192 protein-coding genes and 1 other RNA gene (2 of these 193 only partly in view) are annotated in these 230686 nt (G+C 73.0%); 124 read left to right on the top strand and 69 right to left on the bottom strand.

Translation table 11 applies throughout. The features are described 5' to 3' along the window. From AGRA3207_RS15475 to AGRA3207_RS15435, 9 genes are all read left to right on the top strand, one after another. Positions 1-524: the 3' end of a M20 family metallopeptidase gene (locus AGRA3207_RS15475; protein WP_231336305.1), read on the top strand. Its footprint begins 721 nt before the window's first position; the window shows 524 of its 1245 coding nt (coding positions 722-1245); the start codon falls outside the window, past its left edge; it ends in the stop codon at positions 522-524. A gap of 268 nt (positions 525-792) precedes the next feature. Further along, positions 793-1848 (top strand): BMP family lipoprotein, encoded by a 1056-nt coding sequence (locus AGRA3207_RS15470; RefSeq protein WP_231335324.1) that lies wholly within the window; start codon positions 793-795, stop codon positions 1846-1848. A gap of 32 nt (positions 1849-1880) precedes the next feature. Then, complete coding sequence (locus AGRA3207_RS15465; RefSeq protein ID WP_231335323.1) at positions 1881-3419, top strand: ABC transporter ATP-binding protein; 1539 nt, start codon at positions 1881-1883, stop codon at positions 3417-3419. Then, the gene (locus AGRA3207_RS15460; RefSeq protein WP_231335322.1) at positions 3416-4642 is read left to right on the top strand and encodes an ABC transporter permease; all 1227 of its coding nucleotides are present in this window, start codon (positions 3416-3418) and stop codon (positions 4640-4642) included. Before AGRA3207_RS15465 ends, AGRA3207_RS15460 begins: the two co-directional genes overlap by 4 nt. Continuing rightward, positions 4639-5991 carry an ABC transporter permease gene (locus AGRA3207_RS15455; protein WP_231335321.1) on the top strand — a complete coding sequence of 451 codons (1353 nt, stop codon included), beginning with the start codon at positions 4639-4641 and terminating at the stop codon, positions 5989-5991. The genes AGRA3207_RS15460 and AGRA3207_RS15455 overlap by 4 nt, the downstream gene beginning before the upstream one ends. Before the next feature lie 11 nt (positions 5992-6002). After that, a complete protein-coding gene (locus tag AGRA3207_RS15450) occupies positions 6003-6506 on the top strand; it encodes a cytidine deaminase (protein ID WP_231335320.1) in 504 nt (167 codons plus the stop codon). A 25-nt stretch (positions 6507-6531) separates the two neighbouring features. Then, positions 6532-7806: a thymidine phosphorylase gene (locus tag AGRA3207_RS15445; protein ID WP_231335319.1), complete on the top strand. Its 1275-nt coding sequence runs from the start codon at positions 6532-6534 to the stop codon at positions 7804-7806. An 89-nt stretch (positions 7807-7895) separates the two neighbouring features. After that, positions 7896-9746 (top strand): Xaa-Pro dipeptidyl-peptidase, encoded by a 1851-nt coding sequence (locus tag AGRA3207_RS15440; protein ID WP_231335318.1) that lies wholly within the window; start codon positions 7896-7898, stop codon positions 9744-9746. A gap of 118 nt (positions 9747-9864) precedes the next feature. Then, positions 9865-10212 (top strand): VOC family protein, encoded by a 348-nt coding sequence (locus AGRA3207_RS15435; RefSeq protein WP_231335317.1) that lies wholly within the window; start codon positions 9865-9867, stop codon positions 10210-10212. 1 nt (position 10213) lies between these two features. Here AGRA3207_RS15435 and AGRA3207_RS15430 read toward each other — a convergent pair whose 3' ends face one another. Both AGRA3207_RS15430 and AGRA3207_RS15425 read right to left on the bottom strand, forming a co-directional pair. Further along, the gene (locus AGRA3207_RS15430) at positions 10214-10798 is read right to left on the bottom strand and encodes an SHOCT domain-containing protein (RefSeq protein ID WP_231335316.1); all 585 of its coding nucleotides are present in this window, start codon (positions 10796-10798) and stop codon (positions 10214-10216) included. Positions 10799-11287: 489 nt separating this feature from the next. Further along, positions 11288-11518 (bottom strand): hypothetical protein, encoded by a 231-nt coding sequence (locus AGRA3207_RS15425; protein ID WP_231335315.1) that lies wholly within the window; start codon positions 11516-11518, stop codon positions 11288-11290. Positions 11519-11648: 130 nt separating this feature from the next. Here AGRA3207_RS15425 and AGRA3207_RS15420 point away from each other — a divergent pair, with 130 nt between their 5' ends. The 4 genes from AGRA3207_RS15420 to AGRA3207_RS15405 all read left to right on the top strand — a co-directional run bounded on the left by AGRA3207_RS15420 (position 11649) and on the right by AGRA3207_RS15405 (position 12986). Beyond that, positions 11649-11990 (top strand): helix-turn-helix domain-containing protein, encoded by a 342-nt coding sequence (locus AGRA3207_RS15420; RefSeq protein WP_231335314.1) that lies wholly within the window; start codon positions 11649-11651, stop codon positions 11988-11990. After that, on the top strand, positions 11987-12475 hold the full coding sequence (locus AGRA3207_RS15415) for a DUF5753 domain-containing protein (RefSeq protein WP_231335313.1): 489 nt from the start codon (positions 11987-11989) through the stop codon (positions 12473-12475). Before AGRA3207_RS15420 ends, AGRA3207_RS15415 begins: the two co-directional genes overlap by 4 nt. Beyond that, positions 12475-12687 carry a DUF397 domain-containing protein gene (locus tag AGRA3207_RS15410; RefSeq protein WP_231335312.1) on the top strand — a complete coding sequence of 71 codons (213 nt, stop codon included), beginning with the start codon at positions 12475-12477 and terminating at the stop codon, positions 12685-12687. Before AGRA3207_RS15415 ends, AGRA3207_RS15410 begins: the two co-directional genes overlap by 1 nt. Positions 12688-12773: 86 nt before the next feature. Next, positions 12774-12986 (top strand): DUF397 domain-containing protein, encoded by a 213-nt coding sequence (locus AGRA3207_RS15405; RefSeq protein WP_231335311.1) that lies wholly within the window; start codon positions 12774-12776, stop codon positions 12984-12986. A gap of 70 nt (positions 12987-13056) precedes the next feature. Here AGRA3207_RS15405 and AGRA3207_RS15400 read toward each other — a convergent pair whose 3' ends face one another. After that, complete coding sequence (locus AGRA3207_RS15400) at positions 13057-13527, bottom strand: carboxymuconolactone decarboxylase family protein (protein WP_231335310.1); 471 nt, start codon at positions 13525-13527, stop codon at positions 13057-13059. Positions 13528-13663: 136 nt separating this feature from the next. On the opposite strand from AGRA3207_RS15400, the gene AGRA3207_RS15395 reads away from it, so the two are divergent. Continuing rightward, positions 13664-16279: a LuxR C-terminal-related transcriptional regulator gene (locus AGRA3207_RS15395; protein ID WP_231335309.1), complete on the top strand. Its 2616-nt coding sequence runs from the start codon at positions 13664-13666 to the stop codon at positions 16277-16279. Positions 16280-16302: 23 nt separating this feature from the next. Here AGRA3207_RS15395 and AGRA3207_RS15390 read toward each other — a convergent pair whose 3' ends face one another. Continuing rightward, the gene (locus AGRA3207_RS15390) at positions 16303-16821 is read right to left on the bottom strand and encodes an RICIN domain-containing protein (protein WP_338028281.1); all 519 of its coding nucleotides are present in this window, start codon (positions 16819-16821) and stop codon (positions 16303-16305) included. 437 nt (positions 16822-17258) lie between these two features. On the opposite strand from AGRA3207_RS15390, the gene AGRA3207_RS15385 reads away from it, so the two are divergent. After that, on the top strand, positions 17259-17621 hold the full coding sequence (locus AGRA3207_RS15385) for a cupin domain-containing protein (protein ID WP_231335308.1): 363 nt from the start codon (positions 17259-17261) through the stop codon (positions 17619-17621). Positions 17622-17708: 87 nt separating this feature from the next. On the opposite strand, the gene AGRA3207_RS15380 is transcribed toward AGRA3207_RS15385, so the two are convergent. After that, positions 17709-18749, bottom strand: a complete 1041-nt coding sequence (locus AGRA3207_RS15380; protein ID WP_231335307.1) for a S1 family peptidase — start codon at positions 18747-18749, stop codon at positions 17709-17711. Positions 18750-19249: 500 nt separating this feature from the next. On the opposite strand from AGRA3207_RS15380, the gene AGRA3207_RS15375 reads away from it, so the two are divergent. Both AGRA3207_RS15375 and AGRA3207_RS15370 read left to right on the top strand, forming a co-directional pair. Then, complete coding sequence (locus tag AGRA3207_RS15375) at positions 19250-20230, top strand: S1 family peptidase (RefSeq protein ID WP_231335306.1); 981 nt, start codon at positions 19250-19252, stop codon at positions 20228-20230. Between the two features lie 189 nt (positions 20231-20419). Beyond that, positions 20420-20797, top strand: coding sequence for a bleomycin resistance protein (locus AGRA3207_RS15370; RefSeq protein WP_231335305.1), 378 nt, complete (start codon positions 20420-20422; stop codon positions 20795-20797). Between the two features lie 25 nt (positions 20798-20822). Here the strand turns inward: AGRA3207_RS15370 and AGRA3207_RS15365 are convergent, their stop codons facing one another. Continuing rightward, a complete protein-coding gene (locus tag AGRA3207_RS15365; protein ID WP_231335304.1) occupies positions 20823-21599 on the bottom strand; it encodes a hypothetical protein in 777 nt (258 codons plus the stop codon). A 197-nt stretch (positions 21600-21796) separates the two neighbouring features. On the opposite strand from AGRA3207_RS15365, the gene AGRA3207_RS15360 reads away from it, so the two are divergent. Then, positions 21797-22888 (top strand): adenosine deaminase, encoded by a 1092-nt coding sequence (locus tag AGRA3207_RS15360; protein WP_231335303.1) that lies wholly within the window; start codon positions 21797-21799, stop codon positions 22886-22888. A 7-nt stretch (positions 22889-22895) separates the two neighbouring features. Next, entirely contained in the window at positions 22896-23555 is a 660-nt protein-coding gene (locus tag AGRA3207_RS15355; RefSeq protein WP_231335302.1) for a PH domain-containing protein, read from the top strand. Positions 23556-23595: 40 nt separating this feature from the next. On the opposite strand, the gene AGRA3207_RS15350 is transcribed toward AGRA3207_RS15355, so the two are convergent. Genes AGRA3207_RS15350 through AGRA3207_RS15340 form a run of 3 tightly spaced genes read right to left on the bottom strand, consistent with a single transcriptional unit; the run spans position 23596 to position 26563 of the window. Beyond that, positions 23596-25266 carry a phospho-sugar mutase gene (locus tag AGRA3207_RS15350; RefSeq protein WP_231335301.1) on the bottom strand — a complete coding sequence of 557 codons (1671 nt, stop codon included), beginning with the start codon at positions 25264-25266 and terminating at the stop codon, positions 23596-23598. Further along, positions 25263-26063 carry a purine-nucleoside phosphorylase gene (locus AGRA3207_RS15345; RefSeq protein ID WP_231335300.1) on the bottom strand — a complete coding sequence of 267 codons (801 nt, stop codon included), beginning with the start codon at positions 26061-26063 and terminating at the stop codon, positions 25263-25265. Before AGRA3207_RS15345 ends, AGRA3207_RS15350 begins: the two co-directional genes overlap by 4 nt. 47 nt (positions 26064-26110) lie before the next feature. Next, positions 26111-26563 carry a gamma-glutamylcyclotransferase family protein gene (locus AGRA3207_RS15340; protein WP_231335299.1) on the bottom strand — a complete coding sequence of 151 codons (453 nt, stop codon included), beginning with the start codon at positions 26561-26563 and terminating at the stop codon, positions 26111-26113. A gap of 70 nt (positions 26564-26633) precedes the next feature. Here AGRA3207_RS15340 and AGRA3207_RS15335 point away from each other — a divergent pair, with 70 nt between their 5' ends. After that, complete coding sequence (locus tag AGRA3207_RS15335; RefSeq protein ID WP_231335298.1) at positions 26634-28019, top strand: NAD(P)H-quinone dehydrogenase; 1386 nt, start codon at positions 26634-26636, stop codon at positions 28017-28019. Between the two features lie 41 nt (positions 28020-28060). On the opposite strand, the gene AGRA3207_RS15330 is transcribed toward AGRA3207_RS15335, so the two are convergent. Next, entirely contained in the window at positions 28061-29455 is a 1395-nt protein-coding gene (locus AGRA3207_RS15330) for a hypothetical protein (RefSeq protein ID WP_231335297.1), read from the bottom strand. A 193-nt stretch (positions 29456-29648) separates the two neighbouring features. Then, positions 29649-31418, bottom strand: coding sequence for an acetyl/propionyl/methylcrotonyl-CoA carboxylase subunit alpha (locus tag AGRA3207_RS15325; RefSeq protein WP_231335296.1), 1770 nt, complete (start codon positions 31416-31418; stop codon positions 29649-29651). A gap of 219 nt (positions 31419-31637) precedes the next feature. Here AGRA3207_RS15325 and AGRA3207_RS15320 point away from each other — a divergent pair, with 219 nt between their 5' ends. The 9 genes from AGRA3207_RS15320 to AGRA3207_RS15280 all read left to right on the top strand — a co-directional run bounded on the left by AGRA3207_RS15320 (position 31638) and on the right by AGRA3207_RS15280 (position 39345). Further along, positions 31638-32690, top strand: coding sequence for an SPFH domain-containing protein (locus AGRA3207_RS15320; RefSeq protein ID WP_231335295.1), 1053 nt, complete (start codon positions 31638-31640; stop codon positions 32688-32690). 7 nt (positions 32691-32697) lie between these two features. Then, positions 32698-33027: a hypothetical protein gene (locus AGRA3207_RS39815; RefSeq protein WP_273700046.1), complete on the top strand. Its 330-nt coding sequence runs from the start codon at positions 32698-32700 to the stop codon at positions 33025-33027. A gap of 259 nt (positions 33028-33286) precedes the next feature. Then, on the top strand, positions 33287-34393 hold the full coding sequence (locus AGRA3207_RS15310) for a GTP-binding protein (protein WP_231335294.1): 1107 nt from the start codon (positions 33287-33289) through the stop codon (positions 34391-34393). A gap of 44 nt (positions 34394-34437) precedes the next feature. After that, positions 34438-34980, top strand: coding sequence for a hypothetical protein (locus AGRA3207_RS15305; protein WP_231335293.1), 543 nt, complete (start codon positions 34438-34440; stop codon positions 34978-34980). A 293-nt stretch (positions 34981-35273) separates the two neighbouring features. Then, positions 35274-35546 carry a WXG100 family type VII secretion target gene (locus AGRA3207_RS15300; RefSeq protein ID WP_067454234.1) on the top strand — a complete coding sequence of 91 codons (273 nt, stop codon included), beginning with the start codon at positions 35274-35276 and terminating at the stop codon, positions 35544-35546. Positions 35547-35630: 84 nt separating this feature from the next. Continuing rightward, a complete protein-coding gene (locus AGRA3207_RS15295) occupies positions 35631-35864 on the top strand; it encodes a hypothetical protein (protein ID WP_231335292.1) in 234 nt (77 codons plus the stop codon). Then, complete coding sequence (locus AGRA3207_RS15290) at positions 35861-38017, top strand: hypothetical protein (RefSeq protein ID WP_231336551.1); 2157 nt, start codon at positions 35861-35863, stop codon at positions 38015-38017. The genes AGRA3207_RS15295 and AGRA3207_RS15290 overlap by 4 nt, the downstream gene beginning before the upstream one ends. Next, positions 38014-38586, top strand: a complete 573-nt coding sequence (locus AGRA3207_RS15285) for a hypothetical protein (protein WP_231335291.1) — start codon at positions 38014-38016, stop codon at positions 38584-38586. Before AGRA3207_RS15290 ends, AGRA3207_RS15285 begins: the two co-directional genes overlap by 4 nt. A 201-nt stretch (positions 38587-38787) precedes the next feature. Continuing rightward, positions 38788-39345, top strand: coding sequence for a hypothetical protein (locus AGRA3207_RS15280; RefSeq protein ID WP_231335290.1), 558 nt, complete (start codon positions 38788-38790; stop codon positions 39343-39345). A 3-nt stretch (positions 39346-39348) separates the two neighbouring features. Here the strand turns inward: AGRA3207_RS15280 and AGRA3207_RS15275 are convergent, their stop codons facing one another. Both AGRA3207_RS15275 and AGRA3207_RS15270 read right to left on the bottom strand, forming a co-directional pair. Then, complete coding sequence (locus tag AGRA3207_RS15275) at positions 39349-43845, bottom strand: FtsK/SpoIIIE domain-containing protein (RefSeq protein WP_231335289.1); 4497 nt, start codon at positions 43843-43845, stop codon at positions 39349-39351. Positions 43846-43970: 125 nt separating this feature from the next. Beyond that, a complete protein-coding gene (locus tag AGRA3207_RS15270) occupies positions 43971-44888 on the bottom strand; it encodes an NAD-dependent epimerase/dehydratase family protein (protein ID WP_231335288.1) in 918 nt (305 codons plus the stop codon). A 125-nt stretch (positions 44889-45013) separates the two neighbouring features. Here AGRA3207_RS15270 and AGRA3207_RS15265 point away from each other — a divergent pair, with 125 nt between their 5' ends. From AGRA3207_RS15265 to AGRA3207_RS15215, 11 genes are all read left to right on the top strand, one after another. Continuing rightward, positions 45014-45733: a TetR/AcrR family transcriptional regulator gene (locus AGRA3207_RS15265; protein ID WP_231335287.1), complete on the top strand. Its 720-nt coding sequence runs from the start codon at positions 45014-45016 to the stop codon at positions 45731-45733. Positions 45734-45960: 227 nt separating this feature from the next. Next, positions 45961-46812, top strand: a complete 852-nt coding sequence (locus AGRA3207_RS15260) for a CpaB family protein (RefSeq protein ID WP_231335286.1) — start codon at positions 45961-45963, stop codon at positions 46810-46812. Between the two features lie 2 nt (positions 46813-46814). Then, positions 46815-47837, top strand: a complete 1023-nt coding sequence (locus AGRA3207_RS15255; RefSeq protein WP_231335285.1) for a hypothetical protein — start codon at positions 46815-46817, stop codon at positions 47835-47837. After that, positions 47838-49136, top strand: a complete 1299-nt coding sequence (locus tag AGRA3207_RS15250; protein WP_231335284.1) for a TadA family conjugal transfer-associated ATPase — start codon at positions 47838-47840, stop codon at positions 49134-49136. Between the two features lie 40 nt (positions 49137-49176). After that, positions 49177-50097 (top strand): type II secretion system F family protein, encoded by a 921-nt coding sequence (locus tag AGRA3207_RS15245; protein ID WP_231335283.1) that lies wholly within the window; start codon positions 49177-49179, stop codon positions 50095-50097. Further along, on the top strand, positions 50094-51011 hold the full coding sequence (locus AGRA3207_RS15240) for a type II secretion system F family protein (protein ID WP_231335282.1): 918 nt from the start codon (positions 50094-50096) through the stop codon (positions 51009-51011). Before AGRA3207_RS15245 ends, AGRA3207_RS15240 begins: the two co-directional genes overlap by 4 nt. Before the next feature lie 126 nt (positions 51012-51137). Then, positions 51138-51359 (top strand): hypothetical protein, encoded by a 222-nt coding sequence (locus tag AGRA3207_RS15235; protein WP_231335281.1) that lies wholly within the window; start codon positions 51138-51140, stop codon positions 51357-51359. Between the two features lie 5 nt (positions 51360-51364). Next, positions 51365-51823, top strand: a complete 459-nt coding sequence (locus AGRA3207_RS15230) for a TadE/TadG family type IV pilus assembly protein (RefSeq protein ID WP_231335280.1) — start codon at positions 51365-51367, stop codon at positions 51821-51823. Then, positions 51820-52275 carry a TadE/TadG family type IV pilus assembly protein gene (locus AGRA3207_RS15225; RefSeq protein ID WP_231335279.1) on the top strand — a complete coding sequence of 152 codons (456 nt, stop codon included), beginning with the start codon at positions 51820-51822 and terminating at the stop codon, positions 52273-52275. Before AGRA3207_RS15230 ends, AGRA3207_RS15225 begins: the two co-directional genes overlap by 4 nt. 32 nt (positions 52276-52307) lie before the next feature. Further along, positions 52308-52793 carry a TadE/TadG family type IV pilus assembly protein gene (locus AGRA3207_RS15220; protein WP_231335278.1) on the top strand — a complete coding sequence of 162 codons (486 nt, stop codon included), beginning with the start codon at positions 52308-52310 and terminating at the stop codon, positions 52791-52793. A gap of 94 nt (positions 52794-52887) precedes the next feature. Then, complete coding sequence (locus AGRA3207_RS15215; RefSeq protein WP_231335277.1) at positions 52888-55938, top strand: bacterial transcriptional activator domain-containing protein; 3051 nt, start codon at positions 52888-52890, stop codon at positions 55936-55938. A 70-nt stretch (positions 55939-56008) separates the two neighbouring features. Here the strand turns inward: AGRA3207_RS15215 and AGRA3207_RS15210 are convergent, their stop codons facing one another. The 4 genes from AGRA3207_RS15210 to AGRA3207_RS15195 form a co-directional block, all read right to left on the bottom strand. Further along, positions 56009-57223: a YncE family protein gene (locus AGRA3207_RS15210; protein WP_231335276.1), complete on the bottom strand. Its 1215-nt coding sequence runs from the start codon at positions 57221-57223 to the stop codon at positions 56009-56011. A gap of 112 nt (positions 57224-57335) precedes the next feature. Continuing rightward, complete coding sequence (locus tag AGRA3207_RS15205) at positions 57336-58400, bottom strand: NYN domain-containing protein (RefSeq protein ID WP_231335275.1); 1065 nt, start codon at positions 58398-58400, stop codon at positions 57336-57338. A 103-nt stretch (positions 58401-58503) separates the two neighbouring features. Further along, complete coding sequence (locus AGRA3207_RS15200; RefSeq protein WP_231335274.1) at positions 58504-58770, bottom strand: acyl-CoA carboxylase epsilon subunit; 267 nt, start codon at positions 58768-58770, stop codon at positions 58504-58506. Positions 58771-58796: 26 nt separating this feature from the next. Beyond that, a complete protein-coding gene (locus AGRA3207_RS15195) occupies positions 58797-60389 on the bottom strand; it encodes an acyl-CoA carboxylase subunit beta (protein WP_231335273.1) in 1593 nt (530 codons plus the stop codon). A 123-nt stretch (positions 60390-60512) separates the two neighbouring features. Here AGRA3207_RS15195 and AGRA3207_RS15190 point away from each other — a divergent pair, with 123 nt between their 5' ends. Then, on the top strand, positions 60513-63107 hold the full coding sequence (locus AGRA3207_RS15190) for a phosphoenolpyruvate carboxylase (protein ID WP_231336303.1): 2595 nt from the start codon (positions 60513-60515) through the stop codon (positions 63105-63107). 219 nt (positions 63108-63326) lie between these two features. Here the strand turns inward: AGRA3207_RS15190 and AGRA3207_RS15185 are convergent, their stop codons facing one another. Next, a complete protein-coding gene (locus AGRA3207_RS15185; protein WP_231335272.1) occupies positions 63327-64097 on the bottom strand; it encodes an enoyl-CoA hydratase/isomerase family protein in 771 nt (256 codons plus the stop codon). 452 nt (positions 64098-64549) lie between these two features. Here AGRA3207_RS15185 and AGRA3207_RS15180 point away from each other — a divergent pair, with 452 nt between their 5' ends. Next, positions 64550-65401 (top strand): biotin--[acetyl-CoA-carboxylase] ligase, encoded by an 852-nt coding sequence (locus AGRA3207_RS15180; RefSeq protein WP_231335271.1) that lies wholly within the window; start codon positions 64550-64552, stop codon positions 65399-65401. 108 nt (positions 65402-65509) lie between these two features. After that, a complete protein-coding gene (locus AGRA3207_RS15175) occupies positions 65510-66544 on the top strand; it encodes an adenylate/guanylate cyclase domain-containing protein (protein ID WP_231335270.1) in 1035 nt (344 codons plus the stop codon). A gap of 96 nt (positions 66545-66640) precedes the next feature. On the opposite strand, the gene bfr is transcribed toward AGRA3207_RS15175, so the two are convergent. Next, a complete protein-coding gene (gene bfr, locus AGRA3207_RS15170; RefSeq protein ID WP_231335269.1) occupies positions 66641-67138 on the bottom strand; it encodes a bacterioferritin in 498 nt (165 codons plus the stop codon). Positions 67139-67244: 106 nt separating this feature from the next. Then, entirely contained in the window at positions 67245-67496 is a 252-nt protein-coding gene (locus AGRA3207_RS15165; RefSeq protein ID WP_231335268.1) for a hypothetical protein, read from the bottom strand. A gap of 245 nt (positions 67497-67741) precedes the next feature. Between AGRA3207_RS15165 and glgX the strand changes: the two genes are divergently transcribed. The 5 genes from glgX (at position 67742) to AGRA3207_RS15140 (ending at position 76316) form a co-directional block, all read left to right on the top strand. After that, the gene (gene glgX, locus AGRA3207_RS15160) at positions 67742-69928 is read left to right on the top strand and encodes a glycogen debranching protein GlgX (protein ID WP_231335267.1); all 2187 of its coding nucleotides are present in this window, start codon (positions 67742-67744) and stop codon (positions 69926-69928) included. Then, entirely contained in the window at positions 69921-72347 is a 2427-nt protein-coding gene (gene treY, locus AGRA3207_RS15155; protein WP_231335266.1) for a malto-oligosyltrehalose synthase, read from the top strand. Before glgX ends, treY begins: the two co-directional genes overlap by 8 nt. After that, complete coding sequence (gene treZ / locus AGRA3207_RS15150) at positions 72344-74122, top strand: malto-oligosyltrehalose trehalohydrolase (protein ID WP_231335265.1); 1779 nt, start codon at positions 72344-72346, stop codon at positions 74120-74122. The genes treY and treZ overlap by 4 nt, the downstream gene beginning before the upstream one ends. A 151-nt stretch (positions 74123-74273) precedes the next feature. Continuing rightward, a complete protein-coding gene (locus tag AGRA3207_RS15145; RefSeq protein ID WP_026402549.1) occupies positions 74274-74945 on the top strand; it encodes a response regulator transcription factor in 672 nt (223 codons plus the stop codon). 96 nt (positions 74946-75041) lie between these two features. Beyond that, positions 75042-76316: an ATP-binding protein gene (locus AGRA3207_RS15140; protein ID WP_231335264.1), complete on the top strand. Its 1275-nt coding sequence runs from the start codon at positions 75042-75044 to the stop codon at positions 76314-76316. A 61-nt stretch (positions 76317-76377) separates the two neighbouring features. Here AGRA3207_RS15140 and AGRA3207_RS15135 read toward each other — a convergent pair whose 3' ends face one another. Continuing rightward, on the bottom strand, positions 76378-77031 hold the full coding sequence (locus AGRA3207_RS15135) for a GtrA family protein (RefSeq protein ID WP_231335263.1): 654 nt from the start codon (positions 77029-77031) through the stop codon (positions 76378-76380). A gap of 261 nt (positions 77032-77292) precedes the next feature. Here AGRA3207_RS15135 and AGRA3207_RS15130 point away from each other — a divergent pair, with 261 nt between their 5' ends. Then, positions 77293-78432, top strand: coding sequence for a 5-(carboxyamino)imidazole ribonucleotide synthase (locus tag AGRA3207_RS15130; RefSeq protein ID WP_231336302.1), 1140 nt, complete (start codon positions 77293-77295; stop codon positions 78430-78432). Then, entirely contained in the window at positions 78429-78920 is a 492-nt protein-coding gene (gene purE / locus AGRA3207_RS15125; RefSeq protein WP_231335262.1) for a 5-(carboxyamino)imidazole ribonucleotide mutase, read from the top strand. Before AGRA3207_RS15130 ends, purE begins: the two co-directional genes overlap by 4 nt. A 70-nt stretch (positions 78921-78990) precedes the next feature. On the opposite strand, the gene AGRA3207_RS15120 is transcribed toward purE, so the two are convergent. Further along, complete coding sequence (locus tag AGRA3207_RS15120; RefSeq protein ID WP_231335261.1) at positions 78991-79407, bottom strand: CoA-binding protein; 417 nt, start codon at positions 79405-79407, stop codon at positions 78991-78993. A gap of 111 nt (positions 79408-79518) precedes the next feature. Between AGRA3207_RS15120 and AGRA3207_RS15115 the strand changes: the two genes are divergently transcribed. Next, entirely contained in the window at positions 79519-80649 is a 1131-nt protein-coding gene (locus AGRA3207_RS15115; protein ID WP_231335260.1) for a methyltransferase domain-containing protein, read from the top strand. A gap of 32 nt (positions 80650-80681) precedes the next feature. On the opposite strand, the gene AGRA3207_RS15110 is transcribed toward AGRA3207_RS15115, so the two are convergent. The 4 genes from AGRA3207_RS15110 to AGRA3207_RS15095 all read right to left on the bottom strand — a co-directional run bounded on the left by AGRA3207_RS15110 (position 80682) and on the right by AGRA3207_RS15095 (position 85425). Further along, on the bottom strand, positions 80682-81956 hold the full coding sequence (locus AGRA3207_RS15110) for a UDP-glucose dehydrogenase family protein (RefSeq protein ID WP_231336301.1): 1275 nt from the start codon (positions 81954-81956) through the stop codon (positions 80682-80684). Positions 81957-82347: 391 nt separating this feature from the next. Continuing rightward, positions 82348-82824: a hypothetical protein gene (locus AGRA3207_RS15105; RefSeq protein WP_231335259.1), complete on the bottom strand. Its 477-nt coding sequence runs from the start codon at positions 82822-82824 to the stop codon at positions 82348-82350. Between the two features lie 106 nt (positions 82825-82930). Further along, a complete protein-coding gene (locus tag AGRA3207_RS15100) occupies positions 82931-83716 on the bottom strand; it encodes a thioesterase family protein (RefSeq protein WP_231335258.1) in 786 nt (261 codons plus the stop codon). Between the two features lie 38 nt (positions 83717-83754). Then, positions 83755-85425 (bottom strand): LCP family protein, encoded by a 1671-nt coding sequence (locus tag AGRA3207_RS15095; RefSeq protein WP_231335257.1) that lies wholly within the window; start codon positions 85423-85425, stop codon positions 83755-83757. Between the two features lie 251 nt (positions 85426-85676). On the opposite strand from AGRA3207_RS15095, the gene AGRA3207_RS15090 reads away from it, so the two are divergent. Both AGRA3207_RS15090 and AGRA3207_RS15085 read left to right on the top strand, forming a co-directional pair. Beyond that, positions 85677-86747 carry a glycosyltransferase family 2 protein gene (locus AGRA3207_RS15090; RefSeq protein WP_420830888.1) on the top strand — a complete coding sequence of 357 codons (1071 nt, stop codon included), beginning with the start codon at positions 85677-85679 and terminating at the stop codon, positions 86745-86747. A 94-nt stretch (positions 86748-86841) separates the two neighbouring features. After that, entirely contained in the window at positions 86842-87699 is an 858-nt protein-coding gene (locus tag AGRA3207_RS15085) for a hypothetical protein (RefSeq protein ID WP_231336550.1), read from the top strand. Positions 87700-87759: 60 nt separating this feature from the next. On the opposite strand, the gene AGRA3207_RS15080 is transcribed toward AGRA3207_RS15085, so the two are convergent. After that, a complete protein-coding gene (locus AGRA3207_RS15080; RefSeq protein WP_231335256.1) occupies positions 87760-88512 on the bottom strand; it encodes a glycerophosphodiester phosphodiesterase in 753 nt (250 codons plus the stop codon). Next, positions 88509-89252, bottom strand: coding sequence for a 2-C-methyl-D-erythritol 4-phosphate cytidylyltransferase (gene ispD, locus AGRA3207_RS15075; RefSeq protein ID WP_231335255.1), 744 nt, complete (start codon positions 89250-89252; stop codon positions 88509-88511). The genes AGRA3207_RS15080 and ispD overlap by 4 nt, the downstream gene beginning before the upstream one ends. A gap of 86 nt (positions 89253-89338) precedes the next feature. On the opposite strand from ispD, the gene AGRA3207_RS15070 reads away from it, so the two are divergent. From AGRA3207_RS15070 to AGRA3207_RS15045, 6 genes are all read left to right on the top strand, one after another. Further along, complete coding sequence (locus AGRA3207_RS15070) at positions 89339-90805, top strand: hypothetical protein (RefSeq protein WP_231335254.1); 1467 nt, start codon at positions 89339-89341, stop codon at positions 90803-90805. Continuing rightward, a complete protein-coding gene (locus tag AGRA3207_RS15065; RefSeq protein ID WP_231335253.1) occupies positions 90802-91443 on the top strand; it encodes a DUF5941 domain-containing protein in 642 nt (213 codons plus the stop codon). Before AGRA3207_RS15070 ends, AGRA3207_RS15065 begins: the two co-directional genes overlap by 4 nt. Next, the gene (locus AGRA3207_RS15060) at positions 91440-92183 is read left to right on the top strand and encodes a phosphocholine cytidylyltransferase family protein (protein WP_231335252.1); all 744 of its coding nucleotides are present in this window, start codon (positions 91440-91442) and stop codon (positions 92181-92183) included. The genes AGRA3207_RS15065 and AGRA3207_RS15060 overlap by 4 nt, the downstream gene beginning before the upstream one ends. A 70-nt stretch (positions 92184-92253) precedes the next feature. Then, positions 92254-93327 (top strand): iron-containing alcohol dehydrogenase family protein, encoded by a 1074-nt coding sequence (locus AGRA3207_RS15055; protein WP_231335251.1) that lies wholly within the window; start codon positions 92254-92256, stop codon positions 93325-93327. Beyond that, positions 93317-94168, top strand: coding sequence for a CDP-alcohol phosphatidyltransferase family protein (locus AGRA3207_RS15050; protein ID WP_231335250.1), 852 nt, complete (start codon positions 93317-93319; stop codon positions 94166-94168). The genes AGRA3207_RS15055 and AGRA3207_RS15050 overlap by 11 nt, the downstream gene beginning before the upstream one ends. Next, on the top strand, positions 94165-95046 hold the full coding sequence (locus AGRA3207_RS15045) for a glycosyltransferase family 2 protein (RefSeq protein ID WP_420830887.1): 882 nt from the start codon (positions 94165-94167) through the stop codon (positions 95044-95046). Before AGRA3207_RS15050 ends, AGRA3207_RS15045 begins: the two co-directional genes overlap by 4 nt. Before the next feature lie 349 nt (positions 95047-95395). On the opposite strand, the gene AGRA3207_RS15040 is transcribed toward AGRA3207_RS15045, so the two are convergent. The 5 genes from AGRA3207_RS15040 to AGRA3207_RS15020 all read right to left on the bottom strand — a co-directional run bounded on the left by AGRA3207_RS15040 (position 95396) and on the right by AGRA3207_RS15020 (position 100693). Then, a complete protein-coding gene (locus AGRA3207_RS15040; RefSeq protein WP_231335249.1) occupies positions 95396-96028 on the bottom strand; it encodes a TetR/AcrR family transcriptional regulator in 633 nt (210 codons plus the stop codon). A 96-nt stretch (positions 96029-96124) separates the two neighbouring features. Next, positions 96125-96826 carry an MBL fold metallo-hydrolase gene (locus AGRA3207_RS15035; protein WP_231335248.1) on the bottom strand — a complete coding sequence of 234 codons (702 nt, stop codon included), beginning with the start codon at positions 96824-96826 and terminating at the stop codon, positions 96125-96127. Positions 96827-96900: 74 nt separating this feature from the next. Further along, a complete protein-coding gene (locus AGRA3207_RS15030; protein ID WP_231335247.1) occupies positions 96901-99345 on the bottom strand; it encodes a HelD family protein in 2445 nt (814 codons plus the stop codon). A 212-nt stretch (positions 99346-99557) separates the two neighbouring features. Then, entirely contained in the window at positions 99558-100070 is a 513-nt protein-coding gene (locus AGRA3207_RS15025; RefSeq protein WP_231335246.1) for an SRPBCC family protein, read from the bottom strand. 32 nt (positions 100071-100102) lie between these two features. Continuing rightward, positions 100103-100693 carry an HD domain-containing protein gene (locus tag AGRA3207_RS15020; RefSeq protein WP_231335245.1) on the bottom strand — a complete coding sequence of 197 codons (591 nt, stop codon included), beginning with the start codon at positions 100691-100693 and terminating at the stop codon, positions 100103-100105. Between the two features lie 104 nt (positions 100694-100797). Between AGRA3207_RS15020 and AGRA3207_RS15015 the strand changes: the two genes are divergently transcribed. Then, positions 100798-102738, top strand: a complete 1941-nt coding sequence (locus tag AGRA3207_RS15015) for an outer membrane protein assembly factor BamB family protein (RefSeq protein WP_231335244.1) — start codon at positions 100798-100800, stop codon at positions 102736-102738. 57 nt (positions 102739-102795) lie between these two features. Here the strand turns inward: AGRA3207_RS15015 and AGRA3207_RS15010 are convergent, their stop codons facing one another. The 3 genes from AGRA3207_RS15010 to AGRA3207_RS15000 form a co-directional block, all read right to left on the bottom strand. Next, a complete protein-coding gene (locus AGRA3207_RS15010) occupies positions 102796-103923 on the bottom strand; it encodes a glycosyltransferase family 4 protein (RefSeq protein ID WP_231335243.1) in 1128 nt (375 codons plus the stop codon). 136 nt (positions 103924-104059) lie between these two features. Continuing rightward, on the bottom strand, positions 104060-105322 hold the full coding sequence (locus tag AGRA3207_RS15005; RefSeq protein WP_231335242.1) for a nucleotide sugar dehydrogenase: 1263 nt from the start codon (positions 105320-105322) through the stop codon (positions 104060-104062). 21 nt (positions 105323-105343) lie between these two features. Further along, positions 105344-106810, bottom strand: a complete 1467-nt coding sequence (locus tag AGRA3207_RS15000; protein WP_231335241.1) for a glycosyltransferase family 4 protein — start codon at positions 106808-106810, stop codon at positions 105344-105346. A 24-nt stretch (positions 106811-106834) separates the two neighbouring features. Here AGRA3207_RS15000 and wecB point away from each other — a divergent pair, with 24 nt between their 5' ends. The 3 genes from wecB to AGRA3207_RS14985 are packed head-to-tail and all read left to right on the top strand — an operon-like array spanning position 106835 to position 111014. Beyond that, complete coding sequence (wecB, locus tag AGRA3207_RS14995) at positions 106835-107959, top strand: non-hydrolyzing UDP-N-acetylglucosamine 2-epimerase (RefSeq protein ID WP_420830886.1); 1125 nt, start codon at positions 106835-106837, stop codon at positions 107957-107959. Continuing rightward, on the top strand, positions 107956-108627 hold the full coding sequence (locus AGRA3207_RS14990; protein ID WP_231335240.1) for a hypothetical protein: 672 nt from the start codon (positions 107956-107958) through the stop codon (positions 108625-108627). Before wecB ends, AGRA3207_RS14990 begins: the two co-directional genes overlap by 4 nt. A gap of 11 nt (positions 108628-108638) precedes the next feature. Then, complete coding sequence (locus tag AGRA3207_RS14985) at positions 108639-111014, top strand: glycosyltransferase (protein WP_420830885.1); 2376 nt, start codon at positions 108639-108641, stop codon at positions 111012-111014. A gap of 99 nt (positions 111015-111113) precedes the next feature. Here AGRA3207_RS14985 and AGRA3207_RS14980 read toward each other — a convergent pair whose 3' ends face one another. Further along, on the bottom strand, positions 111114-112136 hold the full coding sequence (locus AGRA3207_RS14980; protein WP_231335239.1) for a CDP-alcohol phosphatidyltransferase family protein: 1023 nt from the start codon (positions 112134-112136) through the stop codon (positions 111114-111116). 200 nt (positions 112137-112336) lie between these two features. Between AGRA3207_RS14980 and AGRA3207_RS14975 the strand changes: the two genes are divergently transcribed. Continuing rightward, a complete protein-coding gene (locus AGRA3207_RS14975; protein WP_231335238.1) occupies positions 112337-113941 on the top strand; it encodes a hypothetical protein in 1605 nt (534 codons plus the stop codon). Here AGRA3207_RS14975 and AGRA3207_RS14970 read toward each other — a convergent pair. From AGRA3207_RS14970 to AGRA3207_RS14940, 7 genes are all read right to left on the bottom strand, one after another. After that, the gene (locus AGRA3207_RS14970; RefSeq protein ID WP_231335237.1) at positions 113928-115946 is read right to left on the bottom strand and encodes a glycosyltransferase family 2 protein; all 2019 of its coding nucleotides are present in this window, start codon (positions 115944-115946) and stop codon (positions 113928-113930) included. The genes AGRA3207_RS14975 and AGRA3207_RS14970 overlap by 14 nt on opposite strands. Positions 115947-115959: 13 nt before the next feature. Next, positions 115960-119370, bottom strand: a complete 3411-nt coding sequence (locus tag AGRA3207_RS14965) for a CDP-glycerol glycerophosphotransferase family protein (protein WP_231335236.1) — start codon at positions 119368-119370, stop codon at positions 115960-115962. A gap of 200 nt (positions 119371-119570) precedes the next feature. Then, positions 119571-121742: a bifunctional glycosyltransferase/CDP-glycerol:glycerophosphate glycerophosphotransferase gene (locus AGRA3207_RS14960; RefSeq protein WP_231335235.1), complete on the bottom strand. Its 2172-nt coding sequence runs from the start codon at positions 121740-121742 to the stop codon at positions 119571-119573. Between the two features lie 101 nt (positions 121743-121843). Then, positions 121844-122938 carry an acyltransferase family protein gene (locus tag AGRA3207_RS14955; RefSeq protein WP_231335234.1) on the bottom strand — a complete coding sequence of 365 codons (1095 nt, stop codon included), beginning with the start codon at positions 122936-122938 and terminating at the stop codon, positions 121844-121846. 154 nt (positions 122939-123092) lie between these two features. After that, positions 123093-124286, bottom strand: coding sequence for an acyltransferase family protein (locus tag AGRA3207_RS14950; protein WP_231335233.1), 1194 nt, complete (start codon positions 124284-124286; stop codon positions 123093-123095). A gap of 10 nt (positions 124287-124296) precedes the next feature. Further along, on the bottom strand, positions 124297-125718 hold the full coding sequence (locus AGRA3207_RS14945) for an LCP family protein (protein WP_231335232.1): 1422 nt from the start codon (positions 125716-125718) through the stop codon (positions 124297-124299). Positions 125719-125801: 83 nt separating this feature from the next. Continuing rightward, positions 125802-126686, bottom strand: coding sequence for a TIGR03089 family protein (locus AGRA3207_RS14940; protein WP_231335231.1), 885 nt, complete (start codon positions 126684-126686; stop codon positions 125802-125804). 104 nt (positions 126687-126790) lie between these two features. Between AGRA3207_RS14940 and AGRA3207_RS14935 the strand changes: the two genes are divergently transcribed. From AGRA3207_RS14935 to AGRA3207_RS14925, 3 genes are all read left to right on the top strand, one after another. After that, a complete protein-coding gene (locus AGRA3207_RS14935) occupies positions 126791-128932 on the top strand; it encodes a hypothetical protein (protein WP_231335230.1) in 2142 nt (713 codons plus the stop codon). 266 nt (positions 128933-129198) lie between these two features. Next, complete coding sequence (locus AGRA3207_RS14930) at positions 129199-130071, top strand: glycosyltransferase family 2 protein (RefSeq protein ID WP_231336296.1); 873 nt, start codon at positions 129199-129201, stop codon at positions 130069-130071. 17 nt (positions 130072-130088) lie between these two features. Next, a complete protein-coding gene (locus AGRA3207_RS14925; protein ID WP_231335229.1) occupies positions 130089-131171 on the top strand; it encodes a glycosyltransferase family 4 protein in 1083 nt (360 codons plus the stop codon). A gap of 26 nt (positions 131172-131197) precedes the next feature. On the opposite strand, the gene trxA is transcribed toward AGRA3207_RS14925, so the two are convergent. Both trxA and AGRA3207_RS14915 read right to left on the bottom strand, forming a co-directional pair. Beyond that, entirely contained in the window at positions 131198-131521 is a 324-nt protein-coding gene (trxA, locus tag AGRA3207_RS14920; protein WP_231335228.1) for a thioredoxin, read from the bottom strand. Beyond that, positions 131518-132513, bottom strand: coding sequence for a lysylphosphatidylglycerol synthase transmembrane domain-containing protein (locus AGRA3207_RS14915; RefSeq protein ID WP_231336295.1), 996 nt, complete (start codon positions 132511-132513; stop codon positions 131518-131520). The genes trxA and AGRA3207_RS14915 overlap by 4 nt, the downstream gene beginning before the upstream one ends. A 65-nt stretch (positions 132514-132578) precedes the next feature. Here AGRA3207_RS14915 and AGRA3207_RS14910 point away from each other — a divergent pair, with 65 nt between their 5' ends. From AGRA3207_RS14910 to AGRA3207_RS14890, 5 genes are all read left to right on the top strand, one after another. Beyond that, positions 132579-133292, top strand: a complete 714-nt coding sequence (locus tag AGRA3207_RS14910) for a class I SAM-dependent methyltransferase (protein ID WP_231335227.1) — start codon at positions 132579-132581, stop codon at positions 133290-133292. Positions 133293-133556: 264 nt separating this feature from the next. Then, positions 133557-134684, top strand: a complete 1128-nt coding sequence (locus tag AGRA3207_RS14905) for a glycosyltransferase family 4 protein (RefSeq protein WP_231335226.1) — start codon at positions 133557-133559, stop codon at positions 134682-134684. Positions 134685-134827: 143 nt separating this feature from the next. Continuing rightward, positions 134828-135895, top strand: a complete 1068-nt coding sequence (gene manB, locus AGRA3207_RS14900) for a mannose-1-phosphate guanylyltransferase (protein ID WP_231335225.1) — start codon at positions 134828-134830, stop codon at positions 135893-135895. Further along, a complete protein-coding gene (locus AGRA3207_RS14895; RefSeq protein ID WP_231335224.1) occupies positions 135888-136847 on the top strand; it encodes a DNA-3-methyladenine glycosylase family protein in 960 nt (319 codons plus the stop codon). Before manB ends, AGRA3207_RS14895 begins: the two co-directional genes overlap by 8 nt. 367 nt (positions 136848-137214) lie before the next feature. Further along, positions 137215-138159: a LysR family transcriptional regulator gene (locus AGRA3207_RS14890; RefSeq protein WP_231335223.1), complete on the top strand. Its 945-nt coding sequence runs from the start codon at positions 137215-137217 to the stop codon at positions 138157-138159. Here AGRA3207_RS14890 and AGRA3207_RS14885 read toward each other — a convergent pair. From AGRA3207_RS14885 to cofD, 3 genes are read right to left on the bottom strand one after another with little or no spacing between them, the layout of a single operon-like run. Continuing rightward, on the bottom strand, positions 138156-140693 hold the full coding sequence (locus AGRA3207_RS14885; RefSeq protein ID WP_420830884.1) for a bifunctional FO biosynthesis protein CofGH: 2538 nt from the start codon (positions 140691-140693) through the stop codon (positions 138156-138158). The two genes, AGRA3207_RS14890 and AGRA3207_RS14885, sit on opposite strands and share 4 nt — an antisense overlap. Before the next feature lie 46 nt (positions 140694-140739). After that, a complete protein-coding gene (locus tag AGRA3207_RS14880) occupies positions 140740-142026 on the bottom strand; it encodes a coenzyme F420-0:L-glutamate ligase (RefSeq protein WP_231335221.1) in 1287 nt (428 codons plus the stop codon). Beyond that, on the bottom strand, positions 142023-142979 hold the full coding sequence (gene cofD, locus AGRA3207_RS14875; RefSeq protein WP_231335220.1) for a 2-phospho-L-lactate transferase: 957 nt from the start codon (positions 142977-142979) through the stop codon (positions 142023-142025). Before cofD ends, AGRA3207_RS14880 begins: the two co-directional genes overlap by 4 nt. 186 nt (positions 142980-143165) lie before the next feature. Between cofD and AGRA3207_RS14870 the strand changes: the two genes are divergently transcribed. The 4 genes from AGRA3207_RS14870 to AGRA3207_RS14855 all read left to right on the top strand — a co-directional run bounded on the left by AGRA3207_RS14870 (position 143166) and on the right by AGRA3207_RS14855 (position 149584). After that, a complete protein-coding gene (locus AGRA3207_RS14870) occupies positions 143166-144092 on the top strand; it encodes a hypothetical protein (protein ID WP_231335219.1) in 927 nt (308 codons plus the stop codon). Between the two features lie 200 nt (positions 144093-144292). After that, positions 144293-144556, top strand: a complete 264-nt coding sequence (locus tag AGRA3207_RS14865) for a WhiB family transcriptional regulator (RefSeq protein ID WP_021594342.1) — start codon at positions 144293-144295, stop codon at positions 144554-144556. A gap of 205 nt (positions 144557-144761) precedes the next feature. Continuing rightward, a complete protein-coding gene (locus AGRA3207_RS14860) occupies positions 144762-148133 on the top strand; it encodes a glycosyltransferase family 2 protein (protein ID WP_231335218.1) in 3372 nt (1123 codons plus the stop codon). Then, positions 148133-149584, top strand: coding sequence for a DUF5719 family protein (locus AGRA3207_RS14855; protein WP_231335217.1), 1452 nt, complete (start codon positions 148133-148135; stop codon positions 149582-149584). Before AGRA3207_RS14860 ends, AGRA3207_RS14855 begins: the two co-directional genes overlap by 1 nt. A gap of 50 nt (positions 149585-149634) precedes the next feature. On the opposite strand, the gene AGRA3207_RS14850 is transcribed toward AGRA3207_RS14855, so the two are convergent. After that, on the bottom strand, positions 149635-150054 hold the full coding sequence (locus tag AGRA3207_RS14850) for a metallopeptidase family protein (RefSeq protein WP_231335216.1): 420 nt from the start codon (positions 150052-150054) through the stop codon (positions 149635-149637). Positions 150055-150245: 191 nt separating this feature from the next. Between AGRA3207_RS14850 and AGRA3207_RS14845 the strand changes: the two genes are divergently transcribed. The 7 genes from AGRA3207_RS14845 (at position 150246) to AGRA3207_RS14815 (ending at position 157156) form a co-directional block, all read left to right on the top strand. After that, positions 150246-150623, top strand: a complete 378-nt coding sequence (locus tag AGRA3207_RS14845; protein WP_231335215.1) for a DUF3499 domain-containing protein — start codon at positions 150246-150248, stop codon at positions 150621-150623. A gap of 181 nt (positions 150624-150804) precedes the next feature. Further along, entirely contained in the window at positions 150805-152160 is a 1356-nt protein-coding gene (locus AGRA3207_RS14840) for a phosphomannomutase/phosphoglucomutase (protein ID WP_231335214.1), read from the top strand. 7 nt (positions 152161-152167) lie between these two features. Further along, entirely contained in the window at positions 152168-152350 is a 183-nt protein-coding gene (locus AGRA3207_RS14835) for a Trm112 family protein (protein ID WP_231335213.1), read from the top strand. After that, positions 152347-153507, top strand: a complete 1161-nt coding sequence (locus AGRA3207_RS14830) for an SIS domain-containing protein (RefSeq protein ID WP_231335212.1) — start codon at positions 152347-152349, stop codon at positions 153505-153507. The genes AGRA3207_RS14835 and AGRA3207_RS14830 overlap by 4 nt, the downstream gene beginning before the upstream one ends. Then, a complete protein-coding gene (locus tag AGRA3207_RS14825) occupies positions 153508-154461 on the top strand; it encodes a cation diffusion facilitator family transporter (protein WP_231335211.1) in 954 nt (317 codons plus the stop codon). It abuts the gene before it with no gap. Between the two features lie 400 nt (positions 154462-154861). Continuing rightward, entirely contained in the window at positions 154862-156397 is a 1536-nt protein-coding gene (locus AGRA3207_RS14820; RefSeq protein ID WP_231335210.1) for a sensor histidine kinase, read from the top strand. Between the two features lie 87 nt (positions 156398-156484). Then, complete coding sequence (locus tag AGRA3207_RS14815) at positions 156485-157156, top strand: response regulator (protein ID WP_231335209.1); 672 nt, start codon at positions 156485-156487, stop codon at positions 157154-157156. Here the strand turns inward: AGRA3207_RS14815 and AGRA3207_RS14810 are convergent. Further along, positions 157153-157521: a MerR family DNA-binding transcriptional regulator gene (locus AGRA3207_RS14810; RefSeq protein ID WP_231335208.1), complete on the bottom strand. Its 369-nt coding sequence runs from the start codon at positions 157519-157521 to the stop codon at positions 157153-157155. The genes AGRA3207_RS14815 and AGRA3207_RS14810 overlap by 4 nt on opposite strands. Before the next feature lie 122 nt (positions 157522-157643). On the opposite strand from AGRA3207_RS14810, the gene ahcY (AGRA3207_RS14805) reads away from it, so the two are divergent. The 4 genes from ahcY (AGRA3207_RS14805) to AGRA3207_RS14790 all read left to right on the top strand — a co-directional run bounded on the left by ahcY (AGRA3207_RS14805) (position 157644) and on the right by AGRA3207_RS14790 (position 162714). Further along, the gene (gene ahcY / locus AGRA3207_RS14805) at positions 157644-159074 is read left to right on the top strand and encodes an adenosylhomocysteinase (RefSeq protein WP_231335207.1); all 1431 of its coding nucleotides are present in this window, start codon (positions 157644-157646) and stop codon (positions 159072-159074) included. Positions 159075-159322: 248 nt separating this feature from the next. Beyond that, positions 159323-160579, top strand: coding sequence for an adenosylhomocysteinase (gene ahcY, locus AGRA3207_RS14800; RefSeq protein WP_231335206.1), 1257 nt, complete (start codon positions 159323-159325; stop codon positions 160577-160579). Between the two features lie 25 nt (positions 160580-160604). Further along, the gene (locus AGRA3207_RS14795) at positions 160605-161204 is read left to right on the top strand and encodes a hypothetical protein (RefSeq protein ID WP_231335205.1); all 600 of its coding nucleotides are present in this window, start codon (positions 160605-160607) and stop codon (positions 161202-161204) included. Between the two features lie 271 nt (positions 161205-161475). After that, positions 161476-162714 (top strand): M14 family metallopeptidase, encoded by a 1239-nt coding sequence (locus AGRA3207_RS14790; protein WP_231335204.1) that lies wholly within the window; start codon positions 161476-161478, stop codon positions 162712-162714. A gap of 340 nt (positions 162715-163054) precedes the next feature. Here the strand turns inward: AGRA3207_RS14790 and AGRA3207_RS14785 are convergent, their stop codons facing one another. Continuing rightward, positions 163055-164335, bottom strand: coding sequence for an amidohydrolase family protein (locus AGRA3207_RS14785; protein ID WP_231335203.1), 1281 nt, complete (start codon positions 164333-164335; stop codon positions 163055-163057). Between the two features lie 115 nt (positions 164336-164450). On the opposite strand from AGRA3207_RS14785, the gene AGRA3207_RS14780 reads away from it, so the two are divergent. Continuing rightward, complete coding sequence (locus AGRA3207_RS14780; protein WP_231335202.1) at positions 164451-165068, top strand: TetR/AcrR family transcriptional regulator; 618 nt, start codon at positions 164451-164453, stop codon at positions 165066-165068. Here the strand turns inward: AGRA3207_RS14780 and AGRA3207_RS14775 are convergent. Further along, a complete protein-coding gene (locus tag AGRA3207_RS14775; protein WP_231335201.1) occupies positions 165065-166105 on the bottom strand; it encodes an RDD family protein in 1041 nt (346 codons plus the stop codon). The two genes, AGRA3207_RS14780 and AGRA3207_RS14775, sit on opposite strands and share 4 nt — an antisense overlap. Before the next feature lie 71 nt (positions 166106-166176). Between AGRA3207_RS14775 and AGRA3207_RS14770 the strand changes: the two genes are divergently transcribed. Next, entirely contained in the window at positions 166177-167172 is a 996-nt protein-coding gene (locus AGRA3207_RS14770) for a stage II sporulation protein M (protein WP_231335200.1), read from the top strand. A gap of 4 nt (positions 167173-167176) precedes the next feature. Here the strand turns inward: AGRA3207_RS14770 and AGRA3207_RS14765 are convergent, their stop codons facing one another. The 5 genes from AGRA3207_RS14765 to AGRA3207_RS14745 form a co-directional block, all read right to left on the bottom strand. Then, the gene (locus AGRA3207_RS14765) at positions 167177-168469 is read right to left on the bottom strand and encodes a DUF58 domain-containing protein (protein ID WP_231335199.1); all 1293 of its coding nucleotides are present in this window, start codon (positions 168467-168469) and stop codon (positions 167177-167179) included. Further along, the gene (locus AGRA3207_RS14760; RefSeq protein WP_231336294.1) at positions 168469-169437 is read right to left on the bottom strand and encodes an AAA family ATPase; all 969 of its coding nucleotides are present in this window, start codon (positions 169435-169437) and stop codon (positions 168469-168471) included. The genes AGRA3207_RS14765 and AGRA3207_RS14760 overlap by 1 nt, the downstream gene beginning before the upstream one ends. An 83-nt stretch (positions 169438-169520) precedes the next feature. After that, positions 169521-170744 carry a DUF4350 domain-containing protein gene (locus tag AGRA3207_RS14755; RefSeq protein ID WP_231335198.1) on the bottom strand — a complete coding sequence of 408 codons (1224 nt, stop codon included), beginning with the start codon at positions 170742-170744 and terminating at the stop codon, positions 169521-169523. Next, on the bottom strand, positions 170738-171466 hold the full coding sequence (locus tag AGRA3207_RS14750) for a DUF4129 domain-containing protein (RefSeq protein ID WP_231335197.1): 729 nt from the start codon (positions 171464-171466) through the stop codon (positions 170738-170740). The genes AGRA3207_RS14755 and AGRA3207_RS14750 overlap by 7 nt, the downstream gene beginning before the upstream one ends. Further along, entirely contained in the window at positions 171466-172503 is a 1038-nt protein-coding gene (locus AGRA3207_RS14745) for a hypothetical protein (RefSeq protein ID WP_231335196.1), read from the bottom strand. The genes AGRA3207_RS14750 and AGRA3207_RS14745 overlap by 1 nt, the downstream gene beginning before the upstream one ends. A gap of 528 nt (positions 172504-173031) precedes the next feature. Between AGRA3207_RS14745 and mtrA the strand changes: the two genes are divergently transcribed. The 11 genes from mtrA to AGRA3207_RS14690 all read left to right on the top strand — a co-directional run bounded on the left by mtrA (position 173032) and on the right by AGRA3207_RS14690 (position 186447). Then, on the top strand, positions 173032-173709 hold the full coding sequence (gene mtrA / locus AGRA3207_RS14740) for an MtrAB system response regulator MtrA (RefSeq protein ID WP_067453668.1): 678 nt from the start codon (positions 173032-173034) through the stop codon (positions 173707-173709). A 127-nt stretch (positions 173710-173836) separates the two neighbouring features. Then, entirely contained in the window at positions 173837-175471 is a 1635-nt protein-coding gene (mtrB, locus tag AGRA3207_RS14735; protein WP_231336293.1) for an MtrAB system histidine kinase MtrB, read from the top strand. Then, entirely contained in the window at positions 175468-177255 is a 1788-nt protein-coding gene (locus tag AGRA3207_RS14730; RefSeq protein WP_231335195.1) for an LpqB family beta-propeller domain-containing protein, read from the top strand. Before mtrB ends, AGRA3207_RS14730 begins: the two co-directional genes overlap by 4 nt. Positions 177256-177338: 83 nt before the next feature. Then, entirely contained in the window at positions 177339-178094 is a 756-nt protein-coding gene (locus AGRA3207_RS14725) for a ComF family protein (protein WP_231335194.1), read from the top strand. A gap of 935 nt (positions 178095-179029) precedes the next feature. Further along, positions 179030-179680: a ribosome hibernation-promoting factor, HPF/YfiA family gene (gene hpf, locus AGRA3207_RS14720; RefSeq protein WP_231335193.1), complete on the top strand. Its 651-nt coding sequence runs from the start codon at positions 179030-179032 to the stop codon at positions 179678-179680. A 653-nt stretch (positions 179681-180333) separates the two neighbouring features. Further along, the gene (locus AGRA3207_RS14715; RefSeq protein WP_273700045.1) at positions 180334-181101 is read left to right on the top strand and encodes a response regulator; all 768 of its coding nucleotides are present in this window, start codon (positions 180334-180336) and stop codon (positions 181099-181101) included. Positions 181102-181565: 464 nt separating this feature from the next. Then, positions 181566-182345, top strand: a complete 780-nt coding sequence (locus AGRA3207_RS14710) for an RNA polymerase sigma factor (protein WP_231335192.1) — start codon at positions 181566-181568, stop codon at positions 182343-182345. Then, positions 182342-183553 carry a maleylpyruvate isomerase N-terminal domain-containing protein gene (locus AGRA3207_RS14705; RefSeq protein WP_231335191.1) on the top strand — a complete coding sequence of 404 codons (1212 nt, stop codon included), beginning with the start codon at positions 182342-182344 and terminating at the stop codon, positions 183551-183553. Before AGRA3207_RS14710 ends, AGRA3207_RS14705 begins: the two co-directional genes overlap by 4 nt. A 664-nt stretch (positions 183554-184217) precedes the next feature. Next, on the top strand, positions 184218-184421 hold the full coding sequence (locus AGRA3207_RS14700; protein WP_231335190.1) for a hypothetical protein: 204 nt from the start codon (positions 184218-184220) through the stop codon (positions 184419-184421). Then, a complete protein-coding gene (locus AGRA3207_RS14695) occupies positions 184408-185019 on the top strand; it encodes an RNA polymerase sigma factor (RefSeq protein ID WP_231335189.1) in 612 nt (203 codons plus the stop codon). Before AGRA3207_RS14700 ends, AGRA3207_RS14695 begins: the two co-directional genes overlap by 14 nt. A gap of 234 nt (positions 185020-185253) precedes the next feature. Continuing rightward, the gene (locus AGRA3207_RS14690) at positions 185254-186447 is read left to right on the top strand and encodes a winged helix-turn-helix domain-containing protein (protein WP_231335188.1); all 1194 of its coding nucleotides are present in this window, start codon (positions 185254-185256) and stop codon (positions 186445-186447) included. A 42-nt stretch (positions 186448-186489) separates the two neighbouring features. Here AGRA3207_RS14690 and AGRA3207_RS14685 read toward each other — a convergent pair whose 3' ends face one another. Then, positions 186490-186828 carry an HGxxPAAW family protein gene (locus AGRA3207_RS14685; protein WP_231335187.1) on the bottom strand — a complete coding sequence of 113 codons (339 nt, stop codon included), beginning with the start codon at positions 186826-186828 and terminating at the stop codon, positions 186490-186492. Positions 186829-187011: 183 nt separating this feature from the next. On the opposite strand from AGRA3207_RS14685, the gene secA reads away from it, so the two are divergent. Beyond that, the gene (gene secA / locus AGRA3207_RS14680) at positions 187012-189873 is read left to right on the top strand and encodes a preprotein translocase subunit SecA (RefSeq protein ID WP_231335186.1); all 2862 of its coding nucleotides are present in this window, start codon (positions 187012-187014) and stop codon (positions 189871-189873) included. A 66-nt stretch (positions 189874-189939) separates the two neighbouring features. On the opposite strand, the gene AGRA3207_RS14675 is transcribed toward secA, so the two are convergent. The 4 genes from AGRA3207_RS14675 to AGRA3207_RS14660 form a co-directional block, all read right to left on the bottom strand. Then, positions 189940-190566 carry an Rv3235 family protein gene (locus tag AGRA3207_RS14675; RefSeq protein ID WP_231335185.1) on the bottom strand — a complete coding sequence of 209 codons (627 nt, stop codon included), beginning with the start codon at positions 190564-190566 and terminating at the stop codon, positions 189940-189942. Positions 190567-190805: 239 nt separating this feature from the next. Further along, the gene (locus AGRA3207_RS14670; RefSeq protein WP_231335184.1) at positions 190806-192167 is read right to left on the bottom strand and encodes a PTS transporter subunit EIIC; all 1362 of its coding nucleotides are present in this window, start codon (positions 192165-192167) and stop codon (positions 190806-190808) included. A 23-nt stretch (positions 192168-192190) separates the two neighbouring features. After that, entirely contained in the window at positions 192191-192931 is a 741-nt protein-coding gene (locus AGRA3207_RS14665) for a GntR family transcriptional regulator (protein WP_231335183.1), read from the bottom strand. Between the two features lie 154 nt (positions 192932-193085). Continuing rightward, on the bottom strand, positions 193086-194414 hold the full coding sequence (locus tag AGRA3207_RS14660) for a PTS transporter subunit EIIC (protein WP_231335182.1): 1329 nt from the start codon (positions 194412-194414) through the stop codon (positions 193086-193088). A gap of 166 nt (positions 194415-194580) precedes the next feature. On the opposite strand from AGRA3207_RS14660, the gene nagA reads away from it, so the two are divergent. The 7 genes from nagA to ptsP all read left to right on the top strand — a co-directional run bounded on the left by nagA (position 194581) and on the right by ptsP (position 200196). Next, the gene (nagA, locus tag AGRA3207_RS14655; RefSeq protein ID WP_231335181.1) at positions 194581-195741 is read left to right on the top strand and encodes an N-acetylglucosamine-6-phosphate deacetylase; all 1161 of its coding nucleotides are present in this window, start codon (positions 194581-194583) and stop codon (positions 195739-195741) included. Further along, on the top strand, positions 195738-196778 hold the full coding sequence (locus AGRA3207_RS14650) for an SIS domain-containing protein (RefSeq protein WP_231335180.1): 1041 nt from the start codon (positions 195738-195740) through the stop codon (positions 196776-196778). Before nagA ends, AGRA3207_RS14650 begins: the two co-directional genes overlap by 4 nt. Positions 196779-196803: 25 nt before the next feature. Next, positions 196804-197037, top strand: coding sequence for a PTS sugar transporter subunit IIB (locus AGRA3207_RS14645; RefSeq protein WP_231335179.1), 234 nt, complete (start codon positions 196804-196806; stop codon positions 197035-197037). Positions 197038-197054: 17 nt separating this feature from the next. Beyond that, positions 197055-197504, top strand: a complete 450-nt coding sequence (locus AGRA3207_RS14640) for a PTS sugar transporter subunit IIA (protein WP_231335178.1) — start codon at positions 197055-197057, stop codon at positions 197502-197504. Next, positions 197495-198163 carry an HAD family hydrolase gene (locus AGRA3207_RS14635; RefSeq protein WP_231335177.1) on the top strand — a complete coding sequence of 223 codons (669 nt, stop codon included), beginning with the start codon at positions 197495-197497 and terminating at the stop codon, positions 198161-198163. The genes AGRA3207_RS14640 and AGRA3207_RS14635 overlap by 10 nt, the downstream gene beginning before the upstream one ends. A gap of 85 nt (positions 198164-198248) precedes the next feature. Further along, on the top strand, positions 198249-198521 hold the full coding sequence (locus tag AGRA3207_RS14630) for an HPr family phosphocarrier protein (protein WP_231335176.1): 273 nt from the start codon (positions 198249-198251) through the stop codon (positions 198519-198521). Continuing rightward, positions 198514-200196: a phosphoenolpyruvate--protein phosphotransferase gene (gene ptsP, locus AGRA3207_RS14625; protein ID WP_231335175.1), complete on the top strand. Its 1683-nt coding sequence runs from the start codon at positions 198514-198516 to the stop codon at positions 200194-200196. The genes AGRA3207_RS14630 and ptsP overlap by 8 nt, the downstream gene beginning before the upstream one ends. Before the next feature lie 5 nt (positions 200197-200201). On the opposite strand, the gene AGRA3207_RS14620 is transcribed toward ptsP, so the two are convergent. The 4 genes from AGRA3207_RS14620 to AGRA3207_RS14605 form a co-directional block, all read right to left on the bottom strand. Next, the gene (locus AGRA3207_RS14620; protein WP_231335174.1) at positions 200202-200687 is read right to left on the bottom strand and encodes a hypothetical protein; all 486 of its coding nucleotides are present in this window, start codon (positions 200685-200687) and stop codon (positions 200202-200204) included. Positions 200688-200808: 121 nt separating this feature from the next. Next, on the bottom strand, positions 200809-202455 hold the full coding sequence (locus tag AGRA3207_RS14615; protein WP_231335173.1) for a glycoside hydrolase family 3 protein: 1647 nt from the start codon (positions 202453-202455) through the stop codon (positions 200809-200811). A gap of 167 nt (positions 202456-202622) precedes the next feature. Next, positions 202623-204872 carry a transglycosylase domain-containing protein gene (locus tag AGRA3207_RS14610; protein WP_231335172.1) on the bottom strand — a complete coding sequence of 750 codons (2250 nt, stop codon included), beginning with the start codon at positions 204870-204872 and terminating at the stop codon, positions 202623-202625. A gap of 380 nt (positions 204873-205252) precedes the next feature. Further along, positions 205253-206464: an N-acetylglucosamine kinase gene (locus AGRA3207_RS14605; RefSeq protein WP_231335171.1), complete on the bottom strand. Its 1212-nt coding sequence runs from the start codon at positions 206462-206464 to the stop codon at positions 205253-205255. A gap of 61 nt (positions 206465-206525) precedes the next feature. Between AGRA3207_RS14605 and AGRA3207_RS14600 the strand changes: the two genes are divergently transcribed. The 10 genes from AGRA3207_RS14600 (at position 206526) to AGRA3207_RS14555 (ending at position 222881) form a co-directional block, all read left to right on the top strand. Beyond that, positions 206526-207488: a MurR/RpiR family transcriptional regulator gene (locus AGRA3207_RS14600; protein WP_231335170.1), complete on the top strand. Its 963-nt coding sequence runs from the start codon at positions 206526-206528 to the stop codon at positions 207486-207488. Continuing rightward, the gene (locus AGRA3207_RS14595) at positions 207485-208381 is read left to right on the top strand and encodes an N-acetylmuramic acid 6-phosphate etherase (RefSeq protein WP_231335169.1); all 897 of its coding nucleotides are present in this window, start codon (positions 207485-207487) and stop codon (positions 208379-208381) included. Before AGRA3207_RS14600 ends, AGRA3207_RS14595 begins: the two co-directional genes overlap by 4 nt. 121 nt (positions 208382-208502) lie before the next feature. Then, positions 208503-209138 (top strand): HAD family hydrolase, encoded by a 636-nt coding sequence (locus AGRA3207_RS14590; protein WP_231335168.1) that lies wholly within the window; start codon positions 208503-208505, stop codon positions 209136-209138. 17 nt (positions 209139-209155) lie between these two features. Then, entirely contained in the window at positions 209156-209647 is a 492-nt protein-coding gene (locus AGRA3207_RS14585; protein WP_231335167.1) for a DUF6912 family protein, read from the top strand. A gap of 92 nt (positions 209648-209739) precedes the next feature. Then, positions 209740-211380, top strand: coding sequence for an L-glutamate gamma-semialdehyde dehydrogenase (gene pruA, locus AGRA3207_RS14580; RefSeq protein ID WP_231335166.1), 1641 nt, complete (start codon positions 209740-209742; stop codon positions 211378-211380). Between the two features lie 146 nt (positions 211381-211526). Further along, on the top strand, positions 211527-212237 hold the full coding sequence (locus tag AGRA3207_RS14575; RefSeq protein ID WP_231335165.1) for an HAD family hydrolase: 711 nt from the start codon (positions 211527-211529) through the stop codon (positions 212235-212237). Between the two features lie 112 nt (positions 212238-212349). Next, positions 212350-214311: an acetoacetate--CoA ligase gene (locus AGRA3207_RS14570; RefSeq protein ID WP_231335164.1), complete on the top strand. Its 1962-nt coding sequence runs from the start codon at positions 212350-212352 to the stop codon at positions 214309-214311. A gap of 274 nt (positions 214312-214585) precedes the next feature. After that, on the top strand, positions 214586-216109 hold the full coding sequence (locus AGRA3207_RS14565; protein ID WP_231335163.1) for a serine/threonine-protein kinase: 1524 nt from the start codon (positions 214586-214588) through the stop codon (positions 216107-216109). A gap of 257 nt (positions 216110-216366) precedes the next feature. Beyond that, entirely contained in the window at positions 216367-221256 is a 4890-nt protein-coding gene (locus AGRA3207_RS14560; RefSeq protein ID WP_231335162.1) for an NAD-glutamate dehydrogenase, read from the top strand. 656 nt (positions 221257-221912) lie between these two features. Next, the gene (locus AGRA3207_RS14555; protein WP_231335161.1) at positions 221913-222881 is read left to right on the top strand and encodes a DUF8094 domain-containing protein; all 969 of its coding nucleotides are present in this window, start codon (positions 221913-221915) and stop codon (positions 222879-222881) included. 160 nt (positions 222882-223041) lie between these two features. Here the strand turns inward: AGRA3207_RS14555 and prfB are convergent, their stop codons facing one another. Beyond that, complete coding sequence (gene prfB / locus AGRA3207_RS14550) at positions 223042-224151, bottom strand: peptide chain release factor 2 (protein ID WP_231335160.1); 1110 nt, start codon at positions 224149-224151, stop codon at positions 223042-223044. 130 nt (positions 224152-224281) lie between these two features. On the opposite strand from prfB, the gene AGRA3207_RS14545 reads away from it, so the two are divergent. Beyond that, positions 224282-225337 (top strand): DUF8094 domain-containing protein, encoded by a 1056-nt coding sequence (locus tag AGRA3207_RS14545; protein WP_231335159.1) that lies wholly within the window; start codon positions 224282-224284, stop codon positions 225335-225337. 33 nt (positions 225338-225370) lie between these two features. Here the strand turns inward: AGRA3207_RS14545 and AGRA3207_RS14540 are convergent, their stop codons facing one another. Beyond that, positions 225371-225553, bottom strand: a complete 183-nt coding sequence (locus AGRA3207_RS14540; RefSeq protein WP_067454033.1) for a hypothetical protein — start codon at positions 225551-225553, stop codon at positions 225371-225373. A 430-nt stretch (positions 225554-225983) separates the two neighbouring features. On the opposite strand from AGRA3207_RS14540, the gene ftsE reads away from it, so the two are divergent. The 5 genes from ftsE to ssrA all read left to right on the top strand — a co-directional run. Next, complete coding sequence (ftsE, locus tag AGRA3207_RS14535; RefSeq protein ID WP_131944148.1) at positions 225984-226673, top strand: cell division ATP-binding protein FtsE; 690 nt, start codon at positions 225984-225986, stop codon at positions 226671-226673. A gap of 160 nt (positions 226674-226833) precedes the next feature. Beyond that, the gene (gene ftsX, locus AGRA3207_RS14530; protein ID WP_231335158.1) at positions 226834-227739 is read left to right on the top strand and encodes a permease-like cell division protein FtsX; all 906 of its coding nucleotides are present in this window, start codon (positions 226834-226836) and stop codon (positions 227737-227739) included. Positions 227740-227880: 141 nt separating this feature from the next. Next, positions 227881-228354: an SsrA-binding protein SmpB gene (gene smpB / locus AGRA3207_RS14525; RefSeq protein ID WP_231335157.1), complete on the top strand. Its 474-nt coding sequence runs from the start codon at positions 227881-227883 to the stop codon at positions 228352-228354. Positions 228355-228419: 65 nt separating this feature from the next. Continuing rightward, positions 228420-230309: a penicillin-binding transpeptidase domain-containing protein gene (locus AGRA3207_RS14520; protein ID WP_231335156.1), complete on the top strand. Its 1890-nt coding sequence runs from the start codon at positions 228420-228422 to the stop codon at positions 230307-230309. Between the two features lie 307 nt (positions 230310-230616). Next, positions 230617-230686: a transfer-messenger RNA gene (ssrA, locus tag AGRA3207_RS14515) on the top strand (it continues 303 nt past the right edge of the window).

Below are 230686 nucleotides of genomic sequence, written 5' to 3'. Positions count from 1 at the left end.
CGCTGGTGTGGGGCCGGGTGTCGGCGGGGTCGGTCGCCAACGCGATCCCGGACGACGGGATCGCCGAGGGCACCGTCCGCTGCCTGGACGACGAGGCGTGGCACCGGGCGCCGGAGATGATGAAGGCGCTGCTGCAGTCGGTCGCCGCCGCCTACGACGTGGAGGCGTCGCTGGAGTACGTCCGGGGCGTCCCGCCGACCGTCAACGAGGCGGCCAGCGTGCAGATGTTCCGGGACGCCGCCGCCCAGGTCATGGACGAGGAGGGCGTCGTGCCCACCCCCCAGAGCCTCGGCGGTGAGGACTTCGGCTGGTACCTGGAGTCCATCCCCGGGGCGCTGGCGCGGCTCGGCGTCCGCACCCCCGGGTCCCCCGGCGAGTACGACCTGCACCGCGGTGACTTCGACGTCGACGAGCGGTGCATCGCCGTGGGCGTCCGGGTGCTGACCGCGACCGCGCTGACCGCGCTGTGGGAGGGCGGCCGTCCCGGCGACGCCCAGTCGATCCAGGGCGCGGCCCTGGCCTGACCCCCCGCCCCGCTCCCCGCCCCCGACCCCCGCCGACCCTCCGTCCCGCCCCCGGCTCCCCACCCGGGGGGAGGGACCTTCAGAGGGGCTCCCCGTTCTCGGAACGGTACGCCGCGCTGACCTGTGGCGTTATGCCTACGCCTTGGTAACGGACCTGTTGCGAAACAGTGCAAGCAGGGAGTTTTCCACCCCCCGCGAGGTAGCGTCCGATCGATTTCGGTGGACGGACCGGCCACCGACCGTGGGTCGGAACGGAAGGAGCGCTGCCTTGCGCCCTGGACTGAAGATTTCGCTCGTCACCGTGACCGGGGCGGCGCTGGCCCTCGGCGCCTCCGCGTGCGGTGGCAAGAAGGCGGACACCGGCAGCGGTGACGGGGACGGCAAGAAGACCCTGAAGATCGGGCTCGCCTTCGACATCGGCGGCCGCGGCGACCAGTCGTTCAACGACTCCGCCGCGGCGGGCCTCGACCGGGCCAAGAAGGACCTGAACGTCACCACGGAGGAGATCTCCGCCAAGCCGGACGAGCCGGACTCCGACAAGGAGTCGCGCCTGCGGCTGCTGGCCAACAAGGGCTACAACCCGGTCATCGGTGTCGGCTTCGCCTACACCACCTCCCTGGTCAAGGTCGCCAAGGACTTCCCGAACACCAAGTTCCTCGTCGTGGACGCCGACCAGTGCAAGGTCGACGGCGCGAACGTCAAGGGCGCCTGCTTCTCCGAGGAGCAGGGCTCCTACCTCGTCGGCGCCGCCGCCGCGCTGAAGTCCAAGTCCGGGACGATCGGGTTCATCGGCGGCGTCAACGTCCCGCTGATCAACAAGTTCGAGGCCGGGTACGCCGCGGGCGCGAAGAAGGCCAAGCCGGGCATCAAGGTGCTCCCGGCGAAGTACCTGACGCAGCCGCCGAACTTCGACGGGTTCAAGAACCCCGCGCTCGGCAACGAGGCCGCCAAGGGCCAGCTCGACGCGGGCGCCGACGTGATCTACCACGCGGCGGGCGGCGCGGGCATCGGCGTCATCAAGACCGTCGGGGCGGCCAAGAAGTGGGCCATCGGCGTCGACTCCGACCAGTACAACCTGCCGGCGGTCGCGGGCGCCAAGGAGTACATCCTCACCTCCATGATCAAGCACGTGGACCTGGCCGTGTACGACTTCGTGGAGAGCGTCGCGAAGAACACCTTCCAGCCCGGCACGAAGAAGTACGACCTGAGCAACGACGGCGTGGGCTACTCGACGTCCGGCGGCAAGGTCGACGACATCAAGGCGAAGCTGGACGCGCTGAAGGCCGACATCGTCAGCGGCAAGATCACCGTGCCGGTGAAGTAGGGCGGCGGCCGAGGCAGGAGGAGGGGGCACCCGTGCCTGAGCAGGTGCCGGCCGTCCGGCTGACATCGATCACCAAGCGGTTCCCCGGCGTCGTCGCCAACCGCGACATCGACCTCACCATCGAGCGCGGCGAGGTGCACGCGCTCTGCGGCGAGAACGGCGCCGGCAAGTCCACGCTGATGAAGATCCTCTACGGGATGCAGCGGCCCGACGAGGGCACCATCGAGATCGACGGGGAGAAGGTCGCCCTCCGCACGCCCGCGGACGCGATCGGCCGCGGCATCGGCATGGTCCACCAGCACTTCAAGCTGGCCGACAACCTGACGGTGCTGGAGAACGTGATCCTCGGCGCCGAGCCGCGCTCGGCCGGGTGGCGGCGCGGCCGGATCGACTTCGCCGCCGCCCGCGCGAGGATCCGGGAGATGTCGCGGGCGTACGGGCTGCGCGTCGAGCCGGACGTGCTGGTCGAGACGCTCGGCGTCGGCGAGCGGCAGCGCGTGGAGATCCTCAAGGTGCTCTACCGGGGCGCCCGCGTGCTGATCCTGGACGAGCCGACGGCGGTCCTCGTCCCGCAGGAGGTCGAGGAGCTGTTCGGCAACCTGCGGGACCTGCGCGCCGAGGGCCTGACCGTGCTGTTCATCTCCCACAAGCTGGACGAGGTCCTGTCGGTCGCCGACACGATCTCGGTGATCCGGCGCGGCACGACCGTCGCGACGCGGCTGGACCCGTCGGAGGTGACCTCCCGCCGGCTCGCCGAGCTGATGGTGGGATCGGAGCTGCCCACCCCGGAGCTCCGCGAGTCCACCGTCACCGAGGACGTCCAGCTCGACCTCGGCGGGCTGACGGTCCTCACCCCGGGGGGCCGACCCGTCGTGGACGGGGTGTCGCTGCGCATCCGCCGCGGCGAGATCGTCGGCCTGGCCGGGGTCGAGGGCAACGGGCAGAGCGAGCTGATCGAGGCGATCATGGGCGTCCGGCACGCGGACGCCGGGACGATCGCGTTCGGCGGCGAGGACATCACCCACTGGGCGACCCGGCGGCGCCGCGAGGCCGGGATCGCCTACATCCCCGAGGACCGGCACCGGCACGGCCTTGTCCTGGAGGGGACGCTCTGGGAGAACCGGATGCTCGGCCACCAGACGCAGCGGCCGAACGTCCGGGGCCCGTGGGTGGACCGCCGCGGCGCCCGCCGTGACACGACCCGCATCGTCCGCGAGTACGACGTGCGGACCCCGGACATCGAGGTGCCCGCCGCCGCGCTGTCGGGCGGGAACCAGCAGAAGCTCATCGTCGGGCGGGAGATGTCCGGCGACCCCCGCCTGCTCATCGCCGCGCATCCGACCCGCGGCATCGATGTCGGCGCCCAGGCCGCCATCTGGGACCACCTCCGGCAGGCCCGCGCGGACGGGCTGGCCGTGCTGCTGATCAGCGCCGATCTTGAGGAACTCATCGGAATGTCCGACACCCTGCACGTCATCCTGCGGGGGCGGCTGGTCGCGGAGGTCGATCCGCGGACGGTCACCCCGCAGGAGCTGGGCTCCGCCATGACCGGCGCGGGCGAGGCGTCATGAGCGACCCGTCCGGCCCCCCGCCGGAGAAGCGGGTTCCCGGGACGGGGCCGGTCCCCGAGAAGGTGCCGTCGTGGAAGGCGGTCCTGCGGGGGCTCGGCCCGCGCGGGCTGGGGCTGCGCATCGGCGCGCCGGTCGTGGCGCTGCTGATCTCGCTCGCCATCACGATGATCCTGCTGCGGGTCACCGGCGCCGACCCGGTCAGCTCGATCCAGAGCATGGTCGACTACGGCACCACCGAGAACTCGATCGTCGACATCGTGGACCGGGCCACCCGCTACTACCTGTCGGCCATCGCGGTGGCGATCGGGTTCCGGATGGCGCTGCTCAACATCGGCGTGGACGGCCAGTACCGGCTGGCGGCGTTCCTCGCGGCGGTGCTCGGCGGGGCGCTGACCCTGCCCGCGCCCCTCGGCCAGATGCTGGTGATCGTCGCGGCGATGGTCATCGGCGGGCTGTGGGCGGCGATCGCGGGCGTCCTGAAGGTCACCCGCGGGGTCAGCGAGGTGCTGTCCACGATCATGCTGAACGCGATCGCGACCGGCCTGATCGCCTACCTGCTGAACGACGAGCGGCTCGCCGAGGTGCGCCCCGGCAGCAACAACGTCGCGACCCCCACGATCCCGCCGGAGGGGCGGGTCGGCCCGCTGAACGGGTTCCTGTCCGCGATCGGCATCGACCTGCCCGGCCACGTGTACGGGCTGCTGCCGCTCGCGGTCGTCGTCGGGATCGTGTTCTGGGTCGTCATCAACCACACCCGGTTCGGCTTCGACCTGAAGGTGTCGGGGCTGTCGCCGTCCGCCGCGCAGGCCAGCGGGGTCAGCGCCAAGCGGATGGTCGTCGTCACGATGGTGGCGTCCGGCGCCGTCGCGGGCCTCATCGGGATGCCGGAGCTGCTCGGCGCGTCCTACGAGTACTCGCTGAACTTCCCGGCGGGGCTCGGCTTCACCGGCATCACGGTGGCGCTCCTCGGCCGCAACCATCCGGTCGGGATCGCGCTCGCCGCGCTGCTGTTCGCCTTCCTCGACCAGACCTCCGACGTGCTCCAGGAGGTCGACGTGCCCAAGGAGATCGTCGGGGTGATGCAGGGCGTGGTCGTGCTGACCGTCGTCATCGTCTACGAGCTGATGCGGCGCTGGGAGATCCGGCTCCAGCAGCGGACCGTCGCCGACGAGCTGGCCACCGGCCACGACCTGGCCCGCGAGGCCACCGGGAGGGCCTCATGACCGCGACCGGGGTCCTCGCCAGGGTGAAGGCGGCGGGCGGCGCGGGACGGCTGCGCTGGCCGCACCACCTGCTGATCGCGTCCGGGCTGCTGGTGCTGCTGTCGTTCGTCCGGGTGCTGGACGGCGCGGACGACGTCACCTCCAGCGGGACGGTCAGCGCCGCGCTCCGCCTCGCCGTGCCGATCTTCCTCGCGGGGCTCGGCGGGCTGTGGTCCGAGCGCTCCGGCGTGATCAACATCGGCCTTGAGGGCATGATGATCCTCGGGACGTGGACGGGCGCGTGGGCCGGCTACCAGTGGGGCCCGTGGGCGGGCGTCGTGTTCGGCGTCCTCGGCGGCGCGCTCGGCGGGCTGCTGCACGCGGTCGCGACCGTGACGTTCGGCGTCGACCACATCGTGTCCGGCGTCGCGATCAACATCCTCGGGCTCGGCCTCACCCAGTTCCTCGCCGGGCTGATCTTCAACACCGGCGAGGCGAAGGCGCTCGGCGGCGGGCCCCGGCAGTCCCCGCCGGTCGACCCGATCCGGACGCTGACGCTGCCGGTGCTGTCCGGCGGGGAGATCGGCGGCTGGAAGAGCCCCGACTGGCTCGGGTCGCTGGAGCGGCACCACTGGTTCCTGGTGTCGGACATCGCGGGCATCCTGCGCGGCCTGACGAGCGGCATGTCGCTGCTGACGCTGGTGGCGATCCTGCTGGTCCCGCTGAGCTTCCTCATCCTGTGGCGGACGGCGTTCGGGCTGCGGATCCGCTCGTGCGGCGAGGACCCGTACGCCGCCGAGTCGCTCGGCGTGCACGTCTACCGGATGAAGTACGCCGCGGTCATCATCTCGGGCGGCTTCTCGGGCCTCGCGGGCGCGTTCCTCGTCACGGTCGCGGCGCCGCTCTACCAGGACGGCCAGACCGGCGGGCGCGGCTACATCGGCCTCGCCGCCATGATCTTCGGGAACTGGCGTCCGGGCGGCCTGGCCGCCGGGTCGCTGCTGTTCGGCTACACCGACGCGATGAACGTGCGCGGCGGCGGCCAGTCCGTGCACGCGCTGCTGCTGTTCGTCGCCATCCTGCTGGTCGCCGTCGCGGGCTGGCAGGGCGCCCGCGCGGGCCGGTTGCGGCCACAGGTCGCGACCGACCTCGGCCGCCGCGAGGTCCGCGGCGCCTACGCCGGCGCGGTGTTGTCGCTGGTCGCGGCGGCGGGGCTGCTGGTGTGGTTCCTCGCGAGCGACAGCGTGCCCGGTGAGCTGGTGTCCTTCACCCCGCACCTGGTGACGCTGCTGGTCCTGGCGCTGGCGAGCCAGCGGCTCCGGATGCCGGCCGCGGACGGCCTGCGCTACCGCAGGGGCGAGGCGCGGTAGACGATACGGGTATGACGAACACGGGTGGAACGAACGCTGGGCCGGGGACGGGTGCAACGGCCACGGGGCCGGGGACGGGCGGCACGGCCACGGGGCGGAACGCGGGTGACGGGGCGATCGACTGGCCGGCGCTGCGCGCCGCCGCGAGCGAGGCGAAGGAGCGGGCGTACTGCCCCTACTCGAACTTCCCCGTCGGCGCCGCCGCGCTGGTGGACGACGGACGCGTGATCACCGGCTGCAACGTCGAGAACGCCTCGTACGGGCTCGGCCTGTGCGCGGAGTGCGCCGTCGTCTCGGCGCTGCACGGCCCGGGGAAGTCGAAGGAGCCGCGCCTCGTCGCGTTGTCGGTCGTCGACGGGCACGGGAACCCGCTGATGCCGTGCGGGCGGTGCCGTCAGCTCCTGTGGGAGTTCGGGGGCGCGGCGCTGCTGCTGGAGACCGTCCGGGGCATCCTGCCCATGTCGGAGGTCCTGCCGGACGCGTTCGGCCCCGACGACCTGATAGAGCGGCGCTGACGGGCCGCCCCGAGGAAGGAGCCTTTTGGACGCCATCGATGTCATCCGCGTGAAGCGGGACGGCGGGACGCTGACGCCCGGGCAGATCGACTGGGCGGTGGACGCCTACACGCGCGGTGCCATCGCCGAGGAGCAGATGGCGGCGCTGGCGATGGCGATCCTGCTGAACGGGATGACGCGTCCCGAGGTGGCGCGGTGGACGGACGCGATGATCCGGTCCGGGGAGCGGATGGACTGGTCGGCGCTGGACCGCCCGACCACCGACAAGCACTCCACCGGGGGCGTCGGCGACAAGATCACGCTGCCGCTCGCGCCGGTCGTGGCGGCCTGCGGCGCGGCCGTGCCCCAGTTGTCGGGGCGCGGCCTCGGCCACACCGGCGGCACGCTGGACAAGCTGGAGTCGATCCCGGGCTGGCGGGCGACGCTGTCCACCGAGGAGATGCTCGGGGTGCTCGCGGAGGCGGGCGCGGTGGTCTGCGCGGCGGGCGGCGGCCTCGCCCCCGCCGACCGCAAGCTCTACGCCCTGCGCGACGTCACCGGCACCGTCGAGTCGATCCCGCTGATCGCCTCGTCGATCATGTCGAAGAAGATCGCCGAGGGGACGGGCGCGCTGGTCCTGGACGTCAAGGTCGGCTCGGGCGCGTTCATGAAGACCGTCCCCGACGCCCGGGAGCTCGCCGAGACGATGGTCGCCATCGGCACGGACCACGGCGTGCGCACGGTCGCGCTCCTCACCGCGATGGACCGCCCGCTGGGCGACGCCGTCGGCAACGCGGTGGAGGTGGCCGAGTCGGTCGAGGTGCTGGCCGGGGGCGGCCCGTCCGACGTGGTGGAGCTGACGGTCACCCTCGCCCGCGAGATGCTCGCCGCCGCCGGGGTCTCCGGCAAGGACCCGGCGGACGCGCTGCGGGACGGCACCGCCATGGACGTGTGGCGCCGGATGATCTCCGCGCAGGGCGGCGACCCGTCCGCGCCGCTGCCCGCCGCCGCCGAGACCCACCAGGTGCTCGCACCGTCCTCGGGCGTCCTGACCAGGCTGGACGCCTACGGAGTCGGTGTCGCGGCCTGGCGTCTCGGCGCCGGGCGGGCCCGCAAGGAGGACCCGGTGTCGTCCGGTGCGGGCGTCGTCTGCCACGCCAAGCCCGGCGACAGGGTGACGGCCGGGCAGCCGCTCCTCACCCTCCACGCCGACGACGAGGCGCGTTTCGCGCGCGCCCTGGAGTCGCTGGACGGCGCGTTCGAGGTCTCCGAAGGGGGCACAGCGGACCGTCACCCCCTGGTCATCGAGCGGATCGCATGAACTGCCAGGTTTGTTAACTATCACCGTTGACCGGTGTTCTATCCGCTCTGGAAGCTGATCAGGTTTCGTTCAGCTTCGGAGGAGCAACGGTGCGACCCTCACTACTGTCCGTCGCGGCGTTCGCGGGCATGACCGGCCTTCTCGCCGGCGCCACGCCCGCGTTCGCCGGCGCCGGACGTCCTCACATCGTCGTCAAGGACGGCAAGACCCAGCCCGCGTTCTCCTTCCAGGACGCCGTCCGCGAGAAGGTGTTCGTCGAGACGAACGTGGACAGCGACCACGACGGCAAGCGGGACCGCGTCTCAGTCTTCATCACGCGCCCCAAGGAGACCGACGGGGGCCTCAAGGTCGCCTCCATCCTGGAGGGCAGCCCCTACTACGCCGGACTCCACGACACCCCCTACCACCCCGCGGACGTCACCGACTACCCACGCCTGGCCGCCTGGAACGTCCCCACGGCCCCGCCCGGCCCCACGAGCTACACACGCGTGTACTACGACAACTACTTCGTCTCCCGCGGCTACGCCGTCCTCGCCGCCGACACCCTCGGCACCGGCGACTCCGACGGCTGCCCCACCGCGGTCGGGCCGAACGAGACCGACGGCATGACGTCCGTCATCAAGTGGCTCACCGGGAAGGCCACCGCCTACGACGCGTCCGGGAAGAAGGTCGAAGCGGGCTGGTCGACGGGCAACGTCGCCATGGCCGGCAAGTCCTACGACGGCACCCTCCCCCTCGCGGCCGCCGCCACGGGCGTCAAGGGCCTGAAGACCGTCGTCTCCATCTCCGGCGTGTCCAGCTGGTACGACGAGTACCGCGCCAACGGCGGCGTCGTCGCCCCGGACGGCTGGGAGGGCGAGGACCTCGACCTGCACGCCAAGGTCGTCCTGTCCCGCCGGAACCCGGGGATCTGCGAGAAGGTCATCAAACGCCTCGAACCCGGCATGGACCGCGTCACCGGCGACTACAACCGCACGTGGGACGAGCGGAACTTCGCCAAACGCGCCCCCGGCTTCAAGGCCAGCGTCTTCATGACCAGCGGCCTCGCCGACTGGAACGTCAAGCCCATCCAGATGTCGCTGCTCTGGGAGGGCCTCAAGAAGGCCGACGTGAACCGCAAACTGTGGATCCACCAGGCCGCCCATGACGAGCCCTTGGACGTCCGTAAGAGCGTGTGGCTGGAGACCCTGAACCTCTGGTTCGCGCACGAGCTCTACGACGTCCGCAACGACATCATGCGCCGGCCCCGCGTCGACCTGGAACGCACACCCGGCAACTGGGAGACGCACCGCGACTGGCCGGACAAGGCGGCCCGCCCGGTGAAGCTGGGCCTGTCCACCGGCGTCCTCGGCGAACGCGGCCACGGCACCGACACCCTCGTGGACGACCCGTCCCGCACGGCCGAGAACCTCGCCGCCAACGAGGACAAGCCCGACCCCAACCGCCTGATGTACCTCACGCCCAAGCTCACGAAGGCCACCAAGCTCAGCGGGACCGCCCGCGTCAAGGTCCGCGCGTCCGTCGACGGGAGGTCCCCGTACCTGTCGGCCCTCCTGGTCGACTACGGCACCGACGAGCGCGTCTCCGGCTTCGCGCCCACCTCGGGCACCTGGTGCTACGGCGACTCCATCCCCGGCGACCAGGGCTGCCGCGCCAACCGCGGCTACTCCACCGCCGTCACCCCGTTCAAAATCGTGACACGTGGCTGGACGGACATCCGCAACCGGCACAGCGCGTCCAGGACCGAGCCCGTCGAGGCCGGTGAGGAGTACACCTTCTCCTGGCCGATGCAGCCGTACGACTACGTGTTCAAGCCCGGCCACCGCATCGGCCTGATGATCCTGGCGACCGACCACGCCTACACCCTCCGCTACCCGGCCGGCACCAAGGTCGCGGTGGACCTCGGCGGGAGCAGCCTCACCCTCCCCCTCACGAAGTGACCCCGGGGCCCCGCCGCCCGCCCGGCGGCGGGGCCTCCGCACGGCGCGTCGCGCGTGTCGCGGTACGCCGCCCTCGGGGAGAATCAGGTGTCCGCGTCCCCGCCGGCAGGAGCCGCCCATGTCCATCCGCCGCGTCATGCCCGACATCCGGTCGGACGCCATGCCGGAGAGCCGGGACTTCTACGGCCTGCTGGGATTCGAGGAGGTCATGAACCACGGCTGGGTCATGACCCTCGCGTCCCCGTCCAACCCGACGGCGCAGGTCACCTTCATGAGCCACGACATGACCGCGCCGGTCGTGCCCGACATGAGCGTCGAGGTGGACGACGTCGACGCCGCCTACGCCGCGATGCGCGAAAGCGGCGCGGAGATCGTGCACACCCTCCGGGACGAGGAGTGGGGCGTCCGCCGCTTCTTCGTCCGCGACCCCAACGGCCGCGTCGTGAACGTCCTGACCCACCGGTGACCTAGAGCCGGTCGAGCAGCTGCTTCTTCTTCGCCTCGAACTCCTCATCGCTGAGGATGCCCGCCTGCCGCAGCGCCCCGAGCTGGTTGAGCAGCTCCACCAGCTTGTCGGTGTTGTTGATCGCCGACGAGACCTTGTGCTGCGGATCCTGGGACGCCGGAGCCGGCGCCGGGGAGCGGCGCGCGGGCGAGGGGGAGCGGCGGGACGGCCCCTCGGACGCCTTCTCCTCAGGAGGCGCCGCCGCCCGGGCCCGGCGGGCCATCTCGTTGATGAGCTCCCGTACCCGTGCGGGGTCCTCGACCGTATCGAGCATGGCCATGTCCCATGCCCCGCTCGGCCTCTTGTAGTCGACCCTCACGGTTCCGGTGTTCCTGGTCCTGTCCCTTAACCCCTGGGTCACCCGGACGTCCGTGATCTCGGTCAGCAGGACCTTCTCCTGGCTGGAGACGAGTCCGCCGGTCTCGTAGTGCAGGTGACGGGTGGTCAGCCGATAGTGGCGGGTGAGGCGGCCGTTGCTGACCCTGGCGGCGATGTTGAGGGACTCGCCCTCCCAGACGGTCTGCTCCTCGCCGAGCGGTTCTGTCATGGCACCTGGCTTCGTCTCTGTGCCCGCGCGGGCGGAGTGGGCGTCGGCAGAGTTGGACGCTCCATCCGCCGATGCGGTTGCCGCACCGTCCACCTGCGGCCCCCGCCCACGCGGGGATCAGAGGCGCCCCAGCTCGCAACCAAGAGCCCCCACAGCGCCCCCGACGTCCCACACCGGCTTGATCAGCCGTCCGTCCGGCCAGGTGAACCACCACACCCCCCTCACGAAGTCACACCCCACCTCGACCGGCCGCGCCCCGCCGCGCCGGACGACGCTCAACGCCGGTGTCCCGCTGTGCTCGACCATCCCGCACGCCAACTCCGGCCGAAGCTCGACCGCCGCTTGGAGCGCGTCCAAATGGGCCGCCGCTCACCCCGTCCGGACATGATCGCGTGCCAGCTCACGCCCATGGAACATCCACCTTCCCCGGTTCGACGGCATGGTCGGCGGGCCTTGGAGGTGTCCACCGGCCGGGCCGCGTCCTGTCGGTCACCGGCACCTGACGCGCGCCTTCTCGGCCTGCTCGTGCAGCGCCTCGCGAAGCAGCGACGCCGAAGGGTGCATGACTGTCGGCTCGATGCCCGCCCGGGGGTCGTGCAGGCTGGCGACCCACTCGCCCAGCCCCCCGTCCCGCCGCACCGCCCGCCAAATCCGCCATCCGGTGAAGTCGGCCCGCAGCCGCTCCAGCTCCCGCTCCTCGCCCTGAGCACGCGTATTCATCCCGGAGACCTTCTGATCGGTTCTTTCTGTTGCCTTCTCGGGATCAGATTCGTGGATCTGGATTACTCTCAGCCACAGAGTGACTACAACAAGGCACCAACCATGATCGGTCCGAAGTGAGGGAGTTCCCATGACCGGTGAGCCGGATGCCTACACTCGCGACCCCCTCGTCCGTACCTTCGGCACCGTCCTGCGCGGCTATCGGGAGGCCGCGGGACTGTCCCGCCCGCAACTGGCCGAGGCGCTCGGTTGCACATACGCATGGATCGAGAAGATGGAGACCGGCACCAAGCCCTCCGTCGCGTCCGCGATCGACCTGGACACCTACTTTAAGATCCCCACCAGGCCGTTCCAGAAGCTGGCGGAGGAGATCGAGCAGATGGGCAGGCGCCCGGCTTCCCGCCCGGCTTCTCCGAATTCGTCGCGCAGGAAGCCAAAGCGCTGTCGATCTGCGGGTTCGAATCTCAAGTGATCACTGGGCTGCTTCAAAAAGAGGCGTACGCCCGCGCGGTCATGGATGCCGGGCAGGTCCCAGAGGAACTGGACGGGCTCGTCGCGGCGCGTCTCGACCGGCAAGCCGTGCTCGGGAGGGCGAAACCACCCCGCATGTGGTTCGTGCTGGACGAGTCGGCTCTGCGGAGGCCGGCCGGAGGCCGCCGTTCGTTCAGGGAGCAGCTGACCGACCTGGCCCACGTAATGACATATTCCCCAAATGTGCAGGTCCGAATACTTCCATTCGAGTCGATCACGTGGGCCGGTCTCGATGGCTCCTTCCAAATCCTTGAGCTCCCCGAGGGACGCAAGGTCGCCTACCTGGAAACGGCCGGATCAGGGCAGTTAATCCACGATCCGGATATAGTCGAGGCAACGTCCGTGCGTTTCCAGCTGGTCATGGGAGAGGCACTTCCGGCCGGTGCGTCTTCGAAGCTGGTCATGAGAACACTGGAGGACTGCTGATGAACACGCCAGAGCCGTCGAAGGTCCAGTGGCGCAAGAGCAGTCGTAGCGGTGGCCAGGGGGGCGCGTGCGTGGAGGTGGCATCACACTCTGCCCATGTGGCCGTTCGTGATTCCAAGGATCCGGATGGACCGAGATTGGTGTTCGGTGGTGTTGCTTGGCGGGTGTTCGCTGAGCGGGTGAAGGCGAGCGGTTTCGATCTGGAGGGGTAGCCGTCCGGTGAGGGGGACCGTCGCGGGAGCGGGAGCTCGGCCGGTGTGTCTCTAAAGTTGGTCACGGGAGTCCTGGAGGATTATCAATGACCGCCCCGAAGCCGTCGGACGTTCAGTGGCGTAGAAGCGGGCACAGTGGCGGGCAAGGAGGCAACTGTGTCGAGGTCGCGATGCTTGCCCCAGGGGTGGCCGTTCGTGATTCCAAGGATCCGGATGGACCGAGGTTGGTCTTCGGTGGTGTTGCTTGGCGGGTGTTCGCTGAGCGGGTGAAGGCGAGCGGTTTCGATCTGGAGGAGTAGCCGCCCGGTATGGGGACTGCGGCGAGGGGGAGCACCGCCTGTGGGGCGGGTGCTCCCTCGTCGCTTTCGGTCAGCCGAACTGGCCGACCTCGTAGCCGCCCGCGGGCTGCTGGGTGATGAGGTTCATGCGGTTCCAGGCGTTGATGACCGCGATGAGCGACACCAGGGCTGCGAGCTGGTCGTCGTCGTAGTGCTTCGCGGCGTTGGCCCAGACCTCGTCGGGGACGCCTCCGGCGGCGTCGGCGATGCGGGTGCCCTGCTCGGTCAGTTCGAGGGCGGCGCGCTCGGCCTCGGTGAACACCGTGGCCTCACGCCAGGCCGCGATCAGGTTGAGGCGCAGCGAGGTCTCCCCGGCGTGCGCGGCGTCCTTGGTGTGCATGTCGGTGCAGACGCCGCAGCCGTTGATCTGGCTGGCGCGGATCTCCACCAGATGCCGCGTCGCGGCCGGCAGTGCCGAGTCCACGGACCTGCCCGCCGACTGCAGGTACTTCATGAACTTGGCCCCGACGGTGGTGCCGTAGTAGTTGAAACGCGCTTCCATGGTCGTCTCCCTGCCGTTGTCGCCGTTACACCCGGATGACGAGGTGGCCCGGCGCGATGTGACGCACGGGCGGGTGTGATGTGGTTCACGCCGTCCTGACTGCGCCGGGTGGCGAACCAGGGATATGCGCGGTCTGATGTCCGGCTGGCCCTTCCTCGGACGCGACGACGAGCTCATGGCGATCGAGGCCGCGTTCGCCGACGGCGGCACCGTCGCGGCCGTCATCGGCGGGCCCGCCGGGATGGGCAAGACGCGGCTGGCCAAGCAGGCGGTGACCCGCCTGGGCGCGGCCGGATGCCGCGCGGAGTGGGTGACGGGGACGCGGTCCGCCGCGTACATCCCGTTCGGCGCGGTGGCGCATCTGCTGCCGGAGCGCCTGCCGGTGGGTGCGGATCGGCTGGGATTGCTGAAGGCCGCCGCTGAGAACGTCGCCGGGTGGTCCGGGCCGGGGCGGGCCGTGATCGGCGTGGACGACGCCCACCTGCTCGACCCCTCGTCGGCGGCGGTCATCGGCCATCTCGCGACGAGGCGGCTCGCGTTCTTCGTGGTCACCTCGCTGGACGGGACGACCCTCCCGGACGCGGTGTCCACGCTGGTGCGCGACGGCGAGGCGCTTGGTCTCCGGCTCACGGCGCTGCCGTCCACGGCGGTCGACCGGCTCGTCGGCCACAGCCTCGACGGGCCGCTGGACGGGGCGAGCCGCAAGCGGCTGCACCGGCTCGCGGACGGGAACCCGCTGGTGCTGCGCGAGGTGCTGCATGGCGGCCTCGCATGCGGCGCCCTCCGGCGGCACCACGGGGTCTGGCGGCTGGAGGGCGGCCACGGCGCCGGGGGACGGGCCGCCGAGCTGATCGCCGGCCGGCTGCGCGACGTCGACGCCGGCACCCGGACGGTCCTGGAACTCGTCGCGTGCGGTGAGCCCGTGGAGCTGGCGATGCTGGAGCGGCTGGCGGGGGAGGCGGCCCTGTCGTCCGCCGAGGAGCGCGGCCTGATCGCGGTCGAACGGGAGGGCGCGCGGATCCGGGTGCGCTTCGCCCATCCGCTGTACGGCGAGGTGGTGCGGGCCCGGCTGCCCGCCGGGCGGGCGCGGGAGCGGTGGCGGCACCTGGCGGGCGCCGCGCTCGCCGGTCCGCTCCGCCGTCGCGACGACGCGCTGCGCGCAGCGGTCTGGCAGTTGGAGGGCGGGGCGGTGACCCGGCCCGACGTGGTGGGCGCCGGGGCCCTGGAGGCGGTCGGCCGGAGCGACATCGCCCTGGCCGAGCGGCTGGCGCGGGCCGCCCGTGACGCCGCCCCGGGCGACGACGCCGACCGGCTCCTCGCCCAGATCCTCGTCTACCGGGGACGGGGCGGGGAGGCCGCGGACGTGCTGCCCACCGCGTCCGCCACCGGGCCCGCCCGGACGAGGACGGCGATCACCGAGGCCGAGACGCTGTACTGGGGGGCCGGTGACGTGCGGGCGGCGGAGCGGGCCCTCGACCGGGTCGCGGGCGAACCCGACGAGGAACTCGCCCGGGGGCTGCGCTCGTGGATCCTGCTGTTCGACCGGCGCTGCCCTGAGGCGCTGGAGGCCGCCCGGCGCGTCCTCGCCACGCCCGGCGCGGACCCGCTGGCGGTCACCTGGGCGGCCGCGGCGGGCACCACCGCCGCCGGTCTCCTCGGCAGGGGCGACGAGGCGGCGGACATCCACCGGCGGGGGCTGGCGGTCGCCCTCGCGAACCGCGCCGCGGTGCCCTGGGGCGTCGCGAACGTCGAGTACGGGCTCTGCCTGGCCCACCTGGGCGCCGGCGACCTCGGCCGGGCGCAGGCGATCGCCGACCGGGGCTACCGGGACACCGTGGACGCGGACACGCCGCTGATGGCGGCCGCGTGGGCCGGGCACCGGGGCCTGGTCGAGGTGGCGCGCGGGCGCCCGCGGGAGGCGGACGCGTCGCTGCGGGAGGCGGTGGCCGCGCTCGACGACACCGACATGTTCTGCTTCGTCCGGTGGTGCCTCGCCGGGCTGGCCGGAGCCGCCGCGCTCGCCGGTGACCCCGCCGCCGCCCGGTCCTGGCTTGGCCGGGCCGACGACCGTCCCGGTGCGGCGCCGCGGCTCTTCGACCCCTGGGCCGGCCGGTGGCGGTCCTGGACGCTCGCGGCCGAGGGCGCGACCGGCGAGGCCGTCGCCGAGGCCCGGCGGGCGGCGGCCCTGACGGACGGCGCACCGGCCGAGGAGGCCCTCGCCCGGTACGAGGTGGCGCGTCTCGGGGGCGCCGCCGACCTGGACCGGCTCGGTGAGCTCGCCGACGGCCTCGGCACCCCGTTCGCCGCCGCGCTGTCCCGGGCCGCCGCGGGACTGGCCGCCGGTGACGGCGCGGCCCTGGCCGGGGCCGCCGAGGACCTCGCGTCGCTCGGCCAGGACCTGCTCGCCGCGGAGATGGCCGCGATGGCGGGACGCGCCTACCGGCGCGGTGGCCTGCGCGCCCGCGCCGAGGTGACCACCGCCTGGGCCGCCGAACTGCGGGCCGCCTGCCCGGACGCGCACACCCCGCTCCTCGGGGACCTTCCCGTCGAACTGCTCACGCCCCGGGAGCGGGAGATCCTCCTGCTGGCCACCGGGCACAGCAGCAGGCACATCGCCGAGCGGCTCGGCCTCTCCGTCCGCACCGTGGACAACGCCCTGAACCGCGCCTACGCCAAGCTCGGCCTCGCCGGACGGGCCGAGCTGCGCGCCCTGCTCCCCGGCGTGCGGCCGTCATCGCACGGCGGGCGGTAGGCGGCCCCCGTCCTGGTGGAGTCCTACTGGGGGATGAAGCTCCAGTGCTGGGCGTTGGACGAGTCGTTCGCCGGCCAGATCCGCAGCCCGTACTGCGGTCCCGCGTCGATGGCGTACTGGGCGCCCGGGTCCTTCCTGAACGCGAGGAAGCTCGCGAACTTGGTGCTCCCGTCGGTGTTGTCGATCAGGTACCAGAGCTGGGAGTCGGCGGAGGCGTCGCAGGACCGCTCGTTGATGGTCTCGCCCGTCTCGACGTGCCGGTTCTTGATGTCGACGCACTTGTTGGGGGCGACCGCGGTGTGGACGCGGTACGTCACCCGGCACTCGGTGCCCTGGCGGCATTTCACGCCGACGGTCTCGAAATACCACCGCCGGTTCGTTCCCGGCACGCAGTCGTACTTGCCGATCGGTGTCCCGTCCGCGGTGTCGCCGTTCGCCAGGTCCATGCACTGGCCGTACTGGAGATTCTTGGACCGGAAGATCAGGTTGTCGGGCGGCCCGGCCGCGGACGCGGGGACGGCGGCGAGGGAGAGCACGGTCAATGCCGCGGCTCCCGCGATGGCCGCGCCCGCTGGTAAGGAGACCCCTTTTCCGTGATTACGCTTGTGGTGGTGGGAATCGGACCTGGGCTTTTTAAAGGTTCGTTCTTTTCGGGCTTCGCTCATGAGGGGAGCGCATCCTTTCGAGGCACCCGGATGAATCGCCGCCGAGGGGCGATCACGCCGGTCGGCGTGAATGCCATTAGGTCAGAAAGGAGCGCGGGGCGACAGAGTAGCCGCAGTACTCCAGAAGATCGTCCGCCCGGTCGTGGTGGGCGGCCGGTCGGTGCGGGTGAGTGGCGGCCGGCGGGGTGCGGACGGTGGACGGTCTTGGCGCGGCAAAGCGTCCGTCCCCCGGCGGGCAAGGTCGCCCCCCGGTGCCTTGACGCTGGTCAGGGCCGGTGCAAACGTGGGGAACGATGGTGAAAGGGGGACCCATCGTGTTGGAAATCAAGAGCATCGACAAGCCTGACGAGCGGCGGGACTTTCCCAGGGGGCACCTGGAGCTCGTCCAGATGACGGGCCTGGTCTTCGCCAGGGCGACGTTCGAGCCGGGCTGGCGCTGGACGGAGTCGCTCAGGGACATCGCGGGCACCGACCTGTGCCAGGTGCACCACAACGGCTACGTCGTCGAGGGCAGGATCCGGATCCGCATGGAGGACGGCTCCGAGCAGGAGGGCGGCCCCGGTGACGCCTTCGTGGTCACGCCCGGGCACGACGCGTGGGTCGTCGGTGACGAACCCTGCGTGGTGTTCGACTTCGCGGGCGGCATGGACGCCTACGCGAAGGCGGCCGGCTCGTAGAGGCCGGTCTTGGGGTGCCCGGAAATCCTCGGGGAGCCCGGAGAAGGGGCGTGGGGCCCCCGGTGGACCGGGAGCCCCACAGTGTGATCACTTCAGGGTCGGGGTCCCGGCCTTCTTGAGGGTCAGGCCGGCGGCCTGGAGGGCCTCGTCCAGCGGCTGGAAGTACGACTGGTAGCCGGACCGGCAGGCGCCGGTGGAGCCGCCGGAGACGATCCCGACGGCCGTGTTCCCGGCCTGGAGCGAGCCGCCGCTGTCACCCGGCTGGGTGCAGGCGGTGGTCTCGATCAGGCCCGAGACCGAGCCCTCCGAGTAGTTCACCGTGCGGTCGTAGCCGCGGATCGTCCCGGTGGTCGTGTTGGTCGTGGAGCCCTTCTTCTGGATCTGGGCTCCGACCGCCGGGCGTCCCACCTCGGTGAGCTGGGCGTTGTCGTTCTTCAACGACCCGTTGGAGACCTTGATCGTCCCGTAGTCGTTGCCGGGGAAGCTGGTGGTGTCCCGGTCGCCGATGGTCTGGTCGTCCCTGGTCGTCCAGCTGGCGTGGGCCTTGGTGCAGTGCCCGGCGGTGACGATGTAGTCCGTCCCGCCCTTGACGCCGATGGCCGACACCGAGCAGCGCGAGCCGCCCGAGATGATCGCGTCACCGGGGCCGACCTGCGGACGCGGCGCCGCCGCGACGCGCCTGATCGTGACGGTCCTGCCCAGGGACCGCGCGTGCTTCACGAACGCCCTGGTCGCGGCGTCGTCGTCGTCCTGGGGAACGCTGACGACGACCGCGTTGGAGACGACGTCGACGCCCCAGGCGAGGCCGACGGTGCCCGCGGTGCCCGCGAGCCGGTCGAGCCTGGCCTTGGAGTCGGTCAGCGGGCCGATGCCGTTGCGGACGACGCGGGCCTTGGCCCCGGCGTCCCTGACCTGCCGGGCGGCGGCCGCGGTGGTCACGTTCACGACGAGGTCCCCGGCGCCGTCGATGTAGGCGCCGGCCTGCCGGGAGCCGAGCCGGCCGGTCAGCCGGTCGGCCAGCGCGGTCTGAGCGGACTGCGCCTGCTGGACGGTTCCCGCCTGCTGCGTCTGGGCCGTTGCCGGAACGGTCCCGAATGCGGGGATCGTGATCAGCGTCGCAGCACTCAACAGTGGGATGGCCACGCGTTTGAGCTGCATTCCACGGTTCACTCTGTCCACCTTTCGCCACCGACCGCCGGTGGGCGTCGGCGGCAACCTGGGTTGCGGGGCACGCGCCTGACCGCGCGAGAACGCCGGCACGAGGCTCGGGAACAGGGCGTGTGACAGCAAGGTACTTTGGCGAGCTGTCGGTAACCAGTTTCAGCCGTAACTGAAATTTCAGAGCCTCCTGAATGCGCAGGAGCTCGGATAGCGGATGAAGAGCACCACTATCTGCTGTTTCGCTGGGCAGACGACGGCGGTTCTTCTGCCATTCCGGACACGGAATCGCCGAGTGGGTGCCACCAGGCGGCCGCCGGTACAGCCACCTCTACCGGGAATGGGCGCGCTGGCGGGATCGTCCGCCGGGTGCCCGGCCTTCTAGCGTCGAGACGCCGGTCATCGGCAGGTGACCGCGCCACCAGGGGGCCGGACGAGCGCTCCTCCGCTCCCGCATTCCAGGAGGACCCGTGATCGCACGAAAGCCCGCCACCGCGAGAGCCGCCACCGGGGGGAGAGCCGCCACCAGAGGCGCCGCCACCAGAGGCGCCGCCACCAGAGGCGCCGCCACCAGAGGTGCCGCCGCGAGAGCCGCCGCCGGGGGGAGCGCTGCCCCGCGTTCCCTCCGGCGGCCCTTCGCCGTCACGGCCGCGGTGCTGCTGGGACTCGGCCTGACGGCGACGGCCGCCCAGGCCGACCCCGGACCGGCCCGTCCCGCCGGCACTGCGTCCACGACGATCATCGGTGGTCAGGACGCGACGACGCCGTACGCGTTCATGGTGTCCGTCCAGGACCGGGCGGGGCACTTCTGCGGCGCCAGCATGATCACCGACGAGTGGGCGGTCACCGCGCGGCACTGCATCGACCCGCACGTTCCGGAGGATCTGCGGCTCCGCGTCGGCAGTCTCCGCAAGGACCAGGGCGGGGAGGCCCGCAAGGCCGCACGGCTCGTCTGGTATCCCGCGGGCGGCAACGTGAAGCACGACATCGGGTTGATCAAGCTCGACCGCCCGGTCCCCGGCGCGGCCGTCGCCCTGGACGACCGGCAGCCCGTCGGCACCCCGGTGCGGCTGCTGGGATGGGGATGCACCATCAGCGGCCAGTTCTGCGGCGACGACGGCCAGCCCGAGGTGCTCCAGCAGCTCGACTCGGCCATCCGGCGGCCCGCCCGGTGCACCGACCCCGAAACGCCCATCGACGCGGCGTCCGAGGTCTGCACCGGCAACGCCGACACCAAGTCCGGTCCCTGCTTCGGTGACTCCGGCGGGCCGCTGGTGCGCGACACCCCCGCCGGCTGGCGGCTCATCGGCGCCTTCAGCCGCGTGGAGCACGCGCCCCCGGACCCCGGGGAGCCGGACGAGGGTCCGAACTGCCGCAGCGGGGAGGGCATCTACACCGACGTCCCCGCGCATCGCGCGTGGATCGACAGTGTGATCTCTCCCGCGTCCTGAGAGGGGCCCGGCCCCGCGCCCACGCGGTGACGACCGCGCCGGCGGCGGGGCCGGGACGGGCGCGGATCCCTTCGTTTCCCTTCGTTTCCGTTGATATCCGTGGGCGTCCGTCGGTCTCCGATGGCTTCTGCCGGTGTCCGTTCGGTGGTGCTCCTGCCGAGTGTCGGAGGGCGGGGTTAGCGTGGCGGCATGGAGGAGCATGCGGTGCCGATCCTGCCCAGCCGGGATCTGGACGAGACGCTGGGGTTCTACTCGCGGCTCGGGTTCGAGGAGCGGGGTGCGTGGCAGGAGTACGGCTACCTGATCGTGGCCCGGGGGAGCGTGCAACTGCACTTCTCGCTCCAGCCCGACGTGGACCCGCTGGCCACCGCGGGCGGTTGCTACCTCTATGTGACCGATGCCGACGCCTTGCATCGCATATGGGACGAGGTGGGCGTGCCCACCGACCGTGCCACGGGCAGCCGGCTGGCGGCACCCGTGGACACGGACTGGGGGATGCGGGAGTTCACGTTGGTGGACCGCAGCGGGAACCTCCTGCGCGTCGGCAGCCCGCTCGCTCCCGCCTGAGGAGCGGCCGCTGCGGCGCGGGCCTCTAGTCGCCGTATGTGGCGATGCAGGCGCGGGCCGAGTCGGGCTTCTTGCCCTTCTCGGTGCACGTTCCGTTCAGGTCGGTCTGGGGGGAGATCTCGTAGGAGTCCGGGTCGGTCTTGATGGTGCCGTTCGGGTTCTTCGGCGTGCGCTCGGCGGTCTCCACCCACATCACCGTCGTCGATGACGACTGCGGTGACAGGGGGAACTGGCGGAGGGCGGCGGGGCTGTCGAGGTCCTGGCCCTCGTAGCAGGTGGTCGCCCGGTCCCAGGTCTGGGTCTCCTTGCCGTCGCCGAACGTCACGTTGATCGACTGGTCCGCCGGCCAGGTGAAGCCGCCGGTGGTCTGGAACTCCACGCCGATCTCCGCGGTCGCGGCGTAATACACCTTCTCCGCCGTGCCGGAGGAGCCCTGGGACGACAGGCTCGCCTCGCACCCTTCGAAGAGGGTGTCGCGGGGGACGGTCCGTCTCGCGTGCCACCGGATGGTCATGGTGGCCTTGTAACCGTCCTTGGTGGCGATGTCGAAGACCGTGGTCTTCTTGACCGGCCCGAAGGACGGTTCGAGGGTGGGGGTCTCCGAGGGTGCCGCGGGCTGTGTGGTGGGGGTGGGGGCGGCGGCCACCGGCGCTTCCGGCTTCGGGTCCGCTTCGGAGCCGCATCCGGCGAGGGCCAGGGCGGTGAGCGGCACCAGCGCCAGGGCCGCCATACGGGCGGGACGGCGTCCCGTCGCCCGCGTGCCTGCGGACTTCGCTGGACCGTTCGAAAGCGTGTCGTGCAACGTTCCCCCTTGAGGAGTTTCGGAGTTCCGTAACCCTGGCATAAGGACCCCGGACGGCCCGTGGGGAAACGCGCGGATCATCCGTCCGTTAGCGGACATGCACGACTCTGCCTGCGGGGTGGCAGAGAGCGGAGGGAACCGCACGGTGCGTCATAAAACCCCTCGTCAACGGGGGTGCGCGACGGTAGATTCTAGAGATGAGCGACAGACCCACACTCGACGACATCCGGCGCGCCCCGAAGGTGCTCCTGCACGACCACCTCGACGGCGGCGTCCGTCCGGCGACCATCATCGACCTCGCGCGCGAGGGCGGGTACGGGGATCTGCCGACCACCGACGCCGGGAACCTGAGCACGTGGTTCGAGGAGGCGTCGAACTCGGGGTCGCTGGAGCGGTACCTGGAGGGCTTCTCCCACACCGTGGGGGTGATGCAGTCCGCCGAGGCGCTCACGAGGGTGGCGTACGAGTGCGCCGAGGACCTCGCGAACGACGGGATCGTCTACGCGGAGATCCGATACGCGCCCGAGCAGCACGTCAGCGAGGGCCTGACGCTGGAGCAGGTCGTCGAGGCCGTCCTGGAGGGGTTCGCGCGGGGCCGCCGTGAGTACGGGATCCGCGTCGGGACGCTGGTCACGGCCATGCGGCACCAGGCGCGCAGCAAGGAGATCGCCGAGCTGGCCGTCCGTTACCGGGACGCCGGCGTCGTCGGGTTCGACATCGCCGGGGCCGAGGCCGGGTACCCGCCGACCCGGCACCTGGACGCGTTCGAATACCTCCAGCGGGAGAACGCGCACTTCACCATCCACGCGGGAGAGGGCTTCGGGCTGCCGTCGATCTGGCAGGCGATCCAGTGGTGCGGCGCCGACCGGCTCGGCCACGGCGTGCGGATCATCGACGACATCGAGGTGGAGGGCGGGGAGCCCCGCCTCGGGCGCCTCGCCGACTACGTCCGGGACAAGCGGATCCCGCTGGAGATGTGCCCGACGTCCAACATCCAGACCGGTGCCGCGAAGTCGATCGCCGAGCACCCGATCGGCCTGCTGCGGCGGCTCGGGTTCCGGGTCACGGTGAACACCGACAACCGGCTCATGGGCGGCACGACGCTGTCGGAGGAGTTCGCCAAGCTCGCGGACGCGTTCGGGTACGGGTGGGACGACCTCCAGTGGTTCACGGTCAACGCGATGAAGTCCGCGTTCGCGCCTTTCACCGAGCGCCTCGAACTGATCAACGGGGTGATCAAGCCCGGTTTCGCGCAGCTGAAGTGGCGCGGTGCCCGCCCGCTGGCATGATCGGTCCATGACCATTCGCTCCACCGGCGGGCGCGTCGCCGCGGTCGCCTGGTTCGCGTTCGCCGTGCTGAACCTGGCCGACCTCGCCTTCAACATCACCGGCAAGGGCGGGCCGCGCTACACGGTGACGACGGCGACGATCGCGGTCCTGCTGCTGCTCGGCTGCGGGATCGCGTACGTCGCCGGGATCCGTCCCGCGATCATCGGGGACGAGGAGGCCGTCACGATCCGCAACCCGCTGCGGGACGTGCGGGCGCCGTGGCGGTCCGTCCGGGAGATCGAGGGCACGCACGCGGTGACCGTCCGGTTCGCCGGGCCCGGCGGGACGGAGCTGAAGGCGCGGGCGTGGGTGCATCAGACGTCCCCCCGCGCGCAGGCCAAGGCGGAGGCGCGGGCCCGCAGGGACGAGCGGCACAGCAAGATCCCCGGCGCCCGGCTGAAGGGCCGGACGCCCGCCGCCTACGCCGCGCAGCGGCTCAACGAGATCCGCGACCGGAACCGCCCCCGGACGCGGTCGGGCGCGCCGGACAAGGCCGCCGCCGCCAAGGCGGCCGGGGACGCGACACCGGCGCGGGGAACGATCACGTGGTCGCTCCCCGCGCTGGCGTCGCTGGTGGTCCCCGTCGTGCTGCTGGTGGTGCTCGGCGTGGTCGCGGCCCTCAACTGAGGCCGGGGGCCGTGTACCGAGGACCGTCGGCCAGGGGCCGCTAGCCGAGGGCCAGTGCCGCGGACATGCCGTCGCGCAGGGCCTCCAGCTCGGCGGCCGCCCGCGTACGCGCCGCCTCGACGTCGCCCCCGGTGCCGCCCGCTCCGTCGCCCGCTCCGTCTCCTTCGATGGGAAGGACGACCTCCAGGTAGCACTTGAGCTTCGGCTCCGTCCCGGACGGGCGGACCACGACGCGCGCCCCGCCCGCGAGGCGGAACCGCAGGCCGTCGGTCGGCGGGAGGCCGCCGTCGCCGCGGGACAGGTCGTCGAACGACTCGACGGCGCGTCCGCCCAGCTCGGCGGGCGGGTCGGCGCGCAGCCGGGCCATCGCCCCCGCGATCAGCGACAGGTCCTCCACCCGGACCGACAGCTGCGACGTCGCGTGCAGCCCGTACCGGCGCGCCTGGTCGTCCAGGAGGTCGGGCAGCGTGCGGCCGTCCCGCTTCGCCTCGGCGGCGAGCGCGGCGACCGCGAGGGCGGCGCCGATGCCGTCCTTGTCGTTGACGAGGACGCCCCGCCCGTCGCCGACGCTGTAGCCGATGGCCTCCTCGTACCCGAACACGAGCCGGTCGCCCGGCCCCCCCGCCTTCATGATCCACTTGAAGCCGGTGAGCGACTCGGCGAACCGGACGCCGTGCGCGGCGGCGATGGCGCCGAGCAGCGACGACGACACGATCGTCGTCGCGACCAGGCGGTCGTCGCCGGAGGTGTGCCGCAGCACATGCTCGGCCAGCAGCCCGCCGATCTCGTCGCCGGTCAGGGCCCGCCAGCCCCCCGGCGCCGGGACGGCGACCGAGCAGCGGTCCGCGTCCGGATCGTTCGCGATCACCAGGTCGGCGCCGCGCTCGGCGGCCAGGGCCAGCGCGAGGTCGAGCGCGCCCGGCTCCTCCGGGTTGGGGAACGCGACGGTCGGGAAGTCGGGGTCGGGCTCGGCCTGCTCGGGGACGACCACGGGCTCGGGGAACCCGGCCCGCGCGAACGCCCGGAGCAGCACGTCCCGCCCGACGCCGTGCAGGGGCGTGTAGACGACCTGGATATCGCGGGCGTCGCCGATGTCCAGGCCGGCCACCGCGTCCAGGTAGAGGGACGCGTCGTCGTGGACGGGCCAGCCCTCGCCGAGGGGCAGCCGGTCCACGCGGCCGACGGCGTCGATCGCCGCGGAGATCTCCGCGTCCTGCGGCGGGACGATCTGCGCGCCGTCGCCCCAGTAGACCTTGTAGCCGTTGTCGCGCGGCGGGTTGTGGCTCGCGGTCACCATGACGCCCGCCACGACGTCTTCGAACGCCCGGGTGAAGTGGGCGAGGACGGGCGTCGGGACCGGCTCGGCGAACACCTCGGGCCGCAGCCCCGCCCCGGCGAGGACCGCCGCGGTGTCCTGCGCGAACCGGCGGGACCCGTGCCGGGCGTCGAACCCGACGATCACGCGTCCGCCGCGCGGCAGCCGCGCCGCGAGACCGGCGGCGGCGCGCATCACCGTCACCCGGTTCATCCGGTTCGGCCCGGCGCCCAGCTCACCGCGCAGGCCGGCCGTCCCGAACTCCAGCCGCGCGCCGAAACGGTCGGCGAGGGCGCGGTCGTCGCCCGCGTCCAGGAGAGCCTGCACCTCGGCGCGCGTCTCGGGGTCCGGGTCCTGTGCCAGCCACTCCGCGGCCTGCTCCCGAAGGTCGCTCATATCTTGGACAGGACGGTGCCGAGGAGCGCGCCCATGCGCCCGGCGGCGGCGCGTCCCGCCTCCAGGACCTCCTCGTGGTCCAGGGGCTCGTCCGACAGGCCCGCCCCGATGTTGGTGACCAGGGAGATGCCGAGGACCTCCGCGCCGCCCTGCCGCGCCGCGATCGTCTCCAGGACGGTGGACATGCCGACCATGTCGGCGCCCAGCGTCCGCAGCATCCGGACCTCGGCGGGCGTCTCGTAGGTCGGGCCGCGCAGGGCCGCGTACACGCCCTCCGACAGCGTCGGGTCGACCTCCTTGGCGAGGGCCCGCAGCCGTCCCGAGTACGCCTCGGTCAGGTCCAGGAAGGTGGTGCCGGTCAGCGGGTTCGCGCCCGACAGGTTCAGGTGGTCGGCGATCAGCACCGGGTCGCCGACGCGCTGGTGCTCGGGCCGCAGCCCGCCCGCCGCGTTCGTCAGGACCACGGTCTTGACGCCCGCCGCGACGGCGGTCCGGACGCCATGGACCACGGCGTCGACGCCGCGTCCCTCGTACAGATGGGTCCGGCCGAGGAACACCAGGGCGCGGCGGCCGCCGCACTCCACGACCCGGATCCGCCCCGCGTGGCCCTCCACGGCGGGCGGCGCGAAGCCCGGCAACTCGGTGACCGGCACCTCGGCGATGGTCTCCCCGAGCGCGTCGGCCGCGGGGACCCAGCCGGAACCCATCACGAGGGCCGCGTCGAAGGAATCGATGGACGTACGGGTGCGCAGCAGGTCAGCCGCGTCTCTCGCCAGTGCAAAGGTGTCGTTGCTCACAAAGGTGACATTACCGGTAAGACCACTCGCCTCGGACATGCGGGGTCCTATTCCCCGAGTGAGGTGCACGGCCGATTGCGCAGGTCCTTGACGTAGTCGTCGGGCGCGCCGGCCTTCTCGGCCGCGTCGGCGAGGATGCCGAGATAGCGCGCGGACGGCAGCCCGCCCTCGTAGTCGTCCAGCACGTAGAGCCAGCACAGCGCGTCCCCGTCGAGGGTCTGCACCCGCACCCTGATCTTGTGATAGACGTTCAGCGCGGCGCCCTCCCAGGCGTCCAGCTCCTTCTCGTCCCACGCGGGCACGTCGTACATCACGACGAAGACCTGCTCGGAACGGTCCTCCACCACCGTGGCGAGCGCCCCGTCCCAGCCCTTGTCCTGCCCGCCGAAGGTCAGCCGCCAGCCGGTGAGCCAGCCGGTGCCGCGCATCGGGGAATGGGGGGCCCGGAGCGCCATCTGCTCGGGGTCCATGTTGGAGGCGTACGCCGCGTACAGTGCCACGTTGGCCAAGCGTACGCCACCGATGCGGGGCCGGGACGGGTCACTGCCGTTCGTAGGAAACAATGGAAGCGTGACCCGCATCGTGATCATCGGAGGAGGGCCGGGCGGCTACGAGGCCGCTCTCGTCGCGGCGCAGCTGGGCGCCGACGTGACCGTCATCGAACGCGACGGCCCGGGCGGAGCCTGCGTGCTCACCGACTGCGTCCCCTCCAAGACCCTCATCGCCACCTCGACCCGCATGGCGGTCATGTCGGAGTCGCAGGGCCTCGGCCTGCGCTTCAGCGGCGGCCCGGACGGCATCGTCGGCGGCCTGGAGGCCGACATGGCGACCGTCAACAAGCGCGTGAAGGATCTCGCGCGGGCGCAGTCGTTCGACGTGGCAGAGCGGCTCTCCTACGAGGAGGTCAAGATCGTCCGTGGCGAGGCGCGGCTGGTCGAGCCGCACGTCGTCGCGGTCGGCGACCGGCGTGTCCCGGCCGACATCGTGCTGCTGGCGACCGGCGCGACGCCGCGGGTGCTGCCCGGCGCCGAGCCGGACGGCGAGCGCATCCTCAACTGGCGCCAGCTCTACGACCTGCCGGAACTGCCCGGGGAGCTGATCGTCGTCGGCTCCGGCGTGACCGGCGCCGAGCTGGCGGGCGCCTACCTGTCGCTCGGCTCGAAGGTCACGCTGGTCTCCTCGCGCGACCGGATCCTGCCCAGCGAGGACGCCGACGCCGCCTCGGTCCTTCAGGACGTCTTCCTGCGGCGCGGCATGAACGTCATGTCCAGGTCCCGCGCCGCGGGCGTGGAGCGCTCGGGCCACGGCGTGATCGTCACCTTGGAGGACGGGGCGAAGGTCGAGGGCACCCACTGCCTGATGACCGTGGGCATGGTCCCCAACACGCAGGGCATCGGCCTGGAGGACGTCGGCGTCCGTTGCGACTCCCGGGGCTTCGTCGAGGTCGACAAGGTCTCGCGGACGTCCGTCCCGCACATCTACGCCTCCGGCGATTGCACGGGCATCCTGATGCTGGCCTCCGTCGCGGGCATGCAGGGCCGCATCGCGATGTGGCACGCGCTCGGCGAGGCCGTCCAGCCGCTGAAGCTCGGGTGGGTCTCCTCCAACATCTTCACCGACCCGGAGGTCGCCTCCGTCGGCGTCACCCAGCAGATGGTCGACTCCGGCGACGTCAACGCCCGGACGGTCATGCTGCCCCTGTTCACCAACGCGCGCGCCAAGATGCAGGGCTTCGAGGACGGCTTCGTGAAGCTGTTCTGCCGCCCGTCCACCGGGATCGTCCTGGGCGGGGTCATCGTGGCGCCCCGCGCGAGCGAGCTGATCCTGGGCGTGTCGATCGCCGTGCAGCAGCACCTGACGGTCGACCAGGTCGCCCACACCTTCGCGGTCTACCCGTCCCTGTCGGGCAGCATTACCGAGGCATCCCGCCGCCTTATGTCGGAGCACGCGTACTAGGGCCGGCCTCAGAGCCTTAGAGCTTCAGAAGCCGGAGAGCCTCAGAAGCCTCCGAAGTCGCCGCCGCCTCCGCCGCCTCCGAAGTCGCCTCCGCCGAAGTCCCAGCCCCCGCCGATGTCGCCGTCCCCGCCGAAGCCCCCGCCGTCGCCGAAGCCGCCTCCGAAGCCGCCGCCCCACATCGAGCCGAGCATGGTGCCGATCATCATGCCGCTGAGCAGGTCGACCCCGCCGTAGCCGTAGTAGTAGCCGCCGGCGTAGGGGGCGTACGCGGGCCCGGCGTCCCAGTACGGACGGCGCCCGCCGCCGTAGGGCACCATGCGGACGTCCGGGTCGCCGCCCCGGAGGACCGCCTCGGCGTCCGCCGCACATGCGGGGACCGAACGCGCGACCCCGCCCGGCGGCGCCCAGGTGACGTCCTGGACGGACGGTCCGTGCTGCGGATTGAAGAAGCACGGGGCACGCCGCTCGGGGACGGGCTCACCGGCCAGGCGCGCGCGCGTGGCCGTCATGTAGTAGCGGCCGTCCTCCAGTGCCCTCGTGACCTCTTGCATGTCGTTGGGCGTCGTAGCGCGCTCCGTGGCCGTCTTGGCACCGTCGTAGGAGTTCATGGCGCGCTCATAGTCGGAGCGGGTATCGGCGTCGAGGTTCCGGTCCATGACGTTGAGGTCGAGGCGGGCGATGTCCTCACCGAGGAGCGTCACGTCCTCCTGGACGCCGTCCTTCAGCTCGGCCATCTGCTGCGCCTGCTGCGCGCGCCGCCGCTTGCGGACGACCAGGAACGCGCCCGCGGCCCCGGCCACCAGCAGGATCAGCACGCCGAGCGTCACGAACCCGCCGATCGTGCTCGACCGGGCCTTGTCGTCGACCTTCTTCTCGGCGAGGTCCCCGAACTGGATCAGCCGGTCCTTCAGCGGCGCCCCGTTGGTGCGCGTGACGAGCTGGTTGATCTCCTTGTTGCCGAGCTTCTTGGAGATCCCGCCCATCCGCTTGCCGTCGGCGGTGATCGCGACATAGGTCTCGCCCTTGCCGACGCGGTCGGCGACGCCCTTGAGCATCGCGCCGACCTCGGCCCGGGTGACGTCGTTCCGCACGACGACCGCGCGGACGTCGGCGTCGCCGTCGCGTCCCAGAGCGGCCTTGACCTGGTCCTGGTCGGCAGGCGTCAGCGGGTTCCCGGCGCCGCTCGTCACGTACAGCCGGGACCCCATGAGACCCTTGGCGATCTGCCCGACGTTGTCGTCCGCCCGGACGCTCGCGGCGGCCTGGGCGGCAGCGCCCTGGGCGGCGGCGCCCTGGGCGGCAGCGGCGGGCCGGGCGGCCCGCGCGGGTTCCGCGGCGTGCGCCGGGGTGGCGAGGCCGAGCGCCAGCAGCACGCCGACGACGATCGTCGCGACCGCGCGGCGGCGGGGCGTCCTGGCCTGTGTTCCGGAGCTCATGATGTCTTCTTGCCCCCTCTACCGGCTAAGACGTCCGGGACCTGCGACTCGTTCCCGCGGGTCGGGGCCGGGTCCAGGTCCGCTGACCACCACTCTGCCCAGTGGATCGCCGGAGAACCGTCGCGTCCGGGCCGCCGTGGACCGGAAGGGCGCCGTCACCGGCGCGCGGCGGACGGCGCGCGGCGGGCGGCGCTCAGGAGTCCTTGATCTCGCAGATCACCGCGCCGCTGGAGACCGTCTGGCCCACCTCGGCGGCCAGGCCGGTGATCGTCCCGCCCTTGTGCGCCGTGAGCGGCTGCTCCATCTTCATCGCCTCCAGGACGACGACGGTGTCGCCCGCGGCCACGGTCGTGCCGTCCTCTACGACGATCTTGACGATGGTGCCCTGCATGGGGCTGACCAGGGAGTCCCCGGACACCTGGGCGCCGGAGCCCTTCTTGGCGCCGCGCCGCCTGGCGGGCGCGGGCGCGCCCGCGGCGGGGGCGGCGGAGGCGCCGAGCCCCGCGGGCAGGACGACCTCGATGCGCCGCCCGCCGACCTCGACGGTGACGCGCTCCCGCCCGCCCTGCTCATCCGCCTCGTCGGCGGGCGCGGAGGAGTAGGGCTCGACGCGGTTGTCGAACTCGGTCTCGATCCACCGGGTGTGGACCGAGAACGGCGCCGTGTCGTCGGCGGGGACGAACGCCGGGTCGTCCAGGACGGCGCGGTGGAAGGGCAGGACGGTCGGCATCCCGTCGATGACGAACTCGGCCAGCGCGCGGCGGGACCGCTCGACCGCCTGGCGGCGGGTGGCGCCGGTGACGATCAGCTTGGCGATCAGCGAGTCGAACTCCTGCGGGACGGTCTGCCCCGCGCCGTAGCCGGTGTCCAGCCGGACGCCCGGGCCGGTCGGCGGCTCCCAGGCCGTCAGCGTGCCGACCGCGGGCAGGAACCCGCGGCCGGCGTCCTCGGCGTTGAGGCGGAACTCGATGGAGTGCCCGCGCAGCTCCGGGTCGCCGTACCCGAGCTCCTCGCCGTCGGCGATCCGGAACATCTCCCGGACGAGGTCGACGCCCGCGACCTCCTCGGTCACCGGGTGCTCGACCTGGAGGCGGGTGTTGACCTCCAGGAAGGAGATCGTCCCGTCCTGGCCGACGAGGAACTCGCACGTCCCCGCGCCGACGTACCCGGCCTCCTTCAGGATGGCCTTGGACGAGCGGTACAGCAGGCCGAGCTGCTCGTCCGACAGGTACGGCGCGGGCGCCTCCTCGACGAGCTTCTGGTGCCGCCGCTGGAGGGAGCAGTCGCGCGTGGACACGACCACCACGTTGCCGTGCCGGTCGGCGAGGCATTGGGTCTCCACGTGGCGTGGCTTGTCCAGGTAGCGCTCCACGAAGCACTCGCCGCGCCCGAACGCGCCGACGGCCTCGCGGACGGCGGACTCGTACAGCTCGGGGACCTCGTCGAGGGTGCGGGCGACCTTCAGGCCGCGCCCGCCGCCGCCGAACGCCGCCTTGATCGCGATCGGCAGCCCGTGCTCGCGGGCGAACGCGACGACCTCGTCCGCGCCCGACACCGGGTCCTTGGTGCCGGCGACCAGCGGCGCGCCGACCTTCTGGGCGATGTGCCGGGCCTGGACCTTGTCGCCGAGCGCGGTGATCGCGGCGGGCGGCGGGCCGATCCAGGTCAGCCCCGCGTCCTGTACCGCCGCGGCGAAGTCGGCGTTCTCGGCCAGGAAGCCGTAGCCGGGATGGACGGCGTCGGCGCCCGAGTCGGCCGCGACCCGCAGCAGCCCGCCGATGTCCAGGTAGGTCTCGGCGGCCGTCCGCCCGCCGAGGGCGAACGCCTCGTCGGCGACCCGAACGTGCAGCGCGTCCAGGTCCGGCTCTGCGTACACCGCCACACTGGCCAGTCCCGCGTCGCGGCAGGCGCGGGCAATCCGGACGGCGATCTCACCGCGGTTGGCGATCAGGACCTTGCGCACGTGGGTCTCCTCCCTCACCTTGCACGCGCAGTCTAGATAACGCCTGTCCGGGGATTTCGTAAGCCCCGCTTTATGACCGGTTTTGCTGATGTGTGTCGGGTTCTGGGCGGGTTCAAACAGGTGAATCCGCCTATGTCATCGGATCCGCGACAGACTTCCCTCCGTCTGAACAGCGATCTCGCGCGCCGCACGGCGCGTGACGGGAGAGGAGTACGGGACGTGGCCAAGAAGGAGTCGACCGCCGCGAAGTCCGGCGGGATGGCCGGACTGCGGGCGCCGCGCCGGCGCACCGCCATCATCGTCGCGGTCGTGCTGGTCCTGGTGGTGTGGCCCGCGCTGAGCGCCCTGCTCGGCGGCTACGAGCGGACCAGCGGCGGGGAGATCGCGGTCGTCCGCAACGGCGGGTTCTTCGACAACAACCGGATCCGCCAGGTCATCGACCCCGGCTCCGGCCGCACCTGGGTCGGCCTCTACTCCAAGGTCCACAAGTACCCCGCGCAGCAGCGCTTCTACACGATCACCTCCGACGCCCGGAAGGGCGACGAGTCCGGCGTGGACGTCGTCACCGTCCCGAGCTCCGACGGCGTCAACATGGGCATCGAGGGCACCCTGTACTTCACCCTCAACCAGGACCACGGCTCGCTCCGGGCGTTCGACGACAAGTACGGCACCCGCAAGTTCCGCAGCGCGGACGGCAAGACCTACTCCCCGTTCGACGGCGACAAGGGCTGGTCGGCGTTCCTCGACCAGATCGTCCGCCCGGTGATAGACAACGACCTGCGCAGCCAGATCAACAGCTTCCGCTGCGCCGAGCTCGTCTCGTCCTGCGCCCTCGTGCAGAACACCTCCGCGCCCGCCGCCCCCGCCGCGCCGTCCCGCCCGCAGGCGCCGCGGCAGGGCGGGCAGCCGCAGAGCAACAACGCCAACATCGCCAAGGTCCAGGAGTCGATCAACACCAGCCTGGCCGCGGACCTGGAGCAGACCCTCGGCGGGAAGTTCGTCACCAACATCCACTTCAACCTGGTCCGGGTCACGCTGCCGGAGAAGGTGCAGGACGCCGTGGACCGCGCCCAGGCCGCGTTCGCCCAGGTCAGCGAGGCACAGGCGAAGGTCGCGACGGCCAAGGCGGAGGCCGCGGCGAACAAGGCCCGCCAGGACGGCTACAACAAGTGCCCGACGTGCGCGAGGATCGAGGAGCTGAAGGCGCTCCCGCAGGGGATCACGGTCTACGCCCCCGGCAACCCCAACGGGTCGCTCCTTCCCCGGAGGTGAGACGGCGGTGCGGTTCCTGATCATCCTGGTGATGCTCGCGGTGGCGGCCGTGGTGGTGGTCCTGCTGCTCTACGCCTTCGGCGGCCTCTCGCCCGACGGCCGCCGCCGGACCGCGCCGTCCAGCCGCTGGGAGACCCACACCGAGTCGTCCGGCGGCGCCACCACGGTCGTCGTCCGGCAGGTCACCCGCGACGCGTCCGGCGGCCTGCTCGACGAGACCGGCCGCCAGACCATCGCCGCCATCCCCGACGGCGACCCGGACTGGGACGCCCGCTACCACGAGGCCATGGCCGAGGCCCGTTCCCGCGTCGCCGCGCTGGAGGCCGAGTCCGGCTGAGCCGGGCCGGCCGGTCCGGCTCAGGAGGATCGGCCTGAGATCGGGTCCGGCCGACGCGGGGTCCGACGCGAAGGCCCGCACCTCCCCGAAGGTGCGGGCCTTCTGTCACGCGACCGGCCCCGAGCCCGGCGCGCGCCCTTTTCCTCCCTGCGGGAACCGTTCCCTCCCCGCGGCGACCGTGCTTCCTTCCCGAAGCACCGTGCGCGGGTGACGTCCATGCGAACATAACGATAACGGTTTTCGCTTTAGGAGGAGGAGCGTGCCGAGCATCCCCGTCGTCATCGTGTCCGGCCTGCACGCCGAGGCGCGCGGAGCGACCGTCCACCGGCTCCTGGCGTCCGCCCCGCACGCCGTCGCCGTCCACCACGACCTCCGCGGCGCCGCCCGCGGGCGGGTGGAGCGCGTGGTGCTGGACGCGTGGGGCGTCCGGGAGCGCGCCGGCGTGCGCGTCGACGACGGCCGCGTGACCCGCGCCGTCCGCGAGGACCTCCTGCCCGCCGTCGCCCGGCTCTCCGCCGACGCGAGCCTCGTCGTCATCGAGACCTGGGGATCGGTCGAGCCCGCCGCCGTCGCCCCGCCGCTGGCCCGGGTCACGGGCGTCCACCTCGCCGGTGTCCTGACCGCCGTCGCCCCCGGCCTGCTGCTGCACGACCTGGCCTGCGCCGACCCCCTCGGCACCCGCGCCCTCACCGCCGCCCCCGACGACGACCGCCGCGTCGCCGAGACGCTCGCGCGGCAGATCGAGTACGCGTCCGGCCTCGTCCTGTCCTCCCCGGGCGGCCTCGCGGAGACCGTCCTGGACCACCTCGGCGCCGGCACCCCCGTGACGCTCCTGGACGAGCTGCTGCCCCCGGTCGTCCCCGTCGCCGCCGCCGACCTCGCCGCCAAGGTCTCCCCGGCGACGCTGCGGCTGCCCTGCGACCGGGAGTCGGACGGCCTCAGCACCGTCCTCTGGCGCCGCCTCCGCCCGCTGCACCCCGTCCGGTTCCACGACGCCCTGCCCGCGCTCGCCGCCGCCGCCGTCCGGAGCCGCGGCCGCATCTGGCTCGCCAACCGCCCGGGCTCCCTGCTGTCCTGGGACTGCGTGGCCGGGCTCCTCGTGATCGAGGACCACGGCCCCTGGCTCGCCGCCCGTCCCGCCTCCGCCTGGCCGGACGAGCCGCCCGCCCGCCGCGCCGCCGCCGCGCTCGACTGGCGGCCCAAGCTCGGCGACCGGACGCAGCTGGTCTCCTTCACCGGCCCCGCCGTCGACCGCGCCGCCCTCACCACGATCCTGGACGGCTGCCTCCTCACCCCCGAGGAGATGCTCGCCGGCTCCGGCGCCTGGGAGACCTATACCGACCCCTTCGCGGGAGCCCTCGGCTGAGCCCGGCCGGTGTATGTTCGGCTCGGATGCTGCGGAGGAGGCCGATGGTTCGCCAGTGGACCCGGGCCGGCCTGGCGATCGTCCTGGCCGGATGCGCGCTGCTGCCCGCGTCGTCCGCCGTCCCGCGGATCCCGCCCGCCGTGGACGCCGAGACGACCCGGCAGCTGACCGCCGCCGCGAGCACCCTGCTGGAGCGCCGCTCCCAGGCCCTCGTCCAGCAGCGGCACCACGACCGGCGCCCTCCCGCCGAGGTCCTCGGCGTCCGGATCTCCCCGCGCGTCGCGCACGTCCAGGAACGGGCCGTCCGCGAGCTGGAGACCCGCAACCGCGCCCCGGTCGAGGGCGGCCCCGCCTACACCGGCGCCCGCACCCGCCTGGAAGCGGGCAAGGCCACCCGGGCCGGCGACCGCATCACCCTGGAGGCGGTCGAGCACACCGAGGTCCGCTACGACACCGGCAAGCTCACCCAGTCGGTCCGGCGCCGCTTCGAGTTCCGGACCCGGGGCGAGCAGATCACCCTGATCGGGGAGCGTGTCCTGGACCCGTCCGCGCGGCCGGTCAACGACCCGGACCTCCCCTCCCGGTGAGGGTCGCTTTCCGGGCAATGAAGTGTTTCCCGGATAATGTGCTGTCCGCCTCGCTCTGAAAACTCCTTGACGTACGGTAATGGTGCACGTCACGGGATAGCGCTGCGTCACCCGGGCTGTCGTAAACGCCCACCTGGCACGGGCGTGGTGTCCACATCCGGACAAGGTTCGATGGCGGGATTGTGGCCGTTTCGGAGGTGCGGCCGCTGGATTCGCGTGATCGTAGGGGCGTAGGCTGTCGCCATTCTTGACGGCAGGGCAGAGAAAGCGTTCCGGCGACGAAAGGTCGAACGGTGAGCGGTGACAAGCGCGGCGCCAACATCGGCGAACTGGAAGAGCTGTCCCGGATCTTCAGCAAGCACTCACGCAACCTCGATGCGTTGATCAAGGACCTCAACGGCCGCACGGTGAGCAGCTCACAGGTCTGGTGGGGCCCCGGCGCCGACCGGTTCCGCTCCGCCTGGGCCGAGGCCAAGACGGCCTTCGACAAGATGGCCCTCGCCCTCGAACAGGGCGGCCAGGACATCAAGAAGTCCCAGCAGAACATCGAGGCCGCCACCCGCTGACGCCTCACCCCCCAAGGACCGCGGGTCCCGGCCCATCCCCCCGAGGCCGGGACCCGCCTTTTCCGTCCGAGCCTGGGAGGAAGGGTGAACGAGGCCGAAGCCGCCCGCCTGCAGTTCCTGCTGGCGCGCCTGCGGGCGCTCTCCGACGAGCACTGGCACACCTTCACCGCGTCCCGGCGCGCGATGGACGACCACGCCTGGGTCGGCGGCACCAGCGCCCGCGACTTCGCCCGGAGGCTGGAGAGCAGCGACTCCGCCCTGCACGCCGAACTCCGCAAGGCGCTCGGCCTCGTCGAAGACGCCCTCCGCCGCGCATGACCAAGGACGGCTGGCTCGGGCCCGACACCTGCGGGGTGAAGCTCACCGAGTTCGAGCACATGACCCGGCAGATGACCGCGGCGGCACCGGGACTCCGCCGGCTCGCCGACGAACTCTGGCAGGCCCTGCACGGCGCCGGGGTCAGCACCGCCCCCGCGATGGAGATCAAACGCATCGCCGACTGGGCCGACGGCGCCGCGTCCGACCTGCGCCGCCGGACCGTCCTCGTCCACGACCTCGACCGGCAGGGCCTCGCCTTCACCGTCTGCCGCCCCGACGGCACCTACCTCAAGCTCCCCGACCGCTACACCGACCAGGTCGCCTACGCCGACGGCCGCCGGAAGGCCGACACGTTCCGCCGCGCGGCGCACGGCGACGCCTCCGCCCAGGCGGCCCTCCGCCGTCTCCGCCCGGACGACCTCACCCCGATGTTCGCCAAGGGCCTCCTCGAATCCCTCGGGCCGGAGGAACTCCTCAAGCTCCCGATGGCCCTCTCCCTCGGACTCGCGGGCGACCTCAACCGGCACCGCCCCGGCACCGACGCCCGCGCCGCCGACACCCGCGCCGTCCTCGCCCTCCTCGGCCGGAGCCTCGCCCTCGCCACCGACCCGCACGGCAAGGCGTACCTCGGCGACGACTACCTCACCGGCCTCCGCGAGGCGGGCCGCACCACCTTCCCGCCCCGCGCGACCCTCCCGAACGGCACGGCCGGCTACCAGTCCCTCGCCACGCTCATCGGCTCGTCCGACACCCGCTTCTCCACCCGGTTCATCGACGTCGTCGGCAACGACATGGTCGCCTTCGACAGCGGCATCAGGAAGAACCTGGGCGAGGCCCCGCTCCCCGACCTCGCGGGACGCTACAACCTCGGCAACGCCCTCGACCCGTCGAAGGCCAAGGGCGACGGCAAGACCGACTTCCTCTCACCCCTCTTAGAGGCGGCCGGAGCCTCGGGCAGAGAAGCCGCCCAAGCCCTCCTGAACCACCACCCCGACGCCCCGCTGGCCACAGGGCCCCAGCCCACGATCCGGCTCACCAACCTCGAATACCTCCTGCACGACCGCCGCGCCACCTGGGGGCAGACCGACCACGGCGCCGCCCTCGGCACGACCATCGAGGCGGCCGCCACCGGCCACGACCCCGAGTCGTCCCGCCTGGCCTTCGCCATCGGCAAGATCCTCGCCGACGACGCCCGCGCGAACGTCGAGGTCAAGGACGGCAAACTCAAGATCGGCGACAAGAGCCCCCTCGCGGCCCTCGCCGGCGGCAGCCTGAGCGACGCCCTCGCGCGCCCCCGCCACTACGACGAGCTCTCCGGCCTCCGCCCCGCCATGGCCGCGGTCCTGGTCGCCCACCTCGACCGCCTCCACGACATCGTCCGCCTCTCCGCCTACGACGAGCGGCCGGGCTCCACCGGCCTGACCGGCGAGGACCTGGACCATCTCCTCCTCGACGTCACCCGCGACGCCGGAGCCTACGAGAAGCTCCTCATGGGCCAGCTCGCCCACACCAAGCTCGCCGTCAACGGCACCGTCGCCCGGCACGGCGACCTCTCCAACACCATCGCCGGCGAAGGCCGCATGTTCGGCCACCTCCTCGAAGCCCGGCACCAGTCCGTCGGCGCCGAGGAGGCCCGCCTGGCCGAGGACCTCGAACGCATGCGCAAGTACGTCGGCTACGGCCTCGGCCTCCTGCCCCTCGGCACCGACCTGGTCGCGTCCCGCTCCCCGGCCGCGGGCAAGGCGTACGCCGACGCCTCCACGAAAACCACCACCCTCATGACCGACTGGCTCGCCAAACGCCTGGCCGACGGCTCCGAACCCACCATCCTCGCCCCCACCACCGAGACCGGAGGGATTGAACGCCTCTTTAACCAGTTGATCGTCTCCTCCCTGGTGTCGCACGGCAGGATAGAGAGTCAGGATCTGAGGGGGAGAAGCTTCGCGACGAAGGATCACCCGCCGAGGATTCGCCCAGCAGAGTCGCTTGATGGTGCCGCTCTTGAAAGCTTCCTTAATTGGGCCAACGAGAAACTCAAGGTCGATTCCTTGACTGAACGAGCGCAGTTGGCGCTGGAAAATGGTCAGAAGGTCGCCGCGGGGAACTTCAAAGGTCCTGATGGCAAGAGCGTCGCTCCGAGCGTACAGCGATGAAGAAGTCAGTCGCCGCACTGGGCGTGGTTTTTCCAGTCGTGCTGTCCGGAGTGGCGGGCTGTCAAGCAGAGAAGAAGGCCGCGCCGGATCTGCGGCCGGTTGTTGATGGTGCTCCGTATCTTTGTGATCTCGTCCCTGAAGCGGGTTTCCGCAGGGTAACGGGCTTGAAGGTGCCGGTGACGGCGAGATTCGACGGTCCCCAGATTGACAGTGGACTGTGCCTTGCCCGGGCTGCAGGGCGCGACGCACCGCTTGGTTTGCACTGGTCCTTCCGAGATGCCGAAAGCACCCTCCGGTTGCAACGCGAAAAGCGGTCCGAGGTGCCGACATTCACTCTTCCCGGAGATTTGGGCGAAGGACTCGCCGTGGTCCTTCCCTTCAGTATCGCATATCCCCGGCCGAACTATGTCATCGCGGTGTTCGAGTGTGGGGGGAAGCGGCCGTGGGTGCGTATCGACTTCGCGCCGGTGGTGCGGGGGCGGGATGCGGTTCGGGACATGGTGGATTTCATGCGGATCGCTGAGAGGCGGTTCGGGGAGATCCACCGGTGCGGTCCGAAACCAATTTAGAGGTACATGGAACGCCTGTTCAATCATATGGTCGCCTCTTCCTCGCGGCTCACGGCCGCTTCAAGGTTTCGGGCCTGGACGGAGAGCCTTTGGCCGCAGACGAGAACCCGCCGTGGTCGCGTCCGGTGGAGTCCCTTGGTGGACCTGCCCTTAATGAGTTCTTGAGCTGAGCCAACGATGACGAATAGGGCGGTTGCCTGGGTGATGCTGGTCGCGGCGTTGGCGATCGGGTCGGCGGCATGTGATGGCGGGAGCCGGAAAGCAGGGAGTGCTCCAGATTTGCGGCCGATCACGGACAGTGTTCCCTATCTCTGTGACCTGGTGCCGGAAACGGCTTTTCGCAGGTCAACCGGTCTCACGATGCCCGTCACGGTCCGGTGGTCGGGGCCGCAGACCGACAACGGACTGTGTCTGGCGCATGTCAAGGAACGGGAAGCGCCACTGGGCATCGTCTGGTCATTCAATGACGGGGACAAGACGGCTGACTCGCTGCGGGAAAAATTGGAAGGGCAGGTCACTCATCCGATTCCGGCGGAGCTGGGCAAGGGTTTGGCCGTCGTGGTTCCCACCGCAGGCGCCGTCGCAAGACCCAACTATGTGATCGCAGTGTTCTCATGCGGAAAAAAGCGCCCCTGGATCAGCATCGACTTCGCGCCGGTGGTGCGGGGGCGGGATGCGGTTCGGGACATGGTGGATTTCATGCGGATCGCGGAGAGGCGGTTCGGGGAGATCCACCGGTGCGGCCCGAAGCCCGCTTGAGGGTCAGTCGGTGGCGGGGGGCGGGAGGGCCACCTGGATCTGGGTGGTGGCTCCGGCGGCCACGAAGAGGCCGCGGCCGGTGGGGCCGGCCAGGGGGGCGTTGCGGGGGAGGCGCAGGCCGAACATGTCGCCGTCGTCGGGGGAGTCGATGGACAGCAGGACCCCGGAGCGGGAGCGGCGGGTGTCGGAGAGGAAGCCGCGGTAGCCGCGGCTCAGGTCGGCGGTGGTGCCGCCGATGACGACGGCGTGCTCGCCGTCGCGGGCGGTGCGCAGGACGTCGCGGAGGGCGTCGTCGAGGTCGGTCTCGTCCAGGAGTTCGGCGTCGTCGACGATGACGGCGTAGCGGTGCTCCTCGCCGATGGCCTTCTCCAGGTCGATGACCTCGGAGGAGGCGGTGAGGACGCCGAGGACGCCGGGACGGCCCGCGAGGAGGCGCAGCGGGGAGCGGCGGGGGGTGATCAGGACGACGGGGACGAGGCCGCCGCCGACGGCGGGGTCGAGCAGGGAGTGCACGATCGTGCGGAGGGTGGTGGAGCGGCCCGAGCGGGGCGGGCCCGCGACGGCGAAGCCGGGGCCCTCGTTGAGCAGGTCGACGCCGACGGGGGCGAGGGTGTCGCCGCCGACGCCGACGAGCGCCCACAGGGCGGACGGGGCGAGGAAGTCGGCGTCCAGGGCCATCGCCTCGCGGTAGGTGACGCGGACGGGGAGTTCGTCGACGTGGAGGGGGCGCTGGCGGCGGGGGAGGCGGCCGTAGCGGGCGACGGCGGCGCGGGAGATCTCCTGGAGGGCGGCGACCTGGGACGTGCCGGACGGGTCGTCCGAGAGCAGGCCGATCTGCGACTCGCGGAGGGGCGCGCCGGGTGAGACGGCCTCCAGGGCGCGGCCCGGCGGCATCGTGGCGGGGACCTGTTTCTCCTGGAGGCCCGCGTAGCCGTAGTCGTTGGGGTCGGACATGCGCAGCACGAGCCGCCGGTCGAAGACGGTGGAGACCTGGCCGCCGAGGCCCGAGCGGTCGCCGGTGAAGACGGCGCGGAGGCCGACGGCGGAGCCCTCGCGCAGGAGGCGGAGGGTCTGGTCGACGAGGCGGCCGTAGTCGTAGTGCTCGAACGCGCCGAGGAAGCCCTCCCAGCGGTCCAGGAGCAGGACCATCCAGGGGAGGCGGTCGGTGGCGGCGACGGCGGCGCGCTGCTCGGCGAGGGAGGCGAAGCCCGCCTCGGCGAGGAGCTGCTGGCGGCGGGCGACCTCGGTGGACAGGGCGTTGAGGAGGCGTTCGCAGCGGTCGAGCTGCTCGCGGCCGACGACGGCGCCGCAGTGCGGCAGCGACATCAGGGGGAGCAGCGCGCCCGCGCCGCAGTCGATCGCGTACAGGTGGGCGTCGAAGGGGGAGCAGGACCCGGCGAGGGCGCCCGCGATGGTGCGGAGCGCGGTGGAGCGGCCCGACTGGGCGGAGCCGGCGAGGTAGAGGTGCCCGCCGGACGCGAGGTCGAGGGCGAGTTCCTCCCGCGACTGGACGGCGGGGAGGTCGGTGATGCCGAACGGGATCGGGGGGACGTCGACGACGGAGCCGCCGGCGGCGGCGCGGGGGGCCAGGCGCACCTGCTCGGGCAGCGGGTTCAGCCAGGGGGACGGCTGCCGGGCGATGCCCGCGCGGCGGGCGGCCTCGTCGACGGCCTGGACGAGGACGGCGAGGTCGGTGACCTGGTCGTCGGCGGCTTCGCGGGGGCCGGGGACGGGCCGTCCGAGGTGCTGCCAGGGCAGCGGCAGGACGGTGGTGCGGCGGTCGGTGGCGCCGGGGCGGCGGCCCCCGATCCGCGCGGACTGCACGGCGTGCAGGGACGACACGCCAGAGCGGACGTAGCAGCGTCCAGGGGTGGACTTGGAGATCTGCGCGGCGTCGGGGGCGTCCAGGACGTCGGTGGACTCGTCGGGGTCGGTGACGCGCAGGGCGATGCGCAGGTTGGTGTTGGCGCGGATGTCGGCGGTGACGACCCCGGCGGGGCGCTGCGTCGCCAGGATCAGGTGGACGCCCAGGGAGCGGCCCCGGCGCCCGATGTCGACGAGGCCGGTGAGGAAGTCGGGCAGGTCGGTGACCATCGCGGCGAACTCGTCGATGACGAGGACGAGCCGCGGCATCGCGGGCAGGCCGGGCCGCGGGTCGCCGGGTCTTTGCAGGTCCCTGTAGTCGTCGATGTCCTTGGCGCCGTGATGGAGGAGGACCTCCTCGCGGCGGCGCAGCTCGGCGGCCAGCGATTCCAGCGCGCGTTCCGTGGCGTGGCCGTCGAGGTCGGTGACCATGCCGACGACGTGGGGGAGGCGGGCGCAGTCCTTGAACGCGGCGCCGCCCTTGTAGTCGATGAGGACGAACGTCATCTCGTCGGGGCGGTTCGCCACGGCGAGGGACGCGATGAGGGTCTGCAGCAGTTCGGACTTGCCCGCGCCGGTGGTCCCCGCGATGAGCCCATGGGGGCCGTCCGCGCGCAGGTCGATCTGGTAGTGCTGCTGGGACCTGCCTGGGCGGCTGCCCGTGCCCAGCCCGATCGGCACGCGGGTGGCCCGGCCGTTCGTGCGCGTCCAGGAGCGGAGGATGTGCTCGGCGGTGGGTTCGGGCATGTCGAGCAGGTCGAGGAGGCGGACCTGCGCGGGGATCGACTCCGCGGCGTCCTCGCGGGAGACGTCCCGGACGGGCGCCAGCGCGCGCGCCACCCGGTCGGTCCAGGACGGGGAGACCTGGTCGGCGAGGACCGGCCCGAGGACGTCCAGCCCCTGGCCGCGGAGGCGGACGTACCCGGAGTAGTCGGGGTCCCAGGCGGCGACCGCGGTGCACTCCTCGGGCAGGAGGCGTTCCTCGTCGTCGACGCAGATGGCGTAGAGGCCGTATTCGGCGCCGCGTGAGAGCAGCATGGGCATGCCGGGGACGCGGCGCAGCGTGCGCGCGCCGTCGAGCACGATCAGGATGTTGTAGGGGACGTGGTCGGCGGGTTTGCCCTGGCCGAGGAACTGGGACTGGGTCTGCGCGGCGCGGCGCCGCTCGGTCACGCGGATCGTCAGCTCGGTGACGCGGTGCGCGATGGAGTCGGGGTCGGTGCCGACGAGGGCCACGCAGTCCTCGCCCTCGCGGGGCGCGCAGTGCGGCAGCCAGCGCACCCAGTTCCATTCCTCGCCGGACTCCTGGTCGGCGGACAGCACGACGACGGCGAGGTCGCGGGGGCTGTGCAGGGCGGCGGCCTGCGCGACGAGCCAGCGGGCCAGGGCGCGGGAGGTGCGGCGCGGGCCGGTCAGGCCGAGGACGCCCAGTTCGGCCAGCGGCAGCGCGACCGGCACCTGCCGCGCCGCGGGGACGGGGACGTCCTCGGACAGCTCGATGCGGGCGGGCAGGTCGGCGAGGCCGAGGCGCAGGTGGAGCGCGTCGGGGTCGTCGCGGCGCCGTTCCCACAGCCGCCGCCGCGGGCCGGTGGCGGTGAGCAGCACCTCGGCCGGGTCGGGGTACAGGGCGCGGCGCTCGGCCTGGTCCTCGCGCCGCAGCCGGTCCAGTTCGCCGTCGAACTCGCCGGACTTGCGGTGGTACTCCTTGAGCGCCTTCTTGTACGACTTGCGCCCGTGCAGCCGGTCGCCGATCCATTCGCCGACGGTCATGACCGGCCAGGCCAGCGCGAACAGCGCCCACCACCACTGGCCCATCGCGAACGCCATGACGAGCCCGAACACCGAGAACAGGATCGCGCCGAACAGCCGGAGCCGCTCGCGCGGGTTGCGTTCGGGGCGCTTCGGGACCTCCAGCCGCCGGACGTGGTGCCCGGGGTTCAGCCGGGGCGGGCGGTTGAACGCCAGGCCGCCCTCGGGGAGCGGTTCCAGGTGGGTGTCGGGCGCGGCGCTCGGGGCGAGAGTGAGGACGCTGGAGCCGACGGTGAGCATCCCTCCAGGCGGCCAGTCCGCCGGTGCGGTCAGCGGCTCGCCGTCGAGGGCGGCGCGCGTCATCGCGGACGCCTCGACCTGGACGCCCTCCACCCCGACGGTGATCCGCAGCGACCGGGCGGGGACGCCGGGGTCGTCCAGGCGGACGTCCACGTCGTCGCCGAAGCCGATCGTGCTGACGCCGAGCCCCAGCCGGTGCACCGACCCGGCGGCGGGACCGCCGACGACGCGCACCTCCACCAGCCCCGTCGGCTCCGCGCGGACGGTCGCGGCGGCGCCGCGGCGCTCGACCGCGACGATCGCGCCGTCCCGCAGTTCCTTGACGGCGAGGGCCTGCGGGTCGAGCATCCGGCCGTCCACCCACAGGGCCATGCGCGGGCCCGCGGCGGCCGGGGCGGGCGCCGGGTGCCCGGCGGAGGCGGCCTTGGCGAAGCGGGGCGGCAGGGGCGGCGCCGTGGCGAGCGGTGCGTGTCCGTCCAGCGCGGCGGACAGCGACCTCGCGATCCCGTCGACGGTGGCCTCGGAGTCCACGGTGACGACGACGTCGCGCGGCCCGCCACCGGTCAGCGCCGTGAACGAGATCCGCATCCGTGCCCTCCTCGTGCGCCTGCGCGCCCCTCTGCGCCGGCGCCGCCGTGGGTGGCGCAGCCGACCGTGCCAGCTTAATTACCCGGGGCCGCCGTCCCGGGCGAATGGCGCGGGCGGGGCCGTTTTCACGTCGCGGCGACGATCGACTTCAGCGCCTCGTCCAGTGGTGTCGGGGCCATGCCGAACGTCGTCTCGAAGGCCGACGAGTCGACGACGTACGGCTTGTCGAACTGGTAGCGCGTCTCGCGAAGCTCCCGGAACAGCGGCGAGTACGTCCCGAGGGCGGTGAACAGGGGGCGCGGGAGGCGGCGGATGCGCGGGGCGGGCGCGTCCGCGAGCGCGCACAGCCGCTCGGCCACCTCCTGGGCCGGGACGGCGGGTCCGGTGGGGATGTGCCAGGCGCGGCCCCATGCGCGCTCGTCGGTCCCGGCGATGGCGAGGGCCTCGGCGACGTCCGGGAGGTAGGTCCAGGCGTGCGGGATGGACGGGTCGCTGAGGAACGTGATGCGCTTGCCCGCGAGCAGCGGCCGCACGAACCGCACGTCGCCCAGGTACGCCTGGTCGGAGCTGCGGGGGCCGTAGTAGTCGGAGGCGCGCAGCTCGGTGGCCCGCACGCGGCCCTCCCGATGCGCGGCGAGCGCGTCCCGCCACATCTTCGCCCGGACGCGCCCCTTGACGCCGGTCGCCGCCAGGGGCAGGTCCTCGGTCATGGGGCCGTCGACCGGCCCGTACCCGTAGAGGCATCCCAGCGTCACCAGGACGGCGCCGGTCTCCTCGGCCGCGCCGAGGAAGGAGGCCGCCATCGGCGGCCAGTCCTGCGCCCAGCGGTGCATCTGCGGGTTGACGCAGTTGTAGAGGGCGTCGGCGCCCTCGGCGATCGCGGTCAGCCGCGCCCGGTCGCCGACATCGGCGGCGACCTGCTCCGTTCCCTCCGGCCCCGTCCCGGACCGGGACACGACGACCACGTCGTGGCCGCGTGCGGTGAGGCGCTCGGCCAGCTGCCCGCCGACCTGCCCTGCGCCGACGATCACGTGCATGCCCATGGCGGGCTCCTCTCGTCCTTGCGCAGCGCGGTGCTCCGCAACGAGAGCAATGCTCTCTGATAGGAGCGCCGTTCGTCAAGAGCAGTGCTCTCGCCTCGGGGCGCCGCTCTGCTAGCGTGATCGGCATGAGCGCAGGCCGGACGGCACGTGAACGGGTCAGGGCGGAACTGGTCCGGGAGATCACCGAGATCGCCCGGCGGCAGCTGGCGACGCAGGGCGCGGCGGGGCTGTCGCTGCGCGCGGTCGCCCGCGAGATGGGGATGGTCTCCTCGGCGATCTACCGCTACTTCCCCAGCCGGGACGACCTGCTGACCGCCCTGATCATCGACGGCTACAACGCCGTCGGCGAGGCCGTCGAACGCGCGGACGCGCGGGCGGTCGCGCGGGGCGGCGGGTTCCCTGAGCGGTGGCTCGCGGTGGGACGGGCCATCCGGGAGTGGGCGGTGGCGCATCCGCACGAGTACGCGCTCCTGCACGGGTCACCCGTGCCCGGCTACGTGGCGCCCCAGGACACCGTGCCCGCCGCCCTCCGCGACGCGGCCGTGCTGGCGCGCCTTGTGACCGAGGCCCACGAGGCCGGGGCGCTGGAGCCGGTAGGCGCCCCGCCGGGATCGATCGATGAACTGACCGGGGATTTGGCGCGCGCGCGGGTCGCCGTCCGGATGAACGTCCCGGACGAGGTGGTGGCGCGCGCGCTGACGGCGTGGGCCGGTCTCTACGGGACGGTCAGCTTCGAATTGTTCGGGCAATTCGACAACGTGATCGACGCCCGCGCCGCCTACTTCGATCACACGATCATGCTTCTCGGACGTCTCGTCGGGCTGAAGTTCGCAATTGATGAGTGATGTGAGGTTGATCGTAAATGTGGTTAGTGACACATGTGACTGGTGGTAAGTAGCGAAGTGACCGGCGGCGTCCCAGGTCACCCCGCCGGTGCGCGTCACGGGACCGCTTCACCTCACCGAATCCATTGACGTGACGTCGTCCGTCCCGCAAGCATGGATCGCTCGGTGATGCGGAACCCTCGCGGCGCGAGGTCCGCCCGGGGCGGGAGGGAGCTCGTGGCGAGCGCATGAAGTCCAACCAGTCGACGGTCTCGGCGGGCTCGTCCGGCGGCACGGCGGGGCTCGGCCGCTCCGGGCTCGGCACCTCGGGCGGGCAGCGGCTTCCCACGTCCCCGCGCGAGCGCAAGCCCGCCCTCGCCGCGCTCGCGGTGCTGCTCATCCTCGGCGGCGCGCTCGCCAGCGCCTATCTCGTGATGGCCAGCGGCCAGCGGGTGTCGGCGATCCGGATCGCGCAGCCGGTCGCCGCCGGGCAGCGCATCCCGGCCTCCGCCCTCGAAGAGGTGCAGGTCGGCGACACCGGCATCCAGTACATCAACTGGACGGAACGCCAGAACGTCGGCAGGTTCTACGCGGCCGTCCCGCTGGTGAAGGGCGCGCTGCTGACGAACTCCATGATCAGCCGGGCCGACGACGCCGCCAAGGGACGGCTCGTCGTCGGGCTCGCGCTCAAGCCCGGGCAGCTCCCCGCCGACGGCGTCGACGTCGGCAAGCGGGTGACGCTGTACGCGGTCGGCGGCGGGACGGGCGGCGGCCCCCGCGCCGGGACCGTGCTGTCCGCGGACGCCATCGTGATCGGCATGGGACGCGGCGGCGGGCGGCTGCGCTCCGACCAGACGACCGTGGACGTGGCCGTGCTCCCGGCGGACGCGCCGCTGCTCACCCAGGCCGCCTCCGCCGGGTCCGTCGCGCTCGCCCTCGTCCCGGACGGGACCAGGGCCGCCGCCCCCGCACCCGGCGCGCAGGGCAGACCCGGTGGCCAGACGCCGCCCGCCACCGGGGAGAGCCCGCCGCCGCAGACACCCGGAACGCAGGACCCGGCCACGGGAGGCCCCCAGAACCCCGGGACGGGCGGGAACTGACCGTGGCTCTCATCGCGCTCGCGGCCGACAAGGGGGCACCGGGCGTCACGACCGCCGCCGTGGCCCTCGGCGCCGTGTGGCCGCGTCCCGTGCTGGTCGCCGAGTGCGACCAGGCGGGCGGTGACCTGGTGTACCGGCTGCCCGCCGCGGCGCCGTCCGGCGACGGCGACCGGGACGGCGGGATGCTCAACCCGTCCCGCGGGCTGCTCAGCCTCGCCGCGACCGCCCGCCGCGGGCTGCGGCCCGAGCAGGTCGCCGAGCACTGCCAGCGCCTCGTCGGCGGGCTGGACGTCCTCGTCGGGATCACCAACGCCGAGCAGGCGCAGGCCATGACGTGGCTGTGGGGGCCGCTCGGCCGCGCGTTCGCCGGGCTCGCCCCCGTCGACGTGATCGCCGACTGCGGGCGGCTCGGCGCGGACACGCCGCTGACCGATCTGCTGCGCGAGGCCGACCAGGTCGTCCTGCTGACGCGCGCCACCCTGGAGCAGGTCGCGCACCTGCGCGAACGCGTCGCCGCGCTGACCGCGGAGCTGCGCGGCGGGCCGCCGGTCGGCGTGCTCGTCCTGGCCGACCCGCGCGACTTCCGCGGCTCGATCGCCGAGGTCGACCGGATCGTCGCGGGCGCGGTGCACCGCGGCCGGGCGCCCGACGCCGTCGAGCCCGCCGGGCCGCCGCCCGCGCAGGTCACCGTCCTCGGCGGGCTGGCGCTCGACCCGAAGGGCGCCGAGCTGCTGTCGGGGAGCTGGGGCGGGCGGCTGGACCGCTCGCTGCTGATCCGCTCCGCCCGCGAGGTCGCCGCCGACCTGGCCGGACGGCTCCGGCCCGCGCCCGCCGCCGCGTACGGCGCCGCCCCGGGACGTCCGTCCGACACCGGCCCGCGGGCGCGTCCGCCGTCCACCGGCCAGGCCGTCGCGGGCGGGCAGGAACCCGGCGGGCAGGTCCCGGGCGCGCAGGCACCCGGCGGGCAGACGTCGGCGGGCGGGCAGGTCCCGGCCGGCGGGCGGCACGAGAAGGGGGAGCGGTAGGTGGACCACGGTCTCGTCAAGCGGCTCCGCCAGGAGGTCGGCGACCGGCTGGCGCAGCAGCGCCGCCTGGACGCCGCGCACGGCCTGCCGCCGATGACCGGCGAGGACGAGCGGCAGTTCGCCCGCGCGCTCATCGGCCAGGTGCTGGAGGAGTTCGCCCGCGGGGAGATCACCTCCGGGCGCCGCCCGCCGAACGCCGAGGAGGAAGAGGCGCTCGCGGCGGGCGTGCACGCGGCCCTGTTCGGCGTCGGCCGCCTCCAGCCGCTGCTGGAGGACCCCGAGATCGAGAACATCGACGTCAACGGCTGCGACCGGGTGTTCATCGGCTACGCCGACGGGCGCGAGGTCATGGGCGAGCCCGTCGCCGAGAGCGACGAGGAGCTGGTCGAGCTGATCCAGATCCTCGCCGCCTACAGCGGGCTGTCCTCACGTCCGTTCGACACCGCGAACCCGCAGCTCGACCTGCGGCTGCCGGACGGGTCGCGGCTGTCGGCCGTCATGGACGTGACGGTCCGCCCCGCGCTGTCGATCCGCCGGGCGCGCCTCGGCAAGGTGTTCCTCGCCGACCTGGTCGGCAACGGCACGTTCACCCCGGAGGTCGGCCGGTTCTTCCGCGCCGCCGTCAACGCCCGCAAGAACATCATGATCGCGGGCGCGACGAACGCGGGGAAGACGACGCTGCTGCGCGCCGTCGCCAACGAGATCCCGCCGCACGAGCGGCTCATCACCGTCGAGCGGGCGCTGGAGCTCGGCCTGGACGCCTTCCCCGAGCTGCACCCCAACTGCGTGGCGTTCGAGCAGCGGCTCCCGAACTCCGAGGGGCAGGGCGCCATCTCGATGGCGGAGCTGGTGCGCCGGTCGCTGCGCATGAACCCGTCCCGGGTGATCGTCGGCGAGGTGCTCGGCGACGAGATCGTCACGATGCTCAACGCGATGACCCAGGGCAACGACGGCTCCCTGTCGACGATCCACGCCAACTCCTCCGTCGAGGTCTTCAACCGCGTCGCCACCTACGCGATCCAGTCGGAGGAGCGGCTGCCGGTCGAGGCCACGCACATGCTGATCGCGGGCGCCATCGACTTCGTCGTGTTCATCGAGAAGCGCAACGAGTACACCTCCGGCGGGCGCCTGCGCCGCTACGTCGCGAGCATCCGGGAGGTCACCGGCGTGGACGGCCGGGTGCTGTCGTCGGAGGTGTTCGCGCTCGGCCCGGAGGGGCACGCCGTGCCCGCCGCGCCGATCGTCTGCGCCGCCGAGCTCGCCGAGCACGGCTACGACCCGTCCGGAGGCGCCTGGTGACACCCGCGGCGACGACCCGGCAGGCGAGCGGAGGCCGGTGATGTACGCGCCCGACGTGCTGCTCGCCGTCGTCGCGGGCGCCGTGACCGGCGGCGGGATCCTGCTGCTGGTCCTCGCCCTGCGCGGCCTCCCGCGGCGCTCACGGCCGGTGCGCGGCCGCAGCCGCGAGGACCTCGTCCGCACCCTCACCACCCGCACCGCCGTCGCGGTCATCGCGGGCGCGGCGGTGCTCGTGGTGACCCGCTGGCCGATCGCCGCGGCCGGGTCGGGCGCGCTCGTCCTCGGCTGGAACGGCCTCGCGGGCGGCGCCGCCGAGGAGCGCCGCGGCATGGCGCGGCTGGAGGCCCTCGCGGCGTGGACGGAGTCGCTCCGCGACACCATCGCGGGCGCGGTCGGGCTGGAGCAGGCCATCCCCTCCTCGCAGCGCGCCGCCGCGCCCGCCCTCCAGCAGCCGCTGCGCGGGCTCGTCGACCGGCTGCACACCCGCGTCCCGATGCCGGAGGCGCTGCGCCGCTTCGCCGACGACATCGACGACCCGTCCGCCGACCTGGTGATCGCCGCGCTCGTCCTGAACGCCAAGCTCCGCGGCCCCGGGCTGCGCGACATGCTCGGCGCGCTCGCCGACTCCGCCCGCGCCGAGCTGGACATGCGCCGCCGCGTCGAGGCCGACCGGCGTTCCACCCGCCGCAGCGTCCGCATCGTCGTCGGTGTCTCCGTCGGGACGGCGCTGGGCCTCGCCCTGTTCAACCACTCCTACGTCGAGCCGTACGACGACTTCCTCGGGCAGCTCGTCCTGTGCGTCGTCGTCGCCCTGTACACGGCGGCGTTCCTGTGGCTGCGGCGCCTGGCGAAGTACGAGCTTCCCGGGCGGTTCCTCAGCGGGGCCCGCAAGGAGCAGCCGGGCGTGCCCGGCGAGGTGCCGACCACGGTCGCCGGCTGGCAGGGCGGAGGCGGCGCGTGACGGGAGCGATGATCGCGGGCGCCGTCGCCGGAGCCGGGCTCTACCTGCTCGTCCGGGCGCTGTTCCCGGCGCGTCCCGGGCTCGCCGCGCGGATGGCGGCCTTCGACGCCGCCCGCCGCCGCGACCTGGAGGAGGCGCAGGCCGGGCGGATGGCGCCGACGCTGGACCGCGTCGGCGGGATGCGCGCGAAGGTCGGGCGCGAGCTCGTGCGGTTCTGCGAGGCGCGCGGCTGGAGGCTGCGGTCGGTCCGCGCCGACCTCGCCATCACCGAGCGGTCCCTGGAGGGCTTCCTCGCCACCAAGTTCCTGCTGCCCGCGGGGGCGCTGCTGTTCATCCCGCTGATCGTCGCCTGGTTCGCGCTGCTCGGCCTCGGCTCGTCCGTGCAGCTCCCGGCGTGGGTGGGGCTGCTGTTCGCGCTGCTGTTCTTCTTCTTTCCCGACATGCAGCTCCGGCAGGAGGCGCAGGCCCGCCGCCAGGACTTCCGGCACGTCGTGGGAGCGTTCCTCGACCTGGTGTCGATGAACCTGGCGGGCGGACGCGGCGTCCCCGAGGCGCTGATGACCGCCTCGAACGTCGGCGAGGGCTGGGCCATGCACCGCATCCGCGACGCGCTCGGCAACGCCCGCATCACCGGGCAGACGCCCTGGCAGGCGCTCGGACGGCTCGGCGACGAACTCGACATCTCCGAGCTGCGCGACCTCGCCGGGGCGCTCGCGCTCGTCGCCGACGACGGCGCGCAGATCCGCAAGTCCCTCGCCGCCCGCGCCGCGTCGATGCGCAGCCGCGAGCTGTCGGAGCTGGAGGGCAAGGCCGGTGAGCGCTCCCAGTCCATGCTCGTCGCGCAGCTGTTCCTGTGCGCCGGATTCCTGATCTTCCTGGCCTATCCCGCCCTGATGAGGGTGCTCGCCTCATGAACCCCGCCGACCCCTCGACCCCGATCCCATGAACTCCGCCGACCTCATGAACTCTCCCGACCTCATGAACTCCGCCGACCTTATGAACTCAGCCGATCCCGTCGCCGTTCCCCTGGAGGTGCCACGATGAGTCCGCTCAACCCCCTGAACGACCCGTCCGTCGTCTACCTGCGAGCCGTGCTCGGCGCCCGGCTGGCGCGGCTGCGCTCGGCGCCGGAGCGGAGCCGGGGCGCGTCCGCGATCGAGTGGGCGATCATCACCGCGATCCTCGCGCTCATCGCGATCACGATCGGCGCGGTGATCCAGAAGAAGATCACCGAGAAGGCCGACAGCATCAAGACGGGCTGACCCGGATGCGGCCCCGCGAGCCCGCCCGGCCGCCGCTGCGGCAGCGGATCCGATCCGACGCCGGGGTGTCGTCGATGGAGTGGGCGCTGCTCACACCCGTCCTGATCCTCGTCATGCTCGCCGTCGTGCAGTTCGCGATGGTGTACCACGCGCGGCACGTCGCCCTCGCCGCCGCGCAGTCGGGCGCGCGCGTCGCGCGGACCCAGCCGGTCGGCGGCGGCTGGCGGGACCAGGCCGTCGCGAAGGCCACCGACGACGTCCGCAAGGTCGGCCCGAACCTGCTCGGCGGCCTCCAGGTGCGCACCGGCGAGGGCGACGACGAACGGTGGGTGGAGGTGAGCGGCGAGGCCGTGCGCGTCATCCCGTTCATGACGTTCCACGTGGCGCAGCGCTCGCGCGGGCCGATCGAGTGCTTCCGCCCGGACGTCGGGGACGGCATCGCCTGCCAGGAGGCGGCGCGGTGAGGCTCGGCCGGGCGACGCGCGAACGCGGCTCGATGTCGCTGGAGATGGTGCTGGTCACGCCCCTCTTCGTCGGGTTCCTGCTGTTCCTCGCGGGCGCCGGCCGGATGGTCGACGCGCAGAGCCAGGTGGACGGCGCGGCCCGGGACGCGGTGCGCGCCGCGTCCATCGCCCGCAGCGCCCCGTCCGCGCAGGACCTCGCCGGGGAGGCCGCCAGGACGGGCCTCCAGGGGCACGACTGGTGCTCGGGCGGCCCGACCGTCGTGACCGACGTCGGCGACTTCCGCCCCGGCGGGCGCGTCGAGGTGACGATCACCTGCGACGTCGACCTCGGCGACCTGTCGTTCATCGGACTGCCCGGTACCAAGCGGCTGCAGGGGCACGCGCTCGCGCCGGTCGACACCTTCACCTTCCGGGGCACCGGCCCCGACGACGGCGAGGACGGCCCGGAATGACCCGGCGGCCCCGTCACGCCCGGTCCGGCCCTGTGGCCGCGAGGCTCCACGGTCGGCTGGCCGCGCGGATCCGAGACCGGCTCGGCGCGCGGCTCGGCGCGTCCCGCCGCGACCGGGGCTCCGTCGCGATGTACGTCGTGCTGTTCACCCCCGTCGTGTTCATGCTCGCGGGCCTGCTCGTGGACGGCGGCCTGGCGATCCACGCCCGGCAGCGCGCCGCCGACATGGCCGAGCAGGCGGCCCGGGCCGGTGCCAACGAGATCGACACCGACGCGCTCCGCGAGACCGGCAAGCCGGTGCTCGCGCCCGACCGGGCCCGCGCCGCCGCCTGCGGCCTGCTGGCCTCCTACCCGGACCGGATCGCCGGATCCGACTGCGACGCCGATGCGCAGGAGGTCGCCGTCACCGTCCGGATCCGGGTCGAACCGCAGTTCCTGGGCATCATCCCCGGCTTCGGCGACTTCCAGATGACCTCCAGTGCCACCGCCCATCCCGTCACGGGAGGGGACGACAGGTGACTCTCGTGTCTACGATTGGGGCGGCGACGTCCAGGGACCGGCGAACGGCGGGGACGCGATGGTGACACGGCAAGGGCAGAGGACCCCCGTACGGGTGCAGGGACGCCGCGGCCCGCGCGAGGTGGCGGCCGGCCTCGGCGCCGTCGCGGCGCTGGCCGCGCTGATCGGCGGCATCCCCTACACGCTGCTGACGCTGTTCGGATCACCGCTCCCCGGCGGGATGCCCGCCGCGTCCGACCTCACGCACCGGCTCGGGCCCGGGTCGCTCATCACCATCCTGGTCGCGCTGGTGTGGCTCGCCTGGGTTCAGCTCGCCCTGTGCGTGATCGTCGAGGTGTACGCGGGGGTCCGCGGCGTCGGGGTGCCCGCGCGGGTGCCGCTCGCGGGCGGCACGCAGTCGCTCGTCCACCGGCTGGTCGTCACGGCGCTGCTGCTGTTCACCGCCACGTCCGTGATCATGCCCGCGCTGTCCGGGAAGCTGGCGCAGCATCCGCCGGTGCACGCGCAGGCGGCGACGCCCGCGCAGTCGCAGACGTTCGTCCGCGTGCAGGACGCGCCGGTGGACCCCGCCGCGGAGGCGGCCGCGCCGGTCGCCGAGCCGCTCGCCGCGGGTCAGCCGGACAAGGGCCGCACCACCAAGATCTACCGTGTGCAGCCGCCCGAGGGCCGCCACCACGAGAGCCTCTGGGAGATCGCCGAGAAGTGCCTCGGCGACGGACGCCGCTACAAGGAGATCCACTCCCTCAACAAGGGCCGCGTGCAGCCGGACGGCAGCAAGCTGAGCATCGCGAGCCTGATCCGTCCCGGGTGGATCCTGGAGATGCCGTCGGACGCCAAGGGCGCGAGGGTCGTGCCCGTCACGGACCTCGACGACTACTACCGGCACGGGCACGCCGCCCCCGACCGGGACCCGGCCCCCTCGAAGCCCGCGCCTGCCAAGCCCGCGCCTGCCAAGCCCGCGCCTGCCAAGCCCGCGCCTGCCAAGCCCGCGCCTGCCAAGCCCGATCCCGCGCCGACGGCACCGGCGAAGCCCGCGCCCGCGCAGCCCGCGCCGTCCAAGCCCGCCCCGTCGCAGCCTGCGCCGTCCCAGCCCGCCCCGTCCAAGCCCGCGCCGCAGGTCCCGGCACCCCAGCAGTCCCAGCACCCCGAGCCCGAGCACCCACCGGCGCGCGGCGGCGCGAACGGCCCGTCCGGTGAGATGAACGGCGGCGCGGACAACGGCGGCGCGTCCGTCCCCGGCCATGAGGACGACGACCACGCCCTGCCGTTCGACCTCGGCTGGGAGCACGGCCTCGCGGCGGCGTCGCTGCTCGGCGCCGGGCTGCTCACCGCGCTCGGCCGCCGCCGCCGCGCGCAGATGTGGAACCGCGCGTTCGGACGCATGATCGTCCGGCCGGAGGGCGCGGCCGCCGAGACCGAGCGGGCGCTGCGGATCGGCGCCGACGACGACGCGGCCCGCCTCCTCGACCTCGGGCTGCGGCACCTGTCGAAGTCCATGGCCGCGGGCGGCCGTGCGCTGCCCACCGTGTACGGCGTGCACCTCGGCCGCGAGAGCCTCGACCTGTGGATCGCGCCCGCCGACCGGAACCCGCCCGCGCCCTGGCAGGCGTTCGACGACGGCCAGGTGTGGCGGCTCCACGCGGACGCCCTCGACGGCATCGAGGCGTCCGACCCCTCCCTCGGCACGGGCGACGTCCTCGCCCCCTACCCGGGGCTCGTGTCGATCGGCACCAACGACAACGGCCGGATCCTGGTCGACCTGGAGGCCGCGCACGGGCTGATCGCGCTGCGCGGGCCCGAGGACACCCGCCGCGCCGCGCTCGCCGCGGTCGCGCTGGAACTGGCCACCAACCGCTGGTCCGACCACATGCGCATCACGCTCGTCGGGTTCGGCGCCGAGTTCGGCGAGGGGCTCGCGGAGATCGCGCCCGACCGGATCCGGTCCGTCCCGGCGCTCCAGGACGCGCTGCCGGAACTGGAGGGGCGCAGCGAGGAGGTGCGGCAGGCCCTCGCCGCCTCCGGCGTCGACTCCGTCCTCACCGGCCGGTGCCGGGGCGTGTTCGGCGAGGCGTGGATGCCGCACTACCTGATCATGGCGGACCGTCCGTCCGAGCGGGAGGCCGACCGGCTGGTCGCGCTGGCCCGCACCGGCACCCGCATGGCGGCGGGCTACCTCGTCGCCGGAGAGGTGCAGGGCGCCACCTGGACGTGGGACGTCGACGCCGAGGGACGGCTGCACGCCGGGGTGCTCGGCTTCCAGGTCGACGCGCAGCTCGTCGGGGAACCGCAGTACCGGGGCGTGTTCGAGCTGTTCCGGACGGCGGGCCGCCTCGACGCGGTGCCGCTGCCCGAGCCGGCGGGCGGTGCCGAGCCGCCGACCGCGCAGCAGTCGTCCGCCGACATCCGGCTGCTCGGCCCGATCGAGATCGAGGCGCCCGGCCCGATGGACGAGAGCCGCCGCGCCCTGTGCACGGAGGTGCTGGTCTACCTCGCCGCGCACCCGAACGGCGTGCACCCGACCGTGCTCGGCGGCGCGATCTGGCCGCGCGGGGTGACCGCGGGCATACGCGACGCGTGCGTGGCCCGCGTGTCCGACTGGCTCGGCCGGGACGCGCGCGGCCGCCCGAACCTGTACTACGACGACCGGGGCCGCATCCGGCTCGGCTCGGAGGTGCGGGTCGACCTCGCGGTGTTCCGGTGGCTGGTGTGGCGGTCGGCGGCCGAGCCCGCGTCCGAGGCCGCCTACATGTCCTACGCGCTGGACCTGGTCCGCGGGCCGCTCCTCGCCGACCGGCCGCGCGGCCACTACGCGTGGCTGGCCTCGCACGACCTGGAGTACGAGGCGGCGGCGCGCGTCGTGGACGTCGCGCACCGGTTGGTCCTGCTGCGCCTGGAGGAGGGCGACGCGCGCGGCGCGGTCGGCGCCGCCCGCGCGGGCCTGCGGCTCGCACCCGAGGACGAGGGACTCTGGCGCGACCTGCTCCGCGCCGCCCACGCCACCGGCGACACGGCCCAGGTCCAGGCCGTGGCCGGTGAACTGCGCGGCCGCATCGCCCGCGACCCCCTGCTCGACCGGCTCCAACCCGAGACAGAGGCACTGATGGAGGAACTCCTCCCAGGCTGGCACCAGGTGCCCTCCCGCTGACCCGGCCAACGCACGAGCACGGTCGGGGGTCGGGGGGGTGAGCCGCCGGGCGAGCGCCCTTAGGCCGGGGTCATCTATACAGACCGCTGCCGCCTAGGGAGTAGCGGCCTGGCTGGGGGTGGACGATCAGCCCTGACGGGCGTCCGCCCACCCACACCTTCCGCAGCACCTTGCCGGTCCGCGTGGACAGGGCGTAGACCAGGCCGGAGGCGTCGGCCAGCCACAGCGCGGCCCCGTCCGAGGACACGCCGCCGGGTACGGGGGAGCCGCCGTGGGGGAGCGGCCAGCGGCCCGCGATCCGCCGGGTGCCGAACTCGACGGCGGTCACCGTGCCGCCGCCGACGACGAACAGCCGCCGCGCGTCCCGGCTGATCGCGAGGCCCCGGGCGCCCGGCGCGGTCGGGACGAAGCCGGGCCGGGCGGACCGCCGGGCGTCCACGACCCACACGCCGCCCCTGACCGGGTCGGCCACGAAGAACCCGGTGCCGTCGGGTGACAGCCGCAGGTCACCGGGCCGCGCGCCCGAGGGCAGCCGGACGGTCCCGGCGACGCGCCGCCCCGGCACGTCCACCCGGACGAGCCGTCCCGCAGGGCAGCTCGCCACCAGGAACGCGCCGTCGGGGGAGAAGTCCGCGTGCCGCGCGGCGCACGGCAGCGGCACCGACGCGCGCGGCAGCATCGTGCGCGGGTCGCGGACGTCGATGCGGCGTTCCCGTCCGGCGAGGACCAGCGCGTCGCGGCCGTCGGGGGTGAAGTAGAGGCCCTCGGGCGCGGCGACGCCGCGCGGGCGGCCGCGCCTGCCGCTGCGCGGGCCGACCGGCACCAGCGTGCCGTGGGCGGTGTCGGCGGCCCACAGCCGCCGCAGGTCCCAGGACGGGACGACCCGCGACGCCTCCCCTCCCGCGCCGAGCCGCCGGACGATCCGCGCCGTCCCCGGGTCGATGACGTCGATGACCCGCCCGTTCGCGACGTACAGCCGCGGTGGCATGTCCCGCGCGACCGGGGCGATCATGCCCGCGCCGGTCGCGGCGTAGACGGGTCCGCCGGGCGGCGCGACCGGCGCCGACCCGCCGGGCGGCGGTGCGGGCGCCTCCAGGTTCCGCGCGGGCGGTGCCGCGGGGGCCGGGCTGAAGTAGGGCGCGGCACCGCCCAGCGCCGCCACCGGCTCGTCCGCGGATCCCTCCCCGGGCCGGTGGAACGGGACGGGCGACCCGCACCCGGCCAGCGTCAGTGCCAGGGCGAGCGGGATCGCGGTGGCACCTGCCCGTCGTCCACGAGGTCGCATGCGCGGTCTCCCCCCATCACGGCGGGGACTGTACCGACAGACGACTCCGCGTGTCCGCGTCATTGCCAAACGTGTTCGCGGGGCGTGCCGTCGCGGGAACCGGCCGGGACGGTCAGTCGGACTTGCCGATGCCGATGCCGAACTCGCGGTAGACGCGCTCCCAGAACCCGTCCCGCAGCCAGGTGCGGGCCTCCTGGTAGGGGCGCAGGGAGCCGCCGAGCTCCTTCTCGGCCTCGATCAGCAGCTCCTTGTCGATCACGGGCGGCAGGATCGGGCCGGGCAGCAGGTCGCGGATGTTGTCCCGCCCCCGCTCGAAGATCCACTTCTGGGCGACGTGCTCGCCGATCTCCAGCATGTGGTTGCGGTCGGGGCCGAGCTTGCCGTCGGACGCGGCGGCCGCGGCGGAGTTCATCGAGGCCGCCACTGTCGCGGGCGTGGCGTGCCCGGCGCCGACCGGGACGGCGGTGCGGACGGCGGCCGGCGCCGGTGCCGGCTGCTTGACCGGCGGCTTCCCCGCGAACACCTGCGACGGGGACGGGACGGGGCTCGTGCGGTGCGCGGCGGCGGCGTCCCGGGCCGCGGCGGCGGTGCCCGGGGCCGGGACGGGCAGCACCTTGGCCTTGGTGAAGTAGGGGCGCAGGAAATCGGCGGGCAGCACCTCGACCGTGTCGGACTCCCACACCAGCCACTCGGCCTGGTTGGAGCCGTGCGTCGGCTCCACGCCCCACAGGTGCACGCGGACGCCGTAGCGCTGCGCGGCCTCGACGGCGGGCAGCATGTCCTCGTCACCGGCGAGCAGCACCGCGTCGGTGATCGCGCGGTGCCGGGCGAGGGCCTCAAGGTCGGCGCGCAGCTGGGCGTCCACGCCCTTCTGCTGGCCCTGGGCGTTCAGGTTCCCCAGCCGCAGCTTCACCAGCGGCAGGTTCGCGATCACGCGCTGGTCCACCGTCGGCTGCCGCTTGGGCGCGGCGTCGAACCAGTAGACGCGCAGCAGCTCGCCGACCAGCTGGTCGTCGGCGTGGCTGGTCAACGCCTTGATCAGCTTCTCCGCGGCGACGCGGTACTCGCGCCGGGAACCACAGCCGAGCAGCAGCGCCCCGGAGGCCGCGTAAAGGTATCCCGCGTCGACGAAAACGGCGTACCGCGCGGGCTGTGGGACGAACTCCGAGGTGGCCATGGCCTTTCACCTTATTCGTGAAGAGCCCTCTGCCGGGCGCGAACCACGGTTAGATGTCCCTCGGCGCGTTCCCCCGGCCCCCTTCCCCGGAGGCCCGGAGCGGTCAGCGGGGCAGGCCGGCGGCGCGCCAGGCGCCGGGGCCGCGCGGGCGGACCGTCTCCCCCGCGGCATGCCGGACGAGCCTGGAGCGGTCGGCCCACCGGGACGTCCCCGGCGTGTCGGCGCCGTCGGACGCGGCGGACGCGGCGGCCGCGGCGGCCGCGCGGGCCCGCGCGGTCAGCACCGCGACCAGCGCCGCGACCAGCGCCGCGATCTCCTCGGGCGACGGATCGCCCCGCACGACCCGGAGGAACGGCTTCTCTTCGGCCACGCGTTCTCCTCCTCGGGAGGGCCCGGTCAGAGCGGGATGTTCCCGTGCTTCTTGGGCGGCAGGGTGGTGCGCTTCTCCCGGAGCGCGCGCAGCGCCCGGACGATCTGCCCCCGCGTCTCGGACGGCTTGATCACGTTGTCGACGTAGCCGCGCTCGGCCGCGATGTAGGGGTTGGCCAGCGTGTCCTCGTACTCGGTGATCAGCTCGGCGCGGCGGGCGTCGGCGTCGTCGGCGGCGGCCAGCTCCCGCCGGTACAGGATGTTGACGGCGCCCTGCGCGCCCATGACCGCGATCTGCGCGGTGGGCCACGCCAGGTTGATGTCGGCGCCGAGGTGCTTGGAGCCCATGACGTCGTACGCGCCGCCGTACGCCTTCCGCGTGATCACGGTGACGAGCGGGACGGTCGCCTCGGCGTAGGCGTACAGCAGTTTCGCGCCGCGCCGGATGATCCCGTTCCACTCCTGGCCGGTGCCGGGCAGGAAGCCGGGCACGTCCACGAAGGTCAGCACGGGGATGTTGAAGGCGTCGCAGGTCCGGACGAACCGCGCGGCCTTCTCGGAGGCGTCGATGTCGAGCGTCCCGGCGAACTGCATCGGCTGGTTCGCGACGACTCCGACCGAATGACCCTCGACCCGCCCGAACCCGACGATGATGTTCGGCGCGAACAGCTCCTGGACCTCCAGGAACTCGCCGTCGTCCAGCACGTGCTCGATGGCGGTGTGCATGTCGTACGGCTGGTTCGGCGAGTCGGGGATGAGGGAGTCGAGCTCCTCGTCGAGCTCCGACGGGTCCGCGGGCACACCGGCCACGGGTGCGTCGGACAGGTTGTTGGACGGCAGGTACGACAGCAGTGCCTTCACGTAATCGATCGCGTCGTCCTCGTCAGAGCCCTGGTAGTGGGCCACCCCGGACCGCGAGTTGTGCGAGTGCGCGCCGCCCAGCTCCTCCATCGTCACCTCCTCCCCGGTGACCGTCTTGATCACGTCGGGGCCGGTGATGAACATGTGGGACGTCCGGTCGACCATGACGATGAAGTCGGTGATCGCCGGGGAGTACACCGCGCCGCCCGCGCACGGCCCCATGACCAGGGAGATCTGCGGGATCACCCCGGACGCGCGCACGTTGCGCTTGAAGATCTCGGCGTACAGCCCGAGCGCGACGACGCCCTCCTGGATCCGCGCGCCGCCGGAGTCGTTGATGCCGACGACCGGGCAGCCGGTCTTCAGCGCGTGGTCCATGACCTTGCAGATCTTCTCGCCGAAGACCTCGCCGAGCGAGCCGCCCGAGACGGTGAAGTCCTGGCTGAACACCGCGACGGGACGCCCGTCGACCGTGCCGTGGCCGGTGACCACGCCGTCGCCGTAGGGGCGGTTCTTCTCCATCCCGAAGTTGGTCGAGCGGTGCCGCGCCAGCTCGTCGAACTCCACGAAGGAACCGGGGTCCAGCAGCGCGTCGATCCGCTCCCGGGCCGTCATCTTGCCCTTGGCGTGCTGCTTCTCGACCGCGCGCGCGGACCCGGCGTGCACCGCCTCGTACCGGCGCCGCTCCAGGTCCGCGATCTTCCCCGCCGTCGTGTGGACGTCGTAGTCCGCGGCGGGCTCAGGGGCTTCCATCGCCATGCGCGCCAGCGTAACCGCCCGCTGATGGCGGGCCCGCCGCCGGGTCCGCCCTGACCGGCGGCCCGGGCCGCTCACTACGCTGGTCACGTGGCTACGAAGACGCGTGACACCATCCGGCAGGACATGCCCGAACCGCTCCGGCGTGATGTGCGCCTGCTGGGCGCGATGCTCGGCGACGGCCTGGTGGAGTACGGCGGACGTGGGCTGCTGGACGACGTCGAGCGGCTCCGCCACGCCGTGATCGCGGCACGCCGCGGCGAGACGGGCATCGAGGAGGTCGCCGCCCTCGTCGACGGCTGGAGCCTGGAACGTGCCGGTCAGGTCGCGCGGGCGTTCACCGTGTACTTCCACCTGACGAACCTCGCCGAGGAGCACCACCGCATCCGGACACTGCGGGAACGTGACACCGGCGGCGCCGTCCCCGGCTCGGTCGCGGCGGCCGTGGAGGAGGTCCGCGCGTCGATGGACGGGGGGTTCGACGGCGTCCTCGACGGCCTGGAGTTCCGGCCCGTCTTCACCGCGCATCCCACCGAGGCCCGCCGCCGCGCCGTCGTCACCGCGATCCAGCGGATCAGCGATCTGCTCACCGCCCTGGACGCGGGTCCCGGCGCGGGCGAGCGCGAGGAGACCGAACGCCGCCTCCGCGAGGAGATCGACCTGCTGTGGCGGACGGCGCTGCGCCGCGACGCCCAGATGGACCCCCTGGACGAGGTCCGCACCGCGATGGCCGCGTTCGACGAGACGATCTTCCGGGTGGTCCCGCACATCTACCGCGCCCTGGACCGCGCGCTGGACGGCGCCGCGGGCGGCGAGGGCACCGGCACCCGCCCGCCGAAGGCCCGCCCGTACCTGCGGTTCGGGAGCTGGATCGGCGGGGACCGCGACGGCAACCCCTACGTCACCGCCCAGGTCACCCGCGACACGATGATGATCCAGGCCGACCACGTCCTGCGCGCCCTGGAGACGGCCTGCGCGCGGATCGGGCGGGAGCTGACCGTCCACGAGAGCACGACCCCGGCGTCGCCCGCCCTGCGCGACGCGCTCGCCGCCGCCCGCACCGCCCAGCCCGGCCGGATCGACGAGCTGGCCAAGCGGTCACCGGGCGAGCCGCACCGTCAGCTCCTGCTCTTCGCCGCGGCGCGGATCGCCGCGACCCGCGAGCGCGACGCCGACCTCGCCTACGCGTCCCCGGACGAGCTGCTGGCCGACCTGCGGACCGTCCAGGAGTCCCTCGCGGAGGCGGGCGCCGCCCGCCAGGCGTACGGGCGCGTCCAGCAGCTCATCTGGCAGGTCGAGACGTTCGGCTTCCACCTCGCCGAGCTGGAGATCCGCCAGCACTCCGAGCTCCACGCCAGGGCCCTCGCCGAACTGGACGGCGAGCAGGGCGAGACGACCCGGGAGATCCTGGAGACCCTGCGCGTCGTCGCCTGGATCCAGCGGCGCTTCGGCGTGCGGGCCTGCCACCGCTACATCGTCTCCTTCACCCGGTCCGCCGACGACATCGCGAACGTGCACGCCCTGGCGGCCTCCCTCGGCGACGGCGCGCCCGTGCTGGACGTCATCCCGCTGTTCGAGACCGGCGAGGACCTGGAACGTGCCCCCCAGGTCCTCGACGGGATGCTGGAGATCCCGGCCGTCCGTCGCCGCCTGGACGACACCGGACGCCGCCTGGAGGTCATGCTCGGCTACTCCGACTCCGCCAAGCAGCTCGGCCCGGCCAGCGCCACCCTCCGCCTGTACGACACGCAGGAGGCCCTCACCGCGTGGGCCGCGCACCACGACGTGAGGCTGACGCTGTTCCACGGCCGCGGCGGCTCCCTCGGCCGCGGCGGCGGCCCCGCCAACCGGGCGATCCTCGCGCAGGCCCCCGGCTCCGTCGCGGGCCGCTTCAAGGTCACCGAGCAGGGCGAGGTCATCTTCGCCCGCTACGGCCACCCCGAGATCGCCCGGCGGCACGTCGAGCAGGTCACCAGCGCCGTCCTGCTCGCCTCCACCGGCCCCGTCCAGGACCGCGCCCGCGAGGCCGCCGCCCGCTTCCGCCCCCTCGCGGACAAGATCGGCGAGGCGGCGAAGGCCGCCTTCCGCGCCCTCATCGAGTCCGACGGCTTCGCCGCCTGGTTCGCCCGCGTCAGCCCCCTGGAGGAGATCGCCGAACTGCGCATCGGCTCCCGCCCGGCCCGCCGCAAGGCCGCCCGCGGCCTGGAGGACCTGCGCGCCATCCCCTGGGTGTTCGCCTGGACGCAGACCCGCGTCAACCTCCCCGGCTGGTACGGCCTGGGCAGCGGCCTCGCCGCCGTCTCCGACGGCGGCCGTGATCTGGACGAGCTCCGCGGCGCCTACGAGTCGTGGCCCCTGTTCAACACCCTCCTCGACAACGCCGAGATGAGCCTGGCCAAGTCCGACCGCGCCATCGCCGAACGCTACCTGGCCCTGGGCGGCCGCCCCGAGCTGTCCGAGACCGTCCTGGCCGAGTACGACCGCACCCGCTCCCTCGTCCTGGCCGTCACGGGCCACGACCGCCTCCTGGAGAACCGCCGCGTCCTCTCCCGCGCCGTGGAACTCCGCAACCCCTACGTCGACGCCCTCTCCCTCCTCCAGTTGAGGGCCCTTACCGCCCTCCGCTCCGGCGTGGCGGACGAGACGGAACGCGACCACCTGGAGGCCCTGCTCCTCCTCTCCGTCAACGGAGTAGCGGCCGGCCTCCAGAACACGGGTTGAACCGGGGGCTCAGGTTGGGGCCCGGTCGGCGCATTCATGCCGGGGTCACTGATCGCGGAGGTAATCCCAGATGACGCGGAGCAGGATCCACATTGCGATCTTCACGGCTTCGCGGGTGTAGCGCAGGCGCCGCTCCCCGTCCGGACCGCGGCCGCCTGGCTCGGTGATCGACGGGTATGACCAGGAGGACGACTTGACCGTCCTCGCCCTGCACATCCTCTAGGACCAGTCGGGCTTGCGCTTCTCGTTGAAGGCGGCGATGCCCTCGCGGCGGTCGGGGGACGCCGCGGCGGTGCGCCAGGCGTTCTCCTCAAGGTCCAGGGCGGCGTCCAGCGCGACGCCCGCGCCCTGCCGCATGGCCTTCTTCGCGGCCCGGACGGCGACCGGGGAGTTCCCCGCGATCACACCCGCGATCGTGAGCGCCTCCTCACGGGCCGTCCCCGCCGGGACCGCGCGGTCGGCGAGGCCGTACGCGAGCGCCTCCTCGACGCCGAGGCGGCGGCCGGTGAACACCAGGTCCGCGGCCTTGCCGGGACCCAGACGCCGCAGCGCGAGCTGCGTCCCGCCGCCCCCGGGCACCAGCCCGACACCGACCTCGGGAAGCCCGAACACGGCCGTCTCGTCCGCGACGATGATGTCCGCGGACAACGCGAACTCACAGCCGCCGCCGAGCGCGTACCCGTGCACGGCCGCGACCACCGGCTGAGGCAACCCCAGCACCCCGCCGAAAGCGGCGCGGAACAACGGCCGCTGCGCGAAGATCTCCTCGTCCGTCATCCGGTTGCGCTCCTTGAGGTCCGCCCCCACGCAGAACGCCTTCTCGCCCGCCGCCCCCAGCACCACCGCCCGCACGGACGCATCCGCCCCCACCTCGGCGCACACCGACGCCAGCCGCCGCGCCATGGCCGTGGAGAGCGCGTTCAAAGCCTCCGGCCGATCCAGAACGATCTCCGCCACATGCCCGTCCCGCCGAACCGTCACACCATCCATGCAGGGGAGTATGCAGTATTTGTTTGCGGTGTCCTTGGCGTCAGGCGCTAGGGCGCCTTCCTTCGGCGGACACCGCGTGCGATCGCTGCATCGCTTCGAACTCGCCCTGGAGGGCTCGCTTCGCGATCAGTTGCTCGCAAGCTCGCAACTGCCTTCGGACGCGATCGCAACGTTGCGGTCGTTGGGGGCTGAGGTTCCTGCTTTTGGCGGACGCCCGGTGTGGTCGCTTCGTCTCGGTCTGGGGGCTTGCTGTGCGATCAGGGGCTTGCTTCGCTTTGCCCCTGCCTTCGGATGCGATCGGGCCGTTGGGGCCGTGGGGCGTGGAGGGTGGGCGTCCACAAGCTTGTTGTTGCGGGGAGAACGGGGGCGGAATGTCTTGGTGGTCGCCTGGTGGAGAAGGTGCGGGTGGGGGCTGGGCTGCTGTTGGTTCGATCTCACTGCACTATGGGTGTGTGAGCTATTCACCTTATGGCGATCTTGATCGTCCGCCGTTGCACGAGGGGGCGTTGCGCCGGGCGCTCGTCCGGCCCGGCGGGTTGTGGCGTGGGGTGCGGGTGGTGGACGAGACGGGGTCCACCAACGCCGATCTCGCGGGTTCGGCCGGGGACGGTGTGCCGGAGGGGGAGGTGCTCGTCACCGAGTCGCAGACCGCCGGGCGGGGGCGGCTCGGACGGCCCTGGGCGGCGCCGCCGCGGTCGGGGCTGATGTTCTCGATGCTGCTGCGGCCCGCGGTGCCGGTGCCGCTGCTCGGCTGGGCGCCGCTGCTGGCGGGCGTGGCGGTGGCGACCGCCGTCCGGAGGATGACCGCCTGGTCGGAGAACGAGGACGTGCCGGGCGGGGACGTCGCCGTGGACGCGCGGCTGAAGTGGCCGAACGACCTGCTGGTGGGGGACCGGAAGCTCGCGGGCATCCTCGCGGAGAAGGCCGGCGACGCGCTGATCATGGGGATCGGGCTGAACGTGGGGCTGCGGGAGGCGGAGCTGCCGGTGCCGACGGCGACGTCCCTGGCGATCGAGGGCGCGCCGTTGAGCGACCGGGCGCCGCTGCTGCGGGCGATCCTGCGCGAGTTCGAGACCTGGTACCGGGAGTGGACGGCCCTTGACGGCGACCCGGAGACCAGTGGGCTGCGGACGGCCTACAAGGACCTGTGCGCCACGCTCGGCCGTGAGGTGCGGGTCGAGCTGCCCGGGGACGGGACGCTGGCCGGGACGGCGCGGGACGTCGACGGGGCGGGGCGGCTGGTCGTGGCCGGGCCCCGGGGGGACAGGGTGATCAGCGCGGGCGATGTGGTGCACGTCCGGTGAACAGCCCGGGTGGAACCACCGAACGGCGTCGGATCTGCGACGATATGTCGTGGTACCCGACCACAAAGCCGCAGGCGGGGCCCACGGCGGCGGATTGAAGGGCGGCAGATGGCAGCCGGATCGCCGGATCCGAAGGAGATCGAGGAGCTCCTCCTCGGGGGCGAGCTGCGCTACACGCGCGTGGACGCCGTCCGGCTCTCGGGCGTGACCCGGGAGTTCTCCGGCCGGCTGTGGCGCGCCTTCGGCTATCCGTCGATGCCGGACGAGGCCGTCGCCTACACCGAGGGGGACGTGGCCGCGCTGGACCGCATCCGCCGGCTGATGGACGAGGGCGTCCTCGACGAGGACGGCGTGATCCGGCTCGTCCGCGCGTTCGGGCAGACGATGACCCGCCTGGCCGAGTGGCAGGTCAACCTGCTGCGCGGCATGATCGACCGGGATCTGAACGATCAGCCGTTCCCGGACGCCGTGGAGGCGATCGCCAGCATCGCCGAGAAGCACATCGGCGAGTTCGAGCCGCTGGTCGTGCACGCGTGGCGGCGCCAGCTCGCGGCGGCCGGGACGCGGGCGATGGCGGCGGCGGCCACCCGGGAGAACGGCGATCCGGCGGGACGGCCGATGACCACGGTCGGGTTCGCCGACATGGTGTCGTTCACCCAGGTCAGCCGGGAGCTGGAGGAGATCGAGCTGGCCCGCGTGGTGGAGTGGTTCGAGGAGACCGCCGCCGACATCATCGCCTCCTGCGGGGGGCGGCTGGTCAAGACGCTGGGCGATGAGGTGCTGTTCAGCGCGGAGACGCCGGAGATCGGCGCGGAGATCGCGCTGACCGTCGCGGCCGCCATCCAGGACGAGACGGAGGTCCCGGACGTGCGGGTGGGGGTGGCGCACGGGCCCGTCCTGCCGCTGATGGGGGACGTCTTCGGCACGACGGTGAACCTCGCCGCGCGGCTGACCTCGCTCGCCCGCCCCGGCTCGGTGGTGATCGACACCGAGCTGGCGGCCCGGCTGGAGGACGACCCCGCCTACGAGGTGACCCGGATCGTCCGGCGCCCGGTGCGCGGCCTCGGGATCATCCAGCCGTACGTCCTGCGCCGCCGGACCGCGCCGAAGCCCGCCGGCAACGGCGTCACGCCCGGTTCCTAGCCTGCGCGGAGCCCGCCGGTGGCCGGGCGAACCCGCGTGAGGCGATGCCGGAGGCGGGCCTCACGCGGGATGATCGCTCGCACAGGCGCGGTCGGGCTAGATGGGGCTCGGGCCGTCTTCACCGGGGGAGTCGGTGAGGCGCTGGAGGTAGTTCTGCTCGCCCAGGGCCCGGACGAGGGCGATCTCGGTCTCCAGGTAGTCGATGTGCTGTTCCTCGTCGGCGAGGATCTCCTCGAAGATCCGCGCGGAGGTGATGTCGCCGCGTGAGCGCATCAGCTCGACGCCGGGGCGCAGGCGTGCCACGGCCTCCAGTTCGACCTGGAGGTCCGCCTCCAGCTGCTCGAAGACGGTCTGGCCGATGCGGAGGGTGCCGAGCTTCTGGTAGTTCGGCAGTCCCTCCAGGAACAGGATCCGGTCGGTCAGCCGCTCGGCGTGCCGCATCTCGTCGATCGACTCGTCGCGGGTGTGCCGTGCGATCCGCGTGTAGCCCCAGTTCTGCTGCATCTTGGCATGCAGGAAGTACTGGTTGATCGCGGTCAGCTCGGCGGTGAGCTGCTCGTTCAGCAGAGCGATGATGTCCTTGTCGCCTTCCATATCGCCCCATGCTTCCATGGCCCGCGGGTTGTGGACAGCACTGACCCCCGTACGGCGCGTGTCCGCCCTGGTGTGGCAGGCCGTACGGGTGACCGGAAACCCGTGCTCAGGCGGCGGTCGGCGGCGCGGCTCCCCTTTCGGTGTCCTGCGTCAGGATCGGTGCGGGGACGGCCGCCGGGGCGGGATCCGGGACGGCCGTGAAGGGGAGGGGCCCGCCGGTGAGGGCGTCCGCCAGCTCGCTCGCGGTGCGGTACTCGCTGACCATGGCGTGGATGCGCTTGGTGCAGGAGCCGCAGCCGGGCAGCATGCCGCAGGCCGCCTTGACCTGCTTGGCGGTCGTGCAGGCGCCTTTCGCCATGCAGCTGTGAACGTCGTCCTCCGTGACGGCGTTGCAGACGCAGACGTACATCCGGTGGGGGACCTCTCGTGCGGGCTACTTGACAGGCTGGACGCCCGTGAGCTGCGGGCTTAGGGCATCCTCAATAAGGTAAGGCTCCCCTAAGGTAACCCACTGCCGTCCGATCTGGCCAGTGACCCCCTGTCCGGTGTGAGCCAACCCTCAGGGGGAAGGGCTTTCGTCGCATTAGGACGGAAGGCGGGACATTGGACCAGATTTGGCCCGGCGGCGCGTATCCACTCGGCGCCCGGTTCGACGGCGCGGGCACGAACTTCGCCGTCTTCTCCGAGGTCGCCGAGCGGGTGGAGTTGTGCCTGTTCGACGGACCGGACGGCGAAGAGGAGACACGGCTGACGCTCCCCGAGGTGGACGCGTTCGTATGGCACGGCTATCTCCCGGGAGTCATGCCGGGACGGCGGTACGGGTACCGGGTGCACGGCCCCTACGATCCGCCGCGGGGGCACCGGTGCAACCCGGCGAAGCTGCTGCTCGACCCGTACGCGCAGGCGGTGGAGGGGACGGTCGACTGGGACGAGTCGTGCTTCGGCTACCGGTTCGGGGATCCCTGGTCGCTGAACCCCGATGACTCGGCGGGGCACACGATGCGCTCGGTGGTCGTGAGCCCGTACTTCGACTGGGGCGACGACCGGCCGCCGCGGATCCCCTACCACGAGACGGTGATCTACGAGGCGCACGTCAAGGGGCTCACGGCGCGGCATCCGGACGTCCCGCCCGGCCTGCGCGGCACGTACGCGGGGCTCGCCCATCCGGTGATCACCGATCATCTGCGGTCGCTGGGGGTGACGGCGGTGGAGCTGATGCCCGTCCACCAGTTCGTCCACGACGACGCGCTGATCCAGCGGGGGCTGCGCAACTACTGGGGCTACAACACCATCGGCTTCTTCGCGCCGCACGCCGAGTACTCCTCCTCGGGGCACCGGGGCGAGCAGGTGCTGGAGTTCAAGGCGATGGTGAAGGCGCTGCACGAGGCGGGCATCGAGGTGATCCTGGACGTCGTCTACAACCACACCGCCGAGGGCAACCACCTGGGGCCGACGCTGTCGTTCCGGGGGATCGACAACGCCGCCTACTACCGGCTCACCGAGGGCGACGCGCGGTACTACATGGACACGACGGGCACCGGGAACAGCCTGCTGATGCGCGGCCCGCACGTCCTCCAGATGATCATGGACTCGCTGCGGTACTGGGTGACCGAGATGCACGTGGACGGGTTCCGGTTCGACCTCGCGGCGACGCTGGCGCGTGAGCTGCACGCGGTGGACCGGCTGTCGGCGTTCTTCGACCTCGTCCAGCAGGACCCGGTGGTCTCGCAGGTCAAGCTGATCGCCGAGCCGTGGGACGTCGGGGAGGGCGGCTACCAGGTCGGCAACTTCCCGCCGCTGTGGACGGAGTGGAACGGCAAGTTCCGCGACACCATGCGCGACTTCTGGCGCGGGCAGCCGGGGACGATGCCGGAGTTCGGGTCCCGGCTGACCGGATCGTCGGACCTGTACGCCGACGACGGCCGCCGCCCGATCGCCTCGATCAACTTCGTGACCTGCCACGACGGGTTCACCCTGCACGATCTCGTGTCCTACGACGGCAAGCACAACGAGGCCAACGGCGAGGGCAACCGGGACGGCACCGACGACAACCGGTCGTGGAACTGCGGCCACGAGGGCCCGGTGGACGACCTGGACGTGATCGCCCTGCGCGAGCGCCAGAAGCGCAACCTCCTGACCGTGCTGTTCCTCTCGCAGGGCGTCCCGATGCTGTCGCACGGCGACGAGCTGGGCCGCACCCAGGGCGGCAACAACAACGCCTACTGCCAGGACAGCGAGATCTCCTGGGTCGACTGGACGGGCCTGCGCGACGACACCTTCTTCGACGAGCGGGGGCCGCTGCTGGACTTCGTCCGGCGCGTGTCCGAGCTGCGGACCGCGCATCCGGTGTTCCGGCGGCGGCGCTTCTTCCGGGGGGACCGGCGCAGGGTGGAGCCGCGCCAGGGCAAGGGCGGCGTGCGCGCGGGCACCGGCCCGTCCATCGAGGACCTCCCCGACCTCGTGTGGTTCACCCCCGGCGGCGACGAGATGGCCGACAGGGACTGGTCGGCCGGTTTCAACAAGTCGGTGAACGTGTTCCTGAACGGCGACGCGATCGGGGAGCCCGATCCGCGCGGCCGGCGGATCCGCGACGACTCGTTCCTGCTCCTGATCAACGCGCACGACGGCGACCTGCCGTTCGTGCTGCCCCCCGTCTCCTACGGCCAGATGTGGATCAAGGTGCTCGACACCGCCGACCCGCTGCTGGCCGAGGAGGAGTCACCCGTGGTGAAGCACCGCGAGACCGTCCCGGTCGGCGCCCGCTCCATCCAGGTGCTCCGCCGTGTTTGACGATGCCCCGCCCGATGATGCCCTGTTCGAAAAAGCGCTGTTCGACGATGTCCAGTTCGACGATGCCGTGCCGGATGCCGTGGCCGAGGCCGCCGAGCCCGCCGAGCCCGTCATCGAGGAACCGCTCCCCGACGACGAACCCCCCGAGGAAACAGTGTCCGAGGAACACACGGCCGAGGAGGCCGTACCGGCGGAGGACGACTTCGCCGCACCCCCATCAGGGACCTACCGGCTCCAGCTCCGCGGCACGCCGGACGGTCATTTCGGCTTCGCCGAAGCCTCCGCCCTTGCGCCGTACCTCGCGGCCCTTGGCGTGTCGCACGTGTACCTGTCGCCGATACTCCAGGCCGCCCCCGGGTCCACGCACGGCTACGACGTCGTGGACCACGCCCGGCTCTCGGACGAGCTCGGCGGCCCGGAGGCGTTCGGCGCGATGGCGGCCCGGTTCCGCGCGCACGGGCTGCGCCTGCTCGTGGACGTCGTGCCCAACCACATGGCGGTCCCGGAGCGGCGCGACCTGAACGCGCCCCTGGCCGCGGTGCTCGCGGAGGGGCCGTCGTCGCCGTACGCGCGGTGGTTCGACGTCGACTGGGACGCGGGCGGAGGGAGGATCGTCCTGCCGGGCGACGGCGAGCCGAACTACCGGCGGTTCTTCGACATCTCCGGACTGATCGGCCTGCGCCAGGAGGAGCCGGAGGTGTTCGACCGCACGCACGCGCTGCTGCTCCGCCTGGTCGCGGACGGGCAGGTGGACGGCCTGCGGATCGACCATCCCGACGGGCTCGCCGACCCGCGCGGCTATCTGCGGCGGCTGGCCGAGGCCGCGCCGGACGGCTGGGTGCTCGTCGAGAAGATCACCGAAGGCGAGGAGCGGCTCCCGGCGGACTGGCCGTGCGCGGGCACCACCGGGTACGACTCGCTCGGCATGGTCGGCGGGCTGTTCGTCGACCCGGACGGGGAGAAGCCGCTCACCGACCTCTACGTCTCCCTGACCGGCGGGCCGGACGGGTTCGAGGAGGTCGAGCGGGCCGGGCGCCTGCACGCGGCCGAGCACGGGCTGAGGCCGGAGATCGACCGGCTGCTGCGCGTCCTGCGCAGGGTCGCCGGGACGGACCGTCCGGGCCTGGAGCGCGCGCTCGTGGAGCTCCTGGTGGCCATGCCGGTTTACCGCGCCTACGTCGTCCCAGGCGAGGACGCGCCGCCGCAGGCCGTCCAGGTGCTGGAGGAGGCCGCGCGGCGCGCGCGCGGGCATCTGCCTAAAGAACTCCATCCGGACCTGGAGACGGTCCTGTCGCTGGCGTTGGGACGGGGTGAGACCACGGACGCCGAGTTCATCATCCGGTTCCAGCAGACGGCGGCGCCACTGGCGGCCAAGGGCGTGGAGGACACGGCGTTCTACCGGTGGAACCGGATGGCCGCGCTCAACGAGGTCGGCGGCGCGCCCGGCCGGTTCTCCGTGCACGCGGCCGATTTCCACGCGCACTGCATCCGGCTGGCGCGTGACCGGCCGTCGACGATGACCACGCTGTCCACGCACGACACCAAGCGCGAGGAGGACGTGCGCGCGTGGCTGGCGGTCCTGGCGGAGCTCCCGGGGGAGTGGGCGCAGGCCGTGGTCAGGTGGTGGAACTGGTGGGGCCCGGATGCGTCGCCGCTGGAACCGGACCTGGAATACCTGCTGTGGCAGACGCTCGTGGGCGCATGGCCGCTCACCTACGACCGGCTGGCGGAGTTCCTCCTCAAGGCGATGCGCGAGGCCAAGACCCGCACGTCGTGGGTGGACGGGGACGCCGCCTACGAGGAGGCCGTCCTCGCCTACGCACGGCGTGTCCTGGACGACGCCGACCTCGTCACGGACATGACGTCGTTCGTGCGGCGGCTCGCCCCGTACGCGCGGGTGAACGCGCTGGGGCAGAAGCTCGTGCAGCTCGCCATGCCGGGCGTCCCGGACGTCTACCAGGGCTGCGAGCTGACCGGCCTCTCGCTCGTCGACCCGGACAACCGGCGGCCGGTGGACTACGGGCGCCGCCGCGAGCGGCTGTTCCGGCTCGACACCGGCCGGCAGCCGAAGGACGTGGACGACGAGAAGCTCCTGGTCACCTCCCGGACGCTGCGGCTGCGCCGGTCGCGTCCCGAGTGGTTCGGCCCCGGCGCCCGGCATGAGCCCGTCGCGGCGCACGGTCCCGCCGCCGAGCACGTCGTGGCGTTCGCCCGCGGCGGCGCCGTCGCGGTCGCGACGCGCCTGCCGGTGGGCCTGGAGCGCCGCGGCGGCTGGGCCGGGACGACGGTGGACGTCGGCCGCCAGGGCTGGCGGGACGTCCTGACCGGCGCGACGCTGTGGGGCCCCGGCCTCGACGCCGCCCGCCTGTTCGCCCACCTGCCCGTCGCGCTGCTGGTCCCGAGGGAGATCGACCGGTGAGCGCGCGCTTCGAGGTGTGGGCGCCGGACGTCCGGCGGATCGGTGTGGTGGCGGGCGGCGACCCGTACCCCATGAACGCTCTAGAAGGACGTCCCGGCTGGTGGTACGCGGACGTTCCGACCGCGGAGCACGGCACGGACTACGGCTTCGTCTTGGACGGAGCCGATGAGGTCTTGCCGGACCCTCGTTCCCTCTGGCAGCCGCATGGCGTGCACGGGCAGAGCCGTGTGTACGACCACAACGGGTTCATCTGGAGCGACGGCCACTGGCACGGACGGCCCCTTCCCGGCAGCGTCCTGTACGAACTGCACGTCGGCACGTTCACCCCCGAAGGAACCTTCGATGCGGCCGTCGAACGCCTTCCGCATCTGGTCTCCCTGGGGATCGACACGGTCGAGCTTCTGCCCGTCGCTTCGTTCCCCGGCCACCATGGTTGGGGATACGACGGCGTCCACCTGTGGGCGCCGCACGAGCCCTACGGCGGCCCGGACGGGCTGAAACGCTTCGTGAACGCCGCACACGCCCATGGCCTCGCCGTCGTCTTGGACGTCGTCTACAACCACCTGGGCCCGGACGGGAACCGCCTCGCCTCCTACGGGCCGTACTTCACCGCCGCCCACACCACCCCCTGGGGCCAAGCGGTGAACTTCGACCAGGAGGGCTCGGACGAGGTCCGCGCGTTCGTCGTGCAGAACGCGCTGATGTGGCTGCGGGACTACCACTTGGACGGGCTGCGTCTGGACGCCGTCCACGCCATCGCCGACCACCGCGCCGTGCACATACTGGAGGAACTGGCGGACGCGGTGGCGGCGCTGTCGGCCCACGTGGGGCGTGAGCTGTTCCTCATCGCCGAGTCCGACCTGAACGACCCGCGGCTGGTGGCCTCCAGGGAGGCCGGCGGCTACGGGCTCGACGCGCAGTGGAACGACGACTTCCATCACGCCCTGCATGCGGCGCTGACAGGTGAGAGACAGGGCTACTACTGCGATTTCGGTGCATTGGAGATACTGAAGAAAGCCCTGACGAAGGTATTCGTCCATGACGGCACCATGTCGACGTATCGGGGACGGCACCACGGCCGTCCTGTGGACGTGCGAACCACTCCCGCGCACCGCTTCCTGGGTTTTCTGCAGAACCACGATCAGGTGGGAAATCGCGCGTCCGGGGATCGTGTCGGCGCGACGCTTTCGCCGGACCTGCTGAAGGTCGGAGCGGCGCTGCTGTTGCTCGCGCCGTTCACGCCCATGCTCTTCATGGGGGAGGAATGGGGCGCGTCCACCCCGTGGTGCTACTTCACCGACCACGTGGACCCGGCGCTGGCGCAAGCGGTGAGCGAGGGCCGCCGCAGGGAGTTCTCCCGCCACGGCTGGACGGGCGGCGTCCCCGATCCACAGGCTGTGGACACCTTCCGGAGTTCGGTCCTCGACTGGGCCGAGCCCGGCCGTCATCCCCATCGTGACCTGCTCGAATGGCATCAGGCCCTGATCGCGCTCCGGCGCGCCAGGCCGGAGCTGAACGACCCGGGCCCCGCGGCCATGGCCGTCGAGGTCGTGGAGACCACCGAGGGCGAGCGCCACCTGACGATGCGCCGCGGCGGCGTGTGCGTCGCGGCGAACCTGGGCGGCGGCCCGGTCCGGCTGGACGTGACCGGCCTCCCCGAGCCCCGGCTGCTGCTCGCCTCGAATCCGGCGATCACCGCGGAAAAGGGCGTCAACGGCGATTCTCGAACCGCCGTGGTGTCCCTTCCGGGCGCGTCGGTCGCGGTCCTCGGCTGACCAAGGGAGTCACCACGCGGGTGACATGCACGTTTACATCAGAAAACTACCCGAAATGGTGGTGTTCGAGGATGTACTACGAGTGGCAAACCGCAGGTCAAGAGCGCGGCGGCGGCGGGGCAATGTTCAAGAATGGTCATACGATCGGTCCATGACCTCAGTACTGCTCGCCGAGGACGACACGTCCATCTCCGAGCCTCTCGCCCGCGCGCTCCGTCGCGAGGGGTACACCGTCGAAGTCAGCCCGGACGGACCGCAGGCCCTGGAGCGGGCGCTCGGCGGCGGTGTCGACCTCATCGTCCTGGACCTGGGACTGCCCGAGCTGGACGGCCTCGAAGTGGCCCGCCGGGTGCGCGCCGAGGGGCACGGTGTCCCCATACTGATCCTGACCGCCCGCGCCGACGAGGTCGACACCGTCGTCGGGCTCGACGCGGGCGCCGACGACTACGTGACCAAGCCGTTCCGGCTGGCCGAGCTGCTCGCCCGGGTGCGGGCGCTGCTGCGCCGGGGCAGCACCGAGACCCCGATCGTCCAGGGGGTGCGGATCGACGCCGAGTCGCGCCGCGCCTGGATGGGCGAGCAGGAGCTCCAGCTCACCACCAAGGAGTTCGACCTGCTGCGCGTCCTCGTCCGCGACGCGGGCAAGGTCGTCACCCGCGAGCAGATCATGCGCGAGGTGTGGGACACCAACTGGTGGGGCTCGACCAAGACGCTCGACATGCACATTTCCTGGCTGCGCCGCAAACTCGGCGACGACGCCGGCAGTCCCCGCTACATCACCACCGTGCGGGGCGTCGGCTTCCGGTTCGAGCGCGGCGACTAGTCCCGGCCGCCATGGTCGGGCGGACCGTCCCCGGGCCTTCCCGAGAGGCCCGGGGGGACGTCGCGCGGCCGTGGCCACACCCTCCAAGGAGCCCTGATGAGGCGCCGACTCCTGCTGTCGACGCTCGCGGTGGCGGTCGTCGCGATACTGCTGCTCGGCATACCCCTCGCCTTCGCCACCCACAAGCTCATCTACGAGCAGGCCGCGCAGGCGCTCGACCGGGAGGCGTCCGCCATCGTCGGCGGCGTCGGCTACAGCCTCCAGACACGCCAGCCCCTGGCCGCCGACAAGATCGCCCAGGAGTATCCCGGCCGGTATATCGCCATCACCCTGCCGGACGGCCGGACGGTCCTCGCCGGCGGGCGGCCCGGCCGGGAGCGGATGCTGGAGGCCGCCGCGTCCGGGGCCGGGGTCACGGTGCGGGTGTCGCGCCCGGCAGCCGAGGTGCAGGACGGGGCGGTGCGGCTGCTCGTCCTGATCGGCAGCCTCGCGCTGTTCGGCGTCGCCGTCACCGTCGGCCTCGCGATGTTCCAGGCCCGCAAGCTGACCCTCCCGCTGATCGACCTCGCCGAGACCGCCGACCGGCTCGGCACCGGCAAGGCCCGCCCGCGCCGCCGCCGCTACGGCATCCCCGAGGTGGACCGCGTCGCCGAGGTGCTCGACCGCAGCGCCGTCCGGATCGCCGACCTGCTGGCCGCGAGCCGCGAGTTCGCCTCCGACGCCAGCCACCAGCTCCGCACGCCGCTCACCGCGCTGTCGATGCGGCTGGAGGAGATGATCGAGGCCGCCGACTACCCCGACGTCGTCCGGGAGGAGGGCGCCGCCGCCGTCGCGCAGACCGAGCGGCTCGTCGCGGTCGTCGAGCAGCTCCTCGCCCGCGCCCGGCACGACCGCACGGGCGGCGCGGTCGCCTCGCCCGTCGACGACATCATCGCCCAGCAGGTCGAGGAGTGGCGGCCCATCTTCCGCCGCGACGGCCGCGACGTCCGGATGGTCGGCGAGCAGGGCCTCGTCGGCATGACCAACCCCGAGGGCCTCTCGCAGATCGTCGCCACGCTGCTGGACAACTCGCTCATGCACGGCTCCGGCACCGTCACGATCAACACCAAGCCCGGCGCCGGGTCGGTCGTGGTCGAGGTCGGCGACGAGGGCTCGGGCATCCCGCCCGAGCTGGAGCCCCGGATCTTCGAACGCAGCGTCAGCGGCGGCAAGGGCACCGGCCTCGGGCTCTACCTGGCCCGCTCGCTGGCCGTGGTGGACGGGGGGCGGCTGGAACTCGTCCAGGCCCGCCCGGCGGTGTTCGGCGTGTTCCTCCGCCAGGCCGCGGACGCGCGCCTGGCGTCCGAGCGCGTGGTCATCGGGCCCGCCTGAGCCGACGCCCGGGTCCGTCCGGCGGCCCGCTCAGGAGCCGCCCGGGGCCGCCCGGTGCCGCTCAGCGGGAGCGGGTGAACTGGGCGTAGTCCCCGGCGGGGTGCGTGTCGATCGGGTGGCCGAGCCGGTGGGACGGGACGCCGCGGCCCCCCGCGCGGTGCACGCCCGGCGCGTCCCCGGCGGGCGCCTCTCCGGCGGGCCCGCCCGCCGCCGGACGCTCGTGCGGCCCATGGGGCTCGCGCGGCGCCTCGGGCAGGCCGGACGCCGGGTCCACGTGCGGGGAGGTCGTCGGCAGGAACACCCACTTCTTGTACGACCAGAAGCGGAACAGCGTCGCGACGCCGGTGCCGATCACCAGCGAGACGTTGTAGGAGATCGCGTCGCCCAGCCCCAGCACGTAGTGGGTGAACCCGATGAACAGCTCGGTGATCACCAGCCCGACGCCGTTCAGCGCGAAGAACAGCACGTACTCGCGTCCCAGGCCGGTGCGGTCGCGGTGGCGGAACGTCCAGTAGCGGTTGGCCAGGTAGGAGAACGTCGTGGCGACCACCGTGGCGATGCCGTTGGACGTCAGCGGGCCCATGCCCAGGCCGGTGTGCATCCCGTTGCCGAGCGCGACCGTGATCACGAACGCGATGGCGCCGACGCTGCCGAACTTCGCGAGCTCGCGCACCAGGTGCGCGAACTGCCGTTGGAGATTGGCGACCAGGCTCACGAAGGGGAACCGTCCTTCCGGACTTCGGCTACGGGCACCGCGTCAGTGGCGCGGCTGCGGCTGCGGAGGTATTGACGAGGATAGACGTACGTGGCCGCAGGGGCGTCGGAACATGAACGTTTCCGGCCGTCCGTGCCGTTTCCCTCCCCCCTGCCGGACGACCCACACACGATTGGACGCGGGGGGCGGCCGATTCGTTCGCACCCGGGTGGCCGGTAGCCTTCTGACGTGACGAATCCTGTGGACATGCCCGTGGTGGGGATGGCGGGTGGCGGCCAGCTGGCCCGGATGACCCAGCAGGCGGCGATCGCGCTGGGCGTGCCGCTGCGCGTGCTGGCCGGATCCGCCGGCGACTCGGCGGCCAAGGTCGTCGCGGACGCCCGGATCGGCGACGACCGGTCCCTGGACGACCTGCTCGCGTTCGCCAAGGGCTGCGACGTGGTCACCTTCGACCACGAGCACGTCCCCGGGCCGCACATCCAGAAGGTGGAGCGGTCGGGCGTGCCGTGCCGTCCGGATGCGGCCGCCCTCGCCCACGCGCAGGACAAGCTCGTCATGCGGGACCGGCTCAGCGCCCTGGGCGTACCGTGCCCCGCCTACGCGCACGTCCCGCCCGCCGCGCCGCTGGCGTTCCTGGAGGCGTTCGCGGAGGAGCACGGCTGGCCGCTCGTCATCAAGGCCACCCGGGGCGGCTACGACGGCAAGGGCGTCTGGATCGCCGAGGCCCTCGACCGCGAGACGGCGGAGATGGTCGGGAGGCTGCGCACCGAGGGCGTCGACCTGATGGTCGAGCGGCACGTCCCGTTCAGGCGGGAGCTGGCCGCCCTGGTCGCGCGCTCCCCGTACGGCCAGGGCGCCGCGTACCCGATCGTGGAGACCGTCCAGGAGGGCGGGATCTGCACCGAGGTGATCGCACCGGCCCCCGGCCTGGACGAGGACACGGCCGCCGAGGCGCAGCGCCTCGCGCTCGGCGTGGCCGACAGCCTCGGCGTCACCGGCCTGCTCGCGGTGGAGCTGTTCGAGACCCGCGACGGACTGCTGGTCAACGAGCTGGCCATGCGGCCGCACAACTCCGGCCACTGGACGATCGAGGGCGCCCGCACGTCCCAGTTCGAGCAGCACCTGCGGGCCGTCCTGGACCTGCCCCTGGGGTCCACCGAGCCCACGGCCCCCTGCACGGTCATGGCGAACGTGCTGGGCGGCGACGACCCGGACGTCTACCGCCGCTACATCCACGTGATGGCCCACGATCCCGCCGTCAAGGTGCACCTCTACGGCAAGGACGTGCGGCCGGGCCGCAAGATCGGCCACGTCACCGCGCTGGGCCGCGACCTGGACGAGGTCCGCGAGCGCGCGCGCCACGCGGCCGACTACCTGCGCTGGGGGGAGAAGAAGCGATGACGCCGCTGGTGGGCGTGGTGATGGGCAGCGACTCGGACTGGCCGGTCATGAAGGCCGCCGCCGAGGCGCTGGAGGAGTTCGGCGTCCCCTACGAGGCCGACGTCGTGTCCGCGCACCGGATGCCGCACGACATGATCGCCTACGGTGACGGCGCCGCGGGGCGCGGGCTGCGGGCGATCATCGCGGGGGCGGGCGGTGCCGCGCACCTGCCGGGGATGCTCGCCTCGGTGACGCCGCTGCCGGTGATCGGCGTGCCCGTCCCGCTGAAGTACCTGGACGGCATGGACTCGCTGCTGTCGATCGTCCAGATGCCCGCCGGGGTCCCCGTCGCGACGGTCGCCGTCGGCGCGGCGCGCAACGCCGGGCTCCTCGCCGTCCGGATCCTCGCCGCGTCCGACGGCGACCTCCAGGCGAAGATGACGGAGTTCCAGCGGGACCTCCACGCGCAGGCGAAGGCGAAGGGCGAGCGCCTCCGAGCGGGCCTCTGAGCGCCGCGCAGGAGGCTTCCCGGGCTCGGGGGCCTCAGAGGGCGGCTGCCGGGGCCTCAGGGGGCGGCCGTCATGCGCGGCGGGCCCATTCGATGGCGGGGCAGCGGTCCATGACGACGTCGAGCCCGGCGTCGCGGGCGCGCCTGGCGGCCTCCTCGTCCACCACCCCGAGGGGCAGCCACACCGCCCTCGCCCCGGCGGCGACGGCCTCGTCCACGACGCCGCCGGCGAACTCCGACCGCCGGTAGACGCCGACCACGTCGATGGGCGGCCCGGGCACTTCGGCCAGCGACGCGTACCCCCGCTCGCCCAGGACGGCCGCGCCGTCCGGATGCACCGGGACGATCCGCTTCCCGCGCCCCTGGAGGAGGCGGGCCTGCCGGTGGACCTCGCGGCCCGGGTCGCCGCTCAGCCCCACGAACGCCCACACCTCGGACTTCTCCAGCAGCCGCCCGATCACGCCGTCGTCGGCGAACTCGTCTCGCATGCCCGGACAACACCGTCCTCACTCCGATCGTTCCCGCGGCAAAGACCGGGAATGATTACCTATCGTGCGCGAGTCACTCCATAGAGTGATTCCCTGGTTTACGCTCTACCCGTGGACAGGGACGTCGACGGGCGGATCAGCGCACTGTGCGACGTTTACGCCGCGCAGGGCGTCCTGACCGACCCGGCATGGCGGGCGGCGCTCGGCGAGGTGCCGCGGCACTGGTTCGTGCCCGCCCGGGCCCGCGTCGTCCGCGGCGGCGGCCCCGGCCACGCGATCGACCGCGACCGTGACCCGGCGGCCTGGTGGGACGCGGTGTACTCCGACGCGGTGACGCCGTCCTGCGGCTCCCCCCGCGCCGTCCTGCACGCCCTGCACGCCCTCGCCCCGCGCGACCACGACCGGGTCCTGGAGGCAGGCACCGGCGCCGGGTGGACGGCTGCGCTGCTGTCGTGGCGGGTCGGCGGCGCGAACGTGACGTCGGTCGAGGCCGACGAACTGGTCGCGGCGCGGGCCGCGGCCGACCTCGCCGAGGCCGGGCACGGGCCGCACCTCTTCGTGGGGGACGAGGCGGCGGGCTTCCCCGACAACGCCCCCTACGACCGCGTGCACGTCACCCGCGGCGTCACCGCGATCGCCCGGGCGTGGCTGGAGCAGACCCGTCCGGGAGGCGTGATCGTGTGCCCCTGGACGCCCGCCTACGGCGGCGGCCACCTCGCCTGCCTCACCGTGGACGGGCAAGGCCGCGCGATCGGGCGGTTCCCGCACCTCTCGGGCGACACGATGGAGCGGGCCCGCCCCGCGTCGCCGTCCCTGGCCCAGTACGTGGGCGGCACCGAGCACGAGACAGAACGGGGCACCACGCTGCTGGACCCTCGCAGCGTCGCCTGGGACTCCTACGGCGCGGACCTGGCGATCGGCGCGCTGGTGCCCCGCGCGCGCAAGCACGTGTGCGCGGCGCGCGGCGACTCCGGCGAGCTGACGCTGTGGCTGCTGGAGACCGGCGCGCCCGGCGGATCATGGGCCAGCGTCGACTACGAGCCGGGCGCCGACCGGTTCGCCGTGGAGCAGTACGGCGGGCGCAGGCTGTGGGACGAGGTGTCCCGCGCCTACCTCCGCTGGGTCGCCTGGGGCCGCCCGGGCCGCGAGCGCTTCGGCCTCACCGCCCGCCCGGACGGGCACGACCTCTGGCTGGACACCCCCGGCAACGTCCTCGGCGGCGACGTCCCCGGCGGCGGCTGAGACGGGACGGCCCAGGCCCGGGGCCGGGGAGGTCAGGGGCGGCCGAGGGCGCGGTAGTTCCAGCCGGACGCGCGCCAGCGCTCGGGATCGAGGGCGTTGCGGCCGTCGACGATGTTGCGTTCGGAGACGGCACCGGCGAGCGACTCCGGGGCCATGTCGCGGAACTCGGCCCACTCGGTGAGCAGCAGGACGACGTGAGCGCCGCGGGCGGCCGACAGCGCCGAGTCGCCGAAGTCCAGCGACGGCTGCGCGCGGCGGGCGTTGCGCATGGCCTGCGGGTCGTACACCGTGACCTTGCCGCCCTGGGCGCGGATGGACGCGGCCACGTCGAGCGCCGGGGAGTCGCGGACGTCGTCGGAGTCCGGTTTGAAGGCCGCGCCGAGGACGCCGACCGTCCGCCCGATGAACGAGCCGCCGAGCAGTTCCCGGGCGAGGTCCACCATCCGGATCCGGCGCCGGATGTTGATCTCGTCGACCTCGCGCAGGAAGGTGAGCGCCTGGTCGGCGCCGAGCTCCCCGGCGCGGGCCATGAAGGCGCGGATGTCCTTGGGCAGGCAGCCGCCGCCGAAGCCGAGGCCGGGCCCGAGGAACCGGCCGCCGATCCGGTCGTCGTAGGAGAGGGCCTCGGAGAGCTTCGTCACATCGGCGTGCGCGGCCTCGCAGACCTCCGCCATCGCGTTGATGAAGGAGATCTTCGTGGCGAGGAACGCGTTCGCGGCCACCTTCACCAGCTCGGCCGTCGGCAGGTCCGCGGCGACGAACGGGGTGCCCGCGGACAGCATCGTCGAGTAGACCTCGCGGAGCACCTTCTCGGCGTGCTCGGCGGCGCCCTGCTCGGCCGGCAGCCCGGCCACGATCCGGTCCGGCTTCAAGGTGTCCTGGACGGCGAACCCCTCGCGGAGGAACTCGGGATTCCACGCGAGGACGGCGTCGCCGCCCGCCGGGGCGAGCTCGGCCAGCCTGCCGGCCAGCCGCGCCGCCGTCCCGACCGGGACCGTGGACTTGCCGACGACCAGGCACGGGCGGTGCAGCAGCGGGGCCAGGGTGTCGACGGCCGCGTCCACGTAGGTCAGGTCGGCGGCGTACTCGCCCGCCTTCTGCGGGGTGCCGAGGCAGAGGAAGTGCACGTCGCCGAACGCGGCGGCCTCCTCGTACGACGTGGTGAACCGCAGCCGCCGGCTCTCCAGGGCCCTGCGCAGCACCGATTCCAGCCCGGGCTCGTAGAACGGCAGGTCGCCGGCCGACAGCCGCGCGATCCTCTCCTCGTCCACGTCCAGGCCGAGGACCTCGAACCCCAGGTCGGCCATGCACGCGGCGTGCGTGGCCCCGAGGTAACCGGTCCCTATGACCGTCAGCCGGTAGGCCAAGGCGGGCTCCTTTCTCGGATCGCCGAGCCGTCCCCGCCGATCTTCGGGTGCGGCCGGCTCCGGGGATCTCCGGCTCCGGGGGTCGTGCCCGGTGGGAGCCGGATGCCGGCGGCGGCCGGGCGGGTCCATGACCTGTGAGTTTCCCAGGTCAGGGCCTCCGGATGCGTGGCGCCGGACGTGGAGGGCGGGAGGCGGAGGGTCGGGGGGTCGGGAAGGCGCGGATGCCCTCCGATCCTACGGGGGCGGCGGTGCGGCGGCGCGGCGGTGCGGCGGCGCGCGTGAGGCCCCGCCCGCGGCGCGCGCGGGACGGGGCCTCGCCGGGCCGCGCGCCTCAGGTGCGGGAGATGGTGAGGATCAGGGCGCCGTTCTTGCCAAGCCGCGGCTGGAACACGAGGTCGTTGAACGTCGAGCTGGAGTGCGCCGCGCCCGCGTCCAGCATCGTGACCATCTTGGCGCTCCCGCGGTGGACGGTGAGCGTCACCTGGGACCCGTTGCGCTTGACGCCGACCGAATCCGCGCCGTACTGCTTGTCGATCTTGATCTGCTGGCCGCTCTGGACCTCGACGTCGCACTCGGCGTCCAGACAGGCGGTCAGGTCGGTGCCGTCCTTCGCGCCGGACGAGCCGCCCGCGGACGGCGCCCGGGGGTCCTTGGCCGGCGCCGGCGGCGGGTCCGCGGCCGCCGGCGCGTCGTCCCCGGGCGGCGGCGCGCCCGCGGCGGCGGCGATCCGCGGGTCACCGGCGAGGCCCGAGAGGGCCATCGCGGCGGCGGCGGTCGCGGTGATCAGAACGAGGATCCTTGACGGCATGCTGGTGCCTCCTGACGATCGCACGTGACTTCTCCCTGTCTCCCTATCATCACGGAGAGTAGTCGATCAAGGATCGCCAAGGTGGGAGAGGGGTGTCGAGGCCCGATCAGCCGGGTGGCTCGTCCACGAGGAGGGTTTGCAGGACGCGCCCGAAATCGCCGGAGCGGTCGGCGAGCGCCGCCTCGCACAGCGCGCTGCCCCGCGGGCTCGTGTGCACCGCGGCGCCCATGCACAGCCACTCGCCGACGGGGTCGCGGTGCAGCGCGACCGTCAGGTCCGTGTTGATGATCAGCCACTTGGAGAGGTCGAGCTGGCTGCCGACGCCGGAGGCGCTGTCGGCCAGCACGAGCGCGCGCACGAGCGGCGTGTCGGCCTCCCCCGACACGAGCGGGACGCGCGCCCGCGCCCAGGTCACGCCGGGTCCCGGGCGTCCGAGCGCCCCCTCGACGACGCGCCACTCCATCGCGGCCAGATAACCGTCGGCGTGGGCCTCCGGCCAGGTCTCCAGCGGCGGGGTGGATTCCGGGAGGGGCGGCGGAGCGGGCGCGTGCGAGAAGGCCGGGAGCCGCTCGGGCGCGGCGAGGATCCGCCACGCGGTGGCGCGGGCGACCGGCCGTCCCGCGTGGGTCATCACGGCCTCCAGCAGCGCCACCCGCCGGCCCGGCCGGACGACGCGCGCGGTGACCGCCAGCTCCGCCACCGGGACGGGACCGAGGATCTCCACCGTCACCCGCGCCACCCGCGTCCCGGGGACGGGCTCGTGCCGTTCGAGGGCCCGCCCGAGCAGCCCCGCGACCGGCCCGGCGTGCTGCGCGTCCGGCGACCACGGGCCCGCCGTCGCCGGGGTGGCGGCGAACGACCCGTCGCCGAGCGGCCGGTAGAACTCCTCCACGGGACCTCCCTCGCTGTTAGAACAGCATTCTAGGGTGGTCAGCCGCAGAGCTTCTGGGTGGCCGTGCCCGTCTCCAGCGCCGGGTCCTGGGACGGCGCCGCGCTCGGCGAGGCGCCCGCGACCCTGACCTTCTTGGCGCCGTCCCAGTTCGCGCCGACCATCACCTGCACGCGCGGGCCGAGCGAGCGGACCTCCTTCATCCGCGCGCCCGGGATCGCCGCGGCCAGCGTCTTCGCGGAGTCCTCGCGGCCGGGGCCGTACTGGATCTGCGTCGTCTGGAGCCCGCGGCGCGCCACGCCAGGCACGACGGTCGCGTGGAACCCGGCCTTGTCCAGTTCCCCGCCCGCGCGCGTCGCGAGCCCCCGCGTGCCGATCGCGTTGAGGACGCGGACCTGGATCTCGTCCGGCGGCACCGTCAGCGCGTCCCGCGGCGTCTTCGTCGGCGACGCGCTCGGCTTCGGCGTCTCCTTGACCAGCGGCTGGTCGCGCCGGATCCGGGTGAACAGCTCGTTCGCGCGGTGCTGGTCCCACTGGACGGTCGACTGCGGCCCCGGGGCGTTCCACAGGACGGTGTTGAAGTCGGGGTTCGCCAGCGGCACCTTCGCGAACGTGAGGCTGTCGGTCGACAGGTCCTTCATCTGGTTGGCGAGCTTCGGCAGGTCCTCGGCGAGATCGGGGTCGACGCGCAGCGACTTCAGCGCCGCCTTCAGGAACCTCGCCGACTTCACCGGGTCGCTGAGCGTCCTGCTGGACAGCGCCTGCTTCATCATCGACGCCATGAACTGCTGCTGCCGGTCGATGCGCCCGAGGTCGCTGCCGCCGGTCAGGGTGTAGCGGGCGCGGGCGAACCCGAGCGCCTTCAGCCCGTCCACGTGCGACTTGCCCGCGGGGAGCCGCAGCCCGCTCTTGGCGTCGTCGATGGGCTGCTCGGTGCACACGTCCACGCCGCCGAGCGCGTCCACCATGTTGACGAACCCGTAGAAGTTCACCTCGACGTAGTGGTCGATGGACACGCCGGTCGTCCGCTTGATCGTGTCGACCGTCAGGTCGGGCCCGCCGAACTGGTACGCCCACGTCAGCTTGCCCGGACGGGACGGGACGTGCGCCCCCTTGGGCCCCTCCGAGCCGTTCGACTTGTGCGACGGGATCGTCACGTAGGAGTCGCGCGGCAGGTTCACGACCGACACGCGGTCGTGGTCGCGGGAGACGTGCAGCAGCAGCATCGTGTCGGACCGCTCGCCCGGCTCGTGGCCCAGCTTCGCCGCGCGCTGCTGCTCCCTGGTCAGCCCCTCGCGCCGGTCGACGCCCGCCACCAGGATCGTCATCGCGCCCTTCGGCGCGTCCTTGCCCTTGCCGAGCCCGCCGACCTTGACCCTGTCGATCGCGCTCGTCACGTAGTTCTGGAACGCCCACGCGCCGCCCGACGTGAGCAGCACGAACGCCGACATCGTCCCGGTGACCATCAGGAAGCGCCGCTGCCGCCGGGCGCTCATCGCCGCCCGGGGGCTCAGCCCCGGGCCGGGACGGCGCGGGCCGCGCGGCCCCTCCACCGACACCCGCGGCGCGGGCATCCCCTCGATGGTCACGCCCTCGATGCCGCCGTCGTCGTCCGGCTCCGCCCCCTCCGGGGCGCCGCCCGCGGGCCGAGGCCGGAAATAGTGCTCCAGCGGGTCGGCGTCGCCTCGACCTGAGTCGTGCCCGTCTGCCATGCCGACCGCCCGCCTCCCCAACGACCTCATCCGGCTCGTAATGACGCGATTCCCCACCACTCTAAAGTGGGAGACACCGGTCCGATGGGTACCTGGACCTCGTGTCCTTGCAGTAACGTGGCGCCGTCTCGACCACGTCCCGGCGGCCCGCACGCGAACCTGGGTGGCGTGGGCTGCGTCAGACAAGCCAGCAAGAGAGAGGAAGGGGGGCCTCCTCAGGCCGCCAGGCCGAGGTGCGTCCGCGAGCCCACATGAATCCGTCTCCCCACGCCCGGCCTGCCCGGCAACCCGGCGCGCAGTCCCGTCCCGTCCCCGGTGAACGCACCTGGCCGGCCGTGTCGGTGGTGATGCCGGTGCTCAACGAGCAGCGGCACCTGACCGACGCCGTCCGCCGCATCCTGACCCAGGACTACCCGGGCGAGCTGGAGCTCGTCCTCGCCATCGGCCCGTCGCGCGACCGCACCGAGGAGATCGCGCGCAAGCTCGCCGGCGAGGACCCCCGCATCGTGGTGGTCGCCAACCCGACCGGACGCACCCCGCAGGGCCTCAACATCGCGATCAAGGCGTCGCAGTACTCCATCATCGTCCGGGTGGACGGGCATTCGCTGCTCCCGCCCGACTACGTGCGCGCCGCCGTCGAGACGATGGAGGAGTCCGGCGCCGACAACGTCGGCGGGATCATGGCCGCCGAGGGCGTCACCGGGTTCGAGAAGGCCGTGGCACGCGCGATGACGTCCAAGCTCGGCGTCGGCAACGCCCGCTTCCACACCGGCGGCGAGGCGGGCGAGGTCGAGACCGTCTACCTCGGCACGTTCCGCCGCAGCGCGCTGGAGCGCGTCGGCGGCTACGACGAGACCTTCACCCGCGCCCAGGACTGGGAGATGAACCACCGGATCCGGCAGAGCGGCGGCCGGATCTTCTTCACCCCGCGGATGCGCGTCACCTACCGCCCGCGGCCCAACCTGCGGGCCCTCGCCAAGCAGTACTTCCACACCGGGCGCTGGCGCCGCGTCGTCGGACGCGAGCACCAGGGCACCCTCAACCTGCGCTACCTCGCGCCGCCGATCGCCGTCCTGGCGATCACCGCCGGGACGGTCGCCGGGGCGTTCGGCTTCTGGCCGGCCTGGATCCTGCCCGGCGGGTACGCGGCCGCGATGGTGGCCGGCGCCGCCGTCGAGGGACGCGGCCTGCCGCTGTCGGCCTGGGTGCGGCTCCCGCTCGTCTTCGCGACCATGCACCTCACGTGGGGCGTCGGTTTCCTGACCAGCCCGCCGGGGCTCGGCCAGCCGACGCCCGCCAAACCCGGCGAGGCCGTCCGGTAACGGGCACTCCGGCCGGACGTGAACCCCCGTGCGCCCAGGCACGTCTGAGGGTTAGGTTGGCGGGAACGTGCCGCCGGCCGAGAAGGGGTGGCCCATGTCCAACGGTGCTCGCCACGCGCTAGGCGTGGTGATCGGCCTGATCGTGACCCCGGTGGCCGCGGGGCTGCTGACCTACGGGACGCAGCGGCTCGGGCGCGCGACGCGCGGCGCCGCCGTGCTCGGGTCGTCGGCCGGGGGCGGCGACAAGTGGATCGGCGCGGTGCTCCTGATCGGGATCGCGGTCGCGCTCGGCCTGACGGTGGGGTCGCGGCTCTCGCCGATGGCCTCGCTCGTCCCCGGCGCGACGTTCACCGCCGTCGGCGCCCTGTGGGTGCTGGCGCCGCACTGGACGGTGGTGCACACCGCGAAGGACCCGTTCCCGGACAGGCTCGTGATCGGCTACATCACGCTCGGCCCCAACGGGGTCTTCCTCGTGATCGGGGTCCTGCTCGTCGCGGCGTCCCTGGTGCCGTCCCGCTGGCAGGCCCGCGCCGCCACCCGCGCCGCCGGTGCCGCACCGCGCTTCGGGTCGCCGCCGCCCGCGCCGCTGGGCCCGCCGCCGGGGGGCCCTGTGGGCGCCGCGCGCCCCGGGGGCGCGCCCCCGCTCCCCGGCCAGGCCCCTCCGCCCGGCCAGAACGTCCCGTGGCCGCCGCCGGGCCAGTACGGTCCCGCTCCGGGCTCACCGGCCCCTCCAGGGGCACCGGCGTCTCCGGGGGCGTCGGCGAGCCCGTTCGCCCCGCTGCCCGCGGCGGGGTCCCACTCGCCTCAGGCCGGCCCTCCTGCGAGCCCGCCATCGGGCCCTCCGGCGGGTTCGGACAGGCGGCCGCAGGCGAGCGGCGCCGACGAGGGCGTCGGCGAGTGGACGCAGATGTACGGCGGCGACGACCTGCGCGGCGGAGGCGGCCGCTCCTGACCCGCGCCGGGCCGTCCGAGACAGCCGAGGCGGTCCGAGACGGTCGAGCGGTGCGCCGGACTAGCGGACGGCGGCGAGCACGCCGGGGATGTCGTTGACGACCATCGCGTCGAACCCGGCCGCCGCGTAGGCCGGTGCGCGCTCGGCCGTCGGGCACCAGGCGATGACGTCCAGGCCCGCCTTGTGCGCCACGTCCACGCAGCGCTCCAGCGGGCGCAGCCGCGTGTCGGGATGCTCGAAGCCGCAGGAGCCTGTGTGCACGGCGACGGCCTGGAGGTCCAGGCCCGCCGCCGCCGGGACCGCGTGCCACAGCGGGAACCGCAGCCAGGTCAGCAGCCCCAGCGGGACGCCCGGCAGTTCCTCGCGCAGGAAGACCAGCAGCGACGGGTCGAACGAGGTCACCAGCAGCCGGCGGCGGCGCGCCTCGCGCTTGAGCACCGGCAGCAGCAGCGCCCCGGTCCGCCGGGACGGCTCGTCCACCGCGTCGTCCAGGACGGTCTTGACGTCCACGTCCACCGCGACGTCGGCGGGAAGCTCGGCGAACACCTCCTGGAGCCGCGGCAGGCCGCTGGCGGTCGCGGGCAGGTCGACCACGTGGCCGCCGTCGGGGACGGTGGGGTCGTGCCGCAGGACGAGGTCGTCGTCGGCGGTGCGCGTCACGTCGATCTCGACCCACGACAGGCCGGCGCCGACGGCGGCGAACAGGGACGGCAGCGTGTTCTCGGCGACGGCCGGGCCCGCCCCCGGCGGCACCGGGGCACCGGCGCCGTAGCCGCGGTGGCCGATGACGGCCGGGGTGTCCTCGAAGATCACGTCAAGTCCTCCGTGACGGTGTCGGCGGCCGCATCGCCCGCGGCGTCGCCGGCGGCGGCCAGGTGCTCGGCGACGACGACGTCCAGCGGCCGCGTGACCTTGAGGTTGCGCTCGTCGCCCGCGACCACCCGGATCGGCACGTCCGGCAGGTAGCGGTGCACGACGCCGCAGTCGTCGGTGGCGCGCAGGTCCGGGTCGGCGAGGGCCAGCGCGTAGGCCCGGCGGACGGTCCCGAGCCTGAACCCCTGCGGCGTCTGGAACCGGCTCATCGTCTCCCGGGGCGGCATCGAGACGACCAGGCCGTCCTCGACCACCACGATCGTGTCGGACGCGGGGACGCCCACCGCGACGGCCTCGTGCCCGTCCAGCGCGTCCACGACCCGGTCGATCACCGCGGCGCCGACGAACGGGCGCGCGGCGTCGTGGAACAGCACGCGGACCTCGTCCGCGTGGCCCTCCAGGACGCGCAGCGCCGCGGCCGTCGAGGCGGTGCGCGTGTCGCCGCCCGCCACGACGGCGCTCACCCGGCGGAACGGCGCGGCGGCGGCCGCGGCCTCCCGCAGGTGCGCCGCCGCCATCACGACGACGACCTCGTCCACGGCCGGATGCGCGTCGAACGCCGCCACCGCCCGCGCCAGGATGGTGCGCCCGCCCACCTCGACGAGCTGCTTCGGGCGCCCGGCGCCCAGCCGCGCGCCGATCCCGCCCGCGAGCACCACCGCCACCGTGCGCGTCGCCATCTCTCCCCGTTCTCCGCTACCCGGAGTCATCGAACCATTACGCTGTGCACGTTGCCACACTGCCCCGACCAGGCCCGGAGGCGCCGATGACCAGGGTGCTGATCATCGCGACCGGGTGCGCCGCCGACACCACCCCCACGGCCGCGCTGCCCTGCGGCGGCGGCCCGGAGGCGCCCACCCTGCTGACCCGCCTGTGCCGGCGGCTGGACACGCTCAACGTACCGGGTCGTGGGGGGTCGTCCCCTGACAAGGGACCGGGTTGTTCCGTGGGACGCGGGGAGCCGTCCCTCCACAGGCGACCGGAACGGCATGTCGTCACCCGGCCCGGACTCGCCCCTGCGCTCCGCAAGGACGGCCACGACGTCATCGAGTGCGAGGACGTCGCCGGCGACCTGCGCGAGATCGCCCGGCTCGCGCGGGCGGCGCACGGCCCCGTGGCGGTGCTGCCCGGCGACCTCGTGGTGGGCGGCGGGCCGCTGCGCCGCCTGATGCGGGACGCGGCCCCCGCGGCGGCGCTCACCGTTCCCGCCCGTCCGGACGGGTACGGGCTGGCCCCCGTCCGGCTGGACGGCGGCCGGATCGTCGCGGCCGGCACCCCGTCCCAGCGACCGGGCGGCGCCGACGCGGCCTCACCGGGCGCCCTGCGTGTCGACGGGCCGCGCGCGGCCGTCCTCGCCGATCTGGCCGACGGGCTCGCCGCGCTCCTGGAGACCCCGGGCACCCTCGACGCGGAGTCCCCCCGTCCTGCGGAGGCGGGGGAGTTGCTGCTCGCCGCGCTCGTCCGCGCGGGTGTGCCTGTCGCGTCCTGCGACGCCGGGCGGTCGGTCTGCGCGCGCGCCGGGAACGAGCAGGAGTCGCGCGCCGTCACCGAGGAGGCCGACGGGAGACCAGGGCGGCCCGGTGTGTTCGTAGGGCGCGCGGGTGCCGCCGCCGGACGCGACGGGGGCGTCGTCGCCTGCGCCGCCGACGCCTGTACACCGCACCTGACCCGCTGGACGGCCTGGTGGCGCCTCACGCCCAACACCGTCACCGGCCTGTCGGCGGGCGTCGCGGCGCTGGCCGCGGTGTGGTTCTCGGACGGCACCCGCCCCGGGATGATCGCGGGCGCGTTCCTGCTGTGCCTCTCGTTCGTCCTCGGCCGCGCCGACGGACGGCTCGTGCGGCACGCCCGCCGCCCGGCGTTCGGCGCCTGGCTCGACGCGATGTCGCTGCCCGTCAAGGAGTCCGCCGTGTACGCCGGGCTCGCGATCGGCGCCGGAGTCGCGGCGCCGGGCGGCGCCGTCCACGCCGGGAATGTGTGGCCGCTCGCGGTGGCCGCGCTCGCGCTGACCGTCCGTCCCGGCGGGGCGGACGCGGGCACCGGCCCCGGCCGGGCGTGCCTGCGCCGCGCCCGCGAGGCCGCCGCGCTGCCGGAGGGGGAGCGCTGCGCGCTGGTCGCCGTCACCGCGGCCGCCGCCGACGCCCGGGTCGCGTTCATCGCGCTGATCGCCTGGGGGGCGGCCGCCGCCGTGCTCGTCCCCGCAGGTCAGCTGCTGAGGGTGGCGGCACGGTGAGGGGCGCGGTGAACCTCCCCGCGCGCCGCGCGCCCGTCCCGCCCGGACCCGCGCGCACCTGCCGCGACGACGGCCCGCTGTCGGCCGCGCTCGGACGGCTCGCCGGCGGGACGCTCCCGCCGCTGCCCGGCGTCGTCCTCGCCGCGGCCGCCGCCTGCGGGCTCACCGCCGCCGGGACCACCGGCGCCCCCGCCCCGGCGCTGTGCGCGCCCGCCGTCGTCCTGCTGCTGGCCGGGCCCGCCTCCGCGCACCCGCACACCGGGCCGATGGACCGGCTCGTACCGCCCATAATCCGCGGGATCGAGTATGGTTACCTCGCCGTGTTGGGGTTTGCGCAGGGAGTTTCGGCACCGCTCGTCTACGTGCTGATCGCGGTCCTCGCGTTCCACCACCACGACACCGTGTACCGCTCCCGCCTGGGACTGCGTCCGCAGGCGTGGGCCCTCCGCGCCGGACTCGGCTGGGAGGGCCGGATGCTCCTTGCGGCCCTCGCGGGCCTCTGCGGGCTCCTCCCGTTCGCGTACGCTGCGCTCGCCGCCTACCTTGGTGTGTTGTTCGCGGGCGAGGGCGTCACCGCGTGGGCGCGGACCGGACACGGCAGCGGCGTGATGGTCGACCTGGAGGAAGAGGAAGCATGATCGGCATGGTGCTGGCGGCGGGCGCGGGCCGGAGGCTTCGGCCGTACACCGACACCCTCCCCAAGGCCCTGGTCCCCGTGAGCGAGACCGCGGACGGCGAGACCACCATCCTGGACATCGCCCTCGGCAACATGGCCGGGGTCGGGCTGTCCGACGTGGTCATCGTCGTCGGCTACCGCGCGGAGGCGGTCGAGGAGCGCAAGTCCGCGCTTGAGGAGCGGTACGGCGTGTCGCTCACGCTCGTCCACAACGACAAGGCCGAGGAGTGGAACAACGCCTACTCCATGTGGCTGGCTCGGGAGCACTTTTCCAAGGGCGTCCTCATGGTGAACGGCGACACGGTCCACCCCGTCGGGGTCGAGAAGACCCTATTGTCCGCTCGTGGGCCGGACATCCTCCTCGCTGTGGACAACGTGAAAACTCTCGCCGACGAGGAGATGAAGGTCACCCTCGACGCCGGCGGCGGCCTGAAGACCATCACCAAGCTGATGGACCCGTCCACCGCGTACGGCGAGTACATCGGCGCGACCCTCATCGAGCCCGCGGCCGCGGAGCCGCTGGCCGACGCCCTGAAGGCCACCTGGGAGAGGGACCCGGACCTCTACTACGAGGACGGGTACCAGGAGCTCGTGAACCGGGGCGGCCGCATCGCCGTCGCGCCGATCGGCGAGGTCGACTGGGTCGAGGTCGACAACCACGACGACCTGGAGAAGGCCCGGCGGATCGCCAAGGGCTACTAGGGCGGACGCGGCGCCGCGCCCCGGCGCCCGCCGCCGGCCGAGCGACCGACGATCCCGAGCGAGGAGGCCCATGCCCCTGCTGACGCGGATGCTGACCGCGCCGCTGTCCATCGACGTGAGGCGCGGCGCCGTCGCCGCCCTCGGCGACCTGCTGGCCGACAAGCGGATCGCCACCGAGGGCCGGGTGGCCATCGCCGTCGGCCCCGGCCAGGGCGACCAGATCGCCGAGCACGTCCGGCCCTCCCTCGCGGCCTGCGAGGTCTTCCAGGTCGAGGGCGGCACCGTGGACGCGGCGGTCAGCCTGGCCGGCAGGCTGCGCGCCGGGTCCTACGAGGCCGTCGTCGGCATCGGCGGCGGCCGCACGATCGACGCGACCAAGTACGCGGCGACGCTGTCGGGCATCCCGATGGTCTCGGTCGCCACGAACCTCTCCCACGACGGGATCTGCTCCCCGGTCGCCTCCCTCGTCCACGAGAAGGGCAAGGGCTCCTTCGGCGTGGTGATGCCGCTGGCGATGGTCGTCGACCTCGACTACGTCCGGGCGGCGCCCCCGCGGCTCGTCCGCGCCGGGATCGGGGACGTGGTGAGCAACTTCTCCGCCGTGGACGACTGGCTGCTCGCCGCGGACGAGTGCGGCGAGCGCGTCGACCGGATGGCCCTCACCGTCGCCCGCACCGCCGCCGAGGCGCTGCTGCACCAGCCGGAGTCGATCGAGTCCGACCGGTTCCTCACCGTCCTCGCCGAGGGCCTCGTCCTGTCGGGGATGGCGATGGCGTTCGCGGGCGACTCCCGTCCCGCCAGCGGCGGCGACCACGAGATCCTGCACGCCATCGACGTGCTCTACCCGGGCACCGCCAACCACGGCGAGCTCGCGGGCATCGGCGCGGCGTTCTGCTACCACCTGCGCGCGACCCGGCTCGGCGAGGGCGCGGACCGCCTGGCGGAGATCCTCACGTGCCTCGCCCGGCACGGCCTGCCCCGCTTCCCCGGCGACATCGGGCTGTCGGTGGAGCAGTTCGCCGAAGCCGTCCAGTACGCCCCGCAGACCAGGCCCGGCCGCTACACGGTCCTGGAGCACCTCGGCCTCGACCCGGACGCGACCCTCAAGGCGGTGCAAGAGTATGTCCAGGAACATGGAGGCTGAGATCACCGGGCACCAGGTCCCCGGCGACGACCAGCGTCCGCACCGCAAGGGCGCCAGCGTCGCCGACATCCGCCGCTACGGGCAGCCCCCCGGGCTGAAGGACCGGCGCAACGAGGAGCACTGGGCGGGCCGCCTCTACATGCGCGACCTGTCCCCGTACTTCGCGTGGATCGCCCTCCGCCTGGGCTTCAGCCCCAACCAGCTCACCTACCTGATGATGCTCAGCGGCATCGTCGCCGGGGTCGTGGTGTCGCTGCCCGCCTCCGGCACCGCCGCGCTGTGGACGGCGCTCGGCGGCGCCGTCCTCATCCAGGTGTACCTCCTGCTCGACTGCGTGGACGGCGAGGTCGCCCGCTACCTGCGGCGCACCTCCGTCGCCGGCGTCTTCCTCGACCGCATCGGCCACTACCTGTCGGAGGTCTCCCTCCTCATCGGCCTCGGCTTCGCCGCGCAGGGCGGCTGGAGGAACGGCGGCTGGGCCGAGCTCGGCCTCGTCGCCGCGCTCGGCGCCGCCCTCATCAAGGCGGAGACCGACAACGTCGTCGTCGCCCGCGCCAAGTCGGGCCTGCCCGCCGACCCCACGGGCGGCGACCGCGCGCTGCGCCCCCGCTCCACCGGCATCGCGCTGGCCCGGCAGGCCGCGTCCATGCTCCGCTTCCACCGGATCATCGGCGCGGTCGAGCTGTCCCTGCTGATCCTCGCCGCGGCCGCCCTCGACGCCGTGCTCGGCACCGAGACCCCCGCCGCCGTCCGCGTCCTCATGGTCGCGGTCGCCGCCGTCGCCGTCCTGCAGACCCTGCTGCACCTGGTCAGCATCCTGGCCTCCCGGAGACTGAAGTGAAACTCAGCGTCGTCGTCCTCACGATGGGCAACCGCCCGGAGGAACTGGCGCGCGCGGTCCGCAGCGCGCTGGAGCAGGAGCACGTGGACGTGGAGGTCGTCCTCGTCGGCAACGGCGTGGACCCCGTCGGCGACCGCGCGGGCACCGCCCCGTTCGACGACGAGCGCGTCAAACCCCTCACCCTCCCGAAGAACCTCGGCATCCCCGGCGGCCGCAACCGGGGCGTGGAGGCGTCCGGCGGCGACGTCGTGCTGTTCCTGGACGACGACGGCTGGTACCGCTCCTCCCGCCTCGGCACCTACCTGCGCGACCGTTTCTCCGCCGAACCCGACCTCGGCGTTGTGTCCTTCCGCGTCCGCGACCCCGAAGGCGGCCGCGGCGAACGCCGCCACGTCCCCCGCCTGCGCGCCGGCGACCCCGAGCGCTCGTCCGCCGTCACCACGTTCCTCGGCGGCGCCTGCGCCATCCGCCGCGCCGCGTTCGACGCCGGCGGCGGCCTCCCGGAGGACTTCTTCTACGCCCACGAGGAAACCGATCTAGCCTGGCAAATCCTCAACGCCGGCTACCGCATCGTCTACGACGCGTCCGCCGTGATGTTCCACCCGGCCGTCCTGCCCACCCGCCACGACATGTTCTACCGCTACAACGCCCGCAACCGCGTCTGGCTGGCCCGCCGCAACCTCCCCTGGCCCCTGGCCCTGACCTACCTCTCCGTCTGGGTAGGAATGACCCTCCTCCGCGAACGCAAGCCCGCCGCCCTCAAACCGTGGTTCAAGGGCTTCGCCGAAGGCTGGCGCAAACCCGCAGGCCCCCGCCGCCCCATCACCTGGCGCACAGCCTGGCGAATGACCAGAACAGGCAGACCCCCGGTCATCTAACCCGCCGGGTTGAGGCGTGAGCGGCCGTCGGCCCCAGCCCAAGGTGACCCGAGGAATCGCGATCGCGTCCGAAGGCAGTTGCGAGCTTGCGAGCAACTGATCGCGCAGCGAGCCGTCAAGGCGAGTTCGGAGCGATGCAGCGATCGCGGTAGTGCCCGTTGAAGGAGGGCGTCCAGCGCCCGACGCCGAGGGCACTACTAATGAACACTGCGATCGCGTCCGAAGGCAGTTGCGAGCTTGCGAGCAACTGATCGCGCAGCGAGCCGTCAAGGCGAGTTCGGAGCGATGCAGCGATCGCAGTAGGGCCCGTTGAAGGAAGGCGCTTTAGCGCCTGACGCCGAGGGCCCTACTAATGAACAACCGCCAGGATCAGGTTCGTCAGTTCTTGGGTGATGGCGTCTCTGGGGATCTCCTGGTCGCGGGCGGACCAGTGGTGGACGAGGTTGTTCACGGCGCCGATGATCGCTATGACGGTGAGGCTGTAGTCGCGGTCGGCGGCCTCGCCGCGGGCGACGGCTTCGCGGGTGATGGCGAGGAGGGTGTCGGCCCATTGGGAGCGCCAGCCCAGGCGGTGGCGTTCCAGGTCGGTGCTGACGCCGACGACTTCGACGAAGGCGATGCGGGCCCAGCGGGGGTCGCTCGCGGTGACGGTGATGAAGGCGCGGACGGCGCGTTCGACGAGGGTCGCGAGGTCGGCGTCCTCGGCGCCTTCGAAGGCTTCGGCGAGGGCGTCGCGGGCGCGTTCGTTGATGTCGCGGTGCAGGGCGGTGAGGAGTTCCTCGCGGCCGGAGAACTCCTCGTAGAAGTTGCGGGTGGAGACGCTCGCGGTCGCGCACAGCCGTTCGATGGACGTCGCGGCGTAGCCGCGGGTCCCGAACATCTCCAGCCCGGCCGCCAGCAGCCGTGCCCGCCGCTCGGCGCGGCGCTCCTCGGCGGAGCGGCCTCCGTAACTGCGCCGGGGGGCGGGGTTTCGGCCGCTCATCGGTCTCCGTCCACTAGCGGGGGGCTCGCGTTAGCCTAACCCCGCCGGGGCCGTCGGGCGCCTGGCCGGACGGTTCCGGATCACCTCTCCGCGGTGTCAGCCCGCGGCGGCCCTGAGGTGGGAGGCGGCGTTCTCGGTGACGGGTTCGCCGTGGCCGAAGCAGGCGATGTCGGTGTCGAGGGCGGCGAGGCGGGTGAGGGACTCGGCGGCGAGGGGCGGGTCGGCGTTGAACACGCCCAGGATGACCTGGCCGTCGTCGAGGCGGGCCACGGTGTCGCCGGTGAACAGGATCCGCTCGTCGGGGATGTGGAGGGCGACGCTGCCCGGGGTGTGGCCGGGGGCGGCGACGGCGACCGCGTGGGTGTCGCCGAGGTCGATGAGGTCGCCGTCGTCGAGCATGCGGTCGACGCGGACGCGTTCGACGGGCGGTGTCTCGGTCAGCCCGGCCTGGACCTGCTCCCAGATGGGGCGTTCCCAGTCGGTGATCTGGGGTCGCGGGCCGGTCTCGTCGCCCTGGATGAAGGGGGTGTCGGCGCGGTGGGCGAGCACTTCGACGCCGTCCCAGGCGGCGATGGCGGCGGCGGAGCCGGTGTGGTCCTCGTGGAAGTGGGTCAGGACGAGCCGGCGGAGGTCGCCGGGGTCGCGGCCGATGTGCCGGATGGCCTCGGCGATGGCGGGCGCCGAGCCGGGGAGGCCGCTGTCGATGAGGGTCAGCCCGGCGGGGGCGTCCCAGAGGTAGGCGTGGCCGACGGGGAAGCGAAGGTGGTGGAGGCGCGGATGAAGCCGGATGACGTCCATGGGTCCGACGCTAGGCCGGATGGGGCGCTACCACCCGGTGGCTACGCCCTGGGCTGATCCGCCCTGGGCGTATCTCAGCCGGTGAGGGTGCGTTCCCAGGCGGGGTCGGCGGTGAGGACGGTCAGCCGCTGCGTGGCGCGGGACACCGCGACGTACAGCACCCGCAGGCCGCGCGGTGACTGCTCGGCGACCGTCTCGGGCGCGGCGATCACGGCGGCGTCGAATTCCAGGCCCTTGGCCTCCAGGACGTCCAGCACCTGGACGCGTTCGGGCAGTCCCGCGGCGAGCCGGTCGCGGGCGGCGGCGTCCCAGGCGGGGGAGGCGTCCGGCTCACCGAGGGCGAGCTGGCCGCGGGACTCCTCCAGCGCCAGGGGGATGATCAGCCCGATCGTCCCGTCCACCTGGCCGAGCAGTTCCTCGGCGGCCTCCCGGGCGGCGGCGGGCAGGTCCTCGCCGGGGACGACGCGCACGACCGGGTCGATGCCGGACGTGCGGACGGCGCGGGCCGGGCGCGCCTCGGGCAGCGCCACCGCCAGGACCCGCGCGGACACGGCGGCGATCTCGGTTGAGTTGCGGTAGTTCGTGGTGAGTTCGTATTCGTGCCTCGCGCGGCGCGGCGGGGGCTTGCGGTTCCGCCGGGAGCGGCCGCGGGGCGACGGCCGCTCCCCGCCGAGCGCGGCCTCCATGGCCCGGCGGGCGGCGTCGAGGTCCTCCCAGGCGCTCTGGGCGGGGTCCTCCACGATCGTCCAGCTCGCCTGGCGGCCGCGGCGGCCGAGCATCCGCCACTGCATGGGGGAGAGGTCCTGCGCCTCGTCCACGACGATGTGCGCGTATTCCGGGCGCTCCTCGACGACGCCGTCGTCGACGCGGCGCGAGCGCTCCAGCCGTTCGATGGACGTGGACAGCTCCCGCATCTCCGGCTCCCACGTCTCGCCGGCCACCTCCTCGCCGGTGAGGATGTTGACGCCGTCCACCACGAACGGGTCGTCCTCGGCGGGCGCGCCGCGCCGGGACGGGCGCGGCGGCGGGCCGAGCAGCGCGTCGAGCTCGTCGAGGAGCGCGACGTCCTGGTAGCTGAGCGGGGCGCCGTCCCCGGCCCAGGACGCGGCGAGCGGTGTGAGGTCGGCGCGGTCGAGGTCGCGGCCGGCGGCGTGCCGGAGCCGGTCGGGGTCGCCGAGGGAGCGCAGCACCTCCAGCGGCCGGCGGATCGGCCACCAGGCGGCGAGGAAGCCCGCGAACGCGGACTGCTCACGGATCTTGGTGTCGAACCGGGCGCGCTTCGGGTCGCCGTTGCCCCGGGGGCCGGCGGCGGGCTCGTCGTCGAGGGAGGCCAGCCCGTCCGCGGCGAGGATCGCGTTCCACAGGCCCGCCTCGGCGCCCTCGGCGGCCTCGGCCGCCTCCGGGCCCCCGACGTCGTTGTACCGCTGCCACAGGGCGTCCAGCAGCGCCTCGGCGGCGCGGCCGCGCGCGGCGTTGACGGAGCCCCGGCTGCGGCGGTGGAGGTCGGCGCGGATCCGGTCGAGCCGCGCCCGGTCCAGCGTGACCACCACGCCCTTGAACACCACGCGCAGCTCGCCGGGGGCGCCGGGCGCCTGGTCGGCGACGGCGCGGCGCAGCACGTCCGCCATCGCGTCCGACCCCTTGAGCCGCGCGAGCCGGGGTGTGTCGTGGACGGTGGCGGTCACGCCGTCCACCAGGTCGCCGAGGGAGCGCAGCGCCGCCGACCCCTCGCCGAGGGACGGCAGCACCCGCTCGATGTAGGCGGTGAAGCGGCGGTTCGGGCCGATGACCAGCACGCCGCGCGAGCCGAACCGGCGGCGGTGCCGGAACAGCAGGTAGGCGACCCGGTGCAGCGCGACGGCGGTCTTGCCGGTGCCGGGGGCGCCGCGCACCAGCACGGTGCCCTCGGCGGGCGCGCGGATCACCTCATCCTGCTCCCGCTGGATCGTCGCGACGATGTCGCGCATCGCGCCCTCGCGGGTGCGCGCCAGCGACGCCAGGAACGCGCCGTCGCCGACGACGGTCATCCCGTCGGCGGCGGCGGGGTCGAGCAGGTCGTCCTCCAGGTCGACGACGGTGTGCCCGCGCGAGTGCAGGACGCGGCGCCGGACCACGCCGCGCGGGTCCTCGGGGGTGGCGCGGTAGAAGTCCTCGGCGGCGGGGGCGCGCCAGTCGATGACGAGGGAGTCGTGGTCGCGGGTGCGCACGCCGACGCGGCCGACGTAGCGGATCTCGCGGGAGGCGAGGTCGAGGCGCCCGAACACCAGGCCGTCGTCGGCGACGTCGAGGGCCTGCGCGCGCAGCGCCGCCTGGTGGACCATCGCGTCCCGGTCGACGAGCGAGCCCTTGGTGCCGGCGAGCGACTGCCGGTACCCCTCGCGGATCATGGCCTGCGCGTCCGCCCGCATCTCCTCCAGCCGCGTGTACGCGACGTCGACGTAGCGTTGCTCGGCGGCGATCTCCTGGTCCTTGACCGTGCCGCCGGTACTGGACGGATGCCCGGTGACCTGGGACGACATGCAGGCTGCTCCTCGCGACTCCGCTGCCGGGGACGTCCCCCGGCGCCCCCGGAGGGGCGAAAGGGACAGCTTATTCGCTCCCCTCCGCCTCCAGGGCGGACCGATACCCACGGCCCGCCCAGCGATGCCCCCGGGCGTCCTCGCGATGCCCCGGGCGGGCTCCGCGATGCCGGCGGGCGTGCTCGCGAGCGCGTCCGGCCGTCCTCGCCCGGTCAGGAGGGCGAGCCCTCCGGCGCCGGGGCCGGCGCGGACACCGCCGCCTTGATGCGGTCGAGGGTGGCGCGCATCCCCGCGCGGTTGACCTCGGCGCGGCCTTCGGCCGGGACGCCGGTGAAGATCTTGCCGATCAGGCCCACGAACCCCGCGCTCCGCCCACCCCGGCGCAGGTCCTCCCAGTACTCGGTCAGACGGGTGGAGCCGTCGCCGATGTCCTCGACGCGGTAACCCCACAGCGCGACGGGCATCCCGAACGTCGACACCCGGAACGCGAACGCCTGCCCCGGCACGGCGGACGTCACCTGGCAGGTGGTGAACCACACGCGCCATCCGATGCGGTTGAACCCGACGAACCTCACGCCCGGCACGATCGCGCGGCCGCGGACCCAGGTCGCGAAGACCTCCGGGCTCCACTCGCGCATCCGCCGGACGTCGGCCACCGCCGCGTACACCGCTCTGGGGCCGGCCTCGATCGCGACGCTCTCCTCGACCACCCATTCGCGTTCCATGGCCGCATCATCCCGCATGGGCGACCGCCCGGTCATCTGAGATGCGCGAACCGCTCACGCCAGGACGCGAACCATGCGGCGAACCACGGCTCGCCCTCCGCGAGGGGCAGGATGTAGGTCACCGTCTCGGCGTAGTAGCGGCGCTGGAAGTCGGGCGGCATCTGGTCCAGGCGCTGGACGTTGCTCACCCGGTCCGACAGCTTCACCAGGATCGCCTCGCGCGGCGCGTCGCGCAGGCGCCGCAGGTAGGCGGACCTGGCGGCGCGGCGGGCCTGCCGTCTCGGCCCCGCGGCGGGCGGCTCGGTGACCCAGTCGACCAGCTCGGCCACCTCGTCGCCGAACGCCGCCTCGATGTCGGCGACCGTGGCGCCGGTGTCCTCGACCACGTCGTGCAGCAGCACCGCGTCCAGGATCGCCGGGTCGGTCACGCCTGCGCCGCGGACCAGCGCCTCCAGGGCCTCCAGCAGGTGCTCGACGTACGGGACGCCCGTGGGGCGCAGCTGGCCGCCGTGCCAGCGCTGCGCCGCCACGGCCGCGCGTTCGAGCCGGTCGAGGTCGATTCCGGAGCCCGCGAGGCCGGCCCGGGCCGCGTCCCACGTCCGCCAATGGGTGAAGACCTCCACGGTTCCGCTTCCCAATCTGCGTCGGCCGTGTCGCGCGTGCGCCCGTCACACGGCATGGTTGGTGTGGTCCACGAGAACGGTACGGGAAGGGAGGCGGCGGGGTCGTGGTCGGGAGCGGGCAGGGGCCGGGAGGCCGGTCCGGGCCCGCGGGCAGGGTCCGCGTCGTGCTCGGCCTCGTCTCGGGCGCGGTGGCGGTCGTGCTGTGCACCGTGCTCACCGACCGGTTCGTCCTGCACGCCGAGTGGTGGCAGGTACGGCACACCGTCACCGCCGACCCGGTCGCGCCGCAGAGCGAGATCGGCCCGCCGCCGGGTCCGCTCACGGCGAGCTGGGAACGCGCCACCGCGATGCACCACGGGCCGGTCGCCGGGTACGACAGCGTCGCCTACGACGTGGCGCAGGGGCAGGTGGTCGCCGCGTCCGGGCGCGGGCTGGAGGTGCGGGACGCGCGGACCGGCGCGGGCCGCTGGAGCTACCGCCGCTCCGGCTGGACGCTGCTCGGCTGGGCGTCCACCCGGTCCCGGCTGATCGCCTACTTCGAGCGGGACGGGCACCGCGGCGAGCGGATGCTCGCCGGTTTCGACGCGCTGTCGGGCGGGCTGCTGTGGCGGCGCGACGGCGACCGGCCCGCGGCGGCGTCCCGGACGACGCTGCGCTTCCCGGCGGGGTCCGGGGTGGTGCTCACCACCGACGAGGAGCGGCGCACGCTGACCGGGAGATCGGTGGCGACCGGCTCGCGGCTGTGGGAGCGGCGGCTGCCGGGCGGCTGCCGGCTGTTCGAGGGCGCCGCCCACCCCGCCGACGCGCTGGAGGCGCTCGCCGCGCTCGCCCTCGACTGCCCCGGCCGCAGCCGGCTGCTGGCGGTCGACCCGGCGACGGGTCGCGTCCGCTGGAACCGCCTGCTCGGCTCCGCGGAGTCGCCCGAGGTGTCGATGCTGGACGGGGTGGTGCTCGTCTCGGACGGGACGGCGCTGCGCGCGTTCGGCCGGGACGGCGCCCAGATCGGCGCGTGGGAGGGCGACACCGTGTGCGGCGACGAGAGCTGCCCGGGGGTCCTCGCGGGAGGGCGGCTCGTCGTCGTCTTCCACCCGGAGGGGGAGCGTGACGGCGCCACCCGCATGGAGGCGGTGGACGTGGCGTCCGGCCGCGTCGAGTGGGGGCGCGACGTCCCCGCCTACGCGGCCCTCGCGCGGGCCGGGAACCGGATCTACGCGCTGCGCCCCCGGCTGGCGGAGCCGCTGCTGCCCGCGGGCGTCGACATCGTGGACGCCGGGAGCGGCGCGGCGACGACGGCGCCGGCGCCGTTCGCGGTCGATCCCGACCTTCCGGGCGTCCGGCCCTGGATGGCGGCGGCGGGCGGGCTGCTGTACGTGGCCTACGCCGAGGCGCCGCCGCGTCCCGAGGGCAGGGCGCGGCTGGTCGCGCTGCGCGGCGGGGCCGCGGGCACCGGCCCGGCCGGGCTCGGCGGCGTCCCGGAGGGCGACTGGCCCGACGCCTGCGACCTGCTCAAGGGGCCCGACCTGGCCGCCGCGCGCCTGGACTCCTACGTCGTCACGCCCGGGCGCACGAGCGTCGGCGCGGTGAGGCTGCCGCACGCGGTCTCCTGCACCTACGAGCCGCCGAAGCCCAAGCCGCCCGGCGGGCGCGGCGGCGGACGAGGCTCGGACACCCCCGATGCGGACGAACCAGAAGATAACGCCACAGGTTCCCCGAGTTCCGCCTCGGGTGCGCCCGGCGGGCGGAGCGGGACGCCCTCCCCGCGCGGCTCCGGCGCCGAGCAGGAGCCGGTCGTGCGGGGCCTGACCGTGAGCGTGCGGTGGGTGGCCCCCGACGCGCGGACGGCCGCGCGGCTGCTGGACGCCTTGCAGGCCACCCAGGCGCAGGCGCGGCAGCGGCGCGACATCGGCGCCGACGAGGCGTACGAGATCGGGCCGACCGCCGGGACGATCGCGCTGCGCGTCGGCCGCCTCATCGTGGTCGTGGACGCGAACCGCCCCCCGGGCGCCGCCGCCCGCATCGCCTCCGCGATCGCCCGCCGCGTCTGACCGTGCCGGGTTGACCCGTGCCAGGTTGACCCGGGCCGGGCCGACCCGGGCCGGGCTTCAGAACTCGGGGACGGGTGCGATGTCCGCCACCGGGGCGGGGGCCCGGCCCGCCCAGGACTCCAGCTGGGCGACGAACCGCTCGGCGTGGGTGGGCCAGTGGAAGCGGGCGCGGGCGGTCTCGTAGCCGCGCTTGCCCATGCCGATGCGGAGTTCGGGGTCGTCGCGCAGGCGGCGGACGGCGTCCGCGGCGGCGGCGGGGTCGGTGAAGGGGACGACCAGGCCGCAGCCGGACGGCTCGACGAGGTCCACGGCGGGCGGGTTCGGCGTGGAGACCACCGGGACGCCGCGGGCCATGTACTCGACGACCTTGGTCGGCATCGAGTGCCGGTAGTTCGGCTCGTCGTGCAGCAGCGCGAGCCCGGCCATCGCGCCCTCGGCGATGCGCAGCGCCCGGTCGTTGGGGACGAACCCGTACCAGCGGAGCACGCCCTCGCGCTGGGCGTCGCGGAGGGCGGGCCGGACGGCGCCGTCGGCGGCGCCGATCAGCTCGACCATGACGCCCTCGGGGGCCAGCAGCCGCGCCATCGCGATCATGTCGAGGGCGCCCCGGGCGACCGACAGGTGGCCGACGTAGACGGCGCGGCGGCCGTCGGGCGGGCCGGGCGGCAGGTCGGCGACGTAGGTGGTGTTCGGCACCACCGGGTGCTCCTGGCGGAACCGGGACCGGTAGCCCTCCTCGGCGAGCAGCAGCCGGTGCCGCCGCTCGGTGCGCCGCTCCAGCCGCCGGACGGCCGGCCGCAGGAGGGGGCGCGCCGGGCCGGGCAGCCAGCCCTTGGCGGTGAGCGCGGCGGCGGTGTCCTCGTGGACGTCCCAGACGACCGTCCGGGAGCGCACCTCCCGCGGCATGGAGACGAGCAGCTCCGGGTCGTGCAGGAGGATCACGTCGGCGTAGGAGGCGTGCTCGGCGAGCGCCCGGTGGGCGGCGCGCAGGGCGCGGAGCCGCCTGCGGCCCGTCGCCCGGGGCACGTCCACCGGGCTGATCTCGCGCCACGGCGTCGCGTTGCACGCCCGAAATGGAGCGATATATGTAACTTCATGACCGGCGTCGATGAGGGCGCGAATCTGCCGGTGCAGAATCCGCGCATCCTCTGGATGATGCACGATCGTGCAAACACAGACCCGCATTACTCACTCCGCAACATGCCGAAATTGTGGCCTCTGACCGAGTCTTGGACGGTCATGGAAATTGCCGATGAATTCCCGTCGTCCAGGAGGTGGACAGCGCCAGGCGAGTCCCCTATGTCTGTTAGGGCGGCCGCTGTTACAGGAGTTCCACGGATTCGCCGCGCATCTCCCGCGTCCGGCCCCGGGTGTCGAACAGCAGCCGGGCGTGCCGGGCGAGCGTGGCCGCGTCGTAGGCGCCGTGGTCGGCCAGCACGATCACCAGGTCCGCCGCCTCCAGCGCGGCGGGGAGGTCCTTCCCCGCGTCGCGCACCTCGGCGCCCTCGACCTGCCAGTCGGACACGAAGGGGTCGTGGAAGCTGAGGTCGGCACCGAGCCGGGCCAGGCGGCGTGCGACGGGGCGTGCGGGTGATTCGCGTTGGTCGGCGATGTCGGCTTTGTAGGTGACGCCCAGGAGGAGGACTTTGGCTCCTTTGAGGGCGCGTCCTTCGCGGTTGAGGAGTTGCTGGGCGCGCTCGACGACGTAGCGGGGCATGCGTTCGTTGATCTCTTGGGCGAGTTCGACGAAGCGGAAGGGGTAGCCCAGGGAGCGGACCTTGTAGGACAGGTAGTTGGGGTCGATGGGGATGCAGTGGCCGCCGACGCCGGGTCCGGGGCGGAAGGGCTGGAAGCCGAAGGGCTTGGTGGCGGCGCAGTCGATGGCGTCCCACAGGTCGATGCCCAGCTCATGGCAGAAGACGGCCATCTCGTTGACCAGGGCGATGTTGACGTGGCGGTAGGTGTTCTCCAGGAGTTTGGCCATCTCGGCCTCGCGGGTGCCCTTGGCCTCCACGACCCGGTCGACGAACTTGCCGTAGAACGCCGACGCCGCCGACGCGCACGCCGGCGTCAGCCCCCCGACGATCTTCGGGGTGTTCCGCACCCCGTAGACGGGGTTGCCGGGGTCGATGCGCTCGGGGGAGAAGGCCAGGTGGAACTCCTCGCCGGCGGCCAGGCCGGAGGTCTCCAGGATGGGGCGGACGACCTCGTCGGTGGTGCCGGGGTAGGTGGTGGACTCCAGGATGACCAGCATGCCCGGTTCCAGGTGGCGGGCGACGGTCTCGGCGGCGCCGCGGACCGCGGTCAGGTCCGGGCCGCCCTCCTCCGACAGCGGCGTGGGCACGCAGATCACCACTGTGCGCGCGCCGTCCAGGATGTCCTCGTGCAGGCTCGGCGTGAACCCCGCCTCGTTCATCGCCTCGACCTCGGCGGCCGAGACGTCGTCGATGTGCGACAGGCCGGCCTTGAGCCCGGCGACCACGCGCGCGTCGCGGTCCAGCCCCCCGGCCTCCAGGCCGGCCCGGCACGCCTCCCGCACCAGCGGCAGTCCCACGTAGCCGAGTCCGATGACCACCAGATCCATACCCGGCTCCCCTCGCGAGTCCTATGTGATGGCGTATGCCGCCCGGTAGCAGGCCGCGACGGCCCGCCACGTGCGTTCCGCCCTCACCCACTCCCGAGCCGACTGCCCGATTTTTCGGCGTCTTTCTGGAGCGTAAATGAGTTCTTCCAGCGAATCGGCCCAGGCTTCCGGCTCTTCCGGAACTGTTAACGTGCCCGTTACGCCCGGTTCCACGATTTCGCGCAGAGCCTTGACATCACTTGCTATTACCGGGATTCCCCCGGCCATCGCCTCGATCGGCTTGAGGGGCGTGACCAATTGGCAGACCCGGTCGGCCCGCCGGGGGACCGCGAACACATCGAGGACGGCGTGGTGGCGACGAACGGATTCCATCGGCACGCGTCCGGTGAACACGGCGTGAACGCCGTGCCCGGCCGCGCGCCGTTCGAGCGCCCCGCGCTCGGGCCCGTCGCCGACCAGCAGCAGCGTGACGGGCGTGCCCCGGCCGCGCAGCAGCGCCGCGGCGTCGATGAGCGTGTCGATGCCCTCGTAGCCGTAGAACGAGGACGTCAGGCCGACGACCGGCGCGTCCGCCGGGATGCCGAGCGACGCCCGCAGGCCGGCGGCGTCGGGCAGCGGCCGCAGGAACGTCTCGTCCACGGCGTTCGGCACCGTGTGGATCTTCTCGGCGGGGACGCCGCGGGCGGCGATCTCCGCGCGCATCGCCTCGCCGAGCGTGACGACGGCGTCCGCCTCGGCCATGCGCCGCGTCTCCAGCTCGCGGGTGAGCCGGTAGAACTCGTCCGTCTCCCTGTGGGCGGGGTCACGCGACAGCCAGGAGTCCTCCAGGAAACCCCGGACCTCGTAGACGACGGGCAGCCCGTGCCGCTGGCCGAGCTCCAGCGCGACGGCGGCGTTCAGGTGGTTGCTGACCGCGTGCAGGACGTCCGGGCGCAGCTCCCGGACGAGGCGTCCGGCCAGGTCGGCGCCCTTGCCCACCGCCCGGACGGGATTGGACGGCGGTGCCCAGGGGATCAGTCGGTGGTAGGGGACGCCGTCGACCTCCACGCGGGGGCGGGCGTCGCCGATGCCTTGGCTGAGGGGGTAGCCGAGCCGTGTCGCGACGTGGACGTCCACGCCGAGCTCCCGCTGGGCCAGGGCGAGCCGGTGCGTCCGGACGGTGTACCCGGCGTTGGTGCGGGGCAGCGCGTTCGTCACCAGCTGGAGGACGCGCGTCCCGGACGGGCCGGGCGGCGCGGACCGGGCGGACCGGGCGGTCCAGGACGGCGGGGGCGGCGGGGTGTGCGCCAGCAGCGCGCGCAGCTCGGCGGTCTCGCGCTGGAGGCCGCGGGGGCGCGGGACGGCGAGGCGGGAGCGCCGCAGCCGCCCGCCGAGAGGGCCGGGGGCCGCCCGCGCCAGCAGCCGCACGGCGAGCCGGGGCGCCCGCCCCGGGTCGTCGCGGAGCTGGCGCCAGGTGAGTCCCAGCAGGTAGACGGGTTTTCTGAGCACGGCGGGCGAGCGTAGGCAACCCCGATGAACAGAAGGGAAATTGTGTTGGCACCCATCGTGCACGTCCTGGGGGCGCGGCCGAACTTCGTCAAGGCCGCACCGGTGATCCGCGCCCTCGGCGCCGCGGGCGCCGAGCAGGCGGTGGTCCACACCGGGCAGCACTACGACGAGCGGATGTCGGAGATCTTCTTTGTGGAGCTGGGGCTCCCGGAGCCCGACGTCAACCTCGGGGTGGGCTCCGGCGGGCACGCCGAGCAGACCGCCGCGCTGATGATCGGGCTGGAACGGGAGTTCACGAGCCGTTCACCCGCCCTCGTCATCGTGTACGGCGACGTGAACTCGACGATCGCCGCCGCGCTGGTCGCGGCCAAGCTGCACATCCCGGTCGCCCATGTGGAGGCCGGGCTGCGCAGCTTCGACATGACCATGCCCGAGGAGGTCAACCGGCGGCTCACCGACCAGCTGTCCGACCTGTGCCTGGTCACGAGCCCGGAGGCGATCGGGCACCTGGCCAACGAGGGCGTTCCGGTGGCTCGGGCCCACTTCGTCGGCAACCCGATGATCGACACGCTCCTGGCCAACCTGGACAGCTTCGACACCGCCAAGGCGCGCGCGGCCTTCGACTTGCCCGAGCGGTACGTCCTGGCGACGATGCACCGCCCCGCCAACGTCGACGCGCCCGGGACCGCCGCCGCGCTGGTCCGGCACCTGCACGGCGTCGCCGACCTGGCCGACCTGGTCATCCCCGTCCACCCGCGCGGCCGCGCCACCCTGCTGGCCGCCGGGCTCGATGAACACCCGCGCGTGCACGTCCTGGAACCACTCGGCTACATCGACTTCATCGCCGCCGTCCGCGGCGCCGCCGCGGTCGTCACCGACTCCGGCGGCCTCCAGGAGGAGACCACCATTCTCGGCGTGCCGTGCCTGACCGTCCGGCCCAACACCGAACGGCCCATCACCATCACCCACGGCACCAACCGCCTCGTCACCTTCGAGGAACTCGTCCCCGCCGCCCGCAAGGCCCTCGGCGGGCCGGACGGGCCGTCCCCGGCGCACGACGCGAGGCCGCCGCTGTGGGACGGGCACGCCGGGCCCCGCATCGCCGACGTGATCATGGAGTTCCTGGGTGAACACGGAGTCGCCGCGTGAACAACGCGAAGGCCAACCGGCAGGTGGCGCGGCTGCGGGCCACGCTGCGCGAGCGCGAGTCCCGGGTCCAGGAGCTGGAGCGGCGGCTGGACGCCCTGGAGACGTCCACGACGCTCCAGTTCGGGCGGCTGGTCGCGGGCGCGGCGCGCAACCCGCGGCGGCGCGGGGTGAAGCTGCCCAAGGAGCTGTACCGGCTCTGGCGCAAGCGGAACGTCCCCGTGTCCGACTCCGGCTCGGCGGACGGTGAGCGGATCCAGCTCGACCGGGTGGACCGTCCCGAGGACCGCCTCCTCGTCGCCGCCCCCTACGTGGGCCCCGTCATCGCCGGTGTGCTCGGCGCGCGCGCGGCGGCCACGCTCGCCGAGCACGCGAAGGTCATCCCGCTGTACCCGCACGACGCCACGATCGTGCTGGACACCGCGGACGTGGACATGCTCGTCGTGGACGCCGCGGCCGGTGAGCCCGGCGGCCCGTGGGCCTACCTCGGCGTCCCCGGCATGTACGACCGGGACCGCGCGCTGAACGACGTCCGGGAGCTGGCCGCGGCCCGTGGCCTCCCGCTCGTCCTGTGGGGCGAGGCGCCCCCGGCGACCCTGGCCTGCCTCCCCTGGGACGCCACCGCGGCCACGCCCGGCAGGCTCGCCGAACTGCTCGTCCCGGCACCGTGAAAGGAACTCCTGTGCGACCTCGCGCCCTCGTCTACGGCGACGTCGATCTCAACCTGATCGACGGCTCGGCGATCTGGGCCCAGGGCATGGTCCAGGCGCTGGCCCGTGCCGGCTGCGCGGTGACCCTGGTCCTCAAGGCGCCGGTCAGGACCGGCCGGCTCGTCGACCCGCTGCGCGCCCTGCCCGGGGTCACCGTGCGCAGCCCGCACGCGGAGGGCCTGATCGACATCGAGGGCGGCATGCCCCCGAAGGCCGCCGCCGCCGTCCTCGCCCGCGTCGACGAGGAGGAGCGGCTCCGCCCGGCGGCGGGCGGCCCCCCGCACCCGCCGGAGGGCGGCTTCGACATGATCGTCGTCAGGGGCCGCCGCCTCGCGGGCAAGCTGTCCGCCGGGCCGCTGGCCGGGCGGCTGTGGACGTACCTGACCGACGTCCCCCAGTCCGCCGCGCTGTTCGACGGCTCGTCCAAGGGCGAGCTGCGCCGGATCGCGGACGCCTCCCGGGTGCTGCTCTGCCAGACCGAGGAGCTGCGCGGCTTCCTGGAGAGCGCCGTCCCGGCGACGGCGGGCAAGAGCGTGCTGTTCCCGCCCGTCGTCGTCCTCCCCGACGGCCTGGAGCCGAGGCGGGACGGCGCGCCGGACGGCCGCGCGCTCACGCTCGTCTACACCGGCAAGTTCGCGCCGCGCTGGAACACCTACGAGATGACCTCGTTGCCGCGCCTGCTGGCGATCCGGGGCGTGGACGCCGAGCTGCACATGGTCGGCGACAAGATCCACGACGATCCGGCGGACCCCGGGTTCGCGACGCGGATGCGCACCGCGCTGGAGAGCGGGCAGGGCGTCGTCTGGCACGGCGGCCACCCCCGCGCCGAGGCGATGCGGCTGACGGCCGCGTGCGACGTGGGCCTGTCGTGGCGGCACCCGGAGATGGACGCGAGCCTGGAGCTGTCCACGAAGGTGCTGGAGTGCGGGACGCTCGGCGTGCCGGTCGTCCTCAACCGCACGCCGATGCACGAGCGGCTGTTCGGCACCGACTACCCGCTGTTCGCGTCCACGGAGACCGACGTCCTGGACGCCCTGACCCTCATCGGCAAGAACTCCGACGTGTTCACCCTGGCCGTCGAGCGCTGCCGCGCGGCGGCGGCGGGCTTCACGCTGGACGCGGCGGCCGAGCGGCTGCGCGGCTGTGTCGAGCGGACGTTCCCGGAGCCGTCCGCGGCCGTCCTCGCGGCCGCCGAGGAGCACGAGCGCGTCGCCGTAAGGCTCGGCGCGGCCGGGGGCGGCGGCCCTGCCCGGCCGGACGAGGCGCTCGCCGGCACCGCCGCCCCGTCCGGCTCCGCGCCCCCGGACGCGGCGCAGGGCGGGCCGCGGCGCCTGCGCGTCGGCGTCGCCGGGCACGACCTCAAGTTCTTCACCCGCCTGCTCGACTACCTCCGCTCCCGCCCGGACATGGAGGTCCGCGTCGACAAGTGGGCCGCGCTGAAGGTCCACGACGAGGACCGCAGCCGGGAGCTGGCCGACTGGGCGGACGTCGTCGTCTGCGAGTGGTGCGGGCCGAACGCGATCTGGTACGCGCGGAACAAGCGTCCCGGCCAGCGGCTCGTCGTCCGGCTGCACCGCTTCGAGCTGTACGCGCGCTGGCCGCGGCACCTGCCCATCGACGAGGTGGACGAGGTCATCTGCGTCAGCCCGCACTACGCCGACCTCACCCGGGAGATCACCGGCTGGCCCGCCGGGAAGGTCACCACCATCCCCAACTGGGTGGACGACCATCAGCTCGACCGCCCGAAGCTGACCGGCGCCGAGCACCACCTCGGGATGATCGGCATCGCGCCGTCCCGCAAGCGGCTCGACCTGGCCCTGGACGCCCTGGAGGAACTGCGCCGCGACGATCCCCGCTTCACCCTCTTCGTCAAGACCAAGCTCCCCTGGGAGTACTGGTGGATCTGGCAGAAGGAGGAGGAGCGCGAGCACTACGAGCGGGTGTTCCGCCGGATCCGCCGCTCACCGCTGCTGGCGGGCGGGGTCGTGTTCGACTCCTACGGCCGGGACGTCGCGTCCTGGCTGCGCCGCATCGGGTTCGTGCTGTCGACCAGCGACGACGAGAGCTTCCACCTGGCCCCCGCCGAGGGGATGGCGTCCGGGGCGGTGCCGGCGCTGCTGGGCTGGCCGGGCGCCGACACCATCTACGACACGCGGTGGATCCACGACGACCCGTCCGCGATGGCCGCGTCGATCGCCTCGACCGTGTCCCTGGGCCGCTGGGAGCACGACCGGCTCCTGGCCCGCGACCAGGTCCGCGCCGCGTACGGCCTGGACGAGGTGTGCCGCCAGTGGACGGACATGCTCGCCGCCACCGCCGTCGGCGCGACGGCCGTCAGGACGCCCTGACCGTCCGTCCGCCGGAAACGTCCGCCGGAAACGGTGAAGCCCCCGGGAGCCGTGCTCCGCGGGGGGCTTCGTCGTCGTGGGCGAACCTGTGGACGGCGGTCAGCTGCTGCTGCCGACGGCCGCGTTCGCGGTCTCGCGGGGCTCGGCGGGCACCTGCGCCCGGTACTCCTCGATCTTGCCGTCCAGCTTGGCCATGCTGCGGCTGTAGTCGCGGCTGGCCAGCCAGAACTTGTAGATGATGATCAGCTCGAAGACGAGCATCCCGGCCGCGCTCAGCGCGACCACGGGGATCACCGCGCCCGGGATGGCCGCGGCGGCCACCGGCGCGACGATGAACACGCCCATCTGGAACTCGATGCCGCTGATCAGGTGCGGGCGGATGCGGCCCGCCATGAGCACGTTGCGGATCCGCGCGTACCAGGGGAACCGCTGCTCGAAGCCCTGCTGGAGCTCCTTCGCGGCCGGGTCGTCGCCGACGACGCGGTTCTCCATGTCGGCCTCGGGGTCGCTCAGCGCGCCCTCGGCCGTCCGCAGGTCCTCGCCGACCTCGCCGACGTCCAGCACCTCGCCGCTGGCGCGCCGGGCCGCCAGCTCCAGGTCCCGGGCCTCCTCGCGGGCGGCGTTCAGCGTGGCGCGCATCTGCGACCGGACCTTGTAGATCTCCAGCGCGTCCATGTAGCGCAGCATGTCCAGGAAGACCACCGCGACGGCCGTCCACACGTACGCGACGTTGCCGGTGTCGGCGTACTGCCCGGCCATCAGGGCGATGGCGCAGGCCAGCACCCGGACCCGGTCGAAGATGTAGTCGAGCCAGGCGCCGAACACCGAGCCGGTGCCCTTCAGCCGCGCGATCTTGCCGTCCATGCAGTCGAGCGTGAACGACAGGTGGTACAGCAGCGCGCCCGCCAGCAGCCACGGCCAGCCCGCCACGGCGAAGCACCCGCCGGCGGCCAGGCCGAGGATCAGGGCGCCCACGGTCAGCTGGTTGGGCGTCACCCGGGTCCGGTTGGCGGTGAACCTGACGAGCCGGGACGCGAGCGGGTCGACCAGCAGCACCGTCCACCAGGCGTCACGCGCCTTGTACGTCCGTTGCCGAACGTCCTCCAGCGTGAAGTTCGCCATGGATGGGTGTCCTCTCGTTCGAACCGGGCCGCTCCCGGCCGTTGACGATCGTAGCCGTTGTCCGGTTGCGGTCCTCCTTATTCTCACGGAGTCGTAACCCGGTGGTCATCGGAAGCGCCGGGACGCGGCGCAGGCTTGACGAAGAATTGCGCCTGACGGGGTGGTCACGCACGTGCGGCCGACCTCGATAGGCTTTGCGGGTGCGTGAGAAAGCCGGCCGGGCGGGCCGTTCCGCCGTGGCCCAACTGCCGTTCACCTGCGTCCTCGCGGTGGCGGTGTGGATACGGGTCGTCGCGGTCAAGGGATATCCCGCGCCGCTGTGGTTCGGCGACTCGCCGGGATACCTGAAGGCCGCGATCGAGCTGAAACCGGGCGAGACGCGCCCGAGCGGATATCCGTTCCTGCTGTGGCTGATCAAGCCGTTCCACAGTTTCACCGTGATGGTGTCGGTGCAGCACGCCGTCGGCGTCCTCACCGGTGTGCTCGTGTACGTCCTGGTGTGGCGCGCCGCGCGGGCGGCGTGGCCGCTCGGCCCGGACGGGGAGGCCGGGCGGTGGGCGTGGCGCGTGTGGGTCCCCGCGCTCGCCGCGACGCCGCTGACGGTGCCGGTGCTGCTGCCCGTCCACCAGATCGCCCTTGAGCACATGCTCATGTCGGACTCGCTGTTCGCGTTCCTGCTGCTCGCGGCGGTGGCGGTGGTGCTGTGGCGGCGGCGCATGCCGTGGTGGCTCGGCGGCCTGGCGGGGCTGCTCACCGCGTGCGCGGCGCTGACACGGTCGGCGGGCCTGCCGCTGATCGCGCTGATCCTGCTGGGGATGCTGCTGAGACGGGCGGGGTGGCGGGCCTGCGCGGTCGCCGTGGCCGCGTTCGTCCTGCCGGTCGCGGGCTACATGGGCTGGTTCCACGCCGAGTACGGCGAGTACAAGCTCGCCAAGGCCAACGGCATCTGGCTGTACGGGCGCACCGCCGACTTCGCCGACTGCCGCGTCATCAGGCCGCGCCCCGAACTGGCCATGATGTGCCCGAAGAACACCGACCCGAGGATGTCCCCGGCGTTCGCCGCGATGTGGACGCGCGACTCCCCGTTCCGGGACATCCCGGGCTGGATCACCGGCCCCACGGCGGACAAGCTGGCGAGCGAGTTCGCCATGGACGCGATCGAGGCGCAGCCCGGGGACTACGCGCGGGTGGTCGTCCGCGACACGTTCCGGTCGTTCGAGTGGGAACGCAAGCCCTACCCCACGCCGTGGACGTGGCTGCAATACGAGTTCCCCGAGGGTGAGGCGTGGAGCGACGAGCAGGCGCTGCTGGCCGAGCGGTACGACCCCGGCGGCGGTGAGCCGAGGGTCGTCCACCCGTGGGCCGGGACGGTGCTCGGCTACCAGCGCACGATGGCGATGCCCGGCACCATCCTCGGGATCCTGCTGATCGCCGGGCTCGCCGCCGCGCTTCCGTACGCCCGGTCCGGGGGGAGGTGGCGGGTCCTCGGGCCCGTCCGGCACTGGGGGACGGGCGCGCTGCTGCCCTGGGGGACCAGCCTCGCGCTGCTGGTGATCCCGGCCGCGACCGCCGATTTCGACTACCGCTACGTGCTGCCCGCCGTCCCGTTCGCGTGCGTCGCGCTGGGCCTGGCGCTGCTCCCGCCGCCCCGCCCGGCCGTGCCGTCGGAGACCGTGCCCCCCGAGACCCTGCCGCCCGAGGCCGCGTCTCCCAAGACCGTGCCGTCGGAGACCGCGCCGCCGGAAGGTGCCGAGGCCGGAGCGGCCGGCACGACCGGAAAGGAGACGGCGGCTACCTCCGGGTGAGGCGGCGGCCCGCCGACCGGGCGATGGCCGGGACCCTCCCGTGGACGATGTGGACGGCGAGGTTCCCGCCGCCCGTCCGGTAGAACGAGGCGCGGCGCAGCCCGAGCGGCGCGCACGGCACGGCCGGGGCCTTCGGCGCCGCCGCGATGGGCACCCGCATCCGGACGGCCTCTTCGCCGACCGTGAACTCCAGGTGGACGTCCCAGCGTCCGGCGGCCAGCCCCCGCAGGTCGGCGACCGCGGTGAACTCCAGAAGGCCCTCGCCCGGGACGGTCTCGACCTCGGCGTCCTTGGTGTCCCCGCCGCTCCGGGCCTTCAACCGGACGGCCACGCCGACGCGCTCGGCCGCACCGGGCGAGACGGGCACGTGGCCGCGGATCCGCAGGCGCGCCCCGCCGTCCCAGCCGATCTCCTCGACCCGCAGGAGTTTCTCCAGCGCGCCGGGGCCGGGGGTGACGGTCAGGGTCAGATTGCCGTAGCCGCGGGTGAAGAACGGGGTGACGGCCGCGCCCGGGCCGTCCCCGGACACCACGAACCGGGCGGGCGGGGCGGCGATCTCCGGATCGCGGTCGGCGCCGAGCCGCCCCTCCTTCGCCAGCCGGTCGTGCGTCACCTCGGCGTGCAGGTCCCAGGCGCCCGCGGGCAGCGGCTTGCCGGACGCCGCCGTCGCCGGGTCGATGGCCACCGTGAAGCCCGCGCCGCCGTGATCATCACCGTCACCGCCGTCGCCGTCGCTGTTGCCGCCGCCGGAAGGCTCGCAGGGCACGCGGTGCTCGGCGCCGGACTTCTTGTCGCGCAGCAGAATCGCGACCGTCCGGTCGCCGGTGCCGACGCGGTCGATCGCGACGGTGCCGCCGACGCGCAGCCGGTCGCCGTCCCAGGCGAGCGCGGTCAGGCTCCGCGTGACGCGCAGCCGGTCGGTGACGTCGAAGTAGGCGTCCGGGATGGCCGCGCCCGCCTCCCGGAACCCCGGGTACAGGGCGTAGGCGCGGTCCCCGTCCACCTTGACCGGGACCGGCTCGTCCGCCAGTCCCGCCTCGACGATCTTGCCGAGCAGCTCCTGGTGGCCGCTGCGCGCGCAGTGGGCGAGCAGCCGGTACCGGGGCGGCATCCGCATGAGCACGGCCGGGGTGAGGAAGTCCTCGCACAGGGTGCGGACCCCGTCCCGCGTCGCGCGCCGGTCATCGGCGGACGCCGCGAGGAAGGCGCCGTTGAGCCGGTGCAGGACGTCGCGCTGGAAATGCCGGACCAGCATCCGGTCGCGGACCATCCCGGGCTTGGTGTGCGCCATGACCTGTTCGAGCAGCGGCCGGGCCGCCTTGGCGTAGTACTCCGCGGGCGCGGCGCCGCCCGCCTGCATGATGCTGGTGCCGTCCTCGCGTTCGACGAGGTAGTAGCAGTCGTAGTCGGCGACGATCGACACGCCCGACGAGCACAGCAGGGCGTGGCCGGTGAACACCTTGTCCTCGCCCGAGAGGATCCCCTCGGGGAAGCGGATCCCGTGCCGCTCCACCAGGTCCCTGCGGAACAGCTTGTGCGCGGTCAGCGACCTGCCGTAGACGTCGAAGTCCGGGTCGTCCACGGTCACCCGCGGGACGTTCTCCTCGAACCGCGCCACGCCCCGCCCGACGCCGACGTAGTTGCCGATGACCACGTCGGTGCCGTTCTCGTCGGCCATCGCGCACAGGCGCTCCAGCGCCTCCGGGCCGAGGCGGTCGTCGGCGTCCAGGAAGAACAGGTACTCGCCGCGGGCGCGGTCGATCGCCGCGTTGCGCGGGGCGCCGGGCCCGCCGGAGTTCGGCCGCCGCAGGACCGTGAGCCCGGCGTGCGACTCCGCGATCCGGTCCAGCTCGTCCCCGCTGCCGTCGGTGGACCCGTCGTCCACCGCGATCACCTCGATCGTCCCGGAGCCGAGCGTCTGGTCGAACACCGAACGCAGCGTGGCCTCCACCGACGCGCGGCAGTTGTACACGGGGACGATGACGCTGACCTTCGGAAGTGTCATGGCGGGGCGCCGTTCAGGTCGATGATCGGAAGACGTGGTCGACGGTGCGGGCGGCGGCGTTCCCGTCGTCCAGGGGGCAGAACCGGTGCACGAACTCCTCGTAGCGGTCCCGGTGGCCGGCGGTGGCGGCCCCGACGTCGCGGATCGCCTCGATCAGCGCGTCGGAGGTCTCCACCAGCGGCCCCGGCGCCTCGGCCTCGAAGTCGAAGTAGAAGCCGCGGAGCCGGTCACGGTAGTCGGCCAGATCATAGGTGAAGAACAGCATGGGGCGGCCGGTGTTGGCATAGTCGAACATCACCGACGAGTAGTCGCTGATCATCATGTCGGCGATCAGGTACAGCTCGGTGATGTCGGGGTAGAGCGAGACGTCCCGGACGAACCCGGCGTCGTCCTCGGTGATGCCGTCCACGACGTTGGTGTGCAGCCGGACGAGCAGCACGTGGTCGTCGCCGAGCGCGTCGCGGGCGCGGTCCAGGTCGAGCCGCATGTCGAACTTGTAGCGGCCCTTGCTGTAGTACTGGTCGTCGCGCCACGTCGGCGCGTACAGCACGACCTTCTTGCCCTCGGGGATGCCGAGCCGCGCCCGGACGTCCTTGGCGACGACGTCGGCCTCGGGGCTGTGCATCAGGTCGTTGCGCGGGTACCCGGCCTCGATGATCTCGCCCGTGAACGCGAACGCGCGGCGGAAGATCTCCGTGCTGAACGGGTTCGGGGACAGCAGGTGGCTCCACTCGGGGACGGCGGGGCCGGTGGTCTTGGCCTGGAGCGCCTTCTTCATGCCGGGCGCGTAGGCGAAGTGCACCTCCTTGATGTCCTTGCCGATCTTCTTCAGCGGGGTGCCGTGCCAGGTCTGCAGGACGATCTGGTCCGGGTGCCGCTGGAACCAGTCGCCGAGCCGGTGGTTCGTGACGATGTAGCGCGAGGTCGCCACGGCCTCCTGCCACTCGGCGCCGTTCAGCCGCACCGCCTCCAGCGTGTCCGGCAGCTCCACCTGCGCGTCGTTGACGACCCAGAGCTGCCCCAGGTCCGAGCCGCGCCGGACGAGCTCCTGGTGGATCGCCTTCGGGCTGTCGGAGTACTGGCGGCCGTTGAAGCAGGAGTACAGGACCGTGTCGCGCAGCCCGTCGCGGTCGACCCGGCGGCGGGCCTCCTCGCGGATCTTCGGGCCGGAGGAGCGTTCCTCCTGGGACACGTCGCCGGTCACCGCCACGACGAGCCGCCCGTCGGTGGTCTCCAGGTCGTAGCCGCGCCGCGCGACCCGCTGCGCCTCGGGCAGCCCCTTCTGCGCCGCGCCGGTGAGCCGGACGGTCAGCGCCCGGCCGCCCCCGGCGGGCCGGAACAGCACGTCCCAGCGGCCCGGACGCAGCGGCAGCACGCCCGCGACGCCCGGCACGGCCGCCACCGGCACCTCGGCCCGCAGCGTCCCCGACCCGTCGCCGACGAGGTCGAACGCGAACTCCTTGCGGCGGGCCCGCCCGCGCAGCACGATCTGCCCGCCCGGGTGCGCGGCGTGCGTCGCGGTGAGCGCGAGGGTGCCGTCCGGGCGCCACGCGCAGCCGGTGACGAGCAGCCGGGTCGTCGTCAGCCGGACACGCAGGTAGCCGCCCGGGCCGCGGCCCGCGCCGACCTCCAGCGCGCCGAACGGCCGCTCGGCGTCCTGCACGCCCTCGGCGAGCACGAGCGGGCGGCCCCCGGCGGAGACCGTCCAGTCGCGGGTGTCGTCGATGGCGTCCTCGGAGATCGGCACGTCCGCGAGCGCGGCCGGGTCGATCCGGGCGCGCCGCGTCCTGGGCGTCCCGCCGTCGCCGTCCTCCAGCGGGACCTCGACGGTGGTGTCGCCGAGCCGCAGGACCAGCCCCGCGGGCGGCTCGCCGGCCGACGCGACCTCGATGACCAGGTCGTCGCCGTCCCAGCGCAGCCCGGTGGCCTTGACCCGGACCTTCTCCACCAGCACGCGCAGGTTCCCCTCCACGATCTGCGGGACGATCCGCACGTCGCCGGCGACGTACCGGTACGGGGGGTGCGCGCCGGTGCCGGACCCGCCGCCGCGCAGCGGGCCCCTGCGGAACACGCCGGAGTTCAGCACGGACGCCTCGACGTCCCAGACGCCCTCGACCCACGTCCCGTGGTCACGGAGGCGTCCCGCGTCGAGCGAGAACTCGAACCCCGACCACCCGGACGATTTGCCGGGCTTAGGTATCTGCCGCGCTCTCGCGGTGACCTTCCGGTCGCCCGACCGCAGCGTGACGGCTTTCAGCGACGTCCAGCGGCGGCGCGAGCTGACCGAGTTGATGTACGCCTCGCCCGTCACGGTGAGCCGGTCGCCGTCCCAGCCCACCGCGTGGACGCGGCCCCGCATCCGGACCTCGTCGCGGGCGCGGTACACCTCGCGGGGGATGTCGAGCGAGCCGTCCTTCCAGTACGGGTACACCACGTACCGGCGCAGCGGGTCGCGGACGATCGACGGCGAGGACTTGCCGCGCTCGTACCGGACGACCTTCACCAGCTCCGTGGTGTGGCCCGTGGCGGCGAGGTGCCACTTGAGCCGGACGAGGGCGGGCGCGTCGGCGAACACCTTCGGCGGGACCGTGGCCGCGTACGCGGCCGCCTGCGCGACGACCTGCTCGCGCTCGTCGGCGGGCAGGTCGGGCAGCACGTCCAGGAACACGCGCAGCTCGGTGGTGACGGCCGCGAGCTGGAGCCGCCGCGCGTCCCCGGCGTCGCCGTGCTCGGTGAGCCAGGTCGTCGCGAGCGTGACCGCGCCGAACCCGTCCGCGATGTCCTGCGCCTCCGTCGTCGGCTCGTGCTGGACGTTCCGCCGCCGCAGCACCACCTCCGGCAGGACGTCGACGGCCTTGGCCAGATGCAGCGCCCGGACGGTCACGGCGAGGTCGTCGTACCGGCCGATGTCGGGGAACTCCAGCGCGGCGGCGGTCCAGAAGGAGCGGCGGAACAGCTTCCCGGCGATCCGCCGGCTGAGGATCAGCCCGGGCTCCCGGCGCAGGTCGGTGCCCGTCGCCGGCGGCACGGACGCCTTGCGCGGCTGCCACGACCACACCTGGCCGGTGCGCTTCCTGGCGGCCTCGGCGCCCATCGCGACGTCCGACCCCGACCGCTCCAGCGCGTCCACCAGCAGGCCGAGCGCGTCCGGGGGCAGTTCGTCGCCGCCGTCGACGAACAGCAGGAACTCCCCGTCCGCGGCGGCGGCGCCGCGCCCGCGGGCGGCGCCCCGGCTGAGCGCGCCCTCCCGTATGAGCCGGAACCGGTCGTCGGGGAGCGCCGTCCCGGCGGCGGCGCCGGTGCCGTCGTCCATGACGAGCACCTCCAGCGCGCGGTGCGGCTGGGCGGCGAGGGACGCCAGCGTGTCCGGCAGCGCCTCACCGGCGCCGTGCGAGAGGACGATGACGCTGATCCGGCTGGACAAGCGACCCACTCCTTCGACCACTTGGGGACCCGGCGCCGGGCGCCGGGTCGTGAGACGGCATGTTGTCGGCCGGCACGCCATGAGACGGCCTGGTGTGAGCCGGCATGTGTGCGACGGCATGGTGTGAACGGCGGGCCCGGCTCGAAGCGGGGTCCACCGAGGGTACTGGAGCGGGCAGGACGATCAAGGCGTCCCGGCGATCACCGTGGCGGGCTGGGGACCTTCTCGCCCAGGAACATCCGGCGGACGGCGCGCTCGGCGGCGTGGCCGTCGTCCCACGGGCAGAAGCGCGCCCGGAAGTTCTCGCGCGCCTTGTTCGCGGTGTCGCTCCACGCCGCCCGGGACACGAACGCGTCGACCAGCTCGCTCTCCGTCGTGGCGACGACGCCCGGCGGGGTGGCGGTGAGGTCGAAGTTGACCCCGCGGGTCAGCTTGTAGGTCTCCCAGTCGTTGGCGTAGATGACGATCGGCTTGTCGAGGTTGGCGTAGTCGAACATGACCGACGAGTAGTCGGTGAGCAGCGCGTCCGAGGCGATGGCGAGGTCCTCGACCGACGGGTATTTGGACACGTCGATGACGCGGCCCTCGGGCCAGCCCATGTCCGCGGCCATGTTCTTGAGCTTGTAGTAGTAGTGCGCGCGCAGGAGCAGCACGTGGTCCTGGCCGAGCTGCTCGACGAACCGGCCGATGTCGAACATCGGGGTGTAGTGCCGCTGGTAGTCGCGGTGCGTCGGCGCGTACAGGACCGCGGTCGCGCCCTCGGGGACGCCGAGGGCGGCGCGCAGCCGCCCGCGCTCCTCCTCATCGGCCTGGACGAGCCGGTCGTTGCGCGGGTAGCCGATCTCCAGCATCTCGTAGTTGCACGGGAACCCGCGCTCCCACGCCTCACTGGACAGCGGGTTGGACGAGAGCAGGTAGTCCCAGCGGTCCGAGCGGGTGATGAGGGCCTTGAAGTCCATGTCCTTGGCGCCGACCGGGAACTCCATCTGGTCGAGGCCCATCTTCTTCAGCGGGGTGCCGTGCTGCGTCATCATGTGCACCTGGCCGGGGCGCTTGACGTAGTGGTCCGGGAAGTTGACGTTGTTGACGAAGTACTTCGCGCGGGCGATGGTCCGGTAGTAGTCGGCCGACCCGGACACGACGTACTCCACGCCCTTCGGCATGTCCTTGCGCGCCCCCGGCTTCACCACCCACACGCCGCGGATGTGCGGGGCCAGCTCCCGCGCCTTCTCGTAGATCGCCGCGGGGTTGCAGGCGTACCCGCGGTACCAGTAGGCGGCGAACACGGCGAGGTTCTCGTCGATGGCCAGGCGCCGCTGCATCTGGTAGTAGCGGTCCTTGGCCACCTCCTTGGAGTACAGCACGCCGCGCTTGCGGAGGTTGTTGGCCTTGCGGGCGGGCTTCTTCGCCTTGGCCTTCACCGACCCGGCGCCGAGGCGCTGGAAGCCCCGGTAGTCGTTCTTCTGGATCAGCCGGTGCTTCTCGGCCAGGAACGGCTTGGTGTCGGGCGGGACGTGCCCTTCCGGCCGGTACCGGTTGTAGGTCTTGGACATCTCGGAGAAGAACCGCTCGTTCTCCGACTCGTGCACCCGGTCGCCGCGCTCGATGATCACCAGCAGGTGCCAGATCGTCCGGTCGAACATCAGCTGCCGGAACGGGTCGGCCTTCGGCCCCATCTCGTCCATGAAGGCGAAGATGCGGTCGTACTGGGCGAAGGCGTCGAAGTGCTTGGCGCCGGTCGTCTTGGTGATCGCACCGCGGCGGCGTTGCCGGTAGATGTAGCAGACCCGGTCCAGCAGGCTCAGCCGCTCGGCGGCCATCAGGATCGGGTAGGTGACGTTGACGTCCTCGTAGTAGCCGCCGCTGAAGCGCAGCCCGAGGTCGAGGAGGAACTGCCGGCGGATCGCCTTGTTCCACGCCGTCATCATCATCTCAAGGACGCTCGGGCGCTCCTCCAGCGTGAACACGTCCGGCGCGGGCGGCTCCCGGAACAGGTCGTTGATGATGCTGCGCTTGACCTTGCCGTTCCAGTAGGACCGCGCGTAGTCGAAGACCAGGACGTCGGGACGGGTCTCGGCGAGCCGGTCGCAGACCGCGCGGACGGCCCCCTCGGTGGCGTGGTCGTCGCTGTCGAAGAACCACACGTAGTCGCCGGTCGCGGCGTCCAGCCCCGCGTTGCGGGCGTGCCCGAGGCCGACGTTCTCGGCGAGGTGCAGCACCCGGACCCGGGAGTCCCGCTCGGCGAACTCGTCGAGGATCTCCCCGCATCCGTCCGGCGAGGCGTCGTCGACGGCGATGACTTCCAGGTTCGGAAGGTCGGGGTCGAGGATCGAATCCAGGCACTGCCGGATGTAGCCCTGCACTTTGTGCACGGGCACGATGATGCTCAGGGAGATGCCGTTACCACTGCTCACGCGAAGGCCAATCAACTACTCGGGGAAAGCTGGACTATACCCGCAGACGTAGTAAGAGCTTATGTCCTGGGATGTGAGGGCTTGAGCAGCCACCGGGCTTGGGGCTCGACCGCCCAGCGGGTCGCGCGCCGCACCGGCTCGGTGGCCAGCGCCACGCCGAGCGCGACCGCCGCGAGCGTGACCGCGACCAGGCCGGCCGGGTTGTGCAGGACGGACCGGTCGAGCAGGCCGCTGTAGTCGAACGTCTTCACGACGAGGCCGTGCAGCAGGTAGACGTACATCGTCCGCGTCCCCATCCGGGTGTACCAGGCCCGGCCGCGCGGGATCGTGGCGAGGAACGCCGCGCCGAGGACGAGCGCGAGCACCGTGGCGAGGACGCGCCCGCCCATGCCCTCCAGCGTCGAGTAGCCCATGTCCTCGTATCCGAGGGTCCACCACACGAAGCCCCGGTTGATCTTCGGGACGACCGTGCCGCGCTCCCAGACGTAGGCGATGGGCAGCGCGGCGAGCAGGACGCCGAGGCCCGCCCACCGCGCCCAGCCGCGGCGCAGGACGTGCACGTGCCGGGGCTCGATCGTCAGCCCGAGCACGAAGAAGGGCAGCAGCCCGGCCGTCCGGCTGAGCGTCGAGTCGGCGGTGAAGGCCCAGGTCCCCGCGACGAGCGCCAGCGCGAGCGACACCGCGACCGGATGGCGCAGGTGCCCCCACAGCGGCGCGCTCAGCCGCCAGAACACCATCGCCACCAGGAACCACATGAGGAAGTGCGGACGCAAAAGCGAGCTGAGCCGGAAATCGACATCGTTGATGACGACGAGCTGCACCCGGTAAAGCACGATGAAAATGACGTAGGGGACGATCAAAGTGGGGAAGATGCTCCGGAACTTCTCCGTGGAACGCATGAATCCACGGGAAAAGTACCCGGAGATGAACACGAACACCGGCATGTGGAAGCCGTACAGCACCATGTACGCCGCGTGGGCGGCGTCGCTGTCCCCGAACTCGGCCCAGACGTGCCCGACGACGACCAGCAGGGCCGTGAAGAACTTGGCGTTGTCGAAGTAGGCGTCGCGCGCCCGCGGGGGCGGCGCGGACTCGGCGGGCCGCCCGGGGGGCTCGTCGGCCGGGGGGCGTGACTGGGGGAGGGTTTCCGTCATGTCTCCGAAAGATTCATTTGGTACCTGACCACCGTTCACAGGGAGGCATGGCGACTCTAGTGCCCCGGCCGCCGCCGCCGTGGCCGGATGCGGCAGACTCCGGAAATTCCGGCGATCATGGACGTGCCGCTCAGGGCGGCGCCCCGGCCGTGTCTCAGGTACGCCTCTGGGGACGGCGCAGCGGCGTGAAGATCCAGGTCATCTTCGGCTCCAGCGCCCAGCTCATGCACCGCACGACGGGCTTGGAGCACAGGACCGTGCCCACGACCACGGCTCCGGCGATCACCGCGAACACGCCGGCCGGGGTGTGCATCCACTCCGCGCCCCACCAGCCGGTGAAGTTCAGCAGCCGGGTGACGAACCCGTGCAGCAGGTAGGCGTACAGGGTGGCCGCGCCGAGCTGGGTGAACCAGTACTGCCTGCGCGGGACGATCGCCAGGAACGCCGCGACGAGCAGCGTCGCGCTGACGAACATGCCGAGCCGCATCACCGTCCCCGCGAAGTTGCCGACGCCGAGCTCGAAGTGCGGGTGCTTCCAGAAGATCCAGTCCCGGGACATGTGGTTCATCACCAGGTAGGAGCAGGCGAGCCCGACCCCGAGGACCACGAACCCGATCGGCCGCGCGACGGGCTTCTTCAGCAGCTCGAAGTGCTCGGGCTTCAGGCACAGGCCGAGGACGTAGAACGGGAGCAGGCCGACCACCCGGTGGATGTCGAAGGTGCCGCCGAGGTCGCTCATGTAGGACAGCAGCGAGAACACCAGCGCCACCGCCAGCGGCCACCGGATCTGCTGCCAGACCGGCGTGGACAGCCGCCACAGGAACAGCGCGCACAGGAACCAGGTGAGGTAGTACGGGTTGAGCAGGCTGATCTCCAGCTCGTTGCGCCCCGCCAGCCAGTCGTAGATGGAGTAGGCGAACTCGAACACCACGTAGGGCACGCCGACGTTGGTGATGAGCTTGCGGGCCTTGCCGCCGGAGAACGTCCAGTTCCGCGAGAAGTAGCCGGTGATCACGATGAACAGCGGCATGTGGAACATGTAGATGAAGATGTACAGGCCCTTGGCCAGGGGGACGTTCTGCAGGTTGGCCAGGGAGTGCCCCGCCACCACCAGCAGGATCGCCAGGTACTTCGCGTTGTCGAAGAACGGGTCGCGGGGCTTGCGCGCCGGTGCCGGCGCCGCGTCCGGGACGGGCGCCGCGGGCTCGGCCGGGACCTCCTCCGCCGCCCAGGGCCGGTCGGGCTGCCGCGCCGCCTCGGGCGGCAGCGCGCCGGGCTGGATCGTGCCGGGCGGCACGGTGCCGGGCTGGGCCGTGCCGGGCGCGGAGGACCGGGTGGTGTACGTCATGGCTGCGCGGTCAGGTTCCCTTGCAGATGTCGTCGTCGGCCTTGATCTCGCCGTCCTGCTTGGGGATTCCCCCCCTGGCGTTCTTCAGTGCCGTCCAGTCGGAGCCGACGATCAGGTCGACGACGCCGGGACTGCCGCCGCTCACCCGAGCCGCGGCCTGCGGCTTGCTCGGGATCAGCGCGGTCAGCGTCTGGGCCTGCTGGTCGGCACCCGAACCGTACAGGACCTTGGTGATCGCCGTGGTGGAGGCGTTGCCGCCCACGCTGACCTGGAAGCCCTGCGACTCCAGGTCGTCGGCGACGCGCCGGGCCTGGCCCTCGATCCCGCTGGCGTTGTAGACACGCACCCGCACCTGGCTCGGCGGGATCTTGGACGCGCCGGGCTTCGGCTCGCTGGGGACCGTCTTGTCGTTGCGGATGGAGGCGAAGAACGGCTGCGCGCCGGCCGTGAGCGCCACCCGGTTCGGGTCGGCCGGGTCCGGGCCGGACGGGACGGTGACGAAGCGCAGCTTGCCCGAGGTCATGCCCTGCATGCCCTGGGCGATCCGCATCATGACCTGCGGCGTGAGCTCCTCGTCGGTGGTGAGCGACTTGGTCGCCGCGTTCATCAGCGACAGCAGCTTCCTGGGGTTGCTGAGCACCCCGGCGCTCATCGCCTTGTTCGCGAGGGCGCCCATGAACTTCTGCTGCCGCTTGATGCGGTCGGTGTCGGAGCCGTCGCCGAGGCCGTGCCGGACACGGACGTAGGCGAGGGCCGTCTCACCCTGGATGGTGTGCTTGCCCCTGCCCAGCCGGAGCTTGGACTTGGGGTCGTTGACGTCCTTCGGCAGGCACACCGGGACGCCGCCCACCGCGTTGGTGATCGACTTGAAGCCGTTGAAGTCGACCTGCATGAAGTGGTCGATGCGGATGTTGGAGATGCTCTCGATCGTCTTCATCACGCAGGCCGCGCCGCCGTTGGTGAACGCCGAGTTGATCTGGGCGCGGGCCGAGGCGGGGACCGTCCGGCCGTCCTTGGTCCGGCAGGCCGGCATCCGCACCATCAGGTCGCGGGGGAAGCTGATGCCCATCGCCTGCCCGCCGCCGGGGGACAGGTGCAGCAGGATCATCGTGTCCGAGCGCGGCGGCTCGTTCTTCATCGAGCGGCCGTACTTGGCGTTGGACCCCTCGCGGGTGTCGGAGCCGAGGAGCAGGATGTTCATCGCGCTGTTCAGCTTCTTCGGCCGGTTCGGGCCGAGCTGGGCGTTGACGTCCTCGTGCGAGATGTTCCCGAACGCCTTGCGGTAGAGACCGTAGGCGGTCAGGGAACCGACGACCATGACCGCCGACAGCCCGATGCACACCCAGCCGAGGATGCGCCAGCCGCGTCGAGGCGGCGCCGTCTGCGGGTCGGCGTCGTCGACGTACTCCATGTACATCGGGTTGCTGTTCATCGGCTCCGTGGTCCGGGGGCTGGCCCGCTTTCCGGGGGATCGGATGGCATGACGGTCGTAGCGGGAGCAAGGGAGAGCGTAGGTCAGGCGAGCAGGCGCGGGGACCCGGATGCGTCATTCCATCCGGGAAGCCCGGCCACCGCCGTCACATGCTCCAGGGTGACCCGACGGTCGAGGACGGCTTTGTCAAAGTTTCGTTGAATTATGACGGAAGCACCTGAGGCTAGTGGTGCGAGCAGGCCCGCCAGAACCCCGTCGAGTGTGGCGAACGACATGTCAACCAGGACACGGCTCCGAGCGTCAAGGTCCCATTTCTGCACGGCCGAACGAGCCGCGCCGACCAGGGCCGTCCCGGAGAATGTGGTCTTTGTCACACCCGGCTGCGGGGTCACGATGAGCGCGGGCGCCTCCGCAGCGGCCTCCGGGGCGGGGACGAACCGGTCGCCGTGCGAGCGGACCTCGGCGGCGTAGTCGGTCACCCCGGGCGGGCAGTCGGCGAGCGGGCCGCCGAGCGCGTGCAGTGACAGGCCGACGATCTCTTCCGCGCCGCCATGGGCCTTCGGGTCCGCGATCACGTCGTCCAGCACCTCCTCGGCCGCCGCAAGGATGTACGGCGCGGACCCCCCGGAGGGTTCGGCCGCGCCCCCGCCCGCTCCCGCCCGGACGGACTCCGGATCCACCGGCTCCGCGACGATTCCCGCCGACCAGCAGGCCATCAGCCACACCGCGGTCTGCCAATGCGGCGGCAGCGCGAGCACCGCCCGCGTTCCCGGTTCGGCGCCGAGACCGTCCACGAGGAAGTTGGCCGTCTTGGCGACCCAGTTGTCGAACGTGCGGGCCGACAGCTCGACGCGCTCGCCTCGCGCGTCGTCGTAGAAGGTCACGAAGGGGCGGGACGGATCGTCGGCGACCCGCCGCCGGAGCAGGTCCGCCGGTCCCGGCGCGTCGCCGCTGGCGCGTGTGGTCATGGGGCGAGCGTAGAGGTCCGAGGCGGTGCGGTGGCCGAGCCTCAACGGGAGTCACGGCCCGGCACGGGCCGCTGCGGAGTCCGGGACCGCTACGCTCCGCACCGATGGACGACCACCTCATGGACCGGCGCGCGGGCCGGCTGCTCGCGCGGGTCACCGTGGCCCCTGCGCTGCTCCTCGTGGCGTGGCTCGCCGTGTCGCTGCCGCTCCTGCTGGCCGGGGTGTTCCGTCCGGGCCCGGCGATCTGCCTCTTCGTGCCCGTCGCGGGGCTCGCGCTGTGGCAGGGCCTGCGATCACGGCCACGCGAGGACGTCGCCGGGTCGCGAGGTGTCGGCGGGGGGAAGGACGTCGGCGGGTCGCAGGACGCTGGCGGGTCGCAGGACGGCGGGGCCACGGCCGCCGGGGGGCGGGGGGTGGTGCCGTGGTGGGCGACCGCGGGGGTGTTCGCGGTGGCGGCCGCGTTCCTTGTGCTCCAGGTGGTCATGTGCTCCGAGCAGATCATCGTGCGCCGGGACCCGGCCTCGTACGTGCAGTTCGCGACGTGGCTGACCGACCACGGCTCGCTGCCGATCCCGCGGATGGAATGGGCGTTCGGCGGCGGCGACCGGGCGCTGGAGTACGCGAGCCCCGCCTTCTACGAGGACGGCGGGTCGATCGTCCCGCAATTCATGGCCGGGCTGCCGATGGTGCTGGCGCTGGGCGGCTGGGTCGGCGGCACCCAGGGGATGCTGCTGATGGCGCCGCTGCTCGGGGCCTGCGCCGTCCTCGCGTTCGCCGGGCTCGTCGCGCGGCTGGCCGGGCCCCGCTGGGCGCCCGCCGGGGCGCTGCTGCTGGCGCTGACGCTGCCGATGGTGTGGGTGTCCCGGTCGACGTTCAGCGAGCTGCCCGCGCTGGTGCTGCTGCTCGGCGGGCTGTCGCTGCTCCACGACGTCCGGGGGGAGGAGGCGCGGTCGGCGCGGACGAAGGCGTTCCTCGCGGGCGCCGCGCTCGGGCTGATCGTGCTCGTCCGCATCGACGGGCTGAGGGACGTGCTGCCGGTGGTGGCGTTCGCCGGGCTGCTCGTCGCGCGGGGGCGCCGGACGGGCTACCCGCTGGCGGCCGGGGTCGCCGCCGGGGTCGCGGGCGGGCTGGTCGAGGGGTACACGCTCTCCCGCCCCTACCTGCGCTACCTGCACACCTCCCTCGACCCGCTGCTGGCGCTCACAGCGCTGATCGTCGCGGTCACCTGCGTCGTGGTGCCGCTGCTGCGCTGGCGGCGCACCGGCCCCCGGCTCCGCGGCCTCGCGGCGGCCGCCGGGCGGGGCCGGCTGCCTGGTGCCGCCGCCGTCCTCACCCTGCTGGTGATGCTGGGGTTCGCGGTCCGGCCGCTGGTGCAGACCGTCCGGCGCGTGCCGGGCAATCCCGACGACGAGCTGAACGCCTACTTCATCGAGCAGGTCCAGCGGATCAACCACATGGCCATGGACGGCACCCGGCAGTACTCGGAGCTGTCCCTGCACTGGGTCGGCTGGTACATCGGCGTGCCCGCGCTGCTGCTGGCGGTGTTCGGGGCGGCGCTGCTGGCGCGGCGGCTGATGCGCGGCCAGTCCCCGGAGTGGCTGCTGCCGTACGCGGTGGTGGTGTGGACGACCGTCCAGGTCCTGCTGCGCCCGGGCATCACCCCCGACCACCCGTGGGCGTCCCGGCGGCTGATCGGGCTGGTCATCCCCGGGCTGCTGCTGTTCACCGTGTTCGCGGCGGCGTGGACGGTGAAGCGGATCCGCCGCCTCGGGTACGGGCCGAGGGTCGTCCGGACGGTCGCGGCCGCGGGCGTGGTGCTGCTGCTGGTGCCGATCGTGCTGACGTCCGGGCCGCTCATGGTCTCCAGGACGGACCAGCACGAGCGCGCGGCGGTGCGCGACCTGTGCGCCAAGCTCGGCCCGGGCCGCTCCGTGGTGGTCGTCGAACGGGCGACCGCCGACCGGTTCCTCCAGGTCGTCCGCGGAATGTGCGGGCTGCCCGCGGCGCGGACGGTCAAGGGCGCGCGGCCCGCCGACGTCCGGCGGGTGGTCGGCAAGGTGTTCGCGGCGGGACGGCATCCGGTGATCATGGGGGCGGAGCCGGGCCAGGTCGCGCAGTACGGCCCGGTCACCCAGGTCGTGCGGCTGCGGACGCGGCAGGACGGCCGGACCCTGGACGAGCCGCCCGGCGGCACCTGGGGGCTGAGCGTGGACGTGTGGATCGCCGAGCCGCCCGGCCGCCCATAGCGAGAACCGGAGCGGGACCGTTGCGAGACCCACAGCGAGACCCGTTGCGGGGCCGGTGGCGGAGCCCGTCGTGGGGGTGCCCGGCCGGTAATGGCGGTCGCGTTCGCCTGGTGCGAGTATTCTCGCGCTGCGTGAGTACCCAGCCCGTCACGTCAGCGCCCCAGCCCGCCGAGCCGGCACCTCCGTCCGCCGCGCCGGCGCACCGTCCGGGTCCGGAGACGCGGCCCGCACCCGCCCGGCCGGAGTCCGGCCCGGTCCACGTCACGATCGTCCTCCCCTGCTACAACGAGCAGGACCATGTGATCGACGAGGTCGAGCGCATCACCAAGGCGATGGACGGCAGCGGCAAGACCTACGAGCTGCTGGCCGTCGACGACTGCTCCACGGACGAGACGCTGGCGCGCCTGGAGGAGGCCGCGCCGCGCTTCCCGAACATGCGGATCCTGGCGTTCCAGCACAACAGCGGCTCGGGAACCGTCCGGCGCATCGGCTCCCAGCAGGCCCGCGGCGAGATCGTCGTGTGGACCGACGCCGACATGTCCTACCCCAACGAGCGGATCCCCGAGCTGGTGGAGGTCCTGGACGGCGACCCGTCGGTGGACCAGGTCGTCGGCGCGCGCACCACCGAGGAGGGCACGCACAAGGCGCTGCGCGTCCCCGCCAAGTGGTTCATCCGCAAGGTCGCCGAGCGGCTCACCAACACGAAGATCCCGGACCTGAACTCCGGGCTGCGGGCGTTCCGCCGCGAGGTGTCGCTGCCCTACCTGCGGCTGCTGCCGCCCGGGTTCTCCTGCGTCACGACGATCACGATCGCGTTCCTGTCGAACCAGCACCCCGTGCGGTACCTGCCGATCGACTACGCCAAGCGGGCGGGCAAGTCCAAGTTCCACTTCACCAAGGACGCCTACCGGTACATCCTCCAGGTACTGCGGATGGTGATGTACTTCAACCCGCTCAAGGTGCTGATGCCGCCCGCGCTGTGGCTGATCGTGATCGGGCTGCTCAAGGGCGTGTTCGACATGGTCGTGCACTTCGGCTACTTCGCCAACAACACCATCATGATCTTCGTGACGGGGTTGATCATCGCGTCGCTGGCGCTGCTCGCCGACCTCATCGTCCGCTCCCGCGGCGACGTCTAGCGGTGCCGGGAGACGGGATGCGGATCGCGGTCGTCGGGCCCGCGTTCCCCTACAAGGGGGGCGGCGCCCACCACACCACCGAGCTGGCGCACCGGCTCGCCGCCGCCGGTCACGACGTCGTGATCGAGTCGTGGCGCGCCCAGTACCCGGGGTTCCTGTACCCCGGGCGGCAGACGATCTCGGAACCGGAGGGCGAGCCGTTCCCGGGGACGCGGCGGAGGCTGGACTGGCGCCGCCCGGACGGCTGGTGGCGCACCGGCCGCTCCCTGCGCTCGCGTGACCTGGTGGTGCTGGCCGTGCTGAGCCCGGTCCAGGTGCCCGCCTACCTGGGGATCGCGGCCGGGCTGGGCCGCCGGACGCCCCTGGTGGCGCTATGCCACAACGTGCTGCCCCACGAGCGCAAGCCGTACGACGTGCCGCTGATGCGGCGCCTGCTGCGGCGGGCGGACGGGATCCTCGTCCACTCCGAGGCGCAGGCGGACCTCGCGCGGGGCCTCACCGGCCGTCCCGTGCGGGTCGCGGAGATGCCCGCGCACCTCCCGGCGCGGGCCGACGCCCCGGAGGCCGACGGGAAGGTCCGGAACCGGCTGCTGTTCTTCGGGATCGTCCGCCCGTACAAGGGTCTGGACGTCCTGCTCCGCGCCCTCGCCGCGGGCCCCGCCGACGTCGGGCTGACCGTCGCGGGCGAGTTCTGGGGCGGGCTGGAGGAGACGGAGCGGCTGATCGCGGAGCTGGGGCTGTCGGAGCGGGTGGAGCTGCGTCCCGGGTACGTGCCCGCGGCGGACGTCCCGGGCCTGTTCGCCGCGGCGGACGCGCTCGTCCTGCCGTACCGGACGGCCACCGCCTCGCAGAACGTGTGGATGGCCCACGAGTACGGCCTGCCGGTGATCGCCACGGACGTGGGCGGGTTCGCCCGCCAGGTCCGCGACGGCGAGGACGGCCTCGTCTGCGCGCCCGGCGACGTGCCCGCGCTCACCCGGGCCCTCGAACGGTTCTACGCGCCGGGGGAGCCGGAGCGGCTGCGCTCCGGCGTCCGCCCGGTCGACCACGGCCCGGTGTGGGCCGCCTACCTCGAGACGCTGACGAGCGGGCTCTGCTGACGCGCGGGCTCAGCCGACGAGCGGGCTCACAGGTGCGGTTCGAGCACCTTGAGCAGCGCGCGCTTCGGCTTGGCGCCGACGATCTGCTCCACGACCTCGCCGTTCTTGTAGAGCAGCAGGGTGGGCAGGCCCATCACGCCGTACTTCTGCGGCGTCTTCGGGTTGGCGTCGTAGTCCAGCTTCGCGATCCGGATCTTTCCGTCCTTCTCCTCGGCGATCTGGTCGAGGACGGGGGCGATCATGCGGCAGGGGCCGCACCACTCGGCCCAGAAGTCGACCAGTACCGGGGTGTCGCTCTTGAGGACCTCGTCGTCGAACGTCGCGTCGGTCACGGTGATGGGGCCGGTCACGGTCCCTCCTTCGTTTGCGGTGTACCCCTGACAAGCGCGTCAGAGGCGGGTTCATTCCCGGGTCCCCCGGGGCCGGTCGCGGCGGCCTCCCGCGCGGCGCCCCGTCCCAGGAGGAGGGCGGCGCCCGCGTTGAGCAGGTCGGCGACGGTCAGCACGACGCGCGAGGCGATGGCGACGACGACCGGCGCTCCCGCCGGGAGCACCGGTGTCAGCACGACGGTCAGCGCGGCCTCCCGGGCCCCGATCCCGCCCGGCGCGATGAAGACGAGGAAGCCCGCGACGAACGCGAGCGCGTAGGCGCCGGTGGCGAGGAACGGCAGGCCCGCCCCGTCCCCGCCCACGGCGACGCACAGCAGCCAGGTGTGGACGCCGAACAGCGCCCAGCCGAGGACCGTCCAGCCGATCGCCCGCAGGGTCACGCCCAGGCCGACGGGCCGCTCCAGCGGCGGCCGCCGGATGAGCCTCAGCATCGTGCCGAGGCACCACGTCACCACCGCCGGGTGCAGCGCCGCCAGCAGGACGGGCGCCAGCGGGAACAGCCACCAGTACTTCTCGCGGGCCGCCGCGGACGTCAGCGGCAGCGTCGCCGCCGCGACGGCCAGGCCGCTGGCCGTGGACGAGGCCACCGCCAGCAGCGTCGAGCCGAAGCTGCGCTCGGCGGGGACCTTGTGCTCGCGCGCCATCTCGATCTGCGTGACGAGCGCCCACACCTTGCCCGGCACGTACTTGCCGAGCTGGGAGATCGCCGAGATCCGGAACGCGGCCCGCAGCGGCAGCGGCGACCCCAGCCCGGCCAGGAAGGTCCGCCAGCCCAGCATCCACGCGAACAGGCCCGCCACGCCGACGGCGAGGGACCCCGCGAGCGTCGCCCAGGACATCTCCCGGAACGCCCGCGTCGTCGCGTCCCACTGGTCGATCACGCTGTAGGCGCAGAACGCCAGGGCGAGCAGCACGAGCAGCACCCGCAGCGTCCGCACGGCGGCGACCTTCATCCTCACCCGCCCAGGGTAGGCGAACGCGACCTCGCCGCCGCGCGCTCGCCCTAGAGTTGGGGATGATGAAACTCTCGGATGTGGTCGCCTTCATGGGGCACCAGGTGCACGTGTGCCGGTACCGCGAGGCGGGGACGCTGCTCGCCTGGATGGGCCGGGACCTGCGCGGCCGGCGCGTCCTCGACGTCGCCGGCGGCGACGGCTACTGGGCCGGGCAGGCGCGCAGGCGCGGCGCGGATGCGGTCTCGATCGACCTGGCCCGCAAGAAGATGGTCTACGGGCGGACGCTCGCCCACGCGCCCGCGCTGATCGAGTGCGACGCGCTCCGGCTGCCGTTCGGCGACGCGTCCTTCGACGCGATCCTGTCGGTGTGCGCGATCGAGCACTTCGACGACGGCGGCAGGTCGCTGGACGAGATGGCGCGCGTCCTCAAGCCCGGCGGCGAGATCTTCATGTCCGCCGATGTGCTGAGCCGCGCCGACGCCTGGCCGAAGCTGCGCGACGCGCACAAGTCCAGGTACCACGTCCAGCACACCTACACCCACGGCAGCCTCCGCAAGCTGATGGACGAGCGCGGCCTGGACCTGGTGCGCCACTCCTACCAGTTCCGCACGGCGGCGACCGAGCGGCTGTACCTGTCGCTGTCGACGTACGGCGGCAAGGTCGGCTTCAACGCCGCGGCCCCGCTCACGCCGCTGGTCGCCCTCGCCGACCGGACCGCCCCGAACGAGCGCGGCAGCATCGTCCTGATCCAGGCCCGCAAACGCGGGGATGCCTGATCCGACCCCTGACCGTGCTCGGACGGGCTCGGGCGGGCTCGGGCGGCGCGTCATCGCTTCGCGATCTCCCCGGCGGGTAGCGCGCCGGCGTGACGGTTGAGGCGGCCTTAAGGCTGACCTCATGCGCCATTCGGCCATGGCCGTTCGGGGGCGGCGGAGATCGCACGATCCGGGCCCCGGCAGGCGTAGGCTCGGGGGTAAAGAGTGATCTACGCCACTGCGGCCCCGGATCTTCGGGGCGGGGCCGGGATGGGGGAGTGGACCGTGGCGCCTCGGATCCTGCTGGACGCCACCGCCGTGCCCGCCGACAGGGGCGGGCTCGGACGGTACGTGGACGGCCTGCTGGCCGCCCTGAGCGCGGAGGGCGCCGACCTCGCGGTCGCCTGCCAGCGCGCCGACGAGAAGAGATACGGGGAACTCGCGCCCGGCGCGCGGATCGTCGCCGGACCGGCGGCCCTCGCGCACCGCGCCACCCGGCTGGCCTGGGAGCAGTCGGGCCTGCCGTACGTCGCCGAGAGCGTCGGCGCCGATGTCATCCACCTGCCGACCTACACGATGCCGGTGAGCGCGGTCCTGCCGACCGTCGTCACGATCCACGACGTGACGATGTTCGCCGAGCCCGAGCCGCACGACCCGGTCCGCACGACCTACGTCAAGTCGGCGACGCGCACCGCGGCGCGGCGCGCGACACGGCTGATCGTGCCGTCCCGGGCGACGCGGGACGAGCTGGTGCGCCTCCTGAACGCCGACCCGTCCCACATCGACGTCGCCTACCACGGCGTCGACCACGAGGTCTTCCACCCGCCCGCCGAGCTGGAGACCAAGCAGGTGTCCGACCGCCTCGGCCTGCACGGACGCCCGTACGTGGCCTACCTCGGGGCGCTGGAGCCGCGCAAGAACGTCCCGAACCTGATCCGCGGGTGGGTGCGCGCCTGCGCGGAGCTGGCCGAGCCCCCGGCGCTCGTCCTCGCCGGAGGCGGTGGCTGGGACGACGAGGTGGACGCGGCGCTCGCGACCGTCCCGCTCCAGCTGCGCGTCCTGCGCCCCGGGTACCTGCCGTGGGCGTTGCTCCCCGGCTTCTTCGGCGGCGCGCTCGTGGTGGCGCTGCCGAGCCGCGGTGAAGGCTTCGGCCTGCCGGTGCTGGAGGCGATGGCGTGCGGCGCCCCCGTCCTGACCACGCGGCGCGGCCCCCTGCCGGAGGTCGGCGGCGACGCGGTCGCCTACACCGAACCCGACCCCGACGGCATCGGCCGCGCCCTGACCGCCCTCATCGGCGACCCGGTCCGCCGCGCGGAACTGGCCGAGGCGGCGCAGACCCGCGCCCAAGGCTTCAGCTGGACGGCGTCCGCGCGAGCCCACATGGCCTCCTACGAGCAAGCGGTAGGGGTTTAGAGCGAGCGCTCGTGTGACGGCTGAGGTTCAGGTCGTCGGCTGGGCTTTCGGGCTTTGCCTCATCGGGCCGGGGGCGGTCTGCTGGGCCCTTAGGCTTTGCTGGATCGACGGCCCGGTGACTCATGGCGCGCGAAAGGAAGCCCGTGGAAGCGATCCTGCTGGTGGGAGGGCGGGGAACCCGCCTGCGCCCGCTGACGATCTCCACCCCCAAGCCGCTGCTGCCCACGGCGGGTGTCGCCTTCCTCGCGCACCAGCTTGCGCGCGCGCACGCGGCGGGGGTCGAGCGGATCGTGTTCGCGACGTCCTACCGCGCGGAGATGTTCGAAGCCGCCTTCGGGGCGCACGCCCACGGCGTGGACCTGGCCTATGTCGATGAGCGTCAGCCGCTGGGCACCGGTGGCGCGATCCGCAACGCGGCGCGTGCGCTGACCTGCGGCCCCGACGACCCGGTGCTGATCCTCAACGGCGACATCCTGTCCGGGCACGACGTCCCCGCGCAGGTCAAGCTGCACGAGCAGGCGGGCGCCGCCGTGACGCTGCACCTCACCGAGGTTGAGGACCCGTCGCGGTTCGGGTGCGTCCCCACCGACGACGGCGGGCGGGTCACCGCGTTCCTGGAGAAGACCTCACATCCGGTGACGAACCAGATCAACGCGGGCTGCTACGTCTTCCGCCGCTCGGCGATCGACACGATCGCCGAGGACGAGGTCGTCTCGGTGGAGCGGGAGACGTTCCCGGCGCTGATCGCGTCCGGCGCGGTCGTGATGGGCCACGTCGAGCCGGCGTACTGGCTGGACGTGGGGACGCCCGAGGCGTTCGTCCGCGGGTCCTGTGACCTGGTGCTCGGCAGGCTCGCCTCGTCCGCGATGCCCGGCGACCCCGGCGAGCGGCTCACCCTCGCCGGGGCGAGCGTGTCGCCGGGGGCGGTCGTGCGCGGCGGCACCACCGTCGGGCGCGGCGCGGTCGTCGAGGCGGGGGCGACCGTCCTGGGCAGCGTGCTCCTGGACGACGCGTTCGTCGCCGAGGGCGCCACGGTGCGCGGGTCCGTGCTGAGCCGGGGCGCGCGGGTCGGGCCCGGCGCCGTCCTGGACGAGGTCATCCTCGGCGACGGCGCCGTGGTCGGGCCGGGCAACGAGCTGTGCGGCGGCCTGCGCGTCTGGCCCGGCATCGAGCTTCCGCCGACGGCCGTGCGGTTCTCCACCGATGCTTGAGGACACGGTCTCCGCCCGGGTGCCCGGGGAGCCGACCGCTGGGCGGCTCCCCGGACACGGCTCCGGGAGTCGGCGCGAATGGCGCCCGCCGTGGCCGGTCGATCTGCACTCCGTCCTGGCGCCGCATCGGCGGGGCCCTCATGATCCCGCGTTCCGGATCGACCGCGACGGTGCGATTTGGAGAACATCCCATACTCCGGACGGCGCCGGAACCGTTCGGCTACAGAGGGTCGGTGAAATCATCGACTGCACCGCGTGGGGCCCGGGGGCCGCATGGCTCCTGGAGGGGATTCCCGCCCTGCTCGGGCAGGACGACGCGCCCGAGGCGTTCGAGGCGCGGCACGACATCGTCCGGGAACAGCTGAAGCGGCGCCCGGGACTGCGGATCGGGCGGACGGGCCGCGTCTTCGAGGCGCTCGTGCCCGCGGTGATGGAGCAGAAGGTCCTCGCCGAGGAGGCGTGGCGCGCCTGGGGATACCTGCTGCGCCGGTTCGGCGAGCCCGCCCCGGGCGCCCCCGCCGGCCTGCGGATGCGGGTCCCGCCGCCGCCCGCGGTGTGGATCCGGATCCCGTCGTGGGCGTGGCACCGGTCGGGCCTGGAGGCCGTCCGAGCCCGGACGATCATCGGCGCGGCACGCGTCGCGGGACGGCTGGAGGAGGACCCGGCGGAGCCGCGGCTGCGGTCCCTGCCGGGCGTCGGGGTCTGGACGGCCGCCGAGGTCCGCCAGCGCGCGGCCGGGGATCCCGACGCCGTCTCCGTGGGCGACTACCACCTGCCCGGGATCGTGGGCTGGGCGCTGCTCGGGCGGAAGGTCGACGACGCCGGGATGCTCGAACTGCTGGAGCCGTACGCGGGGCACCGCCACCGCGTCACCCTGCTGCTGGGATCGTCCGGCAGGCGTCCGCCGAGGCGCGGCCCGCGCATGCCGGTGCGGGACTATCGCTCGTTCTGACCTTTCCCGTCCGGGACCGGCGGCGCAGCCAGAAGTGGTTCGGGGCCCAGTCCAGCCCGTCGCGGCTGTCGGAGCCGAAGAGGGGGCCGAGGACGGCGAGGGCGATGATGAGCGCGAGCATGACCAACATGGTTCGTCCTTGGGATCGCAGGGGGCCGGAGGGCCGTGACGTTCCCGCGCGGGGCGATCGGGGTGGGGCGGGGTCTCCGCCTCTGTCCCGTCGCACCTCTAGTTTGACTCGGTCCATCGTTCAGGTCCAGCGACTGTTTCTGGATGGATTCTGTAAGAATCCCTTCACTATGGCGCCCCCGCCCCACCCCCCGCCCGCGCCCGGCCTCGGTGAGCCGTCATCGGGGATCATGTGACCATGTTGGATCTGGGCAGGTTGCGGGTGTTGCGCGAGCTCAAGCTGCGCGGGACGGTCGGCGCCGTCGCCGAGGCGCTCGGTTACAGCCCGTCGGCGGTCTCGCAGCAGCTCGCCCAGCTTCAGCGGGAGGTGGGGGTCCGCCTGGTCGAGCGTGCCGGGAGGCGGCTCCGGCTGACCGAGGCGGGCGAGGTCCTCGCCGGGCATGCCGAGAGGCTGCTCGCGGGGGCGCAGCGTGCCGAGGAGGCGGCGGTCGCCGCCGGGGGCCGGGTCGCGGGGGTCGTGCGGCTCGTCGGTTTCCAGACGGCGTTGCTGCACGTGCTCGCGCCGTCACTGCCCCGGCTCGCCGAGACCTACCCCGACCTGGTGGTGGACGTCCTGGACGAGGAGTTCGTCCGCGTCCTCCAGGCGCTGGTGCTGCGGGAGATCGACGTGGTCCTGACCGACGAGTACTCGCACCTGCCGCGTCCGCGCCGTCCGGAGCTGACGTCCGAGGTGCTGATCACCGAGATGATGCGGATCGCACTGCCCGAGGCGCACCCGCTCGCGCGGGGGGCCGAGCCCGTGCGGATGTCCGAACTCGCCGGGCAGCCCTGGGTGACCGGTCACGTCGGCACCAACCACGCCGACCTGCTGGAACGGACGTGTGTGGAGCTCGGCGGGTTCCGGCCGTCCGTCCGCTACCGCTCCAACGACATGCTGGTCATCCTGGCCATGGTCGCGCGCGGCGGCGCGGCGTGCCTCCTGCCGGACCTGGCGCTGGCGGAGCTGGAGGACGGCATCGTCGTGCGGGACGTGGCGGGGGCGCGGGTCGACCGCCGGATGGTCCTGTGGACCAGGGTCGGCGCGGACGTCCGCCCGTCCGTCCGCGCCGTCCTGGAGGCCCTGCGCCGCTCTGCCGACGAGCTGGCCGCGGGACGCCCCACCCTTGTCCGGGGGAGCCGTTAGATGGGGGTGAGGGGAAGACGGCCGAACGTGCCTATGCCGTCGGTGCGGCGGGCTGCTTCTCTGCGTTCCGGTGGTACTTCGCCGTAGAGGGTGGTGCGCTGCCTGGCGGGACGGCCCGCGCGCGCCGCGATCCCCTCCAGTTCGCTGATGGGTTTGAACGAGCCGTTCTCCGAGCCCGCCATCCGGCTGATGGTCTCCTCCATCAGCGTCCCGCCGAGGTCGTTGACGCCGCCTTGCAGGACGCGCGTGCAGAGTTCGTCGCCCATCTTCACCCAGGACGTCTGGATGTTCGCGATGGCGCCGTGCAGCAGGATCCGCGCGAGCGCGTGGACCGCGATGTTCTCCCGGACGGTCGGCCCCGGCCGCGCCAGGCCCGCGAGGTAGATCGGCGAGTTGTGGTGGACGAACGGCAGCAGCACGAACTCGCTGAACCCGCCCGTCCGCTCCTGGATCGACCGGATCAGCTTGATGTGGCCGACCCAGTGGGACGGGGCGTCCACATGCCCGTACATCATCGTCGAGGTCGTCGGGAGCCCGAGCCCGTGCGCGGTCGTGACGACCTCGACCCACTGGTCGGCGGGCAGCTTGCCCTTGGTCAGCACCCAGCGGACGTCGTCGTCGAGGATCTCGGCGGCGGTGCCCGGAAGCGAGTCGACCCCGGCCTCCTGCGCGGCCTGGAGCCACTCCCGGATCGACAGGTCCGCCCTGGACGCGCCGTTCACCACCTCCATCGGGCTGTAGGAGTGCAGGTGGATGTCCGGCGCGCGGCTCTTCACCTCACGCGCCAGGTCGAAGTAGGCGGTGCCGGGCAGGTCCGGGTGGATACCGCCCTGCATGCAGACCTCGGTGGCGCCCGCGTCCCACGCCTCGTCCACCCGGTCGCCGACCTGCTGGAGCGACAGGGTGTAGGCGTCGGCGTCGGTGCGCCGCTGCGCGAACGCGCAGAAGCGGCAGCCGGTGTAGCAGACGTTGGTGAAGTTGATGTTGCGCGTGACGACGTAGGTGACGTCGTCGCCCACCGCGTCGCGGCGCAGGCCGTCGGCCAGGGCCGCCAGCGCGTCCAGCTCCGGGCCGTCCGCGTGCAGCAGCGCGAGGGCCGCGTCGTCCGAGAGTCCGGCCGGGTCGCGCTCGGCGCTCGCCAGCGCGGCCTTCACGTCGGCGTCGAACCGGCGTGGCGCCGCCATGCGCTCCCGCAGCGCGTCCCAGTCGCCGTAGACCTCGTCGAAGTCGTCGCGGCGGTCGCCGGTCCGGCCGGCCGTGTCGATCGTGGTGTGCAGGTCGGTGCGCCCGGACGCGGCGAAACCGCCGTCAGGCTCCTGCCACGGGCGGCCTTCGAGGACGGCGTCCTCGCGCGCGAGGCCCGTCTCCGGGTCGGCGAGCGCGGCGACGTGGCCGGCGAGGCGCGGGTCCAGCCACGGCTCGCCGCGCCTGACGTACTCGGGATAGATCGTGAGCCGTTCCCGCAGCGTGAAACCGGCCTCGGCCGTCCGCGCGGCCAGCTCGTCGATCTGCGGCCACGGGCGCTCGGGGTTGACGTGGTCGGGCGTCAGCGGCGACACCCCGCCCCAGTCGTCGATCCCGGCCCGCAGCATCAGCGCGTACTGGTCGGCCACCAGGTTCGGCGGCGCCTGGACGCGCGCCTTCGGCCCGAGGACCAGCCGGGCCACCGCGATCGTCGCCGCCAGCTCCTCCAGCTCCGCGTCCGGGGTGTCGCGCATCTTGGTGTCGGGCTTCGCGCGGAAGTTCTGGACGATCACCTCCTGCACCGCCCCGTACTCCCGCATCGTCCGCCGGATCTCGAAGATCGCGTCCGCGCGCTCCCCGGCCGTCTCCCCGATCCCGATGAGGATGCCCGTGGTGAACGGCACGTTCGTGCGGCCCGCGTCCTCCAGCACCCGCAGCCGCACCGCCGGGTCCTTGTCGGGGGACCCGAAATGCGGCCCGCCCCTCTCACTGAACAGCCGCGTCGCGGTCGTCTCCAGCATCATCCCCATGGACGGCGCCACCGGCTTGAGCCGCTGGAAGTCCCGCCAGGTCATCACACCGGGGTTCAAGTGCGGCAGCAGCCCCGTCTCCTCCAGCACACGGATCGCCATCGCGCGCACGTACGAGAGCGTGTCGTCGTAGCCATGCGCGTCCAGCCACTCGCGGGCCGGCCTCCAGCGGTCCTCGGGACGGTCCCCGAGCGTGAACAGCGCCTCCTTGCAACCCATCGCCGCGCCCTGCCGGGCGATCTCCAGCACCTCGTCCGGGCCGAGGTACGGCGACTCCAGCCGGTGCGGGACCGTCGCGAACGTGCAATACCCGCACCTGTCGCGGCACAGCCGGGTCAGCGGGATGAAGACCTTCCGGCTGTAGGTGATGACCCCCGGACGCCCGGCGGCCTCCAGCCCGGCGTCCCGCGTCCGGGCGGCGTAGGCGAGCAGATCGTCGAGCTGCGCCCCGCGGGCATGCAGCAGTGTCGTGGCTTCGGACCGGTCCAATGTCTTGCCGTCGCGCGCCCGGGCCAACGCCCGGCGCACCGAATTAGCCATGCCCTCCATAGGGGGATCTTAGGTCGGGGGATCGCGGCGGCCGCGGTCAGCGCACGCGGACGAAGGCGTCGGCGGAGCGCGGGGGGCGGTCCCTCGGCGGGGCCGCGGGGTGGCCGATGCCCACGGCGCCCATGGGATCCCACTCGTCGGGGACGTCCAGGGCCTCGCGGACCACGTCGCGGCAGAACATCGTGCTCGACACCCAGCAGGAGCCGAGGCCCTCCGCCGCCAGCGCGACCAGCAGGTTCTGCACGGCCGCGCCGACCGCCACCACGAACATCTCGCGCTCGGCGGTGGAGCGGCGGGCGTCCGGATAATCGTGGGAGCCGTCCGCCACCAGGCACGGCACGACGAGGTAGGGGGCGCGGCGCAGCACGTCGCCGCGGCGCAGCCGCTTGGCGATCGACTCCGCGGAGAAGCCGTCGCGGCGCAGGTCGGACTCCCACGCGTCGCGCATCGCGTCCAGGAGCCGGGTGCGGGACTCCGGCGACTCCAGCAGGACGAACCGCCACGGCGTCGTGTGATGCGGCGCGGGCGCGGTGATCGCGGCGGCGACCGCGCGGCGCACCGCCCGCGGGTCGACGGGGTCGGCGGTGAACTCGCGGATCGTCCGCCGCGCGTGCAGCACCTCCGACGAGCCGTACCGGAACATGTCCTCGGCGGCCGGGCGGACCAATGCCCGCGCTCCCGGCCCGTCCTCGGGCGTGACCAGGGCCGACAGGCCGCGGACCACGGCGATCGGCACCCCGCCGAGCTTGCCCTTGACCAGCTCGCCGACGGCGGCGACCTCGTCGGCGACGGCCGTGATCGTGGCGTCCAGGCGGTTGCCGTAGGCGTCGTCGCGCCCGCGCAGGTCGCTCAGCGGCGCCAGCCCCGCGACGCCGATGGCGGCGTCGACGACCCCGTTGCGCCAGGGACGGCCGAGCGTGTCGGACACGATGACGGCGACGTCCCGGCCGAGCCGCTCGCGCACGCCCGCGCGGATCCGCCGGGCGGACGCGTCGGGGTCCTCGGGCAGCAGCAGGACCGTGCCCGGCGGCGTGTTGGACGCGTCCACGCCCGCGGCGGCCAGCACCAGCCCCTGCCGCGTCTCCACGATCCGCGTCTCGCCGCGCGCGTGCGTCCGCCGCGCCACCACCCGGACCGTCTCGGCGTCGATGGCCTTCTCCCGGTCACCGGCGACCAGGACCCGCCCCTCCGCCTTGCTCACGATCTTGGACGTGACGACCAGGACGTCACCGTCCTCGACCGTCCCGGCGGGCACCAGCGCCGCGATGTCGTCGCCCTCGGCGACCTCCGGCAGCCCCGGGACGCCGAACACCGTCAGCCTCACCGGACGTCCTCCGCGCGCTTCAGCTCCAAGGCCAGGTCGAGCGCGGCGCGCGCGATGGCGGACGTCGCGTCCGGGTCGCTCATCAGCAGCGGGCGGGAGCGCACCTCTATGCCCTCCACCCGCACGTCCGCGTCCGCGTCGTCGACGAGCCAGCCGTCCAGCAGGCCGAGGCCGTAGTGCTCGGCGACCGCCCGCGCGGACGTCTCCACGCCGATCGCGGCCAGGCAGGCGTCGGCCATGCCGCGCACCGGCGCGCCGCCGATGATCGGGGAGACGCCGACGACCGTCTTCGCCGCGACCGCGTCCCTGATGCCGGGGACGGCGAGGATCGTGCCGACGCTCACCACCGGGTTCGACGGCGGGAACAGCACGACGTCCGCGGCGTCCACCGCCTCCAGGACGCCCGGCGCGGGCTTGGAGTCCTCGGCGCCGACCGCCGCGATCGACAGCGCCGGGACGGACGCGCGCAGCCGCACCCACCACTCCTGGAAGTGGATCGCCCGGCGCCCGTTCCCGGCGTCCTCCACCACCACGTGCGTCTCGACCTGGTCGTCGGTCATCGGGATCAGCCGGACACCCGGACGCCACCGGTCGCACAGCGCCTCGGTCACCGCCGACAGCGGGTACCCGGCCGCCAGCATCTGCGTCCGCACGATGTGGGTGGCGAAGTCGCGGTCGCCGAGACCGAACCAGGACGGGCCGACGCCGTACGCGCCGAGCTCGTCCTTGACGGCGAACGTCTCGGCGGCCCGTCCCCAGCCCTGCTCCTCGTCGATGCCACCGCCGAGCGTGTACATCACGGTGTCCAGGTCGGGGCAGACGCGCAGCCCGAACAGGGAGATGTCGTCCCCGGTGTTGCCGATGACGGTGATCTCCGCCTCGGGGGCCGCCGCGCGCAGCCCCCGCAGGAAGCGGGCCCCGCCGATGCCGCCCGCCAACGCCACGATCTTCATGCGCCCAGACTAGCCAGGCCCCGTTCCGGCGCGGCCCGCCGTCCCGCGGGCGCGGTGCCCGCCCGCCGGGGCGATGCCAGGTTCGCACGATCCGGGACGAGGGGAGGCCCGCAACGGGAGATCCTTGGGCCGGGATTGCAATAAACTTCCCGTGTCATCCGATTGCCTCGGTCTGGAGATGTCGCCGTGAACAAGGAAGCCGTCCAGCGCCTGCGCGAACCGGCCGCCTGGGTGCTGCTCGCCGCGGCGGGCGTGCAATTGCTGGCAGGCATCATCCTGCTCCTCGGCGGCGGCGACGGAGGGTTCAGCTACCGTGCCCTGAACGAGACCGGCGGCGGGCTGTTCACGCACTTCGCGGTCGCCGCCCTCCTCGTCCTGGCGGTGCTGCTGGCGACCTGGGGCGACACCCCGACCCCGCAGGCGCGCACCATCACGATGGGCGCCCTCGGCGTGCTCGGCGGGATCGCGCTGTTCGGCGTCATCTGCTGGCTCGGCGGGATGCTCGCGGGCTCGGACGAGTTCCAGGTGAAGGCCGCCACGAAGCTGGCGTACTTCCTCGTCGGCGCGGGCAAGCTGGCCGTGGTCGGTGTGGCCGCATGGTTCGTGTTCACCGTCTTCCAGGGGATGCAGCCGCCCCGCCCGCAGGGTCAGCAGCAGATGCCGCAGGGATACTCCGACTTCGGCTACCAGCAGGGTCAGCCCGGTCAGCAGCAGTACGGCCAGCCGGCGGGCTACGGCCAGCAGCAGTACCAGCAATACCAGCAGTACGGGCAGCAGGGCGGCGAGGTTCAGCAGGGCGGGCAGCCCGGATACGAGCAGCAGGGCGGCCAGCCGGGGTACGAGCAGCAGGGCTACGGCCAGCAGTACGGGCAGCAGCAGTACGGCCAGCCGGGGTCCGGGCAGTCGCAGGAGTACCAGCAGTACGCCGGATACCAGCAGCCCGCGGCCCAGCCGGGACAGCAGCCCGAGCAGGAGGAGATGGGCGAGTGGACCCGCGCCTACGGCGGTTCCGGCGGCCAGGACCCGCAGGGCACCCGGCCCGCGCCGCAGCCGGGAGACCGGGGTTCGGAGGAGTCCGGCGACTGGTATCGGGACAACCGCCCCCCGCAGTGAGCCCCCATTAACTGATCTTCAACCGAAGACCCTCCCGCGACTGCCGACATAACCGGCTATGTCCCCCGCGAAACTCGTTCCGCTTGACGGGGCGGGCGCTACACGCGTGTAATTTCATGGGTGTGATTTCTATGCCTTCTCGGGGGAAGGAGCTCGAGGGAAGGCATTGACCAGGGGGCTCCACGGGTAGGAGGTGCGCTGTGAGCGAGGTAGTCATCCCGCTGGCGCACGGCACAGACGGTGAAGAGTTGGGCTGGCAGGAGCGCGCCCTGTGCGCGCAGACGGACCCGGAGGCGTTCTTTCCGGAGAAGGGCGGCTCCACTCGCGAGGCCAAGAAGGTGTGCCGGGCATGCGAGGTGCGAACGGAGTGCTTGGAGTACGCGCTGCAGCACGATGAGCGTTTCGGCATCTGGGGAGGTCTCTCCGAACGCGAACGCCGCAAGCTGAAGCGCCAGGCCGTCTAGCGCGGACGGCCTGCCCGCGACGGGCGGCGCGGACGCCGAAGGGGAGCGGCGCCGCGGCACCCGGACGGCGGGCCCGCGCGTGACGCGGTCGTGATCTCCGGAGATCCGGAGCGTGCCCGCGCGGCCACGCGTACAGTTGTCAGCCGTGCCGGCCCCCCGGGGCCGGCACGGCTGCTGATTGTCGTCCCACAGATCGAGCGGACCCTTGTCGCCCACTCTCGATCGCCACGTCGTCACGGCCGTCCTCGTCGCCCATGACGGCGCGCGGTGGCTGCCCGAGACGCTCAAGGCGCTGCTGACGCAAACGCGGCCGGTGCAACGTCTCGTGACCGTGGACACCGGAAGCCGCGACCGCGGTCCCGCCGTGCTCGCCGAGGTGATCGGCGCCGGCCGGGTGCTCACGCTGCCCAGGACCACCGGCTACGGCGAGGCCGTCGCCGAGGCGCTCCGGCAGGACGCCGCGTCCGTGCCCGTCCCCGACGACGACCCGGGCAACCCGCGCACCGAGTGGGTCTGGCTGCTGCACGACGACTCCGTCCCCGAGCACGACGCCCTCGCGCAGCTGCTGCGGACGGCGGGCACCGACCCCGGCATGGCGGTGCTCGGGCCGAAGGTCCGCGACTTCGACGACCGCCGCGTCCTGCGGGAGGTCGGCGTCGCCGTGGACGCGGCGGGACGGCGCGAGACGGGCATCGACGGCCACGAGTTCGACCAGGGCCAGCACGACGGCGTCCGGGACGTCCTCGCGGTCGGCAGCGCCGGGATGCTCGTCCGCCGGGACGTGTGGAACAGGCTCGGCGGGTTCGACCCCGAATACGGGATGTTCCGCGACGACGTCGACTTCTGCTGGCGCGTCCACGCCGCGGGGTACCGCGTGGTGGTCGCGACCGACGCCGTCGTCTACCACGCCGAGGCGGCCCGCCGCGGCCTCCGCGAGATCGGCATGACCGCCGAGGCGCCGAGCCGCGTCGACCGCCGCAACGCGCTCCACACGCTGCTCGCCAACCAGCCGTTCGCGGCGATGCTGCGCTCGCTGGCCCGCAACGTCTGGGCGTCGCTGCTGCACGCGCTCTGCCTGCTGGTCACCAAGCGTCCCGACGCTGCGCGCCAGGAGCTCGGCGCGCTCGGCGACGTCCTGCGCGCGCCCGGAAGGCTGCGGCGGGCCCGCGCCGCGCGCGCCGACGGCCGGTCCCGCGTGTACCGCAGCGTCCGCCGGTTCCAGCCCCGGTGGGTCGTGCTGCGCCGCGGTGTCGAGAGGGTGTCGGAGTTCCTGGCCGCCCACGAGCGCCACCGCGACCACGACGACGTCCTCTCCGACGCCGCGTCCGACGAGCCCGGCCCGCTCAGGAGGCTGCTGGCGCGGCCCGGCGTGCTGCTCGTCCTCGCGCTGACGGCCGTCACGCTCGCCGCGGAGCGGACGCTCGTCACCGCCGGGGGGCGGCTCGGCGGCGGCGCGCTCGTCCCCGCGTGGGGCGGCGCGGGCGACCTGTGGGCGCAGTACGCCTCCGGGTGGCATCCGGTGGGGCTCGGCAGCGACGCCGGGAGCCCGCCGTACATCGGCGTCCTCGCGGCGCTGTCGACGCTGCTGTTCGGCAAGCCGTGGCTGGCCGTGTCGGTCCTGCTGCTGGGCAGCGTGCCCCTCGCCGGGCTGACCGCCTACCGCGCGGCGCGGGTGCTGGTGCGGGAGCCGTCGCTCACGGGACGCCGGGCGCGTGCGAGCGGGCGGCGGGTCCCGGTGTCGGCCGTCCGGGTGTGGGCCGCCGCCGTGTACGCGCTGCTGCCCGCCGCGACCGGCGCCGTCGCGGGCGGGCGGCTCGGCACCGCCGCCGTGCTCGTCCTCCTGCCGTTGATCGCCGTGCAGGTCGCCCGGATGTACGGCTGGGCGCCGTCGCACGAGCCGGCGCCGCACGGGTCGCCGCACGGGTCGCCGCACCGGGACGCCGACGCCCGCACGCGACGCAAGCGCGCCGGCCGCGCGGCGTGGGCCGTCGCGCTGCTGCTGGCGGTCGCGATGGCGTTCGTCCCGCTGGTGTGGCCACTGGCCCTGGCGGGCGGCGGGCTGGCGTGGGCGCTGCTCGGCGGGCCGGGACGGGCGGGCCGCCGCAACCTGGCCATCGCGCTGGGCGTCCCGCCGCTGCTGCTCCTGCCGTGGACGGCCGGGCTGCTGCTGCACCCGTCGCGCTTCCTGCTGGAGGCGGGCCTGCACCACGGGCCCGAGCCCGCCGACGCGGCCGGGCTGCTGACGCTGAGCCCGGGCGGGCCCGGCACGCCCGCGAACTGGGCGCTCGCCGGGCTGCTGGCGGCGGCGGTGTGCGCGCTTCCGCTGCGCGGGCGCCGCAACGCCGTCCTCGCCGGCTGGCTGCTGGCCCTCTTCGGGCTGCTCGTCGCGATCGTGACGAGCGCCGCGACCGTCACCAAGGGCGCGGACGCGGCGCCCCCCTGGCCCGGCGTCGCGCTGATCGTCGCGGCCGCCGGGATCCTGCTGGCCGCGACCGCCGCCGTCCAGCGCGGCACCGAGGTCCTCGCGGGCAAGCACCTGATCTACAAGGCGGGCGGCGCGGTCGTGGTCGCCGCCGCGCTCACCGCGCCGGTGCTGGCCGCGGCGCTGTGGGTGGCGGGCGGCGCGGGCGGCCCGCTCGGCAAGACCGACCCCGACGCGGTCCCCGAGTTCGTGGTGGCGCCGGGCGGCGCGCGCACCCTCGTCCTGCGGCGCGACGGCTCGGGCCGCGTGTCCTACACCGTCCTGCGCGACGGGCGCCCCCGGCTCGGTGACGCCGAGACCCCCGCGGGCGGAGCGGCCGGACGCCGCCTGGACGACCTCGTCGCCGAGCTCGCCGCCGGGCGCGAGGGCGACGACGGGCCGGCGCTGACCCGGATGGGCATCGGGTACGTCCTGGTGCCCCGTCCCGCGTCCGACCCGGTCACCGGCGTGCTGGACGCCTCGCCGGAGCTGACCCGCCTCAGCCGGACGGGCACCTTCGCAGTGTGGCGGCTCCAGTCGCCCACCGCGCGGATGCTGCTGCTGGACGGCCCGGCGGTCACGCCGCTGCCCGCGGGCAGGAGCGGCGCGCGCTTCCACATCGCGGCGGGTGCCCGCCCCCGCACGCTGCTGCTGGCCGAGGCGTCCGACGGCGGCTGGCGCGCCTCCCTCGACGGCCGGGCCGTCACGTCGCGGACCGTGGACGGCTGGGCCCAGGGCTACGACATCCCCGCCGCCGGAGGGGACTTCGAGCTGACGCGGAGCATGACGGCACGGCACACCTGGATCGCCGTGCAGGGCGTCGCGGTCCTGCTCGTCGCCGTGCTCGCGCTTCCGGGCGCGCAGCCCGACGCCCTGATGCCCACGGGGGAGCGCGACCGGGGCCGTGGACGCCGCGTCCGCAGCCGGATCCAGACCCGCGTCCGGGACCGCGTCATGGACCGCATCGGGGGGCACACCGGCGAGCACGCCCGCCACGGCCCCCGCGCGGCGCTCCCCGCGCCGCGCGAACCCGCGGGCGCCCTCGAATCCGCCCGTGACACCCCCGCGGCCGGGTCCGCGGGGCCGTCCGGCGAGAGCCTGGAGGAACGCTCCTGATGGACAGGATGCTCCGCTTCCTCGGCCTCCGGTACGCGACGGCGGCCCTCGTCCTGGTCGCGCTCGCCGCGCTCTACGGCGCCGCGTCGCTGTCGCGCCCTTCCGCGACCGCGGACGCGAAGGGCGTCCGCGTGCCGATCACCTCGGCGGTCGCGGTGTGCCCGGGGCACGAGGGCGGGCGGCTGAGCGTCCAGTCGGCGAAGGGCGGCCCCTCCGGCGGCCACGTCGACACCTCCGAGACGCGCGGCGGCGCGCCCCTCGCGTCGATGACCGCGGCCGGGCAGGGCTGGCGCAAGGACACCGCGAGCGGCGACGAGTCCTTCACGGTCCGCGCCGCAGGCGGGATCGCCGCGGGCCTGGAGGTGGAGCAGACCACCCACTGGCCGGGCGGGCCCGACCGGGGCCTCGCGGGGGCCCGCTGCGCCTCGCCCGGCACCGACCTGTGGTTCCTCGGCCCCGGGCCCGACGCCGCGGACGCCCTCGACCTCTACCTCACCAACGTCGACCCCCAGCCCGCGTCGGTCGACCTCACCGCGCTGTCGGGCGTGGGCCCCCTGGACACCACCGACGGCCGCGCCACCCCCGTCGCCCCGTACAGCACCACGGTCGTGAAGCTCGGCAAGTCGCCCGAGGGGCTCGGCGACATCCTCAACACCGCCCGGGACCTCGCCCTGCACGTCCGCACCACGAGCGGCCGCGTCGCCGCGTCCCTGCGGGTGCGGATCGGCGAGAAGAAGGGCATCGAGTGGCTGCCGGCGTCACCGGCGCCGGCCGCGTCGCTGGTCGTCCCGGGGGTGCCCGGCGGGTCCGGTGAGCGGCGGCTGCTGGTCGCCGTCCCCGGCGAGGCGGACGCGCGGGTCCGGGTGCGCGTGGTCGGCCCGGAGGGCGAGTTCAGCCCGCAGGGCCAGGACGTCGTGGACGCCCCCGGCAAGACCGTCACCCCGGTCGACCTCGGGCTGGCGGGCAAACCCGGCGCCGTCCGGGTGTCCGCCGACCGTCCCGTCGTCGCGGCGTTCACCGCCGAGCGCGGCGCGGACGTGGCCTACGGCGCCGCCACCGCCCCCCTCGGCGCCCCGGACGGCCCGCGCCGCGTGGCCGGGGGCGTGGTCGCCGACAACCGCTTCGACTCGGTGCTGACGCTGACCGCCCCGTCGCGGGCGGCGTCCGTCCAGGTGACGGCGCTGGCCGGGCAGGCGCCGGGCACCCCCCAGGAGATCGAGGTGCCCGCCGGGCGGACCGTCGAGACGAAGATCACCGTCCCGGCGGGCGGTGACCAGGGCTTCAGCGCGCTGATCACCCCGAAGCCCGGCTCCGGACCCGTCTACGCGGCCCGGACGATGTACACGGGCAAGGGCGACGGCTTCCTGTTCACCGTCCTGCCGGTCGTCCCCGCGTCCATGACCCAGGTGCTCCCCAGGGCGGCCGACTCCCAGACCGTCCTGACCCCCTAGGGACGGCCGGAGGGCAGCCACCGGGCGAGCCCTTGGGCCGGGGTCGGGGGCTACTCGTCGTAGCTGGGGTCCACGGACTCGGGGGAGAGGCCGAGGAGGTCGGCGATCTCCTCCACCAGCAGGTCGCGGACGAGCCGCCCGAGTTCCTGGTCGCCGGAGGCGCGGGCCTCGACGGGGCGGCGGAACACGACGATGCGGACGGGGCGCCCGCCCTCACCGGGGACGGTCCGGCCGAGCGGCACCGGCCCGTCGAACCAGGGTTCGACCTCCGGGACCTCCTCGACCGTGAACTCCACCCGGGAGAGCTCCCGGCCCCAGCGCTTGCCGAGCCGGCGCACCTCGTCCCCGACGAGGTCGTCGAACCGTTCCGCGCGGGTCCGCGAGACCGGCGCCTGCGGGGGCGTCAGAGGGCCACGGAGGCCGCGACCGTGCCGATCGCGGCGCCGTACGCCTGCCACACGGGATCGCACCCATCCAGACTACCCCGCCTGGCCCGGGACTCGGCTCGTGCTCACTCCCGGTCCCCGGAGCCACGGGAATGGGACGGCAGGAACCTATGGTGGCGCGGAATGTAACTCTTACCTCGGAATTCGACCGGTAACGGCGACACGTGCGCCCGGGTGGTGGCGGCGGGGGCGGAGGAGGGGTACGGTCGGCCATCGTGAGCCCCGTCCGCACTTGCTCCCGCACCGCCTGCAAGGCGCCAGCAGTTTTCACGCTCACGTACGTCTACCGCGACTCCACCGCGGTCCTGGGGCCGCTCGCCACGTACGCCGAGCCCCACTGCTATGACCTGTGCGCGGAGCATTCCGAGCGGCTCACCGCCCCGATGGGGTGGGAGCTGGTGCGGCTGCCCGTCGAGGAGCCGTCCGAGCCCAGCGCCGACGACCTGGAGGCCCTCGCCGACGCCGTCCGCGAGGCCGCCAAGCCCGCGCCCGGGTCCGGGCAGGAGCCGGTCGGCCAGGGCACCGAGGTCGGCCGCCGCGGGCACCTGCGCGTCCTGCGCTCCGAGCCCGCCGGTACGCAGCCGCAGGAATAGCGGACCCTCCCTCCGGCCACGGCCGGGCGTGTGCGGTGCCGCCGTGCCGGGCGAGGCCACCCCCGGACAGGACCCGGTCCTTCCGCGCGGCCCTTTCACCTGGCGGGCGCGGCGGGTCGCGGGTCCGGTTCCCGGTAGGCTCGGACAATCCCCCGCGTCATCGTTCGGATAGGGAGCTGGAGTGGGCGACCTCGCCAAGATCTTCAAGGCGTACGACATCCGGGGCGTCGTCCCGGACGAGCTGGACGCCGCCACCGCGGAGGCCGTCGGCGCGGCCTTCGTGCGCGTGACGGGGGTCGGCGCGGTCGTCACCGCGCACGACATGCGGGAGTCCTCGGTCCCGCTGGCCGAGGCGTTCGCGCGGGGCGCGACCTCCCAGGGCGCGGACGTCATCGAGGCGGGCCTCGGCTCCACCGACCTGCTCTATTACGCCAGCGGCAGCCTCGACCTGCCCGGCGCGATGTTCACCGCGAGCCACAACCCGGCCAAGTACAACGGGCTGAAGCTGTGCCGCTCCGGCGCCCGCCCGGTCGGCCGCGACACCGGGCTCACCGAGATCCGCGAGCTGGTCGAGAAGGGCGTCCCCGCCTTCGGCGGCCCCGCCGGGACGGTGACGCGCAAGGACGTCCTCAAGGGCTACGCCGACCACCTGAAGACGCTGGTCGACCTGTCGGCGATCCGCCCGCTGAAGGTGGTCGTGGACGCGGGCAACGGCATGGGCGGGCACACCGTCCCGTCGGTGTTCGCGGGCCTGCCGATCGACCTCGTGCCGCTCTACTTCGAGCTGGACGGCACCTTCCCCAACCACGAGGCCAACCCGATCGAGCCGGAGAACCTGCGCGACCTGCAGGCCAAGGTCCGCGAGACCGGCGCCGACATCGGGCTGGCCTTCGACGGCGACGCCGACCGCTGCTTCGTGGTGGACGAGCGCGGCGAGATCGTCGCCCCGTCCGCCGTCACCGCGCTGGTCGCGACGCGGGAGCTGGCCAAGCACCCGGGCGCCTCGATCGTGCACAACCTGATCACCTCGCGGGCCGTCCCGGAGATCGTCTCCGAGAACGGCGGCACCCCCGTCCGCACCCGCGTCGGGCACTCGTTCATCAAGCAGACGATGGCCGAGACCGGCGCGGTCTTCGGCGGCGAGCACTCGGCGCACTTCTACTTCCGCGACTTCTGGTTCGCCGACTCGGGGATGCTCGCCGCGCTGCACGTCCTGGCCGCCCTCGGTGAGCAGGACGGTCCGCTGTCGGAGCTGCTCGGCGAGTACACCCGCTACGTCGCGTCCGGGGAGATCAACAGCGAGGTCGCCGACCAGGACGCCGCCGCCGGCCGGGTACGGGACGCTTTCGCCGGGCGACCGGGCGTTACCATCGACGAACTCGACGGGCTGACCGTCGGCGACGAGGCCGCCGGATGGTGGTTCAACCTGCGGCCGTCCAACACCGAGCCGCTGCTGCGCCTCAACGCGGAGGCGGGAGACGACGAGACCATGGCGGCGGTCCGCGACGAGGTCCTCGCCATCGTGAGGGAGAAGTGACGCCCCAATGACGATCAAGCTCGACTCCTGGCTGCTGGAGATCCTCGCCTGCCCCAACTGCGGAGGCGACCTGCGCGCCGACGACCAGGCGTCCGAGCTGGTGTGCACCGGCTCGTGCGGCTACGCCTACCCCGTCCGCGACGACATCCCCGTCCTCCTCGTCGACGAGGCGCGGACCCCCGCTCCGTGAGCAGGACCCTCGACCCGGGGCGGCTGGAGCACGCCGGGTCGGCCGAGTCGGCCGACCCCGGCGGGATGCTGCGGATGGTCGCCTCGTCGGCCGCGCAGGTCCGCGAGGCGCGCCGTGCCGCGGCCGAGGCGGGCGTGGACGGGGTGGCCGAGGACGGGCGCCCCCGCGCGATCGTCGTCGCCGGCATGGGCGGCTCGGGCCTCACCGGCGACGTGCTGTCGGCCGTGTGCGGCACCGGCTGCCCCATCCCGGTCGTGACGGTCCGCGGCTACCGGCTGCCCGGCTGGGTGGGCGCCGCGGACCTGGTCATCGCGGTGTCGTGCTCGGGCTCCACGGAGGAGACCCTCGCGGTCGGCGCCGAGGCCGCGCGGCGGGGCTGCCGGCTGCTGTTCGTGGGCGCGGACGGGTCGCCGCTGGCGGACCTCGCCGCCCAGAGCCGCGGCCTGTTCGTCCCGATCCGGTCGGCCGGCCAGCCGCGCGCGACGCTGTGGGGGCTGACGGTGCCGCTGCTGCTCGCCGCGCGGGCCCTCGGCCTGGCGGACGTGCCGGACGCGGTGCTGGAGACGACCGCGGAGCGGCTGGAGGACGTCGCGCACCGGTGCCGCCCGGCGAGCGAGCCGTTCGTGAACCCCGCCAAGCGGCTCGCACTGGACCTCGCGGGCGACGTGCCGATGGTGTGGGGCTCGTCCGCGGTGACGGCGACGGCCGCGTACCGGCTGGCCTGCCAGCTCAACGAGAACGCGAAGTACCCGGCCGTCTTCGGGGAGGTCCCGGAGGCCGACCACAACCAGGTGATGGCCTTCGACGGGTTCTTCGCGCGGGCCGCGCCGGGGCGGGGGCTGCCCGGCGCCGTCCCCGACCCGGACGACTTCTTCCGCGACCGCGCCGACGACCCCGAGCACGGGCTGCACCTGATCGTCCTGGGCGACGGCGACGAGCATCCGCAGGTGCGCAAGCGCCGCGAGGCGTCGGTGCGGATGGCGCGCGACCGCGGTGTCGCGGTCACCGAGCTGACGGCCGAGGGCGCGCATCCGCTGGAGAGGATCGCGTCCCTGATCGCGCTCGGGGACTATGTCACGGTTTACTTGGCCATCGTGCTGGGCGTCGACCCCACGCCCGTGCCGGCCATTCAAGAGCTCAAAGCGAGGATTGCGTAGATGAGTGCTGAGGGCGGAACGAAGGCCATCGTCGCCGCGCTGGCCGCCAACCTCGGGATCGCCGCGTCGAAGTTCGTCGCGTTCGCGTTCACCGGTTCGTCGTCCATGCTGGCCGAGTCGATCCACTCGGTCGCGGACTCGGGGAACCAGGGCCTGCTGCTGCTCGGGCGCAAGCGCTCCGAGCGCGACAGGACACCCAAACACCCGTTCGGCTACGGCCGGGAACGCTACTTCTACGCGTTCGTCGTCGCCGTCGTCCTGTTCACCGTCGGCGCGGCGTTCTCGCTGTACGAGGGCTACCACAAGATCTCCCACCCGGAGGACGTCAAGGCCCCGGCCTGGGCGTTCGCGGTGCTGATCATCGCGATCGTGCTGGAGGCGTTCTCGTTCCGCACCGCGATCAAGGAGTCGAACACGGTCCGCGGCGACAAGTCGTGGTGGGCGTTCATCCGGCGCGCGAAGGCGCCGGAGCTGCCCGTCGTGCTGCTGGAGGACCTCGCCGCGCTCGTCGGCCTGTTCCTCGCGCTGTTCGGCGTCACGGCGGCCGTGGTCACCGGCGACGGCGTCTGGGACGGCGTCGGCACCGTCGCGATCGGGCTGCTGCTCGGCGCGGTCGCGACGATCCTGGCCATCGAGACCAAGAGCCTGCTGATCGGCGAGGGCGCCGACCCCGAGCAGGAGGAGCGGATCATCGAGGCGCTGGAGTCGGTCGACGAGGTCGACCACGTCATCCACATGCGGACCGAGTACCTCGGCCCCGAGGAGCTGCTGATCGCCGCGAAGATCGCCGTCTACCACGACGACACGGCGGCGGAGGTGGCGCGCGGCATCGACGCCGCCGAGGCCAGGATCCGGGCGCGGTTCCCGGAGGCGCACCTGATCTACCTGGAGCCCGCGCTGGACGAGGCCGTGCGCAAGAACGCGCGGAAGCCGGAGACCCCCGCCTCCCCCTGAGCGCGGGGGGGTCCCCGTGACCGCGGGACATCCCCCGATGCCCCGCATGGGATCCCTCGCCGGGCGGCCGACACCGTGTGCCGGCCGAACCCCAGCCCAGGCGAGACCGGCGGAACCTCCGAGGAGGCGGTACCACGGCCGTCCGGCGAGGTGCTTTCCCATGCTTCCCCGCCCGGACCCCTGAGCCGGGCGGTTCTGGTGTGACCGCGGCAGCCCCACCGAACCCCCTACGTCGGTGGTGGCCGCCGTCGCGGTCACAATGAAGACACTACGTTCGCGGTGCCCTTCTGTTCGTCCGCCAAAAGGAGGGAAACGGGGTCGTCCTCCAGGGGGATCCTGGGTCCTCGCATAGCCCCGGATGGTGAGGTGCCGGACCCGCCCCACCGGTCAGTATGGAGGGGTGACCGGCGATGACCACCACTCCGACAGGGCCCGGACCGGCCCCGATCCCGCGGGCTTCGGCCCCGCCCTCGCGCACCACGCGTGGCGGCTGTCCGGCCGGATCGTGGCGGGCGTCGGGCAGCTGCTCCTCTGGATCCTCACCGGCCTGGGCACGCTGCTGCGGCCCCTGGCCGTCCACCTCACCGGCCGGCTGACCGGCGGCGCGCGCCGGGGGCCGGGCGGCCCCGGCGAGGGGGCGACGGCGCCGCTGCCGCGCTGGCTCCACGCCTGGGGGGAGGTCACCGGATCCTGGTACTTCGCGCCGCTCACCGGGCTGGCCCTGACGATCGCCGCGCTGGCGGAGCTGGCGCCGCGCGTCCAGTCGCCGCTCAGCCTCGCGGGCGGCTTCGCGGTGGCCTCGACGCTGCCGCTCGTCTGGCGCCGCGAGTACCTGCGGCCGGTGGCGGCGGTGGCGCTCGGCGCGTTCGCCGCGAGCCTGCTCACCGGGCAGCTGCTGCTGGTCACGACGACCTTCGCCGCCCTCTACACCCTGTACGCGCTGGGCAGGCAGCTGCCCCGGCAGTCCGCCGGGGTCCTCGCGGTCGGCGGCGCCGCCACGGTCGCCGTCGTCTACCTCGCCACCTCGACGCTGGACGACGTCCCGTGGCCGGCCGCGGTGATCGCCGTCCTGGCCGCCATCGGCCTGGGCGACGCGCGCCGCGCCGTGGAGTCCGCCGGGCGGACGGAGGCGGAGGCCGAGGAGCGCACCAACGAGACCCTCACGCGGCTGATCGCCGTGCAGCGGGAGCAGGCGGTGATGCGCGAGCGCGCCAGCATCGCACGCGAGCTGCACGACGTCGTCGCGCACTCCGTCTCCATGATCGCCGTCCAGGCGGAGACGGCCCCGTACACGATGCAGGACCTCTCGCCCGAGGCCCGCGCCGGCTACACCGAGATCGCCAGGACGGCGCGGGAGGCGCTGGTGGAGATGCGGCGGCTGCTCAGCGTGCTGCGCGCCGACGCCAAGCCGGAGCCGGAGTCGGCGACCACCCCGCAGCCGCGCCTGGACCGGCTGCCCGACCTCATCGAGCAGCACCGCGGCGCGGGCGGGCAGGCCGATCTGCGCGTGCACGGCGACGCCCGATCGCTGTCCACGACCGTCGAGCTGTCGGCGTACCGGATCGTCCAGGAGGCCCTGACGAACGCGCGGCGGCACGCGCCGGGCGCGGAGGTCCGCGTCGACCTGACGTTCCTGCCGGACCGGCTGGCGGTCCGCGTCGTCGACGACGGCGCGTCCGGGTCGACCAGGGTCCTGGGCCGCGACGATCTGGTCCCGCGGCCGCCCGTCCCGGACGAGGGCCCCGCCGGGCGGACACGCCTGGAGTCCTCGCCCGCGGCCGGTTCCGGCGGACACGGTCTCGTCGGCATGCGGGAACGTGCGACCATGCTGGGCGGACGGTTCTCCGCCGGTCCCGCCACCGAGGGCGGGTTCCTGGTGGAGGCCGAGCTTCCGCTCAACAGGGAGGAGCCGGCCGATGGGCGGGCGGGGAGATAGCGGCCGGTCGGACCCACCCTTGCCGCCGGATCGCCGTGCCGCCGGTCCCGGGCGCCCGGCGGCGGCCGTCCGGCCGGGAGGACCGCGGTGATCAAGGTGCTGATCGTCGACGACCAGACGATCGTGCGGGCGGGGTTCGCCGCGCTGCTCGACTCCCAGGAGGACATCACCGTCATCGGGGAGGCCGGTGACGGCCGCGAGGCGGTGCGGCTCGCCGAGGGCGCCCGTCCCGACGTGGTCGTCATGGACATCCGGATGCCCGGCATGGACGGCATCGAGGCCACCCGCCGCATCCTCGCCCTCCCCGGCACCGAGCAGACGCGCGTGCTGGTGCTCACGACCTTCGACGTCGACGAGTACGTCTACGACGCGCTCGCCGTCGGCGCCAGCGGCTTCCTGCTCAAGGACGCGACCGCCGACGAGCTCGTCTCCGCCGTCCGCGTGGTGGCGCGCGGCGACTCGCTGCTCGCCCCGCAGGTGACCGGCCGGCTGATCCGCGAGTTCACCCGCCAGCGGCGCACCAGGCCGCAGGCCCCGTCGGAGCTGGCCACGCTGACCGCCCGGGAGACCGAGGTGCTGGTGCTGATCGCCGGAGGGCTGTCCAACGGTGAGATCGCGCGGCGCCTCGTGGTCAGCGAGCACACCGTCAAGACGCACGTGGCGCGCGTGTTCACCAAGCTCGGCCTCCGCGACCGCGCGCAGGCCGTCATGCTCGCCTACGAGTCCGGCGTCGTCGTCCCCGGCGAGAGCGCGCGTTAGCGGGGGCCGGGCGTCCGGCGGCGCAGGAGGCGCAGGGCCTTCTCCTTCTCGAAGTCCAGGGCGCGGGCGGGCGGCGCGGACAGCCGCCCGATACGCTCGCCCAGCTCCCGCACATGCGCCTGCACCTGCGGTTCCGCCAGGACGCGCAGGCCGAACGCCAGCTCCGCGGGCCCGATGTCGTAGCGCTTCTCCAGTGCCAGGGCGAGCGCCACGGCCCGCAGCTCGGCGTCCCCGAAGCGCCGGTGGCCGCCGCCGCGGCGGACGCCGCCGGAGTCGCGGGTGGCGGGCAGCAGCCCCAGCGTCTCCCGGTAGCGGAGCATGCGGGGCGAGGTACCGAGCCGCCGGGCGGCCTCCGTGATGCGCATCCGCCGATTCTGACAAATTCGTGTGAGAAAGTCGCCTCCGGTCGTGCTCCGGTGCCCGGGCCGCCCGTAGACTCGCGGCCGGACGCCAACGCGCGCACCGACACACCGAGGAGTACGAACGCATGGACTACAAGGTCGCCGACCTTTCGCTGGCCGACTTCGGGCGCCGGGAGATCCGGCTCGCCGAGCACGAGATGCCCGGCCTGATGGCGGTGCGCGAGGAGTACTCCGCCGCCAAGCCGCTGCGCGGCGCGAGGATCATGGGCTCGCTGCACATGACGATCCAGACCGCCGTGCTGATCGAGACGCTGGTGGACCTCGGCGCCGACGTCCGCTGGGTGTCCTGCAACATCTTCTCCACCCAGGACCACGCCGCCGCCGCGGTCGTCGTCGGCCGGACCGGCACCGCCGAGGACCCCCAGGGCGTGCCCGTGTTCGCCTGGAAGGGCGAGACGCTCGACGAGTACTGGTGGTGCACCGACCAGGCCCTCCGGTGGCCGGACGGCGGCGCCCCGAACATGATCCTGGACGACGGCGGCGACGCGACCCTCCTCGTCCACAAGGGCGCCGAGTACGAGAAGGCCGGCGCCGTCCCCACCGCCACCGCGGACGACCCGGAGGAGTGGGGCATCATCCTCGACACCCTCCGCCGGACCATCGACGAGCGTCCCGGCCGCTGGACCGAGACCGCCGCCGCGGTCAAGGGCGTCACCGAGGAGACCACCACCGGCGTCCACCGGCTCTACGAGATGCACAAGGCCGGCACGCTCGCCTTCCCGGCGATCAACGTCAACGACTCGGTGACCAAGTCCAAGTTCGACAACAAGTACGGCTGCCGCCACTCGGTCATCGACGGCCTCAACCGCGCCACCGACGTGCTGATCGGCGGCAAGGTCGCCGTCGTCTGCGGCTACGGCGACGTCGGCAAGGGCTGCGCCGAGGCCCTCAAGGGCCAGGGCGCCCGCGTGGTCGTCACCGAGATCGACCCCATCTGCGCGCTCCAGGCCGCCATGGACGGCTTCCAGGTCACCACCCTCGACGACATCGTCGGCGCCGCCGACATCTTCGTCACCACCACCGGCAACTTCAACATCATCACGGCCGACCACATGAGCCGGATGAAGCACCAGGCGATCGTGTCCAACATCGGGCACTTCGACAACGAGATCGACATGGCCGGGCTCGCCAAGGTCGACGGCATCGAGAAGATCGAGATCAAGCCGCAGGTCGCCGAGTGGCGCTTCCCCGACGGCCACTCCATCATCGTCCTCGCCGAAGGCCGCCTGATGAACCTCGGCTGCGCCACCGGCCACCCCTCGTTCGTCATGTCCAACTCCTTCACCAACCAGGTCATCGCGCAGATCGAGCTGTTCACCAAGACCGAGGAATACCCGGTCGGCGTGTACGTCCTGCCCAAGCACCTGGACGAGAAGGTCGCGCGCCTCCACCTCTCCGCCCTCGGCGTCAAGCTCACCGAGCTGACCAAGGAGCAGGCCGCCTACATCGGCGTCCACGTCGAAGGCCCCTACAAGCCCGACCACTATCGGTATTGATTGCAATTCCCTCGGCGTCAGGCGCTGGCGCGCCTTCCTTCCACGGGAACTGCGGCGATCGCTGCATCGCTCCGGACTCGCCTTGGCGGCTCGCTCCGCGATCAGGTTCTCGCTTCGCTCGAACCTGCCTTCGGACGCGATCGCGGTGCTTCGGTCGTCGTGGGTTGAGGTGGTGGCTGAGGTCGTCGTGCTGCCGGACGGGCGGTAACCTGCCCGTCCGGTGGCTTTTTCCATGTGATGGGACGTTGATGAGCGATATCTCGGACGTCTCGCTTGCCTACCAGGGGGGCCGGCGGGTCGAGTGGGCGGACCGGAGCATGCCCGTGCTGCGGCAGATCCGGGAGCGTTTCGCCGCGGAGCGGCCGCTGGACGGGTGGCGCGTCGCGGCGTGCATGCACGTCACCACCGAGACGGCGTGCCTGATCCGCACGCTTCAGGCCGGGGGCGCGTACGTCGCGCTCGCCGCGTCCAACCCGCTCTCCACGCAGGACGACGTCGCCGCCGCGCTCGTCGGGGAGGACGGCGTGGAGGTGTTCGCGCGCGCGGGCACCGACCGTGAGGGCTACTACGCGCACATCCACCAGGTGCTGGAGACCGGGCCCGACCTGGTGCTGGACGACGGCTGCGACCTGGTCAACACCCTGCACAGCGACCGGACCGACCTGCTCCCCACCGTCAAGGCGGGGTGCGAGCAGACGACGACCGGTGTCATCCGGCTGCACCAGATGGCCAAGGAGGGCGCCCTGCGGTTCCCCATGGTCGCGGTGAACGACACCGACACCAAGCACATGTTCGACAACCGGTACGGGACCGGGCAGTCGACCCTGGACGGCATCGTCCGCGCCACCAACACCCTCCTCGCGGGCAAGACCATCGTGATCGCGGGGTTCGGCTACTGCGGGCGCGGCCTCGCCGAGCGGGCGCGGGGGCTCGGGGCCCGGGTGGTGATCACGGAGATCGACCCGGTCAAGGCGCTGGACGCGGTGCTGCAGGGGTTCGCCGTCCAGCCCATGTCGGAGGCGGCGCCCCACGGCGACGTGTTCATCACCGTCACCGGGAACCGCGACGTGGTGAACGCCGGGCACCTTGCCGCGATGAAGGACGGCGCGATCCTCGCCAACTCCGGGCACTTCGACGTGGAGATCGACGTGCGGGCGCTGGACGACCTGGCGGTGGAGGTCCACCACGGAGTCCGCCCGCAGGCCGACGAGTACGTGCTGGCGGACGGACGGCGGCTCGTCCTGCTCGCCGAGGGCCGTCTGGTCAACCTCGCCGCCGCCGAGGGGCACCCGGCCGCGGTCATGGACATGTCCTTCGCCGACCAGGCACTGACGTGCGCGTGGCTGGCGGGCGCCCACGAGACGCTGCCCGCGGCCGTGCACGACGTGCCGAAGGAGATCGACACGGAGGTCGCGCGGCTGAAGCTGGACTCGATGGAGATCTCCATCGACCTCCTCACCGCCGAGCAGGAGGACTACCTCCACTCGTGGCGCCTCGGGTCCTGAGGGCCCGCCGCGATACGTTCCGCCCATGCCGACCGGAACCTACGTCCATCTCGACGAGGGCCTTGAGGAGCGCTTCCAGTGCGCGCCGGGTCCCGGCGGCTGGCGCTACACCTCCCGGCGCTCCGACGGCGTCCGGACGGACCTCGTCGTGGACTCGCGCTGGCGGCACATCCGCGTCGAGATCGTCACACCGTCCTGGTGGGTCAGGGGCGGGGTGACGGGTCCCGAGGTCGCCTGGGTGCGCGGCGCCGCAGGGGAGGGCGCCGCCGGGCAGGGCGAGCGGGCCGGGCACACCGCGAAGGCGTCCGGGTTCCTCGCGGACTCGCCGGCCTTCCTCATCGCGACGGCGCGCTCCCTCGGCCCGGACGCGGAGGCCGGGGCCGACCTCCGGCTCGTCCAGCTGGCCGGGACGGCGCTCGCGGCGCTGACCGTCACCGCGCGCTGGCGGCTGGCCGCGACGGCGGCCCACGAAACCGATATCGCGCCACTCCCCGTGGCGCAATACGAAATCGCCGATCTCGCCACGGGTGAAGTCACAGCCGTCCATGTGGCCGGTGACGTCCTGCTCGCCGGGCCGGGAATAGAGCTGGCCGAGTTGGATTCGCCGCCCAACCTGCCGGGCTGACGCCGGTTTTTCGCCGGTCGGGCAAGCCTGAAATTTCACATCGCGTTTGATTGGGTCTGGAAGTTCGCCCAATATGACAGCGCTGACCTGGGCTTTTGTGATTTTCACGCAGCGTGGCAGTCTGAAATGGCACCCATTGTAAAGCGGAGCCGCACCGGTCATTGTGGCGACACCGCATGCGTTCGTGACCCTCCTGAGGAGCCCCCCGCCGCGTGCCCCAGCACGCACATCCGAATGGCAGGTTACCCGTCAAATGGTTATTACCAGCAGAGTGCGCTCCCTTCTCGCGGTGCTCGCCGCGGGAGCCCTCACGGCGACCGTGCCCGGCACCGCCGGCGCGTCCGCGCCCAGCCCCGTCACGTCCCAGCAGTACAAGGTCACAGGCGCCACCACGACCCTCCAGCGCACCCAGGTCGCGCAGACCGGCGCGGCGATCGACATCCTCCGCGCCGACGGCGTCGAGATCAGCGCGATCCCGTCCGAGGTCGAAGCGATCAAGAAGCTCGGCTTCAAGGTGAGCGCGCCGCTGCCCAAGCCCGTGACCCCGCCGACCGCCTCGGCGGCCTCGTACCACACCTACGCCGAGATGCAGGCGGAGGTCGACCAGGTCGCCGCCGCCTTCCCGCAGATCACGCGGAAGTTCGTCGTGGGCAAGTCCGGCCAGGGCCGCGACATCATCGGCCTCAAGATCAGTGACAACGTGGCGACGGACGAGAACGAGCCCGAAGTCATGATCATCGCCAACATCCACGCCCGCGAGCGGCTCACCGCCGAGCAGGCGCTGGACTTCATCGGCCAGCTCACCAAGGGCTACGGGTCCGACAAGCGGATCACCGACCTGGTGGACAACCGGGAGATCACCATCATGCCGATGGTGAACCCCGACGGCCAGGTCTACGACATGACCAGCGACACCCAGGCCGGCCGCATGTGGCGCAAGAACCGGGAGGGCCCGGGCACCGACCTGAACCGCAACTTCGCCTACAAGTGGGGCTGCTGCAACGGGTCGTCCTCCAGCACGTCGAGCGAGACCTACCGCGGCACGGGCCCCGAGTCGGCCACCGAGACGAAGGTCCTCGCCAACTACGTGCGGAGCCGCAGGGTCGGCGGCAAGCAGCAGATCAAGATGTTCCTGGACATCCACTCGGTCGCGGAGCTGGTGCTCTGGCCGTTCGGCTACACCATGAACAACACCGTCCCCGGGTCGATGGACGTGGACGACGAGAACGCCCACCGCACCATCGGCCGTGAGATGGCGCAGACGCAGGGCTTCACGCCCGAGCAGTCCAGCGACCTGTACATCACCGATGGCACGACCGACGACTGGACGTGGGGTGACCAGCGCATCTTCTCCTACACGTTCGAACTGGGCGGTGGCAGCTTCTACCCGCCCCCGTCGGCCATCGAGACCCAGGTGCAGCGGAGCCGCGAGGCCCTGCTCCGCCTGACCGCCTATGCCGACTGCCCGTACCGGGCCATCGGCAAGGAGGGCCAGTACTGCGCGGCCTGACCGGACGCCTGCCGCGCGGCCCCGTCGGCCCCTGAACCGGCCTAGAGCCGGTTCGGGGGTCGTTCAGGGCTTGGACGGTCCATGGTGTCGAGGCCGGTGGAGGTGATCGCGGATGTGCCACGGCAGGCAGAGGCAGGGAACCGGACTCCGGTGGGACCGGGCGCTCCCGCGCCCCTTCTCCAGCCGAGTGTCAGGTATCCGCTGGTGTAGGACGGAGTTGTGGCCGCCTCCACGGCGGCCCGCCGGCAGGAACGGGCCCGGTGAAGGACGGACAGGGGTGGGGCGTCACTGCCCTTGGCGCTGCCCCTGACCCCGGACGGCCCGGCGCCGATCGCACGGGTCAGCGGCCACGTCCCGCGAGAAGCGGGGCGAGTTGCCGCGACACCGCCCGGGCCTGGTCGAGCAGCGAGGTGTCGTCGGTGAGCGGACGGCCGTCCCGGACCATCGTCCGGCCGTCGACGAGCACGGTGTCGACGTGCGCCCGGTCCATCTGGAGCACGACCGTGCTGTAAGGGTCCAGGACGGGTGCGACGTCGGGACGTCCCGCCCGCAGCAGGAGCAGGTCGGCCCGCTTGCCCGGGGTCAGCGAGCCGGTGCGGCCGTCGAGGCCGAGCGCGCGGGCCCCCGCGAGGGTCGCCAGGTGCAGCACGTCCCGCACCGACGGCGCCGCCTCGTCCCACCCGGCATGCTTGGCGTGCCGCCCCGCCTGGTAGGCCGCCCGCATCTGGGTGAACATGTCGGCGGGCACCGTGACCTCGACGTCCGTGCTGAGGCTGATCGGCACCCGGTGGCGGGCCTTCATCATCGGGTAGCCGTGGCCCATCATCAGCTCCACCGCGGGCGAGACGGAGACGCTGCCGCCGGACTCGGCGATGACCGCCAGCTCCGCGTCGTCCACGTCGTTGGCGTGGATGAAGACGGTGCCGGGGACGAGCGCGCCGATGTCGCGCAGCCGGACGGCCGACTTGCCGGCCGAGAAATGCCGGGCGACGCGCAGGCCGAGGTCGCGTGCGACGGCGGCGTTGCGGCGCTCGACGTCGTCGTCGCCCCCCTCGACGACGACGGCCATCGTGACCAGGCCACCCGGATCGGGCAGGAGTTCCGCGCGGACGCGCCGCAGGTCGCCCGGCAGCCCGAAGCCGTCCCGCATCATGGCGGGGAAGCTCTTGCCGTAGGCGAACACGGTCCGCAGGCCGGACGCGCGGTGTGCGGCGACCACCGCGTCGGTGGCGTCCGGGCTGTCCTGGATGTTGGAGATGTCCTGGACGGTGGTGATCCCCGACGTCAGCGCCGCGCGGGCGCTGAGCAGCGTGCCCAGGTGAAGGTCGTGCGGGCCCAGCACGGGACCGAACCGTCCCAGCACGTCGGACATGTAGTCGTCCAGGGTGTGGTGCGGCGCGCCCCCGCGGAGCAGCGCCTCCCACATGTGGCGGTGGGTGTCCACGAACCCCGGGACGAGGATCCCGGCCGGGACGTCGACCCGCTCCGTCCCGGGCGGCGCGTCGAGGGCCGTCCCCACGGCGGTGATGCGGTCCCCTTCGACCAGCACCTCTCCCGGCGAGAAGTCGCCGATGTCCGGGTCCATGGAGAGAACGTGCGCTACGCGGAACAGTGTGGACACCAGGGGTCTCCTTCTGTGAGGACGGCGCGGGGAGTTCATCGAAGTAGTGGACTCTAATTTTAGAGCGTACCCTAAGTTTTGTGCCCACCCCAGCCTCTGCGCTAGCGTGGGGAACGTGACCCCGGGCCTACGCGAGCTGAAGCGGGCACGGACCCGCGCGCACATCGCCGCCGCCGCCGCACGGCTGTTCGCGGAACGCGGCTACGAGAACACCGCCGTCGTCGAGATCGCGCGCGCCGCCGAGGTGTCCGAGCAGACCGTCTACAACCACTTCCCGGTCAAGCAGGACCTGGTCCTCGACCGGTTCGAGGAGGTGCGCGCCCGGTTCGCCGCCGCGGTCCGCGACCGTGCCCCGGGCACCGCGCCCGCCGAGGCCCTCCGGCCGGAGGCCCTCGCGCTGGCCGGGCACGTCCGGTCGATGGGCTCCGACGAGCTCAGAGGCACGATCGGCCACCTGGCGCTGCACAGCCCCGAGGTCCACCGCCTGGTCCTGCAGAGCACCGACCGCCTCGCCGGCGCCCTCGCCGCGGTGATCACCGAGACCACCGACCCGGCCCCGCCCCCCGCGATCGCGCGGCTGCGGGGCATGACGCTGGCGTGGATCTCCCAGACGGTCATCGAGGAATCCGGCCCCCTCATCCGCGACGGCCTCACCCCCGAGGAGATCGCCGTCCGCCTCAGCGAGATCGTCACCGCGATGCTGGACGAACTCCGCTCCTACACCGCCGACTAGCCCGGATAAGGACCCGAGGGGTACTGCCCCTTCGGATATTGGCCGGTCCGGTACGGGCCGCCCGCAGGCAGGGCCGGGGGGAGGACACCCTGGTAGGGCCCCGCGCCGTAGTTCTGCGGAGGCAGGAACTGGGGCTGCCCCGGCTTCGGCGGGCTGAACGGGGGAGGGGCAGGCGGTCCCTGCCGGGCCGGGGGGACCGGGGGCGCCCCGGCCATCGCCATGGCGGGCGCGGGACCCGGCTGCGGCGCCGTCCAGCCGGCCCGGCCGAGGCGGCGGAGCCGGGCGTCGCGGCGCCGGGCGAGACGCCACTCCTCGCGGTGCCGGCGCTCGGCGAGGATCGCCGACAGCAGGATCTCCGGGCGGACGCCCGGCGGCGGGGGCGGGCTCACGACCGCGGCGACCTGGTCGCTGATGCGCTGGCCCAGCGAGTCGCGGACGTCCGGCAGCAGCTCCCAGAAACGGGACAGGTACTGGCGCGCGGTCATCGCCAGCTCGTCCGAGAGCATCGACAGCTCCAGCGTCCGCGCCCATCCGGCGAGCTGCGGCGGCATCACCGCGACCGGCCCGAACACCGAGGTCGGCACCCGCTCCTGGATGACGATCGTCCCGGCGAACATGTCGCCGAGCCGCTTGCCGCGCTTGCTGCACAGCGACGCGATGAGGGCGGGCGCGCTGTAGAGCGTCCAGAACTCGATGAACCCGGCGAGCGCCCGCACGAGCGCCTGCCGGAACCGGACCGGGCCCCCGTCGTCGGCGACCACCCGCAGCCCGGCCGCCATCTTCCCCAGCGTCCGCCCCCGCGTCAGCGTCTCGAACGCGCACGGGTAGCCGACGATGACCGCCACCATCGCCAGCAGCGTCAGGCCCGCCGCCCACGCCTCGTCCGCGACGAGCGAGGTCATGGACGCGACCATGACGGCCCCGTAGAGGATCACCAGCTGGATCATCAGGTCCAGCAGCACGGCGCAGCCACGGCTGGCCAGCCGCGCGACCCTGATGTCGAGCGCGACGGCCTCGCCGGTGACGAGTTCGGCCATGTCCTGTTCCTCCAATGCCGGGGGCGGGTCCATTTTGCCGGTTCGGCGGACCGAGGCGTTAGTCTCCCCGGGTGGACGTCGACGCCTATGTGGCCGCGCACAACGCCGACTGGCAGCGCCTCGAACGGCTGATCAACCGCGGCCGGAGGCTGTCCGGCACGGAGATCGACGAGCTGGTCGAGCTGTACCAGCGCACCGCCACCCACCTGTCGGTGGTGCGGTCGAGCTCCCCTGACCCGCAGCTGGTGGGCCGCCTGTCGTCCCTCGTGGCGCGCGGCAGGGCCGCGGTCGCCGGCGCGCAGGCACCGCTCTGGCGGGACGTGTCGCGCTTCGCGACGGTGTCGTTCCCCGCGGCCGCTTACCGGATGCGCTGGTGGTGGCTCGGCAACGCCGTCCTCGGCAACCTGCTGGCGCTGGCCCTCGCGATCTGGATCGTGCACAGCCCGGAGGTGCAGGCGACCATCGCGACGCCGGAGGAGATCCGCGAGCTGGTCGACCACGACTTCGCGAACTACTACACCGAGCACTCGGCCTCGTCGTTCGCGTTCCAGGTGTGGATCAACAACGCGTGGGTGTCGGCGGTCGCGCTGATCTTCGGGATCCTGCTCGGCATCCCCACCGTGTTCGTCCTGCTGATGAACCAGATCAACCTCGGCGTGGTCGGCGGCCTGATGTTCGCGTCCGGGAAGGGATCGATCTTCTTCGGGCTGATCCTGCCGCACGGCCTGCTGGAGCTGACCGCCGTGTACCTGGCCTGCGCGGGCGGCCTCAAGATGGGCTGGACGGTCGTCGACCCCGGCCGCCGCACCCGCGGCCAGGCCCTCGCCGAGGAGGGACGGTCGACGGTCAGCGTCGCGATCGGCCTGGTCGGCGTGCTGCTGGTGTCCGGCCTCATCGAGGGCTTCGTGACGGGCTGGGTCCACGTGACATGGCTCCGCGTCGGCATCGGCGTCGTCGCCGAGGCGGCGTTCCTCGCCTACGTGATCGTCCTGGGCCGCCGGGCGACAAGCCGCGGCGAAACCGGCGACGCCGACCTACGCCCCGACCTCGCCCCCACAGCAGGCTAGGCAACTACAACCTTCCCGCGGCCTTCAGGGCTAGGTAGGCGTCGGCTAGGGCGGGGGCTATCTCCTTGGGGGGTGCGTCGACCACCTCGACGCCGTGGGCGCGCAGTTCGGCGGTGAGGCGGCGGCGGTCGGCGCGGGCGCGCTCGGCGGCGGACGCGTCGTAGACCGCGGCGAGGTCGCCGCGGCCGGCCGCCATCTCGGTGATCCTCGGGTCCGACACGGCGGCGATCATGACGAGGTGCCGTGCGGTGAGCTGCGGCAGCAGCGGCAGCAGGCCCTCCTCGATCGCGGCGGCGTTCAGCTCCGTCAGCAGGACGACCAGGCAGCGCTGCCGGACGCGCGCCATCAGCGTCGACACCATGCCCGCCGCGTCGCATTCGAGCAGCTCGGGTTCCAGGGGCGCCATCGCGTGCACCATCGCGGGCAGCAGGTCGGTGCGGGAGGCGCCCTCGACGCGGGTGCGGACGCGCCGGTCGTAGGCGAGCAGGTCGACGCGGTCGCCCGCGCGGGACGCGAGGGCGCCGAGCAGCAGCGCCGCGTCCATCGAGCAGTCCAGGCGCGGGATGTCGCCGACGCGGCCCGCGGACGTCCGGCCGGTGTCGAGCACCAGGTAGATGCGGCGGTCGCGTTCGGGACGCCACGTCCGCACGACCACGTCGCCGCGCCGGGCGGTGGCCCGCCAGTCGATGGACCGGACGTCGTCGCCGTCCACGTACTCGCGCAGCGAGTCGAACTCGGTGCCCTGACCGCGGATCAGCGCGACGTGCGCGCCGGTCAGCTCCCGCAGCCGCGCGAGCTTGGCGGGCAGGTGGCGGCGGGACGGGAACGCCGGGAGCGCCCGGACCGTCCACGGCGCGGGACGCGACAGCTGCCGTGCCGCGAGCCCGAGCGGTCCCACCGACCGCACGACGACGGTGACGGCGCGCCGGTCGCCGCGCCGCGTGGGGGTGAGCGCCATCTCCACGCGGCGGCGCTCACCGGCGGGCACGTCCACCTTGACGGTGCGGGGCGTCGCGCCGGCGCTCGGCGGCCACACGTCGCGGAGGCGGGCCTTCAGGCGGCGCCTGCCGAGGTTCTCGACCACCAGCGTGACCCGCGCCGTCTCGCCGAGCCGGACGCTCGTGGCGCCCGACCGGTGGAAGCGCAGCCCCCGCACGTTGCCCGCGAGGGCGAGGTCGGCGGCGACGCCGAGCAGCAGCGCGCCCCACACCGCGAGCAGCGCCCACCAGCTCGGCGCCAGCAGCGGGACGGGCGCGGCGAGCAGCGCCAGCAGCCCCAGGCGTCCGGTCAGGGCCATCAGCGCGGCGCGGGGACGTGGGCGAGGATGCCCTCCAGCACGCCGTCCGCGGTGGCGCCCTCCAGCTCGGCCTCGGGACGCAGCTGCACGCGGTGGCGGAGCGTCGGCCGGGCCAGCGCCTTCACGTCGTCGGGCGTCACGTAGTCGCGTCCGGACAGCCACGCCCACGCGCGGGAGGTCGCCAGCAGCGCCGTCGCGCCACGCGGGGACACCCCGAGCTGGAGCGACGGGGACTGGCGGGTGGCGCGGCACAGGTCCACGACGTAGGCGGCGACCTTCGGGTCCAGGTGGACGGCGCGGACCGCGGCGCGCCCGGCGGCCAGCTCGTCGGCGCCCGCCACGGGCCGCACGTCCGACAGGTCGCGCGGGTCGAACCCGGCGGCGTGCCGCTGGAGCATGGCGATCTCCTCGTCCCGGGTGGGGACGGGCACGGTCAGCTTCACCAGGAACCGGTCGAGCTGCGCCTCGGGCAGGGGGTAGGTGCCCTCGTACTCGATGGGGTTCTGCGTCGCGCACACCACGAACGGGTCGGGCAGCGGACGCGCCGTCCCCTCGACGGACACCTGCCGCTCCTCCATGGCCTCCAGCAGGGACGCCTGGGTCTTCGGCGGGGTCCGGTTGATCTCGTCGGCGAGCAGGAGGTTGGTGAAGACCGGCCCCTCGCGGAACTCGAACTCCGCGGTGCGGTTGTCGTACACCAGCGACCCGGTCACGTCACCGGGCATCAGGTCGGGGGTGAACTGGACGCGCTTGAAGTCCAGGTCGAGGGCGCGCGAGAGCGTCTTGATGAGCAGCGTCTTGGCGGTGCCCGGGACGCCCTCCAGCAGCACGTGACCGCGGCAGAGCAGCGCGATGACGAGGCCCGTCACCACGGAGTCCTGCCCGACGACCGTCTTGGCCACCTCCTTGCGCAGCGCGGTGAGCGCCGCGCGGGCGGTCTCGGACTGCCGCCGGACCTCCTCGGGCATCCGCCCGGCCCCCGGCGGCGTGTCGACGGGGGCGCCGGAGCCCATGCCGGGCCCGTCGTCCTTCCCGAGGTCAACAGGGTGGTTCACGACTGGCGTACCTGCCTTTCCAGGTCGTCGAGGACGCCGCTGAGGGCGATCAGCCCGGCGTCGTCCGCGGGTTCAGGACCGTACAGGGCGGCGCCGACGTACGCCTCCTCGTAGGTCGTGCGGAGGGCGACGGCGGCGACGATCTCCTGCGCGGCGGCCGGGTCCTGCGCGCTGCCGCGCGGCAGGCCGAGGAGGGGGACGATCCGCTCGCGCGCCCCGGAGCGCAGCGCGTCGGAGGCCCGGTCGCGGGCGCGGCGCGCGCGGTAGAGCCGGGCGCGTCCCTCCACCGTCTCGGCGGAGCGGACGGCGACCGGCAGCGCCTCGGACACGACCGGGCCGAGCCGCCGCGCCCGCCACGCCGCCACCAGCAGCACCGCGACCACCAGTTCGAGGAAGAACAGCCAGACCCCGAACGGCACCAGGTCGGAGAGGGAGTCCTCTCCGGCGTCGGAGCCGGCCGCGGGCTTGCCGGGGATCAGCCAGACGACGCCGGAGCGCGCCCCGGCGAGGTTCATCGCCAGCGCCGCGTTGCCGTCCTCGGCGAGATGCGCGTTGGTGAGGAAGCGGGACGATCCGAGCACCGTGACGGTGCGGCCGCCCGACGGGATCTGGACGAGCCGGGCCGGCGCGCCCGCGTCGCCTCCGCCGCCCGTCCGGTAGCAGCCGACCCCGCCCGCCGGGGCCTCGTAGGTCTGCGAGTCGCCGAACGTGACGCGCCCGGCGAGCGTCGCGGCCCCCAGCGTGCAGCCGGGCTCGGCGCTCTCCTCGAAGTTCGGCCCGTCCGGGCGCACGCCCGGGGCGAGGGCCCGCATGACGTCGCGTCCGGGGGCGACGAGCAGCAGGTCGCCCTGCGTGGCGCGGAGGCGGTCGAGGTCGGCCGTGGTGAGCCGCTCGCCGCGGGTCACCACCAGGACGGTGCCCGGCACGGACGCGGCGGCGGCCCGGTCCGGCTGCCGGGACACGGTCACCGGTGTCCCGTGCCGCCTGAGGATCTCGGCGAGCGCGCGGGCGCCGTCGCGTTTCGGCGACGCCGGGTCGAGTTCGTCGGGGGTGCCCGAGGGGCGCAGCGCGGCCAGCACCACCGCGATCAGGACCATCGCGAGGAGCACGGCGACGATGCCGCGCGCCGACCGCCAGCGTCGTCCCGCGACCTGACGCGCGGACGTCTCCGCCGGGCCCGCGCCCGTCCCGGCGCCCCGGGGCGGGGACTGCGTCACCATCGCGGGCCCCCGTCCTCGTCCGCTGCGCCGGTCGCCGTGCCTGTCTCCGCGCCGTCGGGCGCGTCGGCTCCGGGTGCGCCCGCGGGGACGAGGGAGTCGGGCTCCAGCGGCTTGGGCCGCGCCTCCCGCAGCCGCTCGTCCAGGTCCTTGAGACGCGCGTACCCGTCCGGGGTGCCGGGCCGGTCGCCGTACCAGACGTCGTCGAACGTCCGCACGCCCGCGCGCAGCTCGTCCGCGAGCTGCGGCACCGCCTCGCCCGCCTCCGCCGCCAGCTCGTCGGCGGTGCGGCCGGGGCGCGGCGCGAGCACCGCCCGCTCCTCCAGGTCGCGGGCGATGGCGCGCAGCCGCTCCCGGATCGCCTCGGCCCACCGCCCCGCCGCCGCGTGCTCCTCCGCCGCGGACCGGTGGTCGAGCGCGGTGGACGGCTCGTCCTCCAGCAGCGCGTCCTCCCGGGAGCGCAGGTTGCGGCGCCCCCACATCAGCCACACGACGAGCGCGACCGCCACCACCACGATCAGGACGATCACCGCGACCGACATCCAGCCGCTGCCGTCGCCCTGCGCGTTCGGCGAGGCCGCGCGGTTGAACAGCTCGTTCAGCCACCCGGTGAACCGCTCCCAGGCCCGCTCCAGCCAGGACGGCCTGTCCCGCTGGTAGATCTGCTTCTCCAGCTCGCGGCGGGCCAGCTCACGGGCCTCGTCGCGTCCGACCGGATCGAACATCACGGATTCGCCCCCGTCCCCGGCCGCGCGGCCGTCCGGCCGTACCGCCACAGGTCGATGAAGCCCTCGCCCTCCCCGTCGCCCGCCATCGCCGCGGCGGAGCGTCCCCGGGTGCGCAGGTCCAGGTCGAAGCCCTCGCGGCGCATCCGCCGGTCCATGTACAGGAGGATGATCACCCCGGCGTCGAACGGCAGGACGATCGACCAGCTCACGATCCGCCCGAGCGTGTCGACGGCGAGCGCCGCCACGGCCGCGCCGCCCTCCGGCTCGGTGCCGAAGAACAGCAGCTGGACGATCAGGAACGGGATCCGCAGGGCGAAGAACCCCATGAACACCGTCACGACCAGCGCGAGCAGGAGCGTGCCGCACGTGCGCAGCCAGCGGCCCTTGGACAGCGTCCTGGCCCGGCCCAGCGCGCCGGTCACGGTCTGCCGCTCCAGCACCACCGCCGGGACGGCCTGGACGAGCAGGACGTACAGCCACACCATCAGCCCGACCCCGACGGGAAGGCCCGCCATCCCCGCGAGCACGCCCAGCGCCGGATGCGCGTCCACCGCCAGCAGCAGGAAGAACGGCACGGCCGGGAGGACCAGCGCGAGCAGCGGCACCACCATGACCACCCCGGCGGTGGCCGCCAGGCGCCCCAGCCGCGGCCGGACGTCCCGCCATGCGCGGCCCGGCGCGATCGGCAGCCCCAGCAGCTCGCGCCCCAGGATCGGCGCCGTCATCCCCGCCATCAGCAGGATCCCGTACGCCGACAGGATCAGCCCGGCCAGCCCGAGCGTGACCTGCGCGCCGATGGAGTCCAGCAGCACGCCGGGGGTGACCTCGCCCCGCGCGTCCCTCCCGACGAAGTAGTACGCCGTGACCGAGCCCGCCACCTGGACGACCGTGCTGATGGCCACCGACAGGCCGAGCGTCGTGCGCGGGCGGCGGCGGATCCCGGCGATGGCGCCGTCCAGCATCTCCGAGATGGACATGGGGCGGAACGGGACGGCGCCGTCCACGTCGTCGTCCCAGCCGTCCGGTCCCGGCATCTTGGCTCCCTGCGATCTCTGGCGGGGGTCTCCCGGCTCGCCCGCTCCGGCGCGCGTGCCCGGGCGGCGGCCCCGGCCTCGCCGCGGCCACCGGTCTGGTCATCCTGTCACGGGCCGGCCGGCGCGGACGCCGCCACCGGTCCCGCGGGCCGTGAACCGCGGTGATCCGCGGCGCGACGGTCCCCGGCGGCAGACGAATGCTGCCGAACCCGGTCAACCCGGCGCCCGTTTCGGGAGTCCCCCTCTACAATGCGGCGCTTACACGAGGGCCGCGTAAGGCGACGGCGTGTTCCAGACGGGGCACGGACGAGGCACGCACGAGGCACGGACGCCGCGACGGCGCGGCACCGGCCGGGTACGCGCAGGGTGCGGACACCGGCCGGGCGGGTCGCGCCGGACGCCGGGAGGAGCCATGGACGACGCAAACGCGGGTAACCTTGCACGCCAAGGCATATCTCTCCCTGGCGAGGTGGGGCCGGAGCGTCTCACCCCACTCCACCGAACCCCGACTTTGTGACGATGAGGGCCATGAGAGGACGTGTACTGGTCGTCGACGACGATCTCGCGCTCGCCGAGATGCTCGGCATCGTGCTGAGGGGTGAGGGCTTCGAGCCCTCGTTCGTCCATGACGGCGACAAGGCGCTGGAGGCGTTCCGGGAGACCCGGCCGGATCTCGTGCTGCTCGACCTGATGCTGCCGGGAGCCGACGGCATCGACGTGTGCCGCCAGATCCGCGCCGAGTCGGGCGTCCCGATCGTGATGCTGACGGCCAAGAGCGACACCGTCGACGTCGTCCTCGGCCTCGAGTCGGGCGCCGACGACTACATCGTCAAGCCGTTCAAGCCGAAGGAGCTGGTGGCGCGCGTGCGCGCGCGCCTGCGGCGCACCGACGAACCCGCCCCCGAGACCCTCCAGATCGGCGACATCACGATCGACGTGGCCGGGCACTCGGTCAAGCGGGGCGACAAGCACATCCCCCTGACCCCCCTGGAGTTCGACCTCCTCGTGGCCCTGGCCCGCAAGCCGCGCCAGGTGTTCACCCGCGAGGTCCTGCTGGAACAGGTCTGGGGCTACCGACACGCCGCCGACACGCGCCTGGTGAACGTGCACGTGCAGCGGCTCCGCGCCAAGATCGAGAAGGATCCGGAGCGTCCCGAGATCGTCGTCACCGTCCGCGGTGTCGGCTACAAGGCCGGTCCCGCCTGAGCGCCCGGTCCCTTCGCGACCCCCGAACGGCCCCGCCCATGACCACCCTGCCCCACCCGCCGCCGCCCCGACGCAGGCCGCCCGCCGCCGTCACCGCCGCCGACCGCCGGAGGCGGGCGTGAGCGCGATGATCTCCCGGGCCAAGCGGCTCGGACGGCGCGGGCTGCGCGCCCTCCGCCGCCTCGTGCGCGGGACGGCGCTGCGCGGCTACCAGCGCTGGCGCCGCTCGATCCAGGTCCGGATCGTCACCTCGACGCTGTTCATCTCGGCGATCGTGGTGGCGATCCTCGGCATGTTCCTCATGCAGCAGGTGTCGTCGGCGCTGATGGACGGCAAGGTCAAGGCGGCCCGCCTCCAGCTCGACGAAGGGCTCGCGCAGGTACAGCGCAGCAGCCGCGGCAACATGGCCGCCGAGAACGGCAACTGGCTGAGCGCCACCGTCGACGGGCTGAAGGGGCGCAGCGGACCGTCCGGGCTGTACGAGGTCTACATCCGCGACACGACCGAGCGGTACTCCGGCGGATACGCCACCAACGAGCTGCGCGAGGAGAGCGTCCCGCGGCGCCTCCGCGAGGAGCTGAAGCACGCGCCGCCCGGCGCGCGCGCCTACACCTACGGCAAGCTCTCCTACGTCGGCGGCCGGCCGTCCGAACGCGGCCTCATCGTCGGCGGCAGGACCGGCCAGTTCGAGCTGTACTACCTCTTCCCGCTGGACGAGGAGCAGCACACCCTCACCAACGTCGGGCGTTCCATGGCGGGCGTCGGGATCGTCCTGGTGCTGCTCCTGGCGGCCATCGCGTCGCTGGTCACCCGCCAGGTCGTCATACCGGTCCGGCTGGCCGCCCAGGGGGCCCAGCGCCTCGCGGCCGGACGCCTCGAAGAGCGCATGAGGGTCCGCGGCGAGGACGACCTGGCGCGCCTCGCCCGCTCCTTCAACGAGATGGCCGTCAACCTCCAGGACAAGATCGGCGAGCTGGAGGACCTGTCGCAGGTGCAGCGCCAGTTCGTCTCCGACGTCTCCCACGAGCTCCGCACGCCCCTGACCACCATCAGGATCGCGGCCGACATGCTCTACGAGAACCGCGACACCTTCGACGACCCGGCCGTCGGACGGTCCGCCGAGCTCCTGCAGAGCCAGCTGGAGCGCTTCGAGTCGCTCCTGGCCGACCTGCTGGAGATCAGCCGGCACGACGCGGGCGCCGCGACCCTGGACGCCGAGTCCCTGGACATGCGCGACCTCGTCCTGCGCGCCGTGGGCGACATCCAGGGCCTCGCCGAGCGCAAGGGCAGCAAGGTCGTCCTGCAACTGCCGGGTGAGCCCTGCATGGCGGAGGTCGACCGGCGCAGGGTGGAGCGCATCCTGCGGAACCTGCTCGTCAACGCCGTCGAGCATGGCGAGGGCGAGGACATCATCGTCTCCGTCGGCGCCGACAGGGACGCCGTGGCCGTCGCCGTGCGCGACCATGGCGTCGGGCTCAAACCGGGGGAGGGGCAGATGGTCTTCGACCGGTTCTGGCGTGCCGACCCGGCGCGCGCGCGGACCACCGGCGGCACCGGGCTGGGCCTGTCCATCTCCCGTGAGGACGCGCAGCTGCACGGCGGCTGGCTCCAGGCATGGGGCGAGCCCGGCGCCGGATCCCAGTTCCGCCTGTCGCTGCCCCGCGTCGCGGGGACCGAGCTCCGGGGCTCCCCGCTCCCGCTCGTCCCGCCCGGGGCGGGCGACGCGCGGCCCCTCTTCGCGGAGCTGGAGGCGGGCGATTGACCGCGCGTGCAGGCAGGTTCCGCCCCCTCGCGGCCGCCGCCGCGCTCACCCTGGGGGTCTCCGGATGCGCGAGCGTCCCCAGCGGCGGCCAGGTCGTGACGGGCAGGCCCGTCGAGCGCTCCGAGCGTGTGGACGACCCGTACGTCCGCCTCATCCCCGTCCGCCCGGGTGCGGGATGGGGGCCCGAGCAGATCGTGTCGGGCTTCCTGGCCGCCTCGGCGGGCTTCGACGACGACCACCGGGTCGCCAAGGAGTACCTCAACGTCCAGAACTCCTGGAAACCCGGCCTCCGCCCCTACGTGACCGTCATGCAGAGCCGCATCACCGAGCCCCACGTGGTCAGGGCGTCCGCCGGGGAGGCGACCGTCAAGGTGACCGGCGACCAGCTCGGGACGATCAGCACCGACGGCCAGTACACCGCCGCCCCCAAGGACATCGAGGCGACCTTCCAGCTGGCCAAAGCCCCGCAGGGCCAGTGGCGGATCACCAGCCTGCCCGGCGAGGAGAAGTCCGGGCTGCTGCTCACCAAGGACGACGTCGAGCGCACCATGCGCCCCGTCAACCTCTACTTCTTCGCCCCCGACCAGCACTCCCTCGTCCCCAACGGCATCTTCCTGCCGGTCGTCAACCGCGAGACGCTCCCCGCCCGGCTCGTCCAGGCCCTGCTGACCGGCCCGACGTCCTGGCTGAACGGCGCCGTGGAGAGCGCCTTCCCCACCGGGACCAAGCTCCGCGGCCTCAGCGTCGAGAAGGACGTCGCGACCGTCGACCTCACCAGCGAGGCCGCCGGAGCCGGAGTGGACCGTATGTCGGCGCAGCTCGCCTGGACGCTCCGCCAGCTCTCCGGCATCCAGTTCTTCCGGCTGCGGATCGACGGCGAGACCGTCACCCCCGACGGCGGCAACGCCGTCCAGCCCGTGAGCGGCTGGACTGGCAACTCCCCGGACGGCCCGGAGCGCATCGGCCAGCCCCACCAGAACGCCTACGTCGCGGGCGCGTCCGGCTTCCTCGCCGCCCTGGACGGCGACCACGCCCAGCCGGTCGTGACCGGCCCGGCCGGGCACCTCTCCCACCCCGCCGTCGCCCCCGACTACCGGGAGCTCGCCGGGCTCAGCGCCAAGGGCGACCGCGTCCTCACCGCCGCCCCCGTCACCGGCTCACCCCCCGCCCGCACCCTCCTGACCGCCCACCGCGGCGCCCGCTTCACCGCCCCGTCCTGGAGCGTCGACGGCACCCTCTGGACCGTCGAGAGCAGGGCCGACCAGTCCTGGCTCTGGGTGCGCCCACGCGGGAGGCCACCCGCCCTCGCAGCACACTGGGGCCTCGGCGGACGCGAGGTCCTGGCCTTCCGCGTCGCCCGCGACGGCGTCCGCGCGGCGGTCATCGTGCGCCTCGACGGCCGCCCCCAGGTCCAGATCGGCCGTATCGCCCACGCGGGCGACGGCTCCCTCGACGTGGGCTCGTTCCTGCCCGTCAGCTCCGAGCTCCAGGACGCGATCGACCTGGCCTGGCGCGACTACGGGAACCTCGCGGTCCTGGGTCGCGCCAAGCGCGACTCCCTGTACCTGCCGTACATCATGCCGGTCAGCGGCAGCGCCATCACGTCCCTGGGCGTGGGCGCGCTCGGCGAACCCCGCACCATCGCCGCGGCCCCCGGCGAGCCTGTCCTCATCGGCACCCGCTCCAACGGCAAGGACCAGATCTGCCGCCAGCGCGCGGCCGACAAGTCGTTCAGCGAGTGGATCTGCCCGACCGCCGCCAGAGACCCCGGCTACCCGAACTGACCGCCCGGACGGCCGGACCCGAAGTTATCCACAATTCGCGCCGAGGGTCGCGCCGGTACCGGCGGGGCGCGATCGTCGAAGGCATGAACCTCTTCGGTGACCTGATCGAACTGCTCCTCCCCGACCACTGCGCAGGCTGCGGCAAGGCCCCCGGCCTGCTGTGCCCCCGCTGCGCAGCTCCCCTCAGAGCCCCCGCCCGCCCCGCGTCCGACCCCACGCACCCCGACCCCGCCTGTCCTGAGTCCGACCGTCTCAGGCCCGTTGCGGGCGGGGTTCCGGGCACCTGGACGATCGCGGCCTACGAGGACCCCGTCCGCGCGATCCTGGCCGCCTACAAGGAGCGTGGGCGCATGCCTCTCGCGGGCCCGCTGGGCGAGGCCCTGGCACGGGCGATCCGGGCCGTCCTGGCTCCCGGATCACCCGCGACCCGCAGCCCCCCGTCCACGGAAGAGGTCGTGATCGTAGGGGTGCCATCGGAACGGCCCGCCGTTCGGCGCCGGGGCCACGACGCGCTGCGCGGGCTGGCCGACGTGGCGGTGCGGCGGCTGCGCGCGGACGGCGTCAACGCGGTCCGGGTGAACGCGCTGCGTCACGCGCGGCGTGTGAGCGACCAGGCGGGCCTCTCCGCACCCGAGCGGGCGGCGAACCTGGCGGGCGCGTTGGAGACCATCCCCCGAGCGGGCCTGGAAGGCCGCCGTGTGGTGCCGGTGGACGACGTGATCACCACGGGCGCGACGCTGGCCGAGGCCGCAAGAGCGCTCCAGGCCGCCGGAGCCACGGTAATAGGCGCAGCCACCGTGGCGGCGACCCCGAAGGCCAGACCCCGACCACCCCCCTAACAAGACAGAACCAGGGATCAAATCCCACACCACAACACAAAGGCACCAAGCCGCCCCGGCACCGCTATGCCACGGCGCTACGGCTCGGCGCCACGGCTCGGCGCCACGGCTCGGCGCCACGGCTCGGCGCCTTGCGGTGTTGGTGTGGCGCGGCGTCGTGGTGTTGGTGTCGCGGGGTCGGGACGGGGCTCGGGGGTTGCTGGGGCGGCGGAGCGGTGGGGAGTGGTCGGGCGATGGAGTGGTGACATTCTTCGTGGGCGGGTTGTGAGGCGGAAATCAGTGACGGAACGTCATCGGCGACTGTCCGGCTTGCCCGCTCATGGGGGGTTGTGCGGGGTATTGGATGTCACGCGGTGTCATGGAGGGAGTAGATAGTTCCAAACTCACCGAGCGGTCAGGTTGATCTGACCTGCAGGCAAGTGTGGCGCGTGCACCCAGCGGACAGGGCCATCCACGAGATGTGACGGGCTCCAGAAAGGAGGACGGGGTGTCGCCGGGGCGTCCGTCGATGACGGTCAGTGAGTTTTTCCTCAGCCGACCCCCCTGACATTCGTGGCGTAAGGGGTTAGCGTTCCTGACATGGCACCCGCCCGGGTCCGTGGTTGCGTCGGATCGCAGTGCTCGTCAGGAGCATGGAAGGCGGTCCGGCTAGCCGATGCCAGGCGCAGGCGAAACGGCCCACGTAAGGCGACTTCTCGTCGACCGATCACGGTGCGCCTTAGAGGTAAGTCCTGCCTCATCGAGGGATCCGACATCCTTCGAACCGGGAGAAGGGCAGTAGTGGCGAGAGCGCCGCGAGCCCCTCAGCAGGCGGATGTGGGGACGAAGACCAGGTCGGCCGGGCGGGTGCGACCCATCGTCCTGTGGAACCCGTGCGGGGTGTTCAAACGCCCCGGATCGGGTGAGAAACGCAATCGGGAGAAGGGGGGTCCAGCGTGGAGATCATCGTGAGGGGCCGGCACACCGACATCAACGACAGGTTCCGCCGGCACGTCGACACCAAACTGGCCAAGATCGAGCGGCTGAACCAGAAGGTCATCCGCGTGGACGTGGAGGTGTCCGAAGAACGCAACCCACGGCTCGCAGACCAGCGCGAACGAGTGGAGCTCACGATCCGCTCCCGCGGCCCGGTGATCCGGGCCGAGGCCGCGGCCGACGACCGCTACGGCGCCCTCGACCTGGCGCTGGACAAGCTCGAAATGCGGCTCCGCCGCGACGGCGAGCGACGCAAGGCCCACGGCGGGAAGGCCCGCGCCAAGGTCACCACCGTGGAACCGGTCCCCGAGACACCGCCCCGACGAGCACCCGAGAAGGCGCGCAAGCAGGCGCCCGAGTACGAGCCCCCTGGACGCCAGGCCCCCGGCGACGAGGGCATCGTCCCGATCCCCATGGAGGGCGACGGCCCCATCGTCGTCCGCGAGAAGTTCCACCAGGCCGAGCCGATGGGCATCGAGCAGGCCCTCTTCGAGATGGAGCTCGTCGGCCACGACTTCTTCCTTTACCGCGACAAGGCCACCGGCCACCCCTCGGTCGTGTACCGCAGGAGAGGCTGGGACTACGGCGTCATCCGGCTCGTCGAAGAGTGATGCGGCACTTGCGTCACGTCACCGCCCTGAGCATGTAATGATCTGAACGGCGTCACCGGCCGATCCGCGGACGGGGTGGTCCGGGGTGATCGGGCACGGGTCGGGCCTACCGCCCGGCCGGTCCCGCCCCTCGTCCCGCCTCGCTTCCGCGGCGGCCGGGAGACGCCTCGGAACGCGCTCCGCCCCGGAGGATCCGGGGTCCGGGCGATCCGCCTCCGGGAACCTTCCCGGGGCCGGTAGCAGTTCACCGTGGGAGGCTCCGCCCAAGTCGCTCGGAGCCGACCCGGTACCGCACGTCCCGCCGGGACGACCCGCGACCCCGCGACTCCTCTGGAGGCAGCTTCGGCACCCGCGACACCGGGACGACCGGAACACCCCGCCCGACGGCGGAGACGGACCCACGGCCGGACCTAGGACGCACCCCGCGGAGGGAACGCCATCGGCGGACCGAGGCGACTCGGATCCGCGAGAACGAGGGCGGTCCCCGCGCTCCGATCGCGGCGCGCGAGCCGCACCACCCCGAAACACGACCTCCGGAAGCACAAGAAAGCGGACGAGCCGGCGCCAGAAGGTGCCGAGACCGAAAACGTCCTGTAGAACAGAACACTGACAGCGAAGGGGGGAAGCGGCGTCTCCTCCACGCCGCGACTCAGGTGAGCGAGAATCCCGAGGCTCGCGGCGCCGCGGCCGTACCCCGGCAGGCCGGCGCCGGTGCGACCCCCGCCGGCCGGGAGGCGGCGGAGCCGGCCCGCGCGGCCGACCCCATCCGCGTGCTCATCGTCGACGACCACGCGCTGTTCCGCCGGGGACTGGAGATGGTCCTCCAAGGCGAGGACGACATCGAGGTCATCGGCGAGGGCGGCGACGGCCACGAGGCGGTCGAGATGGCGGGCGACCTCCTCCCGGACGTCGTGCTGATGGACATCCGGATGCCCCGCCGAAGCGGCATCGAGGCATGCACCGCGATCAAGGAGGCGGCGCCCAGCGCGAAGATCGTCATGCTGACGATCAGCGACGAGGAGGAGGACCTCTTCGAGGCGATCAAGGCGGGCGCCAGCGGCTACCTGCTCAAGGAGATCTCGATCGACGAGGTCCCCCAGGCGGTCCGCGCCGTGCACGGCGGCCAGTCGCTGATCAGCCCGTCGATGGCGTCCAAGCTCATCACCGAGTTCGCCGCGCTCGCCAAGCGCAGCGAGGAGCGGACGCAGCAGGTCCCGGCGCCGCGCCTCACCGAACGCGAGATGGAGGTCCTGCGGCTCGTCGCCCGCGGCCTCGGCAACCGGGAGATCGCCCGGGAACTGTTCATCTCCGAGAACACGGTGAAGAACCACGTCCGCAACATCCTGGAGAAGCTCCAGCTCCACTCGCGGATGGAGGCCGTCGTCTACGCGGTCCGGGAAAAACTTCTGGAGATCACTTAGAAGATCTTCATCCGCCGGGGGCCGTCGCGCGAATCAACAGCGAGGCCGTCCCCCGCCCGCCTCCGGCCCGCCGGCCACGAGCTCGTCCCGCGAGGATCGGCGGACCGCAGGAACGGGGGCGGGACGGCGGGGGTTGTTTGTCGGTGGCGCGTGCCAAGGATCCGGTGTGCGGGAACGATCGCACCGGGCGAGAGTCGTTCGACCAGTGGATCCCCGCCGTCGAGGGCGGTCTCCCGGAAAGGCGGGAGCCCGATGAACGTCCACCCGCGACGGCGGGACCGTCCACGCCGCAGCCATGGCCGGAGGACCAGCCCGGGAACCCCGCGGGGCCGCAGCCGCCCCGCACCCCTCCCCGGTCTCAGCGCGGGCGCCGCACGGCCGCCCAGAACGGTGGAACGGCCGCGGAACGGCCGTCCTCCGGGCCGCGGTCGAAGCCCGGGCACGCCGTCGGCCACTGCGGAGGGGTGTCCCAGCGACCCGACCTCACCCAGGGCGAGGAATTCCCCGCCGGTCCGCCGATGGGCGAGGAGCCACCCCAGCACGCCCTGGAGGCGCGATGCGGGGCGGCCGCCTCTGAACTGGACGAGCGCGTGGCGGACGGGACGCTCAGGCGGGCCTTACGGCGGGCGGAACGCCGGGAGGCCGGATCGGGCCCTGCCGGACGCGCCGGACGCGGGCGCAGGCGGCCGGAGGAGTCCGCGGACGTCGAGGCGGCCTGGGCACAACGGCTGGCCGCCGGTGACAAGACCGTCCTGGACGAGCTGTACGAGGCTTACTCCGCGCTCGTCTACGGATTGGCGCTCCGCGTCACACGCTCCCGGGAGGCCGCCGAAGATGTCACACAGGAGGTCTTCGGGTTCGTCTGGGAGCGTCCCCTGGTGTTCGACCCGGCCAAGGGCACGATGCGTTCGTTCCTCGGGTTGCTGGCCCACCGGAGAGCCGTGGAGGTGGTGCGTCGTGAGGAGCGGCGCAAACGGCTGCTGCCACGGGCGCACGATCCGGCGGTCCCCGATCTCGTCGAGGACGTGGTGGCGGGCGCGGACGTCTCCGGGCATGTCCGGCAGGCCGTCGCCGGGCTGCCCGGCGTGCTGCGGGAGGTGATCGTGCTGGCCTATTTCAAGGAGCGCACGTACCGTCAGGTAGCGGCCGAGCTCGGGCTGGCCGAAGGGACCGCGAAGTCGCGCATCAGGACGGCCCTGCGCCGCATCGCCGACACGCTCGCCGAGGAGGGGATCACGCCATGAGCCCGGTGCACGAGCACGTCGCCTCGCTGCTCGGCGCATGGGCGCTGGGAGCCTGCTCGGAGGACGAGACCCGGCTGATCATGGACCATGTCCGGCACTGCCCCGCCTGCGAGGAGGAATCGCTCCTCCTCGGCGGCACCGCGGAGTTGCTCGGCGGCGCAGCCCCCGGCCCGTCCCTGCGTGAACGGACTCTCGCCGGCGCGCGCGCCCGCCGCCCGGCGGCCCCCTCCGTCCCGGACTACGCGGCGCCTTATGCCGCCCAGGTGTCCCTGCTGGATGCGCTGCTGACGGAACTCCAGACCCAGGATTGGTCGACCACGGTCATCGACGACTGGAGCGTCCAGGACGTCGTCGCCCACTTGTCCGCCACCGACGGCCTGGTGGCGGAACAGCTGGAAGTCGGCGCCCGCATCGCCGAGAACGCCGCCGCCGAGATCATGGCGGAGCTCCTTCAGGCGAGAATGGCACGTGCCGATGGTGCGCACCGCGCAAACGACGGCGTGGACGCGGGCGGGGCATCCGATACCGAACCGGCCGACTCTGACGACGAACGCTCCGGGCACGGCGTGCCCGCGGACGAGGGCGCGCCAGAGGAAACGGGCACGGAGACTCCGGATGTGGCGGCGGCCATGGGCACCGAGCAGGACGTGCTCGCCCGCACTGCTCGCCTCGTCGCGCGAGAGCGCGCGCGGGAGCCGCATGAGACACGAACGGCCTGGCGTGCGCAGGCGGAGGCGTTGTGCGCGCGCTTGGACGAGGACATGGCCACCGACCTCGTCCGCATCAGATTCCCGATGAAGCTCGCCAGCGCGCTCGTGCAGCGCGCTTTCGAAACGTGGATCCACGCCCGTGACATCGCCGCGGCGACCGGACGCTCGCTGCCGTCGCCGCTGCCCGGCCACCTGCACGCCATGGCGAGCCTGGGCGTCCGCGGGCTCCCGGCGGCGCTGATCCTGCACGAGGGACGCCCGGCCGACGGTGAGAGCGTCCACATCGACCTGCAGGGCCCCGGAGGCGGCGAGTGGGACCTGCCCCTCGGCTCCGCCGCCCCGGACAAGCCGACGGTGACGCTGGCGCTGGACGCCATGGACTTCTGCCTCCTCGCCGGTGACCGCCTCCCGCCGGGCCGCGTACGGGCCGAACTCGGCGGTGACGTCCCGCTAGGACGACGCCTACTCGCAGCCGCCCCAGCCTTCGCAGGCCCATAACCCCGACGGGGATCGGTGCACGGCGCGGAACGGGCGTAGCAAGGGCCCGCAGTCCCTGGATCTTTGCGGAGAACGGGGACTACGGGCCCTCCCCCAACCGAGAGTCACCCCACGGTTGAAGCATGCGAGGCCGCCCGCTTGACGGCGAGAGGCACAGTGGTGCTCTTGACGGCGAATCGGCGTGCTGACGTCATCCACTCCACCTCCCCGGCCTGCGTCGGTGCCTTCACTAGTAACAACCCTTCGAGCGGGTGTATTCGTGCAACCCGATCCCCGGGAACCTATGTGAACCACCTCACAGCAGGGGTGAGGGCGGCTCCAGGAGAAGTGCGGTGTAATGGAGGCTCAACCATCGACCGGTCAGCAGGGCCGGGAACGGCGAAGTCTTTTTGCGGAGAACGCGCCGTCCTGAGCCCCCCCCGACCGAGAGGAACCGTCACGGCGCCATCGAGAACCCGGGAGACCGGAGATCTCGATGGCTCTGTGCGTCCTCTCATGTCCGAGTACGACGACATGGAGGTAGACGTTGCCGTTCCGCGAATTAAGAGATCGCCTGCGACGTGTTCTCGGCGCCGCGGTATGCCGCATCCTCGGCGTGATCAAGGGTATGGACATCTGGATTCAGGACCACTGTGTCCTTCTAATGTGGGTACTCTCGTCCATTTTGGCGCCTTCCGTTGGGCTTCTCCTGCTGTGGAAGTGGGCGCAGGTCATCTCCTTCGCCAAGCAGGTGGCACCCGTCCTGACCATCGTGTCGATCCTCATGGGCGGGGCGATGGCGACGCTGCGCTGGTTCATCAAGCGCCGCCGGAAACGTCTGGGCGGCTCCGGCGGCCCGGAGGACGGTCCGGCCGGTGAGCCCGCCTAGCCGGGCCGCCGGGTCGGAGGGTCCCGGGCCGCTCCCCGCGGACCGGGGCCTGCCGTTCCCCCGCCTGAGTGAGTTCGAAGAGTTCTTCCGCGCCGAGTTCGGAGGGGCGGTCCGGTATGTGACCAGCAAGGTGGGGGTCGACCGGAGCACGGCGGAGGACGCCGCACAGAACGCCTTCGTCAAGATCGCGAAGTCTTGGCCGCACGCCATCGATTTGAAGAAGCCGTCCGCCTATCTGAGAAGGATCGCTTACAATGAGGCCCTCTCGATCACAAGGAAGAGCGCGCGCCACGTCCCGGTCTCGGATACCTCCCTCCATTTCGACAGGCTCATGATCTCTATGGACGAGATAGACGAGGTCGAGCTCCAACAGTCACTCAGAAACCTGCTCAAGCTGCTGCCGCCGAGGCAGTCCAGCGTGGTCGCTCTGGCCCACGATGGTAAGACCACCGCCGACATCGCCGTGGTATTGGATATCTCCGAGGCCACCGTTCGGTCCCATCTCCGCCATGCCCGCGAAAAACTGGCGGAAATGTGGCGGGACGACTCCTCTGGATCTTGGAGCGTCGGCGGTCGATCCGAGATCCCATGTCGGTGACAGGGATCGAAAGGACATCTGCGGCGCAGGCGACGGCGTACGGGCCGACATGAGAGGACGACCGGTACGGGGCTCACTGGACACCGTCGCCGAGGCCGGGAGACGTCCGGGCTGCTCGCGATGGGAGGTGTTGCGCTGCGTGGGAGTGCCTTGGGGCGGGGTCTGCTCTCTGTGAGGGAAGGGTGGTGCGACCGGCATTCCTTTTTTGTCGGTGTCGTGCCATAGCATCGCGGCGTGGATGAGGTAGAGCTCGGCGCGGACGAGGCACGGCGGCTTCAACTCCGGGCCCAGGGTTTCCTTGGCGCCCGTCCCAAGGGCGGGGTCACGGCCATGCTGAAGCGGCTTGGGGCCGTCCAGCTGGACACGATCTCGGTGCTGGCCCGGTCGCACGAGCTCGTCCCCTACGCACGGCTCGGAGCGGTCGGGCGGAAGGCGATCGAGGCCGCGTACTGGGGCAACGGGTCGTACGGGGCATTCGAATACTGGGCGCATGCCGCGTCCGTATTGCCGATGACGGACTGGCCGTTGTTCACCTTCCGGCGCCGCGCGTACCGGAATCGTGGGTGGCGTTGGCACAGAGTGCCAGAAGGGGTCTGCGACGAGATCCGCGCGAGGCTCCGCTCCGACGGGCCTCTCACCACGAAGGAACTGGGGGGCGCCAAGGCGAGTTCCGAGTGGTGGGACTGGAGCGACCACAAAATCGGTATCGAATGGCTGCTGGACGTCGGCGAGGTCGTCTGTGTGGAGCGGGTGGGCTGGCGCCGGGTCTACGACCTGGCGGAGCGGGCCGTCCCTGGCGGGCTGCTGGGGCAGGAGCCTGACGACGACGCTTGCCTGACGGCGCTCGTAGCGCGCGCGGGGAAGGCCCTCGGTGTGGCGACGCGGGGAGATCTGGCCGACTACTACCGGGTCAGGCAAGACCAGGTCGACCGGGTGATCGGGGCGACCGGGCTCGTCCCCGCCGCGGTCGAGGGCTGGGCGCAGAAGGCGTGGGCCGACCCGGACGCGCTCGCCACCCCGGCGAGGGGCAGGCACGTCACGACGCTGCTGTCGCCGTTCGACTCCCTGGTGTGGGATCGAGCGCGGGCCTCGCGTGTCTTCGGTTTCGACCACCGGCTGGAGGCGTACGTGCCCAAGGCCAAGCGCGTGCACGGCTACTTCGCGATGCCGCTGCTGTCCGGCGGGCGGCTGCTGGGGCGCGTCGACCCCGCGCGGGACGGGCGGACGTTGATCGCACGCCAGGTGTCCTTCGAGCCCTGGGCCGTCAGGACGGCGGCGCGGGCCGAGGCGTCGGCCACGGCGTTGGGCACGGCCCTGGAACGCGCGGCGGCGTGGGTGGGCTGCGATGCCATCCGTGTCGAGCGGATCGTGCCGGACGGCGTCGACCGCGCCCTCGTCGACGCCGCCCTCAAGAACGCCGCGTCCTAGGGCGCCGTGCCCTAGGACGCCGCGCCTTGAGCGCCTGGGGACTCAGCCGTGGGGAGTCTGCTGGGGGTCGGTGGCGATGGGACGGTCCAGTGCCTCACCCTCCGTGCCGCCGCGGCGCCTCTCGGAGCGCGATCCGAACAGGGAGTAGTCGACTATCTCCGGAATGACGCGGGGGGCGTCCACCACGACATCCGAGAAGAGGTGGACGAGACCGCTGACGATCATCCCGACGACGATGATGCCGACCCCGACCCAGAACATGATCCAGGACGGGCCCAGGCAGATGGCCACTCCGCCGACCACGAAACCGGCGAAGATGATGGTCACGGCCACCCACGAACCGGGCCGGCCCGCGTGCGACCCATGCGACTCTTCGGACATTCGGGCCTCCCCTCAGTGCTCGGAGAGATCTTCTCCGGGACCCGGAAGGTCAAACAGGGCGCCGTGTGGATTGCGCTCCGGAGTGACCTAGACCATTCTGGGTCTCGCCTACGATGGGCATCGTACGTGTGGTGTGCGCGCCGCCAGAAGCGGTGTACCACGATCTGCAAGGAGCCTTCGAGAGTGCCGCCAGTCATCGACAAGATCCTTCGTGCGGGCGAGGGAAAAATCCTGCGCAAGCTCAAGAAGCTCGCGGATCAGGTCAACTCGATCGAGGAAGACTTCCTCGAGATGAGCGACGCCGAGTTGCGCGAGCTGACCGACAAGTACCGGGAACGTCTCGCCGACGGCGATACCCTCGACGACCTGCTCCCCGAGGCGTTCGCCACCGCCCGCGAGGCCGCCAAGCGCGTCCTCGGCCAGCGCCACTACGACGTCCAGGTGATGGGCGGGGCCGCGCTGCACCTGGGCAACATCGCCGAGATGAAGACGGGTGAGGGCAAGACCCTGACCTGCGTCCTTCCCGCGTACCTGAACGCCCTCGCGGGCGACGGCGTCCACGTGGTCACGGTGAACGACTACCTGGCCAAACGTGACGCCGAGTGGATGGGCCGTGTCCACCAGTTCCTCGGCCTCGAGGTCGGCGTCATCCTCCCGCAGATGACCCCGGACGAGCGCCGCGCGGCGTACAACGCCGACATCACCTACGGCACGAACAACGAGTTCGGGTTCGACTACCTGCGCGACAACATGGCCTGGAGCCTGGAGGAGTGCGTCCAGCGGGGCCACAACTTCGCGATCGTGGACGAGGTCGACTCGATCCTGATCGACGAGGCCAGGACCCCGCTGATCATCTCGGGTCCGGCCGAGCAGAACTCCAAGTGGTACTCGGAGTTCGCGAAGATCGTCCCGCGGCTGAAGCGCGCCGAGCTCGTCAGCACGGCCGGTCAGGTCGACGAGTACGGCCCCGGTGACTACGAGGTCAACGAGAAGAAGCGCACGGTCGGCATCACCGAGTCGGGCGTGGAGAAGGTCGAGGACTGGCTCGGCATCGACAACCTCTACGACTCCGTCAACACGCCGCTGGTGAGCTTCCTCAACAACGCGCTGAAGGCCAAGGAGCTGTACAAGCGCGACAAGGACTACGTCGTCATGAACGGCGAGGTCCTGATCGTGGACGAGTTCACCGGGCGCATCCTCCACGGCCGCCGCTACAACGAGGGCATGCACCAGGCCATCGAGGCCAAGGAGGGCGTGGCGATCAAGGACGAGAACCAGACGCTCGCCACGATCACCCTCCAGAACTACTTCCGCCTCTACGGCAAGCTGTCCGGCATGACCGGCACGGCCGACACCGAGGCCGCCGAGTTCAACAAGACCTACAAGATCGGCGTCGTCCCGATCCCGACGAACAAGCCGATGATCCGCGAGGACGTGGCGGACGTCGTCTACAAGACCGAGCAGGCCAAGTTCGAGGCGGTCGTCGACGACATCTCCGAGCGGCACGAGAAGGGCCAGCCGGTCCTGGTCGGCACCACGTCGGTGGAGAAGTCGGAGCGGCTGAGCAAGATGCTCAAGCGGCGCGGCATCCCGCACCAGGTGCTGAACGCCAAGCACCACGAGAAGGAGTCGGCGATCGTCGCCGAGGCGGGCCGCAAGGGCGGCGTCACCGTCGCGACGAACATGGCCGGGCGCGGCACCGACATCATGCTCGGCGGCAACCCCGACTTCCGCGCCGACCTGGAGCTGCACAACCGCGGGCTGTCCCCGCTGGAGACGCCCGACGAGTACGAGGCCGCCTGGCCCGAGGCCCTCGACAAGGCCAAGGAGGCCGTGAAGGGCGAGCACGAGGAGGTCGTCGAGGCCGGCGGCCTGTACGTCCTCGCGACCGAGCGGCACGAGTCCCGGCGCATCGACAACCAGCTGCGCGGGCGGTCCGGCCGCCAGGGCGACCCGGGCGAGTCGCGGTTCTACCTCTCGCTCGAGGACGACCTGATGCGGCTGTTCAACTCGGCCCGCGTCGAGGCGATCATGACCCGGCTCAGCATCCCGGACGACACGCCGATCGAGTCGAAGATCGTCTCCAATGCGATCCGGTCGGCGCAGAGCCAGGTCGAGCAGCAGAACTTCGAGATGCGCAAGAACGTCTTGAAGTACGACGAGGTCCTGAACCGGCAGCGCAAGGTCATCTACGCCGAGCGCCGCAAGGTCCTCGAAGGCGAGGACCTGCACGAGCAGGTCCGCCGGATGATCGACGAGGTCGTCCACGGCTACGTCGCGGGCGCCACCGGCGAGGGCTTCGCCGAGGAATGGGATCTCGACAAGCTCTGGAAGGCGTTCAAGCAGCTCTACCCCATCTCGATCACGGTGGACGAGCTGGTCGAGGACGCCGCCGACGGCGACATCTCCGGCCTGGACGCCGAGACGCTCGCCGCGAAGATCCGCGAGAACGCGCAGGACGCCTACGACAAGCGTGAGGAGGAGCTCGGCTCCGAGGTCATGCGGGAGCTGGAGCGCCGCGTCGTCCTGTCGGTCCTGGACCGCAAGTGGCGTGAGCACCTCTACGAGATGGACTACCTCCAGGAGGGCATCGGCCTGCGGGCCATGGCGCAGCGCGACCCGCTGGTGGAGTACCAGCGCGAGGGCTACGACATGTTCAACGCGATGCTGGACGGCATCAAGGAGGAGTCGGTCGGCTACCTGTTCAACCTCGAGGTCGAGGTCGAGGAGCAGCCGGAGGCCCCGCAGGTCGGCGCCGCCCCCGTCTCGGTCGCCAAGTCCGCGCCGGACACGGCCGACACCGACGAGGACGAGGACGAGGTCCCCGCGGACGACGCCCCGGCCATCAAGGCCAAGGGCCTCGACAAGCCGAGCCGCCCGTCCAAGCTGGAGTACTCGGCCCCCACCGTCGATGGTGAGGGTGGTGTCGAGCACCACAGCGAGGATGCGGACGACCCGTACGCGGGAGTGAACCGCAACGACCCGTGCCCGTGCGGCTCGGGCAAGAAGTTCAAGCGCTGCCACGGAGACCCGCGCGCCAAGTAAGGCACTGAGCCAAGTAAGGCACTGAGAGGCGGCCTCCCGGAACCTTCCGGGAGGCCGCTTCCGTTCTCACGCCCCTGTCGTTTCCAGGGCCGTGCAGCGCCACCGTCCCCGCTGGAGTTCCAGCCGGACCGCCAGGGCCTTCACGCGCCCTTCCATGGCCACCACGGCGCCCGCCTCCGCCGCGTCCGGCGCGGGTCGCTGCAACCAGCTGGACAGCACCCGCGGTGGGACGGCCCGTCCCCGCCCGGGGCACAGCCGCGCGATCTCCCGGCACACCGCGGGGACGGCCACCTCCGTCAGCCGGTGCGCCGGACGGACCCCGGCGAGCACGTCCGCGATGATCCGCACGGTGGCCTCGGCCCGCGCCCGCAACTCGGTCTCCACGCTCTCCCCGGCCCGGACGAGCCGAAGCGCGTCAGGCGACCGCGCATGCACCGGCGCCCGGCTCAGCGCGAGCGCCCCGTCCGTGGACGTGACCGCCCCTCGGAACGACCACCACCCACTGGGAGCTCCGAAGGGTTCGACGATCGGCCGTCCACGGAACGGCGACGTCCCGCCTCCCCTGGCCTTCTTGACGGGACGCTGGACGGCCGTGCCGCGCCCGGCGCTCCTCAGGGCGGGCGGTGTGGCAGGCGGGACAGGCGCGTACCGGATGATCCGGACGGCCGGCGGCGGGACAGGACGTCGGCCCACGATGGCCTCCTCGACTTGGGTTCGAGAAGAAGAGCCGCAGGGAAGCCGGAAAATACGTCCAGACCACATAGGGCCAACCCCGTAACGCCGTGCGGTAACGCGTCCTCCAAGGTCGCAAAGGGGCGGCGGCGGGACGCCCGCAGGCGTCCCGCCGCCGCGGGGTGCGAGTCCCGGAGGGGTGTGGGAGGCCGGGACTCGGTGGAGGGGCGGCCGGTGGGCTGGACCGGCCGGGGTGAGGGTCAGCCGGAGGCCGGGGTGTCCTGGGCGTCGCGGGCGCCCTTGCGCTTGGCGCCGCCTGTCAGTTCGGGGTTGGAGCCGGGGTCGGCGGCCACCGACTCCTCGTCGTCGGGTTCGCGGCCCGGGGTGGCGAAGTCGAACTTCACGATGAGGAACTTGAACACGAAGTAGTAGACGAGGAAGTACAGGACGCCCATCCCGATGATGAGCGGGAGGCCCTTGGTGTTGTCCTTGGACGCGTTGAGCAGCATGTCGATGCCGCCCGCGGAGAAGCCGAAGCCGAGTTTGGCGCCCGCGGCCTCCAGGACCGCCATCGAGATGCCGGTCAGGACGACGTGCACCGCGTACAGGACGGGTGCGACGAACATGAAGGCGAACTCGATCGGCTCGGTGACGCCGGTGACGAACGCGGTGAGGGCGGCGGAGATCATGATGCCGCCGACCGCGGGACGGCGGTGCGGGGGAGCGGCGCGCCAGATGGCGAGGGCGGCGCCGGGCAGGCCGAACATCAGGACGGGGAAGAACCCGGCGAGGAAGCCGCCCGCGGTGGGGTCGCCGGCCAGGTAGCGGTTGATCTCGCCATGGACGACGCCGTCCGGGCCCTTGTAGTCGCCGAACACGAACCAGACGAGGGAGTTCGGGATGTGGTGCAGGCCGAAGGGCAGCAGGAGGCGGTTGACGACGCCGTAGGTGCCGGCGCCGAGCGCGCCCGCGCCGGTGATCCAGTCGCCGAAGTCGGTCAGCCAGTTGCCGAAGACGGGCCAGATGAGGCCGACCGCGACGCCGAGGGCCAGCGCGGCGACGGCGGTGATGATCGGGACGAACCGGCGGCCGCCGAAGAAGGCGAGGTAGGTGGGCAGCTTGACGCGGTAGAAGCGCTGGTAGAGCAGTGCGGCGACGACGCCGATGAGGATGCCGCCGAGGACGTCGGTGGGGTTCTTGGCGCCGAAGTCGATGACCTCCTTGGGCGCGCCGTCCACCATCTTGGTGATCAGCACGTTGCCCTTGAGGTCGCCGGAGTGCGAGAACATGATCTTGGAGACCTGGTCGAAGACCAGGTAGCCGACCACAGCGGCGAGGGCGGTGGAGCCGTCGGCCTTCTTGGCGAAGCCGATGGCGACGCCGACCGCGAACAGCAGCGGCAGGTGGTCGAACAGGGCCTGGCCGGCGCCCCCGACGACCTCGGCGACGCGGATCCAGCCGAGACCGTCCGCGCCGAGCATGTCGGGCTGGCCGAGCCGGAACAGGAGGGCGGCCGCGGGCAGGACGGCGATGGGCAGCATGAGGCTGCGTCCGATGCGCTGCAGCACCGCGAGGGCGCTCGACCCTCGGCGTGGCGCGGCGTCCGCTGTTGTCGAAGTCATCGGGGGGTCCTCCTCAGGGGGTTTCAGGAGTGCGGCGGGGGGTTTCCGAGGGCCGTGTGGATCTGGTAGCGGTCCGCCCTGTAGGTCGACACGCCCAGTTCGGCGCAGACGCCTCCGGTGTAGGAGCGGCGTTGCAGCAGCAGCACGGCGCTGCCGCGGGGGATCTGCAGGTGCCTGGAGTCGGCCGCGTCGGCCAGGCTGGCGTCGATGGTCTGGTCCCCGGCGTCGAACACCAGCCCGTAGACGGCTTCGAGGACGCCGTACAGGGAGCGGTCGGCGAGCCGCCGGTCGAGGAGGTCGGGGGCGAGCGAGGCCAGGATGTGGGCACGTTCCAGGGCCATGGGCTCGCCGTCGGCGGTGCGCAGGCGCTCGATGACGTGGATCTCGGTGCCCGGCTCGACCTCGAAGACGCGGGCGAGGCGCGCGTCGGCGGGAACGGTCCGGCGGTCCAGGTCGACGGCCCCGGGGCGCAGCCCGCGGCTGAGCATGTCCTCGGTGAACGAGACGAGCCGCAGCGGCATCTCGATCTTGGGCCGGGCGACGAACGTGCCCTTGCCGGGGACGCGGTAGAGCCGGCCCTCGGAGACAAGCTGATCGACGCCCTGGCGGACGGTCATGCGCGACAGCCCGTAGCGGACGCACAGCTCACGCTCCGACGGGATCGGGGCGTCGACGGGCAGCTCGGCGCTCTCGATCAGGTCCAGCAGGATGGCGCGCAGCTGGAAGTACTTCGGGACCGGGCTGTGCGGATCGATGGTCGTCAAGAGGAGTCCTCGGCGGACGGGTGCTTCGACGGTTTCGACTTGGTTCGTACTGGTCTAGGCCGGACTAGACCACAACGGGGAAAGGCGTGTCAATGCACAGATGCGTAACGGACGGATCAAGGACCGGCGGCTCATGATCGCATGAATCCGCAGGTCAGGGGGCACGTTCGGGGGGCGCCTCCGGTTCGGGCTCCGGTGGCGCGTCCTCGTCGGGCTCCCGGCCGGGAGTGGGCAGATCGAACCTCCTGATCACGAAGCCGAAGACCGCGTAGTAGACGAAGAAGTAGACCACGCCCACCGCGACGATCAGCCACAGATGGCGGGTGTTGTCCTTGGTGGCGTTCAGCAGCAGGTCGATCAGACCGGCGGAGAAGCTGAAGCCGAGCTGTGCGTCCGCCGCCGCGAGCGCGTACAGCGAGACGCCGGTCAGCACGACGTGGACGGCGTACAGCAGCGGCGCGACGAACATGAACGAGAACTCGATCGGCTCGGTGACGCCGCAGACGAACGCGGTGAGCGCCGCCGAGATCATCAGGCCGCCCACCGTGCCGCGGCGGTGCGGGGCGGCTGAGCGCCAGATGGCGAGGGCGGCGCCGGGCAGGCCGAACATCAGGACGGGGAAGAACCCCGCGAGGAAGGTGCCGGCGTGCGGGTCGCCCGCCAGGTACCGGTTGATCTCGCCGTGGACGGGTCCCTCCGGCCCGTCGTAGGTGCCGAACACGAACCAGATCAGCGAGTTCAGGATGTGGTGCAGGCCGAAGGGGAGCAGCATCCGGTTCGCGACGCCGTACATCCCGGCGCCCGCCGCGCCCGCCCCGGTGATCCAGTCGCCGAAGTCGTCGATCCACCCGCCGAGCGTCGGCCAGACGAGGCCGAACGCGACGCCGAGCAGCAGTGCCGCCCCCGCCGAGACGATCGGGACGAACCGGCGGCCGCCGAAGAAGGCCAGCCAGGAGACGAGCTTGACCCGGTGGAAGCGCTGGTAGAGCAGCGCGACCATGATCCCGACGACGATGCCGCCGAGCACCTGGGTGGGGTTCTGGAGCCCGTATCCGATGGTCTCCTTGAGCGAGCCGTCCTCCTGCCGCACCGTCTGCACGACCGTGCCCTTGAGCTCGCTCGTGTGCGAGAACATCACCTTCGACACCCGGTCGAACACCAGGTAGGCGGCGACGGCCGCGAGCGCGGTGGACCCGTCGGACTTCTTGGCGAAGCCGATGGCGACGCCGACCGCGAACAGCAGCGCGAGGTTGTCCAGAAGGGCGCCGCCCGCCGCGGCGAAGACCTCGGCGACGCGGTCCCAGCCGAGGCCGTCCGCGCCGAGCAGGTCGGCCTGGCCGAGGCGGAGCAGGATCCCGGCCGCGGGCAGGACGGCGATCGGGAGCATCAGGCTGCGGCCGACGCGCTGGAGCACCGCGAACGCGGCCGACCATGCCCCGCCCAGGCCGCCCCTGCCGCCGGACGCGGCGGCGCCGGAACTCATCCGCGGTCGCCTCCCCCCAAAGGGCCCGATCCCGGACGAGTTCGGGCCGACGTCTTCAGCTCCCTCCGATTGGTGGGATAAGGTGCGTACTGGTCTAGTCCGGACTAGACCAGTTCGACGCGGAGGCGTCGATCGGCGATCGTCGCGTCACGGAGAGTGCGCACCCATGGCATCACTACTGATCAGCGCCAACCACATGATCACTACCCCCGCGGACGGTCCTACCCGTGTCCTGTCCCCGGGATTCGTCCGGGCGGAGAACGGCGTGATCGCCGAGGTCGGCGAGGGCCGCCCGCCCGGGCCGCCCGACGTCCGGCTGGCGGACGGGCTGCTCGCGCCCGGGCTGGTCGACCTCCAGGTGAACGGGTTCTTCGGGTACGACATGGTGGACGCGGACGAGGAGGGCTGGCGCACCGTCGTCTCCCGCCTCCCCGAGACCGGCGTGACCGCGTTCATGCCGACCTTCATCACCGCGCCCGTCGGGACGCAGGCCGAGGCGCTGCGCCACGCGCGCGACCTCCTGCCCCGGCTCCCCGCAGGGGCCAGGGTCCTCGGCGTCCACCTGGAGGGGCCGTTCCTCTCCGAGAAGCGCAAGGGCGCGCACAACGCCGCCTATCTGATCGACCCGGAGCCCGAGGCGCTGCTGACCCTGCTGGAGACCGGGCTGGTCAAGCTCGTCACCCTGGCGCCCGAGCGGCACGGCGCGATCGACGCCGTCCGCGCGCTGGACGCGGCCGGGGTCCTGGTCAGCGTCGGGCACAGCGACGCCACCGCCGCCCAGACCGCGGCCGCGGCCGACGCCGGGGCCCGCATGGTCACCCACATCTTCAACGCCCAGAGCGGTGTCCACCACCGTGACCCGGGCGTCGCGACGCAGGCGCTGATCGACCGGCGGCTGAGGCCCGGCCTGATCCTCGACCTGCACCACGTCTCCGCCGAGACCGCGAAGCTGGTGTTCGGCGCCGCGTCCGGACGGGTCGTGCTGGTCACCGACGCCGCCGCGTCCGCCGGGATGCCGCCGGGCACCTACGACCTCGGCGGGGAGCCCATCACGATGCCCGAGGAGGGGCCGCCGCTGCGCGCGGACGGCACCATCGCCGGGTCCGGGCTCCGGCTGGACGACGCGGTCGGCAACGCCGCCGCGCTCGGCATCGACACCGCGACCGCGGTGGACGCCGCGACGCGCGTCCCCGCCGACCTGATCGGCCGCGCCGACCTCGGCCGGATCGCGCCGGGCGCCGCCGCCGACCTGGTGTGGCTGGGCCCGGACCACCGCGCGCTTGCGACCTGGATCAACGGGCAGAAAGTCTTCGGAGGGGGATCATGACCAGTCTGATGCGCGCCGAGATCGGCGAGCAGCCGGACGCGCTGGCCCGCACGGCCGGCGCGCTGCTGCCGCGGACGGCCGACATCGGGGCGCTGGCCCGCGAGACGCGGCAGGTGCTGTTCATCGCGCGCGGCTCGTCCGACAACGCCGCCGTGTACGGGCGGTACCTGGTGGAGGCGCACACCGGGCGGCTGGCGACGCTGGCCGCGCCGTCCATCGCGACCACCTACCGGCGGCGCGTCGACCTGGGCGGCGTGCTGGCCGTGGCGATCAGCCAGTCCGGCAAGACCGAGGAGATCGTCGAGACGCTCGACTGGGCCGCCGCGTGCGGCGCCCGCACCGTCGCGGTCACCAACGGCGCCGGGTCCCCGCTGGCCGAGGCCGCCGAGGTCGCGCTGGTCACCGACGCGGGCGACGAGATCGCCGTCCCCGCCACCAAGACCTACACCACGCAGCTCGCCGCGCTGTCGGTGCTCGCGCTCGGCCTCGGTGCGGACGTCGCCGTCGACGACCTGCGCCGCGTCCCCGACGAGGTGGCCCGGCTGATCGCGCAGACCGAGGCGTCCGCCGCGCTGCCCCGCATCGTCGAGGAGCTCGCGCAGGTCCCCGGCACCGTCGTGTCGGGACGCGGGATCGCGTTCGGCACCGCCCTGGAGCTGGCGCTGAAGATCAAGGAGGCGTGCTACCTGCACGCCATGGGCCTGTCCTACGCCGACCTGCTGCACGGCCCGATCGCCGTCGTGGACGACCGGACCCCCGCGCTGCTGGTCGCCGCCGACTCCGGCCCGACGCTGCCCGGCACGATCGCGCTGGCGCGCCGCGTCCAGGGCGCGGGCGCGCGCGCGTTCGGCGTCGGCGGCGGTCCCGGCCTCGCCGAGGCGTGCGCGGCGGCGCTGCCCGGTCCCGCGCTGCCCGAGTGGGTGGCGCCGCTCGGCCTGATCGTCCCCGGCCAGATCCTGGTCGAGAACCTCGCCCGCCGGCTCGGCATCGACCCCGACGTGCCGCGCGGCCTCAACAAGGTCACGCAGACCGACTGACGGAACCAAGGAAGACAGGGAAGACATGGACAAGGCCGAGGCGATCGTCGCCGCCCTGGGCGGCGCCGACAACATCGTCGAGATCGAGCCGTGCGCGACGCGGCTGCGCACCGAGGTCTCGGACGCGGGCAGGGTGGACGAGGCGGCCCTGAAGAGGGCCGGGGCGTTCGGAGTCATGCGCAGCGGCACCGTCGTGCAGGTCGTCGTCGGCCCCCAGGCCGACACAATCGCCAGTGACATCGAGGACATCCTCGAGTGAGGGAGGCGACGACCGCGATGACCCGAGTGCTGTCCCCGGTCGCCGGCCGGGTCGTCGGCCTGGCGGGCGTGCCCGACCCGGTGTTCGCGCAGGCCATGGTCGGCCCGGGCACCGCCGTGGACCCCGAGCGGGGCCCCGGGCACGCCCTCGCGCCGGTCACCGGAAAGATCGTCAAGCTGCATCCGCACGCCTACGTCGTCGTGGACGACGAGGGGCACGGGGTGCTGGTCCACCTCGGCATCGACACCGTCAAGCTGAAGGGCGAGGGCTTCGAGCTGCTCGTCTCCGAGGGCGACGCGGTCACCGCGGGGCAGCCGCTGGTCGGCTGGAACCCGGCGGCGATCGAGGCCGGCGGCCGCTCGCCGATCTGCGCGGTCGTCGCGCTGGACGCGGGCGACGGCGCCCTGTCGGACGTCGTGGAGTCGGGCGAGGTGACGAGGGGGGCCGAGCTGTTCACATGGAGCTGATCGCGCTCCGGGCGGCGGTGTTCGACCTCGACGGCACCCTCATCGACACCGAGCCGCGCAACCGCGTGATGTGGTCGCGGCTGTTCGACGCGCACGGCGCGCCCTACGACGACGCGGTGATCGCGTCGTTCGCGGGCCGCCGCGGGATGGAGGTGCTCGCCGGGCTGGCGCACCTGTTCCCCGGCCGCACGGCCGAGGAGCTGTTCGAGGAGGCGCTCTCCTACGGGACGCTGCCGGGGCTGCCCCTGGCCGCGCCCGTCCCCGGCGCCGTCGAGCTGGTCAGGTCGCTGGTCGCGGCGGGCGTCCCGCTCGCGGTGGTGACGTCCGGGCAGCGTTCCTACGCCGAGGGCCTGCTGGAGGAGCTGGGCGTCCGCGACCTGCTGGACCTCGTGGTGACCGCCGGTGACGTCGTCACCGGCAAGCCGCACCCCGAGGGGTACTTGGCGGCGGCGCGGGACCTGGACGTCACGCCCCGGGACGCGGTCGGGTTCGAGGACGCCCCGGCGGGCGTCGCGGCCGTGAAGGCCGCGGGCATGACCTGCGTCGGCGTCACCACCACACAGCCGGTGGGGGCGCTGGCCGAGGCCGACCACGTGGTGGCCGACCTGAAGGAAGTGGACGTGGTCGCCGGCCCCGCGCTGCGGGTGCGCGGCCGATGACGTCCCCGGCAGCGGCGTCCCGGGGCGGACCGTCCCGGGGGCCGACGGGAAGGGCCGTGACCCACGGCCCCTTGAGGAGTGATCAGTGAGCGAGCGCAACGTCAAGATCGTGTCCAGGGTGGGGCTGCACGCGCGGCCGGCCGCGCTGTTCGTGCAGACGGCGGCCAAGGCCGCGGGCGAGGTCACCGTCGCCAAGCCCGGCGGCGCGCCGGTGAACGCCAAGAGCATCCTCGCGGTGCTGGGCCTGGACGCCCGGCACGGCGAGGAGATCGTGATCGCGGCGGACGGCGACGGCGCGGACGCGCTGCTCGACAGCCTGGAGGCCCTGCTGTCGACCCCGGAGCCCGAAGGTGCCTGAACCGCTGCGCGGCGCGGGCGTCAGCCCCGGCGCCGGGGCCGGGCCCGTGCGGACGATCGCGGGCGCCGTCCCCGAGCCGCCCGCCGGGTCCCGGCACGGCGGCGACGCCGGGGCCGAGGCCGGCGCGGCGCTCGCGGCGCTGGAGGCGGTGGCGGCCGACCTGGAGGACCGCGGCGCGCGCGCCGCCGAGGCGGGCAACCCCGACGGCCGGGACGTGCTGAACGCCCAGGCGATGATGGCCCGCGATCCGGGCCTCGCCGACGGCGTCCGCGCCCGGGTCGGGGAGGGGACCGCCGCGGCCCGCGCCGTGTACGAGGCGTTCGGCGTGTACCGGGAGATGCTCGCCGGGGCCGGGGAGTACATGGCCGCCCGGGTGAGCGACCTCGACGACGTCCGCGACCGCGCCGTCGCCCGGCTGCTCGGGCTGCCGATGCCGGGCGTCCCGGAGTCCGGCGAGCCGTTCGTGCTGGTCGCCCGGGACCTGGCGCCCGCCGACACCGCCGTCCTCGACCCGGCGCGGGTCGTCGCGTTCGTGACCGAGGAGGGCGGCCCGACCAGCCACACCGCGATCCTCGCCCGCACGATGGGCGTGCCCGCCGTCGTGGCGCTGCCGGGCGCGACCGCCCTCGCCGACGGGACCCGCGTGCTGGTGGACGGCTCCGCCGGAACGGTCCGGGTCGACCCGTCCGACGAGGAGGTCGCCGCGGCCCGCGCCGCCGACGCGGCCCGCGCGTCCGTCCTGGAGGGACCGGCCGGGCCGGGCGCCACCGCGGACGGCCACCCCGTCCCGCTGCTGGCCAACATCGGCGGCCCCAAGGACGTCGAGGCGGCTCTGGCCCACGGCGCCGAGGGCGTCGGCCTCTACCGGACCGAGTTCCTCTTCCTCGACCGCTCGGATCCGCCGTCCGACGCCGAGCAGGAGGAGGCCTACAGGTCGGTCCTGGAGGCGTTCCCCGGGGGCCGCGTGGTCGTCCGGACGCTGGACGCGGGCGCCGACAAGCCGCTGGCGTTCCTCCCGGCCCCCGGCGAGGAGCCGAACCCGGCGCTCGGCGAGCGCGGCCTGCGGATGATGCGCCGCCACCCGGACGTCCTGTCCGCCCAGCTGGGCGCGCTGGCCCGCGCCGCCGCCGGGCTGGACGCCGACCTCCAGGTGATGGCCCCGATGGTGACCGACGCGGACGAGGCGGCGTTCTTCGCCGGCGCCTGCCGCGAGGCCGGCATCGCCTCCCCGGGCGTCATGATCGAGGTCCCGGCCGCGGCGCTGCGCGCCCGCGACCTGGCGCCGGAGGTCCGGTTCTTCAGCATCGGCACCAACGACCTGGCGCAGTACGCGTGCGCCGCAGACCGGCAGGTCGGCGGCCTCGCCCACCTCCAGGACCCGTGGCGGCCCGCCGTCCTGGACCTGGTCGCGCCCGCCGCCGCGGCGGGGATCCCCTGCGGCGTCTGCGGTGAGGCCGCCGGGGACCCGGCGCTCGCCTGCGTGCTGGTCGGCCTCGGGGTGACGTCGCTGTCGATGAGCGCGCCGTCCCTCCCGCTGGTGCGCGCCGCGCTCGCCCGCCACACCCTGGACCAGTGCCGCCGCGCCGCCGTCGCCGCCCGCGCGGCGCGCACGCCCGGCCAGGCCAGGGAAGCGGCCCGCGGCCACCTTCCCCACCTCGCCGACCTGGGCCTCTGACCGGCTCAGGCGGTGATGAGCCAGCGTTCGCGGGTCTGGTGGAGGGTGAAGGCCGGGGCGAGCAGGCCGCCGGGACGGGCGGGCTCGCCGCGCCATTCCAGGTCCTCGAAGCGGACGGTGAAGTCGCCGTCGCCGGGGCCGGTCTCCCCGGTCGGGACGGTGACGCCGCGCAGCGCGGCGACGCTCTGGGGGTCGAGTCTCGCGCGTGCCCGGCGGAGGCCGTCGCGGCAGCCGCCGGTCCGTCCGAAGGCGGTGCGCTCGTAGGAGGGTGCCAGGTGGGCGCAGACGCGGACGTCCGCGGCGGCCACCCCGCGCAGGAACCGGTACAGGACGAGCCGCGCGGGCAGGGTCTCCCGGTCGCCGGAGCCGTCGATCAGCAGCGTGCCGGACGGCTCGGGCGTCAGCGGCGGCATCGCGATCTCCCGGTCGCCGCCGCAGGCGGACAGGACGGGCAGTAAGGCCAGGGCGGCCAGGGACGGGCGGACCAGCACGGGGGACCTCCTGGGGAAGCGAAGGCGCGCCGATCTTCCCAGGTCGCGCGGCTCCGCGTCCACCGGCCCCGCCTCCACCGGGGCCCGGCGCCTCGGCGACGCCTGACGGGCCGGTGACAGGTCAGCGGCCCAGGCCGTGACCGGCCCTTTTCCCGGCGGCGGGCACCGGGAGGCGTCCCACCGGCTCGACCGCGCCCGCCAGCACCCCGGCCAGCGCGTCGATCGAGGCGCGGCCCGAGGAGTAGGCGGCCAGCGCCGCCGCCGCGCCGCCGGCCGCGTCGAGGTCGTAGGGGCGGCCGAGCGCGGCCACGACCACCGGCTTCGGGCCGAGCGCCCGCACGCGGACCGCCGTGGCGCGCCCGGCGTCGATCGTGGTCAGGACGGTCACGTCCGCGGCGCCGGGCGCGGCCGTGCGGACGCCCCGGCGGCGCAGGGCGGCGCCGAGCCCGGCGGCGTCCGGGCCCGCCACCGCGACCGTCCGGCCCTTCAGCGGCAGCACCTTCCGGTCGTCGCGGACGAGCGTGATCGCGTGCTCGGCGACCCGCCGCGCCACCGCCCGGTGCGCGGGCGTGCCGATCTTCGAGGCGGCCGTGGCCGGGTCGGCGCGCGTCCCGGCGAACAGGCCGCGGCGCCGCTTGAGGTCGATGATCCTGGTCACGGACTCGTCCAGCCGCCGCTCGGGGATCCTCCCGGAGCGGACGGCCTTGAGCACGGCGTTGTAGGCGCGGGGGAGGTCCGGTGGCATGAGCAGCTGGTCCGCGCCCGCGCCGACCGCCCGCACGGGCACCGCCGCGTCGCCGTACCGGCGCCGTGCGCCCGCCATCTCCAGCGAGTCCGTCACGATCACGCCGCGGTAGCCGAGCGTCCCGCGCAGCAGCCCGGTCAGCACGGTCCTGGACAGCGTGGACGGGTCGCCGGAGCGGTCGAGCTTCGGCACCACGATGTGCGCCGTCATGACGGCGTCCACACCGGCGGCGATCGCCGCCTTGAACGGGGGCGCGTCGAGCCGCTCCCACGTCGCCCGCGAGTGGGTGATGACCGGCAGCCCGGTGTGGCTGTCGGTGGCGGTGTCGCCGTGGCCGGGGAAGTGCTTGGCCGTGGCCGCGACCCCGGCGTCCTGGTAGCCGCCGATCGCCTCCGCCAGCATCGCCGACACCTTCGCCGGGTCCGAGCCGAACGAGCGCAGCCCGATGACCGGGTTGCGGGCGTTGACGTTCACGTCCGCGACGGGCGCGAAGTCCTGGTTGATGCCGATCGCCCGTAGTTCGGTGCCGGTGACCCGGGCCGCGGCCCGCGCGTCCGCCGGGCGGCCCGTCGCGCCGAGCGCCATGTTGCCCGGGAACCGGGTGAGGAACGGGGTCCGGGACACGATGCCCTGCTCCTCGTCCACGCCCAGCAGCAGCGGCACCTTCGACGCCTTCTGCAGCGCGTTCGACTGCGCCGCCGCGCGGGACGGCGAGCCCATGTTCTCCGGGAAGTAGATCAGCCCGCCGACGTGGTAGCGCCGGACGATCGACAGCCCGTCGGCGCGGCTGGAGAACCGGGGGACGAACAGCTGCCCGACCTTCTCGGCGAGGCTCATCCGGCCGACGTAGCCGGGGATCCACGCGTCCGGCCTGGCCGGGGACGTCCCGGCGCCAGGCGGCCCGGACGCGCCGGACCGGGCGGACGGGCCCGGCCCGCCCTTGCCCGTCCCGCCGCCACAGCCCGCCAGCGGCACGGCGATGACCGCCGCCGCCGCGAGCGCGAGTGGACGTCTGACACGCATCTGACCAGGCCCTCCGACGTCGTTCGCCGCCACGGTCGCCCGATCCTTTCCGGACGCCGCGACGCTAACGGGTCCTCCGCCCGCCTGTCGACCCGACTCCTTCCCCCTCCACGGCTCATTACCGTGGCCCCGGCGATGGTGACGACTGGCCGCGGGGCCCGGCCAGGTCAGGACGTGGGGCAGGAGGGCGCGCAGGGCTTCTTGCGGGCGTCCTTCGGCGGGGCGGGCGTCCCGCGCGGGTTCCGCGTCAGCGAGGGTGTTCCGCCGGGCGAGGGCGTCGCGCCGGGATTCGGTGTCCCGCCGGGATCCGGTGTCCCGCCGGTGCCCGGCGCCTTGCCGGGGCCTTCGCCCTGGCCGGGACCGGGGTCGTCCCAGTCCGCCGCCACACCGGTGAAGGCGGGCTCGGGGAAGGGCAGCGCGGGCATGTCGCGGGTGACCTCCTCCATGAACGACCGCCACACGGTCGCCGGGAGGTTCTCTCCGGCGACCTTCCCGGGATGGCCGGGCAGCCCTCGGAGCGGTGCGCGCTCGGTGTTGGCCATCACCACCGCCGCCGACAGCTGTGGGACGTACCCGACGAACCAGGCGGCGCGGTTTCCGTCGGTCGTCCCGGTCTTGCCGGCGGCGTCCCGGTCGGGCAGGGCCGCGCGCCTGCCCGTCCCGCCGGTCACGACCGCCCGCATCGCGTAGGTCGCCTGCGCGGCCTGCTCGCCGTCCAGCACCCGTCCGCCCTGCCTGCCCAGGCCGCCCTGCCCGTCGTGCCGGTCGTAACTGTCGTGCCGGTCGTGCCGGTCCCAAGGGAGCGGCACCCGGCGCCCCCGCGCGTCCACGATCCGGGTGATCAGGTGCGGGGTCACGGCCCTGCCGCCGTTGGCGAAGGCCGCGTACCCGGCGGCCTGGTCGGCGGCGGCGACGTCGGGGACGCCGAGCGCGATCCCGGCCTGCCCCTTGTGCGGCTTCAGCGCCGACTCGGGGACGCCGAACCGCCGCGCCGTCTCCAGCACGTTCGCGACGCCGACCTTCAGCGCCGCCTTGACGAAGCCGGTGTTGACCGACAGCGCCGTCGCCCTGACCAGGTCGACGGTCCCGAGCGACCCGATCTCCTCGTCGTTGGCGACCTTGTACCCGGGGGCGGTCATCGGGGTGACGGAGCCGTCCGGCGCGAACCTCAGCGGCGACCTCCCGCTCACCCTCGTCCGGACGCTGTAGCCGCGGCGCAGGGCGGCGGCCAGCACGTACGGCTTGAACGTGGAGCCCGCCTGCGCGACCGGGTTAAACACCGAGTCGAACATGCTGCGCCGCGGATCGCCGCCGTAGAACGCCTTGACCGCGCCGTCCCGCGGGTCCACCGCGATGAGGCCGCCCCGCGCGTTGCGAGGCCACTCCGGCTCGCGGACCTGACGCATGGCCCGTTCCGCGTGCTCCATCCAGCGCCGGTCGAGCCCGGTGTAGATCCTCAGGCGCCCGTTCACCACGGTGCGCTCCGGGATGCCGAGACCCTCCAGTTCGGCGAGGACGCGCTGCCTGACCAGCAGACCCTGGCCGGACGGCGCCACCCCGCGCCACTGGTCCTGGGTCCGGGGGAAGCGCTGCCGGGCGGCCTCGGCGGGACTGAGCCTGCCCATCGACACCATCCCGTCCAGGACGTACCGCCAGCGGCTGCGCAGCGCGCGCGCCGGGGCGTCGTCGCCCTGCGTCCGGAAGTAGGCCGGCCGCTGGATCATCGCGGCGAGCAGGGCGCCCTCGGCGACGCCGAGCTGCCAGACGTCCTTGTCGAAGTAGGCGCGCGCCGCCGCCTGCACCCCGGACGTCTCGCGGCCGAAGTAGACGGTGTTGAGGTAGAGGTCGAGGATCTCGTCCTTGGAGCGCCTGCGGGCGAGCTTGACCGCGACGAAGATCTCCTTGATCTTGCGCCCGGCCGTCCTGTCCTTGCTGAGGCCCTTGAAGTAGTTGCGGGCGAGCTGCTGGGTGATGGTGGAGCCGCCCTGCGTGTCGCCGCCGGACGCGTTGTTCCACAGGGCGCGCATCGTCCCGGTGGGCGAGACGCCGTGGCCGCCGTAGAAGCCGCGGTCCTCGGCGGCGAGGACGGCCCACCGCAGCCGGTCGGGGATCTGGTCGTGCCGGACGATCTCCCGGTTCGCGCCGAGGCGGAACAGCGGCGTCCGGCCGTCGGCGTAGTAGACCGTCGAGCCCTCGTCGGTGACGCCCGGCTGCGGCTCGGTCGGCAGCGGCGTCCGGACGTAGGCGACCACGACGGCGCCGGCGGCCGCGAGCAGCAGCGCGACGGCGGTCATGGCGAGACGGCGGCGCCGGAGCGTGCGGAGCCGGAGCGTGCGGAGCCGGAGCGTGCGGCGCAGGACGCGGGACAGGCGGGTGAGGGCGGGCCGGAAACGGCGCGCCCGGGGCAGGGAGTGCATGCGACCTCGTTCGACGTGGAGTACGGAGTCGGCCGTCGTCCGGGAGGCGGGGGGCGCCGGGCCACGCGCGAGGGCGTGCGGAAGCGCACGCCGGGGGGCGATGGGAGGCGCGCTGAGCCGGATCCGCCGGTCGGGGCGGGTCCGCGCCGCCGGCGGACGACGCTGCGAAGGAACGCAGCCGGATCGGTACGAGCCACGTCTGTGGCCGGTGGTCCCACCGGTCACGGCACCAACGGGGCCGCGCCGGCGGATCTTCTGCCACCGTGGTCACAGCCTAATCACGATGGACCCCATCACCGCAAGCGGTTGCGGATCATCTGGGGTCCATCGCGATGAAGACCGGACGGCGATGCCGTCCTCGCCTCGGCGGGCCGGAAGGCTCAGCCGGGCAGGGGGTGGCCGAGGCGGCGCAGCGCCAGCCCGGCCGCGCCCACGGCGCCGTCGCCCGCACTGCGGGGCGCGGCGGCGAACCGGTCGCGCAGCCCGGTGCGGACGGCCTCGGCGACGGGGCCCTCGCGCAGCACCGAGCCGTGCATGACGACCGGCGCGCACGGGTCGGACAAGGCCGGGCGCACCGCGTCGACGTCGCGCAGCAGCCACTGCGCGGCCTCTTCGGTGATGCGCCTGGCCACGGGATCGCCCGCGGCCGCCGCGGCGGCGACCACCGGGCCGAGCCGGCCCAGGGCGGCCGGCGGGCGGCCGTACACCTCTTTGATGATCGCCTGGGCGAGCTGCGGGTTCGGCGGGGTCCCGGGTATCTCGGGACGGCCCGGTCCGTCCGGGCCGCCGGGAGCGCGGGCCGGTCCGGACCCGCCGGGTTGCGGTTCCGGAGGATCCGAGAGCAGCACGGCCGTGCCCGTGCCGGTCCCGGAGGGTGAGGAGACGGCGGAGGAGAGAGGGGACGGGGACGTCGGGGCGAGCGCGGGGGCACCCGGTGGCGGCGCGCCGGCCATGGCCAGCTCCCGTCGGGGGACGGGCCGCCGCCGTGCCGGATCGATCTCCGCGACCACCGAGGGACCGAGCAGGGCACGGGGGACCGCGTCGGTGAGCAGGGTCGGGGAGCCGCGGCCGTCGTAGGCCGCGAGCGCCGCCCTGACCGCCTCCTTCCCGAGCCACACCGCCGAACCCTCGTCTCCGACCAGCCAGCCGTAGCCGTCCGCGCGCTGCACGATCGAGCCGTCGTTGATGACGGCCGCCCCGGCGCCGGTGCCGGAGAACACCACGATGCCCTTGGGCTCGTTGGTGCCCGCGGCGAACGCCACGGCGATGTCGGTCACCACGGCGGGCGAGCCGCGCAGCCCGAGGGCCTGCCAGGCCCGCCGCGCCGCCGAGACGGCGGCGGGCCGGCCTGCCGAGCCGGCACCGGCGATACCGAACACGCCGGTGAGGACATGGGTTCTGTCGAGGTCTCCCAGCGCCTGCCGCAGGGCGGTCGTCAGCGCCCCCACGGTGTCGCCTCCGGAGTTGGGGTTGGCCCCTGGGCCGGTGCCGGAACCGGCCAGGGCTCCCCCGAGCGTCAGTACGACACAGCGGGTCTTCGTGCCACCCGCGTCGATACCGACCACGTAAGGACCGGCCAAATGGGTCAACACATGGCGACCGTAGCCTTTTCTACCGTTGACGTGACATCCTGCCAGTAAGAAAATTCCTTACATGAGGAAACCCATCGGCCCCGACAGCGGGAGCACAGGGGAGGCCGGTACGTCCAGGGAAGACGCGGCGCCCAAGGATCAGACGCCGCTGAGCACCGTGGTGCGGGTGCGCTCGCTGCTGCCCTCGCTGCCCCCCGCCGAGCGACGAGTCGCTCAACGCGTCATCGACGACCCCGAGGGGGTCGCGAACTCCACCATCACCGAACTCGCCCAGACCTGTGGTACCTCGGAGACCACGGTCATCAGGTTCTGCCGGGCGATCGGGTTCCATGGTTATCCAGAGCTCCGACTGACCCTCGCCACCGAGGCGGGACGTGCCCAGAGCGCCAGCGGCGGGCGGGTCATCGGCAGCGACATCAGTCCCGACGATTCCCTTGAGCAGATCGTGGAGAAGGTGACCTTCGCCGACGCGCGGGCCGTGGAGGAGACCGCCGCCCAGCTCGACATCAAGATGCTGGAACAGGTCGTCGACGCCGTCGTCGCCGCCGACCGCGTCGACGTCTACGGCGTGGGCGCGAGCGCCTTCGTCGCCGCCGACTTCCAGCAGAAGCTGCACCGGATCGGCCGGGTGTGCTCGGCGTGGTCGGACGCCCACATCATGCTCACCAGCGCGGCCGTGCTGGGCAGCGGGAACGTGGCGATCGGGATCTCGCACTCGGGCGCGACCGTGGAGACCATCGACGCACTGGAGGTGGCCAGGAACAACGGAGTGAGGACCGTGGCTCTGACCAATTTTCCCAAATCCCCGATAGCGGAGGTGTCCGACCTGATCCTGACGACGGCGGCGCGGGAGACGACCTTCCGCTCCGGCGCCACCGCCAGCCGGCTGGCGCAGCTGACCGTGGTCGACTGCGTCTTCGTCGGTGTGGCGCAGCGCACCTACGGGCCCACCCGCAAGGCCCTGGAAGCCACATTCGAGGCGGTCCGCGGCCGGACCGTGCGACCCGACCGGAGGCGTCGGTGATCGATTGCGAGCTCCCCACCGAGGGCAGGAACCCGCGCACCCTCGACGTCGACACACTGCCGACCCTGGAGGTGCTGCACCTGATCAATACTGAGGACGCGACCGTGCCCATGGTCGTCGCGTCCGTCCTGCCCGAGATCGCCCGGCTGGTCGACCTCGCGGTGGATTCGCTGCGCGCCGGTGGGCGCGTGCACTACTTCGGCGCCGGCACGTCCGGACGGCTCGCGGTGATCGACGCCGCCGAGCTGCCCCCGACGTTCGGCATCTGGGGCCGCGTCGTGGCCCACCACGCGGGCGGCCCTGGGGCGTTGTCCCAGGCGATCTCCGACGTCGAGGACGACGTCGAGCTCGGCACCCGGGACGCCCGCGACGTCCAGCCAGGCGACATCGCCATCGGCATCGCCGCGAGCGGCCGCACCCCGTACGTGGTGGGGGCGCTGCGCGCGTCCGCCGCCATCGGGGCGCGGACCGCACTGATCAGCTGCAACCCGCACACGCCGTACGGCGACGAAGTGGAGGTGCACATCGGCCTGGCCACCGGCCCGGAGGTGATCAGCGGCTCGACCCGGATGAAGGCGGGGACCGCGACGAAGCTCGTCCTCAACTCCTTCTCCACCACCCTGATGGTGCGGCTCGGCCGCACCTACTCCAACCTGATGGTCAGTGTGAACGCGCTGAACTCCAAACTGCGGACCCGGCTCGTGCGCATCCTCACGGAGGCGACCGGCATGGACGCCCGCACCTGCGAGAACGCGCTGTCGGAAGCGGGGGGGAACACCCGCGTCGCCCTCGTCTCACTGCTCGGCGAGGTCCCCGCCGCGCGTGCGACGATCGTCCTGGAGGAGGCCGACGGAGGCGTCAGGGAGGCGCTGCAGCGGCTCCGGTCGGCCTGACCGGGCCGGGGGCCGTGATCATGCGATCGTCCCCGCATCGATCGTATGATCACGGCCCTCGGGACGGCGCCCGCCAGAACGATGTTCGGTGCGGCGCCGCCGATCCCCTACGATCGGGCCCGTGACCGTCAAAGGCGTCATCACCGACTGGGGCGGCGTCCTGACGTCCCCGCTGGAGGAGACCGTCGCCGCGTGGCTGGCCGCCGACCGCGTCGACGCCGTCCGCTACCGCGCCGTCATGCGCGGCTGGGTGCGGCAGGCGTACGACGGCGCCGGGACCAACCCCGTCCACGGGCTGGAGGACGGCACGCTGCCCGTCGCCGAGTTCGAGCGGCTCCTCGCCGCCGAGCTGCTCACCGAGGACGGCGGCCCGGTCGCCGCGGACGGCCTGCTCACCCGCATGTTCGGCGCGTTCGTCCCCGTCGAGCCGATGTACGCGGCGCTGCGCGCGGTCCGCGCCGGTGGCGCCCGCACCGCGCTGCTGTCCAACTCCTGGGGCAACGACTACCCCCGCGAGCTGTTCGCCGGCGTCTTCGACGAGGTCGTCATCTCCTGCGAGGTCGGGCTGCGCAAGCCCGGCGAGGCGATCTTCCGGTACACCCTGGACCTGCTCGGCCTGGACGCCGCGGACTGCGTGTTCATCGACGACATCGACCACAACGTCCGCGCCGCCGAGGCCCTCGGCCTGCGCGGCCTCCACCACACCTCCGCCGAGGCCACGATCGCCGAACTGCGCGGCCTGGGCCTGCTGCCGTGACAGACTGACTGACCGTCATGCGCGTCTACCTGCCGTCCACGCTCACCCTCCTCGCCGCCGTCCGGGCCGCGCGGGAGATCGGCCCCGCCCCGCTGTCCGCCCACGCGGTGACGCCCGCGCTCCGCGAGTGGTACGCCTCCGGCGACCTGGAGGAGCTGGAGTACGCGGCGATGACCGCCGCCGCCCGCGCCTCCCTGCGGCTGCTCGCCGCCGACCCGTCCGCGCCCCGCCGCCGGGTCGTGCTGGCCGCCGAGGTGCCCGGCGACGCGGTCGCCTGGCGGGGCGGCTCCGCCGACCGGTCGCTGTCGGAGCTGGCCGCCGCCGTCCCGTGGCGGAAGATCGCCTCCGCCCACGTGGACGATCCGTCAGCCGCCCCCGACATCGCCGCCGCCGCTGACGCCCTGGCCGCCGCCGACGCGGGCGACGAGGACGCCCGGTTCACCGTGGACGGAGCCAAGGGCCACGAGCTGCTCTGGTACGCCACCCAGGAGCTCCCGCACCTGGAATGACGGCGGGCGGTCGCCGGAGTATTCGGCCGCGGACCGGCGGGTAGGTCCCCGCACGTCGGAAACGCCGCCGGAGAACCGCAGGGAGCGACCAGATGGACGCCGTCACCGACGTGCCGGTACCCGTGAACGAGCCGGTCAAGGGCTACGCGCCGGGCAGCGCCGAGCGGGCCGCGCTCGAAGCCCGGATCAAGGACCTCGGCGGCGCGGCGGCCGAGCTGACGATGGCGATCGGGGGCGAGCGGCGCATGGGCGCGGGCGCGCCGATCGACGTCGTGGAGCCGCACGACCACGGCCACGTCCTCGGCCGGATGGGCGAGGCCACCGACGCCGACGTGGCCGAGGCCGTCGCCGCGGCGCGCCAGGCCGCGTCCGGCTGGCGGTCCATGGCCCCCGACGACCGCGCCGCGATCTTCCTGCGGGCCGCGGAGCTGCTGGCGGGCCCGTGGCGGTCCACGCTGAACGCCGCGACGATCCTCGGGCAGTCCAAGTCGGTGCAGCAGGCGGAGATCGACTCGGCCTGCGAGCTGATCGACTTTCTGCGGTTCAACGTCGCCTACGCGCGGCAGATCCGCGAGCGGCAGCCGAACTCCCCGCCGGGCGCCTGGAACCGGATGGAGTACCGGCCGCTGGAGGGCTTCGTCCTCGCCATCACCCCGTTCAACTTCAGCGCGATCGCCGGGAACCTGCCGACCTCGCCCGCGCTGATGGGCAACGTCGTGGTCTGGAAGCCGTCCCCGACGCAGCAGCTCGCCGCGCACCACACGATGCGGCTGCTGGAGGCCGCCGGGCTCCCGCCCGGCGTGATCAACATGGTGACGGGCAACGGCCGGGCCGTGTCGGACGTGGCGCTCCGGCACCCCGAGCTCGCCGGCCTGCACTTCACCGGCTCGCCGCCGACCTTCCAGCACCTCTGGCGGACGATCGGCGAGAACATCGCCGGCTACCGGGGCTACCCGCGCATCGTCGGCGAGACGGGCGGCAAGGACTTCGTCGTCGCGCACCCGTCCGCCGACCCGGCCGTCCTGAAGACCGCCCTGATCCGCGGCGCCTTCGAGTACCAGGGGCAGAAGTGCTCCGCGGCCTCCCGCGCCTACGTCCCCCGCTCGATCTGGGACGGGCTGCGCGACGACCTGTGCGCCGAGGCCGAGGGCCTGACGATGGGGAACGTCGCCGAGGACCTCTCGCTCTTCATGGGCGCGGTCATCGACGAGCGCGCGTTCGCCAAGCACCGCCGCGCCATCGAGCGCGCCCGCACCCTGCACTCGATCCGGATCCTCGCCGGGGGCACGTTCGACGACTCGCGGGGCTATTTCGTCCGGCCGACCGTCCTGGAGTGCGACGACCCCACCGACGAGATCTTCACCGCCGAGTACTTCGGCCCGATCCTCGCCGTCCACGTCTACGACGACGGCGACTACGACGCCGTCCTGGCGCAGATGGAGGGCGTCAGCGAGTACGGCCTGACCGGAGCCGTCATCGCCCGGGACCGCGCCGCCATCGCCGCGGCCACCGAGACCCTCCGCTTCGCCGCGGGCAACTTCTACATCAACGACAAGCCGACCGGCGCGGTCGTCGGGCAGCAGCCGTTCGGCGGCGCCCGCGCGTCCGGCACCAACGACAAGGCCGGGTCGGTGTTCAACCTCCTGCGCTGGACGAACGTCCGGGCGATCAAGGAGACGTTCGTTCCGCCGACCGACCACCGCTACCCCCACATGGGCCCGCCCCCGGCGTGAGGAGGCCCTTGCGCGGCGGGGGTGAGGCCCGCCCCCCGGCGGCCGGTTGCGCTCGGCGGCGCGAGGCCGGACGATAAGCTCGCCGCACGTCGCGGGCGCGCCGCAACCTGCCCGCGGACGCTCCTCCGACCGCGCTTGGGAACGGGATGTCGACGCTGAACCGACTGGTGCTGTGGAACATCGATCACACGCTGGTCGACGTCGGGCGGGTCACCCGCGAGGCGTACGCCGAGGCGTTCCGGCGGACGATCGGACGGCCCCTCGTCCGGCTCGCCCCCACCCCCGGCCGCACCGAATCCGAGATCATCTTCGAGACGCTGGCCTTCAACGACGTCGTCACCACCGACGACCACCTGCCCGCGTTCACGGCCGCCCTCACCGAGGCGTTCGCCTCCCGCCGCGGTGACCTGCGCACCCACGGGCGGGTCCTCGCGGGCGCCCGCGAGGCCGTCCAGGCGCTCGCGCACGTCCCGGGGGTGGCCCAGTCCGTGCTGACGGGCTCCCTCCGGCCGAACGCGGTGCTGAAGGTGACCGAGCTGGGCCTCGCCGAGCACCTCGACCTGGAGTCCGGCGGATACGAGAACGGCGTCTACAGCAAGGCGGCGCTGCTGGAACTGGCCCGCTCGCGGGCGGGGGAGCGGCACGGCGCCCGCTACCTGGAGTCCGCGACGGTCTACATCGCCGACTCGCCCCGCGACGTCCAGGCGGCCCGCATCGCCGGGTCCCCGGTCGTGGCCGTGGCCACCGGCAGCGCCACCGAGGCCGAGCTGCGCGCCGCCGGCGCCGACCGCGTCCTGTCGACCCTCGCCGATACCAACGCGGTCGTCGCGGCCGCCGCCGACCTCACCCGCCTCTGACCCGCCCCGTTTGTAGCCCCGCCCGGCGGGCCCCCCGGGGCGGGCGCGTCGGGCACGGGTGCGGCCGATACTGTGGGTGCCGCCGCAGGAGCGTTGCCAGGAGGGGAGAACCATGTCCCGTGACCATGAGGTTTCCGAGGGTGCGCCGCTGTGGGAGCCGTCGGCGGAGGTCGTCGACCGCGCGCAGGCGACGCGCTTCGCCCGCTGGCTGCGGGACCGGGGCGTGCACACCTCGTCCTACGAGGACCTCTGGCGCTGGTCGGTCACGGAGGTCGACGCGTTCTGGGACGCGATCTGGTCCTATTTCGGGATCGTCGGACGGCGCGGAGACGGCCCCGTCCGGTCGGGCGGCCCCATGCCGGTGGACGGCCTGGAGTGGTTCCCCGGCGCCACGCTCAACTACGCCGCCAACGCCCTGCGCAGGGCCGCCGACACCCCCGACAAGACCGCCGTGGTCTTCCGGTCGGAGGCGGGCGGGCACCGCGTCCTCACCTACCGCGAGCTGGCCCTGCACGTCGCGGAGGTCCGCGCGGGACTCGCCGACCTCGGCGTCGGCCGGGGCGACCGCGTCGTGGCCTACATCCCGAACATCCCCGAGGCGCTCGTCTGCTTCCTGGCGACCGCGTCGCTGGGCGCGATCTGGTCGTCCTGCTCCCCGGACTTCGGCGCCTCGTCGGTCATCGACAGGTTCGCGCAGATCGAGCCGAAGGTCCTGATCGCCGTGGACGGCTACGCCTACAACGGCAAGCGCTTCGACCGCCGGGACGTCGTCGCCGAGATCGAGGCGGAGCTGCCGACGCTCGCAGCCACCGTCCTGATCCCCTACCTCGACCCGGCCGCCACGCCGGACGGGCTGCGCGCCGGTGTCCACTACCGCGACCTGCCGCGCCAGGGCCACGACGCCCCGGAGTACGAGGACGTGCCGTTCGACCACCCGCTGTGGGTCGTCTACTCGTCCGGGACGACGGGACTGCCCAAGCCGATCGTCCACGGGCACGGCGGCATCGTCCTGGAGCACGTGAAGGCCCTGTCGTTCCACCAGGACCTCGGCCCCGAGGACGTCTTCTTCTGGTACACCACCACCGGCTGGATGATGTGGAACTACCTCGTCGGCGGCCTGCTGGTGGGCTCCACCGTCGTCATGTACGACGGCGCCCCGCTCGACCTCTGGACCCTCGCCGCCGACAGCGGCGTCACCTACATGGGCGTCGGCGCGCCGTACATCACCGCGTCCGCCAAGCAGGGCCTCCGCCCCGGGCGCGACCTCGACCTCTCGCGCCTGCGCGGGATCGGCTCCACCGGCTCGCCGCTGCCGCCCGAGGGCTTCGCCTGGGTGTACGACGCGGTCGGCGCGGACCTGCTGCTCGGCTCGTTCTCCGGCGGCACGGACCTGTGCACCGGCTTCGTGGGCCCGTCCCCCCTGCTGCCGCTCCGCGCGGGCGTCATCCAGTGCCGCGGCCTCGGCGCCAAGGTCGAGTCCTACGGCGACGACGGGAAGCCGGTGCTGGACGAGGTCGGCGAGCTGGTCATCACCGAGCCCATGCCGTCCATGCCGGTCGGGTTCTGGAAGGACGAGGGCGGCGAACGCTACCGCGAGTCCTACTTCGGGATGTACCCGGGCGTGTGGCGCCACGGCGACTGGATCAAGATCCTCCCGGACGGCGGCTGCGTCATCTACGGCCGCTCCGACTCCACCCTCAACCGCGGCGGCGTCCGGATGGGCACGTCCGACTTCTACCGTGTCGTCGAGGCGTTCGAGGAGATCGCCGACAGCCTGGTCATCGACACCGGGCGCCTCGGCCAGGAAGGGCGCCTCCTGCTGTACGTCCAGCTCGCCCCGGGCGCGTCCCTCGGCGACGAGCTGGTGGACGGCCTCAAGCGCCGGATCCGGTCGGCGCTGTCGCCCCGCCACGTCCCCGACGAGATCCGCGAGGTGCCGGGCATCCCGCGGACGCTGTCGGGGAAGAAGCTGGAGGTCCCCGTCCGCAAGATCCTCCAGGGCACGCCGGTCGACAAGGCCGCCAACCGCGATTCCATGGCGAATCCAGAGGTGCTCACCCATTTCACCCCATGAACCCACCCCGTCCGGGCGGCGGGCGCGCCCCGGAACGCAGGTCTCACCTTGGTGAACCCGTGGTTGCGCGGTATCGCGGGGGGTCCGGCGGCATTAGGGTGGGGGCCCGGCCCAAATGTGTTCGATCGGGGGCGGGGGGCAGAACGCGCCGTATGGCCGGGGGGCCGGGTGAACTTCCCCCGGGGTCGGGGCGTCACATATGCGGAGCGCTGGCCTGCGTCGATCAGCCCGTGGTCCGCTCGGTCCGTCGATTGGGAGAGGGACGGTTCCACGCATGGAGGTTGGGGCGCTGCGGTCCGGTGACCCGGAGCGGCTTGGTTCCTACGCCCTGACCGGCCGCGTGGGCGAGGGCGGCCAGGGCACCGTGTTCCTCGGGGAGGACGAGAACGGCAGGCGCGTCGCGGTCAAGCTGCTGCACTCCGAGCTGACCTCCGACGATAAGGCGCGCGCCCGCTTCCTGCGGGAGCTGGAGGTCGCCAAGAAGGTCGCGCCGTTCTGCACCGCCCAGGTCATCGACGCCGACGCCACCGGCGAGCGGCCCTACATCGTCAGCGAGTACGTCCCCGGGCCTTCGCTCAACCAGCAGGTCACGCAGGACGGCCCGCTCGGCGGCGCGGCCCTGGACCGGCTCGCCGTCGGCACCGCGACCGCGCTCGCCGCGATCCACCAGGCGAAGATCATCCACCGCGACTTCAAGCCGCACAACGTGCTGATCGGCCCGGACGGCCCGCGCGTCATCGACTTCGGCGTGGCCCGCGCCATCAGCGGCTCCACCACGCTCACCAGCCGGGTCATCGGCACCCCGTCCTACATGGCGCCCGAGCAGATCCAGGGCGAGGAGGTTGGCACCGCCGCGGACGTGTTCTGCTGGGCCGCCACGCTGGTGTTCGCCGCCACCGGCGAGCCGCCCTTCGGGCAGGACACCATCCCCGCCGTGATCAACCGGATCCTGCACGAGGAGCCCGAGCTCGGCGACCTGGACGGCCCGCTGCGCGGCCTCGTCACCGACTGCCTGCGCAAGGACCCGTCCGCCCGCCCGCACGCCCGGCAGGTGCTGATGCGGCTGCTCGGCCACGAGGACGCGGTCGTCCCCGCCGCCGCGGCCGCGGCCGTCCACCCCGCGGGCGACACCGACGAGACCGCGATGCTCGCCGTGGGCAGCGTCCTCGCGGCGGAGGCCGTCGACGGCGCCGCGGGCGCCGGTCCCGCGCCGTCCCCGGTTGGAGCGTTCGACCGCGGAGCGGCCGGTGGCACCGGCGAATGGGACGAGCTGGACCTGCCCGGCGGCGGGTCCGCGGACCGCCTCCCGACGCCCGCCGAGTGGGCCGCCGACAACACCCTGCCCCGCCACCTCCCCGGCGACGGCGGGCGGCGCGGCCTCCGCACCGCCCTCACCGGCTCCGGCCGCCCGGCCGTGCTCGCCGGCGCCGCCGCGCTGTTCGTGGCGATCGTGGTGGTGTCCGCGGCGCTCGCGCTCGGCTCCGGCGACAAGGGCAAGGCGGGGCAGAAGGTCAGCGACCCCAGCGGACCGCCCGGGACCAGCGACGTCGTGCCCAGCTCGTCGGCGCCGAGGAGCCACACCCCGTCGGGCCCGGCGCCCCGCACGTCCTACAGCCGGTCGCCGTCGTACAGCCCGTCGCCGTCCGAGAGCCCCAGCCCGACCGGGTCCCCGACGCCGACCCGTCCCACGGCCGACCCGACGCCGACGGGCCCGACGCACAGCCCCGACCCGACGGCCACCCTCCCGACCATCACGCCCACCCCGCCGGGGACGGGCACCGACCCCGGCGCCGGCTAGTCCGGCCCCCTCAGCGGCCGCCGCGGTGACGGATGTGCTGCCCCGCCGCGGCTCCCGCCGCCGTCCGGCGTGCGCGCGGGACGGCCCCACCGGGACTTCGGCGATCACCGGGCGGCGGCGCGGGAGCGCCTGGCAGGGTGGGCAAAGCCACGTTCCCCTCGCGGCAGAGCAGGTCGGCTTTGGGGGAATTCCTGGCTACGCTGACGCAGTGAGCGGCGCCACAACGAGGTGGCGCATGGTCTCTAGGGGAGTTGTTGATGGGCGGCAAGCTCGACCAGGCGAAGGACGATTGGCTCCGGCGGGCCGCGGAGACGTGCGCGCAGCGCCCCGGCGGACGTGCCGGGGACGTGGAGGAGGCCCTCGCCTACCTGCGCCTCTACTACCACCATGTCGCGCCGGAGGACCTGCTGTCCCGGGACCCGGCCGACATCTGCGGCCCCGCGACGGCGCACCGCCTGCTCGGTGAGGAGCGGCCGCAGGGACGCGCGAAGGTGCGGGTCTTCACCCCGACGCTGGAGGAGAACGGCTGGGACCCCGGCCACACCGTCGTGCAGGTCGTCACCGACGACATGCCCTTCCTCGTCGACTCGGTGATGATGGAGCTGAGCCGGCACCAGCTCGCCACCCACCTGATCGTCCACCCGCTGCTCGGCGTCGACCGCGACGTCGCCGGCCACCTGCGGGCGTTCCGCGGCAAGCTGGAGAGCGCCACCGACATCGACGAGTCGTGGATCCACATCGAGGTGGACCGCACGAGCGACCGCGAGCGGCTCGCCGTCCTGGAGAAGGACCTCCTGCGCGTCCTCCAGGACGTGCGGGTCGCCGTCGAGGACGAGCCGAAGATGCGGGCCCGGGCCGGTGAGATCGCCGCCGCGATCCGGGACGTCCCCCCGCCGATCGCCGAGAAGGAGATCGCCGAGGGCGTCGAGCTCCTGGACTGGCTGGCCGACGGGCACTTCACCTTCCTCGGCTACCGCGACTACACGCTCACCGAGGGCGGCGAGGAGAGCACGGGCGAGGCCGTGCAGCACGCCGCCGGAGGCCAGCTCGGGCTGCGCCCCGAGCCGGGCACCGGCCTCGGCATCCTGCGCAACGACAAACGCGAGTCCGACAGCTTCGCCTCCCTGCCGCCCGAGGTCCGCGAGAAGGCCACCGAGAAGCACCTGCTCGTGCTGACCAAGGCCAACTCCCGTTCCACCGTCCACCGGCCCCTGTACCTCGACTACATCGGGGTGAAGAAGTTCGACGAGTCGGGCGAGGTCGTCGGCGAGCGGCGGTTCCTCGGCCTGTTCACCCACGTCGCCTACAGCGAGTCGATCGCGCACGTGCCCGTCCTCAAGGGCAAGCTGGACGAGGTGCTGGAGCGCGCCGGGTTCACCCCCGACAGCTACGACGGCCAGGACCTCATCGAGATACTGGAGAGCTACCCGCGCGACGAGCTGTTCCAGATCTCCGTCGACGACCTGCTGCCGATCTCCCTCGGCGTGCTGCGGCTGCGCGAGCGCCGCCAGCTCAAGCTGTTCCTGCGCAAGGACCTGTACGGGCGCTACATGTCGTGCATGGTCTACCTGCCGCGCGACCGCTACACCACACGGATCCGGCTGCGCATCCAGGAGATACTGCGCAGCGCGTTCGAGGGCGTCAGTGTCGACTACAGTGCGAACGTCACCGAATCGATGCTCGCCCGCCTGCACGTGGTCGTGCGCGGCGAGCGCGGGCGCCCGCTGCCCGACGTGGACGTGGACGAGCTGGAGGCGCGCCTCGCCGGCGCGACCCGCTCCTGGGCCGACGACCTGGCCGACGCGATCGTCGAGCAGTGCGGCGAGGAACGTTCCGGCACGCTCACGCGGCGTTACTCCGACGCCTTCCCCGAGGGCTACAAGGCCGACTTCCCGGCCCGCACCGCCGTCGCCGACCTGCGCCGCCTCGACGAGCTGACCGGCGACTCCGACACCTCCATCAACCTGTACGAGCCCTACAGCGCCGGGCCCGGCGAGCGGCGCCTGAAGATCTACCGGCTGGGCGAGCCGATCTCGCTGTCGCGGGTGCTGCCGCTGCTGCAGAACATGGGCGTCGAGGTCATCGACGAACGCCCCTACGAGATCAACAGCCGTGACGGGCAGCGGTTCTGGATCTACGACCTGGGGCTGCGGTACGTCCCGCCGAAGGACGTCTCCGAGGAGGCCATCAAGGGCCTGTTCCAGGACGCGTTCACGGCGCTGTGGGAGGGCCGGATCGAGAACGACGGGTTCAACGCCCTCGTCCTGCACGTCGGCCTGAACTGGTGGCAGGCGATGATCCTGCGCGCCTACGCCCTCTACCTCCGGCAGACCGGCACCAGCTTCTCCAAGCGCTACATCGAGCAGGTCCTGCTGCGGAACGCGCAGATCACGCGGCTGCTCGTCCGGCTGTGGGAGAGCCGCCTGGACCCGGCGCTCGCCGGCGGCGAGGAGGAGCGCGGCCTCGGCATCACCGAGGAACTCCAGGGCAAGCTCGACGAGGTCGCCAGCCTCGACGAGGACCGCATCCTGCGCGCCTACCTGGCGATGATCCAGGCGACGCTGCGGACGAACCACTACCAGGGCAAGCCGTACCTGGCGGTCAAGTTCGACCCCGAGGGCATCCCCGACCTCCCCCAGCCCCGCCCCATGTACGAGATCTTCGTGTACTCGCCGAAGGTCGAGGGCGTCCACCTGCGGTTCGGGTCGGTGGCCCGCGGCGGCCTGCGCTGGTCCGACCGGCGCGAGGACTTCCGCACCGAGATCCTCGGCCTGGTCAAGGCGCAGGCGGTGAAGAACACCGTCATCGTCCCCGCGGGCGCCAAGGGCGGCTTCGTCGGCAAGCAGCTGCCCGACCCCGCCGCCGACCGCGAGGCGTTCATGCAGGCCGGGATCGCCTGCTACAAGGACTTCATCTCCGGGCTGCTCGACGTCACCGACAACCTCGTCGACGGCAAGGTCGTCCCGCCGCCGGACGTCGTCCGGCACGACGGCGACGACACCTACCTCGTGGTCGCGGCCGACAAGGGCACCGCGACGTTCTCCGACATCGCCAACGGCGTCGCCGCCGAGTACGGCTTCTGGCTCGGCGACGCGTTCGCCTCCGGCGGCTCCGTCGGCTACGACCACAAGGCCATGGGGATCACCGCCCGCGGCGCGTGGGAGTCGGTCAAGTACCACTTCCGCTCCCTCGGCACCGACATCCAGCGCGAGGACTTCACCGTCGTCGGCATCGGCGACATGTCCGGCGACGTCTTCGGCAACGGGATGCTGCTGTCGGAGCACATCAAGCTGGTCGCGGCCTTCGACCACCGGCACATCTTCCTCGACCCCGACCCCGACCCGGCCGTCTCGTTCGCCGAGCGCCGCCGCGTCTTCGACCTGCCGCGCAGCTCCTGGGCCGACTACGACGCCTCGCTGCTGTCCAAGGGCGGCGGGATCTTCCCCCGCACCGCCAAGTCGATCAGGCTGAGCCCCCAGGTCAGGGCCGCCCTCGGCATCGACGACGGGGTGAAGGCCATGACCCCGCACGAACTCATCCGCGCCGTGCTGAAGGCCCCCGTGGACCTGCTGTGGAACGGCGGCATCGGCACCTACGTCAAGGCGTCGATCGAGAACAACGCCGACGTCGGCGACAAGGCCAACGACCCCGTCCGGATCGACGGCGAGGAACTGCGCTGCAAGGTGATCGGCGAGGGCGGCAACCTCGGCCTCACCCAGCTCGGCCGCATCGAGTTCGCCCGCGAGGGCGAGCGGCGCGGCACCCCGGCGCTGGTCAACACCGACTTCATCGACAACTCCGCCGGTGTCGACACCTCCGACCACGAGGTCAACATCAAGATCCTGCTCGACCAGGTCGTCCGGGACGGGGAGCTGACCCGCAAGCAGCGCGACACCCTGCTCTACGAGATGACCGACGAGGTCGGACGGCTCGTCCTCCGCGACAACTACGCGCAGAACGTGGTGCTCGCCGCGGCGCGCGCGCAGGCGTCGGCGATGCTGCACGTCCACGCCCGCCACCTGCGCAAGCTGGAGCGGGACGGGCGGCTCAAGCGGCGGCTGGAGTTCCTCCCCGACGACAAGGCCCTCGCCGAGCGCCGCCAGTCGGGATTCGGCCTGACCAGCCCGGAGTTCGCCACCCTGCTGGCCTACGCCAAGCTCACCCTCGACGCCGACATCGTCGCCTCCGACCTCGCCGACGACCCCTACCTGGAATCCTGGCTGGTGGAGTACTTCCCGACGGCGCTGCGCGAGCGGTTCCGGTCCTCCATGGACCGCCACCCCCTGCGCCGGGAGATCATCACCACGGCCGTCGTGAACGACCTGGTCAACAACAGCGGCTCCACGTTCGTCTTCCGGATGAACGAGGAGACCGGCGCGTCCTCGTCCGACATCGCCCGCGCCTACCTGGTGGCCCGCGAGGTCTTCGGGATGCCGCGGTTCTGGCGGTCGGTGGAGGAGCTCACCGACCAGGTCGAGCAGTCCACCCAGATCGCGATGCTGCTGGAGGCGCGCAAGCTCACCGAACGCGGCGCCCGCTGGCTGCTGCACAACCGGCGGCCCCCCTTCGACATCCGCGAGACGATCGACTACTTCGCCGGCGGCGCCGCCACCCTCAGCGGACGGCTCCCGAAGCTGCTGGTCGGCCTCGACCTCGCCGCGTTCGAGCAGCGCAGGGACGGCTTCGCCGAACTCGGCGTCCCGGAGGACCTCGCCGAGCAGGGCGCCATGCTGGTCGCCGCCTACTCCACCTTCGACCTGGTCGGGATCGCCCACGAGACGGGCCGCCCGGTCGAGGAGGTCGCCGAGGTCTACTTCGACCTGGCCGACCGGCTCCAGCTGGCGCGGCTGCGCGAGCGGATCATCACCCTGCCCCGCGACGACCGCTGGCGCTCGATGGCCCGCTCCGCCCTGCGCGACGACCTGTACGCCGCGCACGCCGCCCTCACCCGGGACGTCCTCGTCACCAGCGAGCCGGGAGAGCAGCCCGAGGACCGCCTCGTCCGCTGGGCCGACAAGAACCGGACCGCCGTGCGGCGCGCCCAGCAGACGCTCAGCGAGATCTGGGAGAGCGACAGCTTCGACCTGGCGACCCTCTCCGTCGCCCTAGGCGCGATCCGCACCCTGGTCACCGCCAGCTCGCTGTGATAATTGCAACCCCGGCTGTGTTTATTGCAATCCCGGCCCAGAGGGGCTCGCCTGGCGGCTCGCCCCTCTGACCGTACTTGTGCGAGCGCGTCATCGCTTCGCGATCAGCCCGCGTGAGGCTCGCCTTCGGCATCGCCTCACGCGGGCTGCCATCGCGCTCGCGTGACGGTTGAGGCCGGACGTCTGGGTCCGCTCGACGCCGCGAACGCCACCAGGAGCAGGACGCCCCCGGTGAGGAGTCCCGCCACCTTCGGCGAGTCCCAGCCGAGCGGCTCGGCCTCGTTGAAGCCGTAGACGACGGCGGCGAAGCCCTGAGCACCGCGCCCGGGACGTCCAGCCGTGCCCGCGACGGCGAGCAGTGCGATCGGGACGTTGATGGTGCAGGCACCATCGCCAGTCCGTGTACTCGGTCAGCAGCCCGTCCGCGACGGGGCCGACGGCGGAGCCCGCGGCGCCGACCGCCCCGAACGCCCGTCCCCGCTCGCCGTGCACGGGCGAGGGGAGCAGGGTGGACGGGCGCGAACCCTCACGTCCCGGTGGAACTTGTGGCGCGCCCAGTCCGTGCGGGTCACGTTTGGGCATTCGTACTGTGACCGTCCAGTCACTCTGCGATGATTCCGCAGGACCGGACCGTCGTCTCCATCGGGGGGAGATCCATGCCCGCACGTGCCGTCACCGCCCTGTCGCTGGCGTCCTGCCTGCTCACCGCCCTCGCGGCGGCGGGCTGCGGGAACAGTTCGTCCGCGGGGGCGGATCCGCCCGCGCTCACCAAGGCGCAGGCACAGCAGGCGCTGGCGTCGTTCACGGAGGGGGCCAACCGCGCGGGACGGCGGCTCGACCGCGTGGCGCTGAGGGGGATCGAGGTCGATCCGCAGCTGTCCATGGACACGGCGTCGTTCCGGCTGCGCAGGGTCGTCCGGCAGCGTCCGCCGGTCCTCAGGCTCGGCCAGGTCGCGTACTACATCCCGCGCATGCACGGCTATCCGCGCTGGTTCGCCGCCGACGCCGCCACCGGGTCGGGCAAGCAGACGGTGCGGCACGCGCTGCTGTTCACGCAGGCCAAGGCCGGGGCGCCGTGGCTGCTGGCCGCCGACCCCTATCCGATGGAGGCCGCGCTGAGCCGGGTCGCCTTGGACCCGGACGGCTTCGCCACGCCGGTGGATCCCGGCTCCAAGGGCCTCGCCGTCACGCCCGCCGCGCTTCCCGGCGTCCACGCGAGGCTCCTGACGGAGGGGCCGGGCGCCTCGGGCGTGTCCGTGCTCGCCGACGGGCCCCGGACACATCAGACATTCGAGGCATTGCGCGATGGTGAGCAGGCCCTGGCGAAGCGGGGCATCACGCTGTCGTCGCGGTTCTCCGCCGCGCCGTACGGGGTCTATGCGCTGCGGACCAGGGACCGCGGAGCGCTCGTCTGGTATGTCCTGAAGCAGAACGAGGCGTATTCCGCCCCGAATCGGGGGACGCTGGCTGTAAGCGGTGATCTGGTCGGGCTCGCCCCGGCCAGGGCCACCAGGAACCGGATGGACACCACCGTCCTGGTGCAGTACCTGGCGACCGTCCCGCCCAAGGGCCGTGTGACGGTCGGCGGGATGTACCGCAAGGCCGTCGCCCTGCGCGGCTCCTGAACTCCGTCGGGTGCCCGGGGGCGTTCCCGCTCTTCTGACCGCTGCAGCGGGACCGCTACCGGCATCCGGCGGGCCCCGTCCTCACGGGGCCCGCGGCGACCTCACCTGCCGCACGGCCCCGGGGTGCCGCACGGCAGCAGGGTGCCGCATGGCCGCGGCGTCAGGCCGTCTCCTGCTGGCGCATCCAGCGGATCTCGGCCTCGATGAACTCGTCGATGTCGCCGTCCAGCACCGACGAGGGGTTGCCCGCCTCGACGCCCGTCCTCAGGTCCTTGACGATCTGGTATGGGTGCAGGACGTAGTTGCGGATCTGCGTGCCCCAGCTGCTGGTGCCCTCGCCGCGCAGGGCGGACATCTTCTCCGCCTCCTCCTGCCGCTTGCGCTCCAGCAGCTTGGCCTGGAGCACGTTCATCGCCGTCGCCTTGTTCTGCAACTGGCTGCGCTCGTTCTGGCAGGACACGACGATCCCGGTCGGCAGGTGGGTGATCCGCACCGCCGAGTCGGTGGTGTTGACGCCCTGGCCGCCGGGCCCGGACGAGCGGTACACGTCCACCCGCAGCTCGCTCTCGTCGATGTCGACGTGGTCGCTCTGCTCCACGACGGGGACGACGTCGAGCCCGGCGAACGACGTCTGCCGGCGGCCCTGGTTGTCGAAGGGGGAGATCCGGACGAGGCGGTGCGTGCCGTGCTCGCCGCGCAGCGTCCCGTAGGCGTAGGGGGCCTTCACCGTGAAGGTGGTGGACTTGATGCCCGCCTCCTCCGCGTAGGACGTCTCGTAGACCTCCGTCGGGTAGCCGTGCCGCTCGGCCCAGCGCAGGTACATCCGCTGGAGCTGCTCGGCCCAGTCGGCCGCGTCCACGCCGCCGGCCTGCGCGTTGATCGTGACGAGGGCCTCGCGCGCGTCGTACTCGCCCGACATCAGCGTGCGGACCTCGAGCTGCTGGACGGCCTTGTGCAGCGACGCCAGCTCCTCGTCGGCCTCCACACGGGTGTCGGCGTCGTCCATCTCCTGGGCCAGCTCGTAGAGCGTGGCGACGTCGTCGTGCCGCTGCCGCAGGCCCTCGACCCGGCTCAGCTCGCTCTCCAGGTACGACAGGCGGCGCGTCACCGTCTGGGCGCGTTCCTGATCGTTCCAGAGGCCCGGGTCGGCCGACTGCTCGCGCAGGTCGGCGATGTCGCGCCGCATGGCGTCGAGGTCCAGCACCTGCTCGATGCCGGTGAGTGTCGAGCCGAGCTCTTTGAGCTGCTCTTCGGGTTCGATGCCTGCCACGCACCCGAGCTTATCGCCGTCCCGGGAGTGCCCGAGCGTCCTGACAATACGCTGTGGATGGCAGAATCACGGGCCTAGGAGGCTGATCGTCACGATCGGCGTCAAGATTTCCTGGCCGGGGGACGAGGCTGTGCAGAGGATCTCTCGGGCGGTCGCGGCCGCCGCGCTGCTCGTGCCGCTCGCGGCCACGGGCTGCGCGGACGGCGAGCCGGAGGCGGCACCGCCCACCGCCATGCCCACGACGTCCCCCCCGCCGAAGATCCCGCTGACCCCGCAGGTCGCGCAGAAGGCGTTCGGCACCTATGTCATCGACGAGGACGTGGCGCGCGCCGCCGGGGACGAGCGGCTCGCCCTGACCTGGACGTCGGACGGGCAGTCCCTGCTCACCGCCGCCGAGTTCCGCAAGGCCGCCTTCGACGGCGACCCGGTCCGCCGCTTCGTCTACGCCAAGCCCCGCCTGTACGTGCCGAAGCTGAAACCGGACGGCTATCCCCAGTGGTTCGTGGCGTCGGTGCGCCGGTCCGTCCAGGGCAAGCCCAAAAGCGACCGGACGGCGTTCATGGCGTTCATGCTGCGCAGCCCGTCCGACCGCTGGCGTGTCACCATGACCACCCTCCTGGCCGCCAAGTCCAAGGAACCCAAGATCGTGATCGATCCGGAGGGGTACGCGGAGGCGCTCGGGACCGACGACACCTCGGTGCTGATCCGGCCCCGGGACGTCGGCGGCATCCAGGCGACCGTCGCGGCCGAGGGGGGCGGCAGCGTGGCGGCGAAGGTGATGCGGCCGGGGCCCGTCACCACCGGCTACTACCAGCAGGCGAAACGCGCCAAGAAGAAGGCCAAGGAGAAGGACCTCACACTCCAGGTCGTCTACACCGCCACGCCGTACCCCTACTTCGCGCTGCGCACCGACCGCGGCGGCGGGCTGGTCCTGTACTCCCTGTTCCGCAACACCTCGCTCATCGCCAAGGACCCGGCGACGCCCAAACCGGAGATCCCGGCAGAGGCCGAGCATCTCCTGGAGGGCACCGTCGAGGGCAACGAGATCGACACGACGGCGATGCTGCATTTCGCGGCGTACGACCCGCCGCGTGCCAAAAAAGGCAGAGCGCAGCCCAAGGCGGTCCTGGTCGCCGATGACGGCGCGGTCGCCAAGGCGGCGACACCGCCGCCTCGCAAGCCCTGACCACGGGCGGGCGGGGCCGCGCGCCCGGCGCGCCTAGTAGATCTTCTGCAGGACGAGCGCGACGAACAGCAGGGCGACCAGCCCCGCGAGGACGAGCGCGGGCGGGATCGAAGGGCCGTGGCGGTGCAGCTCCGAGCGGGCCTCCCGGCAGGTGGCGCAGCGCCCCTCGACCACCGGGTTCGAGCACCGGGCGCAGATCAGATGTTCGCAGCTCATGTCGTGGGCCCCAATCTCCGTGAACGGCACGTGGGTCCGTGCGGGGTGAGTCCGTGCGGGGTGAGAACGTCGATCGACGACCTATTAGGTATCTTTCGCCATCATCCAGCGTAGCCGGACTGTATGGTCGTTCCGGCAAGTCCGGGAGCTCGACGGTACGAAACGGCCCGACGTCGGGAGACGGTCGCATGGCAGTGAACCGCATGGCCACGAACGGGCCGTCCCGCATTCCCGGCGTGTCGCCGCTCCCGGCCAAGCGTCCCGCGCCGGGCGGGCCGAGGTGGTTGACTGTCCCCTCTACACTGCTCGCAGGCTCCGCGGTCCACCCGGCCGTGAAGCCCGGCGACCCAGGCCGCAGACCACGGACCCGTTCCGTGGCCACGGAACGGGCCGCTCCCCAACCCCTAGACTGAACCGCCGTGATGCAGCCGTGATCCATTTCGACAACGTCACCAAGGTCTACCCGAGCCAGAACCGGCCCGCCCTGCAGCATGTGAACGTCGCCATCGAGAAGGGCGAGTTCCTGTTCCTGGTGGGTCCCTCCGGCTCCGGCAAGTCGACCTTCCTGCGACTCATCCTCAAAGAGGAACGTCCTTCCCAGGGTCACGTGCACGTGGCGGGCAAGGACCTGAGCAGGCTGACCAACTGGAAGGTGCCGCACCTGCGCCGCAGAATCGGCTGCGTCTTCCAGGACTTCCGGCTGCTCCCCAACAAGAACGTCTTCGAGAACGTCGCGTTCGCCCTTGAGGTGATCGGCAAGCCGCGGCGTTTCATCGGCAAGGTCGTGCCGGAGGTCATCGACCTGGTCGGCCTGGAGGGCAAGGCCCATCGGATGCCGGACGAGCTGTCCGGCGGCGAGCAGCAGCGCGTCGCCATCGCGCGGGCGTTCGTCAACCGGCCGATGATCCTGCTGGCGGACGAGCCCACGGGGAACATCGACCCCGCCACGTCCATCGGCATCATGAAGGTGCTGGACCGGATCAACCGGACCGGCACCACCGTCGTCATGGCCACGCACGACGCCGCGATCGTCGACGCGTTCCGCAAACGCGTCGTCGAGCTGGAGGACGGACGGGTCGTCCGCGACCAGTCGCGCGGCGTGTACGGCCAGGCCTACTGACCCATCCGGGGCCCGCCGCCACGTCCGGGCAGGTCCCGCGACCATCTGAACCAACGATTCTCGCCGGGGCGTACGACAGCCCAGACGTACGACACGGCCCACAGGGCGCGCACCGCGCCCGCGCTTCCGGCGGAACACAGGCGATCAAGGACAGCGAGGCATGCGCGCACAGTTCGTTCTCCAGGAGATCTGGATCGGTCTCCGCCGGAACATGACGATGACCATCTCCCTCGTCATCACGGTCGCCATCGCCATGGCGCTCTTCGGCACCGGCCTGCTCCTGCGCAACCAGGTGGACGAGTCCAAGAGCTACTGGTACGACAAGATCGAGGTCTCGATCTTCCTGTGCGCCAAGACCAGCTCCAACCAGAGCTGCCAGAAGCGTGACGTCACGCCCGAGCAGCGGGACGCGCTCAAGGGGCAGCTGGAGAAGATGTCCCAGGTCTCCAACGTGCAGTACGAGACCAAGCAGCAGGCGTACGCGCGGTTCAAGGACCGCTTCTCCGGATCGCCCGGTTTCGTGGAGAGCACCCGCGAGGGCGACATCCCCGACTCGTTCCGGGTGAAGCTGAAGAACCCGGAGGAGTACAAGGCGGTCGCCCAGGCGATGCTCGGCCAGCCGGGCGTCGACACGGTGATCAACGAGCAGGAGATCCTGAAGAAGTTCTTCCGGATCCTCAACGGGCTCCAGGTCGCCGCGCTGCTCATCGCCCTGATCCAGGTGGTGGCCGCGGTGCTGCTGGTCGGCAACACCGTCCGGTTGTCGGCGTTCAACCGGCGCCGGGAGACGGGCATCATGCGGCTCGTCGGCGCGTCCAACACCTATATCCAGATGCCCTTCATCCTGGAGGGCGCCATCGCGGGCATGATCGGCGGGCTGTTCGCCTCGATCCTGCTGGTGTTCAGCAAGCTGTTCCTCGTCGACCGGCTCGCCGAGGACGTCCAGCTCGTCAGCAAGCTCGGCTGGAGCAACGTCGTCTTCGTGATCATCGTCTCGATCTGCTTCGGCGTGCTCCTGTGCGCCATCGCGTCGTTCCTTACGCTGCGGAGATATCTGAAGATCTGATCCGGTGCCGAACCGGCCGCCGGTTCCGGCCGTCGGACAAAGCGGTTCCACCTCACCGGGGCGGTCCTCGTAAGATCGCCTTCGGACGGGGAAGGGGCCCGGTGCACGAACCGGAGCCGGACAAGGACCGAGGCTGATCACGTGCCACGCGACACAGGGCGCAAGCTCATCGCCCAGAACAAGCGTGCCCGCTACGACTACCACATCGACGACACCTGGGAAGCGGGCATGGTGCTCATGGGCACCGAGGTGAAGGCGCTGCGCGCCGGACGCGCGTCCCTCGCCGACGGGTACGCCCACGTGATGGACGGCGAGGTGTGGCTGGAGCACGTCCACATCCCCGAGTACACGCAGGGCACCTGGACGAACCACGCCCCCCGGCGCCGCCGCAAGCTGCTGCTGCACCGCCGCGAGATCCAGAAGATCATCGCCAAGTCGTCCGAGCCCGGGTGGACGCTGATACCCCTCGCGCTGTACTTCAAGGACGGCAAGGCCAAGGTCGAGATCGGCCTGGCCCGTGGTAAGAAGTCCTACGACAAGCGGCAGGCCATCGCCAAGCGGGAAGCCGACCGGGAGATGCAGAAGGCCGCGGCGGCCCGGTTCAGGAGACGGTGAGGGTGTCGATGCTCAGTCGAGGTCACGGACGCGCCCCGCGGGGCACGCGCACCGTACGGCGCCGGGTGATCTCGATCGCGTCCTGCGGCGCGCTCGTCGGCACGCTCACGACGGGCTGCTGGGCGGAGCCGTCCGCGATGCCCGCCGTCCGCGACTTCCTGATCGCCTGGGAGGTCGGCAACTACCCGGCGGCCGCCAAGCGGACGGTCGGCGCCGACCGCAAGGAGGTCTCCGACGCCCTCGGCCAGGTCCGCGCCCAGCTCGACGCCGCGTCGCTGCGCCTCGCCCTCGGCGTCCCCGGCCAGGACACCGACGTCAAGGCGATCGACAAGAAGGGCGACGAGGCCGACGCCCGCTTCTCGGTCAAGGTCGACCTCGGCGAGAACGGCCAGCCCTGGACGTACACGGGCCTGCTGCACCTGCGGCGCCAGGGCGGCAGGTGGAAGGTCGTCTGGGACCCGTCCATCATCAACCCGAAGCTGAAGCCGGGCCAGCGGCTCGCGGTGCTGACCGAGGTCCCGAAACGCGCCCCCATCCGCGACAACCAGGGCCGCTCCGTCCTGCGCGAGGTCTGGGCCTACAACGTCGGCGTGTACCCCGGGCGCCTCGCGGACCAGCAGCGCACCCTGGACGGCCTCGCCCGCCAGACCAAGATCGACGGCGGCCGCCGGCTGGACTCCGAGCGCCTGCTCGGCCGCGTCCGCTCCGCGCCGCCGCAGCAGTTCCTGCCGCTGCTGACCCTCCAGGTCCCCGACCACAACGCGCTCATCCAGCGGCTCCGCCAGATCGACGGGCTGCACTTCGAGCCCGTCAAGGTCCCCATCGACCCCATGTACGCGCCGGAGCTGATCGGCAGCCTCGGCCCCGCCACCGCCGACACGCTCCAGCAGGTCGGCGCCCCCTACCAGCCCGGCGACACCATCGGCGTCAGCGGCGTCCAGCTCCTCCAGCAGCGCCGCCTGGCCGGCACCCCGACCGTCCGGGTCGTCGCGCAGGACCCGACCGGCAAGAACACCGAGGAACTGCGCTCCTGGCCGGGCCAGCCGCCGCAGGACGTCCGCATGACCCTTGAGCCCACCATGCAGCGCAGGGCCGACAACGCCCTCGCCGGCCTGCCCGTCACCGGCTCACTCGTCGCCCTCCGCCCGAGCACCGGCGAGGTCCTCGCCGTGTCCAACCACCTGACCAGCGGCAGGAACCTCGCGTTCGAGGGCCGCTACCCGCCCGGCATGACCTTCGGGATCGTCTCCGCCGAGGCCCTGTTCTCCGAGGCCGGGATGAACCAGTCCACCGAGACGACCTGCCCCGGCACCGTCACCGTCGGCGGCCTGACCTTCACCAACAAGGCGCGCCCCGACGGGGGCTTCGGCACCCACTTCGCCTACTCCTGCCGGACGACCCTCGCCCAGCTCGGCGGCAGGCTCAGCGCGCAGACGCTCATGGCGGAGGCGTCCCGTCTCGGCCTCGGCAAGGACTGGGGGCTGTCCGTCCCCGCCTTCACCGGCTCGGTCCCGGCCCCCGCCAACGACGGCGAGAAGGCCGCCACCATGATCGGCGAGGGCAAGGTCCAGGTCAGCCCCCTCGCCATGGCCCTGGTCGCCGCCGCCGCCCAGAACGGCACCTGGAAGGCCCCCTACATCCTCAAGGACATCTCCAAGGCCGACCAGGTCCCGCCCACCAACCTCCAGCGCGAATCCATCTCCAGCCTCAAGAAGCTCCTCTCCCGCTCCATCAGGACCGGCCTCGCCACCCCCGCCCGCGTGTCCGGCGACGTCGTCGGCGTCGCCGCCCTGCCCGCCGTCACCGAGGGCGGCCAGAAACGCGAGATCTCCTGGTTCGTGGGCTCCCGAGGCGACCTCGCCTTCGCCGTGGCCCTCGAAGGCCACGTCTCCGCCGCCAAGGTCGCCGCCACGTTCCTCCGCGGCGTCCCGTCCGGCAGCAGAGGCACCCCCTGACCCGGTTTTGGCAACCCTTTACCGCCGAGCACGCAACCTCCAGTGCCCTCCCTTGCGTCTTCCCAAGTGACTGGGGCTCCGCCTGGGGGGTTGCGGGTTCCAGTCGCCGTGATGAGACCAGAGCCTCGTCTCGGGGGAGGCTCTGCCGTCCGGACCGGCCCGACCCTGCCGGTCGACCCCGGTGGGCGCGACGCGTCCACCGGGGTTTCACGTGCGCCCCCACGGGAATCACGTTGCCCCCGGACGCGTTACTCTTGTAGCGTCATGGTGCGGACGTCCCCGGACGGCCGCTTTGACAACTCAACATGGGGGTGACCGGCTTCGACTTCGGTCGATCGAGCCAGGGGAAGCGGGTCGAGGGTTGCTGTCGTGACCTC

The sequence above is a fragment of the Actinomadura graeca genome, assembly GCF_019175365.1.
Taxonomy (GTDB): domain Bacteria; phylum Actinomycetota; class Actinomycetes; order Streptosporangiales; family Streptosporangiaceae; genus Spirillospora; species Spirillospora graeca.
Note: the sequence above shows the minus strand (reverse complement) of the source record. Positions and strands in the feature narration are given on the sequence as shown.

Coding starts and splice junctions, on each gene's coding strand:
- AGRA3207_RS15460 (WP_231335322.1), top strand. CDS start 3,416: ATGAGCGACCCGTCCGGCCCCCCGCCGGAGAAGCGGGTTCCCGGGACG.
- AGRA3207_RS15455 (WP_231335321.1), top strand. CDS start 4,639: ATGACCGCGACCGGGGTCCTCGCCAGGGTGAAGGCGGCGGGCGGCGCG.
- AGRA3207_RS15450 (WP_231335320.1), top strand. CDS start 6,003: ATGACGAACACGGGTGGAACGAACGCTGGGCCGGGGACGGGTGCAACG.
- AGRA3207_RS15435 (WP_231335317.1), top strand. CDS start 9,865: ATGTCCATCCGCCGCGTCATGCCCGACATCCGGTCGGACGCCATGCCG.
- AGRA3207_RS15430 (WP_231335316.1), bottom strand. CDS start 10,798: ATGACAGAACCGCTCGGCGAGGAGCAGACCGTCTGGGAGGGCGAGTCC.
- AGRA3207_RS15425 (WP_231335315.1), bottom strand. CDS start 11,518: ATGAATACGCGTGCTCAGGGCGAGGAGCGGGAGCTGGAGCGGCTGCGG.
- AGRA3207_RS15420 (WP_231335314.1), top strand. CDS start 11,649: ATGACCGGTGAGCCGGATGCCTACACTCGCGACCCCCTCGTCCGTACC.
- AGRA3207_RS15410 (WP_231335312.1), top strand. CDS start 12,475: ATGAACACGCCAGAGCCGTCGAAGGTCCAGTGGCGCAAGAGCAGTCGT.
- AGRA3207_RS15405 (WP_231335311.1), top strand. CDS start 12,774: ATGACCGCCCCGAAGCCGTCGGACGTTCAGTGGCGTAGAAGCGGGCAC.
- AGRA3207_RS15400 (WP_231335310.1), bottom strand. CDS start 13,527: ATGGAAGCGCGTTTCAACTACTACGGCACCACCGTCGGGGCCAAGTTC.
- AGRA3207_RS15395 (WP_231335309.1), top strand. CDS start 13,664: ATGTCCGGCTGGCCCTTCCTCGGACGCGACGACGAGCTCATGGCGATC.
- AGRA3207_RS15370 (WP_231335305.1), top strand. CDS start 20,420: ATGGAGGAGCATGCGGTGCCGATCCTGCCCAGCCGGGATCTGGACGAG.
- AGRA3207_RS15360 (WP_231335303.1), top strand. CDS start 21,797: ATGAGCGACAGACCCACACTCGACGACATCCGGCGCGCCCCGAAGGTG.
- AGRA3207_RS15355 (WP_231335302.1), top strand. CDS start 22,896: ATGACCATTCGCTCCACCGGCGGGCGCGTCGCCGCGGTCGCCTGGTTC.
- AGRA3207_RS15350 (WP_231335301.1), bottom strand. CDS start 25,266: ATGAGCGACCTTCGGGAGCAGGCCGCGGAGTGGCTGGCACAGGACCCG.
- AGRA3207_RS15330 (WP_231335297.1), bottom strand. CDS start 29,455: ATGAGCTCCGGAACACAGGCCAGGACGCCCCGCCGCCGCGCGGTCGCG.
- AGRA3207_RS15305 (WP_231335293.1), top strand. CDS start 34,438: ATGGTTCGCCAGTGGACCCGGGCCGGCCTGGCGATCGTCCTGGCCGGA.
- AGRA3207_RS15290 (WP_231336551.1), top strand. CDS start 35,861: ATGACCAAGGACGGCTGGCTCGGGCCCGACACCTGCGGGGTGAAGCTC.
- AGRA3207_RS15285 (WP_231335291.1), top strand. CDS start 38,014: ATGAAGAAGTCAGTCGCCGCACTGGGCGTGGTTTTTCCAGTCGTGCTG.
- AGRA3207_RS15275 (WP_231335289.1), bottom strand. CDS start 43,845: ATGCGGATCTCGTTCACGGCGCTGACCGGTGGCGGGCCGCGCGACGTC.
- AGRA3207_RS15270 (WP_231335288.1), bottom strand. CDS start 44,888: ATGGGCATGCACGTGATCGTCGGCGCAGGGCAGGTCGGCGGGCAGCTG.
- AGRA3207_RS15265 (WP_231335287.1), top strand. CDS start 45,014: ATGAGCGCAGGCCGGACGGCACGTGAACGGGTCAGGGCGGAACTGGTC.
- AGRA3207_RS15260 (WP_231335286.1), top strand. CDS start 45,961: ATGAAGTCCAACCAGTCGACGGTCTCGGCGGGCTCGTCCGGCGGCACG.
- AGRA3207_RS15245 (WP_231335283.1), top strand. CDS start 49,177: ATGTACGCGCCCGACGTGCTGCTCGCCGTCGTCGCGGGCGCCGTGACC.
- AGRA3207_RS15235 (WP_231335281.1), top strand. CDS start 51,138: ATGAGTCCGCTCAACCCCCTGAACGACCCGTCCGTCGTCTACCTGCGA.
- AGRA3207_RS15230 (WP_231335280.1), top strand. CDS start 51,365: ATGCGGCCCCGCGAGCCCGCCCGGCCGCCGCTGCGGCAGCGGATCCGA.
- AGRA3207_RS15210 (WP_231335276.1), bottom strand. CDS start 57,223: ATGCGACCTCGTGGACGACGGGCAGGTGCCACCGCGATCCCGCTCGCC.
- AGRA3207_RS15205 (WP_231335275.1), bottom strand. CDS start 58,400: ATGGCCACCTCGGAGTTCGTCCCACAGCCCGCGCGGTACGCCGTTTTC.
- AGRA3207_RS15195 (WP_231335273.1), bottom strand. CDS start 60,389: ATGGCGATGGAAGCCCCTGAGCCCGCCGCGGACTACGACGTCCACACG.
- AGRA3207_RS15190 (WP_231336303.1), top strand. CDS start 60,513: ATGCCCGAACCGCTCCGGCGTGATGTGCGCCTGCTGGGCGCGATGCTC.
- AGRA3207_RS15185 (WP_231335272.1), bottom strand. CDS start 64,097: ATGGATGGTGTGACGGTTCGGCGGGACGGGCATGTGGCGGAGATCGTT.
- AGRA3207_RS15175 (WP_231335270.1), top strand. CDS start 65,510: ATGGCAGCCGGATCGCCGGATCCGAAGGAGATCGAGGAGCTCCTCCTC.
- bfr (WP_231335269.1), bottom strand. CDS start 67,138: ATGGAAGGCGACAAGGACATCATCGCTCTGCTGAACGAGCAGCTCACC.
- AGRA3207_RS15165 (WP_231335268.1), bottom strand. CDS start 67,496: ATGGCGAAAGGCGCCTGCACGACCGCCAAGCAGGTCAAGGCGGCCTGC.
- AGRA3207_RS15145 (WP_026402549.1), top strand. CDS start 74,274: ATGACCTCAGTACTGCTCGCCGAGGACGACACGTCCATCTCCGAGCCT.
- AGRA3207_RS15140 (WP_231335264.1), top strand. CDS start 75,042: ATGAGGCGCCGACTCCTGCTGTCGACGCTCGCGGTGGCGGTCGTCGCG.
- AGRA3207_RS15130 (WP_231336302.1), top strand. CDS start 77,293: ATGGCGGGTGGCGGCCAGCTGGCCCGGATGACCCAGCAGGCGGCGATC.
- purE (WP_231335262.1), top strand. CDS start 78,429: ATGACGCCGCTGGTGGGCGTGGTGATGGGCAGCGACTCGGACTGGCCG.
- AGRA3207_RS15120 (WP_231335261.1), bottom strand. CDS start 79,407: ATGCGAGACGAGTTCGCCGACGACGGCGTGATCGGGCGGCTGCTGGAG.
- AGRA3207_RS15110 (WP_231336301.1), bottom strand. CDS start 81,956: ATGGCCGACCTGGGGTTCGAGGTCCTCGGCCTGGACGTGGACGAGGAG.
- AGRA3207_RS15105 (WP_231335259.1), bottom strand. CDS start 82,824: ATGCCGTCAAGGATCCTCGTTCTGATCACCGCGACCGCCGCCGCCGCG.
- AGRA3207_RS15095 (WP_231335257.1), bottom strand. CDS start 85,425: ATGGCAGACGGGCACGACTCAGGTCGAGGCGACGCCGACCCGCTGGAG.
- AGRA3207_RS15090 (WP_420830888.1), top strand. CDS start 85,677: ATGAATCCGTCTCCCCACGCCCGGCCTGCCCGGCAACCCGGCGCGCAG.
- AGRA3207_RS15085 (WP_231336550.1), top strand. CDS start 86,842: ATGTCCAACGGTGCTCGCCACGCGCTAGGCGTGGTGATCGGCCTGATC.
- ispD (WP_231335255.1), bottom strand. CDS start 89,252: ATGGCGACGCGCACGGTGGCGGTGGTGCTCGCGGGCGGGATCGGCGCG.
- AGRA3207_RS15070 (WP_231335254.1), top strand. CDS start 89,339: ATGACCAGGGTGCTGATCATCGCGACCGGGTGCGCCGCCGACACCACC.
- AGRA3207_RS15060 (WP_231335252.1), top strand. CDS start 91,440: ATGATCGGCATGGTGCTGGCGGCGGGCGCGGGCCGGAGGCTTCGGCCG.
- AGRA3207_RS15055 (WP_231335251.1), top strand. CDS start 92,254: ATGCCCCTGCTGACGCGGATGCTGACCGCGCCGCTGTCCATCGACGTG.
- AGRA3207_RS15050 (WP_231335250.1), top strand. CDS start 93,317: ATGGAGGCTGAGATCACCGGGCACCAGGTCCCCGGCGACGACCAGCGT.
- AGRA3207_RS15040 (WP_231335249.1), bottom strand. CDS start 96,028: ATGAGCGGCCGAAACCCCGCCCCCCGGCGCAGTTACGGAGGCCGCTCC.
- AGRA3207_RS15035 (WP_231335248.1), bottom strand. CDS start 96,826: ATGGACGTCATCCGGCTTCATCCGCGCCTCCACCACCTTCGCTTCCCC.
- AGRA3207_RS15030 (WP_231335247.1), bottom strand. CDS start 99,345: ATGTCGTCCCAGGTCACCGGGCATCCGTCCAGTACCGGCGGCACGGTC.
- AGRA3207_RS15025 (WP_231335246.1), bottom strand. CDS start 100,070: ATGGAACGCGAATGGGTGGTCGAGGAGAGCGTCGCGATCGAGGCCGGC.
- AGRA3207_RS15010 (WP_231335243.1), bottom strand. CDS start 103,923: ATGCGGGTCTGTGTTTGCACGATCGTGCATCATCCAGAGGATGCGCGG.
- AGRA3207_RS15005 (WP_231335242.1), bottom strand. CDS start 105,322: ATGGATCTGGTGGTCATCGGACTCGGCTACGTGGGACTGCCGCTGGTG.
- wecB (WP_420830886.1), top strand. CDS start 106,835: ATGAACAGAAGGGAAATTGTGTTGGCACCCATCGTGCACGTCCTGGGG.
- AGRA3207_RS14980 (WP_231335239.1), bottom strand. CDS start 112,136: ATGGCGAACTTCACGCTGGAGGACGTTCGGCAACGGACGTACAAGGCG.
- AGRA3207_RS14970 (WP_231335237.1), bottom strand. CDS start 115,946: ATGACACTTCCGAAGGTCAGCGTCATCGTCCCCGTGTACAACTGCCGC.
- AGRA3207_RS14955 (WP_231335234.1), bottom strand. CDS start 122,938: ATGACGGAAACCCTCCCCCAGTCACGCCCCCCGGCCGACGAGCCCCCC.
- AGRA3207_RS14950 (WP_231335233.1), bottom strand. CDS start 124,286: ATGACGTACACCACCCGGTCCTCCGCGCCCGGCACGGCCCAGCCCGGC.
- AGRA3207_RS14945 (WP_231335232.1), bottom strand. CDS start 125,718: ATGAACAGCAACCCGATGTACATGGAGTACGTCGACGACGCCGACCCG.
- AGRA3207_RS14940 (WP_231335231.1), bottom strand. CDS start 126,686: ATGACCACACGCGCCAGCGGCGACGCGCCGGGACCGGCGGACCTGCTC.
- AGRA3207_RS14935 (WP_231335230.1), top strand. CDS start 126,791: ATGGACGACCACCTCATGGACCGGCGCGCGGGCCGGCTGCTCGCGCGG.
- AGRA3207_RS14925 (WP_231335229.1), top strand. CDS start 130,089: ATGCGGATCGCGGTCGTCGGGCCCGCGTTCCCCTACAAGGGGGGCGGC.
- AGRA3207_RS14915 (WP_231336295.1), bottom strand. CDS start 132,513: ATGAAGGTCGCCGCCGTGCGGACGCTGCGGGTGCTGCTCGTGCTGCTC.
- AGRA3207_RS14910 (WP_231335227.1), top strand. CDS start 132,579: ATGAAACTCTCGGATGTGGTCGCCTTCATGGGGCACCAGGTGCACGTG.
- AGRA3207_RS14895 (WP_231335224.1), top strand. CDS start 135,888: ATGCTTGAGGACACGGTCTCCGCCCGGGTGCCCGGGGAGCCGACCGCT.
- AGRA3207_RS14890 (WP_231335223.1), top strand. CDS start 137,215: ATGTTGGATCTGGGCAGGTTGCGGGTGTTGCGCGAGCTCAAGCTGCGC.
- AGRA3207_RS14885 (WP_420830884.1), bottom strand. CDS start 140,693: ATGGCTAATTCGGTGCGCCGGGCGTTGGCCCGGGCGCGCGACGGCAAG.
- cofD (WP_231335220.1), bottom strand. CDS start 142,979: ATGAAGATCGTGGCGTTGGCGGGCGGCATCGGCGGGGCCCGCTTCCTG.
- AGRA3207_RS14855 (WP_231335217.1), top strand. CDS start 148,133: ATGGACAGGATGCTCCGCTTCCTCGGCCTCCGGTACGCGACGGCGGCC.
- AGRA3207_RS14835 (WP_231335213.1), top strand. CDS start 152,168: ATGACGATCAAGCTCGACTCCTGGCTGCTGGAGATCCTCGCCTGCCCC.
- AGRA3207_RS14825 (WP_231335211.1), top strand. CDS start 153,508: ATGAGTGCTGAGGGCGGAACGAAGGCCATCGTCGCCGCGCTGGCCGCC.
- AGRA3207_RS14810 (WP_231335208.1), bottom strand. CDS start 157,521: ATGCGCATCACGGAGGCCGCCCGGCGGCTCGGTACCTCGCCCCGCATG.
- ahcY (WP_231335207.1), top strand. CDS start 157,644: ATGGACTACAAGGTCGCCGACCTTTCGCTGGCCGACTTCGGGCGCCGG.
- ahcY (WP_231335206.1), top strand. CDS start 159,323: ATGAGCGATATCTCGGACGTCTCGCTTGCCTACCAGGGGGGCCGGCGG.
- AGRA3207_RS14795 (WP_231335205.1), top strand. CDS start 160,605: ATGCCGACCGGAACCTACGTCCATCTCGACGAGGGCCTTGAGGAGCGC.
- AGRA3207_RS14775 (WP_231335201.1), bottom strand. CDS start 166,105: ATGGCCGAACTCGTCACCGGCGAGGCCGTCGCGCTCGACATCAGGGTC.
- AGRA3207_RS14765 (WP_231335199.1), bottom strand. CDS start 168,469: ATGGCCCTGACCGGACGCCTGGGGCTGCTGGCGCTGCTCGCCGCGCCC.
- AGRA3207_RS14760 (WP_231336294.1), bottom strand. CDS start 169,437: ATGCCCGAGGAGGTCCGGCGGCAGTCCGAGACCGCCCGCGCGGCGCTC.
- AGRA3207_RS14755 (WP_231335198.1), bottom strand. CDS start 170,744: ATGGTGACGCAGTCCCCGCCCCGGGGCGCCGGGACGGGCGCGGGCCCG.
- AGRA3207_RS14750 (WP_231335197.1), bottom strand. CDS start 171,466: ATGTTCGATCCGGTCGGACGCGACGAGGCCCGTGAGCTGGCCCGCCGC.
- AGRA3207_RS14745 (WP_231335196.1), bottom strand. CDS start 172,503: ATGCCGGGACCGGACGGCTGGGACGACGACGTGGACGGCGCCGTCCCG.
- mtrA (WP_067453668.1), top strand. CDS start 173,032: ATGAGAGGACGTGTACTGGTCGTCGACGACGATCTCGCGCTCGCCGAG.
- mtrB (WP_231336293.1), top strand. CDS start 173,837: ATGATCTCCCGGGCCAAGCGGCTCGGACGGCGCGGGCTGCGCGCCCTC.
- AGRA3207_RS14725 (WP_231335194.1), top strand. CDS start 177,339: ATGAACCTCTTCGGTGACCTGATCGAACTGCTCCTCCCCGACCACTGC.
- AGRA3207_RS14705 (WP_231335191.1), top strand. CDS start 182,342: ATGAGCCCGGTGCACGAGCACGTCGCCTCGCTGCTCGGCGCATGGGCG.
- AGRA3207_RS14685 (WP_231335187.1), bottom strand. CDS start 186,828: ATGTCCGAAGAGTCGCATGGGTCGCACGCGGGCCGGCCCGGTTCGTGG.
- AGRA3207_RS14670 (WP_231335184.1), bottom strand. CDS start 192,167: ATGACTTCGACAACAGCGGACGCCGCGCCACGCCGAGGGTCGAGCGCC.
- AGRA3207_RS14660 (WP_231335182.1), bottom strand. CDS start 194,414: ATGAGTTCCGGCGCCGCCGCGTCCGGCGGCAGGGGCGGCCTGGGCGGG.
- nagA (WP_231335181.1), top strand. CDS start 194,581: ATGGCATCACTACTGATCAGCGCCAACCACATGATCACTACCCCCGCG.
- AGRA3207_RS14650 (WP_231335180.1), top strand. CDS start 195,738: ATGACCAGTCTGATGCGCGCCGAGATCGGCGAGCAGCCGGACGCGCTG.
- AGRA3207_RS14645 (WP_231335179.1), top strand. CDS start 196,804: ATGGACAAGGCCGAGGCGATCGTCGCCGCCCTGGGCGGCGCCGACAAC.
- AGRA3207_RS14640 (WP_231335178.1), top strand. CDS start 197,055: ATGACCCGAGTGCTGTCCCCGGTCGCCGGCCGGGTCGTCGGCCTGGCG.
- AGRA3207_RS14635 (WP_231335177.1), top strand. CDS start 197,495: ATGGAGCTGATCGCGCTCCGGGCGGCGGTGTTCGACCTCGACGGCACC.
- AGRA3207_RS14615 (WP_231335173.1), bottom strand. CDS start 202,455: ATGCGTGTCAGACGTCCACTCGCGCTCGCGGCGGCGGCGGTCATCGCC.
- AGRA3207_RS14610 (WP_231335172.1), bottom strand. CDS start 204,872: ATGCACTCCCTGCCCCGGGCGCGCCGTTTCCGGCCCGCCCTCACCCGC.
- AGRA3207_RS14600 (WP_231335170.1), top strand. CDS start 206,526: ATGAGGAAACCCATCGGCCCCGACAGCGGGAGCACAGGGGAGGCCGGT.
- AGRA3207_RS14585 (WP_231335167.1), top strand. CDS start 209,156: ATGCGCGTCTACCTGCCGTCCACGCTCACCCTCCTCGCCGCCGTCCGG.
- pruA (WP_231335166.1), top strand. CDS start 209,740: ATGGACGCCGTCACCGACGTGCCGGTACCCGTGAACGAGCCGGTCAAG.
- AGRA3207_RS14575 (WP_231335165.1), top strand. CDS start 211,527: ATGTCGACGCTGAACCGACTGGTGCTGTGGAACATCGATCACACGCTG.
- AGRA3207_RS14570 (WP_231335164.1), top strand. CDS start 212,350: ATGTCCCGTGACCATGAGGTTTCCGAGGGTGCGCCGCTGTGGGAGCCG.
- AGRA3207_RS14565 (WP_231335163.1), top strand. CDS start 214,586: ATGGAGGTTGGGGCGCTGCGGTCCGGTGACCCGGAGCGGCTTGGTTCC.
- AGRA3207_RS14560 (WP_231335162.1), top strand. CDS start 216,367: ATGGGCGGCAAGCTCGACCAGGCGAAGGACGATTGGCTCCGGCGGGCC.
- AGRA3207_RS14555 (WP_231335161.1), top strand. CDS start 221,913: ATGCCCGCACGTGCCGTCACCGCCCTGTCGCTGGCGTCCTGCCTGCTC.
- AGRA3207_RS14540 (WP_067454033.1), bottom strand. CDS start 225,553: ATGAGCTGCGAACATCTGATCTGCGCCCGGTGCTCGAACCCGGTGGTC.
- ftsX (WP_231335158.1), top strand. CDS start 226,834: ATGCGCGCACAGTTCGTTCTCCAGGAGATCTGGATCGGTCTCCGCCGG.